This window comes from Vibrio penaeicida (assembly GCF_030689305.1).
In the GTDB taxonomy this organism is placed as follows: Bacteria; Pseudomonadota; Gammaproteobacteria; order Enterobacterales; family Vibrionaceae; genus Vibrio; species Vibrio penaeicida_B.
The window spans coordinates 56,038-257,943 of the sequence record NZ_JAUYVM010000009.1; the positions used below are offsets into that span (position 1 = coordinate 56,038).

Here is a 201,906-nt window from a genome sequence, read left to right on the forward strand (position 1 = left end):
CTATGGCGATATTCTTTGATCTACGGTGATACCCTAGAAAAGAACGCTAAACCTGAAAAGTTTGCCCGTTTGATCAGGTTTACAGCGGCTACAGCTCAAAAGTGAAACTAAATAGAGACTATTGAATAACTTTCTCGTGACTTCTTTGGGTTTTGTCTATTATTTAATCAGTTATAAAAGTGACTAATTGGAGTGGATGATGGAACAGACACCGCGACACATTATGATGGAGCTAGGGTATTTGGGGCTTTTGCCCTTTCTTGGTTGTTTGGTACTCATGGTGGCGGATATTTCGCTATTTGGGCATACCCCATTGGGGCTTTTTGTTACTTATAGCGCGATTATATTGAGCTTTTTATCCGGTGCTTTGTGGGGAAATGCGATTGATCATTTCTCTCACGCGTTGAGCCGTAATGGAATGCTATTAAGCAATTCTTTCACCTTTATTGCGTGGGCGGTTTTATTACAATCGCCGGAGAATCATTGGATTTCTCTGTTCATGCTGGCTTTTGGGTATGTAGCGGTTTGGTTCACTGAAGCTACATTGCGAAACTCTGAAAATGAAAACAATGCGAAAGGCTACAATGCTCTTAGAACAAGGTTAACCATAGGAGTCGTCGCATTTCATGGGGTTGCGCTAGTGGTATGAATATAATTGTAAATGATTCTCATTGAGTTTTGTTTCTGTGTTGGTATTATCTGACGGCTTTTGGTTATATTCAATTAACCTCAGCCAAGGATAAGGATAAACCTTTTGCATTTAAATCGAAGTAGCGATGTTTGAATGGAGTGTCTTTGCTCAGCTTATCCTAAACTGAGGTGCATTTAGGTAAGGAAACCACAATGAGCCAAGTTTGGCATCCACTCACCCATGCTCAACAATCCTATTGGGATGAGTTCTTACACCACCCTGATAGCTCTGGATCTGTCGTAGCCCATCGAATTGAAATTAATGGTCCTTGTGATACTAATTTGTTGCTGCGCGCGATTCGCCAAGCTGTTGATGAAGCAGATGTATTAAACCTATCATTCAAAGTCGAAAAAAGTGAATCTTATCCACGTCAGTCCGTTACTCCTTCGCTGGGTTCGAATGTAGAAATTGTCGACCTTAGAACAAAGTCAAATAATGAAACGCTGGCTAACGAGATGATGCACAGTGACTCAAGTACACCCATTAACCTAACCAACTCTGCGCTTTCTTTGCAAAGGCTGTATCTGCTATCTGATGAAAAACGGATTTGGTATTCGCGAGCACACCATATTGCAGTAGATGGTTACAGCATGAGTTTAATTGAGGATCGATGTGCAACCTTATATCGATGTTTTGTATTGGAAGAAATACCACCTGCGGCATACAAAAGGCTCGATACTTACATAAAAGAAGATCATGACTACCTTGCTGGGAATCGTTTTGGTCTAGATGAAGCGTTCTGGCAAGAATATATAGAAAATTCCGATCTTGAAAAAGTAGAGAGCAATAGCTTGTGCTCCGATACTGTCGAAAAAAGGTTAGAGTTACCGGATGAGTTAGGCACGGCACTACTGACCTTATCAAAAAAGCTTATGATTGGGTGGACAGACGTTTTATTGCTTCTAACTTCTGCATATTTGTATTCCCATTTCCGTAACAAAGAAGGGCAAAAAGAGGATTCATTACCAGTATGGATTCCTTTTATGAATCGAATGGGAAACCCCTGCGCCAATACACCTTCGTTAATGGTAAATGCAATACCATATAAAGTGTGTATTAAACAGAATGAGAGTGTCGAAGATTATCTTCTGCGATCCGTAAAAGAGTTAAGAAAGCTATATTCACATGGTCGATATAGGTTGGAGAGTAAAAACATCCCTGAAGGTGGTCATTATTTCTTGTCACCTTTTATTAACATATTGCCTTTCGATCCACCCGAATTTCATTTGTGTCAGACAAATCACCAAGTCATTGCTGGTGGTATTGCCGATGGTTTTAATATTACCTTCCGATCTTCAAAGGATACCTCTGGAATGAGCGTGTTATTTGAAGGAGAGTCGGCACTCTATGATCAGTCCGCAGTAGACGTTCATGCCAACGGGCTGAAGGATTTTTTGTATTCCACATTGTTTAATTTTCCTATCAATTAACATCAAATAATCTTTTCATATTTACGAAATATGTTGCTCTAGAATAGGCAGGGTCTACCTCTGCCTAATTTCTATGAGTCTTTAAGGGCTTCTATTCCTTAAATAAAATCCATTAATGATAATAATAATTATTACTAAATATAAATGAGAATGCTTTACATTTATATGTGCTATCGATAGAGTACAAACCTAAATTCGTCAAGCTACAGATAGAAAAAAGTTCACAAGCATCTGCATATTCAACTCTGATGCTTTTTTACTCTGTCTGATAAGCGGTTTTTAGTCGGAATACTCGCTCTCAAATACATAACGTAGTGGTCAATGAGAGTCACAAGGAAGTCTAGTCGAATACTCAGTTAAAGAGTCCATCGCCTTTTCACTCATTTGAATAACTTCCAGTTTGGCTTTTATTTTTTGATAAATCGTATTTGAGTGCACCAATTGTTAATGCTTAGTTAAGGAGAATTTTAAATGACAGCATTACGTCCAGCGCAGATGAATGTAATAGGAAACAAAACATTCAAATTGCGCACCTTATCCGCAGTTATTATGGGACTCTGCGTGGGTGGTCAGGCATTTGCAGAAACAAATAATAAAAACGAAGCAAATTCTGAAGAAGGTACTATTTCTGTTGTCACCGTAATTGGTGAAAAAACAGAGCGCTCTATTTACGACACAGGTTCAAGTGTTGAAGTTTTTGATGAAGACCGCATCAATACGACACCAGGTGCGACTGAGATTGCTGATTTACTTCAGATTACTCCAAACATTGTGGATACTGGTAAAGGAAATAGCTTACCTACTATTCGTGGTCTAGATGGCTCAGGACCATCTGTTGGAGGCGCAGCAAGCTTTGCAGGTACAGCCCCACGTTTAAACCTTTCTATTGATGGTCGATCTTTAACTTATTCTGAGATTGCATTTGGTCCTCGTTCTCTATGGGACATGCAACAAGCTGAGATTTATCTTGGTCCTCAAAGCTATGTTCAAGGGCAAAATGCCTCTGCTGGTGCCATAGTGATGAAATCAAAAGATCCAACGTATCATTTTGAAAGTGCTGTTAAGGGGGCAATAGCTGAACAAAACTATTCCCAAACTGCAGCAATGGTTTCTGCCCCTATCCTTGATGATCAGCTTGCGTTTCGTTTGAGTGTTGATCAGCAAAAACGCAAATCCCATCTAGATCTAGCATCTTATGCTCCAGCCGGTGATTCCCGCCGTGTTGAAACGACAACGGCTCGAGGTAAGTTTCTATTTGAACCTTCAGCATTAGAAGGGTTTAGAACGACTTTAGCTGTGACTTACATGGACACACGTGCACCTCAGTCAGAAAATGTGGTGGGACCAAATTACCCTGCTGAGCGTCCTATTTATGAAAGTAACAGTGTAAGCACTGCGTGGAATGTATCGTGGAAACTGTCTGACACAACTACGATTGAAAATAACCTTGTATACGCTAAGTTTGGTTATGATCGTGTAACTGACCCTACGGGTCGCCGTGCAGACTTTACGACTGAGGGTAAGGAATTCCATATTGAGCCTTTGGTTAAATACAATTCACTTGATGACAAGATCGTAGCTCTTGCGGGTTTACGTTATTTTAGCTCTAAACAAGACGATCTATTTATTACTACTAGCGAAACGCCAATGGAGGGAAGTACAAAGACCCAATCAGCGTTTGCGGAAGTGACTTATTCCGCAACTGAGCAAGTTGATGTAACATTTGCTGGTAGATTTGAGAAAGAGAATAAAGTAAGAGATGTTGATCTTTTCTCACTTGATTATGATGAAACTGCGACAGTATTCCTTCCTAAGTTTGATGTAGCGTACAAGCCAGAAAGTACTCAGACTATCGGCTTCAAGGTTGCGAAGGGTTATAACTCTGGTGGTGCAGGTTTGGCATTCAATCCAACTCGCAGAGCTCCAATGCTACCATATAGCTTCGAACAGGAAGATATGTGGAATTACGAAATTTACACTCGTCACCTTTTGCAGGACAGCACAGTTGAGTTGACTACCAACTTATTCTACAACGACTTCAATAATATGCAGATTCAGCAGGCTAAGCCGGACGGATACGTATTTGTAGAGAATGTGGATGGAGCAAACTCATATGGTGCCGAGGCTGGAACTCGCTGGCTAGCGACTTCCGATTTGGAGATATTTGCAAATATTGGTTTGCTAAAAACGGAATATAAAGAAACTGACCTTCAAGGTGGTAAGACTCGAGAATTACCTCGCGCTCCTTCTCTAACTGGAACATTAGGTGCTCTTTATACATTTGCAGATGGTTTTGAGTTGAGTGGTAACGCTAACTATACAGGCTCGTACTTCTCAGATAGAGAGAACAGCGCGGCGCAAGAAATTGATCCATTCTGGGTGTCAAATGCGCAGCTAGCCTATGTATTTGATGGTGGTCGTGCATCTCTATTCGTGACAAACGTATTTGACTCACAAAAGAAAACACTAGTCACTTATGCACCTGCAGTTGATGAACCATTAAAACAAGCGCCTCGCCAAATTGGTGCTTCTGTAGAATTACACTTCTAAATTTTAGATGTAAACAAAAAACGCCTTGCTCAAAGCAAGGCGTTTTGTTTGGTAGTAAAAAATCAGCTTAGGTGATTAACCAAAGATGCATTATTTTTGATTCGTGTGGTTAGGCGGATACTTCACTTGAAGCGATGATTTTTTGCCACGACTCCAATGTTGGTGTCTCCATTAACTGAGCAAAGTTGATATCCAAACCTGCATTTCTAAACTGACCTGTTAGACGCATCATACTGATTGAATCCAAACCTAACTCAATTAAATTTACATCAGGTTTTATTGATTCAGCTGGAACGCCCAAAAGCTGGCTAATCGTCGTTAACAAATCAATATTCGCTTCTTGCTTTGACAAAATAATATCCTTTTTTTCGGAAGGTTACGTAAAACTTCCAATGTGTGATTCAAAGTCGTCGTACACAATATCATTACTTGATTGTCGCATTCAAATGATTATTATTAGCATTTAGAGGAATGCTATGCATAAGTTGCAATGAGTGTGTTTGATTATCTTTTTTCAAGCAAACACTCTCGTCATCAGTACAGAAACATTAGGGAATGAGATGGACATCGTACTCAAGGAAAATGAAGTACAACAAGATTTGCTTTTCGGTTTTATTGAACAGTCTGAAAGTCAATCTGAAAAATTTAAAGATGCCGGTATATGGCTGAACACCCCTTTGTGGGGGATTTTATCTGAGGGAGTAGATAAACATCCAAATAAGGTAGCGGTTGAAGATTCTTATGGCGTGCTTTCTTATAAAGAACTGCAACTTGAAGCTGACAAGATAGCAGTAGGTTTAAAGGAGGATGGTTTAAAAGCAGGTGACAGAGTCGTTTTCCAAATTTCGAATAGCCTTTATTTCGCTAAGGTCTTTTTTGCAATACAGAGAGCTGGTTTGGTTCCGGTACTGGCTTTACCTGCTCATGGTGTTGTCGAAATTCGTCATTTTATGAATATTTCTGGTGCAAAGGCTTATTTGGGCTCCAATCTAGAAAATGATGGTAAAGCGATAAGTATATCGGATTCATTATCGGAAACATTTTCCGGCTTAAAACATATTTATATTGCTGGTGACTCGGGCAAATACCGTTCATTACCAAAAGGTGACGTTAACCAGTTTATACCTGAAGAATCAAATCCCGGTTTTCCGGCTCTATTTCTGGTGTCAGGTGGGACAACGGGTTTTCCTAAGCTCATTCCAAGAACACATAACGATTATCGTTTTAACATTCAGAGTTGCGCCGACGCGAGCGAATTATCAAATAAAGAGGTTTATCTTGCGGTTTTACCTGCAGCACACAACTTTACTTTAGGGTGCCCTGGGTTACTTGGTGCACTCCAGTGTGGCGGAAAAGTCATCTTTAGTACAAACCCCAGCCCCGACTATTGTTTCGATGTTATTGAAAAAAATAAAGTCACTTCTACAGCATTAGTTCCTGCGTTAGCTCAGCTGTGGACAGCAGCTAAAGAATGGGAGAATGCTGACACATCCAGTTTGAGACTGATCCAAGTGGGTGGTTCTAAACTTGCGCATTCCGATGCTCTAAATGTTCAACAAGCATTTCCTGGTGCACTTCAACAAGTTTTCGGTATGGCGGAAGGTTTGATTGCCTGCACGCGACTTGGTGATGATGCTGAACTTGTTGCCACTAAACAGGGACGCCCTGTTAGCCATTGGGATGAGGTACGTGTTGTTAATGCCGAGGGGAAACTTGTTTCGGTAGGAGAAGAGGGGGAGTTGCTGACCCGAGGTCCGTATACATTAAGAGGTTACTACCGCGCTGCAGAGCACAATGAGCGTTCTTTTACTGAAGATGGGTTTTACCGAAGTGGCGATCGCGTCATCGTAGATGAAAATGGCTACATTGTGGTGACGGGGCGGATCAAAGATGTCGTAAACCGAGCTGGCGAATGTATTGCTACAGATGAATTGGAAGAGCAGTTGCTTGCCCATCCCAATGTTGCACAAGTCGCAGTCGTTGCCGTACCGGATAAGCATTTGGGGGAAAGAATAGGCGTTGCTTTAGTTAAAAAAGGTCGAGTGCCGACGCTTCAAGAACTGCGAGTTTTCCTTCAAGCGCAGGGTATCGCTTCATTCAAATTGCCCGATGAACTGAATATTGTGTCCAGCCTCCCTAAAACGGCTGTTGGCAAGATAGATAAAAAGCGCGTTCCCGGTCCCGATGGTAACCCTTGGGTTAATACTTCCATATAACTGAAATTGGGCTGCTGATTTGCAGCCCAATTTAATGCAAAAGCGGCAGTATACTAATTGAATATATGTTGATAATAAGATACATTCTCATTTCGCTTCAGGGCGAGAAATTCTATTTTCTCCATATTCTTCAACAGGTAAGGATTGAAGTTGAAAGTAGGAGACAGACAGCAGGGAATGAAATTTAAAGGAAATTAACGTGTCATCTTTAAAGAAGCCAGAAGCTTGCGAAAGTCTTAACGATATCCGAATAGGAATAGACTCCCTTGATAAAGAGATTATTCAACTTCTCTCAAGGCGAATGGGGTATGTAAAAGCCGCAGCGCAATTTAAGCCAAATGAAGAAAGTATTCCAGCTCCCGAACGTGTCGTGGTGATGCTAGAAGATCGAAAAAAATGGGCAGAAGACGCAGGAATATCAGCAGAGTTTGTTGGAACGATATTTCCTAACATCATCGATTGGTACATCAACCAACAAATACAACACTGGCGTCATGAAAGAGGGCTTTCAGTAGAGGAGTCTGAAGATATAGCAACTTGATAATGATTTTTGACATTATCAATCAATAAGCGACTAGAGCACGACACATTATCAATCTCAATGTTTTTACTTTAGTTGCTGAGCGCAAAGACCTGATTTATCGGGCTATTTAAATAGGAACGTCAGGCGCTAATTAGAGTATTAAGGACAATCAGAAATGGCTATACCTAAGATTGCGAGTTACGACTTGCCGGAACACAAAGAATTTCCAGAAAACAAAACGAATTGGGAAATTGACCCTAGTACCGCAGTACTGTTGATTCACGATATGCAGGAATACTTCGTGAATTATTATGAGGTGAACGCCTCACCTATGGTTGATGTTTTAAAAAATATCAATGAACTTAAAAAGAAAGCCAAAGAAGCCGGTATTCCTGTGATTTATACGGCTCAACCTGCCAATCAAGACCCGAAAGACAGAGCGTTGCTCACTGATTTTTGGGGACCAGGGTTGAACGGCGAAAGTACTCCCGTCGTTTCGGTTCTTTCACCCGAACAAGATGACATTGAATACGTCAAATGGCGTTACAGCGCGTTCAAGAAAACACCATTGCTTGAATACATGCAAGAAAACAACAAAACTCAGCTGATCATCTCCGGTATCTACGGTCATATTGGCATTTTGTCTACAACGCTTGATGCTTTTATGCTGGATATTCAGCCATTTATAGTTGGGGATGCCATTGCGGATTTCTCACGTGAAGACCATGTTCACACATTGAATTATGTTGCCAGCAGAGCGGGTAGCGTCAAAACACTTGGCAAAGTTATGAGTGAAATACAGACCACCGAAGGCTCTGTACTTAGCCTCAATGTATTGCAGTCTGACGTAGCAGAAGCATTGGGTGTTTCTTCTGATGATCTTGATGTGAATGAAAACTTAATGTTTGTGGGACTGGATTCCATGAGAGCAATGACACTTGTTGAAAAGTGGAATAAGCAGGGGGCCAATGTTTCGTTCTCTCAACTAATTGAAGCGGTGTCACTACAAGAGTGGTGGCAGGCTATTGAACCAACTATCAATCATAAGAAAGAAGAAGTGTCAGCATAACCATGTTCACATGAGGCAACATGAGCTTCTCCAGTTATACACAAGAGGTAAACCAATGAGCGATAATCCAGAGCGCTTATATCCGATGTTATTAAGCTTCGTACGTAAGGAATACGTATCTAAAAACCTTCTACGAGTGACGGTAACAGGTGAAGACTTAATAGGGTTCCCTGAAGATCAAGGTGGTACCCATATAAAAGTATTTTTTCCAAATAGGGAAAATGGGATATTGCAGCTCCCGTATAGGGAAGGTGAAACGGTTGTATGGCCAGAACATAAACCAGTCCCTAGAGCATATTCAGTCAGAAAATACCGTGCGGATGTGAATGAACTTGATATCGATTTTGTTACTCATGGTGAAAATTCTCCCGGTGGTGGATGGGCACTCAAAGCAAAAGAAGGTTCTCAAATCGGGCTTGTCGGTCCAGCAGGACCAGACCCGTTGATTGAACCTGCTGATTGGCATATTTTTGCTGGCGATCTTACTGCAGCCCCTGCTATTAGCGCGATTTTGGAAGTGTTACCGTCTGACACTGTTGGCTATGCGTTTATTGAGATTGATGATATTGAAGACAAACACGACATCAAGCACCCAGAAGGTGTTGTTGTGAAGTGGATTCTAAGGGAACCAAAAGATGGCCATGCTCAGTTAAGCAAGGCTATCATTAAGCTTACCCCTCCGAGTGGTTCAGAGACTCTTTCTGCTTTTATTGCGGGTGAGAATGAAAGTGTTCTCGCTTGCCGAAAAGTGCTCAGAGAAGAATATAAACTGACTAAGAAAGACATGTATGCCATTCCTTACTGGAAACGAGGTAAGGATGAAGAGGCTTATCATGATGAACGCCATGAGGTAATGGACGAAGAGTACTAATTTCTTCAACAGAACCTAGCCTATCCAACAACAAAAACCGACTTCACTGAAGTCGGTTTTTTAAATTTTTGTTGAAGAGAAAGGCTTATATTTAGGCTGAAGTGTATTCCTCTCGAAGCTTTTTCTTGTTGATTTTACCAACGGAAGTTTTTGGTAATGATTCGACAAATTTAATAAGGTCAGGGATTTTGTAATCCGCTAAGCCGCATTCGCGCAAGAAGTATTTAAGCTTGATCGGGTTTACTTCGGTCCCTTTTGCTTTAACGACAACCGCACAACTGCGCTCACCCAGATAATCATCGGGTATGGCAATTAAAGCGACATCATGAATACACTCATGTCGTAGCAACTGATTCTCGACTTCTTCTGCCGCAATTTTTTCGCCTCCTCGATTAATCTGGTCTTTATCTCTCCCCGTTACAACGATGTTGCCATCTTCGGTGAGTTTGACAATGTCCCCAGTACTGTAAAAACCTTCTTCATTAAACGAGCGGCGATTATGCTCTTCTGCGCGGTAATAGCCACGAATGGTGTAAGGTCCTTGAGTAAGAAGGAAACCCTCGTCTCCTACTGGCACACTAGCTCCATTTTCATCTACGACCTTTACTTGATCATGCTCAGAAATAGGTCGACCTTGGGTAGAGGTAATCACTTCGATAGGATCGTCTAGGCGAGTGTAGTTAACCAGCCCTTCAGCCATACCAAATACCTGTTGAAGTCGGCAGTCCAGTATGTCTGGTAACGCCTTCGCAGCTGTCTCGCTAAATTTTGCGCCGCCCACCTGAACGAGTTCAAGACTTGAGAGATCATGGGTTGTGGACTGAGCTTGATCCATCCACAGCAAAGCGAGTGGAGGAACCAAACCAGACACCGTCACTTTATGATCTTCAATTAGTTTAAACGCCGATTTTGGTGTCGGGTCTTGAGTCAGAACCACGGTTCCACCCGCAAAGAATACCCCTAAAGCACCCGGGGAACTCAACGGGAAGTTGTGGGCGACAGGCAGCGCGCAAAGGTAACGAGTATTTTCATCAAATTCGCAAATGACGTTGCTGCCAATAACGCTGTAAGCATAGTCATTGTGAGTGCGGGGAATCAATTTTGGAGTCCCCGTTGTTCCACCGGACAATTGAAAGAACGCTAAGTCTGATGCATCTGCAGTTTGAATATGATCCGGTTGCCCTTCGATATCCTCTAATGCGGTGAATCTATCGTCTTGAATACTTGAAGTATTACCACGCACAAGCACGTGCTTCAGCGTATTATCTTCATCAAGTACCTGTGTTGCTAATCCTTGGTAGTTAAACCCTGTATGTTCACCATCGATAATGTAAGCTTTCGCTTCGGCGTGTTTACAAAAATAAGAGATTTCAGACAATCGATGAGCGGGCAAAGCTAAAACTGGTCGAATGCCTTTCTGCAGCAATGCAAAGTAGCAGAGGTAGAATTCCGCTACGTTTGTCATCTGCAATACGACGTTGTCACCTTTGACTAATCCTAGCGACTGAAATCCCGATGCGAGTTTGGAGATACGCTCGGCTAGCTCTTTGTAGGTGAATTGGCGCTCACCGCATACCAGTGCAATCGAGTCACCATATTGGGTTACAGAGTGCTGAAAATGGTCGAAAAGCGTTTTGTCTAACCAATACCCAAGTTCTCTATATTGCGTGTCCAGAGTTTCTGGCCACGCTGTAAAATCTATTTGATTATTCGAACCCACAATTCCACCTAAGCAGTCAGCATGTCTTTAAGTTGGATCCCTGCCGCAGTCAAAATGGTGTTCATCTTCGCGCCTGTTTCATCCAGCTCGCTTTGCGGTTGAGATTCATCAACAATACCTGCACCGGCAAATACTTTCATTTGTCGCTTCTGTACTTCTGCACAACGGATGGTGACCACCCATTCGCCATTACCTCTTGAATCACACCATCCCACCATGCCAGTAAAGTAACCGCGGTCGAACTGCTCCAGTTTTCTGATTGCATCGTAGGCTTTTTCGCGAGGATAACCACAAACCGCTGGGGTAGGGTGCAGTTCTGCCGCGACCTTAAGCACATTGATTGCTGGGTCATTGACTTGTCCTTCCAGAACCGTGGAAAGGTGCAACATAGTCTTTGTTTCAATAACCGAAGGAATCATAGGCGTATAAAGGTTGTAGCAGTACTTACTCATAATGCGTTCAACTTCTTCAACGACCAAACCGTGCTCGAACAGATCTTTGTTTGTATTCAGTAGAGAGTCGACTGATGCTTTATTCAGTTCTTGAGACTCCGATCTTGGGCGAGAACCAGCAAGGGGGTTAGAAATTAAGTGGCTGCCTTTTTTAGCGACAAGAAGCTCGGGGCTTGCACCCATCAGCTTTTGGTCTTCACTGATGTTTGCAGCAAAGGTGTACCCCTTAGAATTGATCGACAAAAGATTGCGAAGCAAAGCTTGCTGCTGAATATCCGTGTCTGTTGCAACTTCAATTGCACGAGAAAGAACAACCTTTGAAAGCTCTGTGTTAGCAAACATATCAAGTAGGTCGGATACCCCTTGTTTGTAATGATTGCCACTTGGTGAAGAAATCACTCTCGCGTCAGAAGATGATTGAGAGTTAGGTCTGAGTGCTCTGGTGCTACTCGAAACATACAGTTTCTCTGGAATGATAAATTTAGTTGGGTTTTCTTCATTGAACGGCACAACACCAAATAAAACTGGATTATCCGAATCCGACTTCTTTGCAGCCTGTAGCATTTCGTTGGCTTTAGCCGCCAACTGGGTAAATGGAATGGATTGATGAAATTCATTCTCGACACCTTTACCCATCATGGTGTTATCTGGAGAAGCGAAGAAAAACGGAGAAGACAATAGTTCATTGTCCAATAGTTCACTTTCCATTTTTGAATAGCCAATCACTTCACGTTTCATAACAGATCCCTCTTGAAATATAGATCGTGACGATGGGACGCCGTACCAAAAATCAGATGTTAGATTCTGTCTAAGGTTGGAGCATCTACATCGGGTTGCTTATTTTGGGAACTAAGATTACAGTTACGAACGGGTAAATGCTAATGATAATAATTACCATTTGATGTTAATTCTCATTATTAAACATTGGTCACAGTTATTGCCTCTTTCCTTTAAATAAATGTTACTAAGAGAGCTTTTTTGTTTATTTTTCATACGGTAATTTTCATATATGTCAAAAATTCTTGAGGGAAATCACGTTTTACTGACGGGTGCTGCAAAAGGTATTGGGTTTAGCACACTAGAGAATTTGCTCGAAGCAGGGGCGAAGGTGATAGCAACGGATATAGATGTGGATCTATTAGCCACCAAATCTGATTCTCTTTCTACGCAATATCCTGACAAGCTTCAGGTGTTCAAACTGGATTTGTCCAAACCGGAACATGTGAAAGAAAGTATTCATCAATGGATCCGTGAGTATGGGGAGTTTGATCACTTAGTCAGTTGTGCAGGCATACTTCACTTAGGTGCTTTGTGTGATATGGCTTTAGAACAGATCGAGAATACCTTTATGGTGAATACGTTTGGCGTTTTGTCTGCAATGCAGGCTGTATCGACGAGTATGAAAGCGCGGCGTAAAGGTAATATTGTGGTCGTGGGGTCAAATGCAGCAAATACACCTCGAGCAAATATGGGAGCGTACGCTGCATCAAAATCGGCGCTGCATATGTTTGTGAAGTCGGTAGGTATTGAGCTCGCACCATTGGGTATTCGATGTAACATTGTCAGCCCAGGTTCAACCCGTACGGAGATGCAGCTACAGCTTTGGAATGATGATTATGGTGAAGAGCAGGTGATTGCAGGAGACGCAAAACAGTTTCGATTAGGCATTCCACTAAATAAAATTGCCGAACCTAACGATATTGCTCAAACCATTTTATTCTTGATGTCTGATGCAGCTAATCATATCACTATGCATGACCTCCGCGTTGACGGCGGAGCAACGCTTGATAACTGATCTGACATCTTGAGCTCTGGTTGTTTTAGATTTTGAAAAAGAAAATGGCGCTTGATGCGCCATTTTTGCTGTCTATTTTCACTTGCCATCTGTTATCACTACCACTCAATCTAACTTGACGACTGTTCTCACTTAACGAGCGTTTTAACATCCGTAATCGATTGCTTAATTGGGTAAGGTTTTAATTCGCTAGGCAACAGTTGAAAATTGCTTACGCTTGGCTTCTGCTTTTGCATTCGAAAAAATATCGAGAATGGCGACTGTATCTTCCCAGCTGAGGCATTCATCAGTAATAGATTGCCCTTTAGTGAGTGGGAAATCACCAATGCTCTGTGCTCCTCCAACTAGGAAGCTTTCAGACATCACTCCAGCAATGTATTGTTCACCATCGATGATTTGTTGCGCGATATCTTGGGCTACATTGAGCTGGTTTTTCGCAACTTTTAGGCTATTTCCATGGCTACAATCGACAATTAGGTTTGGGGTTAAGCCACTTGACTCTAGCTGCTTTGTTACTTCACATACGTGTTCATTGGAATAGTTTGGTTTTTTCCCGCCTCGCAGAATAACGTGTCCTGCTGGATTACCTTTGGTTATTGCGGCAATAGGTGCTTCACCGAATCCTGAAACGCAAATAAGATGGGATGACTTAGCGGCATGAATCGCATCAATTGCGATATTGATATTACCATCTGTACCGTTTTTAAACCCAATAGGGCATGGAAGCGCCGAAGCCATTTGCCTATGAGTTTGGGATTCTGTAGTTCTGGCTCCTATTGCACCCCAGCAAATCAAATCAGAAATGTACGGGTAAATGGTTGTATCCAAAAATTCGGTTGAGGTAGCCAGCTTTAAATCGATGACGTCTTTTAGGAACTTTCTTGCAACAAACAGCCCTTTTCTCATATTGTGGCTGTCATCCAAATCAGGGTCGACAATGAGTCCTTTCCATCCCACTCGGGTACGAGGCTTTTCAAAATAGGTTCGCATTACGATGAGAAGTTGGTCGCTATACTTGCCCTGTAGATCCGCTAACTTACGGGCGTATTCCAAACCAGCTTCTGGATCATGGATCGAACAAGGACCAATGATAACCAGTAGTCGGTTATCTTCCCCGTTTAAGATTTGTGAGATTTCTTTTCGCTTCTCACTGATAAACAGCTCACTATCTGAATCCAAAGCGATTTCATTCACCACATCTGGTACTCGTGGCAGCGAACCGATAGGGGTAGAGTGAATCAGTTTTTGTAGCTCTTGCATCCTTCCTCCTACAAGAAGTGTTCCTTGATGCTTTACCTTTAACGAAGTTGAATCCAGTTAGGACCTAGCTGGACCAAATTAAGCAAATGATAATCATTATCATTTTAGGTGGGAGATTATTAAGATATCAGCAGCATAATGTCAAGCCTATTATCTGAGGGGAATTCGACGTTCTTAGTAAGAAAATCAACGATATGTCAGTAAGTTATTCAAATACTCATTAATCTTCGTTGATATACAACCGCTCTCACTAGTTACAAATGATAATAATTATTATTAATGTTTGAGTTTCATGCCGACCTAGTGTATTAAATTACCCAATTTAGCCTCGTGGCGTATTTAATGGATTAAATAGTGTGGAAATTGAAATGAAAGAACTGACAACCATACAAGCAGCTTATTTGGTCGGCAGACAATCTGGTCAATCGATGGGAGGAGTAGCCGCTCATATTTATGCTGAATTTGATGGAAAAAATATTAACGAGGAGCGGTTAGCACTTGCGGTAACTCGGCTTTATGCTGAGCACCCTATGCTAAGAATGAAAATCACCCCTGAGGGGCAGCAAACCATTTCTCCTTTGTCCTCTATTCATAAGCTTGTTGTTGACAGCATCGAACACTTAAACTCGGAAGACACCGAGTCATTTTTACTAAACAAACGTGCGACTAAAACGGATCAAAAGCTCGATTTAGAGAACGGGCAATGCATAGAAATTAGCGCCACCTTTCATTCAAAAGGTCAATGCCGCCTTCATATCGACGTGGATATGATTGCTGTTGATGCGCAGAGTTTTCGAATTTTAGTAGAAGAGTTAGCTAAATTTTACACAAATGAACAATCAGAAAACGACGTTCCGGAAGGGATTCCTTTTTTTGAATTTTTAGAGGGACAAGCCGCAGACAAATACCTAGTCTCGAAAAGAAAAGAAGACAAAAAATGGTGGCAAGATCGATTAGCAAGTGTCGCAGATGCGCCTGCATTTCCTTATGTTAGTGAGAGTATTGATCGCCAACATGGGCATAGCCAGCGATTTACTCATTTGTTCACACCCGATGAGAGAACGTCCATTGAAATCCTGGCTAAAGCGCATCACTTAACTCAGACTCAGCTCTTTTTGACGCTTTTCTCACAAGCGATTGGGAGTTCTTGTAACGCTCCGGATTTCCGATTGAATGTGCCCACTTTCCATCGAGGGTTTTATAAAGGTGATGTTGACGCAATCATTGGTGATTTTTCCAATTTGCTGATTTACAGCGCCAGTTTAAAAGCGCAAGAATCTACTCTTAACCATTGTCGTCGTACAGCCAATCAGCTTATTCAATTACTTAGCCATGAACACTATTCAGGTGTTGCGTTGATGCGTGATCTCTCTCGTCATTATGGTACGGTGCAAGCGTCACCTGTAGTATTTACTTCGGGTCTGGATTTTGATGGAGATAACCTGTTCACTGATGCTGTCACTACGGCATTCGGTAAGATGAATTGGGTGATCTCTCAAGGTGCTCAGGTAACTTTAGATGCTCAGATAGCCCCCGCATACGATGGAATATTCGTGAATTGGGATGTGCGGATGGATGTATTCCCTGAAGGTTTTGTTCAAACACTCTTCGATAAGTTTATAGCTATCGTAAGATCGTTGGCAGCCAACCCAGAAAGCATCCATCTCTCATTGGAACAGACGTTGGCAAATCTGGGGTTTGATTGTCCTTCACTACCTCTGAAAAGCGCATCACCTAAGCCATTGACTGAACTTCAAAAATCTTATCTCTTAGGTCGTTCCACTCAGATTCCGATGGGTGGCACTGCAATGCATGAATTCAGGGAATACCGAGGCAAGATCGACTCAAGCGTTGTTGAATCCCGTTTAGAAGCGTTAGTAAAAAAATACGACGCACTTCGCACGCATATCGATGAGCTTAAACTGTTCCAACACGTTTCTTCTAAAGCAGTTCGTAACTTTCATTCTCACGATCTTCGACACCTTTCCGTTGAACAATCACTGGAAGAAATAGAATCAATTCGTGTGGCAAGTAGTCATGCGATGCACGATCTCTCAAGGTCTCCCTGGTCTGTATCTGTAATCCAATTACCAGAATCGGAGTTGGATTATCAAACAGTTGTATTTACCAGTTTTGATGCGTTAATCGTTGATGGAAGAACACATTCTCTTATTCTTTCTGAGTTACTGAAAAAGAATAGCAATCAACTGCAAGAGGTCAGCACGAACCAAGCGCCTGTTTCAAACCAACAAAGCAAAAAAGATAACGCTAAAAAACTTGCAGACGAAACATACTGGGAGAACAAACTGAATCCAGAATGCGCGCCACCTTCACTTCCTTGGAAGCAACGATTAGAAAACATTAAAGCTTCACGTTATCAACGAGAAAGTATCGTCATCGAGAAATCGATGGTGACTCAGTTAACGATGGCGAGTGCTTCTAACAGTTTGTTCTTAAATTCAGCCCTTTCAGCTCTAATTCTTGAAGGGATGTCTTATTGGACTAACGAGCAAGAAATGAGGGTAGGTTTTCCTGTTGCTATCCCGCAAAAAGATCGTCCACTGGGAAATGACTCGACGTTTGTTATTCTGGAATACAGTAAAAACGATGGCACCTTATTAGAGCGTGCTCGAAGCATGCAGAGTGATATGCTTGAGGCTCTCGACCATTTGGATTTCTCGGGTGTTGATATTAATCGACAACTCATGAGTTCCCGCTCGACCTCATTGGCGTTACCTGTAGTGGTCACCAATGGTTTGGCGTGGGATACCTTGTCTGAGGAAGACGATTTGGTGTTCTCCTCCGGTGTGACTCAAACGCCTCAGGTTGCTCTCGATATTCGTCTAAATTTCGATGAAAGTAAGAATCTTGTTCTGAGTTTCGACTATGCTGTTGACGCCTTAGACAAGCAAGTTGTTGTTTCGATACTCGCGTCAATTGAACGCCACGTGCAATCGGTGTGTGAGAATAATCATTTCGATGTTGCTTCGCACGAGGTTGTAAACCTTGATCATTACAAACTGAACTGCGACCCGTCGGATTTTGAATGCTCTAGGTTTCTAGCCAAGATTGCAAAAAATTTGGGTGGCGATGCTTCGAATGATATCGCGGTTATTTGTGGCGAAAGACAGATAAGCTACAAAGCTTTTGGGGAAGATGTACATAAAGTGATGCAACATATTGCTCACCTTGGCTTGAAGCAAGGTGATGTGTTGGCGATCTGTTTACCAAAGAGCCCTGAACATCTGGTTATGACCATCGCATGTTCGCTGTCCGGTATCATTTGGGTACCTATTGATGCTTCATCACCAGAAGAGCGGTTGGATTATTTATTAAGTAATTGCAATGCTAGCTTGGTGGTGAGTTTTCAGCCTTCTGGTCGAGCACACTCCGTGACCTATAAGTCGCTTTTGCAACCCGTTGATGAAACCTACGTTTTGCCTTCCAACGATGAGTTAGAAGCGTTTAGTAAAAGTGAGTATGGCTCTTACTACTTGTATACCTCTGGGACAACAGGAAAGCCCAAATGTGTGGTGATGAACAACAGAGCGACCTCCAATGTCATTGGGGAAACCTGTAAAGCGTGGGAAATTACATCTGACGATGTTTTGATGTGCGTGACACCTTTCCATCATGATCTTTCTGTGTTCGATATCTATGCGTCATTCTCGACGGGCGCCACCATTGTATTACCGGCAGCAGGAGAAGAAAAAGACGCAATCAGGTGGAATCAGTTGGTTGAGCAGCATGGCATTACCATTTGGCAATCGGTGCCAGCACTTATGGAAATGCTGCTTTCCTGTATGCAGGGTGAAAAACTGAAATCTTTACGGCTAGTTTGCCAGGGTGGAGATTACGTTAAGCCTAAGACCATTGAAGAGCTTCGAGCGCTGGAGCAAGATATCCGCATGGTTTCTATTGGTGGCCCAACGGAAACGACGATCTGGAGCGTGTGGCATTTTGTGACAGACGAGGACATCACTGTCATTCCGTACGGTCGACCATTCCCTGCAAACCAATACTTCATTATGGATGGATTAGGGAAGCACGTTCCACAAGGCGTTGTTGGCCGAATCATGACAGTCGGAGCAAACCTTGCTTCCGGCTATTTGGAAGACGGTGAGTTGAAACAAACTGACTATGTGACGATAGTGGACGATCAAGGCAATGAAGCCAGAGCCTTTAGAACAGGGGATTTGGGTTATTACCGTGAAGACGGAAACATCATCTTTGCCGGACGAGTTAACGGTTACGTTAAGGTTAGGGGAGTACGCGTCTCGCTTCCTGACGTCGAGAAAGAGCTCAATCGATGCCCTGTGGTTGAACAGGTACTGATCGTGGATTATACAGAGCGTAATGGTGATATTGCTTTGGGGGCAATTTATACCGCTGCCGAAGGTCAATCTGCAAATGCGGCAGATATACGTGAATTTGCCCAACAGTGCTTACCAAACTCTCATATTCCTTCTCAGTTACTGGAATTAGATAAGCTCCCACTTTCGCGAAACGGAAAGTTCGATCGAAATCAAGCAAGAGAGCAATTGATTCTCTCACTTGGTCAAACAGAACCAAGTACAACTCAGGTTAAACAACGTACTTCTAGACAAAGCAGCTCAATCGTTTCAGCGGTTGAACCGAACTTCGCAAAAATCATAGAAGCTTATGAACAAGTGATTGGGAAGCGAATAGAAGGTTTTGACGAAAACAGTGCATTTCTATCGCTCGGGCTAAAGCCTTCTCACCTTAAGGGTGTATCCACTCAACTTAGCCAAGCGTACGGACGTAAAGTGTTTGCGCGAAGCTTAATTAAGTGCAGAAACGCGAAAGAGGTGCGTGAGGTCATATCGAGCTGAGTGTTTATCTATTGTTATTCATTGGTATCTGCAAAGAACTTGGAAAGAATTGATCATTCCAAGTTCTTCTCCTCAAAATGGATCAGAACATGAGGTTCGATCCTAAATCTTGAGGTCTCTGGGTAGGTATCAAGCTAACGTTCACCGAGTACACACTTCACATCATTAACCGTAATACTAATTTAAGTTGTAAATAAAATGAGAATAAATTTTATATTTAAAATCATCATCCTACTTTTGATTTCAGTTTCAGCATCTGTTTTTGCGAAACCATCATCGGCAACCAATGACTCGTATCCAAGAACCTTTGTTAATGCCGATGGTTCTGAAACGGTTATTCCTACTAAGCCAACCCGAATCCTTTCTACATCAGTAACGATAAGCGGTACTTTGCTTGCTATTGATGCTCCTTTGATCGCGAGTGCTTCCAGCTACGAAGGGTGGTTTTTTAGACAGTGGGGGAGTTTGGCGAAGGAACGTCAAGTCGAAAATGTATGGCCAGCGGGGAGCGTCGATTTGGAGGCTGCGTACATTTACGAGCCTGATTTAATTGTAGTGGCATGGCGTGGTGCCGATTCCGCACGAGATCAAATTGCGGAGTTTCAACAAATCGCCCCGACCATTGTGGTGGACTATAGCACACAATCTTGGCAGGACTTAGCCGTCAAACTTGGTGTTGCAACAGGTCTGGAGAAACAAGCGAATCAGCGTATCAATGAGTTCGAGCGATTTGTCGAAGAGAGCAGGACTAAAATAAAGATCCCAGAAGGGGAAACGAACATTGTTGCCTATTTTGGTGCTGGAGCGACCAATGCAATCGCACTGGAAACAGGTGTTCATGCTAAGTTGCTTTCCGATCTTGGGTTCAAAATGGAAGTACAGAATCGCCAATGGCACGACAATAGTGTTCCACTTTCCGACTTCTTGCGAGTGCATTTTGAACTGCTTACACAGCTTAAGGCACAAACTACTTTCTTGTTAGAGGCAAATGAAAAAAGCGCTAAATTATTTATGCAAGACCCCATTCTCGTCAATCTTCCTTCTGTGAAAAAGAACCAAGTTTTTGGACTGGGCATGAGTTCCTTCAGAATCGATATGTACAGCGCAACGGATATTGTGAATAGAATTGTTGAACGGTTCGGCAATCAGCCTGATGAAGGCTAATGGGTAAAGGTTCTCTGGAATGACGATCATCATTCATAGCAGGTCTGCAGAGCTTTCTAGAGACGCCAAAAGACGTATCTGGATTCTCATTGGGCTTGGGCTGTTGTTGGTTGTGTCTTGCTGCAGTATTTTTATAGGCACACACACTATCTCACCTAGCGTGACCGTGGATGCAATATTGGCATTTGATCACAGTAACAGTGACCATCTTTTGGTTCAGCACTTGCGAATTCCAAGAACACTCCTCGCTATCGTTGTGGGCGGAGGGCTAGGTGTTTCTGGGGTTATCATGCAAGCGTTAACCCGCAACCCATTGGCGGATCCTGGGGTGTTAGGAGTGAACGCAGGTGCAACAGTTGCAGTCGTGTCGGCCATCGCGTTTCTTGGTGTCTACGAAGTGGTCTACATTATGTGGTTTGGCTTGTTGGGTGCGGCTATTGCAGGCGCGAGTGTGTTTGTTCTCGCAGGCATTAGAAAGGGAGTTAATCCCGTCAGAGTTGTACTAGCCGGCGCAGCGCTGTCCGTCGTTTTACTCTCACTCACTCACATGATCACAGTCAATAGCCATGAGATGGTGTTTGAACAGTTTCGTCACTGGTCAGTCGGTTCATTTCAGGGGCGTGGCTATGATGTGGTGATTCCTACCTCAATGCTCATTACATTTGGATTACTTATAGCGTTCTCATTAAGTAAAGCCTTGGATACCGTCTCGCTAGGAGAAGACATTGGGCATGCCCTTGGCGTTAACCCTATCAAAGTATGGTGCCTTGCTTCCATCGCGATTGTGAGTTTGGCTGGTGCTGCCACCGCAGCAGCAGGACCGATCAGCTTTGTTGGTCTTACCGCCCCTCATATCGCACGAATGCTGTGTGGTCCCGATCATAAATGGTTAATGCCATTTTCATTGCTTATCGCGTCGATTCTGACCTTGCTGGCCGATGTGTTAGGACGAGTTATTGGGCATCCAAGCGAAATCAGTGTTGGAATCATGATTGCGTTGATTGGCGGTCCGTTCTTTGTTTTTCTTGTTAAGCGTTGGAAAATTTCTCAACTATGATTCTTCCAAATTCTCTTTCTCGTCAGCAAAGTCATGACTGTGTTTGGTGCATTGGTGATTACTCTGTTTCTTATCAGCCGCTGCATATCGTGGTCGCTTCAGTGCTTCTGTTCATCATTTTTACACTTTCCGCTTATTCGATGACGTTGGGTAAATTTAATATCTCCATGATTCAAGTTGTCGACGCAATAGTGGGAGTGGGAGAAGGTGGTGTCAAAGAGCGAGTGATACTCAATATAAGATTACCGAAAGTACTAACCGCTGTTTTTGTAGGGGCGGCGTTGGGAATATCTGGAGCTGTTTTCCAGTCGGTTTCTAGAAATGCCCTTGGTTCACCAGATGTCATTGGATTTACTACTGGTGCTGCGACAGGCGCAATTGCGCAGATTGTTTTGTTTGAACAAGGGGCGCTAGAAGTCGCGTTAGCGGCAATCGCCGGTGGTATTCTGACGGCGATCATTGTGTATCTCTTGGCAGTAAAAGCAGGGGTAGTTGGAGGCTATCGCTTAATACTGACTGGTATTGGCATTGGGTCTATTTTAAGTGCGTTGAATGGTTTGATGCTTGTAAAGGGAAGCCTCGACAGCTCGATGACGGCTAACCTATGGCTTGCGGGCTCTTTGCATGCAAGGACATGGACACATGTATATCCTGTACTCCTCGGTGTGTGCTTACTGTTGCCTGTCATGATGATTCTGAAGCGTTCATTGTCCATGGTTGAGATGGGAGATGATATCGCTACTCAGTTAGGTATTCGAGTTGAACGTGTGCGGCTTTCGATGATTTTCTTTGCTGTGATCTTAGCGGCGCTTGCAACGGGAGCTGCTGGTCCTATTGCGTTTATTGCTCTTGCCGCCCCTCAACTAGTCTGTAGGCTAAGACAGTCACAAGCATTGTCACTATTCTCCTCTGCGCTTATGGGGGCATTACTTGTGTTGGCAGCGGATATATTGATCCAGTGGCTGCCATTTCAAGCCAGTGTACCCATAGGTCGAATGACGGGCATTGTAGGTGGTATCTACTTGATTTGGTTACTAACTCGGTCTCGTCAGTTTTAGATTCTCGGTGCTAACAACAATATTGTATTTAATACAAATGAGAATGCTTTACATTAAGCTTTATTGAGAATAAAGTACCCCACAGACTTATATATACCCAAGTGACCACAAGAATTTAAAGCCTCATCGAGCAGTATTTTTGCCTGTAGCTATGTGGCTTTGGCTCCCATAAAGGACAACTCTGAGCTGACTCAGAGTAGGAGAAAGGAACATGACAAGTAACAAGCACCACTTGCAGGAAAAGAGTGGGCATGGCAACGCAGTAACGGAATTTGAAGAACGAGTTTGGATGCACCATCAACAGAATGAAGATGGAACAAGTCAATACTCTGCGGCTTATCATCTCATCGGTAAAACCAATATAGGTAGGTTGGTTTCTTCATTAAGTAAACTCCCTCAGTTTGTGCCGTCCCTTAATGTTTGCTACCAATTCGATGAAGATGCTGGACTACTGAAATCGGAAGGAAATGCTGCTTCTCAAAGCATCAATATTGAAGCAGTGGATTCCGTTCAAGATGCGATTTCTCATCTTCAAAGTAAACAATCCACCCCAATAGTTCTGGAAACTCAGTCACCAATCCAATTCACCGTGTATATCTGTGAAGAAAGTGAGGTTGTACTGGGCGTAATTTCACACCAAATACTGAACGGAGAAGTGTCTTGGAAAGAAATTTTCGAGGTACTGAGTTCCTTATACAATCATGGTCTCTCTGTAATTGACTCGGCTATTCAAACCTCTAACCTTATTGGCTTTACGCCATTATCAAAATTGCGAGATCTCTCAGAATCCCGCTTGCCGTGGATCAAGCGATCCACACAAGATATTGAATTGGTTCAAACTGGAGTCAGTGAGGATATTTCGTCTTACTTGCAAGCGCCAGTAGCACGAAAATTTGCAGCGTCGATTCAAAGAAATAGCTACGAAAAACGTTTTGGAAGAACAATGAGCGAGGTAGAAATCCTTGCTGCAACAGCGGTTCTTTTTGCTCGCTATGTTTCAGAATCTAATGGGTTAGAAAGCTTGGATGTGTTTGTCCCAGCGGACATTAGCCAAAAAGATCGCGAGATCAACGGGTCCATGATTGAATCGGGTCTAACACACTTGACGTTAGGCGACGTCAATGTCGATCTTGGTCAAGCGATTACGGAAGTCGTGGCACACCTAAATTCTGAACGTCCTTCCGCTGCTTACTATGACACATTTTCTGAATCTGCAGCCCTGGTGACGTGGCTTGTTGACCCAGCAGACTACATTTCGATGGAAGATGTCGAAGCGAAAAAGCTGCCTGTTGCTCCGCTGCACCCGAAATTTGAGGTATCTCTGGGCGTTGGTATTGATCAACAAGGTGAACTTGGGTTTGAACTCGTCACAGGTTCATCCGTTTCTCCTCACATCGGTGCGTACTTGTTCGAGCAATTTATCGCATACATTAATGGTGAAAGAGTGGCTAAGCCCGTTGTTGAGGCGCAGAGTATACTTTCAAAAGACGCGCTGAAGCCAGTTATCAAGCAAACTCGTTCCATTTCTGATGTGATTCTAGCCGAGTTCCGAGAGGCTCTAGCTTCCGATAACATGACCAAAGACGATGACTTCTTTGACTTTGGCGGGCACTCGCTGATTGCGACCAGAGTGATTGGTCGCCTGCTAACGAATCATGGAATAGAAGTTCATATTAACGATTTGTTCAGTCACCCAACGGCTACCGAGTTAGCAAGGCACGCTAAGAGCGACGATAGTATTGAATCGGCAACGGAAGCTGAAACAACGAAAACCTCCTATGTCGAACTCATTTTGGCAGAATTCCGAGAAGCGTTGGCTTCGGACACAATGACGGCAACAGATGATTTCTTTGATTTTGGTGGGCATTCACTGATTGCAACCAGAGTGATAGGAAAATTGCTGACAAACCATGGAATAGAAGTCCATATTAACGATTTGTTCAGCAACCCGACCGCGGAAGAGTTAGCAAAGCTTGCCAAGAGTGACGATGAGATTGATTCGATAGAGACAACTGTAGTACAAGCTGACCCGAAGAAAATATCCAATGTAGAGCTCATATTGGCAGAATTTAAAGAAGCGTTGGCTTCTGATTCAATGACAGCGACAGATGATTTCTTCGATTGTGGTGGGCACTCGTTGATCGCAACTAGAGTCATTGGTCGCTTACTGACAAATTATAATCTAGAGGTCAATATTAATGACCTGTTTAGCTACCCAACAGCGCAATCATTGGCTGAACATGCAGTGTCTCGTTCATCAGTGCAGGAGGAAGATCAAGGCGCTAGTTCTCAGGTAGGTTCGTCCAGCGCACCACTGTCGCTTGCTCAAAATTCATTATGGAAAGCGATCACCAAGTACTCCAAATTCGGTTTAGACAATATTTTCAATTTACCATTCGCACTGCGTTTCTTAGACGAAGTTGATGAGGTGGTATTTGGAGAAGCATATCGAGATATTCTTGTTCGCCACACGGGGTTAAGGACTCAGTTTTTTAATAACAATGGCAACCCCATTCAGACGGTGGTTGATGCTAAAGACATCGACAATTACAAGTGGTTCTGGACGTCAGATGAATGTGAGAGTGAAGACAGAGACGAATTTCTAAAACAAGAGGCAAGTTATGCCTTCGATTTAGAAAATGAACTACCTCTCAGAATGCGCTTCATTCGCTGCAAAGAGTCGGGTTTGCAATTTCTATCCATCTTATTCCACCACATTGTTCTAGACGAATGGTCGGTAAACTTGATGATGGATGAGCTAGTACACGCCTACAAACAGCGTTTGCAGGGTAAGTCTCCAATTTGGAGAAGCGAACCGCTGGCATTCCATGAGTTTGCTCGTCAACAGAGAAGTTCGGATGTCAACCAGAAGCATTTGGACTACTGGCTGGACAATCTGAAAGATGTGCCTTGGGCGACGCCTATTTTCCCAGAGGATCATCCTTTGAGTAATACAGCTGAAACGTCTGTTGGAGAAGGCGGGTGGGTTGAAATTCAAATTGAAAAAGAGGTAAGGGAAGGGCTTTATGCACTTGCTAAATCTCAACGTGCGTCTTTATTTAACGTTGTTTATGCGTCAATTGCGACGTCGTTGCACTTTTTAGGTGCCCCAGAAAAACTCATTGTAGGTACGCCATCAGCTGGGCGACTGGATGCAGAGTACTTTGATACCATTGGATATTTCACCACTATTGTGGTGCATTTGGTTAAGTTTGCTGGCGTTAAGACAGTCGCGGAACTAATAGCCCAAGTGAAAAATAATATCAATGAGTCCATGTCCTATACAGACATTCCTATCGACCTTATCGAAGAGGGGCTTGTTGAAGGTGAACCAGATGTTGATGGTCACATGTTCGAAGTGTTCATTCAGCTTCATGCTAAAAACAAGTTTAATGGTGCTCTTGAACTGCCAAATGGCGATCGACTGGATTTCCAGCAAGTTGATCCGGATAAAAGTGAATCCGGTTTAGGTCTGCAATTTGAAGTGATGGAAGAAGTGGTTAACGGCGAACAAGTTCTGCGTGTAATGATGAGTTACATGTCAAATAACTACAGTTCAGCTCAGGTTGAACTTTTGTCTGACACGGTAAGCGCCCTGTTTGCTGAGTTTGCTAAATCTGCAAAAGGTGACCAATCGCTTGAAGCCATCAAAGGGCGAGTTATCGATTCGGCAACGGTGTAACGCTCGTCGTACATTGGCAATGACACAGTAACAAATCGTTGCGTTTGAGCAGTATTGAGGGGAATATACTCTCAATGCTGCTTTGTTGTTTATATATCGTTAAATCAGGAAGTTATGATCCAAACCACTGCATCTCCATTAAATACGTTGTCTCGACTAAAAGGCGAGAACCTCAAACTCGCCTATGAAAATCGAGTCATTTGCGAAGATCTGGAACTCTGTATTCCAGATGGAAAATTTACAGTGATTGTCGGACCTAATGGATGCGGCAAATCGACATTGCTCAGAAGCTTATGCCGATTGCTCAAACCTTCAGAAGGGCAAGTTTGCCTAGATGGAAAAAACATACAGAAAGTACCAGCAAAAGAGTTGGCTAGAGAATTGGGCTTGCTGCCTCAAAGCTCACAAGCGCCAGATGGTATTCGAGTGGTGGATTTGGTGGCACGTGGTCGATACCCACACCAAAAGTTATTCAAGCAGTGGAGCCCTGACGATCAAGAAGCCGTCTATCAAGCCATGGAGGATACAGGTGTAACCGAATTGGCAGAAAGGCAAGTGGATGAGCTTTCAGGTGGTCAGAAACAACGTGTTTGGATTGCTATGGTGCTGGCACAGAAAACGCCCATCGTATTACTCGATGAACCAACCACATTCTTAGACGTGGCACACCAGATCGACCTTTTAGAGTTATTCAGAAGCCTCAACAGAGAGAAAAACCACACGATTGTTGCTGTTCTGCATGACTTGAACCAAGCCTGCCGATATGCGGATCATTTGATTGCGTTTACTGGTGGAGAAATCGTTGCACAGGGTGAACCCAAATCCTTGATAGATGCTGCGTTAGTAAAACAAGTTTTTGGTTTAGATAGCGTTATTATTGATGACCCAGTAAGTCATACTCCACTGATTGTACCCCTTGGGAAGTAACGTGTTATGTCTTTTCTATCTGAGCTAGAAGTTCGAACACTCGGTCCACAAAAGCTTAGTCCGCAAGAGCTGGGTTCACAAAAGCTTGGTTCACAAAATATTGCCCCACAAAAGATCTGGCAACGTCGGTTTGATGTAAAAGCGTACACTGATCTTGCTCCCCAAGCATTGAACATTGTGTTACCCAAAGAAATGGCGCGCGCCGTACCAAAACGTAAAGCGGAGTTTGTGGCAGGAAGAACCGTGGCGCGAGAAGCCCTTCAAAGTGTCGGCTGCAATTGTGCCGAATTACCCATTGGGGAACATCGAGCCCCCATTTGGCCAAAAGGCTGGATAGGAAGTATTTCACATACAGATGACATGGCGTTAGCGACCATAGGTTTATCGAGTGAAGTGAGTATGCTGGGGTTGGATGTGGAAAACCTGATTGAAGAAACTCAAGTGGACTCGCTTATGCCAATGTTTGTTAGCCCCATAGAACTTGATCTGTTGCCCGCGACAAAGTTGTCACGTCAGGCATTTGCAACATTGGTATTTTCGGCAAAAGAGAGCGTTTTTAAAGCCATTTACCCTTATGTGAAGACTTACCTAGAGTTTACCGACTCTATACTTATCGGTATTGATATGGTCAGAAGGGAAGCACACTTTAAGTTGTGCGCACAAGGCGAAGCCGAATTTGGGCAAGCATTAGAGTTGTGTGTGTATTTCCATTTTGAAGGCAGTAAAGTTTATACCCTCGTATGTGTTCATAGAAATCATCGATTGATTCGATAGAAACTACCGAATTTATACCTATCCCTTACAGCGTTATTCTTTTGATGTCCCTATTCTGCAATTCATTTGCAATCAACAGACTCAAGAAGGTACTTAGGTATGACGGCACAGAAAAACATATCAGGTAATCGAGCCCTTATTGTTGAAGGCGGTGCGATGCGCGGCATATTTGCAAGTGGCGTTTTGGATGCTTTTCTTATCGATAATTTTCAGCCGTATGATTTTGCCATCGGCGTCTCAGCTGGAGCATCCAACCTTATTGGGTATCTTTCTAAATACCCAAAGCGCAGCCAAAGAGTGATTGTGGAATTGGCTACGAAGAAGCGATTTTTCAATCCGACTCGATTCGTTCGAGGAGGTGATTTGGTGGATGTTAAGTGGCTGTGGGAGCAGGCGAATTCACTTTACCCCATCAATGAAAAAACGTTATTTTCCTCTATTCCAATGTTTGCTGCCGTCACCAATGCCATTACAGGCAACGCTGATTATTACAGAGTGAAACCCAGTAATATCGCGCATGTTATGGAAGCGACTTCTGCACTGCCGATTGCCTATCGAACAACGCCGTGCTTTTCTGGAGGATGTTATACCGATGGTGGTGTTGCGGATTCTATCCCTGTTAGAGAAGCGTATAGGCGTGGAGCGCGTGATATTACGGTAATTTTGTCACACCCCTTGTCTTACACCATGCCTGAAATGAAATTCCCTCGATTGATGGATCAGTTGCTTAAACGTTATCCCAATATGGCTGAAGCGATGAAGCAACGCGCTCAAAACTATAATGAGTCGCTAGATTTTATTCGAAATCCCCCTAAAGGCTGTGTTGTTAGAGTCATCGCACCTGATGAGCAATTCAAAGTTGGGCGATTTACGATGAAGCAAAGCGCATTGATGTCTGGGTACGAGAAAGGTGTTGCTGCTGGAAGAACCCATATGGAAAGACTATCTGGTACTTATGGGCTGACAGAAGAGGACTGTCATTTCTGTGTGTAAGATAATGTATAAATACGATCTATCATAAAAGCGGTTGATTGAAAAAAGCGGCGTTTGCCGCTTTTGGAGTCCAGAGTTGAGCTCGGTCTAATTTTTGTGGTTTGGGTTGATTCGAGCCATGTGAAGAACATTGACAAATTCGCCGTCTCGAAACGCGCCATCGACCGCTTCACCCTCCACTTTGAAACCAAATTTTCGATACAAAGCCAACGCAGCCTCGTTATCGCAGTTTACATCCAACTCGATTCGTCTTAGGTTCAGCCATTTGTCGGCCAGATGAATAACGGTTTCAAGCAATTTACTGCCAACACCCATGCCATGATAATCATCATGAATACCTAGCCCGAATCGACCCACGTGCTTTAATCGAGGTCGCTGCATGTGCTCGAAGCCAATATTGCCAACGACTTTTCCATCAACTTCCGCCACATACGTGTATACGTGCTCCGGAATGTTACTAATTCGGTTATGCCACATTTGAGGTGAAGGTAAAGGGAGCTGTAGGGTTTCTCTGTGCGCTTTCGGCTGTGTGTAAATCTCGCACAATGCGTCTACGTCTTTTAATTCTGTCGGTCGGATATTAATGTCCATACTGCTCTCCTTTTTACGCTTGTCAGTTCATTTTTTAGTGTTTTGTTTTATGGGTGAACCTTCAAAATAACGAAAAAAGTTAAGTAAAATCAACGGTTAATTTTTATTATTAATTGAAGCAACAACAATGCCATGATCGCTGCTCATCGAATCTTCATCATAATTTGGTTGAACAAGGTGCTTATCGAGGGTTTTATGCTGGATTGAACAAGAAGAAAACTCTTGGGATAGCAGAATATAATCAAGAATATTTCCTTGCTCACGATAATAATGTGACGGCTTTCTGATAGATGTTGGTGAAGATAGCTGCCAGCTATCAGAAAGGTAGAGCTTATTTTGTTCTACCTGAGTATGTTCTTTTAGTAGCGGCTCAACCAAGCATTGTATTGAAGGGCTGGTCAGGTTCTGATTCATATCACCCATTAAAATCATAGGGCGGTCATACTCTGATTTTATTTGTCTTAACTGGTGGCGCAAAGCCATGGCTTCTTCGTTTCGTTGTTGGCTGGATTTTAATGATCCAATAAACTCATCTGAGTAACGAGAGTAATGGTTTTCTGGGTTTTCTACGTCCATCGGGCGCTGAGATTTCAAATGAACCACAACCACATCGATCGTTCCAAGCGTTGGTGTCTTTATCACAGCGTGAAGTGGCATTCGAGAATAGTTGAATGTTCCGGGTAAACTCAAGGCATATCGTGTTTGCTTATCTATTGTCAAGCCCTTGCTCTGTACGATAGGGTGCTTCGACGCCAGTCCAGTCACTGGCTTGAAATGTACATAATCACTTTCAACATTAGGTTGCTCCACTGTCGTGAAGTTCATAAGAGCGGATGAGTGACAGATTTTTTCCAGTGGTTGTGAGCTGAAAATTTCTTGAAAACCAACGAGGTCTGCTTGAATAGTGAGAAGTTGGTTAGCGGTCCAAATACACTTTTTCTTCCACTCTGAGTCGGTGTAAATGTTATCGAATTCGTAAAACGCGTTAGGCGGTTCGATGAAGTTGAATAAATTAAATGTAGCGACTTTGAACGCATGATTCATGAGCAGTTAAAGGACCTATTTTTAAAAGTGACATGACTTATAACCTAAGGTTAAACTAAATCTAACAATTAGGAATAGCAGAACCTAACCACATCTAATCTAGGCTGAATATGGAACATTCAAATCCGCTCAACGGAAAACCTACTTCATGGAAAACGCCTCATAACTTTCTGATACTTATCTCTATAGTGGTGCCTATAGCTTTCTCGAGCTGGCAGGCACTGCTGAACAATTTTGTAATAGAAAAGGCAAACTTCGATGGCTCCGATATTGGGTTGCTACAAAGCGTGCGTGAAATTCCTGGCTTTCTTGCGTTTACCGCCGTCTTTGTTTTGCTGTTCCTCCGGGAGCAACGCTTCATTATTTTATCTTTGATCATGTTAGCGGTGGGTACTGCTATTACTGGCTTTTTTCCATCGGTAGCGGGTTTACTTTGTACTACGTTGTTGATGTCAATTGGCTTCCATTATTTTGAAACGTTAAAACAATCCTTATCTCTTCAATGGTTAACAAAAGACGAGGCGCCTGAGTTTCTTGGCAAACTTATTTCCATTGGTTCTTTGGCTGCTCTGTGTACCTATGGCGGCTTGTGGGTGGTGCTAGAGCTGATTGAATTGGATTTTAAGTGGGTATATTTGCTTGCTGGTGGCTCTGCCCTCGCGATTGTTATCTTTATTGCAATGTCATTTCCTGAGTTCGAATCTAGAACCCCGCAGAATAAATCTCTGGTGCTTAGAAAGCGTTACTGGCTCTATTATGCCTTGACCTTCATGAGCGGGGCTCGCCGGCAGATATTCGTAGTTTTTGCCGGTTTTCTTATGGTCGAAAAGTTTGGCTATAGTGCAGCAGATATTACGCTGTTGTTTTTGATTAACTATCTATTTAATTGGTTGTTTGCAAAGAAAATAGGTCGATTAATTGGTCAATTTGGCGAGCGTAATGCACTGTTGTTTGAATATGCGGGGCTAATTTGTGTATTCGTCGGGTACGCCTTTGTAGATTCCGCGGAGTGGGCGGCAGCGCTTTACGTTGTTGATCATCTGTTCTTCGCGTTTGCTTTAGCCATTAAGACTTATTTTCAAAAAATTGCCGATCCCGCAGATATGGCTTCGACGGCGGGTGTAGCGTTCACAATCAATCATATTGCCGCCGTTGTGATTCCGGTAACATTCGGCTTTTTGTGGTTGATTTCCCCTGGCAGTGTTTTCTTAGTGGGTGCCGGTATGGCATTGATTTCTGGCGTTCTTTCTTTCAATGTACCGGCCGCTCCGGAAGAGGGTAATGAAGTTCGCTGGGGGCAAAGCTTTTCTTGAGTTCTTTGTTAGTAATAAGATTTTGAAACAAAAAAGCAGCCTCAAATGAGGCTGCTTTTTTGATCCAGAGCATAAAATTTCATGTGCGGGTATATACCTGAAATCATTGGCTATACTTAACATTATATTTCGAGTTCTAATGAATATTTTCTTGGCAAAAGCGAATTTGATTCGGAAGGTACGTATTTAGTAAGGTTTTTTTTGCTGAGTTTCATAATAAATAGTGGTTTAATCTGTTTTTTTGCTTAGTACTCTAAATATTGTTATTTTACGCATCTAGTTAAGAGAGGAAGGAAACTCAATGAAATTTAAAATGACCGCGCTAGCGTTATTGTCTTTAAGTGCTGCATCTACAGCTTATGCTGAAGAATGTGGGGATGTCGCTATTGCCGATATGAATTGGAACTCAGCGAGTCTTATCGCCAATATCGACCGCTTCATACTGGAGCATGGTTACGGATGTGATGCAGAGCTCGTACCTGGTGACACAATGCCAACAGGTACATCCATGATCGAGAAAGGTCAGCCGGATGTCGCTCCAGAGCTTTGGAGTAACAGCCTAAAAACGGCTCTGGATAAAGGGGTAGAAGAAGGGCGTTTACGTTATGCCGGTAAAGCACTAGTAGACGGTGGTGAAGAAGGGTTTTGGGTTCCGTCTTACTTAGTGAAGAAATACCCAGAATTGGCAACAATCGAAGGTGTGAAAAAGCACGCGAAATTGTTTGAACACCCAGAAGATCCAGACAGCTCAGCATTTTACACTTGTCCAGCTGGTTGGAATTGCCAAATTTCATCAGGTCACTTGTTTAACGCTCTAGGGTTAGATAAAGCGAAATTCAGCATTGTTGACCCAGGTTCAGGTGCTGGTCTTTCTGGTTCGATTGCAAAAGCATATGAGCGTGAAGAAGGTTGGTTTGGTTACTACTGGGCACCAACCGCTATTTTGGGTAAATACGATATGGTGAAGGTTGACTTTGGTAGCGGTGTCGATGCGGAGGAATTCGTAAATTGTACAACGTCTGAAGAGTGTGCCGATCCTAAAGTCACCATGTATCCACCTTCTCCTGTTCACACAGTAACAACGGAAGAGTTTGCGTCACGTGCCCCAGCAGCTTATGAATATTTCACTAAGCGTGGTTTCACAAATGCAGACATGAATAGTTTGTTGGCTTGGATGGAAGATAACCAAGCTGATAGTGAAGAAGCGATGACGCACTTCTTAGAAGAGTACCCGCAAATTTGGCATAGCTGGGTATCTAAAGAAGTTGTCGCTAAAGTAGAAAAAGCACTTTAAGCAAATCTTGCCTGAAGCGTTATTTGGATTAGCTTTTGACGTCGGCATCCTTTAATAAGGTAATGTTGGTTTCGGCAGATAATCTAATTTTGCTTAAGCAATATAGGTCTGCATGGCAATGCGGGCCGTACAAAGATGTACATCGGGGCAGTCTAGAAGCGTCTAGCTGCCCCGTATGGTAAAGGAAATATTATGTCTGACAGTAGCTGGTTAACCAGTTTCCCAGAAATGGATCGTGCTGACCTCAGAACGATTCGCAAAACATTAGATGGGGCTTACAAAGAGTTTTCCCGTGAATACGGCGACTTGATTGAAGCTATTTTTGACCCTCTTCTCTCTTTTTTAATCTGGTTTGAAAAACTCCTCATCTCGACCCCATGGTTTGTTGTACTCGCAGTGTGTACAGGGTTGGTCTATCTCGCGAGTCGTTCCTGGAAGTTAACGATAGGGTGTGCTGTTTCACTCTTGCTTATTGGGTATTTCGGCATGTGGGAAAACACCATGCGAACACTCAGTATTATCACCGTCTGTACGGCGCTCGCGATTATAATAGGTATACCGATAGGTATTGCTATGGCACGCTCTAATAAGGTGCAATCGGTCGTCACACCACTTCTTGATGTAATGCAGACGATGCCTGCATTCGTTTACCTCATTCCTGTCGTTATGCTTTTGGGTATCGGTAAAATCCCAGGGCTTATCGCTGTAATTATTTACGCGATCCCGCCGGTAATTAGGCTAACCAATCTCGGTATCCGCCTTGTGGATAGTGAAGTGTTGGAAGCGGCTACAGCCTTTGGTGCTAACCGCTCTCAACGTTTATGGGGAGTACAGCTTCCACTAGCGATGCCAACGATTATGGCCGGTATTAACCAAACGATCATGATGGCACTTTCAATGGTCGTTATCGCTTCCATGATTGGGGTTAAAGGATTGGGGCAACCTGTTCTTAAATCGATTACCAACCAGTACTTTACGTTAGGGCTTTTGAACGGCTTTGCCATTGTTGCCTTAGCCATTTTGTTTGATCGATCTTCACAAGCTTATGCAAAACGTACGCAAGCACACCTAGGAGGGCTTAAGCATGACTAAGCCACTCATCGAAATCAGCGATCTGTCGAAGGTTTTTGGCTCTAACCCGATGTCTGTGGTTAAGCGAGTTGAAAATGGTGATTCAAAAGACGACATTTTAGCGGAAACCGGTCATACCGTTGGTTTAAGAGACATCAACCTTAAGATCAACAAAGGCGAGATATTCGTCATTATGGGGTTATCTGGGTCGGGTAAATCCACACTTATTCGTCACTTCAACCGATTGATTGACCCTACCCAAGGGAAGATCATGGTAGAAGGCATCGATGTGATGAGCTTAGATACTAAAGAATTGGAAGACTTCCGTAGGCATAAAATGTCGATGGTTTTTCAGCGTTTTGGTTTACTGCCTCACAGAACCGTTGTCGATAACGTTGCTTACGGTTTGGAAGTGCAAAAAGTTGATAAGGCACAACGTATCGCTAAAGCCACTGAATGGCTAGAAACCGTTGGCTTAAAAGGGTATGAAAAGCAGTTTCCTGCCCAGCTTTCTGGTGGTCAGCAGCAACGTGTTGGTTTGGCCCGTGCGTTGTGCACGGATGCGGAAATATTGCTGATGGATGAGGCTTTCTCTGCGCTCGATCCATTGATTCGTAGTGAAATGCAAGATCAGCTGATTGAATTGCAAGAAAAGCTGCATAAAACAATCATCTTCATAACGCATGACTTGGATGAGGCACTTCGCCTTGGCGATCGTATCGCGATTCTAAAAGATGGCGTACTGGTTCAAGAAGGGGCACCAGAGGAAATTCTTCTGCACCCAGCAGATGAATACGTTGAAGCCTTTGTAAAAGACGTTAACCGTGCTCGCGCGTTAACCGTGGAAACTGTTATGCAGCCGCCGGCTTATCGTGTTTCAGCCAAAACGATCGAAGAAGCACTCATTCAAATGAAGCAGCTTAAGAATGATTATGCTTACCACGTAACAGATGAAGGTTATCAAGGTTTGTTAACTCAAGAAGGGTTGAAAGACGCTGCCGCTATGAAGGATAGAACCGACATTTGTGAAGAGATTTACGAATCTGTGCCTTCTATATCTCCAGATGCCATTATTGAAGAAGTGCTTCCTGAAACAATGTGTTGTGACTACTCACTGCCGGTTGTTGATGACGAAGGTAATCTGAAGGGAGAATTAGAGCGAAGTGCTGTAGCCGATATTTTTTCAGAATCGTCTGAAGAAAATGTGATTCAAGAACGCAAGTTAGCCGCGAACCTCTAATTGTTCGTTTTGATACATTTAGGATGTTTAGATAGAGCCGACGCATTTGTGTCGGCTTTTTTTCGCTCCTCAAAAATGCAAAAAAATTTTCAATGAACGTAATTATTCCAAATTCCGGTCTATATTTGTATTGATAAGTTTATTATGGAAAGCTTATATAGACGAGGGCGAGGATGTATTCAAATATTTACAAAACAGCCTTAAACACCCTTCCTGATGGTGTCTTGATCACGGACAGTACGCGAGCTGTCATTTATTCGAATGCCCGATTTGCACAAATGTGGGGTATTCCCGACCGAATCATCCAAACTAAAGATGATGATCAAATACTGGATTTTGTGATTGGTCAACTTGAAGATCCCGATGCATTTATTTCTGAAGTTAACCGGCTTTACGACTCACTTGAAGATTCACAAGACTTCCTAAAGTTCAAAAATGGCAGAACGTTTATGCGTCGCAGCCAACCCTATGAAGATGACAATATGGGGCAAGGACGAATCTGGGTATTTTCCGATGTCAGTAAACTTTTGGAATTAGATCAAATCGCCTATGTAGATTCCCTAACGGGGCTGCACAACCGAAGGATGCTGGATGAAATGAGCCAAAGTTTGTTTGATCGCTTTCTGCAGTCGAAGAAGTCGTCTTGTATTGTTTTGTTCGATTTGGATGGATTTAAAGAAATTAACGATAATTTTGGGCACCAAACGGGTGACAAGCTTTTGTGGCTTTTGGCTAAAGCGATAGATGAAACATTACGATCGAAAGATATCGCTTTTCGCCACGGTGGGGATGAATTTTGCCTTGTGCTTAAGGCAACCGGTGTCGCAAGCGTAGAAGGCGTGATGCAAAGACTTTACAAAGCGTTTGAACAGTTGCAAAAAGAAACGCTAAACCTTCCAAGTCCAATCAGTTTTTCAGGCGGATGCGTTTGTTTTGACGCTAAAGACAATTCCCCAAGAGACGCACTAGCGCGCGCCGACGTTCTTCTTTATCAGGCCAAAAAGCAAGGTAAAGGTAAAATCATTTATGGAGACTGCGTACGCTGCGCGTCATGACTTTCTTAGAATAATGGTGAAATCTTCTTCCATGTAATCGTCAATCACTTGTACCTCATCGGTCAGTTGGCGACATATTGAAATAACATCGCTCAGATTGTGTGCTTTGAGTAGCCGATCTTCTCGAAAGTAGTCGCTATTTAACAGGTTGAACCCAAACGCTTCGTTGCTCGCTCTAAATCCAGCATGTATGGCTTTTTGAAGATAATTTTTGTCGCTGCTTTGGTAGTTGAGTGAACCTGAAGCAATGGATATATCGTGCTTTGGCAGCTTCATTTGGGAAAAATTACCGTGCTGGAAGTGCATGGTGTTACTTGCTTCTAGTTTAGCTTGTTTAATAAAGCTCTTGTGAAAGTCGACGCCCGTATAGTGCTTTAAGCGTTGCTTTACGTTTAGAAAGTGGGCAAGGTCGCCATAACCACATCCCAAGTCCAGAACAGACTTGTTTTGAAAGTCTAATTCGCGTTCAAACACGGTAAACCGGGTAAATTGCGATTGTTCACTACTCCATCCCAAAATCCTTGCAGGATCATGATGCCATTGCTTTTCACGATCTGAGTGATAAAAATAAACATTTAAGCGTTCAAGAAAATTCACGTTTGTCCGGTCTAGTATTGTAAGTGAATTGTTTACCCCCGTTGCAAACAGGGTGGCAGTGCTAAGCCAATCTACGCGAGCCAATGGATCTGGTGTAGGTTAGGGGTATCCTAGCACTCCGATAATCTTAGGGTATAGCTGTTTTTATCCTGTACGGCAACAAGGAAATTTAAGGAAACGAATCGTCAAATGATTGAAATAGAACCTCTTACACCGCACATTGGCGCGAGAATTCATGGTTTAACACTGTCTCAATGCAGTGATGCTGAATTTGAAGCCTTGTATCAAGCATTCTTGCAGCATCAAGTTGTCTTTCTAGAAAATCAAACGTTATCACCAGAGCAGCATTTAAATTTGGCAGCACGCTTTGGAGAGCTAGAGCCTGTTCATCCATTTTTTCCAAACGTTGCAAGCCACCCCCAAGTGAGTGTAATAGAGACAACGAAAGGCAATGCACCTTTCGAGAGCCTTTGGCATACCGACCTTACATGGAGAAAACGTCCGTCTAAATGCTCTTTGCTGCATGCCCAGCACCTTCCACAATGCGGTGGAGATACCATTTGGTGTTCCATGAGCGCGGTATATGAATCATTGAGTTTGGATCTAAGGCAAAAGTTGAAATCGCTTACAGCGACGCATTCCTTGGTAGCTTTTGAAGATATTGATCCTGATCTTGTTGAGTTGGATTGGCATAAAGACGTGGTGAAAACCTCTGAAGAAAATCCACCTGTCAATCACCCTGTTGTCGCAACCCACCCTGAAACAGGTAAAGAGACTCTCTACATTAATGAGCAGTTTACACGCTCTATAAATGAACTCGACCGCATTGAAAGCCAAGCGCTCCTAAATGAATTGTTTTCAGTCGCAAGACAACCTGAGTTTCAGGTGCGATTTAAATGGAGCAATAACGCAATGGCGATTTGGGACAACCGAATTACTCAGCATTATGCTGTGATTGATTATGGTGATACGCCGAGGAAGCTACACCGAGTGACGGTGATTTGATACTCTCAATTGCTGAGTTAATGCCACCTCTTTTGAGCAGAATGTTAAAGTGAGCGGTTAGTCACGCGATTTTTTCCTTTAGTTTTTGATTCATACAATGCGTTGTCTGCGGCTTCAAAAAGCGTTTGGTAAGTTATGTTATTGGGTGTGCTTACATGAATCATTCCTATGCTCAACGTTAGCTTATCGGCATCAAGTATATTTTGTTGAACGAAGTTACTTCTTAGTCGTTCTGCAAATTTGCAAGCATCTTGAGGCGATATTTCTGGACATAGTATGGCAAATTCATCGCCACCCCAGCGTCCAATGACATCATATTCACGGGTGTAGGTTTTCAAGAATATTGCTGTCTCACGGAGAGCCAAATCGCCTGCCGAATGTCCCATATTGTCGTTTATCCACTTAAAGTTGTCCAAGTCAATCATCAGAAGCGCTATTGGATGATTCACCCTTTGAGCCCGGTTTATTTCTTTTTGTGTGGACTGATCAAAAAAACGTCGATTGTGTAGCCCTGTTAAATCATCAAGTTCTGCACATTTCTTAAGAGTATTATAGGCTTCCATGTCTCTAAAAATGCACACAGTGCGTTGTTTACCTCTTATTTCGCCAGTGGACATCGTCACCTTGAGATCTAAGTTATTGCCTCTATTATTTTTCCCTGTAAGAGAAAGAATAGTGGGCAATACATTCTCGGTATGCTGTGGTTGAACATTTTGCAAGTGGAGTGTTTTGAAATCTACGTGGTGTTCTTTTGGAATCAGATCATAGATTGATAGCTGGTTGATCTGTTTGCGTGAATACTGAAATAGCTTACAAGCTTTTTTATTGGTATTCAGGATGTGCCCATTAGGTTCCACGTATACTATTGCATCAGGAGACAAATCCATAATGTGTGTCAGTTCTTTTGCTTTCTTTTGCTTTCGTTTGCTGTTGCTTAATTAATCGGATAATAAAGATACTAACTACGATACTTATGGGGACAAAGCCTAAGCTAAATAACCATATATAAATGCCTAGTAGATTGAGGTGCTGTTTTGTTGTTTGATTGATTTCTAATATTGGTTCGTGAATTAATTGACGTAAGTGGGAAAGTGCCATGCCTGCTTCACGATCATCGACTTTAACAAACTCATCCAATTCGCTGATACTCAGATCTTGGTTAAGCGATCTCGCAGATTTGATCTTTTGGTAATAGGTATCTAGGGTTTCTTCCAATATGTGGATTTGAGAAATCAAGCTAGGGTTATGACTTGCTTGCTTAAATTCTTTTATGGCTTGTGTTGCTTGTTTATAGGACTCTTCTGCGCTGAGGTAGTACCAATCATCTTGTCGGATAACATAGTTTTTCAAATGATGGATAAACCCCAAATACCCTGTTAACCTTTCGATTTCTGTAAGTTTGTTTGACAGATTGAAGTAGGTAGCGGATTTGGAAAGAGTGATATCCTCAAGCTTTCTTAAATATAAGCTTTGTTCGTAAGCAAGAAAAATAGTGGATAGGTTTAAACAAATAGAAATTAATATGACTATTGCTAATGTGCTTTTTGCTCGTTCTACTTTAATCTTCATGTACTTACCCTGATTGTTTAGGGTTTGGTGTAAAAACATAACGCTACGTTACGAATAAAATATGAGCATTAATGCTTATTAGCAAGTATAGAATAGATACAGATAATTAAACCTCAGTTTCCATGAACATCTGGAAGGTATTATACAAACTATGATAGTGCTCGGATTTTTACTCAATGAGCGTGGTCAGCTTTTGAGATAAGCGTGAAGAACGTGTTAAGCCTGAAAGAATTCATTTAGCTAAAACAAAAAATGCCGATGATTTCATCGGCAAAGGCAAGGTATAACACGTTACAACTTACAGCTAAGGCTGCCCAATTTTTGAGGGGACGAAAACGGGCAGCAACAGGAAAAATGCTTATCTAATATCTTCTACAGCGATGTGGTCCATATCGGTGAACGTTTGGTTTTCTCCGACCATGCCCCAAATGAACGTATAAGCTTGCGTGCCCACACCAGAATGGATTGACCAACTCGGTGAAATTACCGCTTGCTCATTGTGAACCAGCATGTGACGTGTTTCTTGTGGCTCACCCATAAAGTGGAAAACAGCCGCGTCTTTATCCATGTTGAAGTAGAAGTACACTTCCATACGACGGTCGTGAGTATGGCACGGCATCGTATTCCACAAGCTATTCTCTTCAAGTTTTGTTAAACCCATGAGTAGCTGACACGTTGGAAGCACATCCGGCACAATGTATTTGTAAATGGTACGTTTGTTACTGGTTGCAGCGTCACCTAGCGTTACTGGAGCCGCTTCTTCTAGCGTTACTTTTTTGTTTGGGTAATGCGTGTGTGCTGGCGCGCAGTTGTAGTAAAACTTCGCTGGGTTCGCAGCATCTGTACTAGAAAAAGTAACTTCTTTTGCGCCTTGCCCAATGTACAACGCTTCTTGGTGGTTAATATTGTAGCTTTCACCATCAACAACAATCACGCCATCGCCACCTACGTTGATTAAGCCCAACTCTCTACGCTGAAGAAAGTAGTCCACACCGATTTGTTCGCCTAAAGCCGGATCGAGTACCACCTCTTGACCGACAGGTTGAACACCGCCAAAAATAATTCTGTCGATGTGGCTGTAGGTCATCGTCAATTGATCCGCCACGAAGATGTTTTCAACTAAAAACTCGTCACGCAACTGCTGTGTTCCTAGTGTTTTCGCGTGTTCACTGTGAATAGCTTGACGTACTTCCATTCTCTACTTCTCTCTTGTTTCGATTGAAAGGAAGGCAATACCTCCCTAGAAGAACGCCACCTTATCACTGACCTATCCGAGAATAAATTTTTGAAACGCTATTTTATAATCGCCGTCACATAATTTAACTTGTTTAATAAAAATAAATGAAACAGCTTTTTAAAAATGTTGTTGGTATGGTTTTTCTTCGTATAATGAGCGAAAAGAAGCCTACGCTCTGGATGGAAAACTCCGATGACGAGAAAGGCACTCTATGGATTTTTTTGGGCAAGTTCTGCCAGAACGAAAATGAAGCAGCGAGAGCGAAAATGAGAAATTTGGCTTGGTTAATTCAGAAGTGTTGCCCGTTCTTAAAATGGGGGGAGGGAGTTTCACTCTCTACACTTAAAGCAGATTTTTGGGCTGGCTTAACGGGAGCCATCATCGTACTCCCACAGGGCGTCGCGTATGCCATGATTGCAGGGCTTCCACCAGAATATGGTCTTTATACCGCGATTATCCCTGCCATCATTGCTGCGTTGTTTGGATCTTCTCATCACCTTATCTCAGGTCCGACGGCGGCGCTTTCTGTCATTGTATTCACCACCATTAGTCAGTTTGCTGCACCTGGTAGTGCGCTATATATCCAGTTGGCTATCACGCTCACGCTGTGTGCTGGCATTCTTCAGTTGGCGTTTGGGTTACTTCGTTTTGGGGCGGTGGTCAATTTTGTCTCACATTCGGTTGTACTAGGCTTTACCGCCGGTGCGGCTGTGGTCATCAGCGCTAGCCAAATCAAGCATCTACTTGGGCTGAATTACGCGTCTGGCACAACTGCGATTGAAAATCTCACACTTGGCATTCAGCACGCTCCTGATTTTCATTTAGCGTCTTTGCTTATTGGTATTGTTACCATTTTAACGTGTGTGGTTTTGAAGGAGCTGTGGTCCAAGCTCCCGCATATGCTTATCGCGATACTCGTCTCCATGGGGCTAGCGTATAGCATGAACAACGCGGGGTTCGAAATTCAGCTGGTGGGTGAGGTGTCATCTGGGCTACCAGTCTTTTCTGTCCCAAATTTAAGTAATGTACCCTTCGAGTCTATGCTGAGCGGTATTGTGGCAGTTGCCCTACTGGGGTTGGTAGAAGCCATATCCATTGCCCGCTCGGTAGCACTAAAATCCAAACAGCACATAGACAGCAACCAAGAATTCATCGGGCAGGGGCTATCCAATATAGCAGGATCATTCTTCGCCTGTTACGTGTCGTCCGGTTCATTTACCAGAAGTGGGGTTAACTTCAGTAGCGGAGCGAAAACGCCACTGGCCGCCGTTTTTGCGGGTCTCTTCCTAGCAGTCATTATGGTCTTTTTTGCTCAATACGCCGCTTATATTCCTATTGCAGGTATGGCGGGCATTCTATTGGTTGTGGCGTTCAATCTCATTGATGTCCCCCATATAACCGATATCATCCGCCACGACAAAAAAGAAGCGATTGTTTTGCTGCTTACTTGTATTGCTGCGATGACAATGCATTTGGAATTGTCCATTTACGTAGGTGTTGGAGCATCGTTATTCTTCTATCTACGCCGAACATCGCGCCCCGTTGTCGACTATTTGGATAACGACGATCTTGCCATGGACAGAGACATGTCTGGCTTGGTGCAAGTTGTTCGTATCAACGGATCCATATTTTTTGGCAGCGTTCAGCACCTTCACAGTGAGCTGCAAAGTATCTCAGCGCCTAACGTCATCATTTTAGGAAGAGGAATCAATTTTATTGATCACCTAGGCGTTAGGATGCTCGCGGAATTTTCTCAATCATCGGGGAAACAAGTCTTCTTTTGTCGTTTCAAAAATGCGCCGCGTGAGCACCTCCTTAAAGGGGACAAGGTGTTCAATGAACGGCAGTTTTACCCAAGTTTGACTCGATTAACATCTGAATTCTCATCAATTATTAACCCGTCTCATCGAAAGAAGCAGGTTCACATTTAAATGGAAGCAGTAATGAGCGATATGTTCTCCGAATTTGATGCTACCGAGCATCCGCACCGACGATTTAACCCGCTAACGCAAGAGTGGGTGTTGGTTTCTCCTCATCGCGCCAAGCGCCCATGGCAAGGTCAGCAAGAGGAACAAACTAAGGAAGTGTTGCCGAGTTATGAGGCAGAGTGCTTTCTTTGTCCAACCAACGTTCGCATAAGTGGTGACAAGAACCCAGATTACACAGGAACGTTTGTATTTCAGAACGATTTTGCGGCGTTAACACAAGCCGTACCTTTCGCCGATACGACAAGCGATCCGCTATTTAAATTGCAAAGCGCAACGGGAGAGAGCCGAGTCATTTGCTTCTCGCCAGACCACAGTAAAACGCTGCCAGAGCTTCCAGTAACAGCGATTGAAAAAATCATTGATACGTGGAACGAACAACTTGGAGAGCTAGGAAAAACCTACGCTTGGGTACAAGTTTTTGAGAACAAAGGCGCCACGATGGGGTGCTCTCAGCCGCATCCACATGGTCAAGTTTGGGCGAACAGTTTCATTCCAACTCATGTAGCGAAAAAGGATCAATCGCAGCGCGAGTATTTCACCCAATATGGTTCCGTGATGCTTCATGATTATGTTCAGCGTGAACTGATTTCAAAGGAACGCATTGTCGTTGAAACCGAGCACTGGGTGGGGTTAGTCCCTTACTGGGCTGCGTGGCCATTTGAAACCATGTTATTGCCAAAGGCCATAACCCACCGTCTTACGGCTATTTCTCAAGAACAAAAAGAAGATTTGGCGATAGCGATAAAAGCGCTGACTAGTCGATACGACAACTTGTTCCAGTGCTCGTTTCCCTATTCGATGGGGTGGCACGGCGCACCTGAACAATCTGAAAACCCTGAGCACTGGCAAGTTCATGCCCTGTTTTATCCCCCGTTACTGCGAAGTGAATCGGTAAGAAAATTCATGGTTGGGTACGAAATGATGGGCGAAAGCCAACGCGATTTAACGCCAGAACAAGCGGCGGAAAAACTAAGAGCGGTGAGCGCAACGCATTATTTAGCCTGAGCAGAGACTGCTTGGTGTGGAACCTAAGAGCTCTAATTTATTTGATAGAGAAACATTAAAAATTTAATCACATATCCGTTAATTATATTTTTTTGCCTAAAAACTCGAATGAAACGTTGTTTCAATATGAATTCTTCCAAATTCATTTGTTTTTATGAATGTATGAGAATCGGATAACTATAACAATAGGAAGAAGAACATGGTGTTAGATACCTTTAACCTGAAAGGAAAAGTTGCCCTAGTCACTGGCTGTAATACAGGTTTAGGACAAGGTATGGCAGTTGCACTGGCTCAAGCAGGCTGCGATATAGTTGGCGTCAATTACTCTGATCCAGAAGACACACCTTCGCTTGTTGAAGCGACAGGTCAGAACTTTTACTCAATCATTGCCGATCTTAGCAACAGCGATGTGATTGCTCAGGTCGTTGATAAAGCCATAAGCATGGCAGGTCGAATTGATGTTCTGGTGAACAATGCGGGCATCATTCGCCGTGCAGACGCGCTAGAGTTTTCAGAGAAAGACTGGGATGACGTAATGAACCTCAACATCAAGAGCGTTTTCTTTATGTCTCAGGCAGTTGCCAAGCAATTTATCGCTCAGGGTGACGGCGGAAAAATCATCAACATTGCTTCGATGCTTTCTTTCCAAGGCGGTATTCGCGTGCCATCTTACACGGCTTCAAAAAGTGCGGTAATGGGGGTGACCAAGCTTCTAGCGAATGAATGGGCATCGCAAGGCATTAATGTTAACGCGATTGCACCGGGCTACATGGCAACCAATAATACGGCGGCATTACGTGCGGATCAGAAAAGAAACCAGGAAATACTAGAGCGAATTCCAGCTCAGCGCTGGGGTCTACCAAAAGATTTGGCAGGACCTGCTGTATTTCTTGCATCGCCAGCATCTGATTATGTAAACGGGTACACGATTGCTGTGGATGGTGGCTGGTTAGCGCGATAATCAAAATCACACGCAGCCTAAGCCTGGGTCAATGCTCAGGCTTTTCAACATAAGGAAACCTTAAAAGTACTTAATTGAGATAACCTGTTAGGCAGTCAACTGGAACAAAGGTTATCTACCCACCGCAGAATCTCCACGCAGAGTCATGACTGTACTGGATGCAAGAGCAACCACCTGACCATCTAAACGATAGATTTGACATTGATAGTGGCTTATCGTTTTACCCAGCCTTACAGGGCAAGCCTTGGCTGTTAGTACCGATTTCCAAACCGGACAGAAGAACTTTATTTGCAGATCGATACTTGTGAATGATTCACCTGAGTCAATCGCTGTTGAATGAGCTGTCCCTATAGCCGCGTCGGCGAGCTCACTCAGAACCCCCCCATGTACAGTACCTTGTTGATTTCCATGGATGCTAGGGTCTGCGTCTACTTCTATTGCTGCGTGACCCTTGTCAATATCGATAATTCGGAAGCCTAAAAACGTTGATATAGCTGTAGGATATTGCAATTCAGTGGTCACATTAGAAGACAATTTACCTTCAATATGCTGTTGTAGAAATTGCAAAGTAGGAAGTACGGTTGTCATAAACACGCCTTGTTTTATTGAGCATATACCTAACAAAATATCAATTCTTATAATATAGTGATATTCAATTGTTTCTCTTGGTTGTTATAGGAAATTTCTATGTTGAAAATTCAGCACTTGAGATTTTTAGTCTCAGTTGTCGATTATGGTAGCGCCATTAAAGCCTCGGAACGGCTATACGTCTCCCAGCCTTCAATCTCTGCCGGACTAAAGGCTTTGGAAGACGAATTGGGAGGCGCATTGTTTGACAGAAGTGGACCAGCTAATCGACCATTACGCTTAACCCCAAAAGGGCAAAATTTTTATCGTCGAGCGATTGAGATCCTGAATCAATGCGAATCTGCTCAAGCAGAATTTGCTGGTAACTCTAACCAGACATCAAAGTGGATATTGGGTGTCCTTGATACACTTTCTCAGGATGTCGTTGTTAAGGCACTTCGAACGTTTGAGCGTGGTGAACCCGATACCAGAATCGACATATGGGAAGGTTCAGCAACTAAAATTGAAAGCTGGTTTGCAAAGAAACGCGTAGACATGATTTTAGGCAATGTGGGCAGCTTAATGCCGAATGAAAAATTGCTTTGGAGAGAACCATTAGTTGCGGTAGTCGCCCCCGACCACCCTTGTGCAGGAACGACCAATGTCATTTCAATCCGAGACCTCACCCAGTTCCCTTTTATCCATCGTACCAATTGTGAATTAGATCAAATTGGCAGAGCGAGGCTTAAAGCAGAAGGTGTTAAGTTGAACATTCATGCTAGGGCAGAGCGCGAAAGCTTGGCGTTTGAGTTAATAAGAAATAGCCATAATATGACTCTGGCACCCCAAAATCTTGTACCTGAAAACCTCACCAGTATAAGAGTTTCAGGGCTAAATATTGAAAGAAGCATCGGTTTGAGATGGCAGGAGAATACACCCATTCAGGTCACTTCTGCACTTTCTGAATCCATTGTAAAAATTATCGGGGAGCCTATCGGCATTTAATCATATGGGACTGAATGGGCTTTTCTATTTTATCGGCGACAAGCGAATCGACATTTCCGCCGAAATACTTTCTCCGTTCGATAACGTCACCAATCCCGGAAAGCTTCGCTGATTATGTGCATCTACTGGATGACTGACGGGCTCTAAACATAGAAACTCAGCACTCTGATCAGGGGAATAAAGAATAAGGTAAGACAACAGATCTGACCCCGTCACCCGAATCGAAAGCCCGTCTTCCGGTTGCACAATGGTGGCGACGCCATTCCATTCGGTATATGCATTATTGATTAGGTGATCTGGCACTGTCCTGAACTCATTAAAACTCCAGTTAGCAGCTTCAACCAAGCTCAGGTGTTTAGTGGGCAGATGCTCTTCGTCCTCCATCCATATTCCTAGCGCCTCGAAATAGACTTCCGTTCCTTCATGCCGGTAGAACCATGGGTGAAAACCCATTCCAAATGGTAAAGGCTTACTGCCTCTGTTGGTCACCTTAAGCTCGCAGTTAAGGGTGTTGTCTTGAATCGAATACTTGAGCTCAGCGTCGTAATCAAAAGGAGGAAAAGACGCGTTATCTAGGCGATAAAAAATTTGAGACTCGCTTTGTGACACCAGATCCCATTCGGATTGCCAGGCGTTTCCGTGAAGAGGGTAGGGTTCGGCTTGCACGTTTCTGTTCACTGGGTGTTTAACGCCTTCGAACTCAAAACCGCCTTTCGATATTCGGTTCGAGAAAGGAGCTAACACATACATGCCATTGGCGTTGGTTTTGCTACTCTGGGACTGGTCGGAATACAAAAACGGTACCCACTGCTCATTCATTTTTGCCTCACCTTTGGTGATTGCAGCGCCATGCTGAGCTGAGCACTCTATTCGCAGGAACTCATTTTCCAAATATTCCATCAGGACCACCCACCGTCTAAGCCAATATTTTGTCCAGTCATCATACTCGCACAATCGGAACACAAAAAAGCGACCAAATGTGCGACAGACTCCGGATGGATGCGGGTTTTTAAACATTGTCTGTCGAGTACCCAATCGCTGTATTCCTGCGCTTTATGACCAAATACCCGCGCTTCTGCTTCTGAAACGATGGCTCCAGGTGCAACGGCATTCACTGTGATGCCAAATTCCCCTAGCTCACGAGCAAGAGATTTAGTTAGCCCGAGTAACGCGCCTTTGGATGCCACATAGGGCACATAGCCTTCAACTTGTCCGTTCAAAGTAATGGAAGTGAAATTGATGATTCTTCCCCAACGGTTCGCCTTCATATGGGGAATCACGCTGGAAAGTAAGGCAAAGGCAGCGGAAGAATTGATTCGGATCTGGCTTTCGTATTCTTCCATAGAAAAGTCTTCAAACGGACGATTGATGATCAGTGCTGCATTGTTGATTAGGATATCCACGCCACCCAGTTTTGCGATGTAATCAGACACGGTTTCTTGTGATTCTTGCAGCTGGCTCAAATCGCAGGGAATAGGCGTGACATTTGGGCTTGCTGGCGATTGAGCGGCGACAAGCTCTGGCAAATCCAATGCTAATACGTGCGCGCCCAACTCTGTAAGCTGTTTGGTTTGCGCTTGCCCGAGTGTTCCTAAAGCCCCTGTCAGCAAAACGCGTTTTCCTTGTAATGAAATCATGGTTGCTCCTTACTATCAGTCTTGACTAGGTAACAAATTCAAGAAAAGCGGGTTATAGCACCGACTGAACTTCGTCTATATTTGTGTCTTCCACCCGTTTATCCAGCACGATTTCCCCACGCGCCATGGCAACAATTCGGTCGCAACAGGCAAACACGTGGTGCATGTTATGGCTGATAAAAATGCTGGTGATGGATTGATATTTGAGTCCAGATACAAAGTCGATCACCTTATTGGTTTCTTTTACCGAAAGGTGATTGGTGGGTTCGTCCAGAATCATGACTTTGGACTTAAAATGCATGGCTCTGGCAATTGCGACGCCTTGTCTTTGACCTCCGGATAGCTCGCCAACCAGTGCATCAGGCGATCTTAAATGCAAGTCGACATCGGCAATGGCTTTCACGCTTTCGGTGCGCATTTTTTCCTGATCGAGAATGCCAAAGCGACCAATGGCGAACTTAATCGGCTCTCGCCCGATGAATATGTTTCGAGCGATGCTCATGGTGGGCACCATGGAGTTGTATTGGTAGATGGTTTCGATGCCTTTATCCATCGCATCTTTGGGCTTTCGAAGCGCAAGAGGTCGCTGATCCATATACAATTCACCGTCATCAGGCACTTGCGTCCCTGATAAAATGTTGATCAACGTCGATTTTCCTGCCCCGTTATCACCAACCAAACCGACGGCTTCATTGGCGAAAATATCCAAACTTACCCCCCGCAAAGCGTGAACTCCGGAATACCATTTGTGGAGGTTTTTGCACTCTAAAATGACGGGCTGCATATTACACCTCTACCTTCATTGATTTGGCGCGTTTTCGTAGCCAAGCATTGAGCACAACAGCGATAATAGTAAGTAAGCCAATCGCCATCTTGAACCAATTCGCGTCGACTCGGCTGAGCACCAATCCGTTATCAATCACCCGAATCAATACGGCTCCGACAATGCCACCTAATATGGTACCAATGCCGCCAGTGAGTGCGGTTCCACCAATCACGGCTGCTGCGACCGCTTGCAATTCCATCCCTTCGCCGATAGAGGGCAGGGGAGCTCCAAGCCGCATCACTTGTATGCAGCCAGCAAACCCTGCCAATAGAGAACACAACATGAAACAGGTGATTTTAACTTTGGCCGTTGGGATACCCATGTACTGCGCGGCGGGGAGAAAACCACCCGTGGCTCGAATCCAATTGCCGAAGTTAGTGCGCGACAGCAATACGGACACTAGTATGGCGATGGCGACAAACCAGAATACCGACATCCTAAAAAAGTCGTAGGGGCCAACGTAGTCGGTGAACGGCCATTTAGGAAGTACGCCCAATGGCAATAACGGTGGAAAACCACCGGAGATCACAATAGTCAGGGAGCGAACCACAAACAGCATGCCCAGCGTGGCGATAAAGCTGGGGATGTCGAAGCGTATGGTTAAAATGCCGTTGATAAGTCCGATCACCATCGCCATTAGCAACCCCAGTGGGAAAGCCAGACCAAACGCCCAGCCTTGTTCCAGCAATACAGCCATAAACATGGGCGCAAACGCAAAGGTGGAACCCACAGAGAGATCGAACTCTCCGCTGATCATTAGCAAGGTTACCCCTATGGCGACAAGCCCCATCTCTGGCAGTAATCCCAATATGCCTCTGAGGTTTTCGGTGTTGAGAAAGGCACCATTTGATCGAACTTCGAACACGATACCAAGCAGTATGAGAAATACGATCCCAACGAGCTCAGGCTTTTCCATACAGAGCTTTATCAATCTTTTCATTGTGATATCCGGTTAGGTTTTATCCGCGGCAGTCTGGGTTTTCTTTGAGGCAGCCAGGGTTTTATTCGCGACAGCCTAGGTATTGCTAGCGCAGCCCTTTGCGCGCCAAATCCCAAAGCTGATCTACATCTTCTTTCACCACCAAGCCTTGTCCGGTATCAATGTCGGTCGGCGATAAGCCGAAGTTTTTCGCAAGGTAAGCTTGCATCACCGGCATAAAGCCCTGCATATAAGGCTGCTGATCGACCTGTACTTGGATGTATCCAGCTTTCATCTGCTGAAGTACTTCGGCCACAATATCAAAACCGCCCATTAGAACTTTGCCTGGGGGAACACCCTTGTCAGCAAGCGTTTGAGCAACGTACGCATGCCACAGCCCCGTGTCGAAGTAGACGGTCGTATCTGGATTAGCATTGATGTAAGCACCTACGCGTTCCGCTACTACCGCACCGTCTGTGCCTGTGTCTAATCGAACAATGTTGACCTTACGAGATGGGTTAGCCTCTTTGAATTCGTTTAGGAAGTTCAGTACGCCAGCCCCACGTTGTTCCGACCAATTCTGACCCGGAGCAGAAATACCAACGACGGCGTGAATAGGCCCTTTTTCAGGGAAAAATTCCGCCATTTTCTTCACTAATGAGTAACCAGCAGGGGCAAAACCTTGACCAATAAGGCTTGCCTAGCGTTACCACTCGCACCTTCCAAATCGTCCACGTTCGCTGCCATGACGATGGTGCCATTTGCGCGAGCCCGGGCGATGATCTCATCAAACGCATTGTTATCCACGATAGAGGTGATGAGAACATCCGGCTTCGCGGCTAATGCTGCAATCATGTTGCCCGCTTGCTGATCAATCGCCCCTTCGGTTTGGGTAAAAATCATTTGGCATTTCGCATCAATCTTGCCGCAGGCATCATCAAACCCTTTTTTGACGGCTTGCCAGAATGGGTTAGACGCCGAGGAATGGTGAGTAAACACAATCTCCAATGGCTTTGACCATGCAGCACTCGTTACTAGTGCCGCGCTTAACGCAATCAGTGTTGTTAGTTTCCTCATTGTGTCCTCCTAGTTGACGTTCATTGGGAAACGTTGGGTTACCTTTAGATCAATCGATCTTAAGTAACCTGCTACCGTTTGCTGAATCGGCGTGAAACGGTAAACGCCTTATCGAGATCTGGATTGAGTTCTATCCCCAAACCGGCTCCCTGCGGCACAGTAATGGTGCCGTTATTGACGGCGGGTAACGCCGTGACTAAATTTTGATACCAAGTGTTGTAATACGCCCGCACACTCTCTTGAATAAGGGCATTGGGCGCATTGAGTGAAAGGTGGGTTGAGGCGGTTAGCACGACTGGACCTGTGCAATCGTGTGGAGCAATAGGCAAGTGCCAGGTCTCTGCCATGGTCGCAATCTTTTTGGCTTCGGATAAGCCACCACACCAACTGATGTCGAGCATGACGATTCCAGCTACACCCGTTTGCAAATAGTCACGAAATGCGGCGCGTCCCCCGAGCGTTTCAGACGCGCATATTGGTGCCTTTGATGCGCTGGCGTAACGTTTTAAATCGTCGAGATTTTCCATTTTGATTGGGTCTTCATGCCAGTAGGTATCGAATTCTGCCAGCTCCCGAGCGATTTCCATGGCAGGCAACAACTGCCACATGGAATGAAACTCCACCATGATGTCGATTTTGTCGCCTACTGCTTTGCGAATTTTCTCGAACGGGATTAACGCCTGCTTGAGATCGGATTTGGATATCGACAGCCCACGATTTTTCTCTGCTGCGATATCAAACGGCCAGATCTTCATTGCGGTGATGCCATCATCAAGCAGCGATTCTGCCAGTTCGTCTGCTCTGTGTAGGAAACCATTCAGGTCATCGTATTGCTGGTTTTTTCCAGCAAGACCATAGTTTTCAGTTCTTTGCCCTTTGGCTTCTTTCATATATTCGATACCTGCGCAGGTGTTGTAGGTTCGAATTTCGTTTCGGGAGAATCCACCAAGAAGCTGAGCGATGGGTTGCTGCGTAAGCTTGCCAAACAAGTCCCATAGTGCGATATCGAAAGCAGAGTTCCCACGCGTTTCAACGCCCGTAGAGCGAAAGCCTAAGTAAGTGGAAATGGACTGGTTGAGTCGATCAATCTGGCGAGGGTCTTGCCCCAGTACAAGTGGCGCTAACGTTTCATGAACATATGCTTCGACCGCCTTTGCACCGAAAAACGTTTCCCCCAATCCAACAAGCCCAACATCGGTGTGAACCTGAACCCAAAGCAGGTTCGGGTGTTCTGCGACAGTGATGGTTTCAAGCTGGGTAATTTTCATATCCTACCTAACCTTATTGAATGCCCGCTTCCAACAGAGCTCGAACGCTTTCATCAAAGTGCAGCGCCATTTGCTTATTGGCTTCTTGTGGGTTGCCATCTCTTATGGCTTCGGCAATCGCGAGGTGCACATTCAGCATAAATTCTTGTTTGTCTTGCGACCCTCGGCTTTTCCACCCTACCGGCCACGTGAGTTTAGTGACCCCTTCAAACGCGCCAATCATTAACGCGAAGATAGGGTTGCAGGAAGCCATAGCGATAGTCTGGTGGAACGCGATATCGTGATTCATGATGTGCTCTGGGTTATCGCGGTGCGCCATCATGGATTTAGCGTGAAAAAGGATGGTTTCTGCCTGCGTTTCACTTCGTCTTAGTGCGGCTAATGTAGCCGTTCGCATTTCAATGGTTCTTCTTACGTCGTACACCTGCTGAACGGAAATCTGTTCAGTATGAATGCCGTGCTCAATTACAGGGGAAATGGTGGAGTAATCCAGCGCCGCCACTTCAGCCCGCTTGCCCGCATTCAGCTTGATCAGGTTTAACGCCGCCAACGATCGAAATGCTTCACGCACTACGGTTCTGGATTTGTTCAGCTCGCGTGAAAAGTAAGATTCGCTGGGTAATTTATCACCGGGTGACAAATCCGCCCCCCTCATAAAAGCGGTGATTTCTCCAATCGCTTCACTCACTAAGCTGCTGTTTGTGCTTTCGATGTAATTCATGGCAATAACGGAAAGTCGCACTCTAAATTCTGCAATTCATAGGGCTACCTTTCACCAATAAACATAAACCTGTCATACAGGTTTATATTAATTTGTGAACTGTTGCACAGAAATTGAGCAGTGGAAGTGGAAAGAGTTTCTTAATGGTGTGAGTGTTTTGTTGCTTATTTTGGTTGGTAAATTTTGTCATTTCGACTATTAGAATCGCTTACGACAAATAAATAAGTGAGGCTCTCTTACTGCGACCCTCACCGCTTTCATATTTCTAAATCTCTGTACCAATATGGTATAGTTTTGTTATTTAAGTCAGTAACATAGAACGAGCAACGAAAAGCTGGGGTTTGAATTGTATATAAAAGAAGCATCCGAATTATCAGGAGCCACTCAGAGAGCGATCAGGCTTTATGAATCGTTAGGTTTACTGAAGGTTTCTCGTTCAGGCAAGTACCGCATTTACACCGAAACTAACGTCAGCCTGATAAAAATGGTCAAAGAGGCCCAGACTCTCGGGATCAAGCTTTCAGAAATTGTCGATTTGAAAGACGATAAAGACAATTTTGATTGGCAAACGGTCAGGGATTTCCTAATTGAAAAGCAAAAAGACTTGGAGCTTCAAATCCAGCAGCTCGAAGAACAAAGAGATCGACTTGTGCAATATCGTGAATCCATCACTATTTGCATTGAAGGGGTTGACTCTCACCCATAGGTGAGACTTTAGACTGTACTTTCTTAACGTAAGGAATTCATATAATGAAAAAAGTACTGGTCATAAATGCAAACCCAAAAATAGAAAGCTTCTGTGCATCTATAGCAGAAAACTATGCGGAATCCGCTGCACTAGAGCATGAGGTTAAACAAGTTCACGTTAGTAAGATGAACTTTGATATGAACTTGGAGTATGGGTATGACCAAATGCCTTGCTTAGAACCCGATTTGCAGCAGTTTCAAGAGCTCGTTCTTTGGTCAGATCATATTGTTATTGTCACGCCTGTCTGGTGGGGGTCTTTACCTGCAAAGTTTAAGGGGCTGATAGACCGAGTATTTCTACCCAACTTTGCATTTCAATATGTAAAAGGTAAATCTTTCCCGGAAAAGCTTTTATCGGGTCGCAGTTCAGAACTCGTCGTTACATTAGACACGCCCCCATTTTGGTACAAATACGTTAAAGGTAATTTAATTTACAAACACGTAAAAAAGGCAATTTTAGATTTCTCAGGTATTAAAAATCGCTCTGTAACGTATTTTGGACCCGTTATCGGTTCTAATCCTGAAACAAGACACTCTTGGCTAGAAAAAACGTCAAAGCTAGCAAGCCGATTAAAGTAACCTTTTGTTCTAGTTTCGATGAAATAAGGTGTGCAGTAAGCGCCTAACTATCAAAACGATATCTCTGTGTCGCATTTTGTAAGCTTTTTTATGATCGAATTCTTATCATTATTCCTTTAAATCCCTACTTCAGTTAGAGTTTTATGCGGTGACCAACGTGTTGTCCGCCGCATAAACTAAGCGTTATATCTATCAAAGGAAGAGGTATGAAAACACTATTAAGTATATTTTTATTTGCGGTCTCATTTCAGGCTTTTGCAATCGAAAATTGGACTGGTGAGGTAAAGTGGGTAAATGTCGATGAAAATGGTAGTGCCTATATTTTTATCGATTATCCTAGAAGTGGACCAAAATCAAATTTTACATGTGGTAATCATAATATTGTTTACCTTGGCACAAAAAATCGCCCTGCAAATTCAGCTTTTTTATCTCAAGCCTTAATGGTCTATACGACGGGGAATACGATAAGGTTTGGTATTAGGGGGAATGGTGACTCGTGCGAGGCTACTTATATCTCAGCAAGATAAGACATAACAATCGAACAAGGAAACATACCTGTTCGCTCTCGTAAAAATATTTCCGAATTCTGTAAATAAAATATGTGATTTAGGTGGTTCAATGTTTAAAAAATTATTGTGTGCTTCTCTGTTTGTTCTGTCAGCTAGTTCATTTGCTCAAGGGTGGACTGAGCCACTAACTGTTGAGTCAGTTTTTACTGAAGGTAAAACAGACCTCATTGTTATTCAGACAAGTGGTGGTTCTGTTTATACGAATTCATGCGTAGCGAACAAATGGATGTTTAAGTCAGATACGGACGCTCGCAGAGGAAGGGCCTATAGTACTGCAATGTCAGCGTTAGTTAGCGGAAATAAAATTAAACTCTGGTATACAGATTCCTGTGAAAGCTGGTCGTATCATGGTGCAACATCAATTATGCTTATAAAGTAGACACAACGTTTAAAGAGACACTCCCGTTAAGGAAAAGGTTGAAGAAATTGCTCTTCAACCTTTTTGTCTGTTTAGCTGCCACTCTCGTTTTTAGTTGAGGGGATATTTCGCAAAACAGTACTTGACCCGTTCCTCTATGATGCCTACCATATCTCCATTATTTGAATCCCGTTGCTCACTTCCCTCCATACTTCGCCTTTTCAGGGCATTTAAATTTTCTCTTGAATCCATCAAAAAGAGAAAATACTTATGAGCCATTCAACACAAAATACAAATCCACTTTTTACTTCAAGAATTCACTATCCAGTCAACTTCGATGGTCACTGTGAATCAAACATATCTTACGACGAAGATCCTTCGCTAGTTATGGATGTTTATTACCCTAACTCGTTGAAAAGCTGTGCTCCAGTCGTCATTTTTGTTACAGGATATCCTGATTTCGGCTTTGAACAGATGACGGGAATGAAGCTTAAAGATGTACAGCAATACATATCTTGGGCACAGCTCTTTACTGCGTCTGGGATTGCGGCAGTCACTTACACAAATGTTAATCCTGAAAAGGATATTTTCACCTTGCTCCAGTATCTGGACGACAATGCAGTCACCCTTGGTATTGACCCAAACAAAGTCTCTATTTGGTCTTGCTCTGGGAATGTGCCAAATGCGTTATCTGTTCTTACTGAAAATACACAAGTCAAATGTGCGGCTTTCTTATATGGCTATACGATAAATGGAGACGGCTCACAGGCCGTTGATGATGCCTCGAAGTCATTTGGATTTGTTCATCCAGTCAATGGGGGAATATTAGCGGAGCTGCCTCCAGTATTAGTTGTAAGAGCAGGGAAGGACGAAATGCCAGGGCTAAATGATTCAATTGACTCATTTATATCGCAATGCCTGAGGCACAATGAACCTTTAACCTTGATTAACTTACCCAACTCGAATCACGCATTCGATGTCGCTGATAACCAGGTGTGTACACAGCAAGCAATACACACCATATTGGGATTCTTTAAAGAACACCTTACTTGCTGATCTCGCTATTTCTGGTCCAATAGCTGCTGATAATTTCCTCTTGTAGCTGTTGGATCATATTAGCAACGCTGTATTGTCCAATTACATAAATTAAAGTCTTAGTCTAAGTGGTGCAAAGTGCCTTAAGCTAAACTGATTCACTTAATTGGAGTAAGGTCTTGGTGAATTAGTGGAAGATTATCGTGGTCGAATACACTAATTTGATCTCAATCTTAAGTGATAATGATAATCTTTACTATTAAGTCTTTTAATCAAAATTTATAACTTGTATATTCAACGAGATGTATTTTGACGTTTTGATTCGGAAATCCCTATTATGAGCCCCCTCAAGCAATTATTTATATTAAACGCGGTTTGCATGACTGCAATGATGTCCATCATTCCAGTGATTGGTCCTATTATTCGAGAAGTAGGTTTGCTGGAATGGCATGGTGGACTGGTGGTGGCAATGTCGGGCATCACTTGGCTACTCAGTGCAAAAAAATGGGGTTCCATCAGTGACAAGAAAGGACGAAAGCCTGTGTTGCTGATTGCCACTTTTGGCTACGCCATCTCATTTATATTGATGACGGTATGGTTAGATTTATCACTACAAGCGACGTTTAACACGTTTGTTATCCTTGTGGGCATGATAGTTGCCCGCGCATTGGTTGGCTTATTTTTGGCGGCTATTACACCTGTTAGTTCCGCGTTCGTTGCGGATATCACCACTGCTGAAGAGCGACAAAGCGCAATGGCAAGTATTGGGGCGGCAAGTGCTATAGGTTTGGTTGCAGGACCTGCACTGGGTGGGTGGTTGTCACAGTACTCTCTTACATTACCTTTGTATGTGTTGGCGGTATTGCCAGTTATTGCATGGGTGTTTATTAAGCTCCTACTACCAGAAACGAAAGCACGTGTTGCACCTTCAGAGAGCACCATTAGCTTTTTTGATCCCCGCTTACGCTTCCCTGCGTTAGCCATGTTCTTTTGCATGTTCGCCGTTATTACTGCCCAAATCATCATTGGTTTTTTTGTCTTAGATCGTATCCGAGACACAGCAGAAGAAACGGCGCAACTCTCAGGCATTGTTTTAACCATTACTGGGGTGACACTGGTTATTACTCAAGGCTTTTTAGCCAAAAGTAAGAGTGACTTGTTGCTTAAAAGCTGCATGGTCGGTCCCTTAGCTACGCTCGCTGGTTTGTGCATTTCATCGTTCGCGCAATCGCCTGTTGTTCTGATTCTGGGATATGTATTTATGGCGGTAGGGTTAGGGCTTCTGTTTCCTGCGATACAAGCTATCACAGCTAACTCAGTGGGTGAGGATGAACAAGGCGCAGCAGCGGGTACCATCTCCGCTGTTCAAGGGCTATCTTCCATTGTGGTACCGATTGTTGCGACGGTTCTATACCAAACTAATCAAAGCTTCCCTTATTGGTTTGCAGCGTCCCTTATGGTGGTGTTGTTTTTACTTGTGCTTTCCAATCAAACCAAATTCAGTTCCCAGCAATACCAGCTAGACTAGTTGTTAAAGAGAACAGTCTTGGTAAGAAAAGGCTAAAGAATCCTATCTTTAGCCTTTTTGGGATCTTTGCACTTACCATTGAAACTTCAATTAAAGAACGAGTTTTGATCAGATTGGTGTCTAGGGGCAACTTTCACCATCTACGGTCTCCTCCGAGTGGCTATTGGCGTTGTGTGAGGAAGGGTAAACAAGGTCGCCAATCTTCGGCGACCGTTTTCGTTGTATCTATACTGTAACAGGGTAGTTAACGGCTAACTTCACAGATAGGGGCAGATATTTGAGATGGTGAGATTTTTAGCCCACAAGACATTAAGACTACTTTCGTACTATCAAGGAGTGTCAACTCTGCTTCAAACATAAATTTATTTTCTGCGAGGCGCATATCATATAAGTCTATATATGTAAGGCTTTTAAAGTCATAATTTTCATCAGTTTCATTATCGATAATTGAACAAATGTTCATTCGCTTAATTAATGTACGAGTTACCGGATCCATTATTTCAGTACGTAAGCAAGGAAACTCTGAATCAGGATGAAATAACACCCAACGAAATAATTTATTATCAACACGCTCAATACCCATCTCCCATGCATCCATGCTGACATATTGTTTATTTTGTTGGGAAAATGAAAATGGACTCACGAGGATAGCAAATAATGATAATAATATTGAAAAATTCACTTCTATTTCCTGTCTTAAGAGTTTAAATAGCTTATACGTGCTTTTCGTCTTTTCTCTGGAACATTGGTCCAGTTTTCTTGTTTTTTAATTTCTGTTTTAAAGGATTCAAGGTCATTTTTTGCAACATGCTCTTGTATTATTTTCCTTGAAGAACCATGATAATCCCCTCTAAACCTTAAATCAATTAACACATCTTTTATCTTAGAGTTAAGTTTTTGCCAATTGGTTTTACCATATGTAGTTACAACTGCTTTCTTTTGGCATATGCGTTTTACATCTGCTTCGAGCTCTTTATAGATAATGTCAAATAGCTTTAGCTGTGCAGTAGCCGTAATCTCAAAATCCAATAAGTCATTTTCAATAACAAATTGCTTCGCTGCATTACCTTTCTTACCAGCAGCCAACGAAATAGCACCTGCCTTTTTAGCCTCAATTTGAGCTAATGCCAAATGATTTTTTATCTGAGTAGAGGTCTTTTCTTTCATGTCATAACCACGCCCTATAGTTAACCCTGAATTCGATGACGGAACATGGAAACATCGGCTATGGTACAATCCGCCCTCTCTTCCTTCTTCGTTCCATGTCAAGATACCATTCTTGGGTGTCGTTATAGACTTAATGGTGTAGCAGCTTTTCAAGTAGCTAGACAGTTTCTTGAATGTACCACGATTTGCTGAAACAACACCATCAGGAGTACCCATTTTAACTACTTTTTTTTGAAACACTTTAATCAATGCAATAAAGCTTTCATCGACTTTATTATTTTCCAATGTGAGTGGTTTAAGACTGTTTTTTCTAGCATATGCATTTAATAAGGCTTTTATTAATTTTACATCAACCACTTTATTGGTGGATCTCAGACCAACATCTGAGTTCATAGATAGTGAAAACACGATAAGACTCCTTAAATGATATTTTATAAATGTAAAAACATTCTACTTTTCTTTGTTGCGTATTTATTTTTTAAATGCCTTTGATTTTAAATAATTTAAGAATTTCCAATCATGATTTTATATTGAAACTGCGGTCAACCTATCATTATTAATTAAGTGTAATCTTAGTTTCAGTACTTCTAGAGGGAAAGTTCAGGCATATACCTAAGAAGGAAACTACTCAAACCACATATTAATCCGATTTAATAATGAACAGCATAATATAAACCATGTCATCAATAAGAAGAGGGAGCGTGAGTTGTTAGAGTAAGTAAATAAAGTTGCTCTATTTTAGGAAGAGTAGTGTGCCTATACCGTCGTCTATTGCTATTGCTATTGCTATTGCTATTGCTATTGCGTACATAAAACTCAGTTAGAAGCAGCGTTCAGACTTGCTATCTGTATTCAATCTCTCGCGGTATGATTTCGGCATGTTTTTGCTTCAATGTAACTAGATCTTTGAATATTAGGTTTATCTATGTATGTAAACACATAGCCTATACAAATAAGAAATACTGTCTAAAGAATGCTAAGAGCAGTAATCCTTTGTCTCACATTTGGAGTCGACTTTAGCCATTCAATAGCAAGACAATACGCCCGCTGTTCATTGTTTAATTTACTTTGAGATTTAATAAATTGAAACGATGTTTTAAAAATGTGAGCGAGCTGCATTTTTCTTTCTCTGATCTCAAGTACTATTCGATTTATCAAAAACACCGCCACTTGATGCCGTGTAAAGTGAAAGATAAGAGAGTAGTAACTTCATGACTGACAACGTTATTTTGCCGGAGCTGCCTGCAACGCTTGATGAGCAGCGCGTGTTGAATCATCTACCTGTTGTGGTAGAAGCCATCAAACGAAACATCCCAAAGATTGGTGAGCGAAACCCCAAAATCGGTACTGAAGAAAACCAATGGCAGTATTGCGATCAATTTGACTGGGTGTCCTCTTTCTGGACGGGTGAACTTTGGCTTTGCTATCAGATGACTGCGCAAGAGCAGTTTAAAAACAGCGCCAAGCTGCGTAAGTCTTACTTTGCCGACATGTTGCTTGACCCGTTTTGGCTGGATCATGACTTAGGTTTTCAATACAGCTTGAGCTGCGTAGCGGATTACAATCTAACAGGCGATAAAGAATCCAAAATGATGGCGATTCGTGCCGCAGACCATTTAATTCATCGTTTTAGAAAGATTGGCGGTTACATAGTTGCGTGGAACGATACGCACCCGTTAGGACCAGAAATCACTCAAGGCAAGTCGATCATCGATTCACTACAGAATACCGCGTTACTATTCTGGGCTTCCAAGATGACAGGGTCACCGGTGTATGCACAAGCAGCGAAACGCCATAGCGAAACCTTGGCTAAATATATTGTTCGCGACGATTACTCTACTTATCACTCTTACAATTTCCACCCTGTGACTCAGGAGCCAATCAAAGGTGAAACCTTCCAAGGTTACGCCGACGATTCATGCTGGGCTCGCGGCCAATCGTGGGCGATTCATGGGTTTGCACAAACCTACCTGTACACGGGCGAAACGCACTTCTTAGAATTGGCGAAAAAGCTGGCTAAATACGCGGTAGAGCACATTACGCCAGACGGTGTCCCTGTTTGGGATTACTCTTTACCTGCAAATGAAATTCAATATAAAGACAGCTCTGCTGGGGCAATTACAGCAGCAGGATTGCTGTTGATAGCGCAATGCATTGATGATGAGGAAGAAGCCAAACCTTTCCGAGATTGGGGTATGTACATGCTTCAAGGCTTAATGGATAGCTGCGATTTAACATCGGATGATAATGCACTTGGCTTGCTTGCACATGGCGCTTCTTTTGTAAAAGTTGGGTTGTGCGACAACATGCTTCCTTATGGCGACTACTATTACCTTGAAGCCTTGATGCGCGCGAATGGATACCAAAAGTTCTTCTGGTAGCAGTTCTTTTGATAACAATTCTTTTGGTAACACAGTCTAAATCGGGCGATACCCGTCCGTTTATTAGCGGTTTTCTATAGGGCTCTGATTGAGCCCACATCCAGATTTGATCCGATAGTTTTTTTTTTGGAGCCTATGATGACAACAAATGCCTCTCGTAAAGGTCATATGACCCTGCCTGTTGAAACAGGTCAGGAAGACGTAGTTTTGGATTTATTTCAGCGCTGGCAGGCCGATGCCCTTCGAGATAGCGATGGCACAACGATGCCAGATTCTTTAGCGCAGCAAGACAGCGACATTTATTCTGTGATGTGTTTGGTGCGAGCGGATCAAGAATTTGCTAACCAGCACCCAGAATACCTTCATCGTAAGTATTTGATGTCGTTCCCTGTTACAGCAATGTCAGCGGACGTTGTAATCCAGCCGTTGGATGGGTACAGCAAAGATAAATACGAGCTTGATGACGACAGCGATCCCAAAACATGGTGGGAAGTGCGAAACCGCACAACGAACGAAGTCGTCAATTCTGATTTCTGGACGTTTGATGCGGCGAAGCAGCAAGTCGTTGTCAGTGATGCGACTCTCTATCATGAATATGCGGTTACCTTTATGGCTCGCCAAGTTTGGGACAGCGTTTCCATGTATAACGCACTGACCAACGACTGGAAAGGACCGAGGATTAAAAGCCTTGACCCATATCACCCAGAATGTCGAGCACATTTGATCAAGCATTTTGCCCATTGGCTTGAGACACATCCGAACACCTCTGTGGTGCGCTTCACGACGTTTGCATTCTTGTTTGTCATCGATACCGGCGAAAAAAATCAGGATATTTATCGAGACTGGACGGGTTACGGCGAAACCGTTAGCCCAAGAGCTTTACAGGACTTTGAAGAACGTTTTGGCTACACATTAACACCGGAAGATTTTGTAGATGCTGGCTACTACAACGGGACATATAAAGTGCCTTCAAAGCGTTATCAAGACTGGATGACTTTCGTGCAGGATTTTGTCGTGGACTTTGCAGGAGAGTTGGTGGAAATGGCGCATAAGGCTGGTAAAAAAACAGCCATGTTCCAAGGGGATCACTGGATAGGCACAGAACCGTTCCTTGAGAGTTATCAAAAAATTGGTTTGGATATTAATATCGGTGCGGTTGAAGATGGTGTCGCCTTGCGCAGGTTAACCGATTCATCAGGAGATCAAGTTCGCGAAGCTCGTTTTTACCCATATTTCTTCCCAGATGTGTTCCGTGAAGGAAATGATCCGGTTATTGAGTCGATGTCTAACTGGACGAAGATTCGTCGAGCCATGCTGCAAAAACCGCTAGACAGAATTGGCTATGGTGGTTACTTGTCGCTTGCGAACAAATTTCCGCATTTTATCGACCACGTTACCGAAGTATCCGCGCAATTTGGCGATTATCTAGAGCATACACAGCGAACTGAATCGCAAAAAATTCCGGGCAAAATTGCCGTACTAAGTGCATGGGGCAAAACGCGCAGTTGGCTGCAAAACCAAGCGAGAGACCAGCGTTTCTATGTCCCGCCTCGCCCAGATGTGATGGAGTTTGTTGGCAATAATTTGCTTGAGTGTTTATCTGGTCTGCCATTCGAAGTGGAATTCATCAGTTTTGATGATATAGCAGACAAAGGTATCTCTAGTGACATCAAAGTCATCATTAACACAGGTGATGCGAACTCAGCATGGAGTGGGGGAGAACACTGGGACAAGCCCGAGGTGCTGGTGGTATTGCGTAAATTTGTCGCGCAAGGTGGCGGGCTATTGGGCGTTTGCGACCCTTCTGCGTATCAAAAAAATGGGCGATATTTCCAGCTGGGCGATGTGTTCGGATTGGAGAAGGAAACGGCACTTACAATGGGACGTGTCGCCATGCCTGTTCAGGTAAACCGAGATCACTACTTGTTCAAACAGCTAAACGGCAGTATGGAATTTGGTAACCCAAGCTATGTGTACCCTCAGGCAGATGATATTGATGTAATTGCTGCGCAAGGGCAACATTTGGCGTTAACGGCACGCGAGTATGGACAAGGGCGTGCGGTGTACCTTGGTAATCTACCTTTTTCGATGGATAACGCTCGATTACTCCAGCATGTTCTGGTCTGGTTAGGGCAGCATGAAAATGGTGAGCATGCGTGGTTGTCTTCCCATCCGGATGTTGATTGCGCTTACTTCCCTGAAACTGGTAAAGCGACCGCTGTTAACTTCAGTGATGAAGCTCAGTCCTTAGAAGTGCTGGATCATTTAGGCAACCTTAGGTTAATTCAACTTAAGCCCTATGAGTGGCGCTGGTTTTCTTAATTTATCAACCATCTAAGATCGTCTTTTCAAGCAAGCTCACCCCTGAGCTTGCTTACATTTTCTTCCTAAAAATCGCTGATTGTTTTGTCTCACAGACGAGATGTGTTGCATCACAAAATGCAACTCAATCAAGATCGAAATTCCATTTTTTATATTTTGAAATAGCGTTTCTTTATTGCATTTGATAGTGTCTCGATTGAACTCAGCCAGCAGTATTGGCATGAGATAACAATACAATACTCAAGCTACCTCAAGGTGTTAGGTTCAGCGAGAGTTGCTTGGTTTTCAGGCAAGGCACCGATTTGAAGATCTAGTGGTTCTAAATCAAGAATCGGTAACGCAGCATGAAAGCAAAGCAAACTCGCCCTTGGGAGCTTATTTTCTGTCCCACTTCATCGTCAAAGAACTGGAGAAGGATTCGTCGTTCCACTGCGTTCCTGATTTTGAAATTGAGGGGCTTGAATTGAAACAGAAGATAGAGTTCTGAATCCTGCGCCTTGAGGTAGCTTGAGTATATAACTTCATAAAATTAAATCGAAACAAGTTGGCTTCTTACGCTGTTTTCTTTTGGGAATTCAGCACTATTGTACCCTACAAATCAGGAGCTCTAATGATAAATACACTCGCCTCCAAGTACATAAAACACATTTGTATCGTGCCTGTTTTACTGGCTAGTCAGCTGGCATTTGCGAATGATATTTCAACCTTAAAGCAGCGTGTCGCCCCCGACTATGCCGATCAGGAATCTGCGTCTGCTATCAGTAAAGGTGAAACATTATCGGGTTTGGTTCAGCAATACATCTCAACCCAAAACAGTGATGGCAGCTGGCCCGATATTGACTACAGCGTAATGGCCACAAAAGAGAAGCCGATCCGCCAGCATTTAGATCGGCTAAAAACGCTCGCAGCGGCAGATTATTTGAACGTTAATTCGCAAGCATATCAAGCTGTGATTAATGGGCTAAACCATTGGTATGCCGTAAACCCTGTGAATTCCAATTGGTGGTGGAACGATATTGGTAAGCAACTTCGCCTTGGTCCCATTGCTATGATGCTTGGTGACCAGCTTCCTTCAGATCTTGCTACTAAGATCGCCCAAGATATGCCATCTAGCCCAAGTAAAACGGGAGCCAACCGTACCGACCTTTCCAAAGGCGTTATTTGGGGGGGATTGCTAAACCAAGATTCTGCGCAAATCGGGAGAGGTCTAGATGGCATTGAAGAAACCATAGTGATAACCAGCGCTGAAGGTGTTCAGTCGGATTACTCATTCCAACAGCATGGTCCGCAGCTTTATACGCGAGGTTACGGGGAAGTGTTCTTTGACGCCGTGTCTTTCTGGGCATATCAGGTTCGTGACCTTTCTTGGAAATTCACACCACAGAGCCATGATCTATTAGCGAATTACTTTCTTGAAGGGGTACGTTGGTCTAACAGCAAAGGCACGCTTGACTACAATGCAATGGGGCGTGGTATTGCGAGGAAAGTAACACCGAATATGTATAAGTTGCTGAAACAGACAGATTACATTGCGGCGTTAAAACCACAACGCGCTTCTGAAGCTCAGGCGTTTAAACAGCATATTCAAGGCGGTGATTCAGGGCTAAACGGATTCAAATCGTTTTGGCGGTCCGACTATGCCACCAAGGTAGGCGCGAACCATTTCATTGGAATTAAAATGAACTCCGCCCGCATTGAGCCTACAGAGGCAGGTAATGGTGAAAATCTGCTGGGCTATTGGCTTGGGTTTGGTAGCACGTTCATCATGCAGCGCGGGGATGAATACCATAACCTATTTCCATTGTGGAATTGGAAACTTGTACCTGGTGTGACGGCACCTGAATATGAAACCAAACCAGCTGATTGGGGTAAGATTGTTCAGCAGACAACGTTTGTCGGTGGGGTTTCAAATGGCAAGTACGGCGTGTCAGTGATGGATATGGATGTGTTGAATACACAGGCCAAGAAATCGTGGTTCAGCTTTGATGATGAATTGGTGGCATTAGGTGCTGGAATTTCATCGACCCGTTCAGAGTACATGAATACAACCGTTAACCAAACTCGACTCAATGGACCTGTAACGGTAGATGGGCAAGCCTACGAGAAAGGGAGCCGAAAGCTGGTTAACTCTAGTTGGGTACATCATGACAACGTGGGCTACGTTTTTCCAGCTAACTGGTACGGTCACATGAACAATGAGACTAAATCAGGTAACTGGCGAACCATTAACGCTGGGCAAGAAGACAAAGTTGTGACTGATGATGTGTTCATGCTGCGTATTGGGCACAGCTGGCAGCCCACCAATGCGACCTATCAATACATTATCGCTCCGAATAAGACCGTTTCTCAGACCGAGCAATACGCATCAGCCATTCCGGTTGCAGTATTGAGTAATACTTCCTCGATCCAAGCGGTTCGTCATAACGGATTAAACGTAACAGGAATTGTTTTCCACAATGCAGGCTCATTGGAACTGACGAATGGCTCCACAGTAACGGTGACAAAACCAAGTGTTGTGCTGGTTGATCAGTCGGGTCCTGTTGAAAAAATTACGCTATCTACACCGGGAACCAGTACCGGAGTAGGTATTACTTTCAATAATGGGGCATCTTCTAAATCGACCACCGTGTACACGTTTGGAAATGCAAATCAGCTTGGACAGAGTGTAAACGTAGACTTTAATGCTCCTGTCATTGTTCAACCAGCTACGGTCAATGTAAGCGCAGATGCGTTTGTTCGTGACGGAATGTACGCTGGTAACAGCTATGGCGCAAACAGTTACCTGACGGTTAAAAAGGATGGAGTGAACTACAGCCGTAAAGCTGTCTTTAAGTTCGATTTGTCGGCACAAGACATTTCAACGTCGTCCAAAGCGACATTGCGACTTCACGTGAAAAATGTGAACACTGACGCTAACCGCACGCTTACGGTATCGCGCTTAGCGAACAGTCAATGGCAGGAAAGCAATGTAACGTGGTCTAATTTACCTTCAGAAGCGAAAATTGGCTCACAAATTCAACTGCAACCCGCAGATAAAAACTCGTGGATTAAAGTGGATGTGTCTGATTTGCTCCAAGGCACGTCGCTGAGCTTGTCGGTTGAAAACAAAGGTAACGCCAGTGGTAAATCGGATGTCGCTTTTTCTAGCCGAGAAAGTGGGCTAGGGGCGCAGCTTGTTATTACACCGTAAGTGGCGGCTACTATCCACTACAGTCTAGAGTAGGCAACAACACTTCTAGAATGAGTACAACGGCTCCTGCAATGGAGCCGTTTTCTGTGCTATCGGCATTCTTTGACTACAATGTTTACATCTTCAACGATTTTGTAGCCGCTATGGATAGACGAATTCAACAATCACTTTATGAGCAATTTCAGGTAACTGAGCTGGAAATAAATTTGCGTAAGAGATTGTTTGAGTTATCTGATCTCGAACTGGAGAGGCTTCATACCTATCGCAGGAAAATAGAGCCTCATGTCCACGACTTAATTGGCGAGTTTTACGATCTCTTGATTCGAGATGAATATGTCCCCCGTTTAATTGGCGACAGTGAAACTTTTAACCGGCTTAAAACTGGGTTACACCGATACATCCTTGACTTGTTTTCGGGCTTTTATGATTCTGAATACGTTAACAACCGGCTTCGAATTGGGCTTGTCCACAAGCGCATTGGGGTAGAACCCAAGTATTTTCTATCGGCAGAACGTTTTCTGATTCGATGTATATCCAACAAGCTAGAAACAATCATAGAAAACGCAAACGAAAGGCAATCAACGATTAACTGTGTCAGTAAACTCATTGCATTTGATACGTCATGGATTCTAGATACTTACATAGGTGGGCTAATGGATGAAATGCAAGATATTAAGGCAAAAACCGATACTTATGTAAAATCTTTAGAATTGAAAGTAGAGAGCCTGACGGCACTCGCGAACAGGGACCCATTAACTGAACTGTACAACTCTCGAGCATTCCGAGATTCATTAAGAAAAGCATTGTTACTGTCGAAGCAAAACCGTATGTCGGTTTCTGTTGTGTACTTGGATGTTGATGATTTCAAAGGAATTAATGACAATCACGGACACCAAGAAGGTGATAGAGTGCTAAAGCACATTGGCTTCCTATTGTCAGAACTTCCCTCTGAGTCTGATATTGCATGTCGTCAAGGGGGAGATGAATTTTGTTTGGCAATGATCAATTGCCGAGCCGCTAAAGCGTTGAAGTTTGTCGAAAGTTTGATCGAACAGTTTAAAAAGGAATTTCCAAAATACTCTCTAAGTATTGGTATCGCCCACCATGGCGAAGATGGAGATAATGACGTCGATGCGTTAATTCATAATGCAGATAAAAAAATGTATATGGCTAAAAAAGCCGCAGGCTTTAAGGTTTGTGCGTAAAATGCGATTTCACGAACTCATACACTGTTTTGAAAACTGAATTACCTAATTCATTCCAACTAAAAAGCCCTCTAGCATAAATCTAAAGGGCTTTTGATTATTTCAGACCATAAACAGGTGTTAGTTTACGGCTGCTTGTGTTTTCAATTACTTCACTTCTACAGAACGACCAACACGACCATTTGTTGCAACTGTACGAACTTTAACGCCCGCAGTTACAGAAGGTTGGTTAGATGCATCGTAGTCAGCCCAAGTTGTGCCATCCACAGAGTACTGGATAGTTACACCAGGGAAGCTAGAGTTAGCAACCAATTTACCTGCTTCGATTTTCGCACCTGGTACTGGTAGACGGTAGTAAACGCCAGCCTGGTCAAGTTTCGCAAGCTCTTTGTAGCCCAATGCGTTTGCAAACGTTTCCCACTCAGCATCACGAGTCGCGGTATCAACGTGAGAAGTACCTACAAATCCATCAACGTTAGATTTGAACGTAGTAGACGCATTGTAATCCAATTCCCAATCTGCTTTAGACCATGCACGCTCAGCCATTGCAAGAACACGTGGGAATGCCATGTAATCTTGTTGACGCGCAGTACGGATTGTTTCAGACCATAGGTGACCTTGAATACCTTTGAAGCTTCTGTTCAGTGCAACACCGCCAGCAGCGTACTCCATTGGAGCACCCATACGGTCAAGCATAGTTTCAGAGTTTGCAGGTAGGTTTTCAGGCATGAATCCAAATACTTCACGAGTATCAGTTTCACGAGAACCCCAGTAGTATCCTGGCTCCGCAGGGTCAACTTCGTATGGGAAGTCGAAGTAAGTGGAATCTGGAGATGAAACAACCACTTCGTAACCCGTGTTAGCGATAGTGTGTGTTTCGTCTGCGCCACCCCAGAACAGTGTGCTCCACGCGTACGCCGACGTTCCTTCACCTGCCAATGTATGCGGGTTGATGTATTCGCCGTGCTTCAATCCATCGTTCCATGCAGCCAGAGTTAGGCTGTATTTCTCTAGGATCCAGCTAATACGTTGGATGAAGTATGGACCAAGATCATCAACGTTGTTGATGCCGTTCCACTCAACCGCAAACATCTCTTTACATAGAGGAGACTCTACCCAAGCACCTGCTGTTTCATCTGCACCGATATGGTAGTCAGTTAGAGGTTGGCCAGCATCACGGTGTTGGTTAACGATCTCACCAATCACTTTATCCATGAACTTGAAGCTAGACTCCATACATGGGTTGATAGTGTTGTTTGTGTAGTTTTGAACAGAGAAGTACTTAGTTGTGTCATCTGGGTCAGTTAGCAAGTACTCTTCAGCCTTCACCAAATCGCCTTGTGCTGCATAAGTCTCGTAACGTGCTTCCATTGCAACAACCGCTGCTTTGGAGTGACCTGGCATATCCATAGATGGGATAACTTGGATATTACGAGCGTTTGCGTACGCTACGATTTCTGCATAATCTGCTATAGAGTAGTATTGCTTTTCTGCAGCTTGATCAGGACCAGAACCCAACTGAGGAAGAAGACAAGTTGTTTCGTCTAAATCGTGACAACGCTTTGCACCAATATCTGTTAGCTCAGGAAGCCCAGGGATTTCCAAACGCCAACCTTCATCATCTGCTAGATGGAAGTGGAATTTGTTCATCTTGTATGCGGCCATTTGGTCTAGGAACTTAAGAACCTGCTCTTTAGTTTGGAAGTTACGAGAAACATCCATGTGCATGCCGCGGTAATCGAAGCGAGGCGCATCGTAATCTACTGTTACTTTTGGAAGTTCAGTACTGCCAACAGTCACAAGTGAAGCCAGTGATTGAAGACCGTTGAATACACCGTAGTTATCACGGCCAATAACAGTCACGCCACTCGCATCTACTTGTAGCGTGTAAGCACCTTTCGTTTCGCGTCCAACAAATGCTTGGTGACCAGCGTTGCTGATTAACTTAACTTCCACACCAGCGTTCGTCGTTACACCGAGTTGAGAAAGACGAGCATTCACTGCTTCCACTTGGTCAGCGCGAAGCGCGTTGTTAACCACTTTTAGGTTGAGGCCAGCAGCGATATCGATAGAACCAGTTTGAATGGTCAATTCAACAGGTGTAGGAATAATAGAAGCAGAAACCGCAGACTGACCTAGATCGGCAACGTCTGAGTTTTTATCAAAACGAGATTGAGTTGTTGCAACGTTAGTTTGATCGCCAGCGAAACGACGCCATTGATCCGTATCTGCAGGGTTGTTGCTAATTGGCGTTAAGAACCCAGATAGGTCTTCAAAGCCAGTATCGGCTTCTTTAACAGCCGTGTTTTTAATTAATACGCCATCCAAGCCTTCAGCAGAAATATAGTAATTTGGCATGAAGTCGCTATTTACGATCTGCCAAAACTCTGCATCATATTCAACAGTTACAGATTCGCCAGGTTGCAAGCCTTTAAATTTTGCAGTTGGAGAAACGCGATGCAAATCACCATCTATATGGGTAATAGTAAATAAATCTCCACGCGTATCTAATACGCGGTGAATACTTGAGAAATACATATCCCAATCTGTATTTACAGCATTGGTACTTGTGTTTGTGATCGTTACTTCAGCACGGTAGCAAAGTCCCCAAGGACATTCTGCTTTCGAGTCTGCAGGTTGGTTAACCACAAGCGAAGTGGATACATTCAGAGAATCAGCGGTGGCTTGAAGACCTTGTTGTGTTTGAGCGTAAACGCCAGAACTAGCAAGGGCTAGAGCCATGGTCAAAGCAGTTACTTTAAAGTTCAAAACTCAATCCTTTATGTTTTCATACGTGTTGAAACAATGTCAGGCTACTACTTAATCCTGTTACCAGAATAAACCCGATAATATTGATGAGTTTGTCATTGCAAACTCATTCCTACTTCCTATTTAGTGAGATTATCAAGAGACTTTCAATCGTTTAATTCGCGAAGCGAAATAAAAATAGTAAAAATATGGTGTACAGCAAATAAAGGAATGAAATTTGTAATTGATATTAATAATAATAAAGTACTAAATTGATTTATAACAATTTTCGCTTGGTATTGATATTAATGTTTATAAGATTTTGTGTTTATAAAATAAACATTTTTACCAAAGTTTCCACATCAAAAGATTAGAGGCTAATTGTTGAATTTTGCATTTTAATTTATGGATCTCGTTGTTTGAATAATATTACCGAATGCATGATTCTATAAGGAGAAAGCTGACTGAATCTCACAAAATTATATGGCAATTGTTATGAGAGTTGTTTCATTTAATGAATTAGATCGCAAACTATAAAAACACTTCTTTCTTATGACATCGAATGCAAATGTTGGTTCTACGCTTATTTTCGAATTATTTGAAAGAAGGAAATTCAATGAAACGTTTAATAGGGTCTTTAACGTTAGCACTTTCATTCTCATCGGTAGCTTTGGCTGCTGCACCGCCGATTATCACGTGGGAACCGGGTAAGACAACGGTAACGAATGGCGATGTCGTCATTCATAACAACGTTTGCTATGAAGCGAAAAACAGCCCTGGAGCATGGGATTCCCCAGGAACCAGTGCTTGGTTTTGGACGGAAGTACCTTGTGATGGCAAACCACCTGTCGATCCAATTGATCCGCCGAAACCTGATCCAAATGGGAAAACTGTGATTCCAGACGGAAAAGGCGGTTACTTGATGCCACGCTCTGAATTACTGGCACGCGAAACCAGTTTAACAAGCACTCCGCTGTTTGAATTGGTTCGCGCAGATATCCAAACGTTGGACAACGCATCTGTTGAAGCGGTATCGCCACTTCTTTCAACAAACCCAGAAAACGTACAAAGAGTTGAATCAGTAGTGAATGAAGCGATGTGGGACTTCTTATTCCCAATTCGTAATGAAAAGTACACTTACGTCAATTTCTTAAAAGGCATAGCCAAATTCCCAGCGTTCTGCCGAACTTATACCGACGGCAGAAATTCAGACGAAATCTGTAAGCGTTCGCTTGCCACTATGTTTGCGCACTTTGTTCAGGAAACAGGGGCACACGCTCCTGGTTGGGATGGTGCGAAAGGTAATCCCGAATGGCGTCAAGGTTTGTACTTCCTGCGTGAGCGTTACAAGTCTGAAGATGTTTACAACGGAACCTACAATGCTTGTACGGGGTGGCCGGGTGAACGTTGGCCATGTGCACCACAAAAAAGCTACTTTGGACGTGGCGCGAAACAGCTAAGTTGGAACTACAACTACGGTCCGTTCTCTGAAGCCATGTTTGGCGATAAAGACGTACTGCTTAAAAATCCTGCTTTAGTGGCTGATACATGGTTGAACTTGGCTTCTGCGGTGTTCTTTTATGTGTACCCACAGCCGCCAAAACCTAGCATGTTGCATGTTATAGATGGTACTTGGCAGCCAAATGCAGCAGACAAATCGCAGGGTATTGAACACGGTTTTGGTTCTACCATTCAAATCATTAACGGTGCATACGAATGTGGCAAAGGCACAACAACCCCACAAGCTGCGAACCGTATCAAGTACTACAAGCAAATCACAGCGACACTCGGTTTAGACATCACAGGTGAGAAACTGGACTGTGCAGACATGAAAGCGTTTAACACCGATGGTGCAGGTGCGATGTTGATTTACTGGGACAAAGATTGGGGTTGGGATGCCAATACCCCGGGGAACCATAGCTTCAGCTGTAAGCTAGCCGGCTACCAAACTGCATACAGTGCGTGGTTTAGTGGTGATTACGAAAACTGTGTTGAAAAACACTTTAACGTAAGAGCGACAGACGCGAATGGTCAAGTGATTCCAGACGGTCAATAATCAAGGCTATTTTTTTATAAACGCAAAGTTTTTTATAAACGAAAAGTTGGGGTAGGGATATTTTTTCCTACTCCAACGTTTCTTTTATTAAGAACACGATATTTGCTTCATTCTACGATTATTTGACCAGTCTTTTATTAACCTTCTTTAAGTACCCATCAATTAAACAAAACCTCTCGTATGTTCAATTCATACATTTAATATCTACCTTTTGCTTTTAAATCTAAACTTACGTTAATTGGTTCTGTTGAGATTAATCTATAAAGGTTAAGAATTAAAATCCTAAATATAAATAGCATTAACAAACTGTTAAAAATATTAATTACTAAAGTGTTTTGATGGTTTTTTGCTCTATGTCATTTTTATTTCCATAGTTTCGTCAATATTTTGTCAGAGTTAGGTCATTATTTATGTAAGGTGTTTTTGTGATTTAAGTTATTGAATAATAGTAATTTGATTAAAATTAAACCAGACTTTGTAAGTGTATATTGTTGGTTCTTACATATAAAAATGTGAAGTTCGTTGAATAAATCTGCTGTGTCAATAAAATGAACACCAATTACCCAAATCATCAATAACTTCTTATTGATGTTCATTAATAAGGACAAACAACATGCTTACTAAACTATTTGTTAACGCACAATTTGCGCTAGAAAAATTCAAAAAAGACGAGCGCGGTGTAACAGCGATTGAATACGCGATTATTGCAGTTGCGATCAGTGGAATTGTCTTTACTGTATTTAGTGGAAATAATGGGCTTCAAGGTGCACTAGAAGGTGCTTTTGGCGCAATTAAGACAAGACTAAGTCAAGCTATATAAAGTATTAGGCGCTTATCTAATAAGCGCCTAATTTTTCAGTGTCATTCTAATGTCAAGATATTATGTATTGCCCGCGTTTTCGTGTATCGCATTAACTCAAGGTGAAAGTATTGAAAGCTAAATTGATAATGGTATTTTCTTTAGTTGCGGTTCTTACTGGTTTGTTTGGGTTGGCAGGAAGCTTGAGTCAAAACGACGAAACAGTCGAAGTCGCCAAGGTCGAAGAAGCAAAAGTGAAAACGTGGGTGCTTAAGTCTTCGGTAAGCAAAGGTGATTTTGTTAAGCAGGACCTCCTTAAAATCCGCTACATCCCTGAATCCGAAGCACTTGAATATGGAGTCTCTGAAGATGTGGAACTAGACCATGTGATTGGGTCGGTTTTCCGCTCTTCCATGCCAGCCAATCAAATGTTGTATAACGCCGACATCATTAATCCAGAAGATGATGGTTACATCCACTATGTCATTGCAGCGAATCGTGTGCCTTATGCGATTGAAGTGTCGCCTTCCGACGTAATTGGTGGAGTGATCTCACATGGAAGCATGATTGATGTCGTTGCTTTGTCACTCCCAGACAGTGAATTGGCATCGAACAACTCGCTCCGCAGAACCATGTCCATAACTCCGGTGTTAATTGGTGTTAAGGCATTACAAATCAAAAAGCCGATTTCCAACCAAACCGACGACGCGGACAACTCCGATATACAAAAAGTCAGCGTTATCTTAGAGCTTACACGCAAACAGGTAGCCAAACTGACGGTTGCCAAAAGAATTTCAGAACTTGAAGTGCATAAATCTATCGGGCAATACGCACCAGAAGACCTTCAAGCCGATGCGGGTGATGTACTCGCAGACTTTCGCTCTATTACCGAATTCCGCGCTGGCGAATCTGCCATTAAATAAGGGAATACCTCAATGCTTTTAATGCTTAAGCGCTTCGCGCTTATCTTTGTGGCTTTGCTTGCCTCATTTCCCGGACAAGCTGCCCGTATCTGGAACCTCGCTGAAGGTGAGGCCAGAAGCTTATCTACTGAACAAGAAATCACATCAGTCTTCATTTCAAACCCTAAAGTGGCGGATTATCAAGTAATCGATAAACATAAGGTTGTGGTATTTGGTAAATCCCTTGGGTCGAGCTCTTTGCTTGTGTTTGATGAAACGGGCAAAACCATCGCTAGCCGCAATCTAGTCGTTAATAAAAGCTTGGTGCACATTCAGCAGCAAGTTCAGCTTAAATACCCTCACGCGGAAGTCACCATTTATAACCTAGGTAAGCAAGTTGTGCTTAGTGGTGTGGTAGCGACCGAGCAAGAAAAAGACGAGATCAACATATTGGTTGGCGAGTTGATGGGCAAAAAGTCCGAAGACTACCAGCTAGAGTGGGACTTAGGTGACAACCAATACGAAATGGAGTTTATGAAGCGCCGTCATTTTGAAGGCATCGTAAACAACATTGAAGTTGCCTCAACTAAGCAGGTCAACGTTAAGCTTTCCATTGCCGAAGTATCGCACTCGTTTTTAGAAAAGTTTGGTGTTGAATACGGCAGCCTAGGGCATACCGCGGGCAACTTTGCCGACATGATCAAGAATTTCAGTGCGGATGACATCGTTTCTATCATCAGCGCCAGTGGCGATGACACCGTCGGACAGATTCTAGCGGAACCCAACCTTTCTGTTATTTCAGGTGAAAGCGCCAGCTTCCTAGTCGGTGGTGAGTTGCCTATCGTTTTGGTGCGTGATGGCACCACCGAAGTTCGTTTTAAAGAATTCGGTATTCGTTTGGAGCTGATGGCCAAAGTACTGCGTGACGAGAAAATTAAATTGTCCCTTATGCCGGAAGTGAGTTCACTCGATACCCAATATTCAAACGACAAATACAACCTGCCAGCATTAAAAACACGTCGCGCAAGAACGACGGTAGAACTTGGCGACGGTCAAAGTTTTGTTCTTGGTGGCTTATTGAGCACAGAAGACATTGAATCGCTGAGAAAAATCCCTTACATCGGCGACATTCCTGTGTTGGGTTCGCTGTTCAGAAAATCCGACACCAAGCGCAATAAAACCGAGCTGATCATTGTGGCGACTGTCAATTTAGTGAAACCGATCCACCCATCCCAAGTTCAGCTTCCAACCATGAAGAGATCCAGCACCTTATCTCGCTTCTTTGCGTTAGATAAAGAGTACCAAAAGGCGAGTGAAACATGGGCAAATGAAATTCTGGCTACCGGAGGCTTTAAGCAATGAGAAATCTAGGATTAGTCGCAGTTATCTTTCTTTTTTTAAGCGGTTGTGCAGACAAAGCAATTGAACGTTCAGGCTCCGATATTCATGTTGTCCCAGTTACGTACTCCATTGCGCTGAATATTGAAAAAAACAAGAGAAAGAGTGCGCAAAAGAAGCTGGATGAATTTGTAAAAGAGCATTGGGACGTCATTGTTAACCAAACCATAGAGCTCAGTTGGCGAACGCGTGAAGGCAAAAAGTGGGCACAAAAAACGCAGGCCCAGCTTCAAAAGCAAGGCGTATCGCCAGAGCAAATCCGCATTATTCAAACCGATGCTGGGTTTGGCGAGCGTTTTGATTTTGAATTCAAAACGGTGGTCTATAAGGCGCAAGTTGAAAGTTGTGATTACGAACAAGTCGGTTCTTATGGTGGAGTTAAGTATGGTTGCTTTGCCGAAAATGCGCGCTGGCAGTCGATGGAAAACCCAGAAAAAATGTTGACCAATTCGCCACAAAAAAATGGTGAGGGTCAGTAATGTTTGACTTAGTTGATCTGCTTAAAACAGATAAGGCTCCCGTCGAGCAGGAAGAAAAAATCACCTCTGTGCTCTTCCATCAAACCCAAGAATGCAAAAATTTGGTGGAAGAAGCGTACCGCTTTGAAGGGATCAGCGCGCCAGCGGTATTGGAAAATACCGATGCTGAAATACGTAAGCACATTCGTGAATCGACCATCGAAATCGTCATTGTAGAGCTTAATGTCAGCGACAATGTGACGGAGGATATGCGCCAGATCAGTCACTTATTACCTAACCACGCTTCAGTTATCGTGGTCGGCAGTGAAGATGCGATATCAACCATTCGACACCTCAAAGACATGGGGTTCTATTATCTGTTTTGGCCGGTGACTAAACCGGAATTGATCGACTTTGTTCGTAACGTTAATGACAACCGTCATCGAAATAGTGGTTTAGGCAAAAACAGAAGCGCTAAAAAAGTCGCCGTTGTTGGGGGGAAAGGAGGGGTAGGTGCATCTTTACTTTCTGTCGAAATGGCCTACGAACTGACCACCAAAAAAGACAGTAATTGTGTCTTGGTTGACCACAGTTTCTTTGGCGGCAACCTCGATATTTTATTGGGGATGAAACGTTTTAAAAAGCGTTCCATTTCATTGGGTGCATTGAGTGCAAACCTTGATGCATCGTACGCTCATAGCATGACCACAACAGTCAACCCAATGTTGTCGTTGTTGTCAGTGGATTCGGATGAGCTGAACGAAACCCAGCTAAAAGAGTACACGCGGACGTTGTCGGATCAGCTTTCAGATCAAAACAATTTCATCATTGAAGATTTATCGCGCTCATCGTTCAGTAAATCCGATATGGATTACATGGCAAGTGAGTGCGATATCGTTGTTTTGGTAATAGAACCGACCGTTTCGTGCCTAAGAGCGATGGCTTCGTTGGTGGCGAAAATGGAAACGTTGAACTCCACTGCGCGTTTTATCACCGTTCTCAATTACACCATGCCTGAAAAAGCGTCCACCGTTAGCCGACAAGATGTGGTGAAGTTCCTTAAACAGCCCATTGATGTGGAATTCCCTTATGAACCGAAAGCGGGCGAATTGATCCTTGATGGCAAGCGACTGTGCGATAGCAAGCTAGGAATTAGTGGGAGCATTCATAAGCTAACGTCGTTGATGTTGGGTGAATCCGTAGTGTCGCAAAAGAGCAGCATATTTAAACGCCTAGTGAAGAGAGCGTGATGATAGACCAATCCAGATCCATATATATCGCCATTCGTGAGCAAATTTTCGAAGCGTTAGAAGCCGAAGCGGTGACCACATTAACGAAAAGCCAACTCAGCAAACAATTAGCGAACGCCATAGATGTACTGATAGAACGTCAGAATCTATCGGTTGCGACTATTGTTCGCGAAGAGTTTGTTAAAAGCCTAGTCGATGAATTGCACGGGTTAGGGCCATTGCAAACGCTTATGGATGACGAATCCATCAGTGACATCATGATCAATGGTCACAAAGACGTGTTTATTGAACGAGGCGGGCTTGTAGAAAAATCGCCAGTCACGTTTATCGATGAAACCCAGTTGCTTAATATCGCCAAGCGCATTGCATCACGCGTGGGTCGCCGAGTGGACGATTCTTCCCCGACGTGCGATGCGCGATTGGAAGACGGAAGCCGAGTCAATATTGTTATTCCACCTATCGCGATTGATGGGACGTCGATTTCCATTCGTAAATTCAAGAAACAGAGCATTGGCTTAGAACAACTTGCAGGCTTTGGTGCAATGAGTGCAGAAATGGCAAAGCTTCTGATGATTGCTTCGCGTTGCCGACTCAACATTTTGATTTCTGGTGGTACGGGTTCGGGTAAAACCACCATGCTGAATGCGCTGTCTCAGTTTATTTCTGAGAAAGAGCGCATCGTTACCATTGAGGATGCAGCCGAACTTAAAATGATGCAGCCGCACGTAGTCAGGCTCGAAACGCGAAAAGCCGGTATTGAAGGAACAGGGGAGATTGATCAGCGAGGGTTGGTGATTAACTCTTTGCGTATGCGCCCTGATAGAATCATCGTGGGTGAGTGTCGTGGTGGTGAAGCGTTTGAAATGCTTCAAGCGATGAATACAGGGCACGACGGTTCCATGTCTACGTTGCACGCCAATACCCCACGCGATGCCCTTGCTCGTGTTGAAGCCATGGTGATGATGGCAACCAACAACCTGCCACTGGAAGCTATCCGGCGCACCATTGTCAGTGCCGTAGATTTGGTTATCCAAATCAGTCGATTGCACGACGGAAGCCGTAAAGTGATGAGTATTTCCGAAGTCGTTGGCTTAGAAGGCAGCAGTGTTGTACTTGAAGAAATTTTCCGCTTTCAAGCCGCAGGCGAACATGCCGACGATGGCAAAATCAAAGGTAACTTCATCACAGCTGGCTTGATGCAGCGTTCTGTTTTGGTGGAAAAGGCGCGATTCTTTGGCCTAGAAAGCCAACTGAATGAAGCTTTTAAGCTAGGGCAATCGTCATGATCTATTGGATAGCGCTTTTGGTAGGTGGGGTATGCATTGTCCTGCTCAATCGTAATCAAACGTCTAAATCCAATCCATATTTGGAAGAGTTAAACCAAACCATTTTGGTGTCCTCCATGGATGGCGACAAACAGGCGGTTAACCTAAATTCATTAACCAACGAATCCATCTCAGAAAAGCTTCGCCGCTACGTAAAAACGACACGTCGGCAGCTTGGCGCCTTGCCTGAAATTAAAGCGATATGTTTTTGTATCGTATTGGTTCTGGCCGGTTTGTACTTCAATCAAAACTTTGTTCGTGGCAATCAATTGATTGTGATTGCCGTGGTTGAGGTGGTGGGGATTGCATTTGGTCTCCATTGGCTGCAAAAGAGAGAGCGGAACCAGTTTGAAGATTCCTTCCCTGACGCACTCAACATGTTAGCCAGTGCCGTGAGCGCGGGTGAAAGTATCATGCACGCCATCTCTTTTGTGGGCAAAAACCTGGAAGGGGAAGTGGGTCGAGAATTCAAATTGATGGGGGAAAGGCTTCAGCTTGGAGAATCGCCAGATACGGTTTTTGCTAAGTCGTGTAACCGCTTCCCTTATCCGTCGTTCTATTTCTTCGTTATTACACTGCGCGCCAACATGCAACGTGGTGGGCAGTTAAAAGACATCATCATGCGCCTCAACCGATTGATGTTCGATGCGCGAGCAATTGAAAAGAAGAAGTTTGCTCTGACATCCGAGGCAAGAACGTCCGCCAAAATTGTTGCAGCAATTCCATTTATCTTCATTTTGATGCTCAAGTACATGAACCCTGAAAACTACGAGTTTGTCATGTTCAACCCAGAGGGACGCCCCATTCTCTATTACGTACTGGGCAGCGAATTTATTGGGATCACCATTGTTTGGATGCTCATGAAGGCGGTGAAATGATGTTGAATTCTCAGCTTGAGCTTTTTCTGTTTCTCTCTTTGATTGTGTTTGGCTTAGCGTTTTCTGCTTACGCCTTATATAGCCATTTCGATAAATCCAAGCGAATGAAACACTTTACGACCATTGACGAACCTTTAGCGAAGAAACCGTTATTTGTAGAGCTACTGGACAAGGTCGAATCGCTTTTTTCTAAAAGCGATAACGATGTTGCCGACAAATTTTATGCGGCAGGTTTTTATCATTTCAAATACGCAAACCTTTATATTCCTGGCAAATTTACTCTATTAATTGGTGGAGCTGGTGGGTTTTATTTCCTTTCGAGGCATCTAGGTTGGGAACAAAACTCCGGTTTTATCGCGATTGCGGTTTGGGTTGTGTTTTGTCTAATCGCGCCCGACGCCTACCTTAACTCTAAAATGAAGGCATTAAGAGGCAAACTGTCTAGTCAGCTTCCTTACTTGCTTGATTTGTTGGCCGTTTGCGTTCAAACCGGTATGACGATTGAAGCTGCCATGACGTACTTATCGAAAGAAATGTCCGGTTTCGATAAAGACTTAGCCCAGTTACTGAAAAACACCAATGACCGTTCACGTATTGTTGGCTTAGATAAAGCGCTAGACGAGCTGTACGACCAAGTACCGACTAACGAAATGCGCAGCTTTACCATGACGTTAAAGCAAAGTCTGCATTACGGTACGTCTATCTATGGTGTTCTTACGACATTAGCGGCCGACATCCGTGATGTCACCATGCTTTCGATGGAAGAAAAAATCGGCAAGCTCGCCGCCAAAATGTCGGTTCCCCTAATCCTATTTATTATGATGCCAGTGGTGATTCTGATTGCCGCACCTGGTGTGATGAGGATGATGTCCAATGTTTAAACAATCCTTTGCTCGTGTTTGCCACCAGAGCCGTGTAACGGTGTGTCTATTGGCTATCGCTGTGCTTTCTGGGTGCGCTACTCAGCCTGAGCCGTCTTCTCTTATTGAAGAGGAAACATTGCTTATACAATCAGGAAACCATGAAAAATTGGTGGAGTACTATAAAGCGCAACTTTCCAAGAGTGAAAACCGCCAAACGCGCATGAAATTAGCGTTGGCTTACCTGAATTCTGGTGATCCGGAATCGGCACTTTTCTTTGTTTCGCCATTAAACATGGGGCAACAAGCTCATACAGAACCTCTTCTAATCGAAGCGAAAAGCCTCTATTCCCTCGGTCAATTTCGTAAAGCAAAAACTCAGGCGTTAAAAGCTTATCAGTTGAAGCCTAATAACGCCGAAATAGAGAATTTATTGGGCATGATTAGTGCGGCAAATTCCGACTTGGAAGAAGCAAGGCAGTATTTCACGTCTGCCAGGACCAACTTGTACGACGACATCAAAATTAAGAACAATCTGGCAGTTTTAAACATTGTTGAAGGTCATTACCAAAAGGCGGTGCAACTGCTATTGCCTATCTATTTAAAAGGCAAAGCGGACAAACAGATAGAAGCCAATTTAACGTTAGCCATGGCAAAGATTGGCAACGTTTCTTACATCAAGGATATGTCGAAAGGCGAGCTATCGGATCAAGAAATATTCGAGCGCTACCGTGCATTGAAAGACAGTAAGACCATCGGCGAATTCAAGGCAGATGATGTCAAGGTGAATGATTCCAAGGTGAGCCATGCCAAGACGAGTGAAATAAGCCATGAAGGGTAGCAAGAAGCGAATACGAGGCGTTGCGTCTATAGAGTTTGCACTTGGCTTTATGGCGTTTTGGATGATGTGCATGTTCTGGGTAGAGGTGAGTTACATGTCCTTTGTTTCTGCTGTCACCGATATCACTATTTCGGAAGCCGCGAGAGAATCCAAAAAGAGCCAACAGAGCTACGACAAAGTTTTCCAGAATGTCATCAATAACAGCGGTAGTGTGTGGGGAAAAGTGCTCGACCAATCCAAACTGAGAATGTCTGTTCAGTATCTGGCATCTGTTAGTGACTTAGAGCGTCACAAAGCCCCTTGTAAGATCCCAAAAAATACCCCACTGGCAACGTGCGGAAAAGAGAACAACAGTGCCATTGCCGTGTATCGATTGGATTATGAATTCTCGCCAATCTTCACTTTGTTTATGGACAATAGCTCGTTGTTTCGTCGGGAAGTCATTGTTATTCAGGAATACGAACGTGACAAATTTAAAATTTAAACAGAAAGGCAATTTTTCTGTGGAGTTTGCCATTGTTGGTGCTTTTGTTTCTTTGTTATTGGTGTTTAGCGCTGATGTGATTTTAAAGATATCAGCAAAGGGAAAGCTCGATAGGCTTTCTTACTCCTTGGTCAACATCTTGAAAGAGCGTACGCAGCTATACGGAAACAACTACAAAATCACCCGTTCTGAAGCGAATGCCATTGTCACTATTGGTCGAAATTCCTTGAGTCGCACCATGGGAAATTTCAATGAAAACCAACTTGGGGCGTTAGTAGAAGAACTGACTTTTAAAGGCATTAAGAAACCGAACCCATTAAAAAGCTATGCCATTGGTGGTCAGGTTTGCAACGTCACTCAACCACTTAGTGAACTCTCTCACTTGTCTGTCGTCACCTCGTGGGAACGTCAGGCGACGTTGTATCGCATTACCCTATGTTACGAAACGGACAATTGGTTTGGTTCGATTATTGGCGACAGTTTTACTACGGTGAGTTCGTCTTCCGTCATGCTGGGTCGTTAAACCTCAATATTGGAAACAGTGAATGAAAACTCATTTTCTCTGTGCTGGCTTGCTCACTCTGTTGGCCACAACAAACGCATACTCTTCCGAAACCTACATCTTTATAGACGGAAGTAATGATACTCAAAAAAACTGGGTGGAAAATCTTAACTCTTTATTTCTTCAGGAAGATTTGGAGACAAAAGAGATTGTTATTGTTGATATTTCGGACAGTCAGCAAACATTTACGGGTGAATTTGATTACATCCATGATCGTGATGGTGTCTATATGGCGACGTATCTTCCACGCCGGATTCCAGAAGTGATCGAAACTCAGCACACTTTTAATTCTCATTCTAAGCTCGAAGATTTTGCGGCCAAGTTGCTGAAAAAGATCGATAGCAATACCAAGGAAAAATAATCATGACACAACTTCTTACGCCTATCTTTGCCGCGACCATTTTGTCCATTTCGTCCCTAGCTGCGAATGCAACTGAACGTGAAACTCACGCGTTAAATTTCTACTGTGGTGGAGAGAACATTGAATACGAGAAAAAGATTGAAGTTGGGCAGGGAACACGGGTAGCGATCAATCAGGGCCCCTTTTATCAAATTGAACAGCTAGACCAAGAGCCTGCGACTCAAGCATTTATTACCCAACAAATTGTGTCTAGCGGCATTGATAAAGAGTGCAGTGAATATTTGCTGACCAATAGTACATTGCAATTCGTGAATGAATCTCAGGTTATTGCTCGGGTTTTCTTTGGTTTTGATCAGTCTAAATTGACGCAGAAGTCGCGCTACATTCTCAATACCATCGCCAAACAGATCTCAACAAGCCAAGGTAACTTGGTCGTAGAAGGGCACACCGACAATATAGGCGGTGAAAGCTACAACATGACATTAGGCTTGAAACGTTCTGAGACGGTTGCAGAATATCTCGAAAATCAAGGTGTTGATAAGTCATTGTTGACCTTGACGTCTAGAGGCGAAACTAAGCCTGTTCAAAGCAACCAATCTGACCATGGCAGAGCGTTGAATCGACGTGTCGAAATCAAGCAATAGTCGCTTTCATCTGTAAATCGCCCCATATATCACTCCAATCACTACGAGTCAGTTATGCGTTCATCATTACAACAACAGCGCGGTCACGCTGCTATTTTATTTGCGATTGCCCTTCCAGCACTTTTTGGGCTCTTTGTGCTTGCGACAGACGGCGCTTATGCATTGCAAGCCAAAGCGCGAATTGATAACGCGACGGAAGTGGCTGCTTTGGCATTGAGTGCAAAAGACGCAAGTAATAAAGACAGTGCAGGAGCCGGAAGTGGGAGTGCTGTGAATCGCAAGATCGCTACCGATTATATTGGCGCATACATGGGGGATAGCACCAAAGTTAAAAACCTCAGGATCACGCGTTTGGAATGCGAGCAAATTCCAGAGTGCAAAGCAGGAATAAAAAAAGGCGAACAGAGGTACATTCAATTTAATGTGAGAGCGGATTATGATCATGCCACTTTCTTCACAAGCGGCGGTCCCGCAAGTGGGTTTGATGGCAAAGTTACCGTGAGCAGCGCTGCTACATCACAGAAGTTTGAAGGGGACGCCGTAGACATTATTTATGCAGCGGATTTCTCGGATTCAATGAACAGAGGTTGGAGCGGCGGTAATAAATCAAAAGTGGAAGATTTGAAAGACATCATTGTAGAGGTGAATCAAAAGCTCAAAGATTACAATGATAAAAACAACCGGAAGTATGTGAACACGGTTGGCATTATCCCTTTTAGATCTGCCATTAAAGCCAAAATTCGCGGAACTAATCGATATTGCGAAATGAGTCAGCTGGTTAGAAAAAGCAAACACTATTCTTGGGCAAGCTTAAGACCGAATGAAATAAACTATTCGAAAACAGCCAAACAAATTTTTGTCGAGAAAGGCAGTTCGAATTGTGTTCACCAGCCGAATTGGGCGCGTGATAAAGAAGTTAAGCTGACAAAGGATTTCAAAGATTTTAATTCTAAGTTAAGTGGTTTTGTTGCCTATTGGGGGACCGCTTCTTATCAAGCCATTATTCGGGGTGCGCAATTATTGAAAGAGGGCAAAAATGCCAGGCGTTTAATCATTGTCCTTTCAGATGGTGCTGATTCCAACATAGCCAATATCAGCAACGCGGCGGTTCATCAGAAGCTGGTTGATTTAGGTTACTGTAATACCATCCGAAAAGAGCTTTCTAAAGGCAAAACAAAGGATGGCAGAAAGATTAAAGCAAAAATAGCCGCCATTGGTTTTGCGTACGATGCTGAGAAAAACCGAGCCCTTAAAGAGTGTGTCGGTGCCGACAATCTCTATAAAGCCGAGAATAAAGCGGAAATAAAGAGTAAAATCCTAGACTTGATTACAGAGGAAATCGGACACCTTAAATAAGGAACTTTATGAAAACCGTTTTGATCACAGGCTTTGAACCCTTTGGTGGAGCCACGATTAACCCAGCTCTGGAAGCAGTTAAGCAACTGGAGGGTAGGGAACTCAGCAAGGGGCGAATTGTTACCTGTACGGTTCCTGTAGTGAGATACGAATCGGTCGACATGGTGAAGCAGGCTATTCAAGCACATAATCCAGACATTGTTATCACGGTAGGACAAGCCGCAGGGCGAGATGCTATCACACCAGAAAGGGTGGCAATTAACATTGATGACTTCCGTATTCCAGATAATGGAGGGTTGCAGCCGATAGATGAACCCGTGGTGGCAGAGGGTCCCGATGCGTACTTTTCTACTCTTCCTATTAAAGCAATATGCCAAGTTTTGAATGAAAATGATGTGCCAGCGAAAGTATCGAATACAGCAGGAACGTACGTTTGTAATCATCTCTTCTATGGGGTTCAGCACTTCCTTTCTGAGTCGAATATCCGCCATGGCTTTGTTCATATTCCACTCTTGCCTGAGCAAGCGGAAGAATTAAAAATGCCCGGTATGCCTTTGGATACGATTGTTGAAGGTTTAGCGCTTATGGCGCAAGCGTGTATAGACCATACTCGGGACATTAAAGTGTCGGAAGGAACGATTTGCTAGCTGGTCTGTTAACCTTTCAACCTTTCAACCTTTCAACCTTTCAATCTTTCAATCTTTCAAGCAGAAGCTAACGCGTCCGCCATTTGATAGAAATAAAAAATAGAAAATAGAAAAGCCAGCTGTTTTCAGCTGGCTTTTGTGTATCTAAGCATGGTGCTTAGATTAAGGTCAACAGACCCTAGTAGTTAGAACGCTTTTGCTATTGAGCATAAAGATCCAACATCAAGCGAATCGTTGTCGCAAAGTGTTAGCAATGATGAGAGAAACTCATTTGCAATCAGATTCGCTACTTCTTCACTGATTTCAGTGGAGTCAAAGAAGAGGTTAAACGACATCGCATGCCCCGATGTCACCGACATGATGATTTGATGGCTTGTGCCACTTACGGTACCTAACCGCTCCAAGGTTAAGTTTTGCGTTTTGGGGTGTATTGGTTGTATCCCGTGCCCCATTTGGCTATTAAAAACAAACAACGTTCCGCCACGGGTGGTTGGCACCCATTCTTCATCGTATTCGTTTAAATCAAGAAAACCATATTCCAATCGTTCCGCGCTGGACTCTGCAATCTGCGACAGCGCTCTTGATACATCGCCATTAACATTAATGCGCAGTGGTGGAGTCGCCGAAAAGACACCCATCATACGGTCAATATCAAGGATACTGGATGGTCTCTTAGCGAGAGTCGTATTAAATACGATGTCTTTTTTCCCTGTCGCTTTGCTTAAGGTGTGCGCCCAGCCAAGCTGACACAATTGATTGGTGGTGACGCTATGTTCACGAGCTCTTGCGATTATCTGACCGCTTTCCATATCGGTAAGCTGCATGCTGATACTTTGCATACGAATTGGGTTATCACACAGCGAATCTGCTGATCGAGGTAGGCAAAGATTTTTTGGCGCACCTTTCAGGTAGTTTCGCCAAAACGCTCGTGCTTTGCTGTCATTCTGATAGTCGTGAATGTAATGAACAAAAGGTTCAAAACTAAATGGTGTCACATCGGGTTCACGCCCTAACAGTAGGGACTCATAGTCTCTCATTACTTCGGCGAGGAATGACTTCATCGACCATTGGTCGAAAAGTACTTGGTGATAGGTCAAGATCATGGCATGTTCGTCGTTGCCGAAGTTACCCAGCCATAAGCGCATCAAAGGTGAGGACACCTCACTGATTTCACGTCTTCTTTCTATCACGAGATGTTGCGTCATTTCTGCATCTTTGTCTTTTTCAGAAACGCCAGTGCAGTCTTCATATTTTATCGGCATCTTGCTGTTTTCTGGCACGATGACCAAGGGTTTGCCTTTTTCAAAGGCGTCACAAAATACTGCCCGCAAAATATCGTGGCGTTTCAACGCAATGTCCCAAGCTTGTTGAAAGGCGCTTGTGTTTAATGTGCCGGATAATTGGAAATATTCCTGACCAATTTGGAAATCGCGATTGATTCTATTGGAGTAAAGAAGTGCACGTTGAGCGTGCGTTGCCGGGTAAATAGCGCTGAGAGAACCCAGTTTGCTTTCTATGGTTTCTATATGCTGCTGATTTAACGTAACGTTTCTCAAATCAGACGGCGTTAATGTGTTCGGTGTTTCTGTGTCGGTACAGTGGGCGACAATTGCTCTGACTTCTTCGGTAAAATTCAACATCAACGAAGTTAGGTTGATCTGCAAGCTGGTGACTTCAAACTGAATGTGGAGTTTGCCTTCCAAAATCCAGCACACAACCTTCATTTCTCTTAGTGGTTTGTTTTTCTCCCCAACCATATAGCCAAGGTTACAGAGCTCCATATTCCACTTGTTTGGGTTGTCGGATATAGAGTTGTATTGCCCTAGGTATTTGAAGCTTATTGAAGCATTTAACCTGCTTTGTAGACGGCGACGAATACCGCTGTCAGGGTGATGGTACGCAAGGTGAAGATAGTTTGCCCCTTCTTCAGGAACGCCTCGGAAGCTTTCCTTCACGTTTTTGATTTGTTGGCTGAGATTGGTTTTCGTTGACGGCAGTTTTAATGGAAAAATACTGGCAAACCAACCGATTGTATCGTCCACTTTTACGTTGCTTGCGAGTTCTTGTCGACCGCACCCTCTCATCAGAACTTCGGTATTCTCACCTCTTTCAATCAGTATGTTTGAAAGTGCAGTCAGGAGTAATTCACGAGGGCTAGTTCGATAGGGTGTGTTTGCATCGGATAACAACTGTGCCGTGACACGTTCATCCACTGTGATGATTTCAACTCGAGATTGAACATTAGGGCGGCATTTAGGGCTGAAACTGTCACTTTTAAGCCAGTACGCTGTTTCATTTTTGCAAATTCGCTCTAACTGGGCATTTAAACTTTGCGTAAAAATTTGCACACCGGAGTAGTTTGGCAGTTTGGTATCGCAGCCTCCATCGTACAGCGCTTGAAGATCTCGAGCGATGATGTGCCAAGAGGCTGAATCAACGATTAGGTGATGGGCACACAAGCACAAATAGATAGTGCTTTCGTTTCTAATACGGTAAAGCACGGCTTTGAACATAACGCCTGCACCGGATTCTATGTCGAACGTTTCATTCAATCCAGCTAAGTAGATATCAAGCTCTTCGTAATTCGCGAACGATTCCTCTGCGAACGAAAACAAGTCTTCATGTGTATCGATGAGTTCTTGTTTACCCGTTTCGAACGTTTTGTTGAATCGAGTTCGGAATATATCATGGTGTTCTGTTAATCGTATGAGTGCTTGCTCCATACGAGCACAAGAAACGTCGGCTGGCAGTGAAAGTGTAACCGCATGGTTATAGTGGTTTGGCTGCATGAAGTTTTGTTCAAAAAACCATTGCTGCGCGGGTAATAGGTCAACTAAGCCTGTTGTTTCTCCGCGAACGATTTGTGTGGGTGCTTCATGCTTTATGTGTTCTGACATTTCTGAAAAAACGGTATGTTTCATTATATCTATGGTGTCGAGTTTCATGCCGATAGACTCCATTTCAACGGATAGTGTTATAGCAGAGACTGAATCTCCACCTCTGCTTACAAAGTCATCTCTAATGGATAAAGAGGTCTGTTGTAAGACAGAGCATGCCTTCGACAAAAGTTGTCTCTGGATGCTAGTAAGGTGACGTAAATCATCATCAAATTCTGTGGTAGGGATAGGTAAAGCCTTGCGATCGACTTGGCCATTGTGTGTCAGTGGCAAAGCGTCGAGTTGTACCAAAAACGCTGGCTGCATATACGTAGGGAGTTTGTTTTCAAGAAGCGTTTTGATTGAACTAGGTGGAATTGGAGAGTGAGCAACGTAATAGCCCGCCAATACCTTTCTGTTTTCTTGTGGGAGTATAGTGGCAACTGCTGACGCGATGCCTTCTATTCTTTCCATCGCGGCTTGAATATCATTCAGATTAAAGCGGTGTTCTTTGTACTTTATTTCTTCATCTTTTCTACCGCTGAAGTAAAGGTAGCCATCTTGTCCCCAGTAGGCGTGATCACCCGTTTTGTAGACTCGAATACCACGCACATTCAGTTCCGGAATATTCGTGACGATGAAGCGAGAAGTGGTGAGTTGAGGCTGCCCTAAATAACCGTCTGCTAACCCACTGCCGCCAATGAGGATTTCTCCCGTGACGCCTTTTGGCACTAATCTGCCCTTCTTATCAACCAAATAAACGCAGGTATTGTCACAGACTTTCCCTATCGGAATTCGTTGTTGCTCTGCATGGTGAGGTTTGCATATCAAAGCGGTAGCGTAGACGGATGTTTCTGCTGGTCCGTACAGATTGATGATATTGGGTATATTGCTGTCTAAAGCTTTGGAAATGGCATTAGCCGAAACCAAGTCTCCACTAAACACAAGTGTACTGATACTCTGAAAGAGGTCGTCTGGGTAAGAGTGGATATACCGTTCCATCTCCCCTGTTGTTAGATAGATGTGATCAATTTTATGAGTGTTGATAACGGATTTCAGTTTATCGGGATAGTGGGTTGTTTGTCTTGCCGATACCACCAATGTTTTCCCGTGAGTCAGAGCCGTCCAGAGCTGTAATGTGGCGGAATCAAAGGCTTCGTTAGAAGAGAGAAGAATTCGCTCACCGATGGGTATGGTGGTTGAAGGGATGATACGGCTGAGCAGAGCTTCATGTGAAAGAGCGATACCTGTTGGTGAATCTATTACGCCAGAAGTAAAAATAAATTGGCTTACATTACTCGTAGGGAATGAATCGGGGAGGGGCAGGGTAACCGCTTCTAAATCGCCCTCAATCGGAGAAGTCCACGATTGCGTTTTGTTGTGCTTATCAAGGTGTACGCTATGTTTACCTAAAATCGTCATTGGACATAGCTGCTCGACAATCGTTCGTTTACGCTCGTCCGATTCTTCCCGATCAAGGCATGTATAAGGCAGCCCCACATACTGAGTGGCGACGATGGCAATAACCGTTTCAGACAAACTATCTAGGTCTATCGCAACGGGCTTTCCCCAATGGCTAGACGGTCGAAATTGGTTAAAATAGCGAACGTATGCGGCAATGCTTTGATGAAGTTCTCCGTAGGTGTACTTGTGTTGGGAAACATCATCGATAAGCGCGATATTGTCTGGTGTTTCTATTATCCATCGGTGTACGTGCTTAGCCAATGAAACGTTAGAAACAGTTTGTTCAGTTTTGTTTTGTTGTTTGAAGAATTGATGCTCGTGTTCTAGCAAGATGGACGCACTGCCAACAGGTTTGTCCATTGAAGCCATGACCTGGTGAAGTAGATGTTCAAAGCGCTGCAAAAAGTTTTCAAACATCCCACTTTCAAACTGAGCTTTTACGTAGTCGAATCGAAAGCTGAAATGTGAACTGGCGGAATCACAAAAGAGCAATTGAATACTGGTGTTAAGCTCCAGTAACTCGTAGTTGAAGGATAGAGTGACTCCGTCTGAAAGTTCAAAACTATCGTCGATACCCATTGTCGAGCCGAAGGCTACGTTGGTGGGTTCTTTTATTTCTGTTTCAGAAGACTCATTCAGCTTGTTGATCAGATCTCGGTAGGGGAGCGCTTTATAGGACTGAACTGCTTGGTTGAACGATCTTATCTCATCAAAATACGCTTCAAAAGATTGGTTTTCTTCGAGATCATAAACATCGAGACGAGTGTTAACAAAGCAACCGAGAGTTTGCCTAGATTCTTTATCTCTCATATCCATAGGTGAAGTCACACCAATGAGGTGTTGATCCGCTAATCGACCAACAAGCAAGGCATATACGGCTTTGAAGAATAAGTGAGGTGTTAAGGTGTTTTCTCTACAAAATGTCTTGATTTTGTCGCTAAACCCAGAGGATAAGGAAAGAATACTGGTTTGAGTTAGCCGGCTGGTCGTTCTTGATAAGACCGGGAAATTAGCTGTTAGCGAACGAGAGAGCACTTTTTGCTCCCACACTTTACAGGCATCGTCCTTTTTATCTTCTGCTAAATGAAGACATTGGCATGGGCAGTTAACATCCAATTCAATATCGCAATCCATGCAATTGGCTTTGGTTTGCCTTTGATATTCATTTTTAATGACGTCGAGAAACAGTGTAAAACCTGTACCATCTATCGCTATTTGGTGGCACATGGTGATAACTTTGAATGTGTTATCAGCTAACTTCAGTACACAGGCTTTGTATAGCCTTCCTTCACAAGGGTCGATTTTGTTGAAATAGTAGTGGTCCAATACGATTCGGTATTCTGCATTAGGATCCCGTTTGTTGGTGAAGTCATAAAACTCAATGCTGACTGGTGAAGATATGTGAGTTTTATAGAGCTTGTTATTTTTGAGCTGATAATGGCAATGGAAGTTTTCAGCTTGGAAAGCCGTACGTATCGATTCAATCAAAGCTTGCTGGTCTGCGTCGCCATGCAAATCGAATGTAACAAACGAGTTGGATAGCATGTTGCTCGGTTCGTTCTGTGCTTCAATGAACACATTCAGCTCGTATGGTGTTGCAATCGATTTCATGCGTAGCTCCCCCTAAGTGACAAATTGAAGAACTTAATGAGAAACTTTGCGACGCCATCGTTTGCGTTACTTTGCGTAAATAAAGGGTTAGGGAGTCGACGAGGTAAATCCGACATTGCATTTTGCATTACAATGCCAAGCGCTGCGGTTTTTAATATGGTCTCATCGCTCATACCGTCGCCAAATGCTATCGCTTCCTTTTCTAGGTCGATGCCCTTCAACGATAAATGCCGATCAGCGGCGGTGGCTTTCGTTACATATTTGGGGCTGATTTCAAGATAGTGATTAGCCGAAAGGGTGATTTCACATTCATTTTCGAAAAGGCTTCTTAGTTTTTTTTCAACTTCTTCAGTGTCATGAGAAGTTGATACAAGAAGCTTATTTGCTTTTAAAGAAAGAAGATGCTTTGGTCGGTGAAGAAAATAAGGGAATTGAGACTTTGAAGAATAAGCACTGACGTTGTGATTGACTTCGCTGACATGCCAGCCATCAGTATCAAATACACTAACATGAGTATTTGGACCAGACAGAAATCTTAAGAGTTGTTGGTAAGTCGAATGAGGAAAGGTAATGTTTTGTGCGTAAGCCAATTCGTTCGTTTGTGCTTCTAACGCACCATTGCAGCCTAATATTGTTGGTGAGAAATCAAGTGGCTTTAGCTGCTTGAAAACATCTCTTGGATGCCTCCCCGTTGTTAATATAACTTCAATGCCACTGACATAAAGTCTAGTTAAAATACAGCTTGTGTAGTCTGTAATTTCCCCCGCTGGGTCTAGTAATGTGCCATCTAGATCCGTAACTATCGCTTTAATTGTGTTGCCGTTAACGATCATAATAATAAACCTGTAGATATAGTTATCCTTCGCCAGTTGCAATGTATGCGTAGCGGTGGTGGTCATTGACCTTATAATTTTGTAATCCCAATTAAGATTAAATTAATACGTGGCTTGTTATTTAACTCGTGAACCAAATCGGAAATTATTCGAGCTCTAAAATAAATGTTTGTAATTGTATGATTTAATAAGGTTTTTTATGCACTTAATTTCGTAGCGCTTTTTATTTCAGGAGATAGTAATCATATTTTTTGCTGAAAAAAATCCCTAAATGATACTCTGTATAACTTGGCTCAATAATGGGAATAATGAACATGTAATTCCAATAATTGAGTATTTAAAAGTATTATCATTAACGAGATTTTTATACGGTCTTTCATTCAGTATTTGATATTGCTCTTATAAAGATATAATTATTTGACCTATATATTGAAAGTTATTTCTTATTTAGCTCGACTTAATTCTCTTAATGTTTTCCTATAATGAGCAGCTCATAAATTTTAAATTCGATACCATATAATGAGAGTTATTATGTAATACATTGATTTTTAGCTTAATTACCCAGCTATACTCGTGAGTTTAAAATAAATTAATGCACTAACTTATTGTGAATAAAGCGGGTATTGTTTTTTTCGTTGAAAAATCAATAATAGTTTATGATATTAGACTCATATTATCTACTAAATAAAGAAATGTATTGCGGGTTTTAAAAAATTGGAACAGATGCACGTAATGCTTTTCCCATTTTCAATTTGGTATTAAATCGGTTGAAGCGAAATCATAATGGTTTTGAGGGAAGCGAAAAAAAGACACCTTTTCGGTGTCTTTTGGTATTTTTCGTAGGTTAAGTAACCTAAAAGCGTAGCAGTTATGCTTAAGCTAGCTGCTTGAACATGTATCTTTAAGGCTATGCTTGAGAAGCTTCTGAAGAGATATCCGCTTTGGCTGTTTGGTTGTATACCTTTTCATCTAACTCGCCTTCGCTTTTACCGACAAGCGTTGAGACCATAAGGTCACCGCACACGTTTACGCTTGTACGTGCCATGTCTAGAATACGGTCGATGCCCGCAACAATAGCTAGGCCTTCAAGCGGCAGCCCTACGGTTGTTAGCACGAGTGAAAGCATAATCAATCCCGCTCCAGGAACCCCAGCCGTACCAATAGACGCCAGAGTTGAAGTTAAGATGATCAACAGGTAATCAGAGGATTCTAGTGTGACACCAAATGCCTGAGCGATAAATAAAGCACAAACACCTTGATAGAGTGCTGTGCCATCCATGTTGATTGTTGCGCCCAACGGCAAAACAAAGCTGGATACGCTCTTTGAAACGCCAAGCTCTTCCTGTGCAGATTTAATTGTGGCTGGCAAAGTACCGGAGCTACTCGTGGTGGTGAATGCAACGGTTGCTGGATTAACAATGCCTTTCAAGTACTGAATAGGGCTCAACCTGCCTACAACGGTAATCAAGCCACTGTAGAACACGACCACATGAATAATACAACCGATGTAAACAGCCAATATGACCTTGCCTAATGGCAGCAACACATCTAATCCATATTTTCCTGCAACCCAAGCCATAAGTCCAAAAATGCCAAAAGGAGCAAGCTTCATAACTAACGATGTAAGCTTATACATACCTTCCGCCAAGCTCTCGAATACTCGAATAGCAGGTTCACCTTTTTCACCTATCAAAGTAAGAGAGACGCCAAGCCCAATAGCAAAGGTAATAATTTGCAGAATATTTCCAGAGGCCAGTGCATCGACTGGGTTTTTGGGAATAATGTTAAGCAGCGTTTGGACCAATGATGGTGAATCTTTTGCCGCACTTACCGCCTCGGTTGCGGTGATATTGATCCCCGCACCAGGAGTAAGAAGGGTAGCAAGCGCCAACCCGATCGAGATTGCAATCGCGGTTGTCGAGAGATAGAGGATAACGGCCTTTCCGCCAATTCGACCCATCTTTTTTGTGTCTTTCATTGATGTAATACCTACAATCAATGAACAGAATACAAGTGGCACGATTAGCATTTTGATCAAATTAATGAATAGAGTACCGATAGGTTTTAAAACTTCGGCACTTGGCCCAAAAATTGCGCCAACTGCTACCCCAGCAACCATTCCGATCACAATTTGTTTCCACAGGCTTAATCCTGATGAGCCGTTGTTTGTCGTTGTATTCGACATGTATATTCCTTGTCCTAAAAAGTCGTTTTATATTGTTATATACCCAAGTGTTTTGAGATTACTTGGGTATTTGGGTAGTAACCCATTACTCACAGTGGCGAGCTCAAAGTGTGAGCCCAATAGCATATGAGTAAATCGTAATGCAAATGAGATGCAGTGATATCTGTACCATAATTTATAATTCACGTATTTATGTATTTAGTGGAAACATGCTGTGAATCTAATAATTTATAAAGATTTATTGCATTAGAATTAAGTGAAATAAAGTGGTTTTAAAATAACTAGGTTGAGATTACTTGGGTATATTTAACCCATGTTAGAAAAATTTGAACATATCCTTCAGAGTGAATGGGTATACATAATGGGTAGGGTCAATCAAACTAGTATCACTGACCTATAGGTGTATCGTTCAATAATTTTTTTTGGAACACCAATTAGTTAGCTCAATAGGTAATTAAGTTGTTGGGTAATTAGGAGAACCATATGTTTCACGCTCACGTTTATTTTGGTTTGAACAACCTTGCGAAAGCGGATGCTTTACGTAAGAAAATAAGAAAGGAACGCCAAGATGTAGTTGCCGTTTTTGAGTTGGTAGAGAGGCTCGTTGGTCCTCATAAGATGCCAATGTTCGAAATTCATTTTAAAGATGATAGCGATGGAATTATCGATTGGCTTGATAAAGAACGTGGAGATATGCCAGTTCTGATTCATCCTGTTAGTAATGAGCACTTACTTGACCACACTGAACGTGCCATATGGTTAGGAAGAGAACTCGGTGTTTTTGAAGAAACACTATCGCATTAGAAGCTCGGCGATTGCCGAGCCTAATTGGTTTCTTTAACTTATCTGGTTTCTTTAACCTATCTCGATCGGATTTTTTCGACGATATTCGCCAATTTTAACGCTAGTTCATCGACTTTATCAGGCATGCTAGGAGCGAGGTTTTTTAGCTGCCCTATATCATCATGTAAATCGTAAAGTTGTGGTTTGGATGTATTCCCTTTTTCGTTGCCAGTGTATTGGCAAACAAAGTCGTCATCATGCGGGGGAATATAGGCGTATTGTTTGTCTCGGTACACTTTTTTGTATTGCATACCTTCTAATACCATATCGTTACGTCCTTCTTGTGTTTTGCCCGTTAGCGCATCGAGTAAGTTATGGCTGTCTGGGGCTTCCACCTCTGAAAGCGGCTGTCCTGTAAGGGCGGCGAAGGTTGCGTATAAGTCGACTTGGTTGATTAGCGCTTCTGAATTCCCCTTATCAATGCCCTTTGGCCAGCGAACGATAAAGGGGACTCTTGTGCCACCTTCAAACAAGCTGTATTTCCCGCCACGTAGTGGACCAGCCATTTTGTGGTGACCATTCAACTTTACAGCGTCATCTTTATAACCGTCATTCAATACTGGTCCGTTATCGCTAGAGAAGATAACGATGGTGTCGTCCTTTAAATTCAATTCATCTAATTTATCGAGAACCTGCCCGATACACCAATCCATTTCGACTATTACATCGCCGCGCACACCATGCGGAGTAGCACCTCGAAATTTAGGGTTTGGAATACGTGGGACGTGTGGCTGGTGTAGGGCATAGAATAAGAAAAAAGGCTCATTCTGGTTTTTTTCTATAAAGGAAATGGCTTTGTTTGCGAACACTTCCCCCATTGTTTCGTCACTCCAAATAGCAGATTGACCGCCCTTCATATGCCCGATACGGCTGACACCATTGATAATAGTGCCATCGTGTCCGTGATCGTACATCACATCCAAAAGTTCAGGGTTCTCTCTTCCCGTCGGAATACCCTCATACGCTTTATCCCAATCGTAAGTGACTTCGATAGGGTCGTTAGGATCTAAATTTTCGACTTCTCGATTGTCGATATACACACATGGCACGCGGTCGTTGGTAGCGGCCATAATGTAGGATTCATCAAATCCCACATCATTTGGCGTGCCCTCAATCGGCTGGTTAAAGTTCAAATCTCCATTCCCCAAACCTAAATGCCATTTCCCAACGATGCCGGTTTGATATCCCGCCTTTTGGAACATTCTTGGCATGGTATCGTCTAGCTTACCAATGATTTGTGGGGCATCTCCGGGGAGAACGGCCGCGTCTGGGTTCCGCCATGGGTAAGATCCAGTAAGTAAACTGTAGCGAGAGGGGGTACATGTTGCAGCAGTGGCGTAACCTTGATGAAACTTTAAACCTTCTTCAGCCAGCTTATCGAGGTTGGGGGTTGGGATTTCATTTGCGCCATAGCAGCTAATGTCGCCAAATCCTAGGTCGTCGGCGTACATGATAATGACATTGGGGTTGGCTTTCTCAGTCATGGTTGTTCCTGCAAGTGTTAGAAGTATGGGGCGGGTAGTTGAGAAGTTCTGGCAAAATAACAAGCTCCGCCCATGGGTCTTGAATTCTCTCTAGCTCAAATGCCAGCATTTTGAGCAGTTTCCTTTCTCTTGTTTCCCCAGGCATAAACGAAAGGGGGCTAAGTTGATAGGGATCGTTACGGTTATCAAAAAATAGGATGTCTTCTAATTGGTAGTCACGATTAATGGTTAGTGTGAGGCTGTAGTGGTCTGTTTTTATGCCGCGTGCGATGGGGAAGTAGCCAGTGACATTGCCTTCTGAGTTTCTATTCCCGTCGACATTCTTGATGTAGAGAGCGTAGCGATTGGGCTGAGATTCCTGTTGGGTAAGATACTGAGCGAGATTTCGCCCGTGCAGTGATTTTGGTGTGTTGGTTTCAAGCCCTAAAAGCCCTAGTACTGTTGGCATAATATCTGGGCTACTCAAAAACACATCACTGATTTGTGTGTCTGATTGGAACGGGCGCTTTATCAAAAAGGGAACATTAAACGCTTCGTTGTAGAGCGTATTTTTCGCGTCGTTTAACCCATGTGAACAGAGCGTTTCCCCGTGATCAGAAGTAAATACGATGAGCGTATTATCCCATTCTCCGCTGTCTTTTAAGGCCGTTAAAATTCGCCCAAATTCTCGATCTACACCCGTTACGTTTGCAAAGTAAAAAGGGGCTGCGTCGGATTTTGGCATCTTATTATCGGCGTTGTCTCGAACCAGTAGCGCGTCGTTAGGGCTTGATGCGTAAAGGCTTAAGTCCTCGCTTGTACAATCATTAAGTGAAGAATAGGGGCTATGCGGCGGATTCATTGATACAAATAATGCGAAGGGTTTTTGCATGTCACGTTTATTTTCGCTGTTGTTCAAATAAGCGATTGCTTTGTCGGCCTCATGCTTGGCAGACCATTCTTTGGGTTCGTGGCGCTTTCCCTGATTATCGTAATAGTGCGGGTTTTTGTGCTCATCGAACGTGCCATAGCCATACCAATAATCGATGCCATGTCGTCTATCCGGTTCAGTGTAAGAGTCCCAAGCTGGGTTATTAGGGTCGACAAATTGCCCCGCATTTTCAGGGTCGTTCGCTGTCGGAAAATCCAAATGCCACTTGCCTATGTACCCCACGTTATAACCGGAGTGGGCAAGCACATCCGTAAAGCAAACCGCATCTTTAGGTAGATCTGAATTTAAACGTCCAGAGTGGCAATTAAGCGGTACGCCACTTTTGTTGGGGTACATGCCCGTTAGCAGACTCCCCCGATGTGGGCTGCACAATGGACAGTTACTTACCGCGTTAGAGACCACGGTGGCTTGTTTTACGAAATTATCGATATTGGGTGTCTGCACTGGGTCAGCCACACCGGGTAACAATGATCGAAAAGGTTCTTGTTGCCAAAACCCCATAGCCATCTGGCGAAACTGATCAGGGAAAACATAAAGAAGATTAGGACGACGCACAATTACCTCACGGTATACAAATAAATCGGTGCCTAAACATGTCATCACAAACAAGCCAGCACACAAATGTACTGAGATAATAATTTGAAATGATGTTTTAAAAATTTACAAAGATCACATTTATCGATAAATCAAAAAGGCGTTTCAAAAAATATATTGTATTTTGTTAGGTAATAAATCGTTGAATAACTGATTTTGGGCATATGCCTAATCAAGCCAGAGAAAACAATGAATGTACTGAGCACAGCCATAAAGAGCCCGCACCCGCTGCGAATAGAAACACACAAACCTAAAGCAGCCAGACCTTTTCATGTGCTGAGCAAGCCTATCGGACCGCTGTGTAATCTCGACTGTGAGTACTGCTTCTATTTAGACAAAACGGAATACTATCCAGGTCAGAATCGCTTTGATATGACGGATGCGGCATTAGAAACCCACGTTAAAAACTACATCGACAGCCAGCCTTTAGGTTGCAAGGAAGTGGTGTTCGGCTGGCAAGGTGGAGAACCAACCATGCGAGGCATTGAGTTTTTTGAACGTGCGGTCGCGTTTCAAAAAAAGCATTCGCGTAGGGGAATGGTCATCAGTAATACGATACAAACGAATGGTGTGCTTATTGATGAACGCTGGGCGTGCTTTTTAAAAGAAAATGATTTCTTGGTAGGCGTCAGTTTGGATGGAGATGAAGCGCTTCATGACCATTTCAGGAAAACACGCAGTGGCAAAGGATCATACAAACAAGTGGTTCGCGGGCTAAAAACCCTTCTTAAATATGGTGTTGAAACCAATGTACTCACCGTTGTTCAAAGTGATAATGCGCAGTACCCACAACGGGTGTACGAACACATAACCAGCCTAGGTGTTCAGTTCATTCAGTTTATTCCAGTGGTTGAGGCCGAAAAAGGCATTGGGATTTCTCATCGTAGCGTCAGCGCTGAACAATTTGGGCGCTTCATGATTGAAGTGTTTGACGTTTGGCGAAAGCGAGATTTAGGGCGAGTGTTTGTAAGCCACTTCGATAACGCACTCGGAATGGTGTTAGGAATGCCATCCACTAACTGCGTGCATTCCCCTCAATGTGGTGAAAACTTGGTTACGGAACACAATGGGGATGTTTACAGCTGCGACCACTTTGTCTATCCAGAATTCAAACTTGGGAATTTGAATCGACGTGATTATCCCGACTTGATTGAAACCCCAGTCCAACAATCATTTGCTAAAAGAAAGCCCGTAGGTACAGCGCTGCACTGCGTGAACTGTTCCCAAAGAGATTTATGCCATGGCGCATGCCCTGCTCAACGTATTGATGAAGTTGGTGAATTATCCATTACCGCTAAACATCGATTGTGTGAAGGTTACTTTGAATTCTTTTCCCACATTCGTCCCTATTTTAAAGCCATGGGGGCATGCTTAAAACGCGGTTGGAGCCCCGTTCATTACGTCAGATTTTTGCCGTCAGATAAGCGAACCAGTTAATGATGCCTCTATCAAAAATGTGAACCTATCCAACTATCAGATATAAAAATGAAACGTAGTTTTGATCTGAATAACATAAAAATGAAAAAGCGTTTTAAAAATGGTTTTCGATAGGTTTTAATCTGACTTAAAGATGAGATACACCCGTTGCATAGCACTGTAAATAGCACGGTAAGAGGATGAAAATGAGCATTCAGTTAGCACAATGGCTACCGGAAGATTCAACATTTACTAGCAGAGATAACGCATTGAATGTGGTTAAGTTTCTGCTCGGTAAACAGACTATTCTGAATGCGGAAAACAGAGAGTGTAACTCACAACTAATTTGTGTAGCACATTATAACGATGAAGCGGCTTCAGTAGAACATATTGCCCGATTAATGTGGGGGGCGATTCCTGCGAATGATGAGCTCAAACGCGAAAATGAGGCGTTAAGGCTCGCTCTATTAAGTGGTATTTCAGGCGAAAATGAAAACGCTTGGTCAAACCTAGTGAACTACGATCAGAAAATTGTCGAGATGAGTGCATTCGCTGTTGCGATTGTCGATGCGCCAGAGACATATTGGGATCCTCTTTCTGATGCTGAAAAGCAAGCATTAATAGATTGGATGACGCCAGTTCAAGAACTGGATATTCCGCCTAACAATTGGCGCTGGTTTCGAGTACTGATTGTGTTTGCGTTAGAGCGCGTGGGCGTCGACATTCAGCGCGACAAGCTGCAACAAGATTTGGACTTTATTGATAGCCACTATATGGGACAAGGCTGGTACCAAGATGGTGGAGCCGCCGTTATGGACTATTACAACCCGTTTGCATTTCATTTTTATGGTCTTATTTACGCTCGTTGGATCCGTGATACCCACTTAGATGAAAGCGAGAAATACGTCAATCGAGCGGTCGAGTTTGCACAAAGCTACCAATATTGGTTTGGCGAAAATGGTGCTCAGCTGTGTTACGGGCGTTCACTAAATTATCGATTTGCCGGAGCAGGCTTTTGGTCTGAGTTGGCATGGTTTGAACCGAAAGAGATTGCCATGTCCTCTCTAAAATCGCACTGGGTTTCCTCAATGCGCTGGTGGGCTGAGCGGCCGATATGGAGCCAAGATGGGCTACTTTTATCTGGTTTTGGCTACCCAAACTTATTAGCCAGTGAGTTTTACACCAGCCCAGTTTCTCCTTTATTGGCTTTAAAGGCATTTTCAGCACTTAGATTAAATGAAGCGCATTCATTTTGGCAGGCAGAAAGCCAACCTTTAGAAACGACCCTTAAGCCAACTTGGGTATGTGACCAACATCTTCTTTGGCGTGATAGAGGCAGCTATTTACTGACGAACGCACCGCCAAGTGGCGAATTGAGACATTGCTACGATAAGTATTCAAAATTTGCATACAGTTCCGATCACGGCTTATGTGTTGAGAGTGAACAGTGGATAGAGCAAGGTTTTGCAGGCGACAACATGCTGGCTTTTCAGCACCCAGAAACTCAGTCATGGCACGCTAGAACCAAGAATGAAGAAGCATGGCGCGAAGGTGACAAGCTGGTGTCTGTTTGGTCGCCTTTCAAAGGCATTCGAGTGGTCACGACTCAGTGGTTGAATGAAACGGGTAATGAAACACGTGAGCATAACATTCAATGCGAATCCGATTTTAACTACGTAATGACTGGCCATGCCGTTGATGTTTGGACGCCGTGGTTCAGCCACTTAGCGCGAAAGCCTGCAAGGATCGAATCCGAACGCTTGTTCAGTGAAATTATTTTGGAACATGGGGAAGGCAACAGCGCTGTTTACCCGTGTGCTCCAAACACCAATTTGTTGTACGCCCATGCCAGTGTTCCCGCTGTATCCGGGAAAGTAAGAAAAGGCAGCTCCACCCTCAAAGCGCTTATTTTGGCTGGGCGTACAACATCCATCCCTGAAAATTGATTTTTTAGGGGCGTGCGTCTTCGGGAAAAGACGACAAATTTAATAAATAGAAAACATCAGGGAGTGACTGATGAAACACAAAATGAACTTACCTCTATTCGGCAAAGTGGCGGTTGCAGTTGCAGCGGCGGTATCAATGTCGGCTTACGCAGAAACTTACAACGAAGCACCAGCACTTGCAGAACTGGTTAAGCAAGGAAAACTACCAACGGTGGAGGAGCGTCTTCCAACCGAGCCGCTCGTCGTCACACCATTTGAATCCGTGGGCAAGTACGGCGGAACGTTGAACTTGGTGGGTAAAGTGGTAGATAACGGGCACCGTATTCGCACCATTGCCTACGATAACCTATTCAATTTTGATGTAACGTATTCGAAAGTTGTGCCTAACTTGGCGACTGGCTTTACATCGAATAAAGAAAACACCGAATTTACCATTACGCTGCGCAAAGGGGTGAAATGGTCGGATGGTCATCCTTTCACAGCCGATGACGTTGCGTTTTACATCAACGACGTATTGGGTGATGAAAAACATGCAGGTAACCGCCCGTTAATTTTCCCATCGTTTGACTCAGCAAGCGCAGAAGTCCTTAATCCTCATACTGTGAAAATTAAGCTGAAGCAGCCAAATGGTATGTTTATTCGCCACCTTGCAACAGTGGACAGTGAAAGCTTTACCGCGTATCCCAAGCATTACTGTTCCAAGTTTATGCCAGCGTTTAACGACAAAGCGAAAGCAAACGCCAAAACAGCAGGCTTTGATTCTTGGCGACAATTCTCAAACACAAAATGTAATGCGCATTACTTTATTGAGCACTACAACAACGTAGACCGCCCAGTACTGACCGCGTGGAAAGTAAAATCAGCGCCAGGCCCTAACGCAAGCTTCGCCGAATATGTGCGCAACCCGTATTACTGGCAAGTGGATACGGAAGGTAACCAGCTGCCTTACCTAGACAGCGTACGTTGGCGTTACAGTGAGGACTTGGAAGAAATGGTTCTGCGTGCTGCCAATGGCGAAGCGGATTACCAATACCGCCACATTGGCACTCCTACGCACCGACCTCTTCTTATCGATAATGAAAAGAAAAGTGGTTACACCTATGAATTCCGCCCGAGCACGTTGAGTTCAGAAATGGTGATAGCGCTAAACCAAACGGTCAAAGACCCGACAAAGCGCGCTCTGTTTGCAAACAAAGACTTCCGTGTGGCGCTTTCTCACGCCATTGATCGCGATGAAATCAGTGAAACGGTTTATTCGGGTGCAGTCGGTCCGTACCAAGCGGCACCTTTGGAAATGTCGCCTTTCTATGATGAAGAAATGGCGTATCAATACACCGAATTCGATCAGAAAAAAGCCAATGGCATTTTAGACTCTCTGGGATTAACTCAGCGAGACAAAGAAGGCTATCGCTTGATGGAAAACGGGAAACGTCTGCGTATTGAAGCGGTATCGAAAGTCAGTGACAAAGGTGTGCTTGCGGATTCACTCGAATTAGTGAAAAACCAGTGGAAAGACGTGGGTGTGTTCTTAGATATCCGTGTGATGGAGATTAACCACGTCATCAACCTGCGCCTAACAAACGACTACGATATGATCCCAATTATCGGTGACGGCGGTGTAGGTGTGTTGGATGAAGCGCGCCATTACCTTCCATTTAGCCCTGAGTCGACATGGGGTTTGGGCTACTACAATTGGGCGAAAGGTCGTGACAATGCGGTTGAACCACCAGCGCATGTGAAAAAGCAGGTCGCTCTGTGGAAGCAACTTGAGAAAACATCGTCACAAGACGAGCAAGTTGCCTTGATGCGCCAAATTATGGAAATCGCCAAAGAGAACTTCTATGTGATTGGTACTGTGGAATCTCTTCCTGTTGGTGTAGTGGTTAATAACAAGTTAAGAAATGTGCCAGAAAATATGCCTCAATCTTGGACATTCCCAACTCCAGGCCCGATGCGTATGAGCCAATTATGGAAAGCGCAATAACACGGCTCTAAGTTTTAAAGACGTTAAAAATAAAGCAGAGCCTTTGGCTCTGCTTTTGTTTTTATGTTTGAAACGGCCCCTAGAAAGGTATTTTAACCGTACGTCGAACTTCCATAATTTAGATCCTCGTTCCACTGAGTGTTTTGAAAATAACAGGACTTTTTCTGTATTAAATTTGAGCGAATTTATATGCGTTTGAGTGAATTTGAAAAATGACTCATGATTCGTCAAATCCCAATATATTGTGTCTATTAAGTAATTTAAGCTTTCTATATAGTATTTTTGAGTAATCTGTTTGTAGCTCGATTTGTTTCCTTAATAGCTCACTCAAATGTCCGAAATATGTCATTATCAAACCTGGATCAATTTATTGACAGTTAGAAACTGTTTATGGTTGAGTGAGAATTGTTAATCCTACAGAATGCCGCTGGGTACACAGTAATTCTTCAGGGATAATGATGGTACAGATGGATGCGGGCATCGAGTGGCTGAACCGATCACAGTCATTTCGAAGCAATATGTTAAAAGGGGTGTCCCTCATAACCCTCGTTGCTGGTCTTCTCTATGGATTTCTGAACCTATTCGTATTTGAGCAAAAGTGGCTAGGCGCTGTTGAACTGTTTTTTGCTATCTACTCTGCTTACCTTTTCTGCTATTCAACAACTCAAAAGTACCTTCTTCTTCAATCTTCCGTTTACGTATCTTCACTTTTTCTCATTGTTTTCATGGGAATTTTTGTCACAAATACTCAAAGTTCGTTGTTTGTCTGGTTATTTCTATGTCCGATAGTGGGTTACTTGTTACTCGGGAAGTCGGTGGGGTTAAAAATCAATCTTGTCTTTGTGCCTATAGGTGCTGCGCTGTATTACTGGAAGTCGGTTGTGCCTGAAGCAGGATTGCTCTCGCATTCGCTAATTAATGTATTGGCTTGCTTAGGGGCTATTTGGGGAATGGCGCATGTTTACGAGTACAATCGAGAAAAAACCGAAGAACAACTGACGTCACTCGCCTTGCTTGATCCGCTCACAAAAATAGACAATCGCCTGAGTTTGGCATTCAGTTTTGAAAAAATGGTCACTATGCATCGACGCAAATCAGATTTATTTAGCATGCTGGTGGTAGATTTGGATTTCTTCAAAGCCATCAATGACCAATATGGACATGATGTAGGCGACGAAGTACTTAGGCAAGTCGCTAAACTTGTTAAAGATTCGGTTCGAAGGTCGGATACGGTTTATCGAGTAGGAGGAGAAGAGTTTTGCGTTCTCTTACCTTACACAGAAAGGAAAGTGGCTTGTGCCGTAGCGGAACATATACGCAAGGTACTTTGCCGTAATACATTCCGTGTTGAAGATAAGCGAGTGAACATCTCCGCCAGTATTGGTGTTTCTGTGTATGGCGAAGATGGCGCTCAGTTAGATGACATGTTCAAAGTGGCAGATGATCACCTTTACCATGCGAAAGGTTCCGGTAGAAACCAAGTTGTTTACGGCGTCTGATTTTCGAGTTTATTTTGAACCAAAATATTCTTAATACGCGCTTTTATTGATGGCGCTTCTTTTCTAAGAGCGATCTTAAAGAGCCTTTTCACATCCACCAAATACTCGGGGTACTGCTGGCTTAACACAAACAGCGCATTGTAAGCCCAAGCTCGAAGAAATTTGTTTCTATCTCCAAGGCAATGACGAACAAACGATTCCACATTTGGCTTATTTTGTTCAGAAATGGGCATGTAAGGCATGACTTGAAGAAGGTGGAGGCGTGCTTCCCAGCCCTCTATACTGTTCAACTTGCCATAAATGGTGTCTATTTCTGAGTCGATAAGCTGCTCTTCTTGCTCAAAGTGGCACTTAAGCAGCCAAGTCGATCCAGACGCGAACTCTTCTTCATCCATTAACTCTATGATTTGAGAGATAAAGTAAGGTTCAAAATGGTGCTCCTGATAAATCAGGGAAATGGCGTCGGTGTCCTTGCCATCCCATTGTTCGAGCTCTGTCTTCAATTCCACTATGGTGCCCTTAGTTTCCGCATTTCCTCAATTGAGCATAAGTCATTCGGCAAAGTTTTCCATTCGATTTGCTTAAGATTTAATCGAATCTGTTTGTTTTCGCCAAAGCTCAACGAAAAGGAATGCCATCCCATCGCTTTATCCTTCAGTTTTAGTTTTTATTGAGTCTCTGTTTGTAAAGGAAAACTACTCAAGCCAAGTTATTAGCAACTGGCTTGAGTAGCCTTATTTTAAATAGTTAAAGTGGATTCAATACCGCTTTCTCGTGCGAAGTATGAATCGTGTGTGACCAAAACAAACCCTGCAGAATAGTCACGTAGAGTGTTCGCGAATATTCTTTTGCTGTTAAGGTCGAGATGGTTATCAGGTTCATCTAACAGCAGTAAGCATGGTTCTGCTTGATGACTGGCAATAAGCAGTGCCAATTCCATTTTTTCTCCTCCACTGAGTTGGTGGCTAATTCTGAACACAGAGTCGCGTTTGAAGCCAATGGCAGCCAGCAGATTTCGAATTTCACCGTGCGTTAAGTGGGGCAGGTGAGTGCTAACGAGATCCAGTAAAGGTAGGGCTTCGCCTAGCAATGAAAAGTGTTGATCAACATATAGGCTTTTCTTAGCGCTGTACTGACCAGCGGTGAACGTGAGCTCGTCAAAAATGCACTTAAGCAGCGTGGATTTCCCTTTGCCATTGTCGCCATCAATTCTCCATTTATCCCCTAAGAATACTTCCCAATTGATGGGTTCCGCAGCGCCATAAGGCAGGGCACATTGTTGAAGGTGTAATAGCCTTTGATTCTTTTGTCGGTGTGATTCAAAGGATAGGGTGAGTGCATGGGAATTCGACTGCTTTGATTGAAGTTGTTGCTTTAACTCACTCAATTCTGATTGGCGTTGTCGGTGCATTTCCCGCTTTGCAGCATTCGTTTTTTGTGCACTATTTTTTGCAGCATCGAGAATCATCTTATCTTGGCTGCCAGATTTTCGTAGCTTGTTGCCTTGCGCAGCGCGTTTTTGCGCCTTCTCATGATCCGACTGCGCTTTTTTAGCTGCTAACTTTTGCTGCTTTTCGGTTTCTTCCAGCTTTCGAGCAATTGAGGCTTGCTCTCTATCTCGAATTTGAGCATAAGCATCGTAGTTGCCACTACAAAATTGTATCCCTAATGAAGACAACTCGAAAATACCGTCAACCGTATTCAGTAATTCTCGGTCGTGGCTAACAATGAGCGCTCTACCTTGAAATTGAGCCAATTGATCGCAGAGCCAACGTTTTCCATTGTTATCAAGGTGGTTGCTTGGTTCATCCAAAATAAGAATATCCGGGTTCTCAAGGAACAAGACCCACAATCTTAGCCGCGTGAGTTCTCCGCCGCTTAGGGTTTGAACGCTGCTATATGGATCGGGGGGCAACCTAAGTTCGGTCAACTCTTTTGAAAGCTCATTTCTCAAGTCCCACCGGTCGTTAACGAGATCAAAATCGGTTTGCTTAACGCTTCCTTTTTCTATTCGTTCAAGCGCAAGAAGCGCAGATTCCAAACCTAAGTACTGAGCAATGGACTGGTCTATTGTGTTCGAATCGTGTTGTTGATCTAACCAACCGACTCGCCCTTGTATTTCGATGTTTCCCAATGTAGGGGCGTTTCGTTTTAACAGCAAGGAACACAGCAGGCTCTTGCCGCTACCATTGTCGCCGACTAAACCGTATACGCCTTGCGCGACAGAGAACTGAAGCGATTTAAACTGCCATTCACCATCTGGGTGTTGGTAAGAGAGGCGATTAGCTCTTAAATAAGTGCTGTTTTGATAGTTATTGTTTTTAAAAGAATTGTTTTTAAAAGAATTATTTTGATGAAATGTGATCATAAAGACTCCGACATAGTCAGGGTCTGAGGCGTGAGAAATCTGAATTCATTAGATCGCGAGAAGCGATACGCAAAAGGCAATATGCAAAAAGCGATTAAAGCAAGTTTTGACGAAGACACGCCTACTAACCCTGTATTCCAAAATTAAGGTGTTGAATTGGACATAAGGGATTAGTTGTTCATTTAGGCGTATTCTCCTACAGAAGTGATGGCGAGATTCTATACGTACTTTCATTCAAGATGCAATATCGTTTTTACTTTTTATGAGCTCGATCGAGTATGCTTGGCTGGCTTCTTTTCAGCTTATTCGCTCACGTTTTTCCTACGCTGTCACATCACACTGGTCAAAATAGTCGTATAGTTTTTAATAACTGATTGAAAAATATACAGGGTGAATGTTGTGGATGAAAATATCAAAAACGCGTGTATCGCTTTTTCTTGCGGAGATGTGAATGAGATTATCCCGTTCTTAAACGAGAAAACTCGCTGGACGAATGTAGGCAAGGAAGACATAGTTGGAACGGATAATATCCGCTCGATTTGTTTTCAGATGGAATCAGAACCGGTGTCTTTAAATGTGTCTCAAGCGCTTGAAGCTACGGATCATCTGGTTGTTCAGGGGCACGGTGACGCACAGCAAACTTTTTATTTCTGTGACATTTTCCAAATAGAGTCTGGCTCTATTAAACAGATAACTTCTTATCTTGTTGCTGGTCAGAAAGAGTAGCGACGTTTTAGGATGGGATTGTTTGTGGATGAGAAAGTTTGTGGATACAGCCTCCTACACACTGAGATTAAATGTGAGCTAGATTATAAAATGATCAGTTAGGAGGTTTTTTTTAGCAAAGTATTAAAAATGAAGCAATTAAAGGTGAAGCTTTGTACTAAAGTTTGAACGGGAAAGGTTTTTTGTTCAACCTGCTTTGGGCTTATAAATGAAACTTTTAAGATTTGCTCTAATTCTGATGTTGGTTTTAGTAGGAGCGAGTGCAAAAGCGCTTGAGCTTGAGTACGGTCGTTACAACGTGAACGCCTACGCGCACCCAGACTGTATCGATACGGTTTGCCAAGTAAATTTCGAAAAAACGTATGACACTGTTCCTCTCGTATTCTTCATGAGTACGATTTCATTTCTCAACGAGCAAGATTCCCCTTCTGCAATAAAGGTTCTGGAAGTAACGAAAACTTACGTTAAGTTCAAACAGAAAATTGCGCCCGCATATCGTGCACCCGCAGGTATGGAAGATGTACCGATGAAGGTGATCGATTACGTCGTAATGGAGAAGGGTGTTCATGACTTTAATGGCGTGAAGATCATTGTTGACGAAGTTTCGACTCAAAAATACATGTATCGATTGAGCACCCATAGCAGTGGAAACGGCAATAGGAACAAAAAGGAACGGATTTATTTCAATAGCTACAATGGACAAGGCTTTACTTCATTTAGTGGCACTCCCGGAATCATTCACCAAGTACAAAGCATAAATAACGGTGAGAATTTTTGGTTAACATCATCCGTAACTGCTGTTAACACGTCTTATATGGATATCTCGCTAGAACGACATGAGATTGATGGATACAAATCAAAAAACTCTCGGCAATTCCCTACGCAACAAGAACGAATCGGGTTTATTGCAGCGTATGGCAGTGGTGAACGAGACGACATTAAATTTGCAGTTAAAAACCAAATAACGATTAACTCGTACGATACGGGGAACCCTGTTTCTACGGGGTGTGAAACCTACGCCGATTACGATGAGAATTACGACGTTGTGCCCATTATCGTGGCGTCAAAAAATACTCGCTATGGCAATAATGGTGGTTGGTTACGCCGGTGTCGTTTGGAAACGGGCAAATCCAGTTTTATGGTGGAAGAAGATCAAGACACCGATGCAGAACGTAAGCATATCGTAGAGCGATTGGGCTACATCATTTTTGAGGTACCGTTCGATGTGGAGCAATGTACTCAGTTTACGGGTCCTGCTCAAACTTGGGATACGTCCGGTAGTATTGAAATTAAAGGCAGCGCCAAAATATCTGGTGCGGTTAGCGGTACTCAACTTGGTTATTTTGATGTAGAAGCCCATACCAATAACAGCTGTACGGTTGGGAATTGTGTCGCTGACAACAGCCTTTTGGTCCCCATGTTCAATTTTGCGAGTTTTACTCCGGGGGCTACTGATATTAGCTTTAATACGGGTACTCACACAGTGTCTCCGGGGCAATACGACGAAATTAACATTTTCGGGGATGCTGTAGTCACGTTCACCGCGGGGGACTACTTTGCCGATGAAGTGAATATTTACGGTGATGCAGAAATTAAGGTCAGTGGGCAGGTTTACATCCACAGTAATGGGACTGAAATAAAAGGCTCAGGTAAGGTTAATTTAACTGGGGTCCCAAATGATGTTTACTTTGTCGTGCATGGAAGCAATGCTGAGTTCTCAATAAAAGGGGCCGCTCGAGCAATTGCGTTCGTGCTCTCAGAAGACAACATCGAGTTAGATGAAAGCGGTATTTTAACGGGTGCTATCGCATCTTTGACCGCTGAAGTGAAGGGCGATGCAAGATTGAACGGGGACATTTCTAGCTGTAATCAACCAGTTTATCAACTGCAAATTACACCATCTTCTGCCACTGAATTGATCGATCACTCTATTCCTATCACGTTTAATATTATTAATAGTGCAGGTAATGTAGATACTGACTACATCGGCAACTTAAATATTACACCATCTGGTAATGCAAACACTTGTTGGAAATCGACAGCAAACATTAGCGCAGATTGTATCAATGACACGAGTACCATGCAGATTCAAGCGGGTACAGCGACGTATTATTTGTACAGTAGTGTTGTAGTGGAAGTTGCGACCATAACGGCTTACGTTGTGGGCTCTCCGTCTATTAATGCTTCGGCAGGTCCTTACACATTCAGTAATTCTGGTTTCATCTTTGAGCCATCTCCATTCAAAATCATCGCGGGTAAACAAACCGACGTTACTATAAAAGCAACGCGAGAAACCGCGAGTGGAACAGAAGTAATGGATGACTACGATGGAACCAAAACACTGGCGATCACATTAACCTCTTATATCATCCCAAGTACTGGAACAATTCAGCCTTCGTTGGTGAACAGTAACGTCACGTTTGTGGATGGAGTCGGCACACTGAGTTTGCAATATAACGATGCGGGTCAAATCAACGTAACAGTCAGGGATAATGCGAATGATATTGAAGGTGTCATGGTTGTGGAGGCTCGGCCGGACAAACTAGCTCTGTGTGATTTTTCAGTTCAAAACACAGTAAAAGCGCACAATGGTACATCGTCTGGCGGGCCTGCTTTTGCAAGAGCTGGAGAAACCTTCACTGTACGAATTAAACCCATTACTTATAACACTTCTGAAAGTAATCAATGTAACCGAGCGACCACGCCTAACTTTTATTCTACCACTGGTCATTTCGCTTTAGCCGAGCTCAACTACACGCTTCATTCTCCAAGTGGGGGGAGTTCTGGTACTTTGACGCAGGAAGGCAATAGTTATACACCGAACAATATTTACAATTTCACGACAACATCATTAGCCGCGAGTGGCATTGTGGCATCCATGAATTGGAACGAAGTAGGCAGCATTAACTTAACGGTGTCTAACAGTGATTATGATTATGGTGAGAGTAGTGGAATTGATAGCGATACTGCCACGATAGGGCGCTTCTACCCATATCAATTTGAACTGACAAATAACTACACTCAGGAAGGGCAGGCAGTCAGTTTTACCTACATGGAGCAAAACTTTAAATCTAACTTCACTGCAACAGCGCAAAGTGTCGACAAGGAAAACACTATCACGACAACAACTAACTACGGAAGCTTTGCCGCATCACTGTTAATGCATTTGAATTTAGTCGCGGTCGATGATGAAAAGAACCCGGTAACAGAATCAAATGATTTAACGAGCCGTTTGATAACGGGCAATATTGCGAATACAGATTGGTATAGAGAGTGGACGGGTGGAACGGCGTCACTGCCCTCTACCGTATTTAAGTTTTCTCGTGTTGTTCAGCAAACAACCCCAACCAGAATCACCACTCAAGATGGCCCTTATGAAGTTAGGCTTGGTCTAGAAGTGAATACCAACAGTGTCAATTGTTCTGTTAATGGGTGCACTGATTTTGTAAACGCCATTGCGCTAAGAAATGATGGGTCCAGTACATACAATGGACGGAAATTTACCGCAGCCCTTGATATGCGTTATGGTCGATTAACTTTAGATGATGTTGGCACAAACAGTGGCATGGACGTGACGGTTCCGGTGAGGGCAGAATATTGGAACGGCTCGCAGTTTGTGACCAATACCGATGACATTGAAACTGACTTTGATGGTGCAAACTATTGTCGTGAACTTATTTGGCCAAGCCCTGGCTCTAGCAGTGCCGATTTAACGGGGTCGCATACCAATATCACCAGTGGTACAAGCAGTAATTTAACCGCAAGGCAAAATAACTCAACTGATGGTGCTCAGGAACAAGTTCGCTTGAAGCTTAGAATTGGTGTTCCTCCAGCCGGAGAATCAGGTTTAACCTGTTCAGGAAACACCAGCGGCGGCTTTGAACATCTTCACTACAACTGGTTTGGCAATGGGGATGATAACCCTTCTGCTTTGGTGACGTTCGGTGTTTATCGAGGTAACGATCGCGTCATCTTCCGCGGAGAGCCTAGAATTTACTAAGAGCCAATAGCAGGGTAATTAGAATGACATTGTTTATACGTCCACCGGCCTGGTTACTGGTGTTGGTTGGCTTACTACTGAATGTTTTAGCCCTGCTCACCACAAGTGTGGTACTTGAGGATTACAGCCAACTGAATTCAGATTATCAGGAAAGTAAAGAACGCAACCTGCATCAGATTGAATTGGCGTGGAGTAGGGTAGAAAACCTAGAGAGAAAACGAGAAGCACTGGTTGCGTATATCCCCGTACAAAAGGTCATGTCTAATGAGGATACCAGTATTCTAGAGCAGGACATTCGCAACCAACTTGAAGCGTGGGCTGGTGAACCCATTCCCACTCTCACTTCAGCCAATCTCCCAAAAATATTTTCGATAATAGAAGCGGCACAACAAGTTCAGCGCAATAGAATCGATGAGTTGTACCTTAATAATTTAGAACTGACGGATAACATGTCTGCTATCCATAAGGAATCGGCGCAATACAATAATCTGGCTTTATTTCTGCAAGTATTCGGTCTTGCTTTGATTCTCGCTAGGGACCTCGCGCGAAAGCCAAGTTAGATTTAGATTCTTAATCTGGCTTCCTTCTTTACGCATGCCTATACCCAAGCATCTCGAGGTTACTTGGGTATAAATGTTGACATATTTTATTTCAACGGATATCACTCGTTCTTCATATTCACAAAAAAAGGTAAAGATGTTGAAACTAAGAATGCGCGTACTGGATGCGTTTACCAGTGAACAATTCAAAGGCAATTCCGCTGCTGTGATCATTACCGATGAATGGCTAAACGCCCGTTTGATGCAGAACATTGCGATTGAAAATAACTTGTCTGAAACAGCATTTCTTGTACCAGTCAAAGACAATAAATATGCAATTCGTTGGTTTTCACCTATCACGGAAATCGATTTTTGTGGGCACGCGACGTTAGCGTCTGCCAGCGCGTTGTTTTCCGATTTCCCTACACTGAATGAGCTTGAATTTTCAACTTTGGAAGTGGGTAATCTCGTCGTTAATAAACGAAGTAATGGCATGATTGAAATGCAGTTTCCTATCCTCGCTCCCGTTCCCGTCGAAGCTCCACAGGCACTCATCGAAGGCTTATCCATCACGCCAAAACTCATATTACGTAGCCAACAAGCGTACTTTGCCATTTATGAATCTCAAGACGATGTATTGCAGATTCAGCAAACCCAAGAAAAACTGAAAACTCTAGCGCCATACGATGTCGTTGTAACGGCGAAAGGGGAGCAATATGATTTTGTTTCTCGCTATTTTTGGCCCGCTAACGGTGGCGACGAAGATCCGGTAACGGGTTCTATTCACGCAGGTTTAGCACCATATTGGGCAAGTGAGCTAGGGAAGAATGAACTAGTGGCGCTTCAAGCGTCTCAGAGGAGAGGTGAACTGCATTGCAGAGTAACCGATACTCACGTTTTTGTTTCAGGTAGCGCGGTGAAATACCTTGATGGGGAAATATGGGTGTAATCCCGTTTATTCATAGCATCACTTTCATATAAATATTGAAAATAATTATATAAGTATCACTATTAATACAAATGTCATTTGCTATGGTCTGTTGCCATTGGTAAGGTGTCCCGACTAAAAGAAGATTCCTCTATATCGCCTTGTTAGCGTCATTATTTGGCTAACAAATAGCGGGAATTCTATGTGGCTAGAGAAATAGGAAAGGTTTCTTTACGTGTTATACACAGCCACCGCTATTGGAGAGCATCAGTCATGAAAGCAATGGTATATACACCCTTCGGGGATAACGACATATTGCATTTTTCAGAAGTTGACAAGCCAGTGCCAGCCGACGATGACGTACTCATTCGAGTGAAAGCCACAACCGTTACGAAAAGTCATTTACGTCACCAATTCCCCAAAATACTTCGGCTCCCTTCGCGTCTAACGTTGGGTGCTCTCTTACCAAAAGAAGAAATTCTGGGTACTGAGTTTGCTGGTGTAGTAGAAGCAGTGGGCAAAAATGTTCGACTTTTTAAGCCTAATGACCGAGTTTTCGGGATTGTAGGCGTGGAAAGCGGCACCTACGCAGAATACATCACCGTACAAGACGATAGTGTGCTTAGCCTCATGCCAGAAAATACCAACTTTGAGGAAGCCGCGTCCATCCCTTATGGTGCGTTGATCGCACTGCAAATGTTGCGTGACAAAGCGAAAGTTCAAGTAGGGCAGAAAGTCTTAATCAATGGTGCTTCAGGCCCTGTTGGTACAGCGGCGGTGCAAATTGCCAAATGGCTAGGTGCGAGGGTCACGGGTATTTGTAGTACCGATGAATTGAAGTTTGTGCAGGCTCTTGGCGCTGACCGTGTCGTCGATTATTCCATTCACGATTTCACCGTTGCAGAAAGACAATATGACGTGGTCTTTGATATTGCCAATACAGCGTGTTTCGATTCTTGCTGCGATGTATTAAAACCTCAAGGTATCTGTTTGAAACTCGAAGCGGGTCTTGCAGAATACTATCAAATGATGTCTTCAATTTTTATCGGAAAACAACGTCTTGCGTGTCGATACCATGTAGACACGAGTGTAGACTTGGTTTTACTTAAAGACCTGATTGAATTAGGATTTTTAAGACCAAGAATCGACCGCCAATACACCTTTTCTCAGCTTGAAGAAGCGCACCAATACGCCCACACAAAGCACAGAAAGGGCAGCGTTGTTATTCAGGTGAGCTAATCTCGACTCTCTCTTTCTTCTTTTTTTCTTCTCTCTCAATTATCTTGGACTGCCCCGCGTTTGGGTAGATTTAGCATGGGTGGACTTAGTGTGGGTTGAGAGAGACGAATGTTATTTTGATGCTTATGCAAGATAGACAATAAATTGGTGTCAACATAGTTATTTCCTACACAACCAAGACCAATATACGTTGTGTAATAGGATGGTTGATACGATTCGGGCTCAGAACGTTTGTCCTTTAGGTAGTGACACATACCTAGTGAGAGCGGTCCCTGAAATATTTTGCTAAATACTTTTTCTCTGGCTAAGCGGGATTGCCAAAGTCGAAAACCGCCGGGCGTATATTCCGTATTATTGGCTCGATAACGAAACAGAGCCGTATTCTGGCAATCACGATTAAACTCGGAATGAGTTCGGATACGTTCGGGTTTTAATGGTTTAGTTGGAATGTACTGTGAGTGGATCGGGTAGCCAAAACGTCGACACGCTTCTTCTGTCCCGCGTAAATCATTCCCAACCTTCGGTTTTCTAGGAAGCGGTGGTGCAACCGCTAGCCATTGGTGGTTCCCATCGATACTTCTTAAGGCACCGATCAGAATATCTCCCGCCGGACCATTTGCTCGGTATAGCGGCGTGCTGTCTGGGTACGGGGAGGAAGTCACGCCTTTTTCACGAACCCAATCGTTCAGTTCATCGTTATTAACCAAAGCCAGCTTAGAAAGCTGCATGGCGTTACGAACCGGGGTAAAACGCATCATATCGTCAAGCTTCAATGTTTTATGGTGCTTATCGAATTTATCAATATCTAACCCGTCGGCTTGTAACATAGCGATGATTTCTTGCCCTTGAGCGCGAAAAGTTAATAGGTTTTGCTCAGAAGAATCAGAGGCATACAAGTCAACAAGATCCTTTTTTGTTACATGATGATCCCATAAGCGAGCAAGAAATTCTGCACTACCTGGTGCCACGACCGATTGGTCTGTAAACGGAATGGCTTGACGAATTAGCCGGCCAATTTGAGGGAGCGCCGACACCTTGATTTCAGCGTTGGCTTCATCAAACTCAATAATGGCATCTTTCAGACGCCGATCTTGAATCAACGTATTCAGCTTGAACTGCCGGACGGTTTCATTGAAATCGGTGTAAGACTCAATCCCTACTTGGCAAGTGCGCGAGAGCATTTGGCTATTCGGGACTGGGGAACTGAAAATAGGTGCCCAACAAATTGCCCAATTCTTTAACGCCTGCACGGCACTTTTTTGTTCGTCGAATCGGTTTCCGTGTGGTCGGAGCAATTCACGTCCTGTTTCTTCGTAAGCGTGTATGTAAGCATCGACAGACGCTTCAATGTTTCGTGTCCAACCGGAAAGGCTACGTTCAATCGCTGTTAGCCCTACATCACGCATCGTCGATAACGCTGACAGCACCGATTTTTCCAAATTCATCTTGGTAAGCGCTTCTTCAAGTGCGCTAAGTCTTCTCTCTCGAATCATGAGTTGGTTGTTATAATGGTTTCTTGCAAAATCCAAATCCAAGCGCACACGAGACAACCTATTCTTGGCGGTGCGATATTGTTGCTGAATCCAACTAGGTAGTAGGCTAAGCACGCGTTCAATGACTCGGTCTGCGGTCGAAAATGCATTCTTTAAGGCGATATTGGATTCAATATGCTCAATTACGTTGTTGGTCGCGTCTTCCAAATTTTGGGTTGCAGCAACCAAATTTCCCTCGTGCTCTTTCAGTGTTTCGTAGGCATCGCTAGCCCCTTGAATAGCGATATTCTTGGCGTTTTCTGCTGTTTGCCAAAGTTGCTCTGCGTCGCTGACTTTTTGAATTTGTTCATTCAATACACGCCGAAGTTCGGTTTGGATGGGCTCAAATCTTTGATTGAGTTGTTTGGAGATTTTCCAAGATGCCCACATTGCCCAAATATGGACAGCCCCACTTTCTCTGCCGTATTGCCAAGCGGTGGTATCGTTTAAGATTAAGGTTCTCCGAACAAACTCGGTCGGTGCTTTGAGCGATTGATAGCTGTCTTGTGCTTGAGTTTGGTTTCGCGTACTTACTCTTAAAATGGATAGGGGATCGTCGTCATACGAATCATGGAGCGAATTTATGTATCCTTCTAACGCGGTATGGCGAGCGGGTACGGTTTGGTTTTTCGATAAAGAGAAGAGATCCCCCGTGTACACATTCACATAGCTGTGCGCCCACGTGTCCATTGCAGCATGGAGGAGATAGCCGTAAGCAAAAGCCACTTCGCTCGAGCCACGATTTCCCGATGTTTGCAGCGCAGCGTCTCTAACATGTCTCAACCAATCGTCGGTTTGCCAGCCCCAAGAATGACCACTCAGATACAAGTTAGCCGCTTTCATTACAGGCAAGATGAGGGGAGAGACGCCATAGTTATCGGGCGAAGCTAAGTCGATATCTTTCGGGTGGCAATATCGGTTATAGGGCTGCAATTGACCTTTTGAGTCCACATTTATGTTCTCGCCACAACGGTTAAGTGGCTGAAAGGGAAGCCCTGGGTGCGTAGTCATTTGCCCTGCAACTAAATCGGGGTATATATCAGCCCCGAGTACACCAAAAAGAAACGCTTTGGGGAATCGCTTAATGGAACGGGCAACAATCGGGTCAACGGTGAGCGTGTCGGTTTGCCCTGATTCATCGAAATAAATCGAGACTTTGTTGTCTTCAACGACGTCTTCTGCCACTTTCGCCGCGAGCCAAACATGGGTGCCAATTTTGAAGGCGTTAGCCGGTGTCGAAAGCAACAGACCAGTACAGATAGCCAAGTGCAAAAACTGACAATGAAAGTTCATTTGCTTCTTCTCCGTTAAGGCAGAACACATTCTTGAACAGGGTATCCATTGGTATCCGCTAACAAGGTGTCTTTTATCTCGACCCCGTGCCAATCGATTTGGGTAAGATTCCGGTGAGGCTGCCCATCCAAACACAGCCACTGCTTTTGATAATCAGGCTGCAAATTCTGGCGATTTCTGTCCAATTGGTTTTGCTGAATTTCGTTGTATAAAAACGCGAGATAGAAATTCATGACATGAAAATGCCATTCTTTGAATTGCTGAGTCGCAGAAATAATGAGTGGGGTGGGCGGGCCTTGGTCTTCAGAAATGTGGGCAAAAATATCGCTGTCTCTGGTGGTGTTAGGAAAAGCGGTCGGTTGATGGTTTTTATTGAAATAAAGGACATGATCCGCTGTATAGTATTGCGGAACAAAATTCAAAAAATTGCTGATATTAGGGAAGCTCGGCACTGGGTCGCGGTAGTTAATCGTGGCATAGACATTGACGTTCGAGTCGAGATCTTGAGTAAATCGGAGATCACCGATTTTAGGCGAAGCAAAACTGTATACCGACTGAACCTTATACCCTTCTGCACGTAATTTGTAGCCCAGAACCGTCGCAGTCGCGCCCCCTAAACTGTGACCCGCCAGAAAAATAGGCTTATGCGTGTCGCCCATTTCTCGCAGTGCTTGCTCAATAAGCGGAAAGAGGGTTTTAACGACGGCAGCGTATCCGCTGTGGAGTTTTCCTTTTGCATTGGGAATGAGTAAGTTGGCATTTAGTGGAATACTCGGCCCATTGGCGAGAATATCCGTCATGAAGTTATACGCGATTTGTTCGTCGTGTATCGATTGTTCGTCCACCATTTGCGTTCCCCGAACCGCAATCAAAACGATGTCTCGGTTGGATGTAATGATGGCATTACCGCTGGTGATCGAGTTAGCAAACAACACTTTTTTGAAACCCCAATGGCGATACTGTTCTTGTGCCGCACAGCGGTAATCATTTTCTGTTGTGACATAACCACGCCCATTGGCAAATTGTTGGTAATAGGTACGAATAGAAGCTTGCATCGCAAGGTAATTGTTCATCAAGCGGTAGTCGGGGGTATTGATAAAGTGCTGGAATTTATTTCTACTGCCAGCGAACGTATTGCCATAACCTCGTGTTCGGCATTGGCTGGCGGCGCCCAATTCACCCGCTAAGCTAGGGGCTCCTGATTGAAGGGAATCCCACAGACCGTCCACCGTTTCGGTTAATACAGCAAACCCAATAGACAGAGGATCCCGCTTTGGAGACGACGTAGAAAGACAGCGTAATTCCCACAAATCCACCAATCCGATATACGTTTCATCGGGGTTTACTCTATGCCAAGCAGCACTGCCTAGCCCTTTAACTCGAACTAAAAAATCGAAATCCCCAACGTTCTCTATTGTTCGGACGTCTTTAACCACCTCGAATTTCTTCTCTAGCACTGGTACTGCCATTGCGTGGTAAATAGATTGTGTCGCTGAAATCTTCTTTTTGATTTTTGCTTGGCAAACATCGGCAGAGAATGCCGAAAGAGAAAAAAACAGATTGATAAAGGCGAAATTCAATATCCAGAGTTTCATAAATCCTCGGGCTCAAATGTTTTAATTTATAAGCAGTTGTTAAATTATTGATCGAGCTAATGGAGGTAAAACGTGATTCATACAACAACCACTGTGTCGGGGGTTCTCAAAAATTAGATCGTGAGTATAAACTCTGATAAATCTAAACAAACGACGTCTCAAATTGTCAGGTATATCTTGGAAGACCAAACACCTAATCAGCCTTTAACTCACCTTCGAAATCACTTGTCTCAGTTCATTTCCATATCCGATGGCGAGTGGGAAATGATCTCAGAAAGTTTCACGGTTCAGAATTTTGATAAGGATGTAAGCCTGCTCGGAAGCGGTCAAACTTGTCGGAGTATGTTTTACGTAAGCTCTGGCATAACGCGTTCTTATGTTATTGACGAAAACGGTCGAGACTTCACAACTTGTTTTCACTTCAATAAACCCTCTTCAAACGTGAAAAACTTATTCCTTACCGATTTTTCTAGCGTTATTCGAAAGGAAGTTTCTCAACTTCATTTTCAGACGCTAACGGAAGTGTCGGCAGTTGAATTGCCTATTTCAGCGATTTCTGGGCTTTATGATCGTGGGTCGAAATGGGAGAAACTAGGACGAAGGTTGGCGGAAGAAGCGTATTACCACACGCAGAAAAGAGCGATGTCATTACTCATGAAAACAGCGAAACAGCGTTATATTGAGCTATGTGAACAGATGCCACATCTGGTTGATAGCATTCCAGAATATTACGTGGCGTCCTATCTGGGTATTACGCCTCAATCACTCAGCCGAATTAAAAGTTGAAGCCAAATTACCATATGGTAATGCTTTGTTTTTCTGTCGATATTATCTTGCTCCAAAACAGATTGGAGAGCAGTCATGTCTATACGTAAACTCGTTCAGCACCAGCAAAATACCTACGGTCACTTTCACCAACATCAGGGCAATTTCCTGATTCATTTAATCATGGTTCCGGTATTCATCATCGGGTTCTGGGGGGCAATGGTTTCATTGGTTCTTGGTAACTTTTTGATTGCTGGAAGTTTGGTGCTTTTGCCCTTTATCTCTATCGCCATTCAAGGTTTTGGTCACAAAAAAGAAAACCTACCTCCGGAACCATTTACTGGTCCAAGTAATGCGATTACCCGAATCCTACTCGAGCAACTTTATACCTTTCCAAAGTACGTGGTTTCGGGAAAGTGGAAGAAAAAGCGCCAGTAACGGCGCTTTATTTGTTGGAGGTTGTTTCGAGGCGGTTACCTATTACTTCACAATATCTTTTATTAATCCTTGAACCCTATAAGACTAGAACTCTCAAGGACCTACGTGATATTGTTTCAAAACTATCAATAATTTATTGGGCTAAATGGTGATGCTGTAGTGCCTGATGATTGTTATGTGTCGAGAGAATTAAAATGAAGATCAATACTATGAGGATTCCTTGCAATAATTTTGAGGAATCTGAAATTTTTTATACTCAAAAACTTGGGTTAACAAAGATATATGGATCCGTATCGGATGGCTTTGTAGGTTACCAGCTAGATAATGCGCAGATGATTATAGAGCCGGAAGAAAAAGGCGAGTTTGAATCTGGAAGGTACCTAGGCTTTAGTCTCGAAGTTGAAGATATCAACGCATTCTACGCTAGGTTGAAGCATGAAGGTGTTGAGTTTACGGGTGATCCAGAAAAGCAATTTTGGGGTGGCATCATGACCCATATAGTGGATCCAAATAAGAATACATTTTCAATTGTACAGGTTGAGAACAAAACAGAGTGACATGTTTCGTAATGGCCAGAAAACCTCGCGGCTATTTCGTTGTATGAAAAAGCGCCATTGAAGGCGCTTTCTTAACATTTACTTACTGCGATTGGAGTTGGTACAAGATATAAGCGCGCTTTGTATAATGTCGATCGCTTCCTCTACTATTTCGTCCTCTACGGTGAGTGGAGGCAGTAAGCGGATAGCGTTACCAAATTGCCCACATGGCAACACGATCAAACCATTATTTCGGCATTCTGCAATAAACGGTGCAACGTATTCCGGAGCAGGGGTTTCGCCGTTTACAAAATCAAAGGCAATCATAGCGCCAGCATGGCGAATATACGCAACGGGAATGTTGGTGTGCGATTCCTTAATATGGCTTATTGCTTTGTGAATTCTCTGACCTATCGCTTGTGCCTTTTGGTTAAGGTTCTGGCTTTGGATTTCATCCAAAACGGCGTGAGCGGCAGCACACCCGACAGGGCTTCCACCGTATGTACCTCCTAGACCACCTGGCGCTGGGCTGTCCATCAGTTCACGTTTTCCAATGATCCCTGAAAGTGGATAGCCTCCAGCGAGTGCTTTCGCTACGGTGATCAAATCGGGTTGTACATCGAAATGCTCGCTAGCCAACGTTTTTCCGGTTCGACCGAATCCAGTTTGCACCTCATCAAAGATCAAAACGATACCGTGTTCATCGCATAGCTTGCGCAATTTTGTCATCAATTCGCTAGGTGCGGCGTAAAAACCCCCTTCACCTTGAATAGGCTCGATAACAATGGCAGCAACGGAATCGGGGGAGATGTCCGTTTTGAATACCTTTTCTAGCGACTTCATGGTGTAGCTCGTATCTATGCCTTGATAAGGCACAGGGAAGGGCACGTGGAAAATGTCGGCAGGGAAGGGACCAAAGCCCTCTTTGTATGGCGCGATTTTCCCCGTCATCCCCATGGTTAGCATGGTTCTACCGTGAAAGCCGCCATGAAAAGCGATCACACCACGGCGCTTGGTGTAGTGGCGCGCGATCTTCACGGCGTTTTCCAGCGCTTCGGCACCCGTCGTCATTAACAGGGTTTTTGCATCGTCAATGGGGGCTAATTCATTTAAGCGCTCGGCAAGGGAAATATACGTCTCATAGCCTGCAACCTGAAAAGCGGTGTGACTAAAGCGATCAATTTGGTCGATAACGGCTTGTGTGACAGCCTGGTTGCAATGCCCTGTATTGACAACGGCAATACCAGCCGCAAAATCGATAAAGCGTCGGTTTTCTACGTCCCAAATTTCAGCGTTTTGAGCGCGTTTCACAAACAAAGGGGTAGCCGAAGCCACGCCTCTGGGCACCGCCTTGTTTCGGCGATCCATCAGTGACTGATTATTCATTTGAGGTGTCCTGTCCTTTTTAAGAAAGCCCGCCAAAGCAGACGTATTTGGTTTCCAGATATTCTTCGATGCCGGATCGTGACCCTTCTCGCCCTAATCCAGAGTGTTTGATGCCGCCAAATGGGGCAACTTCGTTGGAGATGATTCCTTCATTCACGCCCACCATGCCGTACTCCAGCGCTTCACTAACGCGTAAGCAGCGATGAATATTGGTGGAATAGAAATACGCCGCCAAGCCATATTCGGTGTCGTTGGCCATTTCGATCGCTTGTTCTTCCGTTTCAAAACGAAAGATGGGGGCGACGGGGCCAAACGTTTCTTCCGATGCGATTCGCATTGCGGGTGTGACATCGGCAATGACGGTTGGCTGATAAAACAAACCACCCAAAGAGTGGCCAGAGCCGCCGATGAGCAATTGCGCACCTTGGCTCAAAGCATCGCGGATATGAGCATCGACCTTGTCCATTGCTGGCTCACTAATCAAAGGACCGATCTGATGCTTCGGATTCATACCCGAACCCACTTTGAGCTTACTGACGGCTCTGGCGAATTTTTCAGAAAATTGTGCGTAGACACCGGATTGCACCAATATTCGATTGGTACATACGCACGTTTGACCAGCATTACGAAACTTAGAGGCAAGCGCGCCTTCTACGGCTTCTTCGAGATCGGCATCATCGAAGACAATGAAAGGCGCATTGCCACCCAGCTCCATGGAAACGCGTTTTACGGTATTAGCGCATTGTGCTAACAGCTTTTTACCAACGTCTGTTGAACCAGTAAAAGACAGCTTTCGGATTGTTGGGCTGTCGCACAACACGGCACCAATTTCTGCCCCTTTGGCTGCGGTTACCACGTTGATGACGCCTTCTGGAATACCCGCTTGTTGTGACAACGAAGCCAGCGCGAGCGCTGAAAATGGCGTCGATTCCGCTGGCTTGACTATAGCGGTGCAACCGGCCGCCAAAGCAGGTGCCAGCTTGCGCGTGATCATCGCGACAGGAAAATTCCAAGGCGTTATGGCAGCACAGACACCAACGGGTTGCTTCAAGGTTTGTAGACGACGGTCTGCTGATGTAGACGGGATAACATCACCGTACGCGCGTTTCCCTTCTTCAGCAAACCATTGAATGAATGAAGCCCCGTAGGCGACTTCCCCAAGTGATTCCGATAACGGCTTACCTGATTCCAAGGTGATCAGTTCAGCCAAATCGGCTTGGTTTTCTAGAATCAGTTGATGCCAATTCATCAAATATTCGGCTCGCTGCTTGGCAGTCAGTTTTCGCCAAGTTTGCAGAGCGTTATTTGCGGAATCGATAGCTGAAACGACCTCTTTGCCCGACATATCTGGAACCGTACCGATTTCATTGCCGTTCGCTGGGTCATAAACCGAGAAGCTCTGGCCCGTTGCGCTTTCCACCCATTGACCATTCACAAAGGCGCGGTGTTGAAGTAACGTCATTGGCTTACTCCACTTTGCTCGATGTGCTGTTTGGCGGCGTCGAGCAGCGCTTGATGATCACGTCTTGCACTCAGGGCATCTTCCATGCTCACCTCCACAAATTGAGTGGTAGCATTTGGCTGCATTTGACCAATCAAATCCATGTCTGTCGAAATGACTGTGCCAATCATGAAATAGCCGCCTCCTGACACCGCGTCACGGTGCAATACGATGGGCTCTTTCCCTGCTGGTACTTGAATGGAACCGTAGGGGTAACAACCGTCAACGATGTTGGAAGGGTCCGATCCGGCGCCAAAAGGCTGGTCGCGTTCAATGAATTCAAGAGGTGTACCGTTTTTAAAGCGGTAACCAATGCGATCCGCTTCGGGCGCGACTTGCCATTCTTCAGCAAAAAACTGTTTGCCAGATGCTTCGGTAATGCGATGCCAGTACAATCCCGTCACGACTCGAAGAGCAGTGCTTGAGCTGTTTGAGTTGACTGCGTTACGACGTAACGCCTCAGGTAGGTGACGTCGGACAAAGGCAGAGCTTTCTTTGGTATTAGGTTGTTTAGAAACCGACAGATCAGTAACGGGTAGGCTGTCACCTTCTTGAATGGGTCTACCTTCAAAGCCGCCAAGCGCACCGAGTGTGTAGGTCGAACGGCTACCCAATACTTCTGGCACATCAATTCCGCCACTAACGGCAATGTAGATTCTTGCACCAGCAGTAAGGTGGCTAAACGTGAGGTTTTGGCCAGCCTCGACTCGAAAGCTTGTCCAGTTTTCTTGTGCAACACCATCGACCATTGGTGTCATTTCTGCACCCGTCACGGCAACTGTGCAGCCTGTCGAAAATTCCAGTTTGGGTCCCATAAACACCGCTTCCAACACGGCCGCGTTTTCATCGTTTCCGACCAGCCAATTCGCGCATCGGCACGCAAATCTATCCATGGCACCTGAAACCGGAATACCCAAATGAAAATACCCTTTACGACCAAGATCTTGCACTGCTGTCGCTAAACCAGGGTGAATAACCTTAATGCTCATACAGTGCCTCCTTTAATTTGGTGTTGTAGCTGCCCATGTTTGCTTCAAATTCAGACAAAGAGAATTGGACTGGTTTAATTACAGGTTGGTAGGTGCCTGCTTCTACCTGCTCTACTATTTGGTGATATTCCGCCTCATTGATAGCACGAAACTTAACAATGTCCCCCGGCTGGAAGAAGACGAGAAAGTCTTTAAGGTGAGCCACGCTCTGGCTTGGGTCGTAGATGGGCATGGGCGTCACTCCAAACATTTGATATCCACCCGCGCCGCGCACCGAATAAATGCACGAGAAACATCCGCCGTAGCCGACCGTGAGTTTTGGGGTATCGGTTCTTGGGCGAACGTATTTCGGGACTTGGATTTGCTTTTCTTGCTCCACCATTTGAAACATGAAAGGCAACCCTGAAACGAACCCCACCATGGTTACCATCCAAGGGGAATTGGCGTGCGCTTCAATAAACGCATCAATCGAATCGTAGCCGTTGATTCTCGCGGCGTAAGAAAGATCGGTGCCTTCTGGATCTTGGTGCCTTTCTCTAAATCGCATCAGTGTTTCATGCGTCCATGGATCTTGGTAATACACGGGCACTTCAACGATGCGGGTGTCTATTTTCGCTTCGTTTTGTGCCATAGACGCTTCAAGGTCTTGTATGGTTTTCAGCATGTCTGAAGGGGCGCAAATGTCAGGGTTGTATTTCACCTGAAAAGACGCATTTGCAGGGCAGATTTCTTCTACCCCCTGAATGTTTGCTTGTCGGATAGCTTGCGTCATCGACAAGCTTTTGAAAAAGGCAGCAAGTGACATCTCTTCGCTAACCTCTACAAATATGTGTTCGTCTCCGCCATAGGAGTAGCGTGTTTTCATCGTCGTTCCTTAAGATGCTTGAGAGTAGGAGCTGTCCTTGCTCGTATCAGACTCGGATTCATTCTCTAACCAACGTTCTAGCCACGCAGTGTTGAACTGCCCAGTGAGTAAATCGTTGTCTTTGCATAGCTTTTGAAATAGAGGCTGGGTGGTTTTTACGCCAGTTACTTCCAATTCATCGAGGGCTCTTGCCATGCGTTTAATGGCGTTTTCTCGCGTGCTATCCCATACAATGAGCTTTCCTAGCAGCGAATCGTAATAAGGGGGAATAGCAAATCCGGAGTAGATTAATCCGTCAAATCGAACCCCAGATCCCATCGGGGGAGTAAATTGGCTGATGATGCCGGGGAAGGGCAGGAATCCATTAAACGGGTCTTCTGCATTTAAGCGGATCTCAATCGCATGCCCACGCATTTCAATATCGGATTGCTGAAGCGCCAGCGGCTGACCAGAGGCAATCAGAATCATCTCGCGAATCAAATCGACGCCAGTAATGCACTCTGTAATGGGGTGCTCTACCTGTATGCGTGTATTCATTTCGATAAAGTAGAAGGCTTCCGTTTCGTCGTCATAGAGGTATTCAATGGTGCCAGCACCCTGATAGTTAACGCTCTCTGCTAACGCTACCGCGGACTGACACATGGCTTCTCTAACGGAGCTCGGAAGAACAAAACAAGGTGCCTCTTCCCATACTTTCTGGCGTCGGCGTTGCAGCGAGCATTCACGTTCAAATAGATGAATCGCTTTGGTTCCGTCTGCGAGGATTTGAACCTCAACATGCCGAGCCTGATGAATGAACTTTTCCAAGTACAAGGTGCCATCACCAAACGCCGATTGTGCTTCCGCAGAGGCTTGATGATATTGCTCTAGAAAGTCAGCGGCTTGTTCAATCACTCGAATTCCTCGACCACCGCCACCAGCTGACGCCTTGATCATGACAGGAAACCCAATTTCTTTGGCGCGCTGCAGCGCGGCGTCTGGATTGATGGAGGGGGCACTGCCGGGAACGACAGGAACACCCGCGGTCATGGCAGTTTCGCGAGCAACGGCTTTATCCGCCATTTTTCGCATGGTGTCGCCATCGGGACCGATAAAGCGCAATCCGGCTGCGCGTACTTGATCTGAAAACTCAGCGTTTTCTGATAGGAATCCGTAACCTGGGTGAATCGCGTCCGCGTTGGAATCGATGGCGGCTTTGATGATTTTATCGCCATTCAGGTAGCTTTGATTTGCCATAGGCTGGCCAATACAAATGGCTTCATCTGCCAATTTAACCGCAAGCGATTCGCTGTCGGCTTCGCTGTAAACTTGAATGGTGCGGAGCCCCATTTCTTTGGCTGCACGGATGATCCGCACCGCTATTTCACCGCGATTTGCGATAAGAATAGATTGAATACTCATAACAATTCCTTGTGTACATTCAGCGCGTTATTTAAGCCGGACGATAGGTTGACCAGCGTTAACGGGTGTTTCGTTATCCAGCAAAAAGTCATCAATAACGCCTGACACTTCTGCTTTGATTTCGTGAAAGGATTTCATCACCTCAACTAAGCCGATGACATCACCAGGCGATAGGGTGTCTCCCGCTTGTTTATAAAAAGGCTGTTCAGGTGCCGATGAACGGTAGAACACGCCCGGTAGTGGGCAGATGATTTCTTTGTCTGACATGGTTCACTCCTTGAAGATTGACGATCCATCAGTGGATAATTCTTTTTGGCTTTTTAAGGTTCGTTCTCGTGAAGGCAGGTGTTGCTGTAGTGTTTTGTTGACTGCCTTGGCGATGTCCAGTGCGTTTGGGGTGTCTGAATGTACACAAACGGTTTGGGCAACCACGGGGATCTCATCTCCATTTGTTGCTGTTACCGCACCTTGCTCTACGGCTTTTTTTACTCGTGTTGCCGCATAGTTTGGGTCGGTTGCTTCGTGAGTTTGAGTGATCACCAAGTGCCCATGTTGATCATAGTCTAGGTCGGTGAAAAACTCGGCGACGAAGCCCACACCCTTGCTTTTGTATACTTTCTCGTGGCAAGTACCGGTTAAACCGAATACGGGTACTTGGTAATGCAACGCGATATTGGCGATGGTTTCCGCGATTTCTGGATCGGACGCGGCCATGCCATACAACACCCCATGTGGCTTTAAGTGGTTAAGTGGCATATCCAACATATCCAGAAAGCCTTTCAGAGCCCCAATCTGATAAACGATCATGTTGTGCAGCTCGGCTTGGCTTAGGTGCATTTTCCGTCGCCCGAACCCCTGTAGATCGGGCAGTGAAAAGTGCGCGCCCACCTTTACGCCATAACGTTTGGCAAGCTCTACGGTGTGCTTCATGTGGTTTGGGTCTGACGCGTGGAAGCCACAAGCAACGTTGGCTTCGGTGATGTAGGGCATCAGCGCTTCATCATCACCTAGCTTGTAAATACCAAACCCTTCTCCCATGTCGCTGTTTATATTGATCATGCTGTTTATGTTGATCATATTAATACCTGTTTATGATGTTGAAGGGGTTAGTGCGCGCCCAAGCTGGCTCGCATACGAATACGGATTTGGTCGACAATGACCGCGAAAATGAGTAACGCACCAATCACGACGGTTTGTAAGTAAGATTCGACGCGCGTTAAGTTCATGCCGTTTTGAACCAAGCTAATGAAGATGGCTCCTAGAACAACATGTTCGACACGCCCAACGCCGCCTCGCAGGCTGACGCCAGCAATCACACAAGCAGCGATAGACTCCAATGGCATGGCTGCCCCAATATTGGCTTCGCCTGTATCTAGCCTTGCGGTAATTAACATGCCTGCCAATGCCGCAAATAGGGCGCACAATAGGTAAGCCATCATCAAGGTTTTGTGTGTGTTGATACCAGAAAGCTGCGCTGCGTGAATGTTGCCACCGACGGCGTAGAAATAGCGCCCCAGACGGGTTCGATTCACCACAATGACGGCGGCAATAGTCATGATGAATGCCGCTAAAATTGGCGTAGGAATACCTAAAATGCTACCAAACCCGAAGGTGTTACCAAATTCAACGGGCATACCGTAAACAGGAGATCCTCCCGTCATATAAAGAGCGACACCAAAGCCAACAGAGGAGATACCCAGTGTCATCACAAAAGGGGAGACTTGAAAGTGTGCCACGCCTACGCCATTGATAAACCCGACGACCAAACCAACGCCAACGCCAGCAAGAACGCCAAGCAAGATGGCTATATAAATGGCTTCAGGAAAAGAGGCATACACCGCCGCCATGGTGGTGGCACCAACTACAGAAGAAAGGGCGATAATGGTGCCCACCGATAAGTCGAAGCCTGCCGTCAGCAAGACGAACATTTGACCTATCGCCACCATAATGAGGTAAGAAGATTGGCGTAAAAGGTTGAGTAAGTTTCGTGCGGTCAGAAAGTTGTCCGATGCCGTCGCGAATATGGTGACTGCAATCACCATTAATATGGGTAATACCCCAATTTTGACAAATAGGCGTTTCATCCAGTTCATTGCATTTCCTTTTGATGGCGAACCCGCTGCTTTGGAACCGCCTGTTTTCGAACTGCTAGCGTTCGAACCGCTTGCTTTCGAGCTTATGAGGTCAGAAGCTGCGTGACTGGTTTTAATAGGGTCACTGTTCATTGTTGAGTGCCTCATTTTGAGATTCCATGGATTCAAAGAAGTGAGCGAGTGCGTTGGGTTCGGTGATATCGTCACCCTGAAGATGCGCTTCGATTCGTCCGTGCCGCATGATGTATAAACGATGGGAAAGGTTGACGACTTCCGGTAGATCAGAAGAAATGATCACCACCGCCGCACCTTGTTCACATAAGCTCGCGATGAAGCGATAGATCTCTGCTCGTGTGCCGACATCTACCCCGACGGTGGGCTCATCAAAGACATACAAAGACACATCGCGAGTGAGGCATTTGGCCAACAACACTTTTTGCTGATTCCCTCCACTGAACTGACCAACATCGCGCTCGGTTTGCATTGGGTGGAGCTTCAATTTGTCGGCCAGCTTTGAGGTTTGCTGGCGTTCATGGTTAAGGCTTAATGCGCCCGTCGCACCGGAATAGGAGGGCGTGTTGATGGCCGCCAAGCTGATGTTTTCTCGGCAACTTCGAATCATCACCAAACCTTCGGCTTTTCTGTCTCGGGAGTTGTAAAAGAATCCCCGATCCAACATTTCACGAGTCGATAAGCTAGTGACATTCTCGCCTTGAAAAATCACCTTGCCGGATTGAATGGGTTCTAACCCAAAACAGGCTCTTAGCGCTTCCGATTTCCCGCAACCAACCAGCCCAGCAAAGCCAATTATTTCTCCTTCTCTCGCATAGAAAGAAAGGTCTTGTATGGCGTTATCGCGGCTTGATAAGTTCTTTACTTCCAACACGGTACTTTGGGGAGTGAAGGGGATTTCAGGGTAAACCTGATCCATCACGCGCCCTGTCATCATGGTGATCAGCTCTTTTTCATTGACCTGTTCACAAGCCTTAGTACCGATGTAGCGACCATCTCTTAAAACGGTGATGCGATCGGCGATGCGGCGTATTTCCGCCATGCGATGCGAAATGTAAATAATGCCGACACCTTGTTGCTTGATCTGCTCTACCAGTTTAAAAAGCTGCTCGGTTTCTTGATGAGTAAGAGACGCGGTGGGCTCATCGAGAATAAGCACCGCCAGTTCCCCCCGCAGCGCTTTGGCAATCTCGACCATTTGCTTTTCTGCGCGAGACAGCTCACCGACACTCAAATCTGGGTTGAGCTGAAACCCCATGGTGTCGAGCAATTCTTGCGCTTTATATTGCAAAGTTTCGTTATCGAGCATGCCTGATTTCATGGGTTCTTCACCGAGAAAAAGGTTCTGTGCCACCGTCAGTGTGTCAACCAATGAGAACTCTTGGAAAACAGCGCTGATTCCTTTTTGTCGAGCATCAAACACGTTTTTGAAATGCACGTCTTCATTGTGGAATCGCATTTCGCCAGCCGTGCGTTGGTTTGCACCTGAAATAATGGAAATCAGCGTGGATTTACCTGCTCCGTTTTCACCAAACAATACGTGCACTTCACCGGCTTCTAATGTGAAGTCCACATCATCGAGTGCCTTAACACCGGGATACTGTTTGTGTATCCCGTGCATTGAGAGGATTGGGTTTGAACCGACCATCATTGAGGCTTCACCGAAAACGTTGGTTTAAAGCCGTTTGGTGCCAATGAGCTGTCGCGATCGAAGTGATCAACAATGGCTGCATCAATCACATAGAGTTGCGGACCTACATGCTTGGTGTACGGCTTGCCTTCGAGGATCCGAATGGCTTGGTCAATCGCAACGCGACCTTGAATAACCGCGGAATCAGTAGGCGCAGCGAGGATGAGTTTGCGTTTAATACCTTGGTAAACACCGGGGGTAAAGTAGTAAGAGAGAACCTTGATTTGATTGGTGAGCCCACGTGCTCTCAGTAAGCTGGTGGCCGCTTCTGCAGTGACAGCGGTGCCCACGATGTAATCAATATCTGGGTGAGCTTCTAGCGTGTCTTCAACCAGCTTGAGCTGAACTTCTTTACCTGTGTCGCCGTATTTGGTTTCAACGACATCGATGTTGGAATCTTTAATGGCTGACTGAAAGCCCTTGTTTCCAGCTTCTACCCAGCCTGCGCCTGGAGGACCAGGAAACCAGCCTACTTTGACCTTATCTGATCCGTTTTTGTGAATCTCTCTTAAATACTGCCCGACTTTAGAACCCATTTCGCCGAACGACACTAAAGACTTAGCGGATAAATCCGGTGAAGACATACCGTTAACGATATCGATAACAGGAATGCCGGATTTAGTAATGTTTTTGACCAGATTGTTTAAACCTTCATACGAGATGGCACCAATCACGACAGCATCTGCCCCCGAAGCAACGCAGTCTTCGATTTGCGATATCTGGGTATTTAAATTGGTGTAACCGCCTGCTTCAACAAGCTGCATTCCAACGCCTGAGCGTTTGGCTTCTGCAACCACACCGTAGTTTACTGCCGTCCAGTAAGCGTCTTTAAGGTGGGGGAAAGACACACAGATGTCCCATGGCTTTTCAGCTTTGTCGACGGGCTGGTAATCCATGACTTCTCGGTTACTTGCCATATCAAAAGGGTTTGTCCAAACATCCACGGTGTACGGATACCAATCTTTGGCGTTGATGTTTGGGCTGTAATACGCAGCAAGTACTGCGGTTAACGTAAGCCATGCTGCATTTGAGGTGTTTCGTTTCATCGTTCTTCTCCCTGTTATTCGAACGTTGTTTAACGAGTGGTGTTCGCCGTGATGAATCCGTTTCGGCTGTTGTTTCATTTGTTAATAACAGGTTAAAATTGCAGCGTTGATATGTAAAATATGGATTTCTATGAAGTGTTATCTAAAATTTAGATACCCAAGCTGTGTGTGATTTAAAGAAATGAAATCCATTTAACAATATGAAATATCAGGGGTAAGTCGTTGTCGGTTAGTCGGTGAGTAAGGCAGTGAAATGCCTTGATATCTAATTTATTAATACATGTGTTAAGGAAAACAGAAATGCAGCCAACCATGAAGCAGATACGTTACTTCATCGCGACCGCCGATTCGGGGCAGGTATCCCAAGCGGCCAATGCCATGCACGTTTCTCAGTCTGCGATCACTACGGCAATAAAGTCATTGGAAGAAATGCTGAATGTGAATTTATTCATTAGGCAGCCTCATGGCATGCTGTTGACGTATGAAGGCAATCAGTTCTATCAGCACGCGACACACATCGTAAAAGAAATCGAAGAGGCTATGTTGCTTTCGCACCGCAGTTCCAATCAAGTGCAAGGGGTGATCAAGCTGGCGATGTCTTACACCGTAGCTGGGTATTTTGTTCCGCCGTATCTAACACGTTTCTCACGCAGCTATCCAAAAGTAGAAGTGAAACTGGTGGAAGCGACTCGGAGCGAAATAGAAGAAGGGGTGGTGTCGGGCGATTTCGACTTGGCGTTCATGCTGACATCCAACCTTATGAATCAAGAGGACATCAGTTTTCAAACGTTGCTCAGTTCGCCCCGACGGCTTTGGGTCAGTTCTAGCCATCCGTTACTGGAAAATAAGCTTGCGACGTTTCACGATGTTGCCCAGTACCCCTACATAATGCTGACGGTGGATGAAGCGAGCAACACCGCACAACGCTACTGGAACCAAACGCCTTATCAGCCCAATACCATTTTTCGTACATCCTCAGTGGAATCGGTGCGCAGCTTAGTCGCAAACGACTATGGGGTCACCATTCTTTCAGACATGGTCTATCGCCCGTGGTCTTTAGAAGGACGAAGGGTAGAAGTTCGACCACTAGCGGATCACGTACCCGATATGGAAGTGGGTTTAGTGTGGTCAAGAAAAAGAGAACGCAGCACTGCGGTGGCTGCGTTCTGTGAATTTATGGAAATGTCGGTGTCACCGAATCAGGATTTGATGAATCGGTTTTAGTGCCGTTAACACATCAGCCTTTAACACACCTGCCTTAATACATTAGTCTTTAACACATTAGCCTCTAACACATCTGTCTTTGCAGCCCACTCATATCCAATAGTCGGGTTGCAATTTCTTCAACCGATAACGATGTGGTGTTGAGGTACGGGATCGCTTCTCGGCGAAACAGGGATTCCACCGTATTGAGTTCCTTTTGACATTGATCGTGGCTGGCGTATTCGCTGTTGGCCATTCTTCCTTCACGAATGGCATGCAGCCTTTCAGGTTCGATGGTTAAGCCAAATGTTTTGAATCGAAAAGGTTCAATACCCGGTGGCAGTTTTAGCCTCCCCATATCCTCTTCTATAAAAGGATAATTCACGGCGCGAATTCCAAATTGCATGGCTAAATATAGGCTGGTAGGGGTCTTTCCGCAGCGTGAAACACCCAGCAAAATGATGTCGGCTTGGTCGAGATTGTTTAGCGAAATGCCGTCATCGTGGGCAAGTGTGTACTCAATTGCAGCGATCCTGTCCATGTAGCTACCCACATCTTTACTGATGCTGTGCGAGCGCTGCAATTTGGGTTTTGGCTCTAGCCCAAGGTCTTTACTGAGCGGTTCAACCAGTGATTTAAGTACATCATAGAATTGAGCGTTGGCTTGCTCAATAACATGCTTGACCTCTGGTATAACGATAGAGAAGAACACCAAAGGCTTGTTCCCAGTCACCTCAAAGGCTTTGTTTATCAAGCCCTTAACATATTCAGCACGTTCAATATTCTCTACAAAAGGGAGGGTTGTTTGACGCGTTTCGATGGAAAATTGCCCTAAAACCGCGTGCCCCATGGTCTCCGAGGTGATTGCAGTACCGTCTGAAATATAAAACACATCACGAAAACTAGTTTTGCACTGCATAAAAAGTTGAATCCTTAAAATAAATTTGTAGTGTGGGTTTCATAATAAAAATATAGATATACCTGAGCGCATTTCTAGCTTACTTGGCTTAAATGCATGCGGCACAAATCGGTGCCGACAAGATTAAGGGTATATATTTACATTACAGGGGATCGATACCCGTAAATGTGACGCTGCCGGAAAAATTTTTTAAACCCTAAGCCAATCGTTTGCGTTGATTCAGACCCCACTAAAACCCTACAGATCCAATAACAAGGAGATTATCCATGCAACAAAATGTTGTTTGGTATGACGCTTTATCAATGAACGACGTTGATAAAGTTGGTGGTAAAAACGCTTCACTCGGTGAAATGGTTGCAAACCTTGCTAACGCTGGCGTGAAAGTCCCTAACGGTTATGCCACTACCTCTTTTGCGTTTAACCAATTCCTCGAATCAGACGGATTGAATGAACGTATTTATGCCCTGCTGGAAAAACTCGATGTTGATGACGTCCAAGCGTTAAAATCAACAGGAGAAACCATTCGAAACTGGGTGCTGGAGCATCCATTTACCTCTGAACTGGAAGCGGATATTCGCCAATGTTATGCAGAACTTGGCGAAGGCGACGACATGTTGTCGGTTGCTGTTCGTTCTTCTGCTACGGCGGAAGACTTGCCAGACGCTTCTTTTGCAGGTCAGCAAGAAACGTTTCTAAACGTACGTGGTATCGATGCTGTTATTGAAGCAACTAAACACGTTTTTGCCTCTTTATTTAATGACCGTGCTATCTCGTACCGCGTTCACCAAGGTTTCGATCACAAAGGTGTGGCGCTTTCTGCGGGTATTCAGCGCATGGTACGTTCCGACAAAGCGTCATCCGGCGTAATGTTTACCTTGGACACTGAATCGGGTTTCGATCAGGTTGTTTTCATCACCTCATCTTGGGGTTTGGGTGAAATGGTCGTTCAGGGCAGTGTTAACCCAGATGAGTTCTACGTGCACAAGCCAAGTTTGAAGGCGGGTAACCACTCGGTTGTTAGGCGCACACTGGGTTCGAAGTTGATTAAAATGGTCTACGCTGAGGGTTCCGAACTGGGCACTCAGGTCGATATCATGGATACGTCTTCGGAAGAGAGAAGCTCTTTCTCACTCACGGATGATGAAATTCAAGCGTTGGCGCAACAAGCTCTGATCATCGAAAAACACTACGGTCGCCCGATGGATATCGAGTGGGCGAAAGACGGCGTAACGGGTGAACTCTTGATTGTTCAAGCGCGCCCAGAAACTGTGCGTTCACGTGATGACAAAAATGTCATGGAGCGATTCCACTTAAACCAACAATCCGATGCGTTGATTGAAGGACGTGCAATTGGTCAGCGAATTGGTTCTGGTGTGGTGCGTGTGGTGGATTCTCTTGATGAGATGGACCAAGTGCAAGCAGGCGATGTACTGGTCGCAGACATGACAGACCCAGATTGGGAACCCGTCATGAAAAAAGCGGCGGCGATTGTCACGAATCGTGGTGGACGTACGTGCCACGCAGCCATTATTGCGCGTGAGTTGGGTATTCCTGCCGTTGTGGGTTGTGGTAACGCGACTGAGCGTTTGAATAATGGAACGCAAGTGACGGTATCTTGTTCGCAAGGTGAAACAGGCTATGTGTATGAAGGTGAGCTGGATTTCGAAATCCGCCGTTCATCGGTAGACGATTTACCGGAGCTGCCGCTTAAAGTCATGATGAACGTGGGTAACCCAGATCGTGCGTTTGACTTTGCGACTATTCCAAATGAAGGCGTAGGCTTGGCGCGCTTGGAATTCATCATAAACAAGATGATTGGTATTCACCCGAAAGCGTTGTTGAACTACGACGATCAGCCGACAGAAGTGAAAGCTGAAATCGACCGACGCATTGCTGGTTACGCCGATCCGGTCGAGTTTTACATTGAAAAACTCACGGAAGGCATTTCGACACTGGCGGCGGCATTTTGGCCAAAACGCGTCATTGTTCGTATGTCGGATTTCAAATCGAACGAGTATCGTAATCTTGTTGGTGGTGTTCGCTACGAACCAACCGAAGAAAACCCAATGCTCGGTTTCCGTGGTGCGTCTCGCTACATCTCAGAACAGTTTGAAGATTGTTTTGCATTGGAATGTGAAGCCATGAAGCGCGTCCGCGGCAAGATGGGCTTGAAGAACGTGGAAATCATGATTCCATTCGTTCGCACGGTAAGCGAAGCGGCATCGGTGATTGATTTGTTGGCGAAGCACGATTTACGCCGTGGCGACCAAGGTCTAAAAGTCATCATGATGTGTGAACTGCCATCCAATGCAGTATTGGCAGAGAGCTTCTTGAAGTATTTTGATGGCTTCTCGATTGGTTCAAACGATATGACTCAGCTAACACTTGGTTTGGATCGGGATTCCGGAGAGATTGCTCATCTGTTTGATGAACGTAACGAAGCGGTAAAAGCTATGCTGTCGATGGCGATTCAAGCGGCCAACAAAGCTGGTAAATACGTCGGTATTTGTGGTCAAGGACCATCGGATCACGATGACCTGGCAGAGTGGTTAATGGAGCAGGGGATTGATTCTGTTTCACTAAACCCAGATACCGTGCTGGAAACCTGGTTGCACCTAGGTAAGTAGCAGAACCTTGGTGAGTGGCCGATCCTACTCGGGATTCTTAGGTAACTTACTGATATAAATTAAAAACCTCTAGTTTATACTAGAGGTTTTTATTTTCTATATAAGTTTTAATTTTAAATGTGAAACCAATGGGCGTATCAATGCTTATTGGTTATTGCCCCTAAGTTCATATCCAAACTCCCATTCTTGTGAAGCAAATCAAACAATGGAATCAACCTAATATAAGGTGGTCAAAAAACGATCAACTGTATGCAGTGTATACATTGTATCCAGAAGAGAGAATCTGATGCGACATCACCGCTATGACTATTTGACTGCCTCTGAGCAAGCGTATCGGGTGATACGAGACATGATTCTTGAAATGGAGCTTCTACCGCATCAGCCGTTATCAGAGCAAATGTTGGCGGATAAGCTGGAAATGAGCCGGACTCCGGTTCGTGAAGCGGTAGCAAGGCTAACAACGGAAAGGCTGATAGATAATGCGTCTAGGCGTCAGCTTATGGTGGCCCCGATTCGGGTGGCACTGTTTGAAACAGCGTATTACGTAAGAAGAACATTGGAAGGCGACTTGGCGCAACTGGCAGCAAAAGCAAAGATAACCGAATTGGACCAGCTTAACCTGCAAACGTGCCTGAACGAACAAGAAATTGCCGCAAGAAACAATAATTCAGAGATGTTTTACAACTCGGATGAACGCATGCATCAATTGATATGCGAATGTGCTGGCAAACCGTTGGTGTGGCCGATAATTCTGGATTCTAAGTTCCATATGGATCGCATTCGCAAGCTGATTTTAATGAGTCGCAGTTCCATCTTGACGGAGTTGATCGATGAACATCGGCAAATTGTTCATGCTGTTTTAGTCGGTAATGCACCCGCCGCAAAGGACGCCATGCTGGGTCATATTGCGCATGTGTTTCCGGATTTAGATGTGATTCAAAAGCAGTTCCCAGAATACTTTTCTCAATAGCCATTACTGCATCACCAAGGAAAGGAGAGAGTAATGATAGATAACAACAAAGTTGTGCTAGTGACGGGTGGCTCCAAAGGAATAGGGCGCGCCATGGTCGATCGCTTCGTTGAGGCAGGCTACAACGTGGCTTTTTTCTGTAACGACGCGGAATCTTGCGCGTCTACACTATCGGATCACGGTAACCGTGAAAACGTATTGGGCATCACGTTAGATGTCAGTAAAGCAGAAGAGGTTAAGGTAGGCGTAGAAAAAGTAGCGCATGCTTTTGGTCGATTAGATGTGGTGATCAATTCCGCTGGGATACAACGCTATGGCGATGTGGTGGAAACCAGCATTGATGTGTGGAATGAAGTACTCAGCGTTAACCTTAATGGCGTTTTTCACACCTGCAAATACGCGATTCCTGAAATCCGTAAACAAGGCAAAGGGGCAATCATCAATATTGCTTCTGTTCAGTCTTATGCTTCGCAAACGGGTGTGGCGGCTTATGCCGCGTCTAAAGGGGCGATTTTGCAACTAACACGTTCTATGGCATTGGATTGCGCTGCCGACCAAATCACCGTGAATGCCTTATGCCCTGCATCGGTCAATACACCTATGTTGCACTGGGCTGCAGACTTATGGAAAGGCGAACTATCGAAAGAGCAAGTTCTTGAGTCTTGGGGCAAAGCTCACCCATTGGGCAGAGTCGCTGAACCTAGCGAATTGGCGGAGCTGGCGTTGTTTATTGCACAAGGGAAATGCTCATTCATGACAGGAGCTGACATAAGAGTGGACGGCGGAATCATGAGCCAAGTGCCAATTGTGTTACCTGAATAGAGATATTGCCGGAATAAGGAAGCCAAGTTTATGGAAACTAACTACCGATCCAAGTCATTTCTGAAATCGCACATACAAAGCATCGTGGATTTTTATCACCCTGATTGTATAGACAATAAACGAGGCGGATACATCAACCAGTTTAGGGATGACGGCTCCATATTCGATATGGATACCAAGCATCTTGTTGGTACTTGTCGGTTTGCATTCAACTACTCCCTTGCTTATCTCAATAATGGCGATGCGCAATATCAAAAAGCCGCAGAACATGGCGTTCGATTTTTACTGGAGCATCATAAACAGCGAGATGGCGGTTACGCTTGGGTATTGAACGGTTTGGATGTCGAAGATGGAACTCGTCATTGTTATGGTCATGCTTTTGTATTGCTCGCGGCAGCGGCTTCCATCAAAGCTAAGGCGCCAAGCGGTCGAACATTATTGAATGATATTTGGGACGTGCTCGAAGTACGGTTTTGGGATCAAGAGGCACAGCTTTATGTGGATGAAATCTTAGAAGGTAGCTGGAACAGCGTATCGCCTTACCGTGGTCAAAACGCCAACATGCACATGTGCGAAGCCATGATTTGCGCCTATGAAGCCACTAAAGAACAGCGGTTTCTCGATCGAGCCGTTACCCTAGCAAAACGAATTTGCGTGGATTTAGCCAGCCAGTCCGATGGGCTGATTTGGGAACACTACGATGAACATTGGAACCACGATTGGGAGTACAATCTGGACGATCCCAAGCACCTGTTCAGACCATGGGGGTACTTGCCAGGGCATTTTACAGAATGGTCTAAGCTTCTTTTGATATTGTCTCGTTACCACAAAGAAGGTTGGATGGTGCCAACTGCAGCGCATCTGTTCGATGTCGCCACACAAGTCAGTTGGGACGATGAATCAGAAGGCATGAATTACACCTTTTCTCCCGACAAAGAAATCGTAGATACCGATCGATACTACTGGGTTGTGGCAGAAACCATTGCTGCCGCTGCGGCGCTCGCTGTTGAAACGGGTGATAAAAAATATTGGCAATGGTATGAGACCTTATGGGGCGTTGCTGACCGACATTTTATCGATCACACCTACGGTGGCTGGTTTCGGTTGCTCGACCACAGCAATCAAAAATACGACAACTTAAAAAGCCCACCAAGCAAAACGGACTATCACCCACTGTCTGCATGTTTTGAAGTTCTGCAGAGTTTAAAACGAATTTAACCGCGTTTCGAATAGACGCCTGACCGCGCACTTTCACTATAGAGGTCGTTGTCACCAGTTTAGGGTGCTCTCACCGAGAGCTGCCACGGGTTAGGCGTGTCTTTAAAACGCAATTCTGTTCAAAAGGACAAGGAATAGAACCATGTTTAAATACAAAATGTTTGACTGCGAAAAGCTGAATTGGAAACAGTTTAATTGCAAAAAAATCGTATTACTGACTGCCATTCTCAGTACCACATTATTTGGGCTTTCTTCACCCAGTATCGCAGCGGAAAAGGAAAAGCAGCTGCGTTTTACTTACCTGACACAAACGGGCATCGACAACACATTTTGGCAGACGATCAAGCGTGGAATGGACGACGCTTGTGCCTTACTAAAAGCCGATTGCCAACTGCTGTTCACACAAGAAAACGGCAACCTTCAGATGCATCTCCAAAATATTGAAACCGTTACCAACCAAGGTGTGGATGGAATTGTCACCGTGGTGGTAGATGACAACTTGTACGACGAAGCGCTGCAACGAGCTGTCGATAAAGGTATCCCCGTTATCGTTTCGAATGTCGATGATACACAGGGTGAGCTTGGCAATGCTCGGTTAGCGTTTGTTGGGCAAGATTTGTTTCAAGCCGGCTACGAAGTGGCGAAAGGGTTGGCTGCGAAATTTGATAGAAGTAAACCCGCTCACGTGGTGTTAGGGCTCGCCAGACCCGGTGAAAGCTGGGCAGAAGACAGAATCGGTGGTGCTAAGAAATACCTAAACGAATTGAACGCAGCAAACCCTGATTGGAAAATCACGTTTGATGTAATCGATTCGGGTAACGATTTATCCATTACGGGTTCGCGAATTTGCCAATACATCCAAGGACACCCGGAAACTAACGCCGTTATAGGAGCAGGCTTTTGGTTTGCAGGTGCTGGAGAATGCTTGCGCGACTTGGGTAAAAAGCCAAATGAAGTATGGATGGGCGGTTTTGATTTAGTGCCAATTTTGATTGACGAAATGAAAAAAGGGTACGTGCATCTCACCGTTGATCAACAACCTTACTTGCAGGGGTACCTGCCTATTCTGCAACTTCATTTGATCAATAAATTTGGCTTAAGTGCATGGGATGTGAATACAGGTAAAGCTCTGATCACCAAGAAAGATGTCCCTGCGCTTGAAAAGTATATTGATCAGGGAGTTCGCTAGGCATGGAACAAGAATTAAGGGGCAATTCTGCCCCTATTCAAAAGGAATCCAGAATGAATCTGCGAAGACAACTGAAAGATTTGCTCTCAAGACCGGAAGTCAGTGCCTTCATTATGTTACTGATTATGCTGGCGTTGTTCTCTGCGTCGAATCCTTATTTTCTGACGCTCAACAATTTCATGATCATTTTGCAGCCCATTCCTGAGATTACTTTGATAGCGATTGGCGTCACCATTTTGATGGTATCAGGTGAATTCGATTTGTCGGTGGGATCTGTTTTCTCGTTTTCACCCATGATCATGGTGTTGTTACTTGCAGCGGGTATCCCTGTTGGACTCGCTATTGTGGTTGCTCTCATAGGGGCGGCGGCTGTTGGGCTATGTAACTCTTTTATCACGTTAAAAATTGGGTTGCCTTCTTTCATTACTACACTGGGCATGCTGTTCATGATCCGCAGTTTGACGATAGTAATGTCGGGCGGGTTCCCGCCACCATTCCCACGGGACATGGATACATCATGGTTAGTAGGGCGTGTGGATCTGCTGCGCGCGTCTATTTTCTATTTGGTGGCTTTCGCGATTGTGTTGTCTATGTGGCTACGCAGAACCGACTTCGGCAGTTGGATCTACGCGACAGGGGGAAATACTCAAGCTGCCCACGACATGGGCATCAATACCGCGTTGGTCAAATCCACGGCCTTTGTGCTGTGCTCTGTGCTCGCGGGCTTTGCAGGCATCATCCAATGTTTTCGGATTAAAGCCATTATTCCCACCATGGGAACGGGTTTTGAACTTCATGCGATTGCCGCTGCCGTTATCGGTGGTGCAGCCTTGACTGGTGGTGTAGGCACTGTCATGGGGGCGATCATTGGGGCACTTCTGATCGCGTTCATAGAAAATATCATCATCATTAATCGCATTGATGCCAACTGGTTCAAGTTTGCTGTTGGCGCGATGATCGTTTTCTCTGTTGCGTTAAACACATATACCCGCCGAATGGCGGACAAAATGAAAGTATAGGAGGCGGAAGTTATGGAATCTCCCTTACTGGAATGTCGCAATATATCAAAGTCTTACTCTGGTGTTGAAGCTCTGCAAAATGTCAATTTGTCGATTGAGCGTGGCGAAGTTATCGGGTTAATTGGTGATAACGGAGCAGGTAAATCGACGCTGATTAAAATTTTGTCTGGCGTTCATACCCAAAGCAGTGGTGACATCTTTATCGACGAAGAACCGGTCACGATTCGAAACCCTAGACACGCAATGAGTTTGGGTATTGAAACCATTTACCAATACACCGCAATGGTGCCGGAAATGTCCATCGTTCGGAATATGTTTATTGGGCGAGAAATGCGCCGAAAAGGTCCTAGAGGGTTTGGGTGGCTGAACGAATCCAAAATGGCGGCAGAAGCCATACAAGCGATTAAAGATGTCGGTTTGGATTTGGAACACCCTCATCGCCCGATAAAAGAGTTGTCTGGTGGCCAACGCCAAGGCGTTGCCATCGCCAGAGCCATCTATTTCCGGTCTCGGATTCTCATCTTAGATGAGCCGACCAACCATTTGTCTGTTAAAGAAACTGATAAGGTTCTGGAATACATAGAAATGCTTAAAAATCAGGGGGTAACCTGCATTTTTATCAGCCACAACTTGCACCATGTGTCTCAGGTGTCTGACCGTATTGTCGCCATGGCTCGGGGAGAGAAAACTGCAGATCTTCCCATCGAAGATACCTCGGTAGAGCACATGACTAGGCTTATAAGCTAAGAGGGGCAGCATGAAATATCCAAAAATTACTGATATTAAAGCGACGACAATTACCGTTCCGCTGGAAGCGCCTTTACGCCATTCCAATGGTGCGCATTGGGGGAGGTTTGTCCGAACTGTGGTTCAAGTCGAAACCGATGTTGGCATTGTTGGGCTGGGGGAAATGGGCGGTGGCGGCGAGTCTGCGGAAGCCATGATTGTTGCCTTGAAGCAATATTTAGTTGGGCATAACCCTTTTGAACTCGAAGCGTTACGTATGAAAATATGCAACCCAACGGCAAGCTTATACAACAACCGAACGCAATACCATGCCGCCATTGAATTTGCCTGTTTGGATATTTGTGGCAAGTTTTTAGGCGTGCCGGTGTACGATTTGCTGGGCGGCAAAGTCAGAGACGAAGTGGAATTTGCGAGTTACTTATTCTTCCGATTCAATAACGATGATGGCTATGGGGAAGTGCGTACTCAAGAGCAGCTTGTAGAACACGCTCGCCAGCTTAAAGAGCAGCACGGATTTCGAGTTCACAAGCTTAAGAGCGGCGTATTCCCACCGAAATATGAATTAGCCTTATTTCGGGCGCTGGCGCTTTCCTTACCAGAAGACCAAGTTCGATACGACCCTAATGCCGCGTTTTCGGTTGAAGAGGCTATTTGGTTTGGTCGCAATATCGAAGATCTCAATAACGATTACTACGAAGACCCCACATGGGGTTTGAACGGGATGAGGACGGTGAGAGATCGCGTGAAAATCCCGAATGCCACCAACACCGTCGTGATTAATTTTGAGCAACTCGCAACCAATGTTCGAGACCCAGCAGTGGATGTGATTCTGCTGGATACGACATTTTGGGGAGGGATCCGCAATTGCGTTAAAGCAGCCAATGTATGTGAAACGTTTCAAACCAGTGTGTCGGTGCACTCTTCCGGAGAGTTGGGTATTCAATTAGCCACTATGCTGCACTTAGGGGCAGTTTTGCCCACGCTGACCTATGCAGCGGACGCACACTATCACCACCTTACAGACGATGTGATCAAAGGTGGGAAGATGGTTTATCGAGATGGGAAAATACAAGTCCCGACGGCTCCTGGATTAGGCGTTGAGCTGGATGAAGATAAGCTGAAACACTACGCAGAGCTTTACAAAAAGCTGGGTGGTTACCTCTACGACAGAGATCCATCGCGTCCCGATTGGTTTGCCTATACACCCAATACCCAGTGGGCAGATCCGAATGGCTAAACAACGTTAGGTTACCGAGCATAAGGAGAATGAAATGGACACTTCAAACTCACACCTTGACCCTGACAAAAACAGCGTCCTCGACAAGAGGGTTGGTCGCATAGAGGTTGTTTCGGATGCGCGGTTTTCTGTAGGGGAAAGCCCACTTTGGAATCCACATGAAAGCAGTTTGATCTTCGTCGATATCATCGACAAGGTATTGGTTACTCTTGAACAAAATGGCAATTGTACTCGTATACAGACAGAGGATTTCCCGACAGCATGTGCGCTAGTTGAACAATCCAACTCGCACCTTATTGTGGCGTTTGCCCAAGGTGTCAGCTTGGTCGATAGGCGCAACGGAAAAGTTCTCCCCGTTTCTCAGCCCGATCAAATGCAAGGGAATCGTCTCAACGAAGGAAAATGCGACCCCTTGGGGCGTTTTTGGGTGTCGTCCATGCAAACGAATCTTCATCCCGATGGCAGCGGAAAAGAGATGGATAGGGAGTCCGGTGCGCTGTTTAGCGTGGTTGGCGACGGCTTCTCCAAACGCTGGACCGAATACAACATAGGGTTAACCAATACCATGGCTTGGTCGCCTGATAGAGAAACCTTCTACTTTGGTGATTCAATGAACAATGTGATTTGGGCGTACGATTATGAATTGGAGGCCGGTGCGGTGAGTAACCCTCGCGTTTTCTTTCAAAATTACCCAAATGGCGCGCCGGATGGATCTTGTATCGACAGCGAAGGTTATGTATGGAATTGCCGGTTTGGTGGCTCCGAAATTGTGCGCATTGCCCCTGATGGTTCACTCGATTCGGTTGTACCTTTACCAGTAACCAACCCAACCAGTTGCACCTTCGGTGGTGAAAATGGCGATACTTTGTACATCACCTCCGCACAGTTCTCTTTGACGGCTGAGCAATTAAAGCAAAACCCAATAGAAGGGGCGGTGTTGAGTTTTAAACCTCATGTTGGCGGTTCACATGAATATGAGTTTTCTTGCTCCGAAGACCTACTGAACCAACTCCATTTATAAAGGAAAGACGATATGACAATCATCCCCAACGATGAAAAAGCATTATGGGTCGGAAGGATTTGGTCTGCCGATGCTGGTGGCCCTTTGGTTGTGCTGGTAAGGGAAGGGCAGGTATACGATCTTACCGAGTATTCGTCGACCGTAAGTAATTTACTCGACACCGAAAACATTTTGTCTATTTTGAAAGCGTGGGATGGTGAGGCATTCGCATCGTGGCAAAACGTGGCGGAATCAAAAAACAGCCAATACCATTTGCTTGCCCCATTTGATTTACAAGCCATCAAAGCCGCTGGCGTGACCTTTGCAGTCAGTATGTTAGAAAGAGTGATCGAAGAAAATGCCGATGGTGACCCGCAAAAAGCATCGGTATTACGACAAGAGTTGATTGAAGCGATAGGCATCGATTTAGGAAAAGTGAACCCTGGCAGCGAACAAGCTATGCAATTAAAAAAGTTGCTGCAACAAAAAGGGCTATGGAGCCAGTATTTGGAAGTGGGTATTGGTCCCGATGCGGAAATATTTACCAAGGCACAGCCCATGTCGAGTGTTGGATTCGGCTCACCAATTGGTGTTTTGTCGACCTCGTATTGGAATAACCCAGAGCCAGAGATCGTACTTGCCGTAAACTCGAAGGGAAGCATATTAGGTGCGACTCTCGGTAACGACGTCAATCTGAGGGATTACGAAGGACGGAGCGCGCTTTTGCTCGGTAAAGCCAAGGACAACAACGCATCTTGCTCGATAGGACCTCTTATTCGAGTGTTTGATACGAACTTCACGCTGGCAGACATTGAGCGTGAAGTTGTGCACCTCACCATTGAAGGTAAAGATGGGTTTTCTCTAGGTGAATCGTCCGATATGGGTAAGATCAGCCGTTCACCTGAGCAACTGGTGAGTCAATTGATCGGAGTTCATCACCAATATCCCGATGGCGTTGCCCTTTTTTTGGGGACGATGTTTGCCCCCATTCAAGACCGTGACGAACAGGGAAGTGGCTTTACCCATAAAGTGGGTGATGTGGTGAGCATACATTCTCACCATTTAGGGCGGCTTCAAAACACGGTTGATCACTGTGAGAAATTGCCACCGTGGACATTTGGTGTGCGTGCGTTGTACCAGTATTTAAATACTCGCCAGTCAAATTAACCCAGTGTTTGGATAAAAGGATGAATCATTATGGCAAATCTAGGGCAAATCGTGATTGGTGGTACATGGGAAAGCGGAGAAGAAAACCCCATCTATGCCACGAATCCCAAAAGCAACCAACTTCTACCGCAAGCGTTTCATTCTGCTAGCCTCTCGCAAACGGAAAGAGCGTGTACTGAGGCCGGTAACGCAAGCGCAGAGTTTTCAAGAACGGCACACACCAAGCGTGGTGATTTTTTGCGAGCCATTGGCGAAGGGCTACAAAATCGAGAGCCCGATATCGTTCAATTTGGAACACTTGAAACGGGGTTACCAGAAGCCCGCCTAAAAGGGGAATTACAGCGCACTATTGGACAACTCAACCTGTTCACTGATCTTCTCGTCAATGGGTGTGCATTCGAGATGTTGCACGATGAGCCGCTTCCAGACAGAGCACCGTTCCCCAGACCAGAATTACGTTTAGTTAAGCGCGCTATAGGGGCGGTTGCCGTATTTGGCGCCAGTAATTTCCCCTTAGCTTTTTCTGTCGCTGGTGGCGATACCGCATCAGCATTCGCTGCGGGATGCCCTGTTATTGTAAAGGCGCATTCATCGCACCCTTATCTTTCTTATTTTGCGGCTTCAGCAATAACGGAAGCGGTAAAGAAAACCGATATGCCTGCAGGCGTTTTCAGTATGGTTTACGGAAGCGGGAATACCGTTGGTAGCCAATTGGTGACCAACCCAGCCGTTAAAGGCGTTGGCTTTACGGGGTCTAAACAAGGTGGGTTGGCATTGAACAAATTGGCACAAAGCCGCAACGTACCTATTCCGGTTTTTGCGGAAATGAGCAGTGTGAACCCTGTTTTTCTTTCATCCAAGTCACTGGCTAACCATTCGGAATCGTTGGCAAAAGGGTTATCCGATTCTGTTTGCCTTGGTGCTGGGCAATTTTGCACTAACCCTGGATTGGTTTTAGTGTGTGAAGGGAGTGAGACCGAGCCATTTATTCAGAAGTTAACGGTGAATACACATGCTCAGCCTGCACAAACCATGCTGAATAAGGGCATATGTCAGGCTTACTATGCCGGAGTGGAACGCTTGGAATTTTTGGGTGCAACGGTATTGAAATCGAGCATGAATACAAAATCTAGCGCGGATACACTAATCGAAGACAGCGAGAATCAATGTGAACCTGCGTTGTATCGTATTTCTGGAGAACAATTTCTAGCATCGCCCAATGATTGGCAACCGGAAGTATTTGGGGCATCAACGCTTGTTGTTGTTGCCAAAAATGAGGCAGAAATATTGGCGATTCTTCAAACATTAGAAGGTCAGCTAACCGTGACATTTTGGCTTGACGCTGCGGATGATCCTGAGGTACACCAACCGTTGGTAGCGCAAGCGGAGCTAATTGCGGGGCGTATCATCTTTAATGGCTTTCCTACCGGTGTTGAGGTGTGCCAGTCGATGGTTCATGGTGGTCCTTATCCAGCAACAACAAATGGCCAATTTACGTCTGTAGGGTCAACCGCCATCGAACGATGGTTACGTCCAGTTTGTTTTCAAAATGCGCCTGATTGGGTGTGACTTCTATTACAGCAGTTGTGGAGTATGGCTTACATACCCTTACATTTAGTCAGTGTATGAAGTGATAGCATCCCGTGGGAGAAATCTTACACGGGTGAGCGATGAAAAATCTTAAAAGAACCGCCGTCGTATGGCTTGCGATGATATTACCTTGCACTGCATTTTCCGCAGGGTTTGAAAACAGTGCATTCATAGTGAAAGGCGGCACATCGAAATTTAACGATACCGACACCAAAGACGCATTCAGCGGTTCAGCAGTGGGCATCGAGCTATTCAATTTACAACAAGCTCCTATCTTTAGCGCCATTCTGGGGGGAGGGTATTTATCTCATACCCGCCAAGATGCCTCAAAAGGTGAAGACGCTTTAAAAATTGCAGATACGTCCTTAGGCTTTGCGCTTGGTATTGGCTTTACAGAAAATGTGTCGGTTTACGGCAAGCTTGGTCTGAGCTACCTCGAAACGGACATCAAAAACTACCGCTCTGCCGATTTAGGGCACAAAGTTTACGGTTTAGGTTTGAATTCTGGTGTCGGTGTTATGTATCACTTAGGGCAGTTGAGTCTAGGTGCCGAATTTATTCGCAATGACATTACCCAAAATAATTCCTCATCTATCGACTACTTAAACGGGACATATTCCAACTGGTATTTAACGGCTGGGTATGCGTTTTAGAATGAAGCGTTCAATTATTTCGCTGACTGGCTTAGTGTGTTTGGTGGCGCTGACAGCGTGTAAAGGCTCGGTGTACGATGCCGTGTCCTCGATGCCTAAAAGTTCGGGTAAGGCTGTTAATGATGGCAGTGCGGCATACACTTCTCAGTTATTTGGGGGTAAGGTAACGGATCTTTTAGACGCGGTAAGCGTGACTGAAGATAGCTTAGCGTTAGAAAACATTGCCCGTAAGGCGACCTACGCAACAGATACGATTCTTGGGCAAGCACTGACCTCCCTCAATTACGATTCCATTGCTAATTTGAAAGCAGCGCTTAAAGCGGGCTCAACCATTAACAATGGCGCTTATAAAGCCGAGTATGACCGTTTCTTTGAGCTGGAATACGTAAAAATAAAATCCTCTTCTGCGATTACCTTAAAATCCGCGTCCGCCAATATTATTGAAAGCAAAGACTCAATTGCGCCTTTTACATTGAACAATAAGAAAGGCATTGTCGACATCGTGATTCTAGATTTAGGGAGTGGTGATTATTACATTTCATCGACTATTGGTGAGCTAAAATATTACTTGGATACGAATACATTCAAAGATGCATTAGGGTTGGATGGGTTTGGTGTTTGTGAGACAACCTCTAAGGGGGCGAATTTTACAGAATGGACGTGCCATCTTTCTTCTCCCACGATCCAAGGTGATGATGAGTTATTTTACTCCCTTGATCATCAAGTGGAAACGTACACTTCTACCGATACAGGGATATCAAGTTCGGTATCGATGAAATCACTTTCTGAGCATAGGTATAACCGCAATACCCGCGAGCTGCGCTTTATTCCACCGATTGAGTTTAGTGCTAAACAGTGACGTATAGCTGTTTAAGAAAGTTGAAATCTAGGACGAGTTTCTCTGCAAAAATACCAAGCGCATCCGTGCCAATTTGGAAACGAAATACTGCCTAATGAGAAAGCGAAGACAATTACCAGAGCCGATTGAAAACCCAACTTTGAGCGACTTAATCACACACAACGGCGGGGATCTTCTCGTGAGTTGTTTAAGAGAGAAGAACAAAAGCTTGTCCGATGCTGAATTTGAAATTTACATCAAAAAATTCAGAGGAAGTAAGAAAATCCGTAAGTGACTTAATTCTCTAAAATATGTTACACCTACAAAAAAGCCCGCAAGTTGCGGGCTTCCTGTTTTAACCAAGCGAAATCATATGTAGCAAGTGCTATTGTGCTTAAGAATGTAACTAAAACAATGTTTTAATTACCTGTTTGTCTGTATTTTGGATGCACCACAAATTCTTCGTGTAACTGATAAGTTAGATGCCTTTTCATTCTCGCTAAAATGGGTACCAGAATAGGGTGGGTTCTAGGTATCGCTTCACAAACGCGAAACAGACGATGATCATTACGACAGACATTACCCCTTTATCGATCGTCGTTAAGGGTTTTGCACTGTACCAAGTTCGGGATTTGTTTCTGCCAAAACCTCGGAGAGTCATGGCGTTTGATATGGTGTCGGCACGATCTAGGCTAGAAAAAATAAGCGGACCGAGAATGTGGGCTACATTTCGAATTCGTTGAAATAACGGAGCATTCTTAGAGAGGTCAAGCCCCCTAGCTTGTTGAGCATGCATGATATTGACAAAGTCTTTCTTTACTTCAGGTAAGTAACGCAGTGTTAGGCTTACCGCATAAGTAATTTTATAAGGAACACCAATGCGATTTAAGCTGGCTGCAAATTCGGTTGGTTGGGTGGTAAACACAAAGACCAAAGCGATTGGGAACATACTGAAGTATTTTAGCGTCACCGTTACAAGGTAAAACAGAGTCTCTTGTGATAGGGAATAGTTCCCCCACAATGGCAGTAAAAGGTGTTCAGTGCCAATGAGTTCAGCGCCTTGCCTCGGCGCAAGAAGATACATAAAGACAGCATTGAGCGAGAGCACACTTACGGTGGCGATAAATAACGGTCGATAAACTCGAAAAGGGACTCGGCTTATTTTTAACAGCAGTATCCCTGATGCAATCATTGGGAGCAAAACGCGTAAATCAAATGTTGTCAGAACAATGGTCACCCAAGCAGCAAATATGACGAGTTTGGTAATGCCATTCAACTGGTGAAGAGGCGAGCCTGTATTGATGTAATTGATACCAAAATTCATTTTTGTGGCGTTGTTCATACCACCTCCATGGAGGTGCTTTGCGAGATAAAGCGGCGCATTAGTTCATGCGAATTATCTATGCCTGCTTTAGCTGCTAACTCGTACAAACTTGTGGGAGCAAGGTTGGCACTGTCTAGCAGATCTGGCTGGTTGAACACATCTGTGACAGGGGCATAAGCGATGAGTTTTGCATCTGAAATCACGACTGAACGGGTGGTGTATTCAAGAACTAAGTGCATATCGTGTGACACAATCAAAACAGTAATACCTAGCTTCTGGTTGAGTGTTTTTATGAAATTCAACATCGATGTGTAGTTGCGGTAGTCTTGCCCAGCTGTTGGTTCATCTAGGATAAGTAGTTCCGGTTCTGATATTAATATGGATGCGATGGTCACACGTTTACGCTGCCCGTAACTTAGCGCCTCAATTGGCCAATGACGATATTGTCTTAGCCCGCATAGTTCTAAAACGTGCAAAACCTTTTCTTCAATGTCAGGTTCGGGCAAACCTAGGTTTCTAAGCCCAAATGCCACTTCATCAAAGATCATATGGTGTGAAATCATATGATTTGGGTTTTGCATTACGACTCCAACTTTTTGGCTACGTTCAAATATAGAAAGATCCGCCATGTTGGCATCGTTCATCGAAATTGAGCCAGAATCCGGCTTGAGCACACCCATTACTAGCTTGGTAAGGGTCGATTTCCCAGAACCATTCTTACCAAGTACTGAAACAAACTCGCCTTTTTTAACTTCAAAAGAGACATCTTCAAGGGCATTTTTTCCGCCATCATAAGAAAAAGTGAGTTTGTCGACTTTTAGCAGTGTTTTCGAGCGAATTGGCGTTGTAATGGGGTTATCGAATGACATCCATTTTGTGAGAGCAGGCTGATAGTCACTCACTGGAATCGCACTCAAATTAGCGATAGGCATAGAACAATCTAATCGACAGTTTGCTTGTTTTAATGCTGTAAGGTAAAGGGGCTCGCGGATGCCATGTTTTATCAAAAGGTTTGAATGTAGCAAGGCATCTGGCGTCATATCTGCGATGATTTCACCACCTTCCATTAAGATGACTCTGTCTACGCTTCGATGTAGGACATCCTCAAGTCTATGTTCAATGATGACGATGGTTTTTCCGGTATCACGATGAATTTGGTCAATGATTTCGATGGTCCGCTTGCCTGTTTTTGGATCTAGGCTCGCCAGTGGCTCATCAAACAGCAGTAAATCGACGTCATCCACCATCACACCTGCTAGTGAAACTCGTTGTTTCTGACCGCCGGAAAGATCATGTGGGGAATGACGCAGTAAAGATTCAAGGTCTATGAGTTGCGCAGTATCTCGCACTGTTTCGATCATTTCGTGATGGGGAACGAGCTGGTTCTCAAGAGCAAAAGCGATGTCTTCGGCTACGCTTAACCCAACGAATTGACTGTCGGTATCTTGCAGTACGGTGCCAATTTGTTCTGTAAAGTCGTGGAGCGCCATCGCATGAGAAGGCGTGCCATTAATGGTTAAGGTACCAGTGACGTGCCCGTTGATAGCAGAAGGAATAAGCCCATTTAGACAGTGACCCAGCGTCGACTTTCCGCTTCCGCTGGGTCCGATGATGACAATTTTCTCGCCTTTCTCTATCCGTAGGTTGATGTTGTATAAAGTCGGCTTTTCCAGCGACTCATATCGAAAAGAGAAGTTAGAGAATTCAATAGAACCCAACACTTAAGCCTCCGATAAGTTTCGGCTCTGCTTTTTTCTTTTTGCAACGGATTTGAGAATAAAGTACCCAACTATAGCAATCAGAACGGTATTGGCTGAGGCAATAATGGTGAGCTGAGTAAAGACCTTAGTAAACGGTTCTGCGTAGAGAATGGTATCCAAAAATGCGGAGCAACCGTAGCCGACAATGTTACCAATGAGTGCTAACAGGACAAACAAGACATAGTCTTTGAAAGGGAGTTCGCCTTGTTTTAGTCGTTCTCGAGTCAGAACAGGGAACAACCCCATGACCAAACCAACGACTCCGGAACCTAACACCCACGTAATCCACACGCCCCAACCAGCAAATAAGTCTGTTACCCAGTGGCCAATGAATCCAACCAAAAAGCCGACGATCGGTCCAAACATAACGGAAAATAGAGCCAATACGGCCATGGCTGGTTTAAGTGTTGTATTGGCAAAAACAGGGATACCAAACATGGGTAATCCTCCAATGCCATACAATGCCGCACCAATAGCAATGACAACAACCATTTTTGCTGAGAAGTTCATAACGAATCCTTGTAGTGAATGATTAACAGAGCAAGAAATAGGCAGCACGTTTCTACTCTAAGGCGAAACGCGGTGTAAAACAAAATATACGGTGCCCAAGTATCTTGAAGTTACTTGGGATACACGGTTTTGGGTTGCTTAACGGAAGTACAGTATCACATGGATCTTATAAATTTGAGCTCATATGACATAAACGTCGGAGGGATGTTTTCGCTTTGCGATCTCGATCTTGAAACAATTGGATGAGGAATCTTTCATGCTTTGACTTGTATTGGTTAAAAACTAGTCCTTTTGGGTGGTTTTTACATAAATATATGAAAAATTTTAAATTAAGCTTGCGCTTAAGTAAGGATGTTCTAAATTTTAATTAAGCTCAATAAGAAAGCTTATTTCCAATTGATGATTTAGATTTTATCCTCGGGGTGGAGGAGAGGCGCCTTTGGCAGAGCTTGACTGTCAAAGGCGTTTTTTTATTTTTGGGATGAGCGTAGGGTCTGTTGATCTTTCGCGGCTAGACTTTCGTGACTACGCTTTGAGTTCACAACGCTCCAAATAGTGAGAGAACGACGAAAGGAAAGCATCAATGTCCTTTCTGTCCTCATCAGATAACTTATAGTCTGGCTTTCGGCAATACGATGTCGCGATGATTCCACGCCTAGTTAATATCTCCTTTTCTACCGCAATAATGTACTCACAGTGGGTCATCCATTTATTGATGTATCGAAGCAATTGTTTGTGTAGTGCTAATGCGTTCGCTTGGTCGCCAGACTGTTGTAACCGATAGATTTCAACGTAGATTTCTGCAAATGAGCAGCCTGGCATAACGCCTTTACCCCCGATGTCCAGCATATCCAACATATACAAACCGGCATAACCGTTCATGATGATGGCGCTTGGTAGTAATGAAAGTAAAGCCTGAGAGTACTCTATCGGGGGATTGCATTCTATTTTGAACACAGCGTGGGGGTGCCCTTGAGTTATTGTTTTCATTTGTTGTGGGTCAATGGCTACACCAGTCTCGGTAGGAGCATATTGAATGAGAACGGGAATATCGACGGCACTCAGCACGCTTTGAATATGGTGAACAATGTGTTCAGCAGCCGGGTTTAGAAAGTAGGGGGGAAGTAACATAATGGAATCCGCCCCTTGTTCTTGGTATTCAATAGCTTGTTGTACCGCTAATTCAGTTGCGTGCTCAGTCACGGATATACAACTAAATACGGCTGACTTTGCTGTGGTTTCACAAAACCAACTTGATAGAGATGCTTTTTCTTTCTGGCTGAGTTTGTAAAATTCACTGGCAATACCAAATAAGGTGAGCCCTTGGCAGCCTGTGCTCATTAAGTGTTTCACCAGATTTTTAAAGCTTGCTATATCAACGCGACCACTGTCATCAAATGGCATTGCGACGATTGGGTTTACACCGTAAATATCTTGTGAACTCATCATTTTAAAATTGCCCCATGTGCTGCCGACGAAACGCGCTCTCGATATAGCTGAATAAACCCCTTTGGCATATCTTTATACAAGGGTTTCCAACGTTTTTTTCGTACTGCGAGCGTATCTTCATCCACGTTTAAGTTAATTTCTCGTTTCACTAAATCGAGCGTGATTTCATCGCCATCTTCGACCAAACCAATGAGCCCGCCATCAAATGCCTCAGGAGAGATATGACCGACAAACAGCCCCCGATTCGACCCAGAGAAACGGCCGTCGGTTATCAACGCGCAGCTTTCAGAAAGTCCCATGCCTTCCAATAGTTTCATTGGCTTATACATTTCTGGTAACCCAGCTCCCCCGGTGGTGCCTTCATAGCGAATGACAATGACCGAACCTGCTGTGATTTGGTCGGTTGCTATTGCGTCTATCGCAGATTGTTCTGATTCAAACACAATAGCTTTTCCAGTAAATAAGAACATCGTTTTCGGAACGGCTGCGGGTTTGGCGACAGACCCCATTGGCGATAGGTTACCCTTTAACACACCAACACCGGACTCAAGCAAAAACGGTGTACCCAATGTTCGGATCATGTTTCGATTGCTGGTGGTTGGAACTTTCAGCAAACACTCACTTTTGGTGCCGGATACCGTTAACGCATCCAGTTCTAGAAGAGGGGCGAGTTCTTTTTCTACCGCTGCAATACCGCCTGCTTCAAAGAAGTCGACCATATCGTATTCTGAAGCGGGATAAATGGAGGCAATGAGAGGCACCTTTCGGCTTAATTGATCGAAGACATCAAGATCAAGTTCACCCAGCCCAGCCTCGTAATGGATCGCTTGTAGATGAATAATAGCGTTAGTTGAACCACCCGTTGCAAGCAAAGTGCATATGGCGTTGTGAATGCCCTGTTTCGATATAATCTTGCGAGCAGTTAACCCTTCGTCGATCATGCTTACAATGCGTTTACCGCTTCGGTAGCCAACATTCAGTCTATCGGGATGAATGGCGGGTATGGTGGCTGTTTGGGGTAAGGTCATCCCCAAGGATTCGGACAAACAGCACATGGTGTTTGCGGTGCCATACATGGTGCAGGAACCAATGGTCGGTTCGGCAAGATCTTCGATTTTTCTGAACTCTTCTTGGTCAATCTTTCCTTTGTTCTTCCAGCCTATTGCTTCGGTGACGATGTTTCCATCCCAGTGCTTCCCTTCATATTCTGCAGGGTACATAGGACCGCCATTGACCAATATGGCCGGTTTATCCAGCCTCGCAGCAGCCATGAGCATAGCAGGTACAATTTTGTCGCAAGACCCCAGCAATACCATGGCATCGAAGTTATGTGCCCTCACCATGACTTCAATCGAAGCGGTGATGACTTCTCGCGCAGCGAGGATATAACGCATTCCGATGTGTCCCTCGGCAATGCCGTCACAGGGGGCTATGGTGCCGAATGTCATCGCGGTTCCTCCTGCTTCTTCGATGCCTCGGATCACTTCTGCGCCCACGACGTCCAAATTGGCATGACCTGCGGTGGCATTGGTGTAACTGTTTACGACAGCGACAATGGGTTTTCTGAGTGCCGAATCAGAATGCCCCATGGATTTGTACAGAGCACGTTTTAGGGCACCGTCGTCGTCTTTCAAAATAGTATTGTGGTGCGGAGTGCAAGCACCACTGCCACATGAGCCGCAGGATCCACATTTACTCATAGTACATTACCCCCAATCGTGAATTCCCCTCTAGTGCAAGGTTGGCTGCTGTCGAGACAGTTACCATTCTGCGAAAGATCCGTCTTCGTTGGTCCAATGTGGGTTGCGCCATTTGGGTTGGTTTAGTGCCTTATTGTGTTGCTCTCGCATAAACTCTTCGTTGATGTCGATGCCTAAACCTGGACCTTCAATATTGAGGCAATACCCATCTTTAAACTCAAACACGTCTTTGTTATGAACGTAGTCGAGCACGTCATTTCCTTTGTTGTAATGCATGCCAATGCTTTGCTCTTGGATGATGGCATTCTGACAGCACGTATCGATATGAACCGAAGAGGCGAGGGCAATGGCTCCGAGTGGGCAATGGGGTGCCAAAGCCACATCGTAAGCTTCCGCCATGGAGGCGATCTTCTTGAGTTCAGTCAGACCACCACAATGGCAAATATCCGGTTGGATAATATCAACTCCGCCATGCTCTAAGAGTTTCTTGAAATCCCACCGTGAAAATAGGCGCTCGCCTGTTGCTATGGGGATGGCTCCGTATTGTGCTATTTCATGGATGCAGTCGAAATGTTCTGCTAATACAGGCTCTTCAACAAACATAGGGTGCATGGGCTCTAGTTCTTTCATCATGATTTTTGCCATGGCTTTGTGAACGCGACCATGAAAGTCGATGCCAATGCCAAAATCTTTGCCTAGAGCGTCGCGAATTCCCTGTACTCGATCCAGTAATGCATCCACCTTGCTGTAGTTATCAATGAAATTGAGCTCTTCCGTCGCATTCATTTTGATGGCATTAAACCCAAGTGCTTTGCGCTCTTTTGCCATGTTCACCACATCGCTTGGTCGATCGCCTCCAATCCATGAGTAGGTTTGGATTTTATCTCGACACTTACCACCCATTAGCTGATAAGCGGGAGTATCCAGCGCTTTGCCTTTGATATCCCAAAGCGCCTGGTCGATACCGGAAAGGGCACTCATCATGACTGCACCACCTCGATAGAATGTAGAACGATGCAGGTAATTCCAGTGCAGTTCTATGTCTCTCGGGTCTTTTCCTATCAGGTATTCCATTAACTCATCAACACAGGTGTGTACAGTGTGCGTTCGACCTTCTAAACAAGGTTCTCCCCAGCCGACAATACCTTCGTCGGTCATGATTTTTAAAAAACCCCAACGAGGTGCAACGATGAATGTCTCGTAACCAATAATTTTCATATAACGCCTTACTTAAATAATTCCGGTAGAAAGGTAATAACGCCCGGCATAAACACGAGGGCAATCTGCACCAGCAACATGCTGATTAAAAATGGAATAACAGCACGAGTCAGCTGGACCATGGATGAGCCAGTAATGCCTTTTACTACAAATAGGTTCACACCAACAGGGGGAGTAATCAGTGCCAATTCAGTACCCACAATTAAAATAATTCCGAAGTGAAATGGGCTAATTCCGAGCTGAACCAATATGGGTAAGAAGAGTGGGGTGTAGATTAAGATCTGAGCGGCAGTTTCGATAAATAACCCAGTAAACATAATCAAAGCGACAAAGATCAGTAGAATGATGGTTGGGTTATCTGTTAACTCTAATATCGCTTCACCAATCATTTGCGGGATCATGCTTATGGTTAAGTAGCGAGCAAACGCTGTTGCAAACCCTAAGATAATGATGACGCAACCCGTGGTTAGTGCGGCTTTTGAAATCGTTGGGATTAAGTCTTTTAGTGTCATTTCTTTGTGGATGAAGAAGCTGACCACTAAGGTATATATCACGGTAATACAGGCGGCTTCTGTTGCGGTAAAGATACCCGAGTAAATGCCCCCCAATATGATGATTGGCGTAAGCAGAGCCCATTTCGCTTCGAGAAAGGTTTCTTTCACCTTAGCAGGGGAGAAGCTTTCTTCTTGACCTTTATATCCTCTTCGTTTCGCGATGATGTAGACGGCTAAGATCAAGCCAAAGCCAATCATACCGCCCGGTATAAAGCCTGCCAGAAACATATCCCCTATCGATATTTCAGCCGTAACGGCATAAATGATCATAGGAATAGAGGGTGGGATTAATATGCCCAGTGAGCCAGCTGATGCCGTTAATGCACCAGCAAAATGGCGGTTATAGCCCTTTTCTATCATGGAGGGCACCATCATAGAGCCTATGGCGGCAACGGTTGCTGGAGAAGAGCCCGATATGGCAGCAAAGAACATGCAGGCGACCACGGTGACAATACCCAACCCACCAGCGGTTCGCCCCACTAAGCTCGCAGCAAAGTTCACGATACGCCCAGAAAGCCCGCCTTTCTCCATTACAAAGCCCGCCAATATGAACATAGGAATGGCTAAGTAAGTAAAAGAATCCAGTGAAGTAAACGCGGTTTGGGCAATAAACGACATTGGGATATCGGCGATCAGCAGCGCAAACGCGGTACACATACCAATACTGATGGCGATTGGCATACCGATGAACAGCAAAGCCACGAAGACCAACATGGTGATTAAGAATACGTCCATTATTGGTCACCTCGTTCGTCTCGAATTTTTTTCAGCGCTTCTTCCGCTTCGCTTAGTGCATATTCATGGTTCAAATTACCCGTGATACGACGGTAGACTCGCTGAAGCAGCCGTAAAGCCATAAGGTAAAAAGTAAAAGGAACAATGGCGTATACCCACCCCGCTTGCCATTCAAGGGCTGGGGTAGTTTGTTCAATAGAAATAGCATCGACAGATATCTCTAAGCCGAAATAGCCAATCCAAACCATGAACGCCGCAAAAGAGAGATCAATGATGGAGTCCAACACCTTTTTTCTTTTTCCGGTGACAAAGCCATCGATAACTTCAACACGTACATGTGCACCGCGCACAATCGCTAAGCTTGCTGCGAAATACACTAGGGCAATAAATACATACCTTGATAATTCCTCTGTCCAAGACAAAGAGAAATTAAATACAAATCGAAATAATATTTGTAAAAAACAAAGAACAATAAGTGCAATAAAAAGAATTGTGCTTATGTATTCTTCAATATTATCTAAGAATGATGTCTTTCTTCCATTCATAATAACACCATGTTTTAAATATATGGCTGCCCACTCAATTAGTGATAAAAAGAGTATTAGTTATTGTCTTCTTATATTCTTTTGTAGCTACAGCCCTTAGGTATTTATAAAGTACTTTACAAGCAATCGATAGAATTAATTCTGGAGGCTATTAACTTGGTCAGCTAATTTTTTATAGAGATCCGGATTAATTTTATCGGCATATTGCTGAACAACAGGTGCAACTTTTTTATGCATTTCTGCTTTGACGTCATCAGGAATAGCGGTGTAGGTTAAGCCCGCATCAATCATGCTTTGAAGTGATTTCTCATCCTGAGTTTTCACTGACGCGCGCATGTGCTTGATGGCAATACGTGACGCTTCTTGTAAGGTTGTCTGCTCAACAGAGCTCAACCCGTCATAAAACTTTTTACCTACTACAAATACAACCCAAGAATAGACATGACCCGTATCGGACACGTATTTTTGCACTTCGTACAGGCGTTGAGAGTAGATATTGGTGTATGGGTTTTCTTGCCCATCTACTACGCCTTGCTGTAGTGAAGAAAAGAGTTCAGAAAATGCCATTGGCGTTGGGTTTGCGCCTAGCGCGCGAAACGCATCTAAGTGTGCTTTGTTTTGCATGGTGCGCAGTTTCAGCCCATCTAGGTCTGATACGCTCTCTATTGGACGCACATTATTGGTCACGTGACGGAAGCCAAAATTACCATAGCCTAAGCCTACATAGCCTGCTTTTGCGAGTTTGGATGAAAGCTCGTCTCCCCATGCGCCATCAACGACTTGATTCGCAATTTCTTCTGTTGGGAAAATGAAGGGCAGAGTAAGTATGTTGAAATCTTTCACTATATTTCCCAGTACAGCCGGTGAGGGCAAATTCATCTGGACGGCGTTGAACTTGATTTGCTCTAATGCTTCCTGATCATTACCTAACTGGTTACTGGGGTAAATATCGACATTGATTTTCGTATATTCTTCTACGTGCTTTTCAAACTTTTTCATGGCAACAAATTCGAAGTGGGACTCGGGTACCCCAATACCAATTCGCATATTTTTAGCCTGAACCTGTAATGACAGTGCCATTAAAGGTATAGAGATAAGTGCAGCAATTTTACATAGTTTCATAAGTTAACCTTTTGCTCGTTTAGGCTAGAATCCTAAGACCCTAGTGACATCCAACTGTCTCGATACGCTTTCGCGCGCTCCTCTAAATCTGAAGGCTTAATGCCTTTCTTATATAAACCGGACCCTAAGCCAAAACCATCTACCCCTACATCTCGGTAGGATTTCATTTGCTTAGAATCGGCTTCAATACCGCCGGTTGGGCAGCAAATCGTTTCGGGTGGTAGTACCGATTTGATCGCTTTTACACCGTGGGGCTGTATTAATTCTGCTGGGAAGAATTTCAGGGCTGTTGCGCCATGTTCAATGGCTGAAAAGGCTTCTGTGGGGGTCTGAATCCCCGAAAAGACCACACAATTATGCGCCCGAGCTGTACGAATAACGTCCGGGTTCATATTGGGGGTCACAATTAACTTGGCACCGGTCTCGATAACAGGCATCAATTTATCTTCTGTCGTTACTGTTCCTGCGCCGATCAACGCTTCTTCTCCAAAGGTTTGCATGAGTTTATTTATGCTTTGAATAGCATTTGGAGAATTCAGTGGTACTTCAATAAACCGGAACCCATGTTTCAATAGAACACGCGTAACTTCGATGACCTCGTTTGGCTCCACACCGCGTAATATTGCGATTAGGGGTAACGTCTTAAACCATTCGTGCTCTCTTAATTGTTTAGTGTTCATAATCGTTTCCACAGTGATAGATTTTTGTCATACCTTTTAAGAAGCATTGGTCGCCATCAATTAATTGGTGTTTCATATTTAAATGGTTTAATGCATCCGAATAAGGTTTACTTAAACCCTTGGAACCAATTAGGTATGACTTTTCTTCTTTTATTAAAGATAATTCGTGACCAATTAATATTCCCGAAATATAAGAATGAACATGTTCTTGCTTTATTTTATTTGTTAAACGGAATGTTCTGGCGCTAAATAAAACGTGATTTAATGGGGCGTTTATTCCTACATCAACCCCTTTGTAAAACACATCTTTATTGTCTTCTTGTTTTGGTAAAGCTTTGCCTAGCAAACTATGGTCGACCAGTATCGAATATAATTCTCCAGTCATTACAGTCGAAAACTGGACTAACTTGTTGTCTTTCCATTTGGCGTGCTTACTGTGTGTGCCGTAGAGAATGGCGTTAAAATCTTGGTTGAGTAATTCACTTAATCCAATCAGTTGGACTTCCTCCCCACGCATAACATCGGGGTAGCCAAATGCATTCTGACAGCGGATACCAGGAACGATTTTGGCGCTGTCGCCAGACAACAACGAAACGGTTTTGATACCGCTAACCATGTCGCTAACGGATGCAGGCGCAAAGGTGTAAGGCACTTCACACCAACCTTGTTGAGAGCCTACCATTCCAGCCATGAGCACGGGTAGTTGACCTGATTCCTTTACCCAACCACCGATAAGGTGATCGAATTCAACTGAAAACTGGTTGCCTTTAATGGAAAGCAGCCCTTTCTTAGCACGGATTGAGTCTAGGCATTCGCCAGATTCTGCCATCAAAAATGCTCTAAAGTTCGTTGTTCCCCAATCTACGGCGATCCAGTTTCCATTCATTACTCACCTCATGTGTGACTATATATGCGTTCTTGTAATACAAGATTGATAGGCGTAAGAAACCTATCTGGCCCATTCCATAGTGGATAAGATTAGCGGATTAAATCACTGCCTTTCATGTTCTTAACGGTCTTGCCTATTGCACCCAAAACAATGTCACGCATCAATTCTCGCGCTTGCTCTGGATTTCTCATTCGTACTGCATCCATCACTCTGTAATGAGCTTCGAGTGCGGGTTTGCTTAGTGTGACGTTTTTTTCCAAGGTTCTTGAAAACGATACCGCCATGGTTGTGGTAAGTGCATCGCCAAGTGAAATTAAAAATGGGTTTTTAGTTGCCACGAGCAATTGCTTGTGAAACTCCATATCACCAGTATTTATCTGTTCTCTATCACTTTTTTCTAACCCGTCTGCCATCATGTTGTAGCTTTTCTCAATAGCGGCAAGGTTATCGCCAGTGGCGTTTAGTGCTGCAAGTGCTGCGGCATTCGGTTCTACCATTAAGCGAACTTCCAACAGGTGGGGGATAAACGTGTCGGATTCTTTGTATTGTGTAACCCACCGAAGTACGTCGTGATCCAACCAATTCCACTTGTCTGGCGTATTCGCCACACTTCCTACTTTTGGAGTTATTGTGATTAACCCTTTACTCGCTAATGTTTGTAATGCACTTCTTACTGATGTGCGGGATACTCCCATCGTTTGCGCTAATTCGTTTTCCCCTTTAAGGAAAGATCCTGCTGGAATATTTTCCTTCAAAACGTCGTATACAATTTGGTCTATCGCTAGCGTAGATTTGGATTTTTTCATTTATGAATTCATGTTTTCAGTTCTTGTAATACATGTTAGGTCAAATAGTAACCACAAACCGTGAGTGGCATCTCATTACTAATGATTTTGTTATTAGGTGTTGCAGAGAAGGGATTGTAATCTTACTTGTTGATATACAAGTAAATATTGAAACTCTTCTTTTTAGTTATGAAAAGGCGGTGCTTTCAATGGAAGCGTTAAAATAACCTCAGCATGCTTGATGTAACTCGCATGTGAGGTTAGTTAACTATCAGATAGTAAATACGTTATTGAGGACGGTCGGTTTTAGCTCGCTATTGGCGAGAGAGTAATAATTTTGATTTCTTCTGAAATAAGGTCGTTCACATTTTCAATAAGGTGAGCGAAATGGGCGGTCGCCTGATGCACCTCAAATGCGTTTTGATCAACAAAGCATTCGTTGAAAATAAAATGGCCTTCTTCGCCATTATCTTCAAACAATTCATATCGTAGGCATCCAGGTTCTGCCTTAGTAGGTTCAACCATTGCACTTAGCATTTGTTGAAGTTCTGTTTCTTTTCCTGATTTGGCTTTAAAGCAAGCAAGTAAATGAATCATAGTATTTCCTAATGGTTATTGTACGAATAGTTATTGTATGGATAGTTATCGAGTTGAATGTTACGTTTTAAAAATTATCAAATGATAAATGGGATATAAAAAGAAAAAGGGGCAGTTTAATTTTCCTCGACACATATGAGGGTTGGAGTATGCCGAGGGGGTCTGAAAACTAAACAGCCAAAGACAAGGATGAGAGATGAACCCTAACTTTTTACGAAGTGAGGCTCTTTATTATTCGCACTTCTGTTTGACCAGAAATGACATTTGTTATTCGAATCGACCGTCCCGCTCTATGAACTCGATCTTGTACCCATCTGGGTCTTGCAAGAAAAAGAACTTAGCCAAACGCTCGTTATTGTGGAAAAACTCTTTAACTGGTGTCGGATCTAATCCAAACTCAGTGACTTTCTGATAGTGCTTATCGATGTTTTCCACTGATACCGCTAAATGACCGTAACCTGAACCATGAGTATAAGGTTCTTGCTGGTCATGATTGTAAGTCAGCTCAAGCTCGAAACTGGTTTCTTCATTTCTAAGATAGATAAGAGAAAAACCATCGAAGTCAAAGCGATCTTCAACAGATAAGCCAAGGGCTTTGTTGTAGAAGTCGAGCGATTTATCTAAATCGAAAACCCGAATCATGGAGTGTATTGCTTTTGTCATGTATCGCTCCTGATTGTTGTTGGGGGGCTATTGCTTTTTTAGCTAGGCGCGCTAGGCCGGTATTATTCATGGGTTTTGTGATTAAGTGGTGGTATTGGAATACTACATTTCAAATTTATTGCATAGTTCTTGAGATGACGAGCGTATAAAATCAGTTTCATTGAACTTTAAGCATTGCCATTAGATTAAGTCATAAGAATGAAAAAGGAACGCAGTATGAAATACAATTGGCTATTGTTTGATGCGGATGAAACTCTGTTTAGTTTTGATGCATACCAAGGTTTACAAACAATGTTTTCCCGCCTTAGTGTTGAATTCAGCAGAGAAGATTTTGACCAATACCAGTTAGTGAATAAGCCACTGTGGGTCAAGTATCAGGATGGAGAAATATCCGCGAAACAACTTCAAGAAGATCGTTTTGTTGTTTGGGCAGAAAAACTTAACATCCATCCATCTGAATTGAATCGATTATTTCTCGATGCTATGGCTGACATTTGTAAACCGTTGCCTTTCGTTGTCGAGGCGTTGGAGCAAATCAGCAAACATGCTCGCCTTGGGATAATCACGAATGGGTTTACTCAATTGCAAAGTATTCGCCTTGAACGAACGGGGTTAAGTCATTTTTTCGATCATGTCATCATTTCTGAAGAAGTTGGAACGGCAAAGCCCGATATCGCTATTTTTAATGTCGCGCTTGAAAAGATGGGGTACCCAGAAAAAGACCGAGTTTTGATGGTGGGGGATAACCCTCATTCCGATGTTTTGGGTGGTCTGAATGCTGGAATAGAGACGTGTTGGTTGAATGTTGACGGAACACCGACACCAGAAGGTATTACTCCACACTATGAAGTGAAATGCTGGAAAGAGTTACAAGCGCTTTTACTGGGCTAAATTTGGATTGCACTTCACGCTTTTCAAGCGCAATTGGTCAGTATTCGCTTTCTTTGTTTTGAATCAGTATTTTCAGAAAAGCGCCGAATTACCATTACCTTAGATTACTAAAGAGGGTTATGTTATGAAGCGCTTTTTTCCTTCGTCTGTCATGCTTACGCCGTTTGTTGTCCGATACTACAATGGCGATAATTCTTTGTTCGAATCAGAACACATCAATTCAGATAACGATGAAATTAATGAAATAGAAGTGGAACGTAAAGAAGTAAAAGAGTCTGATCTCTCGGTTACTTAACCTTTGAATGGATTACGTAATCTTAGCTGAGGTTACCTAGTAAAGAGTCTTTGAAGGGCAGATACCACAGTATCTTGACGTTCTTCAAAGGTAGAAATGCCGCAGATAAACGCTGCGGCATTATAGATTTGCAAAGTTAGGTGTATTAGTAAAAGCTAGGTGTATTAATAAAAGTTAGGTGAGATTGATTATGCGAATTCTTTTTGGAGATACGCAACGATATCACCGGATTCATACATCCATTTCGTTTCACCGTCTCTTTCAATACGAAGGCAAGGTACTTTCACTCTGCCTCCGCCATTTTCTAATTCTTCTCTGTGATTTGCATTATTTTTCGCATCACGCAATTCAATGTTCAATGATTGCCTTTTCATTTCACGGCGAACTTTCACACAAAATGGACAAGCTTCGAATTGGTAAAGAGACAGCTGCTTGGTCTTTTGGTTGATGATTTTCTGTTCATTCTGATCTCGTTTTACACCTTTTGGTGAGAAAACAAAATTCAATCCTAGAATGATCTTACCTAAAAACCAACGTATCAACTTCATTGCTTGCTCCTTACTGCAGGTGTTGCATTGATAATAATATCGAAACGACAACAGAACTTATCCTAAATCCAGCTCAATGCCAACCAATTGAGGGATTAAGTGATTCAGATAACCGCGCACCATTCCCTAGCTTTAGGGGCTAGATTCCTCTATCTCTTTAGAAAAGCGCAATCGCTTGTTCAAAAAAGTAAATATTGTATCGAAGACTAGGATTTTAATTGAGGATGGTATATTTTAAGTCGTTTTTTGAATAAGAATGATTACTATTGGGGTTACAGCCTGCTGTGTTTAAGTTAGTTTTTGTTTTACTTATATTAAGTGCAGGATCACTTTTTGTCGGTGTAGCCGATTTGAGCTTGCAAAAGCTTTTGGAAGGCGATGAAGCTGCATGGGAAATATTGCTGATTAGCCGCACTCCACGCTTGCTAGCGATTTGGCTGGCAGGGGCAGGGTTGAGTATTGCTGGTCTAATCATGCAGCAAATTAGCCAAAACCGCTTTGCCGCACCTTCTACGTCGGGCACCATCGAATGCGCGATGTTGGGATACTTACTTAGCATCCTTATATTTGGTCACGGTGAAAATCTATTTCTAATCTTTGGTACATCAATTCTTGGTACGTTACTTTTCGTAAGGTTCATCAACACCATTCAGTTTAAGAATGCGATATACGTTCCCTTAGTCGGTATCATTTTCGGTAATGTCGTGTCGGCTGCCGCTACCTTTATTGCTTACAAATTTAACCTCGTCCAAAGCTTATCGACGTGGGCGATAGCGAACTTTTCTACTGTTCTACAAGGTAATTACGAACTGCTCTATATCGCCGTTCCTGTTGCAGTCTTTAGTTATTGGTATGCGGCGAGGTTATCTGCCGCTGGAATGGGTAAGGATTTCGCAACAAACATAGGTCTTAATTACCAACAGGTTGTGGTTGTGGGCGTTATGTTGGTCTCCGTTACTTCTGCCAGCATAGTGATGATTGTTGGTGAATTACCGTTTTTAGGGCTGATAATTCCTAACCTAGTTGCCGCCTATATGGGAGATAACATTCGCCGAAACATTCCTTATACGGCACTGTGCGGGGCGATTCTGGTTCTAGTCTGTGATGTTGCTGGTAGGCTCATCATTTTCCCTTATGAAGTCCCTATTTCAATGATCATTAGCATTCTCGGTGGTACGGCTTTCTTGTTCCTCATTCTTAGAGGAAAGCATAATGCGTGACAGAATTGTCTTAACCGGTTTTCTAATTGTCGCTTTGTTGTTTGTTTTTCTGTTTGTTGGGTTGGGACTTAACGCAGATAACTATGAATACTTTTTATCTCGTCGAACCCCTAAAGTGATGGCGATTGTTATCGCCTCCATTGCGATCGCACAGTCTTCTTTGGTGTTTCAAACTATCACACACAATCGAATATTAACCCCAAGTATCATGGGGTTTGATTCGCTGTATGTACTCATTCAAGTCAGTATTTTGGTGGTATTGGGTGGTGTGGGTTCTGTGTTACTCAGTTCATTCGTTAAATTTTCGATATCCGTTGCCGTTATGGTGGGTTTTTCGTTAGCACTTTTTAGTTTTTACTTTCGTCGAGAAAACCCCAATATCATGACGCTTCTACTTACTGGCGTGATTTTTGGGCAGCTGTTTTCCAATATCGCGGGCTTCTTTATGATGGTAATGGACCCGACAGAATTTTCTTTCCTTCAAGGTGCCATGTTTGCGAGTTTTAATAATGTAAACAGTGACCTAGTTTATTTGTGCTTGATTCCTCTATCCATTGTTATTGGGTGTTTGTATTTCTTACACAACAAACTGGATGTCTTTTGGCTAGATAAAGATAACGCATTAAGCCTAGGTGTAGACGTAAACAAAGTAACGAAACAAGTTTTGGTGTTGGTTTCTATTCTGATTGCCGTTTCAACAGCATTGGTTGGCCCAATTCTTTTCTTTGGTTTGTTGGTGGCTAATTTGACTCGGCAATGCTTTAACACCTATCGCCATAAGATTTTGATGACGGGTGCCTCGTTAATGGGGGTTTGCATGTTATTGAGTGGGCAGTGGGTGATAGAGCGTGTATTTGAATTTGAAACAACGTTGAGTGTCATCGTGAATTTTGTTGGTGGTTTGTATTTTCTTTCTCTGTTAATCAGACAGAAAGTTTAGTTGATCAGGCAGAAAGTGTAGTGGTTGCATCATGATTAAAATTGAAAAACTTACCAAAGCATTTGGTAACTATAAAGTCGTCGACCAGGCTAGTGCGTCCTTTGTGAAAGGTGAGGTCACGTCAATCATTGGCCCTAATGGTGCAGGTAAAAGCACACTGTTGTCCATGGCGAGTCGCTTGTTGCAAAGGGATGAAGGACAAGTCTTCATCGATACTAAAGAAATCGCGGATTGGGATACGAAGGAACTGGCAAAACGTTTGGCAGTGCTTAGACAATCTAACAATTTGAACATGCGATTTACGATTCGTGAGCTTGTCTCATTTGGTCGATTTCCTCACAGCGGTGGAAAACTGGGGAAACATGATGTCGAAGTGATCGACAAGGCGATCAACTATTTAGATCTAACCGAGATAGAAGACAAATATCTTGATGAACTGAGCGGTGGGCAGAGGCAACTGGCATTTATTGCAATGGTCGTGGCTCAGGATACGGATTACGTCTTTCTTGATGAGCCTCTTAATAATCTTGATATAAAGCACTCACTTCAAATCATGAAAAATATTCGAACGTTAGCACATGATTTAAAGAAAGCCGTTGTAATCGTGATTCATGATATCAATTTTGCGTCCTGTTATTCCGACAACATTGTGGCATTAAAAAAAGGAAAAGTGGCCGCTCGTGGAACCGTAAGTGAAGTTATTGACTCAAATGTGTTAGCGGAAATCTATGAAACGGACTTCCAAATACATGAAGTGAATGGACAGCGTATTTGCATGTATTACCAATAAAGTTATATACCCCAAATAAAGGACAAATTAATGACTCAGATTTTATCTGTTAAATCAAAATCGTTCATTACCCCATCCATGCTTAGAATCACCTTTAGTGGTGACTGCGTTAAGACATTTTCTGATGATTTTGCGGGCGCATACATCAAGCTTGAGTTCACCGAAAAAGGTCAAAGCCATATTGAAAACGGCTCACTGGGTAACCCAACTCTAAGAACGTACTCCATTCGTCGACTTGATAAAGAAAACAACGAAATCGATGTAGATTTTGTGACGCATGGAAACAGCATTGAAGCTGGTCTTGCTTCTTATTGGGCACAACAGGCTCAAGTCGGAGAGCGTCTCTCTGTTCGCGGTCCTGGCAGCGTTAAAACGATAGAACCTAATACTGATTGGTGTTTCATTGTGGCAGACATGACGGGCTTACCAGGCGCTTCAACCGTGCTTGAGAGTCTTGAACGCAGCCTTAAGGGATACGCCGTTTTTGAAGTAAATACAGCAGAAGACATACAAGAGATTGATGCCCCTGAAGGTGTAGAATTCCATTGGGTTATTAAGGGTGATTCTGAATCATTGGCTTCTACAGTTGAGAAGCAACAGTGGCTTAAAGGCAAACCAGGTATATGGTGTGCGAGTGAGTTCTCAACTATGAGACAGCTTAGGAAATATTTTAGAAACGAGCGCGAAATAGAGAGAGATGAAATTTACATCAGCAGTTACTGGAAGCATGGGCGTACAGAAGATCAGCACAAAGTCGACAAGAAAAAAGACGCAGAACAGCAAGCCAAATAAAACATAATAATATTAAACAGATCACATTGATTTTGCTGTTTAATAAGATGATAATGATTCTCATTATAGTTAGATTGGATATGGAAATATGTTTGACGCGGTCAATAGTTTTGAGCTTTCTTCAGCATTTGAAAGCAGTACCAATGAGAAAGAAATTAACCTGTTATTGGTAGAGGATGACCCAGATCTAAACTCTCAACTTTCGGCATTATTGTCGTCTCAACAATACAATGTAACAAGCTTTGAATCGGGTTCAGCAGCATTAGAATGCATGAAGACGAGTTCGTTTGATCTGATTGTGTTGGATGTCGATTTACCCGATGTTGATGGCTTTGAGTTATTGAACTTTGTCCGCGAACATTCAAGCACGCCAGTTATTATGCTGACTGCCTATGGTGCAGAAGAGCACAGGATCCGTGGGTTACAATTTGGTGCCGATGATTACATCTCTAAGCCATGCAGCTTCACCGAGATATGTTTGCGAATAGAAGCTATTTTAAGACGCACACAATCGCGTAGTAAGCCCATAAACAGTTCATCTCAACTCTCCCATGAAGAACTTATCCTAAACAAGTACACACAAATCGTAACGGTTCAGGCAAAAGAAGAGCCTGCCGACGTTCAATTGACGCCAATTCAGTTCAAACTTTTATGGACGTTAGCTCAGAACAAAGGGCACGTGCAATCTAAGCCTTACCTATATCAAGCAGTTCTGGATCGTGATTTTTGCCAATATGATCGCAGCCTAGATATGCACTTGAGTCGAATTCGTAAAAAGCTTGTTGCTGAAGGCATGCCTTCAACCCGTATAAAAACCGTTCACGGTAAAGGTTATCTGTTTGTATGAAGAAAGTGCTTTTTTGGCGACTGTTTATCATCCTTTCATTAGGCGTCGTCATCTTTTTCTCATTGCTTCACAGTGTTGCGATTCTATCTGAAGAAAAAATGAGCTACATCAAGCAGTCGCATCGAGATGAAATTCTCGCTTGGGGTAGCAAAGCACAGCATTTAGTAAACGAAAACAGATTAGACGAGTTGGATCTTTGGTTAAAAGAACTGGCGGTTCAAGAAGATACGTGGGCGACACTCGTGCGTTCGCAGGTGGATGTAATCGGTGGAAATGCGCTTAACCAACGATTTTTTGAAGGGTATGGCATTGGTCGAAATGTTGACTGGAAAATACATTTAGATTTTCCAAATAACCCGATAATGGAAGTGGCTCTGACGCAAGGGAGTTATCACTTTTTAATCATATTGCCTGACCGAATGAGACCGGGTACGTACATGTCTCATGCGTTTTGGTTGTTCCGTTTTGTTATACCGTTTATAGCGTTGCTCGCTTTAACGGTTTATATCTACCGCTACGTGATGAAACCACTACAGCGTTTTCACATTGCGACGCAAGAATTTAGCCGAGGAAACTATCAGGAACGAATAGGGAACTCAGAAATAAACAGCAACGACGAATTTGGCGAAATCGCCAGAACGTTTGATGAAATGGCAGAGCGTACGTCGACGGTTATTGAACACCACCGAAACTTGATTAGCGATATGTCTCACGAGATTCGAACACCAATTAGCCGAATAGAACTGGCTTTGAACTGTATCGAGCGTGGTATTGACGTAAAGGGAATGTTCAATCGGATCGAAACTGAGGTGCGTAACGTACGTCAATTAGCAGAAGATACGCTAACTCTTGCTTGGATTGAGAACGAACGACCTGATCTTCGAAAAGAAACGTTTGATTTAACGGAATTGGTAGATTCAATCATTGAAGACGCATCGTTCGAATACCCAAATGCCAATATATCAGTATCGCTGCCAGATCATTTAGTCCTAAGCCATTCGAGCCAACGCGCCTTAGGGCAAGCAATAGAAAACGTAATCCGTAATGGTCTCCGGTATACACCGGAGCAGGGAAGTTTTCATGTATCCGCGGAAAGAATGGGAAATGAGGTTGTTCTAAAAATTAGGGATTCTGGTCCTGGTGTTCCTGAGTCGATGCTTTCTCAAATCTTCAAGCCATTTTTCAAAGTGAAGCAAAAAAACAACGAAGGACGGAGCGGATTTGGTGTTGGGCTAGCACTGGCTAAACGACATATAGAATCTGTTAAAGGAAAAATCATAGCGGTAAACAATGCAACTGATGGTTTAGAAATGATAATTACATTGCCACATGATGCATAATTGTTTGATATGTAACACTTGTAAAAGTAATTTACTCAATAGAGATGGGTAAGCAGAATTCACGGCGATAATAGTTCTCATTACCAATGGAGTTGTCCGTGAACTCAATTTCTCAATTTAAATTAACACCTATTGCAAGCGCATTATTACTAGTATCAACCGTAAGCGTTGCACAAGACGATATCGAAGTTATCGAAGTAAAAGGAAGTCAACATCAGTCAGTTGATATTTCTATCGATCAAAGTGCGCTAGAAAACGCTCAAGCGAACGATTTAAACGATGTGTTTCGTAAAGAATCGGAAGTAAACGTCGGTGGATCTTCCTCCGTATCGCAAAAAATTTACGTTCGTGGTTTAGAAGATACGATGCTGAACGTTAGCGTAGATGGTGCTGAACAATCCGGTAATCTTTTCCATCACCAAGGGCGTTTATCCATTGAACCTGAGCTTTTAAAAAGAGTAGAGGTTAATGCAGGCGCTGGTCGTGCGACAGATGGTCCTGGTGCATTGGGCGGTGCGATTAAATTTGAAACCAAAGATGCACAAGACCTACTTAATGGTGGGGAGCAATTCGGCGGTAACGTTAAAGCTGGTTTTTACAGTAACAATAACGCATATAAAACCTCAGCAAGCCTTTATGGAAAAGTAACTGAAGACTGGGGCGTGTTGGCAAGTTTTAGCTACAAAGATTCCAAGAACATCGTCGATGGCAATGGTGATGAGCAAGATTACAGTGGCTCAAAACAAAAAGTAGCATTGGTAAAGCTTTCAGGAAATCTAACGGATACACAAAAACTTTCTATTAGTTACGATTTCAGTGACGACAGTGGTGAAAAGTTAAATCGTCCGCATTGGGTGCCTAGTAAGAAAAATGCGGCATTGCAGCAAGAAACAGGTCGTCAAACATTGACATTAAACCACCAAATTGCAATGAGCGATTACGTCAACGTTGATGCAACGATATACACCAACGAACAAACGCTAACGCACAAAGATCACCCGCGTTGGGGAACCAGTGCCGGAAGCATGAATACGTATGGCGGTAAGGTGTTTAACACTAGTCTCCTAGGTAATCATTCACTTGTAGTTGGCGTGGATGTTAAGCAAGACAACGCAAAACTGAGCACAAGTGGAAGTGACAGTACTGAAAAAGGGACTGTGTATGGTTTGTTTGCACAAAATGATTGGCAAGCAACGGAGCAGTTATTGCTTACGGCCGGTGCTCGATACGACACTTACAAGCTTACCGATAGCAAAGACGTTGAATTCGACTCCAATGGTTTTAGCCCAAATGTAGGAGCAACATTCACCGTTATCGACGGGCTAGACGTATTTGCAAGTTACGCTAAAGCTTTTAGAGGCCAGCAAACCAAAGAGTTGTTTGTTTTGGATTACAGATACAACGACCCGAACCGAAAGCCAGAGAAAGCAACGAATGCTGAAGTCGGCGCAAAGTACTACAACAATGGTTTTAGCGCCGGTATCACTCTTTTTGATAGTGAAATCGAAGATGTCGTGAGTAACAAAGGCAAAGAAATGACCAATGTTGGCAAATTGACCAACAAAGGTGCAAATGCGTTTGCAGGCTACGAAGTGGGTGACTTATCTACAAGACTTAGCTACAGCCAATCCAGCCCTAAGTTAGATGGTGAACCACTGACTGACGACAACATGACTATCGGAACATCTGTAGGTGATACATGGATTTTAGATTTCATTTATCAGCCGCAAGAAACGATGGAATTTGGCTGGAATACGAAGATTGTAGAGCGCTTAACTGAAACAGGTAACGCGGCAACTGAAAACGAAAAAGCGGGCTACAGCGTGCATGATCTTTACGCTCGTTGGATGCCGATAACGGATGAGGAATTGGCATTAACATTGTCGGTGAAGAACGTGTTCAATGAGCACTACTTTGACCACGCGTCTTACTACATTTATGGCGATAGTACCGTTGCACGTGGCTTCGCGAATGCTGGTAGAGACATCAGATTCAACGTGAGTTGGTCATTCTAACCAACTTTTTTAAGGCAAAACTAGAATTAGTGAATTAAGGAAAGACAATGAAAACATCGCAAACCTTGCTGAAAAGTGCACTTATTGGATTAAGTGTATTGTTTGCCAGTGTCGCAACAGCAAAGTCCATTACTGTTGAACATCAAATGGGGAAGACGACCCTAGAGTCTAAACCTAAAAATGTTGTGGTTTTAGGTCAAGATAGCCTCGATGTTCTTGATGCAATTGGTATTGAACCAGTAGGGGTTGTGAAGGGGCACTTGCCAACTTATCTGAGCAAGTATAAGGACGATAAGTATAAAGCAGCAGGGTCATTGTTCGAGCCTAATTTTGAAGCTATTTACAGTATGAAGCCTGATCTGATTATTGTTAGTAACCGTAGTTCTGGCTCTATTGAGGAGCTTTCTAAAATTGCACCTACAATCCTTTTCTTAGCAGATTCAAAAGATTACTGGGGTTCAACAAAGAAAGCTTGGCGCATGCTAGGCGAAGTTTTTGAAAAACAAGACGTCGTAGAAGCGCTTATCCAAGATAAGCAAAGACAAATCGAAGGACTTCAAGAGTTATCAAAGAATTCAGGTGCTAAAGCGTTAGCTATCATTACTGGTGGCGGCAAAATTGGTGCATTTGGCTTAGAGTCTCGCTATGGTTACATTCATACGTTATTCGGCTTCCAGCAAGCGGTTAAAGACATCAAAGCTAAGTCACACGGCGACAACATTAGCTATGAGTTTATTGCCAAGGCAAATCCAGATGTACTTATTGTTTTAGATCGTGATGAAGCAATCGGTGCATCAAAAGGTGAAGCGAGAAAGCAACTTGATAACGCTCTTATTAAGAAAACCAACGCGTTCAAAAACAACAACATTACGTATGTTAGTGCACCTGTTTGGTACATTTCGGCGAGTGGTGTGACTGCGACTCAAATCATGATCGATGATATGAAGAAAGCACACAATTAATCGTTATTAACTAGGTTCTTGCTATTAGTAAGGTGCAGAAAAGTATAAAAAGACCGCAAAATGCGGTCTTTTTTTTTGTCCTTTGATTTTGCCCTATTTTTGAATTTAGGGATTTGGCTAGTATGAATTCAATAACCTCAAATTGAAGGTAAGTGAATGACCACTGAAAAAGAGAAGATGTTAGCGGGCGATTTGTATGAGCCTTGGGATGATGAAATTCACAGCGAGCGCATTGCTTGTCGACGTTGGCTGCAAAAATTAAATCAGAGTCTGCCAAATAGCAAAGAGTGGCAAGATGCCATTGCAGCTCTGCTACCCGAGGCGAAGGGTGAGGTTTATTTAGAACCTCCTTTTTACTGTGATTATGGAAGTAACATTGTGGTGGGGGAGAACTTTTACGCTAACTTTGGTTGTACTATTTTGGACGCCAATTCAGTTGAAATTGGTGACAACGTCATGTTTGCTCCAAGTGTACAAGTGTATACCGCGACACACCCTTTGGACGTGAAAACACGGATAACAAGGGGCTTAGAGTACGCGAAGCCAATTCGTATTGGTGACAATGTATGGGTTGGGGGAGGCAGCATTATTTGCCCCGGCGTCACGATTGGAGATAACTCTGTAATTGGGGCTGGAAGTGTCGTAACAAAAGATATTCCTGGCAATGTTGTTGCTGCAGGTAACCCTTGTCGGGTTATTCGAAAAATCGAACAATAACTGTTTATGTCTTTAGCTGAATAGGAATGCGGAACTGTATAGGCTTTGTATTCTTTGTATTCTTTGTATCTTGGAAACAGAAACAGAAACAGAAAAGGGAGCGCTTGCTCCCTTTTGATTTTTCATGGCAAATCTGAATGTATATGGTGGTGCAAACTTACGTTAGCCAAAGATTTTCGAGAGCCAAGAAGAAACCTTAGAAAATACCGAATGTTTCGCAACCACCGAATTGTGAGACTTACCGATGTAAAAGGCTTTCATCAACTCGGTACGGGTGTTTTCGATATTGGCGTTCTCTATCTTTGCAATCGCGTCACCGGTGTGAGTAGCGTGATCATTGGCTAGGCTGAAATCCATTTGTAGATAGCCTTGGGTCATTAACCATAATCGCGTACAGCAAAGTAGATCTTTCGGCAGTTCAGCGCTGAATTTGTCAGAATGCTCATTACCTAAGGTATTTTGAATAATGTCACCCATACTTTTTAGCGTATCGGCTTGTGCTTCCATATTGGCCATCAGTTCCATCTGAGCTTTTGTTAGCGTCCCAAGAGCCATTTCAAAAGGGCTTTTTTCTGGGTTATTTTGACAAGCTTGGTTGAATATTGCATCGCATGTTTTGATGATATTGCAGCTTCTGACTTGGTCTTCACTTGAAAGTGTCAATTCGTTCATGCCAGCAGACGCTAAAATCTTAGTGAGATTGGTCATTAGGATGCGTCTTTTAGTGTTTCCCAAACAATCTCACAATCACCGTTATCGGCGGTAACAAATACAGAGTTACCTGTAAGCATTACAGATAAGTCCATTGTACGAGTGACTAAAGAGGCGAGCTGTTCAATACCGTCCCAATCGAATCGGGTGACAGAAGCATCTAACATACCTATCTTGCCTTGGTTTTGATTCCACCAAACATTCGACTTGGTGTTAAAGCTGTATACGTGAACTTTTTTTGCCAAGCGTGTGGATTTTTTGATTCGTTCCACATCAGGTTCGCCGACATCTATCCATAGTTGGATTTGGTCATCTAAGCTTTTCTGCCAGATATCTGGTTCCTCAATGCTTGAAAGACCTTTTGTAAATTCAAGTCCTTCTTGGGCATTCAAACAAAATGCGACGACTCTCGCCATCATACGCTGTTCATTTTCAGAAGGGTGTTGAGCAATCGTCAGGTTCAAAGAGTCGTAATAATCTCTGTTCATATCCGTTAGCGTGATACGAAATTTGTAAATGGTAGGTTTAAGAGCCACAGTTTTTGTCTTTGAGAGAGGGTATGAGGGTATTGTATACCCAAGTAACCTAAAGGGGCAGTTTAGATCTCAATTAAATTCAGAATACGGCAAGATATTGATTTATTGGTACTAGGGCTTGTTTGTTAGTCAATTACAAACCAGGTAAAAGAATGGTAAAGGTTGTGCCTTTATCTAGCTCGCTGGCCACCTCTATAGAGCCCTTATGGTGCTTTATAATCTCATAGGTTATGGAAAGCCCTAGCCCTGTGCCTTTTCCGACCTCTTTTGTTGTAAAAAAGGGTTCAAATATGTGGACTAAGTCGTCGTGTTGAATACCTTTACCCGTGTCTCTTACCGTTATTTTCACCCAATCTTTGTCTCCCATATCAATGGGCTCTGTTACTACTGTGAGTTCACCCTTATCAGGTGTAGCATGTTTAGCATTGATGAATAAATTGATGAACACTTGCTGTAATTGAGTGGCGGAGCCCATGACTTGAGGAACATAATCAAGGTTCTTTTTCAGTGTTAGTGAATGTTTAATTTCTCCGTTGACGACTTTCAGCGCTGTTTCAATGCTGTCGTTGATGTCGATGGGGGTGAGTTCGGTTGTCCCTTTGTGTGAAGCTTTCTTGAAATTGTGGGATATTTCTCGAATACGTTCCAACCCCTGTGTTGTTTCTGCCAACAGTTCGGTGATGTCTTCTGCTAAGTGATTAATGTCGATTTTCTCTCGATACGCAATATAAGCGCTAAAGTCATTAGCGTCTTCTTTGCTTTGCATAGCGAGTTGGTCGAGGCTGATCAAATCGCTTACGTACTCGTTCAAAAGCTTTATGTTCGATAGAGCAAAGCTTACAGGGTTATTGATTTCATGAGTGACACCTGCCGCAAGCTGGCCAATCGCCGCCATTTTTTCGGTGTGCACCATTTGATGCTGAAGTTTACTTACGTTGTCCAGCGTTTCTTCTAGCGATTTTAGGCTGTGATAGAGTTCCCTTGATTTCGTTTCAAGCAGAGCCTCTGCTTCTTTACGAATTTTCTTTTCTCGCAAATAAGCACGCTTGAAAAAATCAAGGTCAGAGCATTCATTTGAATCTTCTTTTTTCATAGGCACTTTCCGTGTCATATGAAGTACGCAAGTGTTGTATTGTTGTGGCGTTCATAGTCAATCAAACGTCTAAGCATTGCTTCATTGATTTCGCTACCGCTCGTTAACATTGCTGAGCCATTGGAAAGCATAACGTCTCGTTTCAACACATCCCCTACGTTAAGCTCATTAACGCCAACGCAGTATTCGATTTCATGCACGCCATCTTGCGGTCGTTCTTGGAGGACTTGTACAAACGTTTTCACTACTTCTTTATCGTATATTGTTCCTGAGTTTGACTGGAGGTAGTTTTGAGCAGCAAACGGGGATTTATGGATCTTGTTATTTTCTCCTGCAACCATATAGTCATAGTCTTTTACAACTCGAAGGATACGTGAGGCGATAGGAATATCTTTTCCTTTGATATGACCAGGGTAGCCTGTGCCATCAAAGTTCTCATCTTGGTGTCTAACCAAAGAAGCAATGCTTTGGAACCGTGGTAGTTGTGAAATAAGCTCTGCCCCAAGATCTGGGTTACTTGAAGGCGCAATATGACTTTGCTGGTAGTTCTGACCCAAATGAACATCTTGGTCGGTCCCTATAATTCCAAGCTTGTGCATGATTCCGCACATATACGTTTGTTTCACATAGGCTTCATCCAGCCCATATAAGATTGCAACTTGTTTGGATTGATAAGCAACTCTCTCAATATCTTGTGCGTTGCATCCTGTTCTAAATGAAATAAGCCCAGTGATTAACGAGAGCACATCTCTAAAAAGCCCAGATCGGCTTTTCAATGTGTTTTTTAACTTCACGTTGGATTCACGTAATGCTTCTGTCCGCAAGGCAACTTTTTCTTCCAACGCAACATTGACTTGTGCCAGCTGATCATTTTTGGATTCTAACTCTTTCCTTAAGCGATTTTTTTCCTCTTTAACTCGAAAAAACTCCAAAGATTGTTGCAATGTGAAGCGTAAATTGTCGTTATCCCAAGGTTTGCTCAGGTAGGTGCTCACACCACCATCATTAATTGCTCGAACGGTATCTTCTACGTCACTGTAGCCCGTCAGCAGTATACGAACTGCTTCTGGTTGAATGTCTTTTGCGTAACCAAAAAAAGTGGCACCATCCATATCTGGCATTTTCATGTCCGAAACAATGATGGCGACCTCTTGTGCTTCAAGATAAGAAAGCGCTTCGCTGGGCTCTGTAAATGGGTGGATTTCAAAGTCACGTCTAAGTACGCGTGTTAGCGCTTTAAGTATATCTGCCTCGTCATCGAGCAGAACCAATTTGGGTTTGCTAATTGTGTTAAGTGCATTTAAGTCGTCCATGGCACCTCCAATTTCAGTTCCAGATACTCTTATTCAATATGTATGCCAATTAACTGTGCTATTTAAATAACTAATTTATTTCAGCAAGTTAGATTTTAATTGGTGATTCCTGCTTTGTTATTCGGCTGTAAACAATCTAATTTTCAAGGTTAATCATGTATCTATGGGAAATTTTTCATATTGGTTCTCGTATTGCCTGTCTCTTTGAGATCGCTCGCTAAAGCTTCAGAAGGCAGGCGAATCTTAATTTGGGAGCCTTGATGCAGTTGGCTGGTAACATCTATCGTACCGCTATGCTGCTCAACTATGTTGTGGGTTAACGTTAGCCCTAGCCCTGTACCATCTCCAACTTTTCGCGTTGAATAAAATGGGTCAAAAACCTGAGATACCTGATTTGAAGCAATACCCACTCCAACATCGGATATCGTTATGTTCACAAAATTGTCTTCGTTATGAGTGATCACTTCGACACAACCTTTTGAACGCCCTAGCATAGATTGAAGAGCATTTTTCAGAACGGCGTTAAATGCTTGCTTGAGTTCGGCTGGATTACAAAAGACCAACGCATTACTGTCGAGTTTCGTTTCTATGGTTGTTTCGCAGGGGTACTCGTATTTAACTTGTTCAACACACTGCTTAAGGATTTCATCTACGTTGTTCTCAGACTGCGGCGAATCCTTTTGGTAGACAGAGTAGCTTTTTAACCCTTGTACAATATCTCGAACTCGATGCGTATTGGCTAAGGCGTCTTGTAGCGTATCTCCAAAATCATGCTCTATAAAACTCATATCATTCTTTTCTACCCAAGCGCTTAGGGATGCAATGAGTTGATTCCTACGTTCGTTGTCTTTTTCATTAATAATGGTGAACTGGAGAGTTGCGAGGTTTTTATAGCAGTCCAAATACTCTAAAGCGGTTTGAATATTGCTGTCGACCGTACCTATAGGGTTATTGATTTCGTGAGCAAAGCCTGAGGCCATGGTACCGATAGACGCCATCTTCTCGCTTTGTATTAGTTTTCCCTGCATCTCTTTTAGCTGTCGATTGGTTTCAACCAAATGTTCGTTGTTTGCCTTTAATTCAGCGGTTCGGCTTTTTACGGTTGCTTCAAGCGAGCTGTTAAGCGCCTCTAACTGCTGTTGATAGCTTTGACTGGTCTGTTCCGATTTAACTAATTTGCTCACCATGGTGTTGAAAGCTTGAGCTAGGTGTGAAATCTCATCGTTGCCTGTATCGTTAACCGTAATGTTTCGTTCACCACGCGCTAATCTCTCGGCTGCTTTTTCTAAATAGGTGAGTCGTTTAGTTAGAAAAGCCCCTAAAACGTATGAGAAAAGTGCAACAAGTGCCATTTCACCCATTACGATAAAGAAGCTCCATTTCTTTGCCTCTTCTATTTTTTTGTTTAGCGATGACATATCCAAACCAATTTGGACATCGCCATAAACAATTCCAGCTTCTTTTATCGGGTGAGCGACATCAAAAATACCGTCGGTAACTAGCTCGGCACTCATTTCTGGTCTTGAATAATGATTTATCAGTTTTTCGTCACCCAGTGCGGCAAGTGGCTTACCATCTTTGCCTAATACTCTTACGTAGAGTAAGTCGGGGTTGGTCATTAGTTCCTGTGTGAAGGACTCAAGCGAGGCTAAATCCCAACTCAGAACCGCATCTTTAACCGTACTTGCGAATAAACTTACTGTTGTCTCAGCGCGCTTAGTCAAACTTTCATGGTTGGTTGTCTTAAGGTATCCGAGTGTTAAGGTTACAAGCAGTGCAAGAAGCACTGCTTCAATTAACGCGACACCGAAAATAGTCTTAAGACGAAGAGACATAATGATTACTGCTCCAGTAGATGCGAAAGTAATGTGATTTCGAGCGATCTAACGTCATCCCAATCCTTGTCGCCAGCCTGTGTAATTCCCTTAAAATTAATGGATTTAAGTAAGGATTGACCTAGCGGATCGTTTGTCATTTCTATCATGGCTTTGGAGATGCTTTCCAATATATCAGCATCTAAATTTGGCGATGCCGCAAAAGCGTGGGGGGTGTATCCGGGGGTATCCCAAAGAACTTTTAGTGAGTCTCTTACTTCTGGAGAGGTATTATTGAATGTTCTATATACGCCTCCTCCAGCGGGGAATATGCCTTTCGACACAGCTAAATAAACCGAATCATGAGATGAAACGTAGTTGGGGGTAAATGCAATGCCATCTAGATTCATTTTCGCACGTGGTAACACACTAGCAGCGAAAGCGGCAGGGGATGGAAAAGCCAATTGTTGTTCATTTAACTCTGCGAGGTTTTTAATCTCACTGTCTTTCCTAACAACAACAATCCCTTTAATGGATTTATTGACTTGTTTAGCAAACGCTTCATACCCAGGCTTTTGGCTGAAAACCGTATAGTGGTAAGGGTTCATGTAGGCGATATCATACTCGCCACTCAAGAGTCTTTTCTCGAACGTTGGAATGTCTTTTGCCGTAGAAAATGAGATGTTATGACCGGTTTTATCACTCAGGTAGAGAAAAATAGGTCCCCACTTCGCTGCTAATTTTTTTGCGGATTGTTGCGGGACGATTCCAAATGAGATCTCCGCTGCGTAGCCATGTAATGGAAAAACCAAAAGTACCGAAAGTAATCGCCAAAGAGTTTTATTCATTATTTTTCCTATTGATATTCCTAACCCACTAATAACTAAAGAATAGGACATAACCCAGATATTGGAAATTTGAATCGCCACCCTGATTGAAAAATAATCAATTTGTGAGCTTTATTCGTAAAAAAATAGCCGCTAGAAGCATCGTATAACGTTCATAGTGGAATCTGTTGATATACAACTAAATTGTGAAAATAAATACTCATATGTTTCTTTGATGGAACGCTAGAATCCATGATACTGAGTCCACGCACAAAGAATGATTCCTTTTAACAGAGGATGAGCTTAGGTGCTGGATTGGATATGCGGCCTGGAAACGGCAACAGACTTAAGTAATTGGAACGGTATTTATCAAAAGGAAGTGTAATGGGGGAAAAAGGCAGTCAGGAAAGTTTATTTAAGTGGCAACGAATTCAACGGTTTAACTTCACTATCTGGACAGTCCTTAGTGGCACGTTGTTGGCAAGAACCAGCTATTTTATGGCTTGGCCTTATTTAATTGTTTTCCTATATCAAGATTATAATGCGACAGCCCTAGAAGTAGGTGGGATGCTTGCTGCTTCCGGATTAGTTGGTGTGTTTACTGGGCTTTATTCGGGGTACCTTTCTGATAAGTTTGGGCGAAAATGGGTCATGATCGCTGGCAGCGCTATCGCGGCACTCGCATACAGCGGTATAGGTGTCGCGAATGAAATTTGGCAGTTTTTTGTACTCCTCACTCTGTGTGGGTTGATGCGACCTATGATTGAAGCTCCAGCCAAAGCGGTAATTGGCGATAATTTAAGTGATGTTAAAGATCGCGAGCTTGCACTCAATATTCGTTACTTTGTGCTCAATCTTGGTGGCGCTATCGGGCCACTTATCGGCATTACGTTAGCACTCGCTGCTCCACAGCAACTCTTTATTGTTACAGGGATTACATACCTAATATTCGGCGCTTGGTTGTGGTTAAGTTTTTTGCGTTGCCCTGAAACAACACAAAGCGAGGGTGGGGAGGTGCCTGATTTTAAAGCAACGGTGAAAGTCATCGCACGCGACAAAATCTTTCAAATCTTATTAATCGCCAACGTAATCATGATGTTTGTTTATGCTCAGTTAGAATCCTCTTTACCTCAAGTACTAGTGAGAAGTTCTCTGCCAGATGCGGCGACACTGATTGCTACGCTAGTATTAGTGAATACCCTTACGATTATTGTATTTCAGTTCCCCATGCTTAAATTGATGGAGCGTTTCCCATTATTCATGAGAACACGAATTGGCATGCTTTTAATGGGGTTGGGTCAAGTCGCTTTTATCTTAACACCTGAAAATTGGGTGCTTGGCTGGGCATTAGGTTGTTTCATTGTCAGCCTCGGTGAAGTTATCGCCTTCCCAACGTTGAGCGTGCAAATAGATCAGCTCGCACCTGAACATTTAAGGGGATCTTACTTTGGAGCGGCAGCGATATACTCTTTAGGTTTCGCCATAGCACCTCTTGTTGGAGGAGCAATGTTGGATACACTCGATGCTGACTGGCTATGGGCACTTTGCATTAGTTTGTGTGGTGTGATGATTTGGTTGTATAAGCTGGTGGAAGCCAGATCGTCTAAGCAAGAAGCGCTAAAAGAGTCCTTAGCTAATTCTTAATTCCAAACTAAAAATAAATCAAAACTAAAAACGGGGCTTCAAGCCCCGTTTACTGTTCTCGTTTTTATATTTCGGATTCAGAAACTATCTATCCCAGTAAGTCTCTTCCAAGCTGTCTTCGCGTTCTGGTAATGCGCGGTTTAAGCGAGGAGAATGTTGGGTAAGCACTTCATAACTCACTCGGTTGGCATACTTACAAATCTGTGAGAGGGAAGAGTAGCTTAAGAAGTTCTGTTCATGTTTACTCGAATTAGGCACATTGGATTTGTGATACTGATTCGCAGCCATATCGTGCAGTAAAGAAGAAAGGGCGGCATCACCTGCTCCGTTGGTATTCTTTATTTCAAGAGGACCACCTAGGTAAGGCGCAATATGAGAGTACACTTTTACAGGGTGACGACATTCTTCTTTTTTAATCGAGCGACTAAATTCATACTTGTTGAATTCTGCAATATTGCCCGGTAACAATGGGAAGGTTGTTTCGCGCTTACGCTCATCTTCTGTATACCCCGCCATATATAAGCCCACAGGGCCAGCAGTACACAAAACAAGGTCTACCCACTCAAGCGCCTTATCTGCCGCCAGTAGAGGATCTTTTTCGCCAGTCAGTGCTTCACCTTCATCTTCATTCATGGCAACAACAGTGACGTTTTCTTTTAGGTATTCTTGCCACCACGTCTCGTTACCCTCGATGACGTACTTCGTTCCCAAGGTTAGAACAACCGGGACATCGTGCTTCTTCGCTAGTTCAACCGCTCGCTGAACCGCTTGTGGCATTGGATCCGTTGGCTCTCCTCTCATCAAGTAAGAAGAAACCACCAACGCGGCTGACTTTTTGAATACTTTTTCAGGAATGCTTTCAGGTGACAACTGATTCATTTGACCGACGTTCAATGCAAACGTGCGTTCACCGTCATCAGAGATCAATGTGTAGCAACGACCAATAGGACCATCTACCGTTTGAAGGTAATTCAAATCCATGCGAGAAGACGTATTACACAGGTAGCGATAAGCGTAAGAACCCACTTCGATGTTTTTGCTCATTACACCTAACAGAACAGATTTGCTGTCTGCCAGCACAGAGTAATTGTGAAGTGTATTACCGATAGTGTCGCCCGGGTACTCATGAGTAATCAGGTTTTTCTCGGTCAATTCGCGGTATAAAGCATCTGCTTTTTGCTCTTCCAGTACCAGAGAGTGACCTTTGCTTAATTCATAGCGTTCAAGAAAGTCATCATCAACTCTCGCTTCGATATCCACAATGGTTTGACCGACACCAATAATGGTAGGACGACTTAATTTTGGTGTTTGGCGAATCTGATTAACAAGTGGATCACGAGAATGGGTAGGGAAATAGTGTTTGGACTTACGCTGACCGGGAAATTTCATGCTGATACAAGCGACATTTGAAAAACGAAGCGCGGATTCTACACAAAATTAAAACTCAAGTCACCCCAAGTTGAGAAGGTTGAATCTCCGCTTGGGGTAACCTCTACAGGTGTTTCTTTTTATTGCTGAATATCGGTTTTTTCAACAAATGCCTTTGTTCCCCAAAGCGGAACGGTCGATAAACTGTGCTTGAAGCTACCTGTCGTTTCCTTTGTTGAATAGGAAAGGTACATCAAGGTCTGAGTGTTTGGATCAAAAATACGTCGAATCTTCATGCTTTTGAAAAAGATACTTTTTGATTTTTTAAATACCACTTCACCCGATTTTGACTTATCAATTTGTGCGATCATCTCAGGTGTAATATCGCCCGTTTGGCGGCATGAAATCGAGCTGTCACTTGGATCCGATAGGCTTAAATCTGCTTCTATACTCGCAACATGACAGGTAACCCCTGTAACAACAGGATCAACCCATGTATTCAACTTAATGTCTTTCATGGTGAACCAGCCCAGCCCTACATCACCGACTTCGTCGCTACTATCACACGCCGTTAAACCCAAAGCGAGTAGGGGAACAATCGCAAGTTTTTTCAACATATTAGATCCCAATTATTTAACCATTAGTTATCCATCAACCTACAACATTAAGCGGATTCCTGCGAGTAATATATGCCCATAAGGCTAACCAGTACCGCTTTTTGAACACGTTAAAGGAAGCTAGGGTGCATAAGTTATTGTGGTTGCTGGTGGTGGTCTGTATGCTCTCTCCATGTAGTTCATCACCCAGAGGCGCTTGCAATTCCTGCATTGGCGCAACCTTGGGGAAAAGGCACAAGCATTTGAGTAATCAAAACGAAGAACATCAAGCATTAGTAGAAAGAAAAAATCAGTGGTTGTACTCGCAGGTTGACGTAAAGTATCCAACAAAAGAAAGTTTGGCAGGGCGTAAACTCTACAAGCACTTTCAATCTAACAAAACTTACAGCACAGAATCGGTAGATGACTCATTTGTTAGTAACGTGGCCGACGATCTGTTTATCGTCGATTTCCACCGCCTGACGATCTGTTTCGCAACGTTATATTCCAATCACTGGGAAGATAAAGAATCTCAATCTCTCATTATTGAATTTCTAACCCAAATAATATTAGAACCAGATTTTCCCATTGTTATCGGCTTTAAGAATGGCGAGCCCATTGGATGTGCTTTAGGAACTATCTTTGATAGGGGAATATTGATATCCGACATATATTTGTTGAATGAGGAAAAAGGAAGCTACCTTAACTTTGTTCAGCAAATTGTTAATTTTACAGATAATAATTTTGACATTGATAAATACTTAGTTGAACACCACGAATCTCATTTGATTACTTCATAGACAGTGCTTTTCTTTATGTGATATGTTTCGCATAGTTTTGCAAAAATATGCACTATTGGCTTATGAAATGCTCTTTCTTACTGACGTTGTTGACCTATTTAACCTGCTTGGGTTCTGCTCAGCTCTTTGCAAATGAGCGGATAACCTCAGAGCAGGTAAAGCTTGCCGCCGAAAGGGTAGAGCATTCACAGCACATTCTTATATTGCATTCATACGATCCCTCTTATGAGTGGACAGCGGATATTCAGCAAGGCATCAATACGGCGTTTAAACACAGCAACACTCTCGTTGCCCCTTCCATCGAATATCTAGATTCAAAACGTATTCATAAAAAATCATATTATGAATCGTTTAAACTATTTCTTAATCTTAAATATGAAAATTATCACTTTGATGGGATTATTGTAAGTGATGATAGAGCGCTTAGATTTATTAAAGGCTTTGACAGTGAGCTTGTAAAAAACGTGCCGATAGTTGCTATTGGTATTAATGATAAAAATGCATCTTTAACTTCTTTATCTGAAGCGGTACATATTGTATACGAAGAAGATAATATATTGGATAATATTAAATTAATTATAAAAATAAGACCAAATATTAAAAAGTTGTATCTTCTTTCTGATAACAGTATGACGTCGTCAATTGTTAGAGATGAAATAAAAGCGCATATTCGTCCGTTTAAGAGTATTGAACTTGTTGAACTGACTGCGGAAACACTAGAACAAGCACAAAAAGTCCTAATTCGTGCGTCTGAGGATGATGCAGTTCTGTTAACACACTTTAATAGTGAATTAGAAAGTGGCGTGTTCCATAGCTACGACAAAATCGCGAGAAAAGTCAGCCATTCTAGTTCCGCTCCAGTATTCGTTCTCTGGAGGCACAACATAAAAGGCGACATTCTTGGTGGTCGCGTGCAAGATCCGTATTCTTTGGGTATATATGCCGTTAAGCTGCTAAGCAAAGAGCTACCACTTTTGCTGTCTCAGTCTCTTCCCGATTCAAAACCGTATCAAGATCTATTCAATTACGCAGCGCTTGAAAGGTTTAATATTTCAAAATTCATGCTGCCCAAGCGCGCAGAAATAGTGAATAAGCCCACTTCGTTTGTCGAAGCAAACCTACGAATACTATTCATCTCGGGGAGTATCATTGCTGTATTAGTCGTCATCATAGCGATGCAGTCAGTTTCAATCCGGCAAAAAAGAGAGCTAGCGAATAAGAACAGGAAAATTTATGAATTGCAGAACAAGACGCTTAATGTTCAAAAAGACATGATTTATATCTTAGGCGAAGCAATTGAATCTCGTTCTGGTGAAACAGGTAACCACGTAAAGCGCGTTGCAAGCCTTTCTAGTAAGCTTGCTCAACTTTACGGTTTGGATAAATCGGAATGCGATCTACTAGAAGTCATTAGCCCAATGCACGATGTAGGTAAAATAGCCATTCCAGAAGCGATATTGGACAAACCAGGGAAACTGACTGAACAAGAATGGCAATTGATGAAGACTCATACAATAAGTGGGTTCAACTTGCTCAATTCATCAGACGGGGACGTTATGGCGCTTGCGGCTGTTGTTGCTCTGGAACATCACGAGCATTGGGACGGCAATGGTTACCCAAATGGTAAGAAGGGTAAGGACATTCATATCTACGCAAGGATCACGGCAATCGCAGACGTATTCGATGCGCTTTTGAGCCAGCGGTGTTATAAAAGTGCATGGCATGTTTCTGAAGTAAAAGAGCTGTTTATGGAAAAATGCGGGAAACAGTTTGATCCAGAAATTTGCATGTTACTTATTGAAAACATAGAAGAATTTATAGATTTACGCCGATATCATTCTGATAATGTTGTTCCTTTAGAGCATGCCATATAGTCGACAATCACACTTAAACAAGACAGCGATATACATAATCATAAGCATCGTGATCAAGATGCCACTTTAGATAGAAACTCACGTTGTTAATAGCAGTTTTGGTCAATTGATCTTTTCAAAAAAGAATGTCTGTACAACACTGAAATTTCTCTCAGAGGAGTTGGGTGGAATATGGATAAAATACGTTGCGTTATTTTTGATTGTGAAGGCACCTTGGTTGATAGTGAAACATTATGCTGTCAGGCGATTGTCGATGTTTTCGCCCATTTTAATAAGCCTATATCACTTGAAGATTGCCTCAATCATTTTCAAGGCGGAAAGCCTGCGGATATCTTGTCTGAAACTTGCCATCGCTTAAATTGCAATTTATCTCTCGACTTGCTCGAGCCTTTGTATAGAGATAGAAAGCAGTCTTTGTATGAAGCTAAGCTTAAGCCTGTAAAGGGAGCTAGCTACCTGCTGAAACAGCTGCAGCAAATGGGTATAAACGTCTGTATAGCGTCTAACAGCGAAAGCGACAGAATTTCGCATGCCCTTGAGCTCACGAATCTAGATGGCTTCTTCCACAACTCTATTTACAGTGCATTTGATGCAAACAGCTGGAAACCAGAACCTGATCTATTGCTTTATGCAGCGTTAAATATGGGAGTTTCTCCAAAAGAGTGTATTTATGTTGATGACACCCTTAAAGGGGTGGAAGCGGGTATAAAAGCGAGGATGCAAACGTACTATTACCGCCCGAGTCAGCCAGAGTATCAAGTCGATCATGAACTGGTGCACACCATATCCAACATAGAAGAGTTGCTAAAATCGCTGGAAGAAAGAGATCCTCAGTTTAATTTGAATTTTTCTGCACTTTAAATGGAAAATCCTATCAGCTCTAATTCTCTGTGTTTCAATTTAATCTAATAGCAAAAAGGCACCTTTCGGTGCCTTGTTTAAATCGGTCTAACTGATTATTGCATCTTCATTAATGCACTGTTTCAGGGTTTCTCTCTTCAGGAGTCTCTTCCTTCGAAACCTTTCCGCACTGTTCGCAAATTAACGTTTTTCCATTTTCAGAAATCAAATAATCTTCACTGCCACAATGTGGGCAGGAACAAACAGGTTTTGTTTCATATTGGACTGGAGTGAAGCTTAAAAATTTCAACGGCATATCAACCTCACTATAAACTGGAAGTAACGTCACACAAAAAAGGTTTGGGTTGCATTAACCGCTTGCTGCAACAACGTTTTTGAATATAGCAGTCGAGTTTTTAGAAATCTATTTGCGTTTCCGATATGTTACCAGATTCACTTGGAAGTGCGCCAAGATTCAAATTTTTTGAATGTAGTTTGATAAAAACAGCGATCTAGCTTGCAAAATGAAATCAGTTTGCAAGCGTTTGTGATCGAAATCTATCCAGTGGATGCTAAAAATCCGAAAGAAATCAGAAGCTGCGTAGTAATAATGACGATACCGGCTGTCGTACATATAGCAAGGCTTAACGAGCCTCCTGCTACTTTATACTCAAACTCTTCTGAGTGAATTTTCCGCGCTTTATGAGCCATTTTGACAGGAAGGAAAATAGCGAGCACAACAAGTGCAATTGCCGCATACCCCAATGCCATAATGAAACCTTGGGGATAGTACAAAGCAAATGCCATCGGTGGGATAAATGTAATAGCCGCTGTCCGGATTCTCGATTCCTTGACGACCGATTTAAGACTGTCCCCCAAAAACTCAAATAACCCCAAACTGACGCCCAAGAATGACGTTAGCAGCGCTAGGTCAGCAAATACAGCAATGGCGCTTTTGATGGCGCCAGATTGAGAAGCATCGGTAAGCGAAACCATAAGCGCACTTAACCCACTTTGATTGGCAAGATCGCTCTGGCTTAAAACACCCAGCGTCGAAATTTGCCAGAGTATGTATAAAAGTAAAGGTAAAGATGCCCCAATGATCAGCGCTACCCTTAAGCCTTTTATGTCTTTATTTAAGTATTTTACGATTGCCGGAATACTGCCGTGAAAACCAAATGATGTAAAAATAACTGGAAGTGCAGAAATTAATAAGCCCTGCTGCAAAGGCATATTCACCAAGTAACCCGTATTTATCCCAGGCGCCAGAACGTATAAAGCCACGCCCATTGCGATGATTTTTACGGAAAACAATACTCGGTTAATCTTATCGACAGACGCTGTGCCCATGGTGACGATCGCCGCTACGAGAACCGTAAACAGAACCGTCGACGCCTCTTGGCTGACTGAAAAACTCATAGTGGATACTAAGCGTTGATGAAATTGCCCACCACCGCCAGCAATGTAGGCTGCGCAAAGTGCATAAAACAAAAATAGCATCGCACAACTGGCCACCCATTTCCCTCTTTGCCCAAGGAATTGCTCGGCAAGTGTATGAAGAGTGGCATCATGACCAGCAAATTGGTGTACTTCCAACATAAGAAGTGCGGTGTAGACCATTAATAGCCATATGAAAAACATGATGACCAACGACGCCAAAAAGCCAATACCTGCTGATGCAAGGGGCAGGGCTAACATTCCTGCTCCAATCGTTGTCCCGGCAATAATTAAAGTACTGCCAAAGATGCGAGATTTTTGAGTGTTCATTTATTTGTACAACTTAGTATTTTAAGGGAAAGCAGAGCAGTCAGAAATGATGAAATAACCTACTTTATTAGATTTTTAGGACTGTGCCAGAACGTGCTTAATGATGCAAATATGTATGTAAACTAAAGTAAACTGTGTTTGTAAATTAAACTTTACATTTGTGTTTGGTGGCGATTTCTAGAGGTGAGTCAAAATTTCATTGAAGCAGCAACGAATTTTAATATGAATTTCCGGTCTATTGATATATAGCTAATTGATAAACGCGTATGTAGTAAATTCCCATTGAGAGGAAAATGTATGATTGAAGAACGTAATGATGAAGAGTGCCTAGAGTTTCTAGACGCAATGGAGATCGGGCTAAACTTATCAAGCTACTTACTGGAAGAATTAGCGGAAGACGAATGCTGATCGCTCAGTAACCACTTCCTATTCATGAACTACCTCGCCCACCTCCATATTGCCGATCATTGTAAAAGCAATTTGTTAGGAAACTTGTTAGGGGACTTTGTCAAAGGGTCTCCTGAAGGTCGCTATAACAAAGACATTGTCGATGGCATCAAGCTTCACCGATTTGTTGATTCGTATACCGACACACATCACTTGGTTAAATCGCTAAAACCACTTTTCCCTTCAGAACTGCGTCGCTATGCACCCATTGCACTGGACATGTTCTGGGATCATTGCTTAGCGAATCGATGGGAAGAGCATCATAGTCAATCACTCCAACAATTTTGCTCATATTCGGAGCATCTCATTAAACGAACCCAGCCTAGCACGCTGCCTTCGCGTTTTGTCACCATGTCTTCACATATGTGGGAAGGTCGATGGATGGAATCTTATGCGGATCTTGAAAACATCCAGTTTGCGTTATCGCGAATGGCAATGCGCCGACCAAAGCTAGAAAAGCTGAGTCTTTGCTCGCAAGTGCTGGCTCAACAATATGATCCACTTATTGAAGCATTTGACACGCTTTACCCTGATGTTCTAGCTCAATCAAAGCAGTTCTTCGAAGCTTTGTAGCCAGCTTGCCTTCATAGAATCAAGTATTCTGAGATCTTGAGAAACTTAAGAGCATACGAGCCTGAAAGCTTGTCGCTAGCATCTTTAGGCATTTTGGGTATACAATCCGCGCTTCTTGTTACTGCTCCCGGATTTTGTAAACCATGTCTTTCGAACAACTCGGCTTACAGCCAGCCATTCTTACTCGCCTTTCTAAACTCAACTTCAAAGAGGCAACACCTGTTCAAGAGCGCGCTATACCGCTTGTTCTTCAAGGGAAAGATGTACTGGCAGGGGCGCAGACGGGAACTGGTAAAACCGCCGCTTATGGTTTACCCATCATTCAGCGACTCATCGAAAGCCCCAAGCCACTAAAAGACAAACTCGTACGTGGGTTGGTATTGGTGCCAACGCGAGAGCTCGCGCAGCAAGTTCTGGATAACCTAACCGATTACGCTGAAGAGCTGGATATAAAAGTACTTGCCGTTTATGGCGGTACGAGTATGCGAGTGCAAACGGACAATCTAAAAGGTGGGGTAGACATATTGGTGGCGACCCCGGGAAGACTTCTGGATCATGTCTTTACGAAAAACATCCAGCTTACTGAGACGGAAGTGCTTGTTCTGGATGAAGCCGATCGCATGCTAGATATGGGTTTCATGCCCGATATTCAGCGAATACTCCGCAAGCTGAATAATGCTCGTCAAACGTTGTTTTTCTCTGCTACTTTTGCCGGCAATGTAAAAAAGGTCGCTTACAAGATACTCACCGATCCTGAAGAGGTTCAGGTTACGCCAAGCAATTCAACGGCTGAAACTGTAAAACAGATGGTCTACCCAGTAGATAAAAAGCGCAAAGCTGAACTACTGGCCTATTTGATTGGATCACGAAACTGGCAACAAGTGTTGGTGTTTACTAAAACCCGAGAGGGGTCAGACTCACTGGTGAAAGAGCTAAAATTGGATGGAATCAAAGCAGCGTCTATCAATGGAGACAAAAGCCAAGGCGCAAGACAAAAAGCATTGGATGACTTTAAATCTGGAAAGGTCAGAGCGCTGATAGCGACAGACGTAGCAGCCAGAGGTTTGGATATTCACCAGTTAGAGCAAGTCGTGAATTATGATATGCCTTACAAAGCAGAAGACTACATTCACAGAATCGGAAGAACGGGCCGTGCGGGTAGTGATGGTTTCGCTATTTCACTAATGAGTAGAGACGAAGAATACTTGCTCAAAGCCATTGAGAGCCTGCTGGATAAGCGTTTACCGCAAGAGTGGTTAGCGGGCTTTGAACCTAGCTTGGTTGAAGATCTTTCAGAAGACAAACCAAGAAAGCGCCAAAGTCGAAGTGCAGAAAAACGTAAAATGAAAGCAAAAATGAATATTCACAAAGGTCGTGGGAAATCCAAGAAATAGGTCTGATTACTTCTTACGGTGTCATCGGATTATGGCGATGTCACCGTGAAAATAAGCAGACCTAAAGAACAAAGTATCTTGACGTCACTTGAGTATAAGACGAATCAAGCAAACACAGCTTTTCGCATTAAAACTTATAATTGGCTTGCATGCCGACAATGACCAGATGCCCTTTCATCTCATAATTATGATTACTGGCAAATAAGCTGCTCTCAGTGAATTTTTCAGTAGAGCGATCCATGTAAGCAAGCCCAAAGTCAAAAGACCAATCAGCCGAGTATTGGTACTCCATGCCTGCGGTGTACCAAATAGCATCTTGATCTGGGATGCTTAATGTTGTGTCTCCAGCTTTTTTATCAAGCGCAAGCCCAGCACGAAGACGTACGGACGGATCTAATCGATAGGTGGTTCCTAACGCCCAGCGCCAGCTGTCGTTATAGTTTTCTTGTTTTCTGAAGCACGTTCCGGAATTAACGGTACAACCACTTCCCGATGCTTTGAATTCAGTATATTCGCTCCAGTTTGTCCATAGCGCGCTGTAATGAATGGCGAAAGTATCGTTTAAATCGTGGTAGCCAGAAAACTCAAAAGTTGCTGGTAGCGGCACGGCAGCACTGCTGGATACGGTTCCACCACCAGGAATCGCGACAACGCCCGGTGTATGGTCAGTAAAGTCGCCTTTTAACTTCGGGGTAGAGCTCGCACGATAAGACAGACCAAAGCGTGTGTTTTCGTCTAACTCAACAAGAGCACCAATATTCCACCCGAACGTACCTCCATCACCCTCCCAACTAAGAAGCTTGTCTGTACTTTGCTTGCCAAAAGTAGATGCACCGTCTCCCAAATGGCGAGTCGCTTTACCCATTGCGTAGATGTAACTTATCCCAGCACCGACACTAAGAATGTCGTTGATTCGATATGATAGAGCAGGGTTGATGTTGACGGATTTTACTGATGTATCGCCAGCAATATCTCCCGATTGAAACGTGTCTTTTAAGTCGGTACCTAAACCATAATTGGAATACAAACCAATACCGAACGCCCACTTACCATTGAGTGGCTGAACGTAGTAACTGGCGGGAATCACTTGCGAAGGAACAATATCACTAGAAGATTGCGCACTGCTCGATCCAACAACGTCGATAGCCGCATCGAAATAGATCAATGAGCCCGAAAACTGTGCTTGTTCGAATAGTGCCATTGTTGCCGGGTTTCTGCCCATGGCGGTCGCATTGTCCCCAATGGCAGCTTCACCCGCATAGGCTCTGCCTAGACCGCTGACCGAATCGAATGCAATTTGATAACCTGCAGCGTTGGCAATGCCTGAACTCAGCACAGATACAATAAAGAGTGAAGCCTTCAAAGTTGAGGAATTCAGGGAATTTGTTTTTAACATATGACCTCCTTGTCATTTTATATAACCAAGTAACCTCGCCCTTTGGATCTCAACTTCTGTTCCACCGCTCGTTAAAGAAGTTGGAAACGACGGACCATTTCCACAACGTTCTTCTTCTAGAACCGAATCAGAATATGAGGCTCTGCACCCTAAGTTTGAGGTTACTTGGGTATATGTATTTACATCCATATAAGCAATCACTAGGGTCTGTTGACCTTTCGTGGTTAAATTTTGTTCGAGTTCTATGCCTTTTAATCGCGGCGCAAGGTATGACGCCTAGTCATTCTAAGCAAATACCTTGCAACAAAGAGTAAAAGGCATAGAAACGAACCCTTCGGGCAGCATTTGTGGCTTATTTCTACTGCGTTATCGCTCATTGATGTAGAGTGCTACACCGAATGAGCTCTGCCTTGTATAAATCACCCACAAATTGCTGCAAAAATCATCTCGAAAGGTCAACAGACCCTAAATAGTGGGTGAACCCATTTGATTCAGCGTTGATAAGGTAATAGTACGTTTTACTTCCGCTGATATTTTGTCCTGACGCGCCAAATTACTGTCTGAGCAGGGCGCAGCACGAGGGGAATGTAGAAAGTATTTATAGAAATGGAACCTAAGGAGCCTTGCGAGGTAGCTTCTATAGTGAGAGTTCTATACTGAGAATCTTATCACCTACATAAAAGTGCCATAAGTTATTCACTCGTTTGTCATTTCAGGTAATTACCGTGTCTTCTTCAAAACAAAAAATAGCTGACAGGAGTCACTAAATGAAGAGTTTACTTAAGGCGATTACAGCAGTGGTATTGCTTGGTTCGTCGGTTAATGCCATTGCACACGAAACAGTACAACTTGGACCTCGCCCTTTCTATTTGATAGAGGACATGGACAACGGAGCACTTAAACGTAAGTTACAGAACTGCAGCTCCGGTCCATTTTATCGCAGTGATTTCTCCATTGGTCATCGCGGAGCGCCAATGCAGTTTCCAGAACACACTAAAGAATCTTATCTTGCCGCCATTCAAATGGGGGCAGGAATACTTGAATGCGATGTTACCTTCACCAAAGATAAAGAGCTGGTATGTCGTCATTCGCAAAGCGATTTGCACACCACTACCGATGTATTAGCGCACCCAGATCTCGCGGCAAAATGCACCGTACCATTCCAACCTGCTAACCCAACAACGGGTGAAAAAGCGAAAGCGGAATGCCGCACTTCAGACTTCACGTTAGCGGAATTCAAGCGTCTAAAAGGTAAAATGGATGGTGCGAACGCTATGGCGACAACTGTAGAAGAGTACATGAATGGTACAGCCGGCTGGAGAACGGATTTGTATTCCAGTAAGGGCACATTGCTGACACATGCAGAAAGTATCGCGCTGTTTAAAAAGCATGGGGTAAAAATGACGCCTGAACTAAAAGCACCTGCGGTTGAAATGCCGTTCAATGGCTTTACTCAGGAAATGTACGCAGAGAAGTTGGTAAGTGAATATCGCTCTGCGAACGTACCCGCAAGCGATGTGTTTGCTCAATCATTTAATCTTGATGATGTGAAATACTGGATTCAGAACAACCCAGAGTTTGGTAAGCAGGCGGTGTACTTGGATGATCGTGTGTACAACGACGAAAATTTCAAACCAACACTGCAAGGAATGAAAGATCTGGTGGCTTCGGGCGTGAAAATTATTGCCCCACCAATGTACGCGTTAGTGACATTAGATGCGTCTGGCAAAATTGTCCCGTCTGAATATACCAAATTGGCTAAGAAAGCGGGTTTGGGCATCATCACTTGGACACTTGAACGCTCAGGACCATTAGGGAATGGTGGCGGTTGGTACTACCAATCCATCAAAGACGCGACCAACAATGATGGCGACACCATGGTGTTGTTGGATGTATTGGCGAAAGAGGTGGGTGTACTGGGCGTGTTCTCAGACTGGCCAGCAACCACGACTTACTATGCGAACTGCATGAACATGTGATTTGTCGTTATTACTAGGTCAACCGACTCTAGAAGTTTAGGTTCACGCTGAAAGGTCGCTTGAATATAGAAAGGGAAGAGTGAACTCTTCCCTTTTCGTTTTTTGCCAAAAAGAAATGGCAAAAAAAATGGATATTTAAACGACAAATTACTTAAACTTGCTGTGTTTCGACTAAATCAGAAATGTGTTTTGTCAGTATTTCAATATCTTGCGAAGACACATCTTTGTGAGTCACAAATCGAACAGGGTTACCGGGGCTGATTGTAATACCTTGTGTTTTAAGTTTTTCCGCTATACCAACAATATCGACATGCTCATCCAGCTTTGCAAACACGATATTGGTTTGTACCAACTCTGGCTTTACATGAAACCCTGGGATATCGGCTAAATTTAATGCCAACTGTTTCGCATGCTTATGATCCAACTTGAGCTGTTCTACTTGCTCTGTCATGGCGAGCTTTCCGGCTGCCGCGAGCATGCCGACTTGACGCATTGCGCCGCCAAGCATTTTGCGAATGCGACGTGCTCTATTGATCAGTTCTTTATCGCCGAGAAGAAGAGAACCAATAGGGGCAGACAAACCTTTAGATAAACAAATGGTCATGGAATCGAAATGTTTGGCTATCTCTTGAATGTCCACATCCAATGCTACAGCGGCATTGTAAACACGTGCACCATCGAGATGGAGTTGTAATCCATGTTGGCGTGTAAAAGCCCGAGCTTCTTCTAAATAGCTTAGTGGAAGCACTTTTCCGTTAATGGTGTTTTCTAAGCTCATCAGTTTTGTTTGAGCAAAGTGGAAATCATCAGGCTTAATTGCTGCGGCTGCTTTCTTAAGACAAATAGTGCCGTCTGGTTGATTTTCAATAGGTTGAGGTTGGATGGAGCCTAATACAGCTGCGCCTCCGCCTTCGTACTTATAGTTATGCGCTTGCTGACCGCAAATGTATTCGTCTCCACGGCCGCAATGGCTCATTAACGCGAGCAGATTAGCTTGTGTACCTGAACTCGTAAATATTGCGGCTTCAAAGCCGTGTCTTTGCGCTGTCCACTCCTCTAACTCATTGACCGTTGGGTCATCCCCATAGACATCGTCGCCCAGTAAGGCTTCCGACATGGCTTTTTTCATATTTGGAGTAGGCAGTGTTACGGTGTCAGAACGAAAATCCATTGTCATTAATCCTTCAAATATCCACACAACTTGGCTTTGTAAATGCAGGCGATGGTTTTAGCATCGGTGAGTTCGCCTTGCCGAATAGCCTCTTCAATGTCACTCATTGAAAAAGGAAGAAGCTCAATAATTTCATCTTCATCGCAGACTAAGCGATTGGTTTGTTTCAGTTGTTTTGCGACGAACAAGTGTTGGATTTCGTCACAGAAACCCGCGAGCGGTGTCACTTGTCCTAATGAATGCCATTCAGATGCGCTGTACCCTGTTTCTTCTTCAAGTTCTCGTTTGGCACAGGTTTCAGGGGATTCGTTGAGTTCCTTGGTACCAGCGGGAACCTCAAGCAACCATTTTTTCAAAGAAGGGCGATATTGCTTAATCAGTAAAACTCGCTTGTCCGAAAAAATGGGCAGTATAACGGCAGCACCGGGGTGCACTATGGTGGTGTGAGTAATGTCGCTTCCATTTGGAAGTTGAACATCCTCTTCGCAAAGCTCTATATTTTTCCAACTGTGTATCGTGCGGGACATAGCTTTTCCATCGCTTTTTTATTGATACTGCCTGTCCGTTCGTTGTTTTGTAAAGCTCCAATAGTGAAAAAGTCCAACTTTTGACGCACCTATAACTATTCTTGATTAAAACCTCATTTACGTAATCAAAGATTTCCTTCCCATGGTTTTTCTATAGATCTGCTATAAGAGTCTAATAAAGCAAGATATTACTTGTAACAAAGTAATAACAAATGTATAAAAATGCTAATATGTTTATAACCATGTTGCCTAATACGAGGTGCCTAAATGTTAGGTTCAAATCATCCCAGTCATGCTCAAAAGGCACTACTTTCAGAACGAATCAATAAACTGGTTCATGCACTTTCAGATGGGGTGTACGAAAGAGAGCACACCATTAAGCTGTGTTTACTCGCCGCACTGTCTGGCGAAAGTGTTTTCCTACTCGGTCCTCCTGGAATTGCTAAAAGCCTTATCGCCAAACGCCTTATTCAAGCGTTTGATAACAGTTCCTACTTTGAATACCTGATGACACGTTTTTCCACACCTGAAGAGGTGTTTGGTCCTCTTAGCATTCAGGAATTGAAAGACAACGGAAAATACGTTCGTTTAACCAAAGGGTACTTGCCTACGGCGCAAGTCGTTTTCTTAGATGAAATCTGGAAGGCGGGACCGGCGATATTGAATACTTTGCTAACGGTAGTGAACGAAAAAACCTTTAAGAATGGTAACGAAATCGAAAAAGTGCCAATGAGGCTGCTGGTTTCAGCTTCGAACGAATTGCCTGATGAAGACAGTGGATTAGAGGCGCTCTACGACCGTATGCTGGTTCGTGTGTTCGTTAACCGCATTCAAGATAAGCAAAACTTCCGCTCCATGCTAACCGTGGGAACGGCGCAAGAAGCGCAAGTACCAGAAGGTCTTGCCATTACTAACGATGAATATCATTTGTGGCTAGAGGAGCTAGATAAGCTCTCGTTATCTGAATCGTGCTTTGAAAAACTCTACCAATTGAAGTCGATGCTTGAACAGCGTGTAGATGAAGCGGTCGATATTTCTGAAACCGACATGTATGTGTCGGACAGGCGTTGGAAAAAAGCGGTCAAATTGTTGAAAGCCAGCGCGTATTTCAATGGTCGCGATACCATTAATCCATTGGATCTTTTGTTGCTTCAAGACTGTTTGTGGAACAGCCCAGATTCACGAGATATCGTTGAAGAAGTTGTTCGCGAGTTCGCCATTCATTCTGCATTTGATCAAGGCGTTATTAGCCAGCAGATAGAAACCTGTAAAGAAGAGTTGGACGATATTCAAGAAGAGCTTGAAAGCCGTTATGCCATGCACCTTTCAATGGACAGCACCGGCAAGTTGCTGAAAAAAGAAATTCACCATTTCGATACAAGCAACGCCAAGCGTTATCAAGTCGGTCGCGACTCTGGGCTCGTCAAATTGGCTCTCCTGCAAAGCAACATGTCTGTTTGGGAGGGAGAAAAAGGGAACACTCGTTGGGTTTACCTTTCTATGACAGAGTTAGAGCGTGTCATCAAAGAAGGGGGTGGTGATGCCTATGGTTACGTAAACCAAAATACCAACCTCGGACGGCTTAAGTTTGGTTTAGATGCCGATGAGCAGCTCGTAGTTAAAGACATTGCCAATCGCTCGGTACTGGTGACTTTAGTGACGAAAGACGGGCTAGATAACAGCGTATTCGAAGAGTGGAGCGCGAAAGCTAGCCATGCCTTAGAGCAACTTACTCACGCCGAACATCACCTGCTTCAGGTTAAATCGGATTTCCATGGCGCATTACCGCACAGTTTTATCGACCCAGAATTGCCGACTCAAATGGAAGCCAGCATTCAGTCGATTAGTCAGCGTTTAGATTCAACAAAAGCGCAGTGTGAGAAAAGTGCATTTCGAATTAAACACCTGAATGAGTATTTCGAGTAGGTTAGGGTTGAATCATGTTAGGAGCAGATAGCTTAAACCTCGCATTGATGATCGCAGAATCTGGTTTAATCGATACTGCGGTCAACGATTTAATGGCTCGATCTCAGGTAATGATGGTGGTCGACAATAACCGAGGTGTAAAAACCTCGATGAAAAACCATCTATTGAAATGGCGAGGGAAAGTTAAAAAGAAAATGACGAAGGTGTGTGAAACGGAGCACTTTCGTAATGAACTTGCCCTCTATCAAGAAGTCATTCATTGGACTGAGGATGAGTTCTTTCTAAAAATAAACGATGTATTAAAACGCCTTGAGTGGCACTCGGCGTTTTATTTGCCTGCCCGACGTTTACTCGAAAAGAATAAAGGGGTAAATAACCCTATGTTCCCTCACTACTTTTGCGACCAGTGGTACAAGAGTTTGAGTGAAGCACTGCAGCAGGCACAAGTAACAGAGCTAGAAGCGGATAAAGAAAAGCTATTGACGGATCTCTATCAGCGCATAGAAACCATGAAAAATATGGATAAAGTGTCTGAATCGGGTGATGAAGGGCAAATCGGAAAGTTATGGGACATGGCGTCCGCCAAATTGTCGAAATCCGACATTTCTACCATGAAGCACCACGCTGAATTTTTGAAGAAAAACGGCACGCTACAAGAAATTGCAGAGCAACTTGGTCGAATGGCCAGTGAAGTGTCTGATCCCGATTTGAATAAAGCGCCAAATGAAGAATTGAAAGTTGTAGAAGAGAAAAGCGACGAAGCTACAGACGATATCGTCGGCATCCACGAAAGTGACGATTTAAATAAGCTGTTGCCCAATGAAACGATGTTTCTGGCTTACCCTGAATTGGAAGTGATTTTCTATAAACATTTGATCGACAAGCGGCTATTGAACTACAAAACACAGGGTAAATCTCGCAAACTCCGTAAAGTCAGAGCAAAAACGCCAGACAACGCTCAGGTAGAGATAGAAAAAGGCCCGTTTATTATTTGTGTCGACGCTTCGGGGTCAATGAGCGGCTTTCCTGAACAATGCGCAAAAGCGATGGCGTATGCATTAATGCAAATAGCGCTAGCAGAGGGAAGAGAGTGCTATGTGATCATCTTCTCTACCGAGCAAATCACCTACGAGTTAACCAAACAAGATGGCTTGCGTGAGGCTAGCGATTTTCTTTCTTATACGTTCCATGGCGGTACGGATATTGATCCGGTTATCGAAAAATCCATAGATTTGATGTCGACAGATAAATACCGCAATGCAGATCTGGTCGTTATTTCCGATTTCATTGCGCCCAAACAGCCTGAGCACATTTTAGAGAAAGTGAATCAGTTAAAAGAAAAGTCAAATCGCTTCCACGCCATTAGCTTATCTAAATATGGCAATCCACAGTTGATGTCCATGTTCGATCATTGTTGGTCTTATCACCCCAATTTAGTGGGTCGAATGTTTAAGAAGTGGTGATAATGCGCTGTCTTCTCGAATCTTGTGTTGGTACGAGGTTAGTGATTTTTGGGCAAATAGAGATCAAACCATCATCGCTTTGCTTTATTAATCAGCAACCGAATGAAAAACATCAATTTTTGTTTGACTCCTGATGATGAATCCGTAAAGTGTGCATCGAACGCAACGGAGCAGATAGCTTCAGCGATTCAATTGGCGCCTTGGCAGAGTGGCTATGCAGCGGATTGCAAATCCGTGGACCTCGGTTCGACTCCGGGAGGCGCCTCCATTCAAATTGAAAGATATGGTAAACATTACGATATCTTGATGGTGTCTTAACTCTTCAGTTAGCAGCATCGCAACAAGTTTGCGTGCCCTGGTGGTGGAATTGGTAGACACAAGGGATTTAAAATCCCTCGGCGTTCGCGCTGTGCCGGTTCAAGTCCGG

167 protein-coding genes and 1 tRNA gene are annotated in these 201,906 nt (G+C 43.8%); 99 read left to right on the forward strand and 69 right to left on the reverse strand.

The genetic code is table 11. The features are described from left to right. Window positions 1–199: 199 nt before the first annotated feature. The 3 genes from Q8W40_RS15520 to Q8W40_RS15530 all read left to right on the forward strand — a co-directional run bounded on the left by Q8W40_RS15520 (window position 200) and on the right by Q8W40_RS15530 (window position 4,671). Entirely contained in the window at window positions 200–649 is a 450-nt protein-coding gene (locus tag Q8W40_RS15520; protein WP_101109935.1) for a DUF3429 domain-containing protein, read from the forward strand. A gap of 194 nt (window positions 650–843) precedes the next feature. Beyond that, a complete protein-coding gene (locus Q8W40_RS15525) occupies window positions 844–2,121 on the forward strand; it encodes a condensation domain-containing protein (RefSeq protein ID WP_305398476.1) in 1,278 nt (425 codons plus the stop codon). A 471-nt stretch (window positions 2,122–2,592) separates the two neighbouring features. After that, the gene (locus Q8W40_RS15530; RefSeq protein ID WP_305398477.1) at window positions 2,593–4,671 is read left to right on the forward strand and encodes a TonB-dependent receptor domain-containing protein; all 2,079 of its coding nucleotides are present in this window, start codon (window positions 2,593–2,595) and stop codon (window positions 4,669–4,671) included. A gap of 109 nt (window positions 4,672–4,780) precedes the next feature. Here Q8W40_RS15530 and Q8W40_RS15535 read toward each other — a convergent pair whose 3' ends face one another. Continuing rightward, entirely contained in the window at window positions 4,781–5,023 is a 243-nt protein-coding gene (locus Q8W40_RS15535; protein WP_305398479.1) for a phosphopantetheine-binding protein, read from the reverse strand. Window positions 5,024–5,231: 208 nt separating this feature from the next. Between Q8W40_RS15535 and Q8W40_RS15540 the strand changes: the two genes are divergently transcribed. The 4 genes from Q8W40_RS15540 (at window position 5,232) to Q8W40_RS15555 (ending at window position 9,350) form a co-directional block, all read left to right on the forward strand. Continuing rightward, window positions 5,232–6,887 carry a (2,3-dihydroxybenzoyl)adenylate synthase gene (locus Q8W40_RS15540; RefSeq protein ID WP_305398730.1) on the forward strand — a complete coding sequence of 552 codons (1,656 nt, stop codon included), beginning with the start codon at window positions 5,232–5,234 and terminating at the stop codon, window positions 6,885–6,887. Between the two features lie 199 nt (window positions 6,888–7,086). After that, complete coding sequence (locus Q8W40_RS15545) at window positions 7,087–7,428, forward strand: isochorismate lyase (RefSeq protein ID WP_305398481.1); 342 nt, start codon at window positions 7,087–7,089, stop codon at window positions 7,426–7,428. A gap of 157 nt (window positions 7,429–7,585) precedes the next feature. Then, window positions 7,586–8,479 carry an isochorismatase family protein gene (locus tag Q8W40_RS15550; RefSeq protein WP_305398482.1) on the forward strand — a complete coding sequence of 298 codons (894 nt, stop codon included), beginning with the start codon at window positions 7,586–7,588 and terminating at the stop codon, window positions 8,477–8,479. Between the two features lie 55 nt (window positions 8,480–8,534). Further along, entirely contained in the window at window positions 8,535–9,350 is an 816-nt protein-coding gene (locus tag Q8W40_RS15555; protein ID WP_305398484.1) for a siderophore-interacting protein, read from the forward strand. A gap of 91 nt (window positions 9,351–9,441) precedes the next feature. Here Q8W40_RS15555 and Q8W40_RS15560 read toward each other — a convergent pair whose 3' ends face one another. Both Q8W40_RS15560 and Q8W40_RS15565 read right to left on the reverse strand, forming a co-directional pair. After that, a complete protein-coding gene (locus Q8W40_RS15560; RefSeq protein WP_305398486.1) occupies window positions 9,442–11,070 on the reverse strand; it encodes a (2,3-dihydroxybenzoyl)adenylate synthase in 1,629 nt (542 codons plus the stop codon). An 8-nt stretch (window positions 11,071–11,078) separates the two neighbouring features. Continuing rightward, a complete protein-coding gene (locus Q8W40_RS15565; protein ID WP_305398488.1) occupies window positions 11,079–12,260 on the reverse strand; it encodes an isochorismate synthase in 1,182 nt (393 codons plus the stop codon). Between the two features lie 271 nt (window positions 12,261–12,531). Between Q8W40_RS15565 and Q8W40_RS15570 the strand changes: the two genes are divergently transcribed. After that, the gene (locus tag Q8W40_RS15570) at window positions 12,532–13,317 is read left to right on the forward strand and encodes a 2,3-dihydro-2,3-dihydroxybenzoate dehydrogenase (RefSeq protein WP_305398490.1); all 786 of its coding nucleotides are present in this window, start codon (window positions 12,532–12,534) and stop codon (window positions 13,315–13,317) included. A 189-nt stretch (window positions 13,318–13,506) separates the two neighbouring features. Here Q8W40_RS15570 and Q8W40_RS15575 read toward each other — a convergent pair whose 3' ends face one another. Further along, window positions 13,507–14,577, reverse strand: coding sequence for a 3-deoxy-7-phosphoheptulonate synthase (locus tag Q8W40_RS15575; protein WP_305398491.1), 1,071 nt, complete (start codon window positions 14,575–14,577; stop codon window positions 13,507–13,509). A 368-nt stretch (window positions 14,578–14,945) separates the two neighbouring features. Here Q8W40_RS15575 and Q8W40_RS15580 point away from each other — a divergent pair, with 368 nt between their 5' ends. The 8 genes from Q8W40_RS15580 to Q8W40_RS15615 all read left to right on the forward strand — a co-directional run bounded on the left by Q8W40_RS15580 (window position 14,946) and on the right by Q8W40_RS15615 (window position 29,085). Beyond that, complete coding sequence (locus tag Q8W40_RS15580; protein WP_305398493.1) at window positions 14,946–19,430, forward strand: amino acid adenylation domain-containing protein; 4,485 nt, start codon at window positions 14,946–14,948, stop codon at window positions 19,428–19,430. 198 nt (window positions 19,431–19,628) lie between these two features. Continuing rightward, complete coding sequence (gene fepB, locus Q8W40_RS15585) at window positions 19,629–20,594, forward strand: Fe2+-enterobactin ABC transporter substrate-binding protein (RefSeq protein WP_305398495.1); 966 nt, start codon at window positions 19,629–19,631, stop codon at window positions 20,592–20,594. Window positions 20,595–20,613: 19 nt separating this feature from the next. After that, on the forward strand, window positions 20,614–21,651 hold the full coding sequence (locus tag Q8W40_RS15590; RefSeq protein WP_305398497.1) for a FecCD family ABC transporter permease: 1,038 nt from the start codon (window positions 20,614–20,616) through the stop codon (window positions 21,649–21,651). Then, window positions 21,648–22,709, forward strand: a complete 1,062-nt coding sequence (locus Q8W40_RS15595) for a FecCD family ABC transporter permease (protein ID WP_305398499.1) — start codon at window positions 21,648–21,650, stop codon at window positions 22,707–22,709. Before Q8W40_RS15590 ends, Q8W40_RS15595 begins: the two co-directional genes overlap by 4 nt. A 211-nt stretch (window positions 22,710–22,920) precedes the next feature. Continuing rightward, window positions 22,921–26,391 carry a condensation domain-containing protein gene (locus Q8W40_RS15600; protein ID WP_305398500.1) on the forward strand — a complete coding sequence of 1,157 codons (3,471 nt, stop codon included), beginning with the start codon at window positions 22,921–22,923 and terminating at the stop codon, window positions 26,389–26,391. Between the two features lie 114 nt (window positions 26,392–26,505). Next, window positions 26,506–27,318 carry an ABC transporter ATP-binding protein gene (locus Q8W40_RS15605; protein ID WP_126606308.1) on the forward strand — a complete coding sequence of 271 codons (813 nt, stop codon included), beginning with the start codon at window positions 26,506–26,508 and terminating at the stop codon, window positions 27,316–27,318. Window positions 27,319–27,324: 6 nt separating this feature from the next. Continuing rightward, window positions 27,325–28,092: a 4'-phosphopantetheinyl transferase family protein gene (locus Q8W40_RS15610; protein WP_305398501.1), complete on the forward strand. Its 768-nt coding sequence runs from the start codon at window positions 27,325–27,327 to the stop codon at window positions 28,090–28,092. Between the two features lie 99 nt (window positions 28,093–28,191). Next, the gene (locus tag Q8W40_RS15615) at window positions 28,192–29,085 is read left to right on the forward strand and encodes a patatin-like phospholipase family protein (RefSeq protein WP_305398503.1); all 894 of its coding nucleotides are present in this window, start codon (window positions 28,192–28,194) and stop codon (window positions 29,083–29,085) included. 87 nt (window positions 29,086–29,172) lie between these two features. Here the strand turns inward: Q8W40_RS15615 and Q8W40_RS15620 are convergent, their stop codons facing one another. Then, the gene (locus Q8W40_RS15620) at window positions 29,173–29,676 is read right to left on the reverse strand and encodes a GNAT family N-acetyltransferase (RefSeq protein ID WP_305398506.1); all 504 of its coding nucleotides are present in this window, start codon (window positions 29,674–29,676) and stop codon (window positions 29,173–29,175) included. 96 nt (window positions 29,677–29,772) lie between these two features. Beyond that, complete coding sequence (locus Q8W40_RS15625; RefSeq protein WP_305398508.1) at window positions 29,773–30,720, reverse strand: endonuclease/exonuclease/phosphatase family protein; 948 nt, start codon at window positions 30,718–30,720, stop codon at window positions 29,773–29,775. 110 nt (window positions 30,721–30,830) lie between these two features. Between Q8W40_RS15625 and Q8W40_RS15630 the strand changes: the two genes are divergently transcribed. The 5 genes from Q8W40_RS15630 (at window position 30,831) to Q8W40_RS15650 (ending at window position 36,693) form a co-directional block, all read left to right on the forward strand. After that, window positions 30,831–32,033 carry an MFS transporter gene (locus tag Q8W40_RS15630; RefSeq protein WP_305398510.1) on the forward strand — a complete coding sequence of 401 codons (1,203 nt, stop codon included), beginning with the start codon at window positions 30,831–30,833 and terminating at the stop codon, window positions 32,031–32,033. Between the two features lie 301 nt (window positions 32,034–32,334). Continuing rightward, window positions 32,335–33,327 carry an ABC transporter substrate-binding protein gene (locus Q8W40_RS15635; protein WP_305398512.1) on the forward strand — a complete coding sequence of 331 codons (993 nt, stop codon included), beginning with the start codon at window positions 32,335–32,337 and terminating at the stop codon, window positions 33,325–33,327. 192 nt (window positions 33,328–33,519) lie between these two features. Continuing rightward, entirely contained in the window at window positions 33,520–34,419 is a 900-nt protein-coding gene (locus Q8W40_RS15640) for an ABC transporter permease (RefSeq protein ID WP_101109912.1), read from the forward strand. Then, complete coding sequence (locus Q8W40_RS15645; RefSeq protein ID WP_305398515.1) at window positions 34,412–35,638, forward strand: quaternary amine ABC transporter ATP-binding protein; 1,227 nt, start codon at window positions 34,412–34,414, stop codon at window positions 35,636–35,638. The genes Q8W40_RS15640 and Q8W40_RS15645 overlap by 8 nt, the downstream gene beginning before the upstream one ends. A 173-nt stretch (window positions 35,639–35,811) precedes the next feature. Then, on the forward strand, window positions 35,812–36,693 hold the full coding sequence (locus tag Q8W40_RS15650) for a sensor domain-containing diguanylate cyclase (RefSeq protein WP_305398517.1): 882 nt from the start codon (window positions 35,812–35,814) through the stop codon (window positions 36,691–36,693). Here the strand turns inward: Q8W40_RS15650 and Q8W40_RS15655 are convergent. Then, window positions 36,688–37,290: a class I SAM-dependent methyltransferase gene (locus Q8W40_RS15655; protein WP_305398519.1), complete on the reverse strand. Its 603-nt coding sequence runs from the start codon at window positions 37,288–37,290 to the stop codon at window positions 36,688–36,690. The two genes, Q8W40_RS15650 and Q8W40_RS15655, sit on opposite strands and share 6 nt — an antisense overlap. Before the next feature lie 189 nt (window positions 37,291–37,479). Between Q8W40_RS15655 and Q8W40_RS15660 the strand changes: the two genes are divergently transcribed. Next, complete coding sequence (locus Q8W40_RS15660) at window positions 37,480–38,295, forward strand: TauD/TfdA dioxygenase family protein (RefSeq protein ID WP_305398521.1); 816 nt, start codon at window positions 37,480–37,482, stop codon at window positions 38,293–38,295. Between the two features lie 44 nt (window positions 38,296–38,339). Here Q8W40_RS15660 and Q8W40_RS15665 read toward each other — a convergent pair whose 3' ends face one another. The 3 genes from Q8W40_RS15665 to kduI all read right to left on the reverse strand — a co-directional run bounded on the left by Q8W40_RS15665 (window position 38,340) and on the right by kduI (window position 41,059). Further along, window positions 38,340–39,182, reverse strand: a complete 843-nt coding sequence (locus Q8W40_RS15665) for a sensor domain-containing diguanylate cyclase (RefSeq protein WP_305398522.1) — start codon at window positions 39,180–39,182, stop codon at window positions 38,340–38,342. Further along, window positions 39,166–39,864, reverse strand: coding sequence for a hypothetical protein (locus Q8W40_RS15670; protein WP_305398523.1), 699 nt, complete (start codon window positions 39,862–39,864; stop codon window positions 39,166–39,168). The genes Q8W40_RS15665 and Q8W40_RS15670 overlap by 17 nt, the downstream gene beginning before the upstream one ends. 358 nt (window positions 39,865–40,222) lie before the next feature. Next, window positions 40,223–41,059: a 5-dehydro-4-deoxy-D-glucuronate isomerase gene (gene kduI / locus Q8W40_RS15675; RefSeq protein ID WP_305398525.1), complete on the reverse strand. Its 837-nt coding sequence runs from the start codon at window positions 41,057–41,059 to the stop codon at window positions 40,223–40,225. A gap of 308 nt (window positions 41,060–41,367) precedes the next feature. Between kduI and Q8W40_RS15680 the strand changes: the two genes are divergently transcribed. From Q8W40_RS15680 to kduD, 3 genes are all read left to right on the forward strand, one after another. Continuing rightward, a complete protein-coding gene (locus Q8W40_RS15680; RefSeq protein WP_305398732.1) occupies window positions 41,368–43,032 on the forward strand; it encodes a SulP family inorganic anion transporter in 1,665 nt (554 codons plus the stop codon). 21 nt (window positions 43,033–43,053) lie between these two features. Further along, on the forward strand, window positions 43,054–44,094 hold the full coding sequence (gene galT / locus Q8W40_RS15685; RefSeq protein WP_370693395.1) for a galactose-1-phosphate uridylyltransferase: 1,041 nt from the start codon (window positions 43,054–43,056) through the stop codon (window positions 44,092–44,094). 199 nt (window positions 44,095–44,293) lie between these two features. After that, window positions 44,294–45,055, forward strand: a complete 762-nt coding sequence (kduD, locus tag Q8W40_RS15690; protein WP_305398527.1) for a 2-dehydro-3-deoxy-D-gluconate 5-dehydrogenase KduD — start codon at window positions 44,294–44,296, stop codon at window positions 45,053–45,055. A gap of 111 nt (window positions 45,056–45,166) precedes the next feature. Here the strand turns inward: kduD and Q8W40_RS15695 are convergent, their stop codons facing one another. After that, the gene (locus Q8W40_RS15695) at window positions 45,167–45,643 is read right to left on the reverse strand and encodes a PaaI family thioesterase (RefSeq protein WP_305398529.1); all 477 of its coding nucleotides are present in this window, start codon (window positions 45,641–45,643) and stop codon (window positions 45,167–45,169) included. A 99-nt stretch (window positions 45,644–45,742) separates the two neighbouring features. Between Q8W40_RS15695 and Q8W40_RS15700 the strand changes: the two genes are divergently transcribed. Then, window positions 45,743–46,627: a LysR family transcriptional regulator gene (locus tag Q8W40_RS15700; RefSeq protein WP_305398531.1), complete on the forward strand. Its 885-nt coding sequence runs from the start codon at window positions 45,743–45,745 to the stop codon at window positions 46,625–46,627. A 24-nt stretch (window positions 46,628–46,651) separates the two neighbouring features. Here the strand turns inward: Q8W40_RS15700 and Q8W40_RS15705 are convergent, their stop codons facing one another. From Q8W40_RS15705 to Q8W40_RS15740, 8 genes are all read right to left on the reverse strand, one after another. Then, window positions 46,652–47,527: an aldose 1-epimerase gene (locus Q8W40_RS15705; protein WP_305398533.1), complete on the reverse strand. Its 876-nt coding sequence runs from the start codon at window positions 47,525–47,527 to the stop codon at window positions 46,652–46,654. After that, window positions 47,527–48,264, reverse strand: coding sequence for an SDR family oxidoreductase (locus Q8W40_RS15710; RefSeq protein WP_305398534.1), 738 nt, complete (start codon window positions 48,262–48,264; stop codon window positions 47,527–47,529). The genes Q8W40_RS15705 and Q8W40_RS15710 overlap by 1 nt, the downstream gene beginning before the upstream one ends. Before the next feature lie 52 nt (window positions 48,265–48,316). Continuing rightward, window positions 48,317–49,048 (reverse strand): ATP-binding cassette domain-containing protein, encoded by a 732-nt coding sequence (locus Q8W40_RS15715; protein ID WP_305398536.1) that lies wholly within the window; start codon window positions 49,046–49,048, stop codon window positions 48,317–48,319. A gap of 1 nt (window position 49,049) precedes the next feature. Further along, complete coding sequence (locus tag Q8W40_RS15720) at window positions 49,050–50,030, reverse strand: ABC transporter permease (RefSeq protein ID WP_305398537.1); 981 nt, start codon at window positions 50,028–50,030, stop codon at window positions 49,050–49,052. An 85-nt stretch (window positions 50,031–50,115) separates the two neighbouring features. Next, on the reverse strand, window positions 50,116–50,655 hold the full coding sequence (locus Q8W40_RS15725) for a substrate-binding domain-containing protein (RefSeq protein ID WP_305398538.1): 540 nt from the start codon (window positions 50,653–50,655) through the stop codon (window positions 50,116–50,118). A gap of 8 nt (window positions 50,656–50,663) precedes the next feature. Next, on the reverse strand, window positions 50,664–51,086 hold the full coding sequence (locus Q8W40_RS15730; protein WP_305398540.1) for a substrate-binding domain-containing protein: 423 nt from the start codon (window positions 51,084–51,086) through the stop codon (window positions 50,664–50,666). Between the two features lie 71 nt (window positions 51,087–51,157). Beyond that, complete coding sequence (locus tag Q8W40_RS15735; protein ID WP_305398541.1) at window positions 51,158–52,354, reverse strand: mandelate racemase/muconate lactonizing enzyme family protein; 1,197 nt, start codon at window positions 52,352–52,354, stop codon at window positions 51,158–51,160. 13 nt (window positions 52,355–52,367) lie between these two features. Continuing rightward, on the reverse strand, window positions 52,368–53,096 hold the full coding sequence (locus Q8W40_RS15740; RefSeq protein ID WP_305398542.1) for a FadR/GntR family transcriptional regulator: 729 nt from the start codon (window positions 53,094–53,096) through the stop codon (window positions 52,368–52,370). Window positions 53,097–53,421: 325 nt separating this feature from the next. On the opposite strand from Q8W40_RS15740, the gene Q8W40_RS15745 reads away from it, so the two are divergent. The 5 genes from Q8W40_RS15745 (at window position 53,422) to Q8W40_RS15765 (ending at window position 57,891) form a co-directional block, all read left to right on the forward strand. Continuing rightward, the gene (locus Q8W40_RS15745) at window positions 53,422–53,781 is read left to right on the forward strand and encodes a MerR family transcriptional regulator (RefSeq protein ID WP_305398544.1); all 360 of its coding nucleotides are present in this window, start codon (window positions 53,422–53,424) and stop codon (window positions 53,779–53,781) included. 44 nt (window positions 53,782–53,825) lie between these two features. Beyond that, a complete protein-coding gene (locus tag Q8W40_RS15750) occupies window positions 53,826–54,401 on the forward strand; it encodes an NAD(P)H-dependent oxidoreductase (RefSeq protein ID WP_305398546.1) in 576 nt (191 codons plus the stop codon). 206 nt (window positions 54,402–54,607) lie between these two features. Further along, complete coding sequence (locus tag Q8W40_RS15755) at window positions 54,608–54,928, forward strand: hypothetical protein (RefSeq protein WP_305398547.1); 321 nt, start codon at window positions 54,608–54,610, stop codon at window positions 54,926–54,928. A 670-nt stretch (window positions 54,929–55,598) separates the two neighbouring features. After that, the gene (locus tag Q8W40_RS15760) at window positions 55,599–56,384 is read left to right on the forward strand and encodes an alpha/beta hydrolase (RefSeq protein ID WP_305398549.1); all 786 of its coding nucleotides are present in this window, start codon (window positions 55,599–55,601) and stop codon (window positions 56,382–56,384) included. A gap of 316 nt (window positions 56,385–56,700) precedes the next feature. Then, on the forward strand, window positions 56,701–57,891 hold the full coding sequence (locus Q8W40_RS15765; protein ID WP_305398550.1) for an MFS transporter: 1,191 nt from the start codon (window positions 56,701–56,703) through the stop codon (window positions 57,889–57,891). A 244-nt stretch (window positions 57,892–58,135) separates the two neighbouring features. On the opposite strand, the gene Q8W40_RS15770 is transcribed toward Q8W40_RS15765, so the two are convergent. After that, on the reverse strand, window positions 58,136–58,573 hold the full coding sequence (locus tag Q8W40_RS15770; RefSeq protein ID WP_305398552.1) for a hypothetical protein: 438 nt from the start codon (window positions 58,571–58,573) through the stop codon (window positions 58,136–58,138). A 14-nt stretch (window positions 58,574–58,587) separates the two neighbouring features. Beyond that, window positions 58,588–59,466: a hypothetical protein gene (locus Q8W40_RS15775; RefSeq protein ID WP_305398554.1), complete on the reverse strand. Its 879-nt coding sequence runs from the start codon at window positions 59,464–59,466 to the stop codon at window positions 58,588–58,590. A gap of 803 nt (window positions 59,467–60,269) precedes the next feature. Between Q8W40_RS15775 and Q8W40_RS15780 the strand changes: the two genes are divergently transcribed. From Q8W40_RS15780 to Q8W40_RS15795, 4 genes are all read left to right on the forward strand, one after another. After that, complete coding sequence (locus Q8W40_RS15780) at window positions 60,270–61,439, forward strand: glycoside hydrolase family 88 protein (RefSeq protein ID WP_305398556.1); 1,170 nt, start codon at window positions 60,270–60,272, stop codon at window positions 61,437–61,439. Between the two features lie 138 nt (window positions 61,440–61,577). Beyond that, window positions 61,578–63,761 (forward strand): 1,3-beta-galactosyl-N-acetylhexosamine phosphorylase, encoded by a 2,184-nt coding sequence (gnpA, locus tag Q8W40_RS15785; protein WP_305398733.1) that lies wholly within the window; start codon window positions 61,578–61,580, stop codon window positions 63,759–63,761. A 610-nt stretch (window positions 63,762–64,371) separates the two neighbouring features. Further along, window positions 64,372–66,951: a polysaccharide lyase family 8 super-sandwich domain-containing protein gene (locus Q8W40_RS15790; protein WP_305398558.1), complete on the forward strand. Its 2,580-nt coding sequence runs from the start codon at window positions 64,372–64,374 to the stop codon at window positions 66,949–66,951. Between the two features lie 50 nt (window positions 66,952–67,001). After that, window positions 67,002–68,156, forward strand: coding sequence for a GGDEF domain-containing protein (locus tag Q8W40_RS15795; protein WP_305398559.1), 1,155 nt, complete (start codon window positions 67,002–67,004; stop codon window positions 68,154–68,156). Window positions 68,157–68,303: 147 nt separating this feature from the next. On the opposite strand, the gene Q8W40_RS15800 is transcribed toward Q8W40_RS15795, so the two are convergent. Beyond that, a complete protein-coding gene (locus Q8W40_RS15800; protein WP_305398561.1) occupies window positions 68,304–70,925 on the reverse strand; it encodes a beta-N-acetylhexosaminidase in 2,622 nt (873 codons plus the stop codon). Window positions 70,926–71,520: 595 nt separating this feature from the next. Between Q8W40_RS15800 and Q8W40_RS15805 the strand changes: the two genes are divergently transcribed. The 16 genes from Q8W40_RS15805 to pcp all read left to right on the forward strand — a co-directional run bounded on the left by Q8W40_RS15805 (window position 71,521) and on the right by pcp (window position 85,725). Next, window positions 71,521–72,960 carry a glycoside hydrolase family 19 protein gene (locus Q8W40_RS15805; protein WP_305398563.1) on the forward strand — a complete coding sequence of 480 codons (1,440 nt, stop codon included), beginning with the start codon at window positions 71,521–71,523 and terminating at the stop codon, window positions 72,958–72,960. Between the two features lie 613 nt (window positions 72,961–73,573). After that, entirely contained in the window at window positions 73,574–73,780 is a 207-nt protein-coding gene (locus Q8W40_RS15810) for a Flp family type IVb pilin (protein ID WP_305398565.1), read from the forward strand. Window positions 73,781–73,890: 110 nt separating this feature from the next. Further along, window positions 73,891–74,682, forward strand: a complete 792-nt coding sequence (gene cpaB, locus Q8W40_RS15815; RefSeq protein WP_305398567.1) for a Flp pilus assembly protein CpaB — start codon at window positions 73,891–73,893, stop codon at window positions 74,680–74,682. Window positions 74,683–74,694: 12 nt separating this feature from the next. After that, the gene (locus tag Q8W40_RS15820; protein WP_305398568.1) at window positions 74,695–76,023 is read left to right on the forward strand and encodes a type II and III secretion system protein family protein; all 1,329 of its coding nucleotides are present in this window, start codon (window positions 74,695–74,697) and stop codon (window positions 76,021–76,023) included. Beyond that, entirely contained in the window at window positions 76,020–76,538 is a 519-nt protein-coding gene (locus tag Q8W40_RS15825) for a hypothetical protein (RefSeq protein WP_305398570.1), read from the forward strand. The genes Q8W40_RS15820 and Q8W40_RS15825 overlap by 4 nt, the downstream gene beginning before the upstream one ends. Continuing rightward, window positions 76,538–77,767 (forward strand): AAA family ATPase, encoded by a 1,230-nt coding sequence (locus tag Q8W40_RS15830; RefSeq protein WP_305398572.1) that lies wholly within the window; start codon window positions 76,538–76,540, stop codon window positions 77,765–77,767. The genes Q8W40_RS15825 and Q8W40_RS15830 overlap by 1 nt, the downstream gene beginning before the upstream one ends. Continuing rightward, window positions 77,767–79,053 carry a CpaF family protein gene (locus tag Q8W40_RS15835; RefSeq protein WP_370693393.1) on the forward strand — a complete coding sequence of 429 codons (1,287 nt, stop codon included), beginning with the start codon at window positions 77,767–77,769 and terminating at the stop codon, window positions 79,051–79,053. Before Q8W40_RS15830 ends, Q8W40_RS15835 begins: the two co-directional genes overlap by 1 nt. Further along, a complete protein-coding gene (locus tag Q8W40_RS15840) occupies window positions 79,050–79,970 on the forward strand; it encodes a type II secretion system F family protein (RefSeq protein ID WP_305398574.1) in 921 nt (306 codons plus the stop codon). Before Q8W40_RS15835 ends, Q8W40_RS15840 begins: the two co-directional genes overlap by 4 nt. After that, window positions 79,967–80,851 carry a type II secretion system F family protein gene (locus tag Q8W40_RS15845; RefSeq protein WP_305398576.1) on the forward strand — a complete coding sequence of 295 codons (885 nt, stop codon included), beginning with the start codon at window positions 79,967–79,969 and terminating at the stop codon, window positions 80,849–80,851. Before Q8W40_RS15840 ends, Q8W40_RS15845 begins: the two co-directional genes overlap by 4 nt. Continuing rightward, window positions 80,844–81,671, forward strand: a complete 828-nt coding sequence (locus Q8W40_RS15850) for a tetratricopeptide repeat protein (RefSeq protein ID WP_305398577.1) — start codon at window positions 80,844–80,846, stop codon at window positions 81,669–81,671. Before Q8W40_RS15845 ends, Q8W40_RS15850 begins: the two co-directional genes overlap by 8 nt. After that, window positions 81,661–82,155 carry a TadE/TadG family type IV pilus assembly protein gene (locus tag Q8W40_RS15855; RefSeq protein ID WP_305398578.1) on the forward strand — a complete coding sequence of 165 codons (495 nt, stop codon included), beginning with the start codon at window positions 81,661–81,663 and terminating at the stop codon, window positions 82,153–82,155. Before Q8W40_RS15850 ends, Q8W40_RS15855 begins: the two co-directional genes overlap by 11 nt. Beyond that, complete coding sequence (gene tadF, locus Q8W40_RS15860) at window positions 82,136–82,678, forward strand: tight adherence pilus pseudopilin TadF (protein ID WP_305398580.1); 543 nt, start codon at window positions 82,136–82,138, stop codon at window positions 82,676–82,678. The genes Q8W40_RS15855 and tadF overlap by 20 nt, the downstream gene beginning before the upstream one ends. A 22-nt stretch (window positions 82,679–82,700) precedes the next feature. Then, window positions 82,701–83,078 (forward strand): hypothetical protein, encoded by a 378-nt coding sequence (locus Q8W40_RS15865; RefSeq protein ID WP_101109883.1) that lies wholly within the window; start codon window positions 82,701–82,703, stop codon window positions 83,076–83,078. A 2-nt stretch (window positions 83,079–83,080) separates the two neighbouring features. Further along, window positions 83,081–83,722, forward strand: a complete 642-nt coding sequence (locus tag Q8W40_RS15870; protein WP_305398582.1) for an OmpA family protein — start codon at window positions 83,081–83,083, stop codon at window positions 83,720–83,722. A gap of 54 nt (window positions 83,723–83,776) precedes the next feature. Then, the gene (locus Q8W40_RS15875) at window positions 83,777–85,078 is read left to right on the forward strand and encodes a TadE/TadG family type IV pilus assembly protein (RefSeq protein ID WP_305398583.1); all 1,302 of its coding nucleotides are present in this window, start codon (window positions 83,777–83,779) and stop codon (window positions 85,076–85,078) included. Window positions 85,079–85,086: 8 nt separating this feature from the next. Next, complete coding sequence (gene pcp, locus Q8W40_RS15880) at window positions 85,087–85,725, forward strand: pyroglutamyl-peptidase I (RefSeq protein WP_305398584.1); 639 nt, start codon at window positions 85,087–85,089, stop codon at window positions 85,723–85,725. A gap of 185 nt (window positions 85,726–85,910) precedes the next feature. On the opposite strand, the gene Q8W40_RS15885 is transcribed toward pcp, so the two are convergent. From Q8W40_RS15885 to Q8W40_RS15895, 3 genes are all read right to left on the reverse strand, one after another. Then, complete coding sequence (locus tag Q8W40_RS15885; protein ID WP_305398586.1) at window positions 85,911–91,676, reverse strand: condensation domain-containing protein; 5,766 nt, start codon at window positions 91,674–91,676, stop codon at window positions 85,911–85,913. Further along, window positions 91,673–92,509, reverse strand: coding sequence for an HAD family hydrolase (locus tag Q8W40_RS15890; protein WP_305398587.1), 837 nt, complete (start codon window positions 92,507–92,509; stop codon window positions 91,673–91,675). Before Q8W40_RS15890 ends, Q8W40_RS15885 begins: the two co-directional genes overlap by 4 nt. A 907-nt stretch (window positions 92,510–93,416) precedes the next feature. Then, window positions 93,417–94,694, reverse strand: a complete 1,278-nt coding sequence (locus tag Q8W40_RS15895) for a dicarboxylate/amino acid:cation symporter (RefSeq protein ID WP_305398589.1) — start codon at window positions 94,692–94,694, stop codon at window positions 93,417–93,419. Between the two features lie 483 nt (window positions 94,695–95,177). Between Q8W40_RS15895 and Q8W40_RS15900 the strand changes: the two genes are divergently transcribed. Next, window positions 95,178–95,498, forward strand: a complete 321-nt coding sequence (locus tag Q8W40_RS15900) for a DOPA 4,5-dioxygenase family protein (RefSeq protein WP_126610399.1) — start codon at window positions 95,178–95,180, stop codon at window positions 95,496–95,498. A gap of 56 nt (window positions 95,499–95,554) precedes the next feature. Here Q8W40_RS15900 and Q8W40_RS15905 read toward each other — a convergent pair whose 3' ends face one another. Together Q8W40_RS15905 and Q8W40_RS15910 are read right to left on the reverse strand one after the other, a co-directional pair. After that, on the reverse strand, window positions 95,555–97,021 hold the full coding sequence (locus Q8W40_RS15905; RefSeq protein WP_305398593.1) for a sulfatase family protein: 1,467 nt from the start codon (window positions 97,019–97,021) through the stop codon (window positions 95,555–95,557). After that, on the reverse strand, window positions 97,014–98,507 hold the full coding sequence (locus tag Q8W40_RS15910; protein ID WP_305398595.1) for a sulfatase family protein: 1,494 nt from the start codon (window positions 98,505–98,507) through the stop codon (window positions 97,014–97,016). Before Q8W40_RS15910 ends, Q8W40_RS15905 begins: the two co-directional genes overlap by 8 nt. Before the next feature lie 228 nt (window positions 98,508–98,735). Between Q8W40_RS15910 and Q8W40_RS15915 the strand changes: the two genes are divergently transcribed. The 4 genes from Q8W40_RS15915 (at window position 98,736) to Q8W40_RS15930 (ending at window position 105,391) form a co-directional block, all read left to right on the forward strand. Continuing rightward, complete coding sequence (locus tag Q8W40_RS15915) at window positions 98,736–99,983, forward strand: anaerobic sulfatase maturase (protein ID WP_305398597.1); 1,248 nt, start codon at window positions 98,736–98,738, stop codon at window positions 99,981–99,983. A gap of 185 nt (window positions 99,984–100,168) precedes the next feature. Then, window positions 100,169–101,908, forward strand: a complete 1,740-nt coding sequence (locus Q8W40_RS15920; protein ID WP_305398598.1) for a DUF2264 domain-containing protein — start codon at window positions 100,169–100,171, stop codon at window positions 101,906–101,908. Window positions 101,909–101,978: 70 nt separating this feature from the next. Beyond that, window positions 101,979–103,892 (forward strand): ABC transporter substrate-binding protein, encoded by a 1,914-nt coding sequence (locus tag Q8W40_RS15925; RefSeq protein WP_305398599.1) that lies wholly within the window; start codon window positions 101,979–101,981, stop codon window positions 103,890–103,892. A gap of 455 nt (window positions 103,893–104,347) precedes the next feature. After that, window positions 104,348–105,391, forward strand: coding sequence for a GGDEF domain-containing protein (locus Q8W40_RS15930; protein ID WP_305398600.1), 1,044 nt, complete (start codon window positions 104,348–104,350; stop codon window positions 105,389–105,391). Here the strand turns inward: Q8W40_RS15930 and Q8W40_RS15935 are convergent. Together Q8W40_RS15935 and Q8W40_RS15940 are read right to left on the reverse strand one after the other, a co-directional pair. Continuing rightward, a complete protein-coding gene (locus tag Q8W40_RS15935; protein ID WP_305398601.1) occupies window positions 105,379–105,900 on the reverse strand; it encodes a hypothetical protein in 522 nt (173 codons plus the stop codon). The genes Q8W40_RS15930 and Q8W40_RS15935 overlap by 13 nt on opposite strands. A 230-nt stretch (window positions 105,901–106,130) precedes the next feature. Continuing rightward, window positions 106,131–107,759 (reverse strand): ATP-binding cassette domain-containing protein, encoded by a 1,629-nt coding sequence (locus Q8W40_RS15940; protein ID WP_305398602.1) that lies wholly within the window; start codon window positions 107,757–107,759, stop codon window positions 106,131–106,133. Between the two features lie 399 nt (window positions 107,760–108,158). On the opposite strand from Q8W40_RS15940, the gene Q8W40_RS15945 reads away from it, so the two are divergent. The 5 genes from Q8W40_RS15945 (at window position 108,159) to Q8W40_RS15965 (ending at window position 115,191) form a co-directional block, all read left to right on the forward strand. After that, a complete protein-coding gene (locus Q8W40_RS15945; RefSeq protein WP_305398604.1) occupies window positions 108,159–108,485 on the forward strand; it encodes a hypothetical protein in 327 nt (108 codons plus the stop codon). A 208-nt stretch (window positions 108,486–108,693) separates the two neighbouring features. Continuing rightward, window positions 108,694–112,485: a DUF6701 domain-containing protein gene (locus Q8W40_RS15950; RefSeq protein ID WP_305398605.1), complete on the forward strand. Its 3,792-nt coding sequence runs from the start codon at window positions 108,694–108,696 to the stop codon at window positions 112,483–112,485. A 23-nt stretch (window positions 112,486–112,508) separates the two neighbouring features. After that, window positions 112,509–113,045: a DNA mismatch repair protein gene (locus tag Q8W40_RS15955; RefSeq protein WP_305398606.1), complete on the forward strand. Its 537-nt coding sequence runs from the start codon at window positions 112,509–112,511 to the stop codon at window positions 113,043–113,045. Between the two features lie 139 nt (window positions 113,046–113,184). Beyond that, complete coding sequence (locus Q8W40_RS15960; protein ID WP_305398736.1) at window positions 113,185–113,973, forward strand: PhzF family phenazine biosynthesis protein; 789 nt, start codon at window positions 113,185–113,187, stop codon at window positions 113,971–113,973. Between the two features lie 252 nt (window positions 113,974–114,225). Continuing rightward, complete coding sequence (locus tag Q8W40_RS15965) at window positions 114,226–115,191, forward strand: NAD(P)-dependent alcohol dehydrogenase (protein WP_305398608.1); 966 nt, start codon at window positions 114,226–114,228, stop codon at window positions 115,189–115,191. Between the two features lie 35 nt (window positions 115,192–115,226). On the opposite strand, the gene Q8W40_RS15970 is transcribed toward Q8W40_RS15965, so the two are convergent. After that, window positions 115,227–118,016 (reverse strand): zinc dependent phospholipase C family protein, encoded by a 2,790-nt coding sequence (locus Q8W40_RS15970; protein ID WP_305398609.1) that lies wholly within the window; start codon window positions 118,014–118,016, stop codon window positions 115,227–115,229. A gap of 14 nt (window positions 118,017–118,030) precedes the next feature. Further along, window positions 118,031–119,611: a lipase family protein gene (locus tag Q8W40_RS15975; RefSeq protein ID WP_305398610.1), complete on the reverse strand. Its 1,581-nt coding sequence runs from the start codon at window positions 119,609–119,611 to the stop codon at window positions 118,031–118,033. Between the two features lie 177 nt (window positions 119,612–119,788). Between Q8W40_RS15975 and Q8W40_RS15980 the strand changes: the two genes are divergently transcribed. The 3 genes from Q8W40_RS15980 (at window position 119,789) to Q8W40_RS15990 (ending at window position 121,371) form a co-directional block, all read left to right on the forward strand. Then, entirely contained in the window at window positions 119,789–120,397 is a 609-nt protein-coding gene (locus tag Q8W40_RS15980; RefSeq protein ID WP_305398611.1) for a Crp/Fnr family transcriptional regulator, read from the forward strand. A gap of 75 nt (window positions 120,398–120,472) precedes the next feature. Then, entirely contained in the window at window positions 120,473–120,814 is a 342-nt protein-coding gene (locus tag Q8W40_RS15985) for a terminase (protein WP_305398612.1), read from the forward strand. Window positions 120,815–121,008: 194 nt separating this feature from the next. Continuing rightward, complete coding sequence (locus Q8W40_RS15990) at window positions 121,009–121,371, forward strand: VOC family protein (protein WP_305398613.1); 363 nt, start codon at window positions 121,009–121,011, stop codon at window positions 121,369–121,371. A 78-nt stretch (window positions 121,372–121,449) separates the two neighbouring features. Here Q8W40_RS15990 and gabT read toward each other — a convergent pair whose 3' ends face one another. From gabT to torT, 10 genes are read right to left on the reverse strand one after another with little or no spacing between them, the layout of a single operon-like run. After that, on the reverse strand, window positions 121,450–122,736 hold the full coding sequence (gabT, locus tag Q8W40_RS15995; RefSeq protein WP_305398615.1) for a 4-aminobutyrate--2-oxoglutarate transaminase: 1,287 nt from the start codon (window positions 122,734–122,736) through the stop codon (window positions 121,450–121,452). Window positions 122,737–122,755: 19 nt separating this feature from the next. After that, complete coding sequence (locus Q8W40_RS16000) at window positions 122,756–124,198, reverse strand: NAD-dependent succinate-semialdehyde dehydrogenase (RefSeq protein WP_305398617.1); 1,443 nt, start codon at window positions 124,196–124,198, stop codon at window positions 122,756–122,758. Further along, on the reverse strand, window positions 124,195–125,226 hold the full coding sequence (locus Q8W40_RS16005; RefSeq protein ID WP_305398619.1) for a biotin-dependent carboxyltransferase family protein: 1,032 nt from the start codon (window positions 125,224–125,226) through the stop codon (window positions 124,195–124,197). Before Q8W40_RS16005 ends, Q8W40_RS16000 begins: the two co-directional genes overlap by 4 nt. After that, on the reverse strand, window positions 125,216–126,091 hold the full coding sequence (locus Q8W40_RS16010) for a 5-oxoprolinase subunit B family protein (protein ID WP_305398621.1): 876 nt from the start codon (window positions 126,089–126,091) through the stop codon (window positions 125,216–125,218). The genes Q8W40_RS16005 and Q8W40_RS16010 overlap by 11 nt, the downstream gene beginning before the upstream one ends. A 9-nt stretch (window positions 126,092–126,100) precedes the next feature. Beyond that, on the reverse strand, window positions 126,101–127,492 hold the full coding sequence (locus Q8W40_RS16015; RefSeq protein WP_305398622.1) for an acetyl-CoA carboxylase biotin carboxylase subunit: 1,392 nt from the start codon (window positions 127,490–127,492) through the stop codon (window positions 126,101–126,103). Between the two features lie 27 nt (window positions 127,493–127,519). Beyond that, on the reverse strand, window positions 127,520–127,759 hold the full coding sequence (locus Q8W40_RS16020) for an acetyl-CoA carboxylase (protein WP_101109852.1): 240 nt from the start codon (window positions 127,757–127,759) through the stop codon (window positions 127,520–127,522). Window positions 127,760–127,762: 3 nt separating this feature from the next. Then, complete coding sequence (pxpA, locus tag Q8W40_RS16025; protein ID WP_305398623.1) at window positions 127,763–128,569, reverse strand: 5-oxoprolinase subunit PxpA; 807 nt, start codon at window positions 128,567–128,569, stop codon at window positions 127,763–127,765. A gap of 29 nt (window positions 128,570–128,598) precedes the next feature. Beyond that, window positions 128,599–129,732, reverse strand: coding sequence for an ABC transporter permease (locus Q8W40_RS16030; RefSeq protein ID WP_305398625.1), 1,134 nt, complete (start codon window positions 129,730–129,732; stop codon window positions 128,599–128,601). After that, entirely contained in the window at window positions 129,707–131,248 is a 1,542-nt protein-coding gene (locus Q8W40_RS16035; protein ID WP_305398627.1) for a sugar ABC transporter ATP-binding protein, read from the reverse strand. The genes Q8W40_RS16030 and Q8W40_RS16035 overlap by 26 nt, the downstream gene beginning before the upstream one ends. After that, the gene (torT, locus tag Q8W40_RS16040) at window positions 131,245–132,333 is read right to left on the reverse strand and encodes a TMAO reductase system periplasmic protein TorT (protein ID WP_305398629.1); all 1,089 of its coding nucleotides are present in this window, start codon (window positions 132,331–132,333) and stop codon (window positions 131,245–131,247) included. Before torT ends, Q8W40_RS16035 begins: the two co-directional genes overlap by 4 nt. 300 nt (window positions 132,334–132,633) lie before the next feature. On the opposite strand from torT, the gene Q8W40_RS16045 reads away from it, so the two are divergent. Then, window positions 132,634–133,557 (forward strand): LysR family transcriptional regulator, encoded by a 924-nt coding sequence (locus Q8W40_RS16045; protein WP_305398630.1) that lies wholly within the window; start codon window positions 132,634–132,636, stop codon window positions 133,555–133,557. Window positions 133,558–133,621: 64 nt separating this feature from the next. Here the strand turns inward: Q8W40_RS16045 and ppsR are convergent, their stop codons facing one another. After that, the gene (ppsR, locus tag Q8W40_RS16050) at window positions 133,622–134,455 is read right to left on the reverse strand and encodes a posphoenolpyruvate synthetase regulatory kinase/phosphorylase PpsR (protein WP_305398631.1); all 834 of its coding nucleotides are present in this window, start codon (window positions 134,453–134,455) and stop codon (window positions 133,622–133,624) included. A 266-nt stretch (window positions 134,456–134,721) separates the two neighbouring features. Here ppsR and ppsA point away from each other — a divergent pair, with 266 nt between their 5' ends. The 13 genes from ppsA (at window position 134,722) to Q8W40_RS16115 (ending at window position 149,553) form a co-directional block, all read left to right on the forward strand. Then, window positions 134,722–137,082 carry a phosphoenolpyruvate synthase gene (ppsA, locus tag Q8W40_RS16055; protein ID WP_305398633.1) on the forward strand — a complete coding sequence of 787 codons (2,361 nt, stop codon included), beginning with the start codon at window positions 134,722–134,724 and terminating at the stop codon, window positions 137,080–137,082. 286 nt (window positions 137,083–137,368) lie between these two features. Then, window positions 137,369–138,052, forward strand: a complete 684-nt coding sequence (locus Q8W40_RS16060) for a GntR family transcriptional regulator (protein ID WP_126609952.1) — start codon at window positions 137,369–137,371, stop codon at window positions 138,050–138,052. A gap of 33 nt (window positions 138,053–138,085) precedes the next feature. Further along, complete coding sequence (locus tag Q8W40_RS16065; protein ID WP_305398635.1) at window positions 138,086–138,874, forward strand: SDR family NAD(P)-dependent oxidoreductase; 789 nt, start codon at window positions 138,086–138,088, stop codon at window positions 138,872–138,874. A 30-nt stretch (window positions 138,875–138,904) separates the two neighbouring features. Further along, entirely contained in the window at window positions 138,905–140,092 is a 1,188-nt protein-coding gene (locus Q8W40_RS16070; protein WP_305398637.1) for an AGE family epimerase/isomerase, read from the forward strand. A gap of 142 nt (window positions 140,093–140,234) precedes the next feature. Continuing rightward, entirely contained in the window at window positions 140,235–141,281 is a 1,047-nt protein-coding gene (locus Q8W40_RS16075) for a sugar ABC transporter substrate-binding protein (protein ID WP_305398639.1), read from the forward strand. A 53-nt stretch (window positions 141,282–141,334) separates the two neighbouring features. Further along, the gene (locus tag Q8W40_RS16080; RefSeq protein ID WP_305398641.1) at window positions 141,335–142,300 is read left to right on the forward strand and encodes an ABC transporter permease; all 966 of its coding nucleotides are present in this window, start codon (window positions 141,335–141,337) and stop codon (window positions 142,298–142,300) included. A gap of 12 nt (window positions 142,301–142,312) precedes the next feature. Beyond that, window positions 142,313–143,047 (forward strand): ATP-binding cassette domain-containing protein, encoded by a 735-nt coding sequence (locus Q8W40_RS16085; protein ID WP_305398643.1) that lies wholly within the window; start codon window positions 142,313–142,315, stop codon window positions 143,045–143,047. Window positions 143,048–143,057: 10 nt separating this feature from the next. Next, the gene (locus Q8W40_RS16090) at window positions 143,058–144,284 is read left to right on the forward strand and encodes an enolase C-terminal domain-like protein (RefSeq protein ID WP_305398645.1); all 1,227 of its coding nucleotides are present in this window, start codon (window positions 143,058–143,060) and stop codon (window positions 144,282–144,284) included. 34 nt (window positions 144,285–144,318) lie between these two features. Further along, window positions 144,319–145,305 carry an SMP-30/gluconolactonase/LRE family protein gene (locus Q8W40_RS16095; RefSeq protein ID WP_305398648.1) on the forward strand — a complete coding sequence of 329 codons (987 nt, stop codon included), beginning with the start codon at window positions 144,319–144,321 and terminating at the stop codon, window positions 145,303–145,305. Between the two features lie 12 nt (window positions 145,306–145,317). After that, window positions 145,318–146,451 carry a fumarylacetoacetate hydrolase family protein gene (locus Q8W40_RS16100; protein ID WP_305398650.1) on the forward strand — a complete coding sequence of 378 codons (1,134 nt, stop codon included), beginning with the start codon at window positions 145,318–145,320 and terminating at the stop codon, window positions 146,449–146,451. 30 nt (window positions 146,452–146,481) lie between these two features. Then, window positions 146,482–148,020: an aldehyde dehydrogenase (NADP(+)) gene (locus Q8W40_RS16105; protein ID WP_305398652.1), complete on the forward strand. Its 1,539-nt coding sequence runs from the start codon at window positions 146,482–146,484 to the stop codon at window positions 148,018–148,020. 101 nt (window positions 148,021–148,121) lie between these two features. Then, a complete protein-coding gene (locus Q8W40_RS16110) occupies window positions 148,122–148,694 on the forward strand; it encodes an outer membrane beta-barrel protein (protein WP_305398653.1) in 573 nt (190 codons plus the stop codon). Between the two features lies 1 nt (window position 148,695). Beyond that, on the forward strand, window positions 148,696–149,553 hold the full coding sequence (locus Q8W40_RS16115; protein WP_305398654.1) for a hypothetical protein: 858 nt from the start codon (window positions 148,696–148,698) through the stop codon (window positions 149,551–149,553). 478 nt (window positions 149,554–150,031) lie between these two features. On the opposite strand, the gene Q8W40_RS16120 is transcribed toward Q8W40_RS16115, so the two are convergent. The 14 genes from Q8W40_RS16120 to Q8W40_RS16185 form a co-directional block, all read right to left on the reverse strand. After that, window positions 150,032–150,874, reverse strand: a complete 843-nt coding sequence (locus Q8W40_RS16120) for an energy-coupling factor transporter transmembrane component T family protein (RefSeq protein WP_305398655.1) — start codon at window positions 150,872–150,874, stop codon at window positions 150,032–150,034. After that, on the reverse strand, window positions 150,871–152,577 hold the full coding sequence (locus Q8W40_RS16125) for an ABC transporter ATP-binding protein (protein ID WP_305398656.1): 1,707 nt from the start codon (window positions 152,575–152,577) through the stop codon (window positions 150,871–150,873). The genes Q8W40_RS16120 and Q8W40_RS16125 overlap by 4 nt, the downstream gene beginning before the upstream one ends. Further along, on the reverse strand, window positions 152,578–153,126 hold the full coding sequence (locus Q8W40_RS16130; RefSeq protein WP_305398658.1) for an ECF-type riboflavin transporter substrate-binding protein: 549 nt from the start codon (window positions 153,124–153,126) through the stop codon (window positions 152,578–152,580). It lies immediately after the preceding gene. A gap of 525 nt (window positions 153,127–153,651) precedes the next feature. Next, a complete protein-coding gene (locus Q8W40_RS16135) occupies window positions 153,652–154,575 on the reverse strand; it encodes a dihydrodipicolinate synthase family protein (RefSeq protein WP_305398660.1) in 924 nt (307 codons plus the stop codon). Then, window positions 154,572–156,275 (reverse strand): dihydroxy-acid dehydratase, encoded by a 1,704-nt coding sequence (gene ilvD, locus Q8W40_RS16140; RefSeq protein WP_305398661.1) that lies wholly within the window; start codon window positions 156,273–156,275, stop codon window positions 154,572–154,574. Before ilvD ends, Q8W40_RS16135 begins: the two co-directional genes overlap by 4 nt. A 60-nt stretch (window positions 156,276–156,335) precedes the next feature. After that, a complete protein-coding gene (gene dgoD / locus Q8W40_RS16145; protein ID WP_305398663.1) occupies window positions 156,336–157,493 on the reverse strand; it encodes a galactonate dehydratase in 1,158 nt (385 codons plus the stop codon). An 8-nt stretch (window positions 157,494–157,501) separates the two neighbouring features. Then, on the reverse strand, window positions 157,502–158,782 hold the full coding sequence (locus Q8W40_RS16150; protein WP_305398664.1) for a TRAP transporter large permease: 1,281 nt from the start codon (window positions 158,780–158,782) through the stop codon (window positions 157,502–157,504). Continuing rightward, window positions 158,782–159,327 (reverse strand): TRAP transporter small permease, encoded by a 546-nt coding sequence (locus Q8W40_RS16155; RefSeq protein ID WP_305398665.1) that lies wholly within the window; start codon window positions 159,325–159,327, stop codon window positions 158,782–158,784. The genes Q8W40_RS16150 and Q8W40_RS16155 overlap by 1 nt, the downstream gene beginning before the upstream one ends. 135 nt (window positions 159,328–159,462) lie before the next feature. Next, window positions 159,463–160,449 carry a TRAP transporter substrate-binding protein gene (locus Q8W40_RS16160; protein ID WP_305398667.1) on the reverse strand — a complete coding sequence of 329 codons (987 nt, stop codon included), beginning with the start codon at window positions 160,447–160,449 and terminating at the stop codon, window positions 159,463–159,465. Between the two features lie 32 nt (window positions 160,450–160,481). Continuing rightward, the gene (locus Q8W40_RS16165; protein WP_305398668.1) at window positions 160,482–161,129 is read right to left on the reverse strand and encodes a 2-dehydro-3-deoxy-6-phosphogalactonate aldolase; all 648 of its coding nucleotides are present in this window, start codon (window positions 161,127–161,129) and stop codon (window positions 160,482–160,484) included. Next, a complete protein-coding gene (locus Q8W40_RS16170; protein ID WP_305398669.1) occupies window positions 161,119–162,015 on the reverse strand; it encodes a 2-dehydro-3-deoxygalactonokinase in 897 nt (298 codons plus the stop codon). The genes Q8W40_RS16165 and Q8W40_RS16170 overlap by 11 nt, the downstream gene beginning before the upstream one ends. A gap of 92 nt (window positions 162,016–162,107) precedes the next feature. Further along, window positions 162,108–162,824 carry a FadR/GntR family transcriptional regulator gene (locus Q8W40_RS16175; protein WP_305398671.1) on the reverse strand — a complete coding sequence of 239 codons (717 nt, stop codon included), beginning with the start codon at window positions 162,822–162,824 and terminating at the stop codon, window positions 162,108–162,110. 285 nt (window positions 162,825–163,109) lie between these two features. Then, the gene (locus Q8W40_RS16180) at window positions 163,110–163,400 is read right to left on the reverse strand and encodes a putative quinol monooxygenase (RefSeq protein ID WP_305398673.1); all 291 of its coding nucleotides are present in this window, start codon (window positions 163,398–163,400) and stop codon (window positions 163,110–163,112) included. Window positions 163,401–163,667: 267 nt separating this feature from the next. After that, window positions 163,668–164,063, reverse strand: a complete 396-nt coding sequence (locus tag Q8W40_RS16185) for a glyoxalase superfamily protein (protein WP_126609037.1) — start codon at window positions 164,061–164,063, stop codon at window positions 163,668–163,670. A 216-nt stretch (window positions 164,064–164,279) separates the two neighbouring features. On the opposite strand from Q8W40_RS16185, the gene yjjG reads away from it, so the two are divergent. Both yjjG and Q8W40_RS16195 read left to right on the forward strand, forming a co-directional pair. Next, window positions 164,280–164,954 carry a pyrimidine 5'-nucleotidase gene (gene yjjG, locus Q8W40_RS16190; RefSeq protein WP_305398677.1) on the forward strand — a complete coding sequence of 225 codons (675 nt, stop codon included), beginning with the start codon at window positions 164,280–164,282 and terminating at the stop codon, window positions 164,952–164,954. 124 nt (window positions 164,955–165,078) lie between these two features. Beyond that, window positions 165,079–165,249, forward strand: a complete 171-nt coding sequence (locus tag Q8W40_RS16195; protein ID WP_305398678.1) for a hypothetical protein — start codon at window positions 165,079–165,081, stop codon at window positions 165,247–165,249. 188 nt (window positions 165,250–165,437) lie between these two features. On the opposite strand, the gene Q8W40_RS16200 is transcribed toward Q8W40_RS16195, so the two are convergent. Beyond that, window positions 165,438–165,797: a glutaredoxin family protein gene (locus Q8W40_RS16200; RefSeq protein WP_305398680.1), complete on the reverse strand. Its 360-nt coding sequence runs from the start codon at window positions 165,795–165,797 to the stop codon at window positions 165,438–165,440. A 284-nt stretch (window positions 165,798–166,081) separates the two neighbouring features. On the opposite strand from Q8W40_RS16200, the gene Q8W40_RS16205 reads away from it, so the two are divergent. The 9 genes from Q8W40_RS16205 (at window position 166,082) to Q8W40_RS16245 (ending at window position 175,420) form a co-directional block, all read left to right on the forward strand. After that, the gene (locus Q8W40_RS16205) at window positions 166,082–167,017 is read left to right on the forward strand and encodes an ABC transporter permease (RefSeq protein WP_305398682.1); all 936 of its coding nucleotides are present in this window, start codon (window positions 166,082–166,084) and stop codon (window positions 167,015–167,017) included. Further along, the gene (locus Q8W40_RS16210) at window positions 167,010–167,957 is read left to right on the forward strand and encodes an iron chelate uptake ABC transporter family permease subunit (protein WP_305398684.1); all 948 of its coding nucleotides are present in this window, start codon (window positions 167,010–167,012) and stop codon (window positions 167,955–167,957) included. The genes Q8W40_RS16205 and Q8W40_RS16210 overlap by 8 nt, the downstream gene beginning before the upstream one ends. Window positions 167,958–167,988: 31 nt before the next feature. Further along, window positions 167,989–168,747 carry an iron ABC transporter ATP-binding protein gene (locus tag Q8W40_RS16215; protein ID WP_305398685.1) on the forward strand — a complete coding sequence of 253 codons (759 nt, stop codon included), beginning with the start codon at window positions 167,989–167,991 and terminating at the stop codon, window positions 168,745–168,747. Between the two features lie 30 nt (window positions 168,748–168,777). Beyond that, window positions 168,778–169,539: a siderophore-interacting protein gene (locus Q8W40_RS16220; RefSeq protein ID WP_305398687.1), complete on the forward strand. Its 762-nt coding sequence runs from the start codon at window positions 168,778–168,780 to the stop codon at window positions 169,537–169,539. Window positions 169,540–169,627: 88 nt separating this feature from the next. Next, window positions 169,628–170,386, forward strand: a complete 759-nt coding sequence (locus Q8W40_RS16225; protein ID WP_305398688.1) for a response regulator transcription factor — start codon at window positions 169,628–169,630, stop codon at window positions 170,384–170,386. After that, window positions 170,383–171,726, forward strand: a complete 1,344-nt coding sequence (locus tag Q8W40_RS16230) for a sensor histidine kinase (protein WP_305398690.1) — start codon at window positions 170,383–170,385, stop codon at window positions 171,724–171,726. Before Q8W40_RS16225 ends, Q8W40_RS16230 begins: the two co-directional genes overlap by 4 nt. Window positions 171,727–171,824: 98 nt before the next feature. Beyond that, a complete protein-coding gene (locus tag Q8W40_RS16235; RefSeq protein ID WP_305398691.1) occupies window positions 171,825–173,741 on the forward strand; it encodes a TonB-dependent receptor domain-containing protein in 1,917 nt (638 codons plus the stop codon). Window positions 173,742–173,788: 47 nt separating this feature from the next. Continuing rightward, window positions 173,789–174,703, forward strand: coding sequence for a siderophore ABC transporter substrate-binding protein (locus Q8W40_RS16240; protein ID WP_305398692.1), 915 nt, complete (start codon window positions 173,789–173,791; stop codon window positions 174,701–174,703). Between the two features lie 156 nt (window positions 174,704–174,859). Continuing rightward, on the forward strand, window positions 174,860–175,420 hold the full coding sequence (locus Q8W40_RS16245; RefSeq protein WP_305398693.1) for a sugar O-acetyltransferase: 561 nt from the start codon (window positions 174,860–174,862) through the stop codon (window positions 175,418–175,420). Window positions 175,421–175,582: 162 nt separating this feature from the next. Here Q8W40_RS16245 and Q8W40_RS16250 read toward each other — a convergent pair whose 3' ends face one another. The 6 genes from Q8W40_RS16250 to Q8W40_RS16275 form a co-directional block, all read right to left on the reverse strand. Beyond that, on the reverse strand, window positions 175,583–176,128 hold the full coding sequence (locus Q8W40_RS16250; protein WP_305398695.1) for a hypothetical protein: 546 nt from the start codon (window positions 176,126–176,128) through the stop codon (window positions 175,583–175,585). Beyond that, the gene (locus Q8W40_RS16255) at window positions 176,128–176,667 is read right to left on the reverse strand and encodes a YaeQ family protein (protein ID WP_305398696.1); all 540 of its coding nucleotides are present in this window, start codon (window positions 176,665–176,667) and stop codon (window positions 176,128–176,130) included. Before Q8W40_RS16255 ends, Q8W40_RS16250 begins: the two co-directional genes overlap by 1 nt. Window positions 176,668–176,800: 133 nt before the next feature. Beyond that, window positions 176,801–177,760, reverse strand: a complete 960-nt coding sequence (locus Q8W40_RS16260) for a sensor histidine kinase (protein WP_305398697.1) — start codon at window positions 177,758–177,760, stop codon at window positions 176,801–176,803. Between the two features lie 14 nt (window positions 177,761–177,774). Continuing rightward, window positions 177,775–179,073: an HD domain-containing phosphohydrolase gene (locus Q8W40_RS16265; RefSeq protein WP_305398699.1), complete on the reverse strand. Its 1,299-nt coding sequence runs from the start codon at window positions 179,071–179,073 to the stop codon at window positions 177,775–177,777. 161 nt (window positions 179,074–179,234) lie between these two features. After that, a complete protein-coding gene (locus Q8W40_RS16270) occupies window positions 179,235–180,908 on the reverse strand; it encodes a HAMP domain-containing sensor histidine kinase (RefSeq protein ID WP_305398701.1) in 1,674 nt (557 codons plus the stop codon). Between the two features lie 5 nt (window positions 180,909–180,913). Next, a complete protein-coding gene (locus Q8W40_RS16275) occupies window positions 180,914–181,735 on the reverse strand; it encodes a PhnD/SsuA/transferrin family substrate-binding protein (protein ID WP_305398703.1) in 822 nt (273 codons plus the stop codon). Between the two features lie 363 nt (window positions 181,736–182,098). On the opposite strand from Q8W40_RS16275, the gene Q8W40_RS16280 reads away from it, so the two are divergent. Further along, window positions 182,099–183,358 (forward strand): MDR family MFS transporter, encoded by a 1,260-nt coding sequence (locus Q8W40_RS16280; RefSeq protein ID WP_305398705.1) that lies wholly within the window; start codon window positions 182,099–182,101, stop codon window positions 183,356–183,358. A gap of 84 nt (window positions 183,359–183,442) precedes the next feature. On the opposite strand, the gene Q8W40_RS16285 is transcribed toward Q8W40_RS16280, so the two are convergent. Beyond that, the gene (locus Q8W40_RS16285; RefSeq protein WP_305398707.1) at window positions 183,443–184,747 is read right to left on the reverse strand and encodes an inosine/guanosine kinase; all 1,305 of its coding nucleotides are present in this window, start codon (window positions 184,745–184,747) and stop codon (window positions 183,443–183,445) included. Window positions 184,748–184,866: 119 nt separating this feature from the next. Further along, on the reverse strand, window positions 184,867–185,343 hold the full coding sequence (locus Q8W40_RS16290; RefSeq protein WP_305398709.1) for a CreA family protein: 477 nt from the start codon (window positions 185,341–185,343) through the stop codon (window positions 184,867–184,869). Window positions 185,344–185,468: 125 nt separating this feature from the next. Between Q8W40_RS16290 and Q8W40_RS16295 the strand changes: the two genes are divergently transcribed. From Q8W40_RS16295 to Q8W40_RS16305, 3 genes are all read left to right on the forward strand, one after another. After that, window positions 185,469–186,122, forward strand: a complete 654-nt coding sequence (locus tag Q8W40_RS16295; protein ID WP_305398711.1) for a flavodoxin — start codon at window positions 185,469–185,471, stop codon at window positions 186,120–186,122. 62 nt (window positions 186,123–186,184) lie between these two features. Further along, window positions 186,185–187,996 carry an HD domain-containing phosphohydrolase gene (locus Q8W40_RS16300; RefSeq protein ID WP_305398712.1) on the forward strand — a complete coding sequence of 604 codons (1,812 nt, stop codon included), beginning with the start codon at window positions 186,185–186,187 and terminating at the stop codon, window positions 187,994–187,996. Between the two features lie 171 nt (window positions 187,997–188,167). Then, window positions 188,168–188,857 (forward strand): HAD-IA family hydrolase, encoded by a 690-nt coding sequence (locus Q8W40_RS16305; RefSeq protein WP_305398713.1) that lies wholly within the window; start codon window positions 188,168–188,170, stop codon window positions 188,855–188,857. 537 nt (window positions 188,858–189,394) lie between these two features. Here the strand turns inward: Q8W40_RS16305 and Q8W40_RS16310 are convergent. Then, on the reverse strand, window positions 189,395–190,603 hold the full coding sequence (locus Q8W40_RS16310; RefSeq protein ID WP_305398715.1) for an aromatic amino acid transport family protein: 1,209 nt from the start codon (window positions 190,601–190,603) through the stop codon (window positions 189,395–189,397). 432 nt (window positions 190,604–191,035) lie between these two features. Here Q8W40_RS16310 and Q8W40_RS16315 point away from each other — a divergent pair, with 432 nt between their 5' ends. Further along, entirely contained in the window at window positions 191,036–191,623 is a 588-nt protein-coding gene (locus Q8W40_RS16315; RefSeq protein WP_305398717.1) for an acyl carrier protein phosphodiesterase, read from the forward strand. 143 nt (window positions 191,624–191,766) lie between these two features. Then, window positions 191,767–193,017 carry a DEAD/DEAH box helicase gene (locus tag Q8W40_RS16320; protein WP_305398719.1) on the forward strand — a complete coding sequence of 417 codons (1,251 nt, stop codon included), beginning with the start codon at window positions 191,767–191,769 and terminating at the stop codon, window positions 193,015–193,017. A gap of 127 nt (window positions 193,018–193,144) precedes the next feature. Here the strand turns inward: Q8W40_RS16320 and Q8W40_RS16325 are convergent, their stop codons facing one another. Further along, window positions 193,145–194,413, reverse strand: a complete 1,269-nt coding sequence (locus Q8W40_RS16325) for an outer membrane protein transport protein (protein WP_305398721.1) — start codon at window positions 194,411–194,413, stop codon at window positions 193,145–193,147. Window positions 194,414–195,180: 767 nt separating this feature from the next. Between Q8W40_RS16325 and Q8W40_RS16330 the strand changes: the two genes are divergently transcribed. Further along, window positions 195,181–196,392 (forward strand): glycerophosphodiester phosphodiesterase family protein, encoded by a 1,212-nt coding sequence (locus tag Q8W40_RS16330; RefSeq protein WP_305398723.1) that lies wholly within the window; start codon window positions 195,181–195,183, stop codon window positions 196,390–196,392. Between the two features lie 151 nt (window positions 196,393–196,543). On the opposite strand, the gene ltaE is transcribed toward Q8W40_RS16330, so the two are convergent. Together ltaE and Q8W40_RS16340 are read right to left on the reverse strand one after the other, a co-directional pair. Beyond that, window positions 196,544–197,563, reverse strand: a complete 1,020-nt coding sequence (gene ltaE / locus Q8W40_RS16335; RefSeq protein ID WP_305398724.1) for a low-specificity L-threonine aldolase — start codon at window positions 197,561–197,563, stop codon at window positions 196,544–196,546. 5 nt (window positions 197,564–197,568) lie between these two features. Then, window positions 197,569–198,090 (reverse strand): NUDIX hydrolase, encoded by a 522-nt coding sequence (locus Q8W40_RS16340; protein WP_305398725.1) that lies wholly within the window; start codon window positions 198,088–198,090, stop codon window positions 197,569–197,571. Window positions 198,091–198,357: 267 nt separating this feature from the next. On the opposite strand from Q8W40_RS16340, the gene Q8W40_RS16345 reads away from it, so the two are divergent. The 3 genes from Q8W40_RS16345 to Q8W40_RS16355 all read left to right on the forward strand — a co-directional run bounded on the left by Q8W40_RS16345 (window position 198,358) and on the right by Q8W40_RS16355 (window position 201,747). Continuing rightward, complete coding sequence (locus Q8W40_RS16345) at window positions 198,358–200,016, forward strand: ATPase RavA domain-containing protein (RefSeq protein WP_305398726.1); 1,659 nt, start codon at window positions 198,358–198,360, stop codon at window positions 200,014–200,016. Window positions 200,017–200,030: 14 nt separating this feature from the next. Then, window positions 200,031–201,479 carry an ATPase RavA stimulator ViaA gene (viaA, locus tag Q8W40_RS16350; protein ID WP_305398728.1) on the forward strand — a complete coding sequence of 483 codons (1,449 nt, stop codon included), beginning with the start codon at window positions 200,031–200,033 and terminating at the stop codon, window positions 201,477–201,479. Window positions 201,480–201,673: 194 nt separating this feature from the next. Further along, a tRNA-Cys gene (locus tag Q8W40_RS16355) sits at window positions 201,674–201,747 on the forward strand. Window positions 201,748–201,906 lie beyond the last annotated feature (159 nt).

What these genes read in the sequence shown, in the direction of transcription:
- Q8W40_RS15520 (WP_101109935.1), top strand. Translation starts at nt 200, where the DNA reads ATGGAACAGACACCGCGACACATTATGATGGAGCTAGGGTATTTGGGG.
- Q8W40_RS15525 (WP_305398476.1), top strand. Translation starts at nt 844, where the DNA reads ATGAGCCAAGTTTGGCATCCACTCACCCATGCTCAACAATCCTATTGG.
- Q8W40_RS15530 (WP_305398477.1), top strand. Translation starts at nt 2,593, where the DNA reads ATGACAGCATTACGTCCAGCGCAGATGAATGTAATAGGAAACAAAACA.
- Q8W40_RS15540 (WP_305398730.1), top strand. Translation starts at nt 5,232, where the DNA reads ATGGACATCGTACTCAAGGAAAATGAAGTACAACAAGATTTGCTTTTC.
- Q8W40_RS15550 (WP_305398482.1), top strand. Translation starts at nt 7,586, where the DNA reads ATGGCTATACCTAAGATTGCGAGTTACGACTTGCCGGAACACAAAGAA.
- Q8W40_RS15555 (WP_305398484.1), top strand. Translation starts at nt 8,535, where the DNA reads ATGAGCGATAATCCAGAGCGCTTATATCCGATGTTATTAAGCTTCGTA.
- Q8W40_RS15565 (WP_305398488.1), bottom strand. Translation starts at nt 12,260, where the DNA reads ATGAAACGTGAAGTGATTGGCTATTCAAAAATGGAAAGTGAACTATTG.
- Q8W40_RS15570 (WP_305398490.1), top strand. Translation starts at nt 12,532, where the DNA reads ATGTCAAAAATTCTTGAGGGAAATCACGTTTTACTGACGGGTGCTGCA.
- Q8W40_RS15575 (WP_305398491.1), bottom strand. Translation starts at nt 14,577, where the DNA reads ATGCAAGAGCTACAAAAACTGATTCACTCTACCCCTATCGGTTCGCTG.
- Q8W40_RS15580 (WP_305398493.1), top strand. Translation starts at nt 14,946, where the DNA reads ATGAAAGAACTGACAACCATACAAGCAGCTTATTTGGTCGGCAGACAA.
- fepB (WP_305398495.1), top strand. Translation starts at nt 19,629, where the DNA reads ATGAGAATAAATTTTATATTTAAAATCATCATCCTACTTTTGATTTCA.
- Q8W40_RS15590 (WP_305398497.1), top strand. Translation starts at nt 20,614, where the DNA reads ATGACGATCATCATTCATAGCAGGTCTGCAGAGCTTTCTAGAGACGCC.
- Q8W40_RS15595 (WP_305398499.1), top strand. Translation starts at nt 21,648, where the DNA reads ATGATTCTTCCAAATTCTCTTTCTCGTCAGCAAAGTCATGACTGTGTT.
- Q8W40_RS15600 (WP_305398500.1), top strand. Translation starts at nt 22,921, where the DNA reads ATGACAAGTAACAAGCACCACTTGCAGGAAAAGAGTGGGCATGGCAAC.
- Q8W40_RS15605 (WP_126606308.1), top strand. Translation starts at nt 26,506, where the DNA reads ATGATCCAAACCACTGCATCTCCATTAAATACGTTGTCTCGACTAAAA.
- Q8W40_RS15610 (WP_305398501.1), top strand. Translation starts at nt 27,325, where the DNA reads ATGTCTTTTCTATCTGAGCTAGAAGTTCGAACACTCGGTCCACAAAAG.
- Q8W40_RS15615 (WP_305398503.1), top strand. Translation starts at nt 28,192, where the DNA reads ATGACGGCACAGAAAAACATATCAGGTAATCGAGCCCTTATTGTTGAA.
- Q8W40_RS15620 (WP_305398506.1), bottom strand. Translation starts at nt 29,676, where the DNA reads ATGGACATTAATATCCGACCGACAGAATTAAAAGACGTAGACGCATTG.
- Q8W40_RS15625 (WP_305398508.1), bottom strand. Translation starts at nt 30,720, where the DNA reads ATGAATCATGCGTTCAAAGTCGCTACATTTAATTTATTCAACTTCATC.
- Q8W40_RS15630 (WP_305398510.1), top strand. Translation starts at nt 30,831, where the DNA reads ATGGAACATTCAAATCCGCTCAACGGAAAACCTACTTCATGGAAAACG.
- Q8W40_RS15635 (WP_305398512.1), top strand. Translation starts at nt 32,335, where the DNA reads ATGAAATTTAAAATGACCGCGCTAGCGTTATTGTCTTTAAGTGCTGCA.
- Q8W40_RS15640 (WP_101109912.1), top strand. Translation starts at nt 33,520, where the DNA reads ATGTCTGACAGTAGCTGGTTAACCAGTTTCCCAGAAATGGATCGTGCT.
- Q8W40_RS15645 (WP_305398515.1), top strand. Translation starts at nt 34,412, where the DNA reads ATGACTAAGCCACTCATCGAAATCAGCGATCTGTCGAAGGTTTTTGGC.
- Q8W40_RS15650 (WP_305398517.1), top strand. Translation starts at nt 35,812, where the DNA reads ATGTATTCAAATATTTACAAAACAGCCTTAAACACCCTTCCTGATGGT.
- Q8W40_RS15660 (WP_305398521.1), top strand. Translation starts at nt 37,480, where the DNA reads ATGATTGAAATAGAACCTCTTACACCGCACATTGGCGCGAGAATTCAT.
- Q8W40_RS15665 (WP_305398522.1), bottom strand. Translation starts at nt 39,182, where the DNA reads ATGGATTTGTCTCCTGATGCAATAGTATACGTGGAACCTAATGGGCAC.
- Q8W40_RS15670 (WP_305398523.1), bottom strand. Translation starts at nt 39,864, where the DNA reads ATGAAGATTAAAGTAGAACGAGCAAAAAGCACATTAGCAATAGTCATA.
- kduI (WP_305398525.1), bottom strand. Translation starts at nt 41,059, where the DNA reads ATGGAAGTACGTCAAGCTATTCACAGTGAACACGCGAAAACACTAGGA.
- Q8W40_RS15680 (WP_305398732.1), top strand. Translation starts at nt 41,368, where the DNA reads ATGAGAAATTTGGCTTGGTTAATTCAGAAGTGTTGCCCGTTCTTAAAA.
- galT (WP_370693395.1), top strand. Translation starts at nt 43,054, where the DNA reads ATGTTCTCCGAATTTGATGCTACCGAGCATCCGCACCGACGATTTAAC.
- kduD (WP_305398527.1), top strand. Translation starts at nt 44,294, where the DNA reads ATGGTGTTAGATACCTTTAACCTGAAAGGAAAAGTTGCCCTAGTCACT.
- Q8W40_RS15695 (WP_305398529.1), bottom strand. Translation starts at nt 45,643, where the DNA reads ATGACAACCGTACTTCCTACTTTGCAATTTCTACAACAGCATATTGAA.
- Q8W40_RS15700 (WP_305398531.1), top strand. Translation starts at nt 45,743, where the DNA reads ATGTTGAAAATTCAGCACTTGAGATTTTTAGTCTCAGTTGTCGATTAT.
- Q8W40_RS15705 (WP_305398533.1), bottom strand. Translation starts at nt 47,527, where the DNA reads ATGGAATATTTGGAAAATGAGTTCCTGCGAATAGAGTGCTCAGCTCAG.
- Q8W40_RS15710 (WP_305398534.1), bottom strand. Translation starts at nt 48,264, where the DNA reads ATGATTTCATTACAAGGAAAACGCGTTTTGCTGACAGGGGCTTTAGGA.
- Q8W40_RS15715 (WP_305398536.1), bottom strand. Translation starts at nt 49,048, where the DNA reads ATGCAGCCCGTCATTTTAGAGTGCAAAAACCTCCACAAATGGTATTCC.
- Q8W40_RS15720 (WP_305398537.1), bottom strand. Translation starts at nt 50,030, where the DNA reads ATGAAAAGATTGATAAAGCTCTGTATGGAAAAGCCTGAGCTCGTTGGG.
- Q8W40_RS15725 (WP_305398538.1), bottom strand. Translation starts at nt 50,655, where the DNA reads ATGGCGGAATTTTTCCCTGAAAAAGGGCCTATTCACGCCGTCGTTGGT.
- Q8W40_RS15730 (WP_305398540.1), bottom strand. Translation starts at nt 51,086, where the DNA reads ATGAGGAAACTAACAACACTGATTGCGTTAAGCGCGGCACTAGTAACG.
- Q8W40_RS15735 (WP_305398541.1), bottom strand. Translation starts at nt 52,354, where the DNA reads ATGAAAATTACCCAGCTTGAAACCATCACTGTCGCAGAACACCCGAAC.
- Q8W40_RS15750 (WP_305398546.1), top strand. Translation starts at nt 53,826, where the DNA reads ATGAAAAAAGTACTGGTCATAAATGCAAACCCAAAAATAGAAAGCTTC.
- Q8W40_RS15755 (WP_305398547.1), top strand. Translation starts at nt 54,608, where the DNA reads ATGAAAACACTATTAAGTATATTTTTATTTGCGGTCTCATTTCAGGCT.
- Q8W40_RS15760 (WP_305398549.1), top strand. Translation starts at nt 55,599, where the DNA reads ATGAGCCATTCAACACAAAATACAAATCCACTTTTTACTTCAAGAATT.
- Q8W40_RS15765 (WP_305398550.1), top strand. Translation starts at nt 56,701, where the DNA reads ATGAGCCCCCTCAAGCAATTATTTATATTAAACGCGGTTTGCATGACT.
- Q8W40_RS15780 (WP_305398556.1), top strand. Translation starts at nt 60,270, where the DNA reads ATGACTGACAACGTTATTTTGCCGGAGCTGCCTGCAACGCTTGATGAG.
- gnpA (WP_305398733.1), top strand. Translation starts at nt 61,578, where the DNA reads ATGACAACAAATGCCTCTCGTAAAGGTCATATGACCCTGCCTGTTGAA.
- Q8W40_RS15790 (WP_305398558.1), top strand. Translation starts at nt 64,372, where the DNA reads ATGATAAATACACTCGCCTCCAAGTACATAAAACACATTTGTATCGTG.
- Q8W40_RS15795 (WP_305398559.1), top strand. Translation starts at nt 67,002, where the DNA reads ATGAGTACAACGGCTCCTGCAATGGAGCCGTTTTCTGTGCTATCGGCA.
- Q8W40_RS15805 (WP_305398563.1), top strand. Translation starts at nt 71,521, where the DNA reads ATGAAACGTTTAATAGGGTCTTTAACGTTAGCACTTTCATTCTCATCG.
- Q8W40_RS15810 (WP_305398565.1), top strand. Translation starts at nt 73,574, where the DNA reads ATGCTTACTAAACTATTTGTTAACGCACAATTTGCGCTAGAAAAATTC.
- Q8W40_RS15820 (WP_305398568.1), top strand. Translation starts at nt 74,695, where the DNA reads ATGCTTTTAATGCTTAAGCGCTTCGCGCTTATCTTTGTGGCTTTGCTT.
- Q8W40_RS15825 (WP_305398570.1), top strand. Translation starts at nt 76,020, where the DNA reads ATGAGAAATCTAGGATTAGTCGCAGTTATCTTTCTTTTTTTAAGCGGT.
- Q8W40_RS15830 (WP_305398572.1), top strand. Translation starts at nt 76,538, where the DNA reads ATGTTTGACTTAGTTGATCTGCTTAAAACAGATAAGGCTCCCGTCGAG.
- Q8W40_RS15835 (WP_370693393.1), top strand. Translation starts at nt 77,767, where the DNA reads ATGATAGACCAATCCAGATCCATATATATCGCCATTCGTGAGCAAATT.
- Q8W40_RS15840 (WP_305398574.1), top strand. Translation starts at nt 79,050, where the DNA reads ATGATCTATTGGATAGCGCTTTTGGTAGGTGGGGTATGCATTGTCCTG.
- Q8W40_RS15845 (WP_305398576.1), top strand. Translation starts at nt 79,967, where the DNA reads ATGATGTTGAATTCTCAGCTTGAGCTTTTTCTGTTTCTCTCTTTGATT.
- Q8W40_RS15850 (WP_305398577.1), top strand. Translation starts at nt 80,844, where the DNA reads ATGTTTAAACAATCCTTTGCTCGTGTTTGCCACCAGAGCCGTGTAACG.
- Q8W40_RS15855 (WP_305398578.1), top strand. Translation starts at nt 81,661, where the DNA reads ATGAAGGGTAGCAAGAAGCGAATACGAGGCGTTGCGTCTATAGAGTTT.
- Q8W40_RS15865 (WP_101109883.1), top strand. Translation starts at nt 82,701, where the DNA reads ATGAAAACTCATTTTCTCTGTGCTGGCTTGCTCACTCTGTTGGCCACA.
- Q8W40_RS15870 (WP_305398582.1), top strand. Translation starts at nt 83,081, where the DNA reads ATGACACAACTTCTTACGCCTATCTTTGCCGCGACCATTTTGTCCATT.
- Q8W40_RS15875 (WP_305398583.1), top strand. Translation starts at nt 83,777, where the DNA reads ATGCGTTCATCATTACAACAACAGCGCGGTCACGCTGCTATTTTATTT.
- pcp (WP_305398584.1), top strand. Translation starts at nt 85,087, where the DNA reads ATGAAAACCGTTTTGATCACAGGCTTTGAACCCTTTGGTGGAGCCACG.
- Q8W40_RS15885 (WP_305398586.1), bottom strand. Translation starts at nt 91,676, where the DNA reads ATGAAATCGATTGCAACACCATACGAGCTGAATGTGTTCATTGAAGCA.
- Q8W40_RS15890 (WP_305398587.1), bottom strand. Translation starts at nt 92,509, where the DNA reads ATGATCGTTAACGGCAACACAATTAAAGCGATAGTTACGGATCTAGAT.
- Q8W40_RS15895 (WP_305398589.1), bottom strand. Translation starts at nt 94,694, where the DNA reads ATGTCGAATACAACGACAAACAACGGCTCATCAGGATTAAGCCTGTGG.
- Q8W40_RS15900 (WP_126610399.1), top strand. Translation starts at nt 95,178, where the DNA reads ATGTTTCACGCTCACGTTTATTTTGGTTTGAACAACCTTGCGAAAGCG.
- Q8W40_RS15905 (WP_305398593.1), bottom strand. Translation starts at nt 97,021, where the DNA reads ATGACTGAGAAAGCCAACCCCAATGTCATTATCATGTACGCCGACGAC.
- Q8W40_RS15915 (WP_305398597.1), top strand. Translation starts at nt 98,736, where the DNA reads ATGAATGTACTGAGCACAGCCATAAAGAGCCCGCACCCGCTGCGAATA.
- Q8W40_RS15920 (WP_305398598.1), top strand. Translation starts at nt 100,169, where the DNA reads ATGAGCATTCAGTTAGCACAATGGCTACCGGAAGATTCAACATTTACT.
- Q8W40_RS15925 (WP_305398599.1), top strand. Translation starts at nt 101,979, where the DNA reads ATGAAACACAAAATGAACTTACCTCTATTCGGCAAAGTGGCGGTTGCA.
- Q8W40_RS15930 (WP_305398600.1), top strand. Translation starts at nt 104,348, where the DNA reads ATGATGGTACAGATGGATGCGGGCATCGAGTGGCTGAACCGATCACAG.
- Q8W40_RS15940 (WP_305398602.1), bottom strand. Translation starts at nt 107,759, where the DNA reads ATGATCACATTTCATCAAAATAATTCTTTTAAAAACAATTCTTTTAAA.
- Q8W40_RS15950 (WP_305398605.1), top strand. Translation starts at nt 108,694, where the DNA reads ATGAAACTTTTAAGATTTGCTCTAATTCTGATGTTGGTTTTAGTAGGA.
- Q8W40_RS15955 (WP_305398606.1), top strand. Translation starts at nt 112,509, where the DNA reads ATGACATTGTTTATACGTCCACCGGCCTGGTTACTGGTGTTGGTTGGC.
- Q8W40_RS15965 (WP_305398608.1), top strand. Translation starts at nt 114,226, where the DNA reads ATGAAAGCAATGGTATATACACCCTTCGGGGATAACGACATATTGCAT.
- Q8W40_RS15970 (WP_305398609.1), bottom strand. Translation starts at nt 118,016, where the DNA reads ATGAACTTTCATTGTCAGTTTTTGCACTTGGCTATCTGTACTGGTCTG.
- Q8W40_RS15975 (WP_305398610.1), bottom strand. Translation starts at nt 119,611, where the DNA reads ATGAAACTCTGGATATTGAATTTCGCCTTTATCAATCTGTTTTTTTCT.
- Q8W40_RS15985 (WP_305398612.1), top strand. Translation starts at nt 120,473, where the DNA reads ATGTCTATACGTAAACTCGTTCAGCACCAGCAAAATACCTACGGTCAC.
- Q8W40_RS15990 (WP_305398613.1), top strand. Translation starts at nt 121,009, where the DNA reads ATGAAGATCAATACTATGAGGATTCCTTGCAATAATTTTGAGGAATCT.
- gabT (WP_305398615.1), bottom strand. Translation starts at nt 122,736, where the DNA reads ATGAATAATCAGTCACTGATGGATCGCCGAAACAAGGCGGTGCCCAGA.
- Q8W40_RS16000 (WP_305398617.1), bottom strand. Translation starts at nt 124,198, where the DNA reads ATGACGTTACTTCAACACCGCGCCTTTGTGAATGGTCAATGGGTGGAA.
- Q8W40_RS16005 (WP_305398619.1), bottom strand. Translation starts at nt 125,226, where the DNA reads ATGAGCATTAAGGTTATTCACCCTGGTTTAGCGACAGCAGTGCAAGAT.
- Q8W40_RS16010 (WP_305398621.1), bottom strand. Translation starts at nt 126,091, where the DNA reads ATGAAAACACGCTACTCCTATGGCGGAGACGAACACATATTTGTAGAG.
- Q8W40_RS16015 (WP_305398622.1), bottom strand. Translation starts at nt 127,492, where the DNA reads ATGAGTATTCAATCTATTCTTATCGCAAATCGCGGTGAAATAGCGGTG.
- Q8W40_RS16020 (WP_101109852.1), bottom strand. Translation starts at nt 127,759, where the DNA reads ATGTCAGACAAAGAAATCATCTGCCCACTACCGGGCGTGTTCTACCGT.
- pxpA (WP_305398623.1), bottom strand. Translation starts at nt 128,569, where the DNA reads ATGATCAACATAAACAGCATGATCAATATAAACAGCGACATGGGAGAA.
- Q8W40_RS16030 (WP_305398625.1), bottom strand. Translation starts at nt 129,732, where the DNA reads ATGAGGCACTCAACAATGAACAGTGACCCTATTAAAACCAGTCACGCA.
- Q8W40_RS16035 (WP_305398627.1), bottom strand. Translation starts at nt 131,248, where the DNA reads ATGATGGTCGGTTCAAACCCAATCCTCTCAATGCACGGGATACACAAA.
- torT (WP_305398629.1), bottom strand. Translation starts at nt 132,333, where the DNA reads ATGAAACGAAACACCTCAAATGCAGCATGGCTTACGTTAACCGCAGTA.
- Q8W40_RS16045 (WP_305398630.1), top strand. Translation starts at nt 132,634, where the DNA reads ATGCAGCCAACCATGAAGCAGATACGTTACTTCATCGCGACCGCCGAT.
- ppsR (WP_305398631.1), bottom strand. Translation starts at nt 134,455, where the DNA reads ATGCAGTGCAAAACTAGTTTTCGTGATGTGTTTTATATTTCAGACGGT.
- ppsA (WP_305398633.1), top strand. Translation starts at nt 134,722, where the DNA reads ATGCAACAAAATGTTGTTTGGTATGACGCTTTATCAATGAACGACGTT.
- Q8W40_RS16060 (WP_126609952.1), top strand. Translation starts at nt 137,369, where the DNA reads ATGCGACATCACCGCTATGACTATTTGACTGCCTCTGAGCAAGCGTAT.
- Q8W40_RS16065 (WP_305398635.1), top strand. Translation starts at nt 138,086, where the DNA reads ATGATAGATAACAACAAAGTTGTGCTAGTGACGGGTGGCTCCAAAGGA.
- Q8W40_RS16070 (WP_305398637.1), top strand. Translation starts at nt 138,905, where the DNA reads ATGGAAACTAACTACCGATCCAAGTCATTTCTGAAATCGCACATACAA.
- Q8W40_RS16075 (WP_305398639.1), top strand. Translation starts at nt 140,235, where the DNA reads ATGTTTAAATACAAAATGTTTGACTGCGAAAAGCTGAATTGGAAACAG.
- Q8W40_RS16080 (WP_305398641.1), top strand. Translation starts at nt 141,335, where the DNA reads ATGAATCTGCGAAGACAACTGAAAGATTTGCTCTCAAGACCGGAAGTC.
- Q8W40_RS16085 (WP_305398643.1), top strand. Translation starts at nt 142,313, where the DNA reads ATGGAATCTCCCTTACTGGAATGTCGCAATATATCAAAGTCTTACTCT.
- Q8W40_RS16090 (WP_305398645.1), top strand. Translation starts at nt 143,058, where the DNA reads ATGAAATATCCAAAAATTACTGATATTAAAGCGACGACAATTACCGTT.
- Q8W40_RS16095 (WP_305398648.1), top strand. Translation starts at nt 144,319, where the DNA reads ATGGACACTTCAAACTCACACCTTGACCCTGACAAAAACAGCGTCCTC.
- Q8W40_RS16100 (WP_305398650.1), top strand. Translation starts at nt 145,318, where the DNA reads ATGACAATCATCCCCAACGATGAAAAAGCATTATGGGTCGGAAGGATT.
- Q8W40_RS16105 (WP_305398652.1), top strand. Translation starts at nt 146,482, where the DNA reads ATGGCAAATCTAGGGCAAATCGTGATTGGTGGTACATGGGAAAGCGGA.
- Q8W40_RS16110 (WP_305398653.1), top strand. Translation starts at nt 148,122, where the DNA reads ATGAAAAATCTTAAAAGAACCGCCGTCGTATGGCTTGCGATGATATTA.
- Q8W40_RS16115 (WP_305398654.1), top strand. Translation starts at nt 148,696, where the DNA reads ATGAAGCGTTCAATTATTTCGCTGACTGGCTTAGTGTGTTTGGTGGCG.
- Q8W40_RS16120 (WP_305398655.1), bottom strand. Translation starts at nt 150,874, where the DNA reads ATGAACAACGCCACAAAAATGAATTTTGGTATCAATTACATCAATACA.
- Q8W40_RS16130 (WP_305398658.1), bottom strand. Translation starts at nt 153,126, where the DNA reads ATGAACTTCTCAGCAAAAATGGTTGTTGTCATTGCTATTGGTGCGGCA.
- Q8W40_RS16135 (WP_305398660.1), bottom strand. Translation starts at nt 154,575, where the DNA reads ATGATGAGTTCACAAGATATTTACGGTGTAAACCCAATCGTCGCAATG.
- ilvD (WP_305398661.1), bottom strand. Translation starts at nt 156,275, where the DNA reads ATGAGTAAATGTGGATCCTGCGGCTCATGTGGCAGTGGTGCTTGCACT.
- dgoD (WP_305398663.1), bottom strand. Translation starts at nt 157,493, where the DNA reads ATGAAAATTATTGGTTACGAGACATTCATCGTTGCACCTCGTTGGGGT.
- Q8W40_RS16150 (WP_305398664.1), bottom strand. Translation starts at nt 158,782, where the DNA reads ATGGACGTATTCTTAATCACCATGTTGGTCTTCGTGGCTTTGCTGTTC.
- Q8W40_RS16155 (WP_305398665.1), bottom strand. Translation starts at nt 159,327, where the DNA reads ATGAATGGAAGAAAGACATCATTCTTAGATAATATTGAAGAATACATA.
- Q8W40_RS16160 (WP_305398667.1), bottom strand. Translation starts at nt 160,449, where the DNA reads ATGAAACTATGTAAAATTGCTGCACTTATCTCTATACCTTTAATGGCA.
- Q8W40_RS16165 (WP_305398668.1), bottom strand. Translation starts at nt 161,129, where the DNA reads ATGAACACTAAACAATTAAGAGAGCACGAATGGTTTAAGACGTTACCC.
- Q8W40_RS16170 (WP_305398669.1), bottom strand. Translation starts at nt 162,015, where the DNA reads ATGAATGGAAACTGGATCGCCGTAGATTGGGGAACAACGAACTTTAGA.
- Q8W40_RS16175 (WP_305398671.1), bottom strand. Translation starts at nt 162,824, where the DNA reads ATGAAAAAATCCAAATCTACGCTAGCGATAGACCAAATTGTATACGAC.
- Q8W40_RS16180 (WP_305398673.1), bottom strand. Translation starts at nt 163,400, where the DNA reads ATGATTCATTTACTTGCTTGCTTTAAAGCCAAATCAGGAAAAGAAACA.
- Q8W40_RS16185 (WP_126609037.1), bottom strand. Translation starts at nt 164,063, where the DNA reads ATGACAAAAGCAATACACTCCATGATTCGGGTTTTCGATTTAGATAAA.
- yjjG (WP_305398677.1), top strand. Translation starts at nt 164,280, where the DNA reads ATGAAATACAATTGGCTATTGTTTGATGCGGATGAAACTCTGTTTAGT.
- Q8W40_RS16195 (WP_305398678.1), top strand. Translation starts at nt 165,079, where the DNA reads ATGAAGCGCTTTTTTCCTTCGTCTGTCATGCTTACGCCGTTTGTTGTC.
- Q8W40_RS16200 (WP_305398680.1), bottom strand. Translation starts at nt 165,797, where the DNA reads ATGAAGTTGATACGTTGGTTTTTAGGTAAGATCATTCTAGGATTGAAT.
- Q8W40_RS16210 (WP_305398684.1), top strand. Translation starts at nt 167,010, where the DNA reads ATGCGTGACAGAATTGTCTTAACCGGTTTTCTAATTGTCGCTTTGTTG.
- Q8W40_RS16215 (WP_305398685.1), top strand. Translation starts at nt 167,989, where the DNA reads ATGATTAAAATTGAAAAACTTACCAAAGCATTTGGTAACTATAAAGTC.
- Q8W40_RS16220 (WP_305398687.1), top strand. Translation starts at nt 168,778, where the DNA reads ATGACTCAGATTTTATCTGTTAAATCAAAATCGTTCATTACCCCATCC.
- Q8W40_RS16225 (WP_305398688.1), top strand. Translation starts at nt 169,628, where the DNA reads ATGTTTGACGCGGTCAATAGTTTTGAGCTTTCTTCAGCATTTGAAAGC.
- Q8W40_RS16230 (WP_305398690.1), top strand. Translation starts at nt 170,383, where the DNA reads ATGAAGAAAGTGCTTTTTTGGCGACTGTTTATCATCCTTTCATTAGGC.
- Q8W40_RS16240 (WP_305398692.1), top strand. Translation starts at nt 173,789, where the DNA reads ATGAAAACATCGCAAACCTTGCTGAAAAGTGCACTTATTGGATTAAGT.
- Q8W40_RS16245 (WP_305398693.1), top strand. Translation starts at nt 174,860, where the DNA reads ATGACCACTGAAAAAGAGAAGATGTTAGCGGGCGATTTGTATGAGCCT.
- Q8W40_RS16250 (WP_305398695.1), bottom strand. Translation starts at nt 176,128, where the DNA reads ATGACCAATCTCACTAAGATTTTAGCGTCTGCTGGCATGAACGAATTG.
- Q8W40_RS16260 (WP_305398697.1), bottom strand. Translation starts at nt 177,760, where the DNA reads ATGAAAAAAGAAGATTCAAATGAATGCTCTGACCTTGATTTTTTCAAG.
- Q8W40_RS16265 (WP_305398699.1), bottom strand. Translation starts at nt 179,073, where the DNA reads ATGGACGACTTAAATGCACTTAACACAATTAGCAAACCCAAATTGGTT.
- Q8W40_RS16270 (WP_305398701.1), bottom strand. Translation starts at nt 180,908, where the DNA reads ATGTCTCTTCGTCTTAAGACTATTTTCGGTGTCGCGTTAATTGAAGCA.
- Q8W40_RS16275 (WP_305398703.1), bottom strand. Translation starts at nt 181,735, where the DNA reads ATGAATAAAACTCTTTGGCGATTACTTTCGGTACTTTTGGTTTTTCCA.
- Q8W40_RS16280 (WP_305398705.1), top strand. Translation starts at nt 182,099, where the DNA reads ATGGGGGAAAAAGGCAGTCAGGAAAGTTTATTTAAGTGGCAACGAATT.
- Q8W40_RS16285 (WP_305398707.1), bottom strand. Translation starts at nt 184,747, where the DNA reads ATGAAATTTCCCGGTCAGCGTAAGTCCAAACACTATTTCCCTACCCAT.
- Q8W40_RS16290 (WP_305398709.1), bottom strand. Translation starts at nt 185,343, where the DNA reads ATGTTGAAAAAACTTGCGATTGTTCCCCTACTCGCTTTGGGTTTAACG.
- Q8W40_RS16300 (WP_305398712.1), top strand. Translation starts at nt 186,185, where the DNA reads ATGAAATGCTCTTTCTTACTGACGTTGTTGACCTATTTAACCTGCTTG.
- Q8W40_RS16305 (WP_305398713.1), top strand. Translation starts at nt 188,168, where the DNA reads ATGGATAAAATACGTTGCGTTATTTTTGATTGTGAAGGCACCTTGGTT.
- Q8W40_RS16310 (WP_305398715.1), bottom strand. Translation starts at nt 190,603, where the DNA reads ATGAACACTCAAAAATCTCGCATCTTTGGCAGTACTTTAATTATTGCC.
- Q8W40_RS16315 (WP_305398717.1), top strand. Translation starts at nt 191,036, where the DNA reads ATGAACTACCTCGCCCACCTCCATATTGCCGATCATTGTAAAAGCAAT.
- Q8W40_RS16320 (WP_305398719.1), top strand. Translation starts at nt 191,767, where the DNA reads ATGTCTTTCGAACAACTCGGCTTACAGCCAGCCATTCTTACTCGCCTT.
- Q8W40_RS16325 (WP_305398721.1), bottom strand. Translation starts at nt 194,413, where the DNA reads ATGTTAAAAACAAATTCCCTGAATTCCTCAACTTTGAAGGCTTCACTC.
- Q8W40_RS16330 (WP_305398723.1), top strand. Translation starts at nt 195,181, where the DNA reads ATGAAGAGTTTACTTAAGGCGATTACAGCAGTGGTATTGCTTGGTTCG.
- ltaE (WP_305398724.1), bottom strand. Translation starts at nt 197,563, where the DNA reads ATGGATTTTCGTTCTGACACCGTAACACTGCCTACTCCAAATATGAAA.
- Q8W40_RS16340 (WP_305398725.1), bottom strand. Translation starts at nt 198,090, where the DNA reads ATGTCCCGCACGATACACAGTTGGAAAAATATAGAGCTTTGCGAAGAG.
- Q8W40_RS16345 (WP_305398726.1), top strand. Translation starts at nt 198,358, where the DNA reads ATGTTAGGTTCAAATCATCCCAGTCATGCTCAAAAGGCACTACTTTCA.
- viaA (WP_305398728.1), top strand. Translation starts at nt 200,031, where the DNA reads ATGTTAGGAGCAGATAGCTTAAACCTCGCATTGATGATCGCAGAATCT.